Source organism: Priestia sp. BR_2 (assembly GCF_041954005.1).
In the GTDB taxonomy this organism is placed as follows: Bacteria; Bacillota; Bacilli; order Paenibacillales; family Paenibacillaceae; genus Paenibacillus_AQ; species Paenibacillus_AQ lautus_A.
The window spans coordinates 1-230,686 of the sequence record NZ_JAVFHM010000188.1; the positions used below are offsets into that span (position 1 = coordinate 1).

Consider the following 230,686-nt stretch of genomic DNA (forward strand, 5'->3'; position numbering starts at 1 on the left):
ATAAATAATTTCATCATTCTTTGGCTCATACTTTGTGACGATAACTAACTTATCCGCTTTATTCTTATCTGGAAAATGAGCATATTCTAATAACTGCCCAATGGCAAGTCTTATAGCAAGTTTAACGTCACAGGTTTTTAATTCATAATATATCTTTTCCTTACTGGCGGTTTTAACTACGATGTCAATATTATTTACTTCTAAATCAACAGATACTATATTTCTATCGTGTTTCAAGTATTCATACATGGAGTTTTGCAATTCATTATGTTGAAATGAAATTATATAATCGGAAGGAGAGACTAGTACTTGTCCTTCTTTCTTTTTCCTATCCGATGTTTCATTATCGGCTGATTGTTTCTTTCCATACTTATTAATCAGTTTTAAAACATGTTTTTCATTAAATTCTTGATCTAGCATTTTAATTCCACAGTGGTTATCTCTAATAAATTTGTCTATGATTGGCTTCTGATTGCGAATAAAACTCTGTAAAGTGTCTAAATAAAAAGAGTGTTTCGGATAATAGTATTTCCACTTCCATTTACTTAATTCCTTAAAGTTAATTTCAGTTTTTTGTTCTAATAAGGGTACCATTTCTGAAAGAAATTTCGCCTTATTTGCATCATCTTTTGCACTCAACTCTATAAAGCTTTTTCCGTTATTTTCAACACCCCATGAAATATTATGTATCTTCTCCAGAGTGTCTCCCCCATTCCAAAAAGAAATCAGTAGATATTTGGCATCTCCTATAAAAAAATATCCCTGCTCTAATCTATTGGCGTTATTTATTTTTCTAGGAACAAAATAAAATGAATCATCATTTAACTGAATATTAATCAATAAATCCCAGCATTTAGAGTGCATATCTAAAATGTTTTTTGTGTAAGTCATATCTTTGCTCCCCACAAGTTAACTCTTCAAAATTTATAATATTAGGGATTTAACCCTGCGTTTCTGCATCATGGTCCCTGAGTCTTAAAATATGTCCTGCTTTGTTGCTTCGAATAGGATCTCTACAGTCTTAAACACTGCTCCGTATCTAGGAACCCCGTGAATACCTTAATAATATGTGTCTTGCTAATCTTAGTAAATACCTATCTCGGGTTATTATGATATTCCTCATCGGCAAGTACCTTTTTGTTAACCGATAGCTTCTTTCAGTAATTACATTTCCTCCTGTTTTTAACATTGATAAAAGAACGGGTGTTCGCATATAATACAAACAAATGTTCCTGTTTTATCAAAGGAGGAATATGTGTTGAAATCATCCAAACGTGTGGTGATGCTTGGTGACTGCCAATCCTTTTATGCGAGCGTGGAAAAAGCCGAACATCCTGAATATAAGGATCGGCCCTTGGTGGTCGCTGGGGATCCGGAACGCCGATCAGGAATAGTCCTGGCGGCCTGCCCACTTGCAAAGGCAAAAGGAATCACAACAGCAGAAAGACTCGGGGAAGCAGTGGCAAAGTGTCCGGATCTCGTTGTGATTAAGCCGCGGATGCAGCGGTATATCGACGTATCCATGCTGATAACGGATATTTACAAGCAGTATACGGACTTGGTTGAGCCGTACAGTATTGATGAACAGTTTCTTGATGTAACCGGCTCGATGCATTTGTTTGCGGATACTCCTGAAGAGATGGCACGGATCATTCAGACGCATGTTCAGGCAACCACAGGAGTTTATACTCGCTTTGGAATTGCCGAAACCAAGATCCTCGCTAAAACTGCCTGCGACAATTATGCCAAAAAGAATCCATCCGGTATTTATACTTTGACCAAGGAGATGCTCCCAGAAACGCTCTGGAAGCGGCCGGTTAGCGACATGTTTATGGCCGGCAGCCGGATGACGAGACATTTTACTACTATGGGCCTCCCGACAATTGGTCATGTCGCACAGACTCCGTTGGGCAAGCTCAAACAAATGATGCGGCGGAAGTTTGGAAAGAACTCCGACATCAATGCGGAAATGTATTGGCGGATAGCAAACGGCATTGATGACAGTCCCGTAAGGCCGGGGACGCACCAGGTCGCCCCTAAATCCGTCGGCCACATGATGACGCTGCCTCGGGATTACGGCACGATCGAAGAGATTAAGGTAGTGCTACTGGAACTCACGGAACTGGTATGCCAGCGTTGTCGGGCCTTAGGGTTTGCGGGCCATGTAGTATCGGTCGGGTGTATGGGAGCGGACTTTGATCGCCCCACCGGCTTCTCCAGGCAAATGAAGATGGAGGATCCGTCTAACATCACTATGCAAGTATACCGCTGGGCCTGCAGGCTGCTGGAAGAGCATTGGGATGGTTTGCCGATCCGGCGGGTTGGCATTAGCTTGACGCAGCTCACTCCCGATAACGAATACCAGATGTCTCTGTTTGATAATGGCCGTGAGAAACAAATGGCATTAGAACGGACAACTGATGCTCTAAAAAACAAATATGGAAATTCAATTGTGATTCGAGCGGTCTCAATGACGGCAGCGGGTCAAGCACTCGATCGATCGGCTAAGATAGGAGGTCATTATAAATGACAACAACACGTAAGAAGCTTGAAGGCAACGGTCTTTGGGAGTCCAGTCGCATGATGCTCCCTGAACATAAGGAGACAATAATTCGCCGGCAGCTGGAGGAGGGGAGAAAAGATAGGCCAACGCTCGATCCGCAAGAAATGGAGTTAATTGAACAGGCTCTGGCCGAGTCCTTTCATGAGCACCGGGCCGTTACAGTAAGGCTATTTGATGAGTACGAAGACGTGGAACTGAGGGGTATTGTCGTATTGATCCACACATTCAGACGAGAGATCAAGTTGTCCATGTCTGAAGGTGAATGGCAATGGATTAAAATAGATGAAGTTATTTCAGTTGGATGACAATCTACTATAATAAATGAAGTCATTAAAAAAAGCAGCCCGTTTAAGAGTTGCTTTTTTTAATGTGCTTATTCATGAATTTGTTTTGCGATATCCATCAATTCTTCAAGCGAGGCCGTATTAGCTGAAATAGTAAAGAGGTGATCATCAGAGATCAAATGTACAACTTTTCTGACTTCCCCATCAACATACAATGCTTTAAGACCATTAACCTCTGTTAATTCAGAAGTCTCAGGGTAATAATCTGTCTTCAGGCTCTCAATAGCATCTGACACTCCCATATTTGCATCGACTTGATTTATACGAATCTCATCACCATCTGTGGTTGTTAATAAGGATCTAAGGTGAAGTCCATACTCCCTTTGCAACGCTTGAATATTTTGTTGAGTTAGTCCCAAGGAACTGAGTAATGCAGCAGCATTATCTTTTAAAAGCGGAATATGTATATCTGCCTCCGGTACATCAGCTAAATCGATAGTTTCAGGATCCTGAACGCCAGGGCCCACTGTTGTTTCTGGCTTTATTTCAAACGTTTCTTGGTCTGGCGATGAAGTTTCAAGCACATGACTTTCCTCATTTTGCTGTGGTTCTAAAGACGACGCAACAACCGGAATAACGGTTTGTTCAGCACCAGCAGCGTAAGAATAGTATGCAAACCCTCCGCCACCAAGAACAAGCGCACAAGCTAAGGCCGTAACGGCAACTTGTTTTTTCATTTTTTGATCATCCTTTTGTTCTGTATTTTTACTCTCATATATAAAACCCCACAGAAACAAAAAGGTTGGAAATTAAAATAGCATTACTGGATTTCAATTCTTTGGAGGGTTGTAAAGAACTGTGATTTTGTATATGCTTTTTGTGAGAAAAGTAAGTCTTTCGAAAGTCACAAATTGCTAACGCAATTGCTAACAAAAACTTAAAAACACAGGAAAACATGTGCAGATCTAAACCTATATATAATGAAGAAACTAAACAGGCTATACCCCACAAAAACGTTTCCCTTAGCTCAGTTGGTTAGAGCGGTCGGCTCATAACCGACTGGTCGGGGGTTCGAGTCCCTCAGGGCCCACTTTATGAAAACCCTTGCGATGCAAGGGTTTTTTGCTGTTTATAGGACGGTTTAGACCGAACGATATGAGATTTTACGATAAGGTGAGATTGCTGCTGAAGGCATCTAAGCTTATCGGTTTATTTTTAGAAAAAGGGCCCATACATAAGATATACGGTAGAAAGGAGTGTATGGGTCTTCATGCTAGAGCACATGATTATTTTACTTCGTAGTATATCAGCATTCGTTATTTTGTTGATTATTACGCGGTTTTTGGGCAAACAAACGTTGTCTAACATGAATTTTCATGAATTTGTTACGGCCGTGATATTAGGTGCAATTGCTGCGAACTTTGCTTTCAATGAAAAAATGGAAGTCATACACCTGCTAATCTCGCTTGCCGTATTTACATTTACATCATATTTTTTATCAAAGATCGTGGTGAAGAATCGTAAATTCCGCATGTGGGCTGAAGGGACGCCGAGCGTAGTTATAGAAGGCGGCAAGATCCTGGAAGAGAATCTAAGGAAAAATAAGCTAACCTTAGATACGATCAATCAGATGTTGCGCAAAAGGATATATTTGACATCTCGGAAGTGGAGTACGGCGTATTAGAGATCAATGGAAAGATATCTGTAATGAAGAAAAAGGAATACCAGAATGTAACTTTAAAAGATATGTAAAAGGGCTTGAAAGGGAATCAGCAGTTTCCGATTGAGCTTATCATGGATGGACAACTATTAGAAAATAATCTAAAAATCAATGATCTTTCACCAGAGTGGATTAAAGAAAAATAAAAAGTCCGGAACAAGGAAATTGCAGATGTTTTTATGCAGTGAAAGGAACCGACGGTCAGCTGTACATCGATCTTTATCGGGATAAAATACAGCATCCCGTTTATGTAGAGTAACGACGCATCACATACAGCCGGAATCTATATAATAGGAGAAGCTAAAACCCTTGCGATGCAAGGGTTTTTTGCTGTTTACAGAACGGTTTGGCTGACGCCTGAAGACACTGAAAGTATGGGTAATATCCTTAACATTAGCACAATCTGATCATGATTGCCGAAATGTCCAGACTAAGACCGTCTATGTACATAAACTGTACCATTCCATAAAGCAAGGAGGTTAAATCGGTGAGCTGCGAAAAAGGTGGTTACAACGGTTACGGTAATCCAGTAGGAACTGTTCTGGTTTTATTTATTCTCTTGGTTATTATCTTGGGAACGTTTTGGATTTAATGAAGCTCCTTAATGAAGCATTCATTGATTTAATTTAATTCATCAAATTACGATACTGCACCCATGTGGTATCCCCAATTACGATAAACGGGGACGGCAACTTTCCGTCCCCGTTTTTAGCATTTTCATTGTACATAAACTGAACATTAAACAACGACACCGCAGAGATCAGTATGGTCGCCTTAGGAACTGAAAAAAATGTGACAAAGGTCCACAGGTCATAAACGGTATGAGATTATGGTTCATTCATACGCTGGGTTATCAGTGCTATAAGCCGGAGATATTTTCATTTGAGAAAATTGAGTGATTTTGACTAATCTATTGTCCATATCCATTAATTCAATGGACTCATATATATGTTAAGGATTTCGTTGATAAAAAGGAGGAAGCACAAATGCACAGAAGCACAGTATCAGGAAAGGCAAAAAATACGGTCAAACAACTGCAAACGCCTAGAAGACATAGCGGAATATGGGCGGGTAGCGTTGCAAAGGCAATGAGAACGGTGATTGCCGCACAGAGATCATTGAACGCACAAAATCCGGTTGTTATTAGTCAACGAACCAGAAGAATAAGTACGAATCGAAATTGGGTAAATGCACTAGAAATCGAGCGAAATCCGGCGTGGGTGGCGCCGCAAGCCGGTGAATCGTACGTTTGGGGAAGAAATGACCCTAACGGTCCTGCTGCTGTGGTCGCCAGAAGATTTACGATTAGAGACGATATTGAGAGAGCTAGCTTATTCCTGTCCGTGGATAACTTTGCCATCGTTTTAATCAATGGACGGTCGGTCGTTATCGACAACCCGCAGGGCAACGTTTCATTCTTTAATCCGGGAAGAACTTTTAATATCAGACGCTTCCTTCGGAGAGGTACAAACGATATCGTGATCGCCGCTTTTAACTTCCCGTCAAATGCAAACAGAAGCGGAGATAATCCAGCTGGTGTCCTTGCCCGTATCGAGATTGAACTAGAAGATTAGTCCGGTAGTAGCTCAAAGTATCCACCGGCTGAGTAGCGGCCCGTCGAGTGCGGCATTGAGCTGCTTTCGCGATATTAGCATTCCATCATAACGGAAGCGAGGGGAAGTTTTCATTCTTCCCCCGATTCCGGATGTGGTCGTTGCTTTTTTTTGCGTTTACTTAATTGCTTTGCGATGGTGTAGCCGATAAGATATGCAGCAGAAGAGGTGTTTCCGTCGACTGTATATGGAACTAAGGACGCATCGGCGACGATCAAATCTTGAACCCCGTGTACCTTTCCTTTACGGTTAACGACTCCTCCTGCGGATAAAGGAGCCATCCGCAGAAATCCTTGCTGATGGTGATTGTGATCGAAATTTTCCTTAATAAATTCTTCAAGCCTGTCATCGTCATCGATAATATCAAATGTAGGGGATAAGAGACGATATGAAGAATCAATCTGTTCCAACTCTATGGCAATATCTTTGATATACGTTCTATAAATTCTTTTTACCGCCTCCATGTCGTCTGGATTTGAGAGAAATCCCTCATCTGCCAATACGATATTCAGCGGATCTTTGCTTTGTATGCGGATCGTCCCATTGCTCTTGGGTCGCAAGTACAGAATCGCTAGGGTCAATTCTTCATCGGATCCAATACCAACGAGTTGAACAGCCCGCTCATCCGGATCGATGCCAGATGGATCTGGCAAGAAAGCTCCTCCCGTATACAGTGTGTTGGGGTCTAAGGGAGGGAGGGGACGATCTTGTGAATTGGTAGCAAATACTGCGAAATTTAACGTATGGTTTTTTAACCTTTGCCCTACGTTTGGATTGTCGAAGATGACAGGGATTTCAGCCTTTTTCAGCATTTTGGCGGGTCCGATTCCTGACAACATCAACAACTGAGGGCTGTTGATCCCCGCCGAAATAATAACCTTTTTGCGGGAATACGCATAGCAGCACTTGCCATCCTTCAAATATTCAACGCCAATGGCCCGCTTACCGGAGAAAAGAATACGGAGAACCGTTGTTCGAAACTTCACAGTTAGTTTTCTGTTATTCACTCCCCGACCTGTGGCCGTCATAATATCGCGAGACAGGAAGGCTGTGGAGGAGCTCTCCCTACGGCCATCAGGCTGTTGGTATAATTGCCAACGGGTGAACGGTCCCATGGGAGTATTCGGATCATTATAGTCAAGAATGGTCGGATAACCTGTTGCCCGCTCGATCGCAGTTGTCAGCTTGTGAGCCATCGGCGTTGGAGTTTCGGGTGCTTGCCGGATGTTAATTCTTCCTCGATACCCGTGTGCATTGATATCTGTGGTTTCTCCGTTATAATTCTCCAATGATTTGAAACGTCGAATCGCTTTCTCGGGTGACCAGAGAGGTCCAAGCAGCCGTTCCCACTTTCGGAGCACGGCGGATGTCGGTCTTACATATTGTTCTCCGTTGATTGAAGAACCGCCTCCCGAGAGTCGACCTGTTGTCCATTCGAATGCGCGTTCATCAAGTTCCTCTTGGGGGATGCCTTCTCCCTGCCAAAAGTAATTCGGAAAGAAGCTTTCTTCCAATTCAAGTGCAAAGGTTGAATCCTTAATCGGTTTGTCTTTGTCATGGTTTCCGCCCGATTCTAAAACAAGCACGGAGGTTCGCATGTCGTCAGTAAGTGTCTTCGCTATCACGGCCCCGGCCGGGCCTGTGCCTACAACGATGTAATCATAAGTTGATTTTTTCTCCATTAAAGCACTCCTTTTGGAAATGAACTAATTCAGAATATTAATTTGCTCTGACAACTGTGCTTAACTCTGCAATATGATCATGATTCAAGTGATGCTCAAATCCAGAGGAGCCTAAAAGATCCATCAGAAGACCCGATCAGCGAGATTTGTAATTGGGAACAACTTACGGTACATTTTAATGGAGTCGTTAGGGACATGTACTTCCAAACGCCGAGGCTGGTGGGATGCAGCTCATTTTCGTACATAGGATGGGGGATCAAGGTGTCAGAGTGGGTATTGAATCAGTCCTGGGGACTGCCCGTGTTGCTTGCCTTCTTAGTGATCGTATTCGTATTCGAGTCAAGGAAGGCTTTTAAGGCATATCAGGAAAAAAGACGTTTTGAACTGGGATGGGCCCTATTGTTTGCGCTTGTGGCTTTATTGGCGATTATTGTCCTGGTGGCTTATTAATACATAACAACGAAATCTAAAGACCCTGCCGGAAGTTTCCGGCAGGGTCTTATTCTGTCATTGTCTAAGACGAGAGAGTATGTTGTTTCAGCGTATGATTACCGCTCATTCGTGACAGCTTCCGTAGCAGCCCAGGCTCTGCCGGCACGCATGGCCAAGAAAAAGCAGAGGATGAGGACGATCGATGCAGAGATGTATGGGAAGTTGATGTCCAAATCAAACAGATAACCTGCGACAAGGGGCCCCGCGATGTTCCCCAGACTGGTATAAGCCGAGTTCAGGCCGGCGACGTAGCCTTGCTGATCCTTTGCCAGCTTGGACATTTGCGTGCCGATGGCAGGACGCAGGATGTCGATCGACAGGAAGACAAGGAACGTCACAAGGAAGATTAGCCAATATTTATGCACAAACAGCGTTAACAGAATGCAGATTCCCGCTGTGAGCAAGCTGAGCGTAATGACCCTTTTCTCGCCGTACCGGTTCAGGATCCAGCCGAATATCGTTGCCTGCACGACAGCGCCCGCAATGGAGCCAAACGTAATGATCATGGCGATATCTTTAGGGGTGAATCCGAATTTATGATCCACGAACAGGCCGAACACCGTTTCATAATTGGCAAGACCGAACGACAGAACAAATACGATGATCAGACTAAGGAAATACGGCTCCCTGAACGAACGGACCAGCTGGACTGCCAGGCTCTCCTGTTTCCGTCCCAGCACGGTAGGTGCTTCTTGCTTGGCGGATGATTCCGGAAGCAGCAGCAGCGTCACCAGAGCGGCAATGCCCCCGGCTACGGCTGCGGCGTAGAAAGGAACACGAATGCCAAACTCGGCAATGAAACCCCCGATGCCGGGTCCGATAATGAAGCCTGTCGTAATCGCTGCATTAATGAATCCCATCCCCCGGGCACGTTCCTCATTGGAAGTGACGTCTGCCGTATAGGCCATGACGGCGGGCATGATGAGGGCGGCGCCGATGCCGCCCAGCATTCTTGCCGCGAACAGCAGCGTCGGCGTGCTGGCCGCTCCGAATAACCATTCCGATATGGCGAATACAATCATGCCGGAGATGATGATTTTTTTGCGGCCCATGATATCGGACAATCTTCCCGCAAGCGGCGAGAATAGCAGCTGCGTTAATGAAAAGGCGGCAACCAGCATGCCCACGGTGCTTCCGCTGATATGCAGCTCCGTCATATAGGTAGGCATAATGGGGATGACAAGCCCGATGCCGGTGAAAACTAAGAATATATTGAACATGAGGAGCAGAATGGCTCCATTGTTTCGCAATAGTAATGACATGATGATTCCTCCAAAGATAAAAACGATTAATGATGTTGTACGGTTTTCTTTCTATACTGAACGTTCGGTTTATAATAGAGCATAAAAAAGAGAACGGGGCGTTTACGATTTCTTTTCGATCCCGTGCAGGAATACTTGAATGGCCGTATGATAAAGGGCAAGCGGATTTTTTACCTTCGTGATGCGGGACATCTGGCTTAAGCCTACGATGAGGCTTTCAAAAATGAGGGAGAGCTGCTCCACGTTATGATTCTCAAACTCCCCTTGATCAATCCCTTGCTGCAGCAACTTCTGATTGAATTCCAGGTGGCTTCGGATAATCCGGACGATTCGCTGCTCTACTTCCTCGGATACGTCTCCATTGTTGTTCATGAATTCGTCCAGAGCTTTGGAGAAGGGGTGGTTCAGATCATCAAACACCAGTTGGTCGGCAATTCCGTACAATTTCTCAACGGTTGTGGTGTATTGCTGCTCCTTGCTGCTCCATTTCTGTTCCCACTCGAGGTCCCATTCCTCGATCAAATACAGAAACAGCCCTTCCTTGCTTTTAAAGTGATAATAGATATTCCCTTTGCTGCTGCCGGTGGCTTCGACGATTTCCTCGATCGACGTTGATTTGTATCCCTTCTGCATAAATAGCGCCTTGGCGGCTTCGGCAATGCGTCGCTTGGTATCTTCGGTTTGCTGTTGTTTTTTGTTCACGCATGCACCCCCTTATCCCCTAGGCTATCGTCAAAATTGTATATACTGAACGTTCGTTCTGTATCTTAACAAATGGGTTTAAAATATTCAAGAGAAAATTCTATCCGGCGCTCCGGGATCGAAGCCTGTCCTAAAAAAATAACCGTTACCTCCAAAAGGCAGCGGTCATTGTCTTACATGCGAACGGCTTATTAATGGTTGACTTCGATGAACTTGCGTGATTTCTCATGGTAGGACATCAGCTCGGATACGGTAACAAATGAATAACCTCTTTTTTGCAGCTCCGGCAAAATCACCTTGAGGGCTTCAACCGTCTGCGTACTGCTGGGTACAAAATCGTGCATAAGTACGATGTCGCCGTTACGGGCGTTATCCAGAACCTTTCGGACGATGCGGTTGACGCCGGGCTTTCGCCAGTCGAGGGTATCCTGGTGCCATGACCACAATACGGTCAGCATGCCCAAATCCTTGCTCGTACTCACAATGGCTTCATTATAGCTGCCCCCGGGCGGGCGGAACAGTACGGTCTTTATGCCGGTGGCTTGATAGACTGCATCCTGCGTTTGATTCAGTTCACTTGATAACTTCGTGACGTTAATATTGTGAAAGGGCGGATGCGTATAGGAGTGGTTGCCGATTTCATGTCCTTCCTGCAGTTCCCGCGCGACGATGTCGGGGTGTTTCTCCACCCGGCTGCCTACAACGAAGAAGGTGGCTTTAGCGTCATACCGCTTTAACAGATCCAGAATTTGAACGGTATTATGCTCGTCCGGGCCGTCGTCAAAAGTGAGGGCGATCACCTTGTTCTGCGTGGGCACTTCCCACACGATCTCGCCGCGCTCCTCATAATAATCTCTGCCTTTGGAGGCGGAAGGCACGTGCTCCGCATGCACATGGCCGGGATAACCAAGAATCAGCGCAAGGGCAAGCAATGAGAAGGCTGAGCATGTTCGTTTTTTCATGTCGATGGGTTTCCTTTTCTTCTGTTGTTCTAGTCTCCGCATGTAAGCACGCGAGCTTCATTTAGGATGCACGGTAACCGAGAAATTATTCTGTAGGAAGCTCCAGCGGGGAATGCAAGCGCGCCGATTGCGAAGGAGGCCCTTGATTTGCTGTCGGTACCTACAAGCAGAGCGATGGCGCTAGTTCATCGAGATGAATGCTTGGCCCGGGGTGATGCGAAAAATTATGAGTTTCATATATTGACATCATATGGTTGTACATGGTATTATCGATTTTGTCGCTAAGACGAAATGTGCACACCTAGATTTCGGGATGATCTCGCAAAATATTGCGAATTCCACGCGTACCTTCGGGCTTTTCAAGTGAACGTGAACGACGCTAGGAACATGCGCGGATACAATATGCCGGGGTGGCGGAATTGGCAGACGCACAGGACTTAAAATCCTGCGGTAGGTGACTACCGTACGGGTTCGACCCCCGTCCTCGGCATTATAACAGCGTCTGGTATGATGCAAAATAAGTCGGCCCCCGTATGGGTGCCGGCTTATTTTTTAAATCGACGCAAATTCATCAGCGGGCGTTGTTCCTGCGGACCGAAGCGGAAGATGCCGCGTCCCGATTAAAGTGATCGCATTTCTTTTTTGATTCCATGCTGACCTGCGTGAGGAGGAGGGAGAGGAGACATGCGGATGTTTAACAATGATTGGGACCTTATCCTGCAGGGAGAAGTGGATAAGCCTTATTTTCAAGCTTTGATGGAACGGGTGGATGAAGAGTACCGGCGCAGTACGGTGTATCCTCCCAAGGAAGATATATTTCGGGCTCTGCAGCAAACATCGTACCAATCGACGAAGGTCGTTATTTTGGGACAAGACCCTTATCACGGTCGCCGGCAGGCGCAGGGACTGAGTTTCTCCGTCTCGCCCGGGGTTGCGATTCCTCCGTCTTTACGCAATATACATAAGGAGCTTTCATCGGATCTGGGGATTTCCGCTCCGAATCATGGGTCCTTGCAATCATGGGCGGACCAGGGAGTTCTGCTGCTCAATGCCGTGCTGACGGTTCGCGAGGGCGAGCCGAACTCGCATAAAGGCATCGGGTGGGAGACCTTCACCGATAACGTCATCGCGAAACTGAATGAACGTGAAAGGCCCATGGTGTTTATATTATGGGGCAGTTATGCACAGAAGAAAGGTTCCTTCATAGACCGAAGCCGTCACAAGGTGCTTGAGTCCAGTCATCCGAGCCCGTTTGCAGCGCACAAAGGATTCTTCGGCAGCCGTCCATTTTCAGCATCGAATGCTTTTTTAATGCAAGAGGGTATGGATCCGGTGAATTGGGACATCCCGAACACGCCGGACGATGGAGATGAATAATCCGCGAGAGGTGACCTTCATGAAGCATTGGATCGGTCGTCATGTTGTCATTCAGCGTCTAGACGGGGCGAAAAGCACGGTTGAAGGTGTGCTGAAAGGGTGGGATCCCGTTCAGGAGAAAGTGATTCTAGGCCCGGGCGAGCTTATCATTCCGTTTCGAGCCATTCATAGAATTATGCCGAGGAACTCCTACCCGGCCCTGAACTCCATCGGTTATGTCGTGAGTCATACCATTCAATTCGATAATGCCGTTTATTTTGGATCCTGCGTCATGGTATGGAGGGGCAACCAGCTGGTGTCTTCCCAGGCCATCCTGACATCTCACGATGAGGATACCGTCACACTGTCGAATGGCACGATATTGCGTAAGGACGAGCATGATTTCGTGGTTCGATCCCTGCGCGGCAATGCGTGATTCTTTTAAAATAAAGGATGTCCCACCAGCCAGCGCAAAGTTGGCGGGGACATCCTTTTTTGCTGTGAGGCGCCATCATGCGTCCTCTACTTTTTCGGCGAGGAACAGCTCGTAAATTCGCACCGCGATAATTTTGATGATCATGTAGGCCGGAATGGCCAGCAGGATGCCGAGCAGTCCGAAGAAGTCGCCGCCTACAAGAATGAGGACAACCGTGGTCAGCGGGTGAATATCCAGCTGTTTCCCATAGATGACGGGCGTCAGGATATTATCTTGAATCTGCTGGGCGATGACAATGACCACGACGGACCATATCGCGATGGAGGGCGATTCGATAAATCCGATGATGACGACAGGAACGGTCGCCAGCAGCGCACCGATGTACGGGATGAAATTCAAGAAGAAGGAGATCACCGTCAAGAGCAGGGAATAGGGCAGTCCGATAATCAAAAATCCGATATAGATCATGACGCTAAGTATAAGATTCAGGATCACTTTGCCGATAATAAAATTGCTGAGTGCCGTATCGATCTCGCCCAGCACCTCCTGGCCGTCGCGGCGGTATCGTCTGGGCAGGACGCTGAGCAGTCTTGGCGGGAGCTTGCTGCCTTCCTTCAGCATGTAATACAAAATGATTGGAATCGTAGCGATAATGACAACGACGCCAGATACAACGGAAATCAGGTTATTGATGGAATTGCTGATCCAAGTGATGATCCGGTTCATGTATTCCGTTAGGGAGGTAGACAATTCGGATTCCGTTGGTACATAGCGGGACCAGAATTGATTCTGTTGAAGCTGGTCGATCTGCTCCTCCACGCCCTCAACCAGGAAGGGGGCGTTGCTGATGAAGTTTTCGATCTGTTCACGGAGCGTCGGCCATACGACGATGCCAAAGATCGCGCAGAGACCGGCAAACACGAAATACAGCATCAGGACGCCGATGGATCGTTTGATTTTGCGTCGCTCCAGGTAGTCCACGATCGGCCTAAGCAGATAATAGAAGAAGCCGGCCATGGCCACCGGAACGATCAGCATGTTGAACATGGAGACGATGGGGCGAAACAAAAAGCTGATTTCGGCTCCTAGGTAGATGATTAAGAGCAGTGCGATTATGCCAAAGCATGTCCTGAAATATTTGCTCTGCATCATGGGCAATCCCTCCATAACTACGAATAGGTAAAATACACGGGTACCATGTAACATTTGTATTTAACCAATTTGGAGGGAGTTGAAATCACCAGTTTATGTTATTAGTTTCGTATGGTGACCCTGGTATGGATGGGCACGAGGGAAGCAAGCTCCACCACGTCCTCGTTATACATCCGAATGCAGCCATGGGAAACGGAGCGGCCGATGGATGAAGGGTCATTCGTGCCATGGATGCCGTAGTGGGGTTTGGACAACCCTAACCAGTAAGCCCCGAAAGGACCGCCGGGATTCGGTTGTTTGTTGACGATGGTGTAATTGCCGGGCGGCGATTGCGTAGCCATTTTGCCGATGGCAACCGGGAACGTGCGTACCACGATGTTGCCGTCGAGCAGGTGCAGCTGAAAGTCGGACAAATCGACAATAATGCGGTATTGAGGCATGATCATCCATCTCCTTCAAGATTCATGCTATGAAACAGGGGGGAGATCGGCCCCAAAATGGTCTAAAATAGGCAAATTACACCTTCATAACTTGGTAGAAATTTCATCCGTTGAGGACGGTTGGCCGATGTTATATTTAATATGTTAAGCAGTTACAACGTTTACACCAGGAAGGGGAAGCCGATGTCTCCCGCAAGGCTATATCTAAAATATATTAAAAATAATATGTTTACCAAAATGCTGCTGTTAATCGCCCTGATTGCGGTAGTTACCATCGTCACCTTATCGTTTCTTATGTATTACTTCTTGTTTCAATCGGCCGTCCGCAGCGAGCTGGACATCCAGCGGAGCGCGGTGGAGCGGGTGGAACGACACCTGAATCAAAAATACGAGAATGCCCAGTCCTATGTGAACGACTTATACCGCAACAGTTCTTTGGGCATTGACACCTCCTATTTCCTCATGAACTCGTTCAACGAGTATATGGCCAAGCGAATGAATCGGATCGCGGGCGGGGGGCAGTCCAATTCGGACAGCGTAGTCGCTTATTTCAAACAGAGGCTTGACGATGATCCGGATATAGAGAACATCATGCTGTACAGCGCGGAGAAGCAGTATGTCTACGTGTACAAGCAGGGCAGCATGACAAGGCTGTATCAGGCGAATGCCACGCATTCCTACATTCCCGACGTGATGGCGCTCGAAAGCCAGAGCGTCACATTGCCGAATCTATGGATACGCAAGCTGGCCGGAGACGTGACATTGCCGTTGTTCTCGATCCGAAGCCCGATTAATGATATGACCACTTACAAAAATCTGGGACAGCTGCTTATTTTGTATCGAGCGGAAGCGCTGGATGCCGTGCTGAACAACAGCGACGATTCCCTGAAGGGCTCCGTTCTGGTGTTGTCGGGCGACGGCCGCGTGATGTTTGACTCCTCCGGCAAATATTACGGCGAGAAGTATCCGTATGCCGACCAGCTGCTGAATTCCAAGGAAACCGTGACCCTCGATGAGGAATCCTATATTACAACGGCAGCCCATAATCAGGCAGGCTATACGGTGGTGGGCATCACGCCCAAGCGCGAAATCGCGGAATCGTTCCATGGCTTGCAGAGCACCATTATCATTGCTGCCCTGCTATGCATCGTGATTGCAGTGTCCATCCCTTCCCTGATGATCGTCAATTACTCCAGAAGGACCGATAACATTATTCGTTTTATGCGCAAGGTCGAGAAGGGGGAGTTCGTGGCCCGGATGCAGGATACCAAGGACGATCAGCTGGGGCAAATCGCTGGCAGCTTCAATGAAATGCTGGATGAGCTTTCCCGTTACATCGATAAGGTGTATAAAGCGGAGATTAACCAGAAGAACGCGGAGCTGTCTGCGCTGCAGGCTAGAATCAACCCGCATTTTTTATACAACACGCTCGAAGTGATTCGAATGAGGGCTCTCTCGCAGGGGGCGCAGGACGTTGGCGATATGATCTACAGCTTGTCGATGCTCTTCAAGAATATCGTTCAGCATAAGTCCCACTACACGCTGAAGGATGAGCTGGAGGCGTGCAGGCTTTATTTGGAGCTGTTTCGCATTCGCTATAAGGACAAGTATATTTACAAAATGCACTGCGACGATCAAATCAAGCATGTGCCGATGATCAAAATGTCGCTGCAGCCGCTGATTGAGAATTATATCGTTCACGGCCTGCGCAGCGATCAGGACGATAACTGGCTGACCATCAACGCGACGCAGGAGGATGACGAGGTCCATATCGAGATCAAGGACAATGGGAAAGGGATTCCGCCGCAGCGGCTCGAGGACATCAAATCCCGGCTGGATGTGGCCGAGTCGAGCGGAGAATCGTTTGGTCTGCGGAGCGTGAATGAGCGATTAAAGCTGACATATGGAAGTTCGTACGGAATGGACATCCAGAGTGAGCCGGGTAACGGAACGACGGTGACAGTGAAATTTCCGGTGACAGAGAGGAAGCTGAATAACGATGTATAAGGTATTTATCGTGGACGATGAGCCGTTCATTATAGAGGGATTGGTTGATGTCGTGGATTGGTCGAAGTATGGCATCGAGGTGGTCGGTCATGCGGAGAACGGCCGTCAGGCACTGGAGAAGATGGCGGTCGTTCCGGTCGACATTCTTATAACGGATATATCGATGCCCGTGATGACGGGGCTTGAACTGATCGAGGGCGCACGCAAATTAAACCGTAATCTGAAGGTGATTATCCTGAGCGGTTTCGACGACTTTGCCTATTTGAAGGAAGGCATGCGGCTCGGGATCGAGAATTATCTGCTCAAGCCGATCAACCTCAAGGAACTGGAAGAAACGATTGCAAGCACAACGGATAAAATGAACAAATCCAGAAGGGAAATGAGACTGGACGAGTATGACATCAATATTTTGCGGAGCAACATCCTGTATCGCTGGATCACCGACCGGATCGAGCCGGAGGAGCTGGAGGAGCGGGCGACCCTTCTGGGGTTGAATCTCAATTTGCCCTATGTTATGGCATCTATCCTGAGAGCGGACTTCACGCCGCTGGAGAACTGCCTGTATCAATTAATGGACCAGGAGCCGGGCGTTCTGTATTTCCGGGACAACGACGGCGATCATGTGGTCATCTTCATGATGAAAGACCCGGATACGGAAAAAGCGAGGGCAATCCGCCTGCTGCAGCAGGTGCGGGAGCAGTGCTATGAAGAAGAGCTGAGCATTTCGCTCGGCAGCGTGGAGAGCCTCGGCGGGAATTACAAGGACAGTTATCTCCATGCCAAGGAAGCCCAGGAATACTATCTGGTTCTGGAGCAGCCCTCCTACGTGGATTATGTTGATGTTCAGGCCAAAAAGGGAGAAGCGGCTGAATCCTATTCGGTACAGTGGCCCGATTATGCCAAAGGCATCGCCGGAAGGGACAAGCAGGTGCTGTTTGATCTGATCGACAGCGATTTTGACCGGCTTCGCCACACCCAGGGAATGAACCCGACGACCTTGAAGAGCATCGCGGTCGAAATGGTCATTCGCCTGAAACTGGAGCTGAACGATATCCAGTATACGGCCGCCCCTGATTTCGTGAAAAACACCATTACCGATATTATGGATTCCGTATCGATCGACGATCTGATCAAAGCGGTGAAGGATGGGGTTGGCGGGCTGGTCGATTCGCTCAACAATGACGTGAAGAGCCCTGTCATCCAGCAGATTCTGAATCATATCCAGCACCATTACAACGAGGATTTGTCCTTGAAGGTGCTGGGAGCTAACTATCATATCCATCCGGTCTATCTGGGTCATCTGTTCCATAAAGAGACGGGAGAAAACTTCACGGAGTACATTAACCGGTACCGGATTGAGCGGGCCAAGGAGCTGCTTCGGAACTCTTCGACAAAAGTGCAGGATATCGCAAAAAATGTCGGTTATTGGGAAACCGGTTATTTCTATAAACAGTTCAAAAAATTCGTCGGCGTATCGCCGAGGGATTTTAGAGGAATGCTCTGATTGATAGAATCAGAGTTTTTTTCTTTATTTTCACCATAATACCTTTAATTTTTCGCCTATGTGAAACTGCTTTCATGGGATAACCTTATATGTGTAGAGACACAAGGATTCAAAAGGGAGGATAAACATGAGTAAATCGAAAAAGAAATGGCTCCTGCCGCTAACGCTTTTATTGTCCGCGTCCATGCTGTTGTCTGCATGCGGAGGCAATAAAGAAGAGAGTGCAGGAAACGGCGGGGGAACTGCCGAGAAACCGGTTGAGCTGATCTGGTACACCATCGGAACACCTCAAAAGGATGTTGACAAGGTTGAGGCAGAAATCAATAAATACACTGCTGAGAAGATTGGTGTAACCGTTGACATGAAAATGATCGACTTCGGGGATTACAACCAGAAGATGCAGGTTATGGCAGCTTCCGGCGAACCGATGGATATCCTGTTCACGAGCTCATGGGCGTTCGATTATGTGCAGAACGCACGTAAAGGCGCATTCATGGAATTGGACGAGCTGATCGAAAGCCACGGAAAAGGCATTAAAGAAGCAATCGATCCGGCGTTCCTGGAAGGTTCCAAGGTTGACGGACACAACTATGCGATTCCGGCCAACAAAGAACTTCCTGCTCAAGAAGCATGGCGCTTTAACAAAACATTGCTCGATAAATACAATCTCGATATTTCGAACGTAAAATCGATGGAAAGCTTGGAGCCGCTGCTCAAAACGATCAAGGAAAACGAACCGAACGTCGTTCCTTTGGCCATCAGCAAAGACTTCGGACCATTGCTTCCATTTGACTACATCATCGAAAAAATGCCAATGGCCGTATACCTGGACGACAAGGAAGAACTGAAAGTCGTGAACTTCCTCGAAATGCCGGAAACGATGGACATGCTTAAGTTGATGAACAAGTACTACAAAGCGGGATACATCTCCCCAGAAGCTGCAACAACAACTTCGACGCAAGATCTGATGACATCCGGCAACTGGTTCACGGACCGTGCGGCTACACAGCCGTTCGCGGACAACCTGTGGAGCCAAAGCTACGGCTATCCTGTCGTATCTACTCCTGCCGGCGATGCAAACATCTTTAACTGGTCGGTTATGGGTTCGATGCAAGCGATTTCCGCAAACTCGAAATACCCTGAGAAAGCAATGGAGTTCCTGAACCTGCTGAACACCGACGTATATCTTCGTAACCTGGTTGACTCCGGTATCGAAGGCGTGCACTACAAGAAGCTTAGCGAGAACGTAATGGAAAACTTGCCAGAATCGAAAAACTACGACATGCCTACTTTTGCGCTCGGCAATGTCATGCTGACTTACTTGAATCCTGAAGATCCTGAGAACAAATGGGAAGAGTTCAAGAAGTTTAACGAGTCCGGCCAGCCTGCTCCGCTTCTCGGTTTCAACTTCGATCCAACCAAAGTATCCACAGAACTCGCTGCTGTCAACAACGTAAAAGAAGAGTTCTGGGCGCCGCTGATGACAGGTACCGTCAATCCTGAAGAGTTCCTGCCAAAAGCGAATGAAAAGCTGAAAGCTGCTGGTCTGGATAAGATCATCGCTGAAGCACAAAGCCAAATTGATGCTTGGAAAGCAAGCAAGTAATAACAATGCATGAAGCGGCCTGCCTGCCTTAAGGGGCAGCAGATGCCGCTGCAGCATGAACAAGGACGGGGCGGCGGATGTTCACCGCCCTTCTTTTGTTCATTTCATGCACATCACGAGGAGGGGTAAGCGTGAGAGCAATCGGACAGTTTTTCAAAAATATTATGACGAATAAGGCCATGCTGTTCATGGTTTTGCCGGGGACCCTGTGGTTTCTCTTATTCTCATATTTGCCCATGTTCGGGACCATTATTGCATTTAAGGAATACCGCTTTAGCCGAGACGGGTTCTGGGCAAGTATCGTTAATAGTGAATGGGTAGGATTCCAAAACTTTAAATTCCTGTTCAGTACCAACGATGCTTACATCATTACGCGCAACACCGTTCTTTATAATTTCGTGTTCATCATATTAGGTCTCATTCTATCCGTAGCGCTGGCTATCGTATTGTCTGAAATCGTGAACAAGAAATTGGCGAAAGTCTATCAAACCGGCATGTTTCTGCCGTACTTCCTGTCCTGGGTTATCGTAGGTTACTTCGCATTCAGTTTCCTGAGCATGGACAAAGGGATGCTGAATCAGATTCTGGGCTGGTTCGGCATGGAGCCGGTTCAGTGGTATTCCGAAGCCAAGTATTGGCCGATATTCCTGACGTTGATCAGTTTGTGGAAATCCGTAGGTTATAACAGCGTCGTCTACCTGGCGGCGATCATGGGGATCGACAAATCCTTGTACGAGGCGGCGATGATTGACGGAGCGAACAAATGGCAGCAGATTAAAGCCATCACGCTTCCGATGCTGAAACCGCTGATGACCATTTTGACTCTTCTTGCGATCGGTAAAATCTTCTACGCTGACTTTGGTCTCTTCTATCAAGTGCCAAGGGATTCGGGAACCTTGTATTCCGTAACGAACGTCATTGATACCTATGTATATCGCGGTCTGAAAACAACGGGCGAGATCGGCATGAGTACTGCTGCGGGTCTGTACCAGTCGGTTGTCGGATTTATCCTGGTTATGGTATCCAACTATATCGTTCGTAAATACGACAAGGATAACGCATTGTTCTAATCGATCAATCATCAAGAAGGGGGTATGTGATGTGTTCAAATCGAAAAGCAAGATGAAAGATTTCCATCAGCTTTCATCCGGGTGGAATGTCGTATTCAACCTGATTGCCGGTATTTTCTCGTTCCTGTGTGTATTTCCGTTCCTGTTCGTTATGATCATCTCATTTACAGACGAAGGCTCACTGGCCCGAAACGGATACCAAATCTGGCCGGAGAAATGGAGTCTTGAAGCTTACAAGTACGTATTCCAGACAGGCGACACGCTTCTTCGTTCTTACGGCGTAACGATCTTCGTCACGGTCGTAGGTACGCTGCTCAGTCTGTTTATCATTTCGCTTTATGCTTATGCCATCTCCCGCAAAGGGTTCAGATACCGGAACTTCTTCTCGTTCTTCGCATTTTTCACGATGCTGTTCAACGGGGGCCTGGTGCCGACTTATATCGTAGCAACGCAATTGCTGGGCCTGAAAGATTCCATCTGGGCTTTGATTCTGCCTTTGGCGCTCAATGCCTTCTATATCATGATTCTGCGTACGTTCTACAGCACCAGCGTGCCGGACGCCATCATCGAATCCGGTAAAATCGACGGTGCGAGCGAGTTTAAGATTTTCTACAAGCTGGTATTGCCGCTATCCCTGCCGGGTCTGGCTACCATCGGTTTGTTCAGCACGCTTGGGTATTGGAACGATTGGTTCAACGCATTGCTCTACATCGACGATCCGAACCTGGTTCCGCTGCAATCCATGCTCATGCGGATCGAAACCAGTATGCAGTTCATCCTGCAGAACTCGCAGAACTCATCCCTTAGCATGGCCGCTCTTCAGAGCATGCCGCAGGATACTTCGCGGATGGCGATGGTCGTTCTGGCAACCGGACCGATTATTCTGGCATATCCGTTCTTCCAGCGCTACTTCATTCAAGGTCTGACCATCGGCGCGGTTAAAGAATAAATTCTTCAAGTACCGGAGGGTATAAGATGACTTATAAAGATCCCCGTAAACCCATTGCGGAAAGAGTGGAACATCTGCTTGGCCTGATGAACCTGGAGGAAAAGGTGGGGCAGTTGATCCAACCGTTCGGCTGGAAGACCTATGAGGTGAATGAAGGTCAGATTACATTAACGGATTCATTTAAAGAGCAAGTTAAAAATGGCGGCGTCGGATCCCTTTACGGGACCCTTCGCGCCGATCCATGGACCGGTGTAACACTTGAGACCGGTCTTTCTCCGCGTGAAGGAGCGGAAGCCGTCAATCACATCCAGCGGTACGCCGTTGAGCAGTCTCGACTTGGCATTCCGATCCTGATCGGGGAAGAATGCTCGCATGGTCACATGGCCATCGGCGGCACGGTCTTTCCGGTGCCGTTGTCCATCGGGAGCACGTGGAACGTGGATTTATACCGCGACATGTGCCGGGCCGTCGCGCTGGAAACACGCAGCCAGGGCGGCGCGGTCACCTATTCGCCGGTGCTCGACGTCGTGCGCGATCCAAGATGGGGACGTACCGAGGAATGCTTCGGTGAAGACCCGTACCTGATCAGCGAATATGCGGTCGCATCGGTGGAAGGCCTTCAGGGCGAGTCTCTGGACAGCCCGAGCAGCGTTGCGGCGACCTTGAAGCATTTCGTTGGCTATGGCAGCTCGGAAGGCGGGAGAAATGCCGGACCCGTGCACATGGGCACGCGTGAGCTGATGGAAGTGGACATGCTGCCGTTCAAGAAGGCCGTGGAAGCGGGAGCGGCCTCCATTATGCCCGCCTATAACGAGATTGACGGCGTGCCATGCACCGTCAATACGGAGCTGCTTGACGGCATTCTCCGCAAGGAGTGGGGTTTTGACGGCATGGTAATCACCGACTGCGGCGCCATCGATATGCTGGCCAGCGGCCATGATACCGCCGAAGACGGAATGGATGCCGCTGTGCAGGCCATCCGCGCCGGCATCGATATGGAGATGTCTGGCGAGATGTTCGGCAAGCATCTTCAGAAGGCTGTCGAGTCGAACAAGCTGGAGGTCTCCGTATTGGACGAGGCCGTACGCCGTGTATTGACGTTGAAATTCAAGCTCGGATTGTTCGAGTCTCCTTACGTGGATCCCCAGACAGCCGAGAACGTGATCGGCAGCGAGCAGCATGTCGGACTTGCCAGGCAGCTTGCGGCAGAAGGCATCGTTCTCCTTAAGAACGAAGCAAAGGCTCTGCCGTTATCCAAGGAAGGCGGCGTGATTGCCGTCATTGGACCTAATGCCGATCAGGGATACAATCAGCTTGGAGACTATACCTCTCCTCAGCCGCCGGCAGCCGTGACCACCGTGCTTGGCGGAATCCGCGCGAAACTAGGAGAAGATGCCCAGCGCGTATTGTACGCTCCGGGATGCCGCATTAAGGACGACTCCAGGGAGGGCTTTGAATTCGCATTGACTTGTGCGGAACAGGCCGATACCGTGGTTATGGTGCTTGGCGGTTCCAGCGCCCGCGATTTTGGCGAAGGCACGATTGATTTGCGCACAGGGGCCTCGAAGGTCACGGACGATGCTTTAAGCGACATGGATTGCGGTGAAGGCATTGACCGGATGACGCTTCAGCTATCCGGCGTTCAATTGGAATTGGCGCAGGAGATCCATAAGCTTGGCAAGCGGATGATCGTGGTGTACATCAACGGCCGTCCGATCGCGGAGCCGTGGATCGACGAGCATGCCGATGCGATTCTGGAAGCATGGTATCCTGGACAGGAAGGCGGACATGCGGTAGCGGACATTTTGTTCGGGGACGTGAATCCGTCCGGCAAGCTGACCATGTCGATACCGAAGCATGTCGGGCAGCTGCCGGTTTACTATAACGGCAAGCGGTCGCGCGGTAAGCGTTACCTTGAAGAGGATTCCCAGCCGCGTTATCCGTTCGGATACGGGCTTAGCTATACCGAATTCAGTTATTCGGATATTCAAATGACTCCGGAAGTAATCGGAACGGACGGTACGGCGATTGTTTCCGTGAACGTTACAAATAGCGGTGACTGTGAAGGGTCCGAGGTTGTACAATTATACGTAAGCGATGCCGCCAGCAAATATACGAGACCCGCCCGTGAACTGAAGGGCTTCCAGAAAATTTCCCTGCAGCCCGGAGAGCGGCGCAAGGTGGAATTCACGATCGGTCCGGAACAGCTTCAATATATCGGTCAAGATTACCGGCAGGTGGTTGAACCCGGGCTGTTCCGTGTTATGCTAGGCAGGCATGTGAACGATACGCTTAGTGCAGATCTGACCGTACAGGAGGATTAATCAATGGAACGTATTCGACGCTTTATACGCGAACTGTCGGAGCGGCAGTGGCTCGAATCGACGGAGCTTCGAGATTGGAACATTACCCGGTCCGCTTACATGGTTCCGGGCGTGTACGAAGAGACGTCCCCTTATCCGGAGGGGCAGAACTTCAACAGGTTTCCGAGCACGCAGGGGACAACCTATTTCTTTCGGAGGAATCTTGAGTTACCCCCTCAATGGGCAGATGGAGCGATTGGGCTCGTGTTTCAATCCGGGGGCGAGGGGCTGCTGCGCATTAATGGCGCGTCTTATCAGGGATTGGACCGGAATCATACTTTCGTTACGCTGGATGCGAAGCGGATCGGAATGAACATGGAGTTGGAGATCGAATTGTTCGATCCGATTCCGGAGCCGGTCGACCCGTTGAATCAGCAGGCTGTTATTCAGCCACCGATTACCCGCGTACAAAGTTTGCTTGTCCTCGTAAACGTGCCTGTCCAGAGCCTGATGTACACCGCTACCGTGATCCGGGATTCGCTTATCCTGCTGCTGGATACGGATATGCGGCGCATCCGCATGATGGAGGCGCTGTATCAGGCCATGGATCGCTTCGTAGGCTTGAATGACGCTGCCATCCGGGATGGTGCCGAGGTAACCGCGATTGAGCATGATCTGAAACAGTCGGTCGCAGCCATAGGCGGCCATGCCGAAGGCACCGAGCATATGGTGGGCCAGTCCCATATCGACATCGCCTGGCTGTGGCCCGTTCGGGAAACCGTACGAAAAACAAGCCGCACCTTCTCCACGATGGATGCGCTGATGAACGAATATCCCGAATTCAAGTACGCGCAGAGTCAGCCGCTGCTGTACCAATTCCTGAAGGATCACGATCCCGAGCTGTACGAGAGAGTGAAGGCCAGAATCAAGGAAGGGCGCTGGGAGCTGGTCGGCGGGATGTGGGTCGAACCGGACCTGAACATTCCGAGCGGGGAATCCCTCATGCGTCAAATGCTGTACGGGCAGCGCTTCTATCAAGAAGAGTTCGGCTTGACATCGCAAATCGAATGGCTGCCGGATACGTTCGGATACTGTGCATCCCTGCCTCAAATCTTGAAGCATGGCGGCATTCGTTATTTCATGACAACCAAGCTTGGCTGGAACGATACGAATGTGTTCCCATACGATCTATTCCATTGGGTCGGGATCGATGGAACGCCGATGCTCTCCTATCTGAACCATGGCGTGAACGAGAACACGCTGCCGAAGGACGTTCACGAGCATTGGCAGTCGTACCGTCAAAAGGCCGTTCATCCGGAGCAGATGCTGCTGTATGGACACGGCGACGGCGGCGGAGGCGTAACTCGCGAGATGCTGGAATACATCAACCGGGCCGAGCTGATGGTCGGTCAGCCTGCCAGCAAGTACAGCACGGCTGCCGAGTTTTTTGACGGGATCGACGCAGCTCAGCCGAAGCTGCCGAAATGGCGCGGGGATTTATACCTGGAGCTTCATCGAGGCACCTATACGACGCATGCACGAAACAAGCGCCATAACCGGAAAGCGGAAATCCTGTTCCGCGAGGCGGAGCTATGGAACTCGGTGGCTTTCCCGTCGATGGACAACGAGAAGAAGCAGGGCATCGTCAGCGAGCTGCATGACGGCTGGAAGCTGATTTTGCTGAATCAATTCCACGATATTATTCCGGGTTCTGCGATAACGGAATCTTACGTGACCTCCGAGAAGGAATACGCAGAGGTATTCCAAAAAGGAAATCGTAGCCTGGATCTCGGTCTTCAGGTATTGGCGGACCAGGCCGATACAGAAGGGGAAGGCGTTCCGTATGTTATCTTCAACGGACTAGGATGGAGAAGGGACGCCGTCATCTCGCTAGAAGCAGAGCATGGTCTTACACCGTACGATTCGGATGGCGCGCCGCTGCCATTCGATGCCTTATCCGGAGAGAACGGCGAAACCTCGCAGCGCTTGAACGTTCATGTTCAAGGCATCCCGGCTTTGGGATACACGACCATCTGGTTGAAGCCTTCGGCAGGAAACGGAAAGGCAGCGGAGAAGTCTACTACAGTGTTCGCAGATTCTTGGGAAACGGATTTCTATAAGGTCAGCTTTAACGAGCGCGGCGAAATCACGAGCCTGTGGGATAAAGAAGCACATCGGGAAGTAATCAAGCCGGGCGAAGCCGCGAATCGTTTCCACTTCTTCCATGACCGTCCGACGCTGTGGGATGCGTGGGATATCGATACCCGCTACGAGGAGCAACCCGCCGGCGATGCCGAGCTGATCGAGAAGAAGCTGGTGTCTGCGGGCGAAGTCCAGGATGTGCTGCGTTTCCGCTGGCGCATTCATCAGTCGGAGATCACGCAGGATATGATTTTTTATCATCATGACCGACGGATCGACTTCAAGACGTTTGTCAGCTGGAACGAATCGCATAAATTGTTGAAAGTCGGTTTCCCGATCGGCGTCGTTGCCGAGAAGGCCACCTACGAGATTCCGTTCGGAACCATTGAGAGACCGACCCATCGCAATACGAGCTGGGAGCAGGCGCAGTATGAAGTCTGCGGACACCGCTTCGCGGATGTGTCGGAGCATGGATACGGCGTCAGCCTGATCAACGACTGCAAATACGGATATGACGTTCAGGACAGCACGATCCGGCTGTCGCTGCTGCGCGCGCCGAAATGGCCGGATGTCACGGCGGATTTGGGAGAGCATGAGTTCACGTATTCCCTCTATCCGCATAACGGAGACTGGAGAAGCGCCGGAATCGTCCGCAAAGCAGCCGAGCTTAATCATGATCTGCCATGGGTGAGAACAGGTTCGAAGAAGGGTTCGCAGCCTGCCGTGCATTCGTTTATACCGTTCGAGAGCGATCACGTTATCCTGGATACCGTTAAGCCGGCAGAAGACGGCACGGGGTACGTCCTTCGGATGTATGAGTCCGCGGGCGGCCGGGATGCGGCAACTGTGAGCTGGCCTTATCCTTGCGAAAGGGTCCATCTATCCAACGCCTTGGAAGAAGAACTCGAACAACTGGATATCGCGGAAGGAAGGTTAACCCTTCAATTCCTGCCGTACGAGATCAAAACCATCAAATTGACCACACAACATACTTAGTCAAAGGAGCCAGAACAAATCATGGAACAATTCAGACTCCCCAAAATACCAATGCCGGAGCTAGAGCTGCCGCAATCCATTCAGGCGGTTTTGCAAGAGGCCGAAGAAAAGCTGGCGCACCGTCCCAAGCTGCTTCAGCTGTTCAAGAACACGTTCCCGAACACGCTGGAAACGACGACCAAATTGATGGAGGATGGCACGACGTTTGTGATCACCGGCGATATTCCGGCCATGTGGCTGCGCGATTCGGTAGAGCAAGTGATCCATTACATTCCGTTTGCCAAGAACGATCCGCAGCTTCAGCGGATTTTAAGCGGATTGATCAAACGCCATTTTCAATATATTCATATCGATCCTTATGCCAATGCCTTCAATGAATCGGCCAACGACTGGCACTGGAACACGACCGACGAAACGGACATGTCGCCATGGGTATGGGAGCGCAAATTCGAAATCGATTCGCTGTGCTTCTCCGTTCGCCTGGCCTACCTGTACTGGAAGGAAACCGGCCTGACGGATGTGTTCGACGCCAACTTTAAGTCGGCTATGATCAAAATCATCGAGCTGTTTAAAACCGAACAGCACCATTTCGAGAAATCGCCTTACCGTTTCACGCGGGATAACGGAATTCCAACCGACTCCTTGCGCAACAACGGTCTCGGCATGCCTGTGAATTATACGGGCATGATCTGGTCGGGCTTCCGTTCAAGCGACGATGCCTGTGATTTCCACTACAACATTCCGGGGAACATGTTTGCCGTTGTGGCCCTTCGTCAAATGCAGGAATTCGCGGAATGGGTGTTCCGTGACATGAAACTGCTGGATGAATTGAAACGACTTGAAGCCGACGTGGATCACGGAATTCAGTTGTACGGCATCTATCGTCATCCGGAGTTCGGTCCGATCTACGCCTATGAAACGGACGGTTACGGAAATTACTGCCTGATGGATGATGCGGGCACTCCAGGATTGATGTCCATTCCTTATCTGGGATATTGCTCAGCAGATGATCCTATCTACCAGAACACCAGACGGTTTGCGCTCAGCAAAGAAAATCCTTTCTACTACGAGGGGACCGTTGCCAAAGGCATCGGCAGTCCGCACACGCCGCCGGATTATATCTGGCATATGGCCTTGTCGATGCAGGGGATTACGGCGCAGACGGCAGAAGAGAAGCTGGAGATGATTGCGCTGCTGGAAGCGACCGATGCCGATACCGGCTTCATGCATGAAGGGTTCCATGCCGACGATCCGAAAGTCTTCACCAGGTCGTGGTTTGCCTGGTCCAACAGCCTGTTCTCGCAATTGGTGTACCAGGCGATGAAAGCAGGGATTCTATGAGCGGGCGCTTGATTGTATTTTACGATCCGTCCTTTCCGGCAGCAGAAGCTGCCGGTTTGCCGGCTAGCGCCGCGGCTCTGAATGCATTCGATGCGGCGTGCGGCGCCGAGGACCTCGCTGAAGCGCTGGCATCTTCAGGCGGACAAGGTGCAAGCTTTGTCAATTTGCACGCGCCTTATTTTCCGAAATCCGCCTGGAGAGCGATTCTGGACTTTCTGAGAAACGGCGGCGGCTTGGTCAGCGTTGGCGGCGCACCCTTCAAGCGTCCTGTCCGCAAAGAGGACGGCGCTTGGGTGGTGGAGCACGAACAGACGGCGTATCACCAGCAGCTTCATATTCATGAGGTGCTGCCTGTGGACAGCGGGCGTGTCGATCATTTGATTGCAAGCGACGTTATACCGCTGATGGAGGGCAGCCGGGAACGGTTAACCGTCAGCGATACGTGGAATTTGGTTCCGCATGTCACCAAGAGCAGTGATCTGCCTCATCAAATGGGATCGGCCGGGCCGATGGATACCCGGATTTACCCGCTCCTTAAGGGAAGCACGGCGAACGGGAGAGAGGTCGCCGCTCCGGTTGTTTTATGGGAAAATGTCGGCGGACCTTTCTTGGGCGGACGCTGGCTGTTTGTGAATCAGCCGCTCACCGCTTCCTTCTGGGAACAGGATGGAGGAGCAGAGGTGCGCCGCTGGGCGGCATTCTGCGCGAAGGGGATTACCGAGCTGTGGATCAAGCCGAATTATGCGACCTACGAGTCCGGCGAGCGCGCAATTCTGACCCTGCAGGCCCAAAGGCTTGGCCGGAGTCTGCCGGTTCATGAGCCGCAGCACTGGACGTTCCGCATCTCTGTCAAGCGAGACGGGGATGAATCTTCCGAATGGAATCATACCGTTACAGTTGACGTGACCGGGCAATTTCATGTACAGCGCATCCCGGTTGCGCTCGATATCAAGCCGGGAGCTTATCGCGTGGTGTGCGAAGCCGAAGGGCCGGACGGAGAAATCCGCAGGCTGAGACAAGGCTTCTGGGGAGCTGATCCGCAGCTGCTGCAAGCAGGCTCGCCCGTAACCTGCAACCGGGATTACTTCATCAAGGACGGCCGTCCGCTGCCGGTTGTCGGCATGACGTACATGACGTCCGATGTCGCGCGTAAATTCCTGTTCCTTCCGAATACGGATGTATGGGATCGTGATATGGCGCAAATGCGGGGTGCCGGCATCAACTGGATCCGCACCGGCATTTGGACCGCTTATCGCAATATTATGCAGGTGGACGGGCATGCATCCGAGGAGGTTATGCGTTCGATTGACGCCTTCCTGTTAACGGCGAAGAAGCATGATCTGCAGGTAACGTTTACCTTCTTCTCCTTCACGCCGGAGACATGGGAAGGCCAGAATCCTTACCTCGATCCGCGAAGCGTGGAAGCGCAGAAGCGGTTCATACGTTCCATCGTGACAAGGCACAAAGACACGAAAAATGTGGACTGGGACCTGATCAACGAGCCTTCCATGTTCGATCCGCCGCAAATTTTCTCGGACGGTCCGCGTTCGGCGAAGGATCCGTTCGAGCGGCAGGCTTATGTCGATTGGCTGAAAAATCGTCACGGCTCGATTGAGCGTTTACAGGAACGCTGGAACATGACGGCCGATCAGCTGCCGGGTTTTGACTCCGTGGTACCTCCGGAGCCTCAAGCCATAAATTTTGACGTTCAAGACATGCACCAGGGGAAAAAGGGCGGGCAATGGCTCGATTATGTATTGTTCTCCATGGATATGCATAACCGCTGGGCCAAGGAATTATATGAAGATATCAAAGCGGTGTGCCCGGATCATATGGTGACCGTCGGACAAGACGAGGCGCTTGGCGCACAGCGTCCATCCCCGTTCTTTTATGCCGAAGCCGTGGACTATACGACGGTTCACTCCTGGTGGTTCAACGACTATTTGATCTGGGACGGCATCTTTGCCAAAACCCCGGATAAACCGAACCTGATTCAGGAAACGGGTATTATGTACGTGGAAACACCGGACGGCCGGGCGAAGCGGAGCGAAGCCGAGCTTCGGAACCTGCTGGAGCGCAAGTATGCTTACGCTTTCTCTACCGGTGGCGCAGGAGCCATTCATTGGATCTGGAACACGAACTTCTACATGGATAATGCCAATGAATCGCATATCGGAGCTGTCCGCGCCGATGGCACGGAGAAACCGGAAGCGGACGTATCCTATGATTTCGGCGCCTTCATGGAAGGCATCCGGGATTTGTTTGCAGGCCGGAAGCTTGAAGAGACCGCGGTCATCTTCCCTTATTCCAACGATTTCTCCAACCGGAAGCTTGCGTTTGAAGCGACGACGAAGGCGACGCGCGCGCTTGCTTACGAGCTGAACGTGCCGTTCCGTGCCGTTGGGGAGTATGATTTAAGCTCGCTGCGCAGCAATCCGGCGAAATTCATCATTCTGCCGAGCGCCCACAATGTGGATGACCAGGCGTTTGCCGAATTGATAACGATCGTGGAGGAAACGGGAGCCACGCTGCTCCTGACCGGTCCGATCGGTCTGGATGCTTACTGGCATCCGGTTGATCGCATGACCGCAGAGCTGGGCGAGCGCAAGCTGGCAAATGTGCGCCGGGAAGAAAGCTTGCGCCTAGGGGATCGTGCATGGCCCGTTTCATATGGGCACCGCAAGATTGCCGAGCTGAGCAAGGAAATTCCGGCAGGCAGCGTGGCTAAACCGGCAGACGCAGCCGGCGACTCGATCGTGGACGTGAAGCTTGGGGCAGGACGTCTGCTCTGGAGCCCGCTTCCGGTAGAACTGAACGACCGGATCGACGCCATTTCGGCTTTGTACCGGCATGCATTGGAGCTTTCCGCAGCCGACACGGGGCTGATCTGGAATCAAGGCGGAGAACATTCGGGCGTATACGGACGCAAAGTAACGTTTGAAGAAGGAGCGCTCTTCGTCTTCGGCTCAGAGCAATCGTGGGATGCGAACGTCGAGGTGAAGGATCCTTCAACCGGCCTTACCTATTCATTCGTGCTTGAGGCGGATCGCTCGGTCTTGTTCGCAGTGGATGCGAGCGGCGACCTGTTATCGGTGTACCGTCCGGATGAAGTCGAAATCACCGTATCGAAAGGCTAACATAAGGGGGACTAAGTAGAGATGGACCAATCCAGAAAGGCACATATCATTTCTCATACTCACTGGGACCGCGAGTGGTATTTGCCGTACGAAAAGCACCATGTGCGGTTAATCGAGCTGATGGACAGCTTGCTTGAGACGATGGAAAAGGACTCGGAATACCGCAGCTTTTTCCTTGATGGCCAGACGATTATTATCGAAGATTATTTACAGGTAAGACCTGAGAAAAAAGAACAGCTGGAGAAGCTGATCACGGACGGCCGCATCATCATCGGTCCTTGGTACATCCTGCAGGATGCTTACCTGACGAGCAGCGAGGCCAACGTGAGAAATATGCAGATCGGGCACCAGGATGCGAAGCGGTACGGCACGGTTGCCAAAATCGGTTATTTCCCGGATACGTTTGGACTTACGGGCCAAATCCCGCAGCTGATGCTCCAGTCCGGCATCGATAACGCCTTCTTCGGGCGGGGCGTGAAGCCGACGGGCTTTAACAATACCGTCTCCGACAGCGGCTATGAATCTTCGTTCTCCGAGCTGATGTGGGAAGGTCCGGACGGCTCCAAGGTGCTGGGCATCCTGTTTGCCAACTGGTACAGCAACGGCAACGAAGTTCCCGTGGATGAAGCCGAGGCGAAGGCGTTCTGGGACCGCAAGCTGGCGGATGCCGAGAAGTACGCTTCCACGCCTGAGCTGCTGTACATGAACGGTTGCGACCATCAGCCGATTCAGACTGATCTTCCGGAAGGCATTCGTACAGCGACGAAGCTGTATCCGGATACGGAGTTTATCCACTCCAATTTCGACGATTACTTGAAAGCCGTCCGCGAGAAGCTGCCGCAGGATCTTTCCTCCGTCAAAGGAGAGCTCCGCAGCCAGCGCACCGATGGATGGGGAACGCTCGTGAACACCGCTTCTGCGCGCGTATACCTGAAGCAGATGAACCAGCGCGGCCAGACTCTGCTGGAAAAAGTGGCCGAGCCGCTGGCATCCTACGCCAGCCTGCTTGGCAAGGAGTATCCGCATCATCTGTTCACCTATGCGTGGAAGACGCTGATGCAGAATCATCCGCATGACAGCATCTGCGGCTGCAGCGTGGACGAAGTTCACCGCGAGATGGTCACCCGCTTCGAGAAAAGCGCCCACGTGGCGGAAAATATCGTGGACGACAGCGTGCGCGTCATCGCGGATGCGGTGGACACGACCGGATTCGAGCAATGGGGCACCGACCTGCTGCCGCTGGTTGTATTCAATACGACCGGATGGGAACGCAGCGGTACGGTCAGCATCGAGCTGGACGCGAAACGCCTCTATTTCCGGGAAGGCTATTCGCTTGAGGAAACCAGCCGCCGGATGAAGGAAGTCGACTTGTCCGGCCGCGTGCTGGTTAACGCTGAAGGTCAGGCCGTGCCTTGCACCGTAGAGGACCTCGGACTTCAATTCGGGTACGATCTGCCGGACGACCGTTTCCGCCAGCCTTACATGTGCCGCCGCGTGAGACTGACTTTCGAGGCAAGCGACATTCCTGCCATGGGCTTGACTGCCTATGCTTGGGTGAAGAGCGAAGTGAAGCCTGCCGAGACGGGATCCCTGATCAGCCAGTCGAACGTGTTGGAAAATGACCTGATCAAGGTCGAAATCCAAGCGGACGGTTCCTTCTTCCTGACGGATAAAAAGAACGGACAAGTATACCGCGATCTGGGCGTTTATGAAAATACCGGAGACATCGGTAACGAATATATGTACAAACAGCCGGACGGCGAAATTCCATTGACAACCAAAGGATTGACCGCCGAAATTACGGTTCTGGAAGACACGCCTTACCGGGCATCCGTTGAAATCGTTCATAACTGGTCCATTCCGGCTATGGCGGACAGCAAGCTGGATGAAGAGCAGCATGAGCTTGTGTATTATCCGAACCGCAAAGCGCAAAGATCAAGCGAGATGGTGCCGATGCGCATACGTACCGTGGTCAGCTTGAACCGCAGCGGCAAAGGCGTGGAGATCGAAGCCACGTTGGATAATCAGGCGAAGGATCATCGGGTGCGTGCTTTGTTCCCGACCGATTTGGAGGCATCTTCCCATTACGTGGATTCCATGTTCGAAGTGGCGAAACGGGATAATGAACCGGCTGCCGAATGGGAGAACCCGAGCTACACGGCTCATCAACAGGCCTTCGTGGACGTTACGGCAGCTGCGGCAGGACTGACGGTGGCCAACCAGGGCTTAAACGAGTACGAAGTCCTGCGGGACGGTCGGAATACGATTGCCGTTACGCTGCTTCGCTCCGTAGGCGAGCTCGGCGATTGGGGTTACTTCCCGACGCCTGAAGCCCAGTGCATCGGCGTTCATACGGTACGTATGGAGGTCATTCCGCATCAAGGCGACGGCATCGCTTCCGGTGCTTATGCCGAGGCTTACCAGTTCCAGATTCCATGGACGGCTGCCCAGACCGGCGTTCATACCGGACAGGTGGCTTCCACGTCTGCGCCGCTGGCATGGAGCCGCGAAGAGCTTGCATTCTCTTCCCTGAAAGTGAATCCGAACACAGGGGACTTGATGCTGCGCTGGTTCAATATGGCAGGCACAGATGCTGAGCTTGCGTTGACATCTTCCCTGCCGTCCCAGGGCGTGTATAAGAGCAATATTCTGGAGGAAGAGGGAGCGATTCAAAGCTTTGACAATCACGGAAGCTTTACGCTGCCGGTGAAACCTTATGAGATCTTGACGCTGGGCGTTAAAGTTTCAGCCGAGTAAGTTTCGATCAAATATACGCCGGGCATGGTGATCCATCCCGGCTAGCAAAAGCCCGATTCCGAAATGACAGGGATCGGGCTTTGCTGTCTTGCAATGTGATAGGCATCATCTCAAAAACAGAATGGAGGTATGGAGATGAAGATTTATTTTGATAACCTGCCGGAGAAGCTGCTTGAAGGGGTTGGCGAGCTCTCGGACATAGTGGATATCCGCATTACGGAGGGAGAGGGCCTAAAGATTCGAGTCATTCAGGCTCCAGGACCGATCCAGGCATCATTAAAGGATGGGCAGGGGACGATCCGATACCAGGAGAAGATTCATTTTTTTCGTGCTTTAGGGGTGTTTCTGGAGCAGGCGAGGGAGCGTGACCGGTTCGAGCTGACCGAGGAGCCCAGGTTTGACTTCAACGGCACGATGCTTGACGTTTCGCGCAATGGCGTGCTTAAGGTTCAGGTGATCAAGCAGTTTATCCGCTATATGGCTTTGATGGGGCTGAACGGGCTGATGATGTATACCGAGGATACGTACGAGATGAAAGAGCAGCCGTATTTCGGTTATATGCGCGGCCGGTACACGGCTTCGGAAATGAAGGAATGCGACGATTACGCGGACCTGTTCGGCATCGAGATGATCCCCTGCATCCAGACTTTGGGGCATCTGCAGCAAGCGCTGAAATGGGGCTATGCCGCGGATTTGAAGGATCATGCGGATATTTTGCTTGCAGGCGAGCCGAAGACGTATGCTTTCATCGAACAGATGATCACCGCCGCATCCGGGATGTTCCGTTCCAAGCGGATTCACATCGGGATGGACGAGGCGTTTCAGGTCGGCCTTGGCAAGTATTTAAAATTGAACGGCGTCCAGGACCGGTTTCAGATTATGAATGACCATGTCAGCCGGGTGCTTGCCATTACCGAGCGCCTCGGACTCCGGCCGATGATCTGGAGCGACATGTATTTTAATTTGCTGGCCAACGATTATCAAGGTTCGCTGTACAATCTGGATGCGGATTTTTCCGACGATAATATGAGCCGCATTCCCCAAGGCGTCCAATTCGTGTATTGGGATTACGGACGTAGGGATGAACAGGGGTATGAGCGGCTGTATGAGAAGCATATGAAGCTGGGCTCCAAGCCGATTTTTGCCGGCGGCATTCATATGTGGAACAGCATCAGCCCGAACAACGGCAAGACCTGGATGACCAGCCATCCTGCCCTGCGCGCCGCCAAAACGAAAGGGATCCGCGAAGTCATCGCCACCGCCTGGGGGGATAACGGAAACGAAACCAATCACCTGGTCATCCTGGCGGGCCTCCAGCTGTTTGCTGAGCATGGGTACGGAGACGATATCAGCGACGAGCTTCTGGCAAGAAGGCTTGCGGCTTGCACGGGCATCGATTTGTTCGGACCGCTGAACGCGCTGAAATATATGGATGAGGTTCCCGGCGTGTCGGAGGGAAATCACTGGATGGCCAATCCTTCGAAGTATTTGTTGTGGCAGGATCCTTTGCTGGGGCTGCTGGACAAGCATGTGGAGGGGAAAGCGGATTCCGTGCTGCCTGGACATTACGCCGGTCTGGAGCAGAGATGGCGGGAATGCAAGGAACAGTACCCGGCACCGTTTAACCGCCTGTTTGATTTTTATGAAAAATTGGCCTCGGTCCTCGTTATCAAGAGCAACCTGGGCCTTACGTTGAAAAGGCTTTACGACACACGAAACAAAGACCGTCTTGCTGAGCTTGCTTCCGCGGCGGATTCCCCGTTAAACGACCTGAAGCGGCGCATCGAGGCATTGCGTTTATCGCACAGGGGACTGTGGATGAGCACGTATAAGCCATTTGGCTGGGAGGTGCTGGATCTCCGCTACGGCGGGCTGCTCGCGCGAATCTCCTCTACGCGGGACCGCCTTGCGGATTATGTGGAAGGCGTAGTCGACGAAATCGAGGAGTTGGAAGCCGACCGGATGCTTTTCGATCAGAATGGTCTAACCGACAGACCGCTGGAGGTTAATGTAACCTATCAGGCGGCCGTGACGGCGTCCTGCTTCATCTAATGAAAAAGCTGCTCTTCCAAGGTCACTGTAGACGCTTGGAGGGCAGCCTTTTTTCTAAGGGGCTTGGGTTATGGCTTCTCCCCTTGTGTTTGTTCTTTCTCGTAGGCAATCAGCGTGATCTCTTTGCCCGTCAGCTCGGCAATTTTGGTTTCGGCGTCTTCAATTGCCTTCAAAGTGCCTTCATTTCCGTTGAGCGCAGCGATTTTGTATTCATCCGAATGGATATCCATGGTGAACTCCCCCCCTTGGCTGGTTAATTCATGTTATATAATGATAAGGTATCCTTTACAATAAAGTTACATACCTGGGGGTGGGATTCATGATTCAATTTGAAGGACTGCACCATGTGAGCTTGGCGGTGCGCGACTTGGAGAAGGCGAAGTTTTTTACTCGGACGTTCTCAAGTTTCGGGAGCTGCCGCGTCCGCCGTTTGATTCGAAAGGGGTATGGTATGCCGTCGGGGGCCAGCAGCTCCATCTGCTGGAGCATCCCGTCAGCGATACGCTGCGGGAGCGGGGCATCGATACAACGGACGGACATTTCTCGGTATGGGTGAAGAGCTACCGCGAAACCAAGGAATGGCTGGACCGGATGAACGTCGAGTATGTAGCCAAACCCGACAGCGTTGCAGGCTTCGCCCAGATATTCGTACTCGATCCGGACCGCAACATTATTGAATTCGGAGCAGAGTACGGCTCGTAAAACGTTAAACCTAAAAAGCCAAACACTTGTGCAGTGTTTGGCTTTTTCATGGTCGCGCCTTATTTTTGGATGAGGACGGGGGTGTTCATTTTTACCTTGTCGTAGAGCCATCGCACGTCCTTGTTGTGCATCCGGATACAACCCGCGGATACGTACTTTCCGATCGAATTCGCGTTGTTGTTGCCGTGGATGGCATAAGCGTAACTGGTTCGGCCGTTCACTTTCACATTAATGCCGAGCCAGCGGTCCCCAAGCGGGTTGCGGGGGTCTCCTCCCTTGATGCCTTCCTTGTAGTACGGTCTGTTCTTCACTTTTTCGTGGATTTTGAACAGTCCCTCCGGCGTATAGGAGGGTTTTTTGCCGGTGGCCACGGGGAAAGTTTTTATGACCTTGCCTTTTTCGTAATACGTCAGCTTGTTGGTGGATTTGTCAATGACGATAAACTGTGCGTACTTGGTGTACTTACTGTCCAGCTTCTGTCCTGCTGCCGCACCTTGGGTAACGGAGGGGAGAAAGAATACGAGCAGTAAGGCGAAGACCAGTATGCGGCCGATGCCCTTAATGATGTCCGATCACCTCTTTTCGTTCTCCCCCATATATATGCGGGGATTCGCGAATGTTGACGGAAATGTGCAGCTGCCGGAAATAGAACAAGTTGTTTTCAAAGATCAAGCGGCAGGGGCATTATGGGATATTCCATCTAAAAAACGATAGTGTCATGGCTGCGCTCAATTTGTGCTTTTAAGGGACTTTGCTGTAAGGGGTCAACGCAAATTACTGGATGGTATTTGAAAACGACATGAGTGTCGTTTATAATATGACATGAAAAACGACACCAGTGTCAGTTTAAGGTCGAAGGTGGGGAGGATTATGTGTCCAAGGGTCAGCGACGAATACAAGCAGCAGAAAAAACTTGAAATCTTGAGGGCAGCCAGGCGCGTCTTTATTAGGAAGGGTTATACCCGCACCGTGATGCAGGACATCATGGAGGAAGCCGGCATGTCCCGCGGCGCCGTGTACGCGTATTTTGGCAATGTGCAGCATGTTTTTCTGGAGGTTCTGCGTTATGACGATCAGGAGGCGCTCCGTTTTTTTGAACCGGATTCGCCACATTCGATATGGAAGCAATTGTTGGACTGGATCAAGAAACAGCAGGAGGACATCTCGCTGATCCATCACTCGCTTGTACTCGCCAGGGCGGAATACTTCCTGTCTTCCTCTTATGATCATGCGAAGCAAGAAGATCCCTATATTACCGAGCGCTATCAGATTACGGTCGAGGCTCTGTGCGGGGTCATCCGGAAGGGGCAGGAGCAGGGGGAGTTTCGGCCGCGTCTGGAACCGGAAGCCATCGCACGGTACATGATCTCGTTTCTCAACGGACTCATGCTGGATACCTTCCAGCTTGGGGCTGGGGTGACTTGCGTGCCGGAGCAGCTGGAATCTTTCCTCTTCTCTCTCGGCGAAATGCTAAATCCGATAACCATAGAATCATGATGACAGAAAGGGGCTTATAGCAATGCTGTTTGATTCTGCTAGATTGTCTTGTCGAAAAATGACCATGGATGACGCGGAGCTGTATCATACCTGGCGCAATGACCTGGACGTGATGCAATCCACCAGTCCCAGCTTGGATACTTACCAAATGGAGGAGACCAAGGACTTCGTTCAGCATGTGATCCTCGGCACTCCGTCCTCGAAGAGCTATCTGATCCAGGCGAAGGAAACAGGCCAACCGATCGGCATCATGTCGTTGGTCGGCATCGATTTCAAGAATCGCAATGCGGAGTGCATCATCGACATCGGCGATAAGAATTATTGGGGCAGGGGATACGGCTCGGAAGCGATGAAGCTGCTGCTGGATTATGCCTTTTTGGAGCTGAATCTGCACCGGGTAAGCCTGCGGGTGTTCTCCTTTAACCATAAAGCGATCAAGCTGTACGAAAAAATCGGCTTCGTCCACGAAGGCAGCTCCAGACAGAGCTTGTACCGGAACGGTGCCTGGCATGACATTGTGCACATGGGGCTTTTGCAGAGCGAGTATACCGCCAACGGTTGATTTTCCCGCGCTTCCATAATAAGGTAGGTATGAGAAGACAAAAGAGGGAATGGGAGAATCAATCATGTCCGAAAATGAAGTGTTATCGATTGAAGACCTGCGCATGAAATATGATAACCGTTATGTATTGAACGGGATTGATCTGAAGGTCAACCGCGGCGAGATGATAGGATATATCGGTCCGAACGGGGCGGGAAAGAGCACGACGGTTAAAATTATGCTTGGGCTGGTTGAAGGGTATACGGGAACGGTCCGCATATTCGGCCAGGATATTTCCGACGGGAATATCGATTATAAACGGAAAATCGGGTATGTGCCCGAGGTGGCGGAATTATACGATCAGTTAACGGCCGCGGAATATCTGACTTTTATCGGCGAATTGTACGGACTTACATACGATGCTGCGGATTATAAGGCAAAACATTTGATGGACTGCTTTGACATGCAAAAGGCTTACCATGCTCGGATCGCCACGTTTTCAAAAGGAATGCGGCAAAAGGTGCTGCTGATCTCGAGTCTCCTGCATGACCCGGATCTCTTGTTCCTTGATGAGCCCTTAAGCGGGCTGGATGCAAACAGCGTGATGGTGGTCAAGGAGGTACTGGCGCAGTTGTCGGCACAGGGCAAGACGATTTTTTATTCCTCGCATATCATGGACGTCGTCGAGAAAATCAGCAGCCGGATCGTTCTGCTCGCAGACAGCCGGGTGGTGGCGGACGGAACGTTTAAAGAGCTGCAGCAGCATTCCCATGAAGGGTCGCTGGAAGAGGTGTTCAATCAGCTGACGGGCTTCAATGACCATGCCAGCATCGCAGAGCGGTTCGTATCGATCGTTCGGGAGGGAAGCTGATATGGCGGGCCCGGAAGTTTCATTTCGAATGCTGAAGCTGCTGGATCGGTTTCAAGGGGTTATCTCGAGACTGGGCGTCGACTATGAAACGCTGCGGCGGATCTTGCATGTCAAGCTGCTGATGGACTCGAGGCGGTCACCCGTCATATTATCTTCAAACAGCCGGAAGGCTGAAGAGCAGGACAAAAACCTGTTTGTCAGTTCCCTCTGGTTGTATGGCTTAATCGGGCTTGTCCTGACGCCGTTTGTGTTCTGGAGCGATCCGGAATATCTGATGCCGATGAGCATCCTGTCCGCCATCCTCATGTTCCTGATCATGACCTCCATGATTTCGGATTTCTCATCCGTGCTTTTGGATGTGCGCGACCGCAGCATTCTGATGACGAAACCGATCGACGGCCGCACGGTCGGCGTGGCCAGATCGATTCATGCCGGTATTTATTTGCTGCTGCTGACCGGAGCGCTATCGGCCGCTTCACTTGCCGTGGGGCTGTTTAAGCATGGCGTGCTGTTCTTCCTGATCTGCATCCTTGAGCTTATTCTCATGAATATGCTCATACTGGTGAGCACCTCCATGATTTATCTGGTGCTGCTGAAATATTGGGACGGAGAGAAACTGAAGGATCTGATCAATTATGTACAGATTGGGCTTTCCGCTACGCTGGCCATCGGCTATCAGTTCGTGATCCGTTCATTTGATTTGATTGATTTCAATTTGGTATTTACGCCGGCCTGGTGGCAGGTCCTGCTTCCGCCCGTATGGTTTGCGGCCCCATTTGAATGGATGTTCGGCGAGGGGAGCGGGTGGCTGATTGTCCTATCCTTACTGGCCGTGTTCGTTCCGGTTCTGCTCATGGTGGCGTACCTTCGTTATATTCCATCCTTCGAGCAGTATCTGGAAAAGCTGGCGCACAGCGAAGCGGGAAAAGGGCGGGAGCGCGGTCGGTTTGACAGGTTTTTGGCCAAAATCGTATGCCGGTCCCGCACGGAACAGGCATGTTTCCGGTTATCTGCCAGCATGTTGAAGAACGAGAGAGAATTCAAGCTGAAGGTGTATCCTACGCTCGGGTTGTCCGTTCTGCTGCCCTACTTGTTCTTTTTCTCCACGATCCGTAATTCCTCCCTGGCGGAAATCGGCAGGGGATCGTCGTACTATGTGCTGCACGTCATGCTTATCATGATTGTAACCGTCGTGATGATGTTGAAATTCTCCGGTAAACCCAAGGCCTTCTGGCTGTTTGGGGCGGCCCCGCTGCCAAGCATGAGTCCCTTATATCAAGGAGCTTTAAAGGCCTTTGCCATAAAAATGTTCCTGCCGTTGTTCACTGTGAATGCGATCGTATTCCTGATCATATTCGGTATTCGGATCCTACCGGACGTTCTCATCATTCTTCTTACCGGCTTGGTGCTGATTCCTGTGTCGGCCAAGGCGATGCTTCGCCATCCGCCGTTCTCCCAAGCGTTTAATATGGCTCAGCAAAAAGACGGCTGGTGGGTGCTGGTGTTCATTATCGTTGTCGGCGGGTTATGCGGCTTGCACTATTTTAGTAGCACGGTTACCTACGGTATATCGGCCTATATCGTCGTGCTGCTGGCTGCCAATGGTTTGGCTTGGACCAGACTGTATAAGTGACTGCTTTACTCATACACAAAAACATTCCGGCTAACAAGGCGCATCCTTTTGAAAGGTTGGGGACGAGAACGGAATAAAAGGGGAGGGGCATCCGGCGGATGCCTCTTCTTGGAATGCAGATTAGTTGATCCTAACTTAATATCTAATTGTGTAAGGTTTATGTCAGAATAAAATAAATTCTGTCGTTCCTTAATGGTTGAACAGGAACGTAGGTTCGTATATAATAGAGTTATATCTAGTTATCTCCTTTTATAAACTCTACACTTCATAGATCCATGATGGATTCCCCCACATATGTATTTAATTACCTGTTGTTATGCCTACATGGCCTTATATAATCGACTTAGATGATGATGTCAGGATGTTACGCATCGTGCGACACGAGTTTATTCTGGCTTAGTCATGTTCATAAGGTCGTGGATTCTTGATCATTGATGCTCGTTTTTTGTTTTGCGGATTGAACGTTGCAGTGGTTTGCTTCGTCTTGGCGTTATAAGTTCCGGGCCGTTGTGCTTGGTAATTGTATACCAGCCGGAGCTATTGACGCCGTTCGATGTTATTGCATTTTTCATCAGAGCTTCCAGACATATAAGAAATGGCAGGCGCCATCGGAATTGACCTCAAGAACATGCATCATTCAGGGACGACTCGATAGAATCTGAAGGCTGAAGATATACGTTTCTTAGAGACGTTATAACCATTCAGCTCAGCCAGGATGAATCGGGAAGTGGCGTTGTACACATTAAACCATTTCTTTACGGTGTAGGGAGGAAATCTTTGAATGGAAGCTATTTGGTTTATGGTGTTTTCGACTTTTGAAACACTGGCGATTTATTCACTGATCATGACATTGCTTAGATTTAAAACAACGGAGTACATATGGCAAGCCCTGCTGGTTATGATCCTTGCCAATCTACAGAGTTACATCATGCGGAATGAACTCTCGCTCGATTTTCTTGCCCCGCTTATTACGGTAATGATCTTTGTGTTCTTGTTCTCGGCCATCATTAAAATTCCAGTCATTTGGTCGGCGATTTGCACCATTATAGGCTACATGTTCTACGCGTTGATTCAAACCGCCTATTTGACTACGGTGTTCGGATCGATCAATGCCATTCAGACCGATCCTGCCAAAGGTTACATCCTTCAAGTTCTGTCAGGAGCGACGGGACTGCTGATATCCTGGTTGATGTACAGGTTCGGTATCGGGTTTAAGTACGACCTGGAGAAGCTGCGCATTAAATTTGAACATATTCTGTTGATCGCTTTAATTATCGTAGTGCTGATATTAATTGCCATTCTGTTTTACCTCAACCGCCTGTGGCTGCATCTTCTCTTCTTTGGAATCACATTTGGAATCTTCTTGTATTATGCCATCAATACAGAGGAGCGGGAGTCTTATGATCATAGAAGGACTGTCAGAGCGGATAGCGGAGAGGATCAAACGTCAGGTTCCTGATCATCCGTCCTCCGTTCCTGTTTTGAAGCACGCGCTCGCCATTCTATTCAACGTGATGTTCATTGTCGTATTCACGCTGCTGATTTCGATCTTCTCGGGTAACGTGAGAGAGGCGGTCATAGCCTTGACGGGCTTCGCAATACTGAGGCAATTCTCGGGAGGGTATCACCTTAAGACGGGGGCCGGCTGTATTGCGTTCACGACAGCACTGTTTACCTTGGTGACTTTCGTTGATATGGGGATTGCAGCTGTGCTCGTTATGAATGCGCTTAGTCTGTTGCTGGTTATGCTGTTTGCTCCCAGCCGAATCGAGAGACAATCCCGGATACCGAGCAAGCATTACTCTAAGCTCCGCTTGATTAGCTGCTTCATCGTGATGTTCAATTTTGTCCTTCAGTCCCCAACATTGGCTGTCATATTTTTAATCCAGGCTATTAGTTTATTACGCTGGAAAGGAGGACAAGCTCATGTTATGGATCCATAAGATTCGTCATCGTTTTTTTTCGTTCATCGCATCTGCACTGACGTTGGTAGCCGTATTTGTCGTTAATACTGCAAGTCCCGTATTTGTGTATAGCGGAGAGACGCCGGAAGAACTTTTGAAATAAATCTTGATCCAATTGATACGGGGACTGGGGTACACCAAATTTGTGGTAAGTTCATGGTTGTTGAATGAGATATGGGTCGTAGTAGCCGGTGCCGGTTGGCGCCGGTTTTTATTATGACTTAGGAAGCTACAGCTGAGTCCTTAACGGTCGGTTCCATCGATGCTCCAATGATTGCGAGTTTGTTAGTAATAGATGCCAAGCCGGTTAGTAATGGATGCCAAGCCGATTAGGGTAAAATTAACATTGATAAAAGAACGAGTGTTCGCATATAATACAAACAAATGTTCTTATCAGAGGTGAGTGCATCATGTTTGAGAAATACCTGGAGCAAACCGTAGAAATCATATACGAAGACCGTAAGGGCAACATTACCCAGCGCAAAATACAGATACACAGCATTAAGGATCAGCGGATTCGGGCAACGTGCCTGGAGACGGGAAAGCCCCGGGTGTTCAATGAAAACAACATCCTGTCCTGGAGGCCCCAGAAAGGAAGAGGTTCGCATGCTTCCTGATCTGGAACGAAAACTGCTCCGAATTTTGATCAACTATCCGGCGCATCGCAGCCGTGTCCCGACCTTACGGTTACTTAAGTACCTAACGGGACGTAAACCGAACGAAATTATGGAGGGCATAGCTTCATTGGAGGAACAAGGCTATATTATGTTTAAGAACAAGCGGGAATTGCAGAGCCTGATTGTGCTGAAAGAAGAGGCACAGCCCGTTCAAAGAGTGGAAAGAGCTGCGGATTACTGGACGACACATTGAGTCGGCAGGAGGTATAGAGATGCCTGTGCTTAGAGATTGTACGGACGAGGGGACACGAGCCGAATTTCATTTTATATCTCGTATCCCTGGAAAGTACGAAGGATGCCAAATCAACTTTAAATTTTATGATTCCAACCGATTCATCTATGATTTGAATTTCGGTTGGACGAATCTAACGATTCGTAATTATATTACAGTAACTACGGAATTTCCGTTGGACACACTGAATGGATTCAAATTAGATGGATTATATATGTCATTCGAAAAACATCTCTATCAATTAAGCTGGAGAAGAAGCCAATCGGAAGGTATTTATGAGTTGGGCTTTTTTGGGGCTGATCAAGATTTCACGCTTACGGCTGATATAGACTCTGTCAGAAAGTTTGGTTCTCAATTTAAGTTGGAATGGGATCAAGCACCGATATTCGATTGATTTTTTGCGTCTTAGGTAAGGACAAAAGACGGGGACTTGGCCCTCTTTAGTTTCCCCCATCGTCCCCGAGACTCGCTGAATGGTTTTTTTATGAAATGGGCTGTCCCGCAGCCATTTTCATGGCTTTTGGAACAGCTTCTGTTTTCATTAGTTTTTAGATCCAAAAACCTGCTGCCAAAATGATAACGAGAAGAATGTACAGAACCAAGACAAAAGCAGCACTACGGCCATAGCCATACCCGGCATCAGCGCTCATGGTTATTCCTCCTTTGTTTAGAGTCATATTATTAATATGTGGTCACTTATGTATAAGCTTGGGTGATTAACTAAGTGTTTAGCCTAATTTTCAAGCCTATCTCGATTGCTGCTTGGGTGAAGTTTTTAACGTGAGGGAGTTGTTGCAGCCCCTATGTATTTTTTGGATGATGTACATATGAAAATGATTAGCAAAGTGGCATTTCTGTGAATATACATGAGAGTGTAGCCCGCCAACTACAACTCAGGTTTCCTTCTTTAAAAAAAAGAAGCTGTCCCGCAGTCATTTTTATGGCTTTTGTGACAGCTTCCTCTTTTTGTACGGTGTCATATGCTCCATTTTCCGTCCCCATTGACGGGAAGGAGAAAAATTCGGGTAACACAACCCGTGATATCCATGTGGTCAGCGCCGCATCGGTAAAAAGAACCTCGCTGGCTTAGGCTGGCGTTTTTTTTTGTTAATAAGAATATTGGCCCTAGCATTGCTTGAAATTTTGAATACTTTGTATCGAGATCGTTGAAAGGAGGAGTCCTCATGGGTGAAGTTGGTTACGAAGGTGGATACGGCGGTAAAAACTCAGTCGGAGCAGTTCTTGTTCTCTTTATCTTGTTGGTCATCATTTTAGGTTCTTTCTGGGTATAATACTCCCCCGGATGACAAAGACCCTACGTGATTTGAACAGTTGTATTTATGTGAGAGGATCCCTACCGGCTTAGGCTATCGGGGGTCCTTTTTCTTTGTCTTCTATCGGTGAAGTAGCCGTTATACTGCAGCACGTCGAAATTGACGAATGTAGACGGCAGAGTTCCGGCTAAAGCTGTAATTTTATCCGTCTTCTTCGCCTTGAATCGTGTCATAACCGCTTTAAAATCCGAGTTGCCAGTCGCGGGATCAACGCACGCGATTTCGCCGTTCAATACGATGTCATGCGGAAATATAGCGTTGGCTATCTCAGGATATTGGCGAGAACAGTCGTTGTTATGGCGCGCGTATGCGAGTCTGAGAATGGAGCGGGCGCTGTTGCGAATAACATCGGTTCAATAAACATAGAAATACCACTTTACCTGAATTATAGCGCTTGGCTATGTAATAAAGAGGCGAGAAGTAATGGTAGATTAATGTCGTGTCATCTATTCTAAAAATAGCCCGGACAAATGCGACAATTGACAAAGATAAATCCGGAATAAAAAATACATAATTATACCATTTAATGGTTCTTAAACACTATATACTCCAATAATATCCAAATGATACAATTGATATGGGTTATGTAAATTAACTTTTATAAATATCTGGAGGTGTTAGCGTGGTTAGAATGGGGAAAAAATTTGTAATATTCTCTTCTATCATTGCTGCTTTTATGACTGTAGCAGCGCCAGTATCTGCAAATCCTATCTCACAGACAGAATCTGAGATAACGCCTCAATATTGTAACCCATGTAAAGTAAAAGCGGGTTATATGTACCCAAAAAGTCAGTATAGCAGAGACTATTTCACGCCATTACATTACATTACAGTTGATGGAGTGGAGTACTTTTTTTGGTACATAGATGATGATAAATCTACAGCAACACATTGGTATACTGTTTGGAAAGAAGAATAACGAAAAATCCTTGGGGTTTAAATAACCTCAAGGATTTTTTGTATACATAATAAGGCTGTGATGTAACGAAATTGCGTAAATATTTTAACATCACGTTTCGGTTAAAATCGGAGGACACTATGAATCACAACGATACGTAAAAAGCTTGAAGGTAACGGACTTTGGGAATCCAGCCGGATGATGCTTCCTGAACATAAAGAAACTATCATCCGCCGGCAGATGAAAGAGGAAAGGAAGAATAAACCGGTTCTTTTTATCTTTCTTTATATAAAGAAGGTGTTACCCTTGAACAAATTATTATAATAGTAGAAATGAGGTCAAATAAGACCAAAATGCGGGCTTAGAAGTAGTGTCTAACTCACTATGTCCCCCAATTCGTCCCCAAAAAGTGAAATTCAGATAGACAACCATTAGAAGAAAAGAAAAAAGCCCTTGCTACGCAAGGGCTCCTTGTTATGATCTGTAGTGGGCTCGAACCACTGACCCCTACCCTGTCAAGATAGTGCTCTCCCAGCTGAGCTAACAGATCATGAAATATTTAAAAAGGTAATTCATATATTACCAGCAGACAAGGATGCTGTCAATGGTTTTCTCGTTATAAAATACCACGTTCCGGTTCAGACTAAATACAGCATGATTTTGCCAATGAAGGAGCGTGAATGGCATGACAGGTGGGAAATCCCATCGTATCAAGCGAGTAGGACTGGTGTTCTCGTTATTGGCGGTATCTATTGCGGGCGGCGGCTGCAGTGTCCCGGAAAGAACATCGGTGCAATTGGAGCCGCTGCATGCCCCTGCAGCGCCCGTGATGCTGGATGTGTACGGGCGCTCTGTTGATCAGGACGTATATTCCAAGCAGGGAAGCGGGGCGCTGGAGCCGGTATCCCCGATGGATGCGGCGGACACGTTAAGGGATCTCCATCCATAAAGAGCTCCAGGAACGGCATTATGCTTAACGCGGGCCAACCATCATGATGATCTCTGATCGAACCGTGAGCAGAACAAACCGCCGGCTGGCAGGCTGGCGGCTTGTTGTAAGACGGCCGATGCTATTCCTCATCCCATTTGCGGGAATAACCTTTTTTGATCGTCCAGAAAGTGGGATAGATGATCAGGGCAGCAATGACCACAGCCCAAAATATCGTGGCTCCCATGCTCATAAAGGCAATGCTCCTTTCGTGAAGACCTTAGCTTCTACTACTATACAGGAAAACGAATATTTTGTATAATATCTCGACCTGCGATATCACGAGGAAATGATTCTACATAAAGAGGTGTTGAAATGGCAGCAGAAATCATCAATGTATCAACGGAAGAGCAGTTGCAGCAGGCGCTGGATATCCGAAAGGATGTGTTTGTCCTAGAACAGAAGGTGCCGATCGATTTGGAGATCGATGATTACGACCGCCTGGAATCGGATGCACACCATGTCTTGATCAAGTCGGAGGGGCAGTACGCCGCAACCGGGCGTATTACCTATTACAATAAGGATTCCGCCAAAATGCAGCGGATCGCGGTGCGGAAGCCGTTCCGTTCCAAAGGGATTGGCCGTGTGCTGATGATGGCGCTGGAAGCTCAGGCTCGCGAACTAAAGCTGCAATATTCCGTGCTCGATGCACAGGTGCAGGCAGAGGCTTTTTACCGCAAGCTCGGGTATGAGACGATTTCGGACGAGCCGTTTGATGATGCAGGCATTCCCCATGTTCGCATGAAAAAGGAATTGTAGGCCTCTAACCAAACCAAATAAGATGCCGGTCATTCCGCATCGTCCCCAAAAAAAGAAAAGACCTCGAGCATCGCCTCGAGGTCTTTTGCGCATGAATTAGAACGTCGGCAAATTGTCCAGGTTGTTGCTTGGATCGCCATCCGCATTGGAACGAAGATGTTCGTCTCCATCACGTCCACGGAATACGTTCAGGTTCTTGATTTCCTTATTCTTGGCCATCTGTTGGGCCGTTTTGTAGTCCACGACGCTGCCGTTATCCAGCTTTAGTTCGATGATGTCGCCATCACCATTTTTACGTACGCCTACTACTTCTTGTTGTTGTTGATCCATATGAATCGCCTCCCGGCCTTATTATTCCCGGGTACCCTCGCAAACTATGCATTGACGCATATTGAACTACAATTCGTATACCCGCTGCTGCTCCACGAATTCCATGTTTCCGGTCTTGCCGATGAAAGCTTCGACCTCATCGCTGTAATGCATCAGATAGGTGCGCTCCTGAATTTCTTGAGGCAGGCTGAGCAGTTCATCGAGTGTCGTGTGCACCTCGCCCGGGCCCTGCAGCTGGCATTCATGCAGAATCACTTCGCAATCCCGTTCATTTACCAATTGCTTCAGCAGGATGGGGTCGAATACCATGTCCGCGCTGTAAAAAATCCGATCGTTCAAATAAAGCGAATAGCTGTCTTTGCCCGGAATATGCTGCGTATGAATCAGCTCCACCGAGATTCCGGATGAAATAGAGGCCTTCACGCCCGGTTTCAAAGGATGCACGTCAAATACATCCTGAAGGGAAGAGATATGTCCCTGCTGATATAAGCCGCCCTTGAGTGTATGTTCCCATATCGGTTCCACCAGCGCTTCAGCAATATAGAGCGGAAGTTTGCGATTGTATTTCATCTTCATAATAAACGCAAGCTCCTCCAAACCGCCAACATGGTCGGCATGAATATGCGTGATGAGCACGGCGTCCACATCGTTAAACGTCTTGTTCATCTGATGCAGCGCCAACGGAGCGGTGATTCCGCAGTCGATGAGCAGCGTGAAATTTCCGTCATGTATCAGTGCGTTATTGTTATAGTAATTCTTGGCAAACGCACTGCCGGTGCCAAGCATTTGCAATGTCAGTGTCAATGGATGAAACCTCCTGATGAAATGATGTATATTCCAAGTAAGCTTATGTGTATTTTAACGAATTTCTTATGTATTTACACGAAGTATATGCTCGAAACGGAGCCGTAATGCTGCAAAAATCGTGATAAGATCAAGCCTTGAACCACGAGAAAAAAATTTTACCACAAAGTGCAAAATTGTCCGCAACTTGTTTTTTGACATGTAGTATACACATATAACAACAAGAAGAGCCAATGGAGGGAACGTATGAAATGAAGTGGAAAAAAGTGATGGCATGTATGCTAGTGCTCTCTTTAATGGGTGGCAGCACCCTTTTGTTTGCGGATTCCGTCAATGAGCGTGTTCGGGTTTGGCTGAACGGACGCGAATTGAAGGATGGCGGATATTTGATTGATGGCAAAACCTATGTGCCGGTCCGGGAATTTGACGGGGCTGTGGACTGGAATTCGGCGAATGGACAAGTCCAGGTCGTCAAGCCGAATGTGCATATTTTTCTCTTTAAAGGAGATACTGTATTCGGCAACGTAAACAAAGGCAAGCTGAAATTCAATGTATTTAGCCAAGTAGACAGCTTAAACAACAATATTCATGCCGTGAAAGTAGCGATTGAGGATCCTTCGGGCAATATCAAGGACATCCAGTCCCAGGAAGTGAAGGACCGCAAGGATAACTTCTGGTTCCGAACCTATGATTTCACATACGATTTCAAAACGGCCGGAAAATACTCGGTAGGCTTTTATGTAAAAGTCAAATCGGATGACGGGTTTGTGAAAGTTGCGGAGAAAGTGATTACCGCCCTAAATTGATGGGTCCATCGCCGCTTGGCAAAAATTGACCTGAAGAAGCTATCCGTGATACGATACGAAAGTATGATAATTTAACCGAAGTGAGGTTTTTTCAATGAGCGAACACAAACATGAACACGGAGATGCTTGCGGCTGCGGTCACGATCATGACCACGACCACGAGCATGAAGAGTTTGTGCTGACATTGACGGATGAAGAAGGAAAAGAAGTAGAGATGGTTCTCGTGGAGACATTTGATGTCGGCGAGAAGCTTTACGCGCTTTTGCTTGAACGTGAGAATCCGGAAGCGGACGGCGTCATTCTACGTATGGAAGAAGAGAACGAGGAAATGGTTCTTTACAATATTGAGGACGAAGACGAATGGAATGAAGTAGAGGCGGTTTACAACGAACTGGTCGCTGCTGCAAACCAGGAGTAACACTCCCTAACGAAAAACCCGATGCGAACCACTCGCACCGGGTTTTTTGTATTTGCTGCCTTAGAATATAGGATCCGTTTCCACGATGACTTTCACGTTCTGAATGCTGCGGTCCTCAGGACCTTTGACAGGCAGGCCGACCTCGACATGGTCGGTAATGTAATCGATGTTTTCCTGGGAAATCACTTCGCCCGGAAGCAAAATCGGAATCCCCGGCGGGTAGACATAGATGAATTCGGCAATAATGCGTCCGGCCGATTCCTTGAACGGCACGACCTCCGTATCCCCATAAAACGCATCGCGGGGAATAAGCGACAGCTGCGGAATTTCCGGCGTTTTCACGACCAGCTCATTTATTTCGTTCACGTGCATGTACTGGTCCGAAAGCTCTCGGAGCGCCGTCAGCAGAATATCGATCGTCTCCCGGTTGTCCCCCGGTGTAATGAGGCACAAAATGTTGTACATATCGCTGAGCTCCACTTCAATATTGTAGTGGTCCCGCAGCCAGTTTTCGGTTTCATATCCCGTAATGCCAAGATGGCGTACATGAACGGTCAACTTGGTCGGATCATAGGAGTACGTTGCTTCTCCGCCCAGTATTTCCTTCCCGAAGCAGTACAGGCCTTCGATTTTGTTGACTTCGTTTCGTGCATATTGCGCCAATTCAATCGTCCTTGCAGCCATTTCCCGTCCATGCAGCGCCAGGCTCCGGCGAGAAGTATCCAGCGATGCCAGCAGGATGTAGGAGGTCGACGTTGTGGTCAGCATACTGATGATGGTCTGCACGCGGTAAGGATTGATGTATCCGTTCTTGGTGTTCACGTTCAGCACGGAGCTTTGGGTCATCGATCCGCCGAGTTTATGAACGCTGGTCGCAGCCATATCGGCACCGGCTTCCATTGCCGACATCGGAAGTTCTTCATGAAAATGGATCAGAACCCCGTGCGCTTCGTCCACAAGCACGGGAACATTGTAACTGTGGGCCAAATCGACGATTTCCTTCAGGTTAGCACTCACCCCGAAGTACGTCGGATTGATGACCAGTACGGCTTTGACGTCAGGGTGACGCTTTAGCGCTTTCCGTACGGAGCTGATCGTGATCCCGTGATCGATCCCCACATTGGAATCCTGGGCAGGCGATACGAACACAGGCTTGGCACCGGTAAAGATGATGGCGGAAAGCACGGATTTATGAACGTTGCGCGGTACGATGATTTTATCGCCGGGGGAGCATACCGACATGATCATGGTCATGATCGCTCCGCTTGTCCCTTGGACACTGAAGTAAGTGTGGTCGGCACCGAATGCGTCGGCGGCCAGCTTCTGGGCTTCTTCAATGACGCCTGTAGGCTGATGCAAATCATCCAGCGGCGCAATATTGATCAAATCTATAGAAAAGGCGTTATCCCCTATAAATTCCCTGAATTCGGCATCGGTGCCGAGGCCCTTCTTATGTCCCGGAATGTGAAATTGCACGGGGTTTTTGGCCGCGTGTTCTTTAAGCGCGGTGAAGAGCGGTGTACGACTGTGGTCCATGGACGTTGTCACAACCTTTCCTTATGTTTATTTTCTTATGATTTGTCGATTTCTGTTTTTATATAAACAAAATTGAGTATAGCAAAATAGGGGGGGAATGCAAGAAGAATGACCGGCTTTTTTTGCACGGACCGGCAGCGCTTCATACTTTGGACATATTAAGGGGGAGGGATGCGTTCTTCATCGTTCCTTCATTAAAATATCATCCATAAGATAAACGTCAATCGACGTACTTTCTCAGAAGACAGACCGCTGGTTAAAGAAAGTTTTTCTTGCGATTATAGAATTGTTCAGCTTCGCTGAAAATTTATAAATTCTATAATCTAAAAAAAAGAGCTGCATCCGCAGCCCATTTTCGTAAATATCTCACGCCAGTTTAAAACGCCATTTTATAAAGCGGCAGCAGCGTCTCAAACGTCTCCTGCACTTTTTGCACCAGCTCGTCCCCTTCAAGCTTGACGGCTTCCTCGCGCGGAATGCGCAGTCCGCACATGACCTCGGCTTTTTTCACCTGTTTCAGCTTCTCAATGAGGCGAACGAAATCCTCCTCGCTCATATCCTGGTGAGGGGTGCCTGCCGGATTCATATGATCCATGGACCAATAGAAATGTTTAGGCAGCGCCTTCGCTGTTTTCTTGAGCTTGGCTTCCAGGTTGCCGGCAAATACGGTTTTGTTGGGGCTTTCGTAAATAATCGCGAAGATAACAAACAGATGGGTTCCGAACATGCCCACCTCAAAATGAGGCAGCGCTTTGTAGCCCCGTTTGCTGGCCGCCCATGCGACCCAGGTGTCAATCGGGGGATTAACGGTTCGTCTTGCATGCTTGGCCACATGCACAAACATCTCTTCCCCGGCCAGCGCGGACACATAGGGGGCAAGCTCGGCCCCCAGCGTCTCAAGCTTGGGTCTTACCCGTTCAATGAGAACCTCCATACGGGCTTCGAGCCCTGGAACGGAGAATACGTCGAAATCCTGATCTTTAAATCCGGTAACCGTCATGAATGTGATGGCCTCCCTGTTGTTTATGATGAACACTTACTAAACTCCGCTTTTGGATAACCCATTATACCATAAGCCGAGTGGACGTCAGGCATGGCCCAGGAAAGTTTCACCGTATTTTCATGCGGGTTAAAAATAGTCAATAAACCAAGTTACCGTTACATAAGATGGAGTATAAGATATAGATAAGACAACATCAAAAGCAGCCATGGGGGAAATCTTCACCGTCGTTTTTCAGATCGGTAGTAAACCGGAGGAGGGAGTGCCGTGAATAAGAGCGAGGAAGTGGAGTATTGCAACCTGGAGCTCCGGTTTGATCGCCGGCATATCCAGGACCTAATCAAGGAATTGATCCAGGAAGGATATTCGCTTTACTGGAGCGAGAATGAAACGCAGTTTGTCATTTCGATCCGAACCGGACGCAAGCTGGTAAAGCTGCGGTTTCAACGGACAGGAAGCGGTTTTAAGCTGGTAGGCGATTATATGATCCGCGATCCCAAGCTTGCGGAATGGATGGAGAAATTGATCGAGAATACCCGTGGCCACGCTGTCGTCAAACGTTTCAAGGACCGGCAGATATTGATCGAGAATATTCTGTTTGGCGAGGTTATAAGGCTGGTGGAAATATCCGGTTACCGGCAGCGTGTGCTGTTTCAGAAGGGGACGCCGATGACGGAGCAGGAAATGGTGCGGTTGTTCGAATCGGATGAGGGGGAACAGCGGCTCCTTCTGTCCAGGCTGGAAACCGATGATGAGCTTGAGAAGCTCCATGCCGCCCTTCAAGAGGGGAATCAGGACAAAATCGCGGCCTGCAAGCAAAGACTCCGCGAGCTTTCCTTAGAGCTGATGAGGCTGGAGTGGTAATTCACTTCATCGAACGATACAAGAGTAAAGCACGAACAACACTCCGAAACCGAAGGGGTGTTTTCGCGCGTGTTCTCATTTTGTGACAGGGGTTCACTTGTCAAATGAAAAACGTTAATATAAGATTATTGCAAATCATCTCGTAGGGATGGGTTGTTTAAAAATATATTGGAGCAAAGGATGGAGAACCAGATGTCAAAACAACAAATCGGTGTGATTGGCCTTGCTGTAATGGGAAAAAACCTGGCCCTGAACATCGAAAGCAAAGGCTTCACCGTTTCCGTATATAACCGCTCTCCGCAAAAAACGGAAGATATGCTGAAGGAAACCGAAGGCAAGCAAGTGAAGGGAACGTTCTCGATCGAAGAATTCGTGGATTCCCTTGAAACTCCTCGCAAAATCCTGATCATGGTACAGGCAGGACAAGCTACGGACGCTACGATTGAACAGCTGATTCCTCATTTGGACCAAGGCGATATCATCATCGACGGCGGTAACGCTTATTTCCCTGATACGCAGCGCCGCAGCAAAGAGTTGGCTGAAAAAGGCTTTAACTTTATCGGTGCAGGCGTTTCCGGCGGCGAAGAAGGCGCATTGAAAGGCCCATCGATCATGCCAGGCGGACAGGAAAGTGCCTATAAGCTGGTTGAGCCTATTCTGACAGCCATTTCCGCGAAGGTTAACGAAGAGCCTTGCTGTACATATATCGGACCGGACGGTGCCGGCCATTATGTAAAAATGGTTCACAACGGTATCGAATATGGCGATATGCAGCTCATTTGCGAAGCGTATCAATTGCTGAAAGACGTACTCGGCCTCGATGCGAAGGATCTTCACGGAATCTTCACGGAGTGGAACCAAGGCGAACTCGACAGCTACCTGATCGAGATCACGGCTGACATTTTCTCCAAATACGACGAAGAAACCGGCAAGCCGATGGTTGACGTCATCCTGGATACGGCGGGTCAAAAAGGAACGGGCAAATGGACAAGCCAAAGCTCCCTGGATCTGGGCGTACCGCTTTCCATGATCACCGAATCCGTATTCTCCCGTTTCCTCTCCGCGATGAAAGAAGAGCGCGTTGCGGCAAGCAAAATCCTGAATGGTCCAAAAACGGCTGCATTTGACGGCGACAAAGCCGAGTTCATCGAAAATGTGCGCAAAGCGCTGTTTGCGAGCAAGATCGTATCCTACGCTCAAGGCTTCGCACAGCTTCGCGTAGCGTCCGATGAATACGGCTGGAACCTGCAATACGGCAATCTCGCTAAAATCTGGCGCGGCGGCTGCATTATCCGTTCCCGCTTCCTGCAGAACATCACCGATGCGTATGAGAACAATCCGGAGCTTAAGAACCTGCTGCTGGATCCGTTCTTTACCGATATAATCGAATCCTATCAAGATGCATGGCGTAAAGTCGTAGCTTCCGCGGTTTCCTTGGGCATTCCGGTGCCTGGATTCTCCAGCGCGCTTGCATACTACGACAGCTACCGTACGGCGAACCTGCCAGCGAACCTGCTGCAGGCTCAGCGCGACTACTTCGGAGCGCACACCTTTAAACGCGTTGACAAAGAAGGAACCTTCCACTACAACTGGATGGAGTAATCCTGCTCTTTTATCGGCAGCGTGAATTCGACTCTTCCCGGATGGACTAATTCTGCTCTCTTGCAGCAGTATGGATATCGTCCTCAGGGATCGAGGGCATCGATTCAAACGTGCGGGCTTTAGTAGGGGAGATAGCCTCCGCCAGCTCGGGAAGCCCGTGCATGGCTTCTAAGAGACAGGTGCGGATGTCGCCGTTCTTTGTGTGAAAGTGGTTTCCGCTTCCGAGCAAGAGCAGCGCGGCTTCGCAATAACTGTTGAAATTTTTCAGCAACCGTGGCTTTGAAAGATCTTGCAGCGCAGGATCCTTCAGAGCCACTTTTTTTTGGACAAAATGAAGCACCCACATCACGTCCTCGCGGCACAGCGGGTAGGATGGATCGAGCATCCGGCGGATCCGCTTGGCCGAGGAAGAGAGTCCGGTTGGATGAAATGGCACCATGGGTTCATTCCTTTCTTCTAATCTTGCATTCTTGTAACAGTGTATGATGCTTGGGAACAAGATAGACTCCATAAATAGGGGCTTGGCTTGAGGCAATTGGATTACAATTTAGAGAGTCGGGTCCATTGTCGAAAGATTTGGGGCTGTGGTATGATATGAACAACCTTTACAGTGAAGCAGCGAATGGGGTGTGAAATTGGATAAGCTGGGTAGAAACATCATTCTGATCGGGATGATGGGTACGGGCAAGTCAACCGTGGGGCGCCTCGTGGCAGACTCGCTCGGCTACAACTTGATAGATCTGGATGCGGAAATTGAGAGAATGGAAGGCAGAACGATTTCCGAGATGTTTGAAACGGAGGGAGAGCCGTATTTCCGCGAGGCTGAATCCGCTGCATTGCGCAGCGTTTTGCTCCGGGATGGAATCGTCCTGGCATCCGGCGGCGGAGCCGTCCTTCGTTCCGACAATTGCGACGTAATGAAACGCGGGGGCTGGGTCGTTGCCCTCACAGCGGATGCGGCCAGCATCGTGGAACGCGTACGGGGCGATGCCAACCGGCCGCTGCTTGCGGGCGATGTGGAAGAGAGGGTTCGGCGCATCCTCGATGAGCGAAAGGACAAATACCGGTTTGCGGACGTGATGGTGGATACGGTTGGCCGATCCGCGGATGAAGTGGCGGCTGACATTTTAACGCATTACCGCGGCTAAGACGATAAGCGGACCCGGCTTGGCATGGAGATGGATAAGACCTGAGGGTTTAAACAAGGGAGCTTGCGAGCAGGATTCAAGCACAAGCAAAAAAAGGCGGGGATCATGTTCATCCCGCACCTTCTTTACGGCTTGCCTATACTTCATCGTCATGCCACTGCAGCATGCCGCCCTTCATGTTGATCACGTTGTTCAAGCCCTGGTGATTGAGAAATTCGCATACGTGTTGACTGCGTCCGCCGCTCCGGCAGATAAAGACAACCTCTTGGTCGCGCGGAATTTCGTCCAGGCGGTTCGGAATCTCGCCCATCGGGATATGCTTGGCACCGCTGATCATCCCGGCGGCAACCTCTTCATCCTCGCGGACATCAATCATGTACACCTGTTCGCCGTTTTGAAGCCGGCTTCTAAGCTCCGAAGTTTCCATTTGAGGGATCGGTTTCATCATATAGACCTCTTTTCTTAGCATAAATGAGTAAGATCGCAAACGATCTGATTTTCCGGTTCACATGAACTATGATAACCAAGCGGTTCTTTCCCTGTCAATTTATCCTAGGGAGATTGTAATGCTGGTAATCGCAACACTATATACAAGGGAGAGATACATACGATGGATGTTATCGTCAGGCCTACGCCTATATTAAAAGGGGAGATCGGAGCACTGTCCTCCAAAAACTATACCACCCGTTACCTGCTTGTGGCTGCCCTAGCGGAAGGAACGAGCACGATTTATTATCCTGCCCACAGCGAGGATAGCGACGCGATGAGACGCTGTATCCGGGATCTCGGAGCCGTGATCGAGGAGGACGAGGAAAAAGCCGTGATTACGGGCTTTGGCAAATCGCCGCGGGATGTGAAGGAGCTGAACGTTGGCAACGCCGGTGCCGTCCTGCGCTTCTTGATGGGCGTAACGGCATTGTCTAAAGAGGTTACCTTCGTCAATGCGTACCCGGAATCACTGGGCAAGCGTCCTCATGACGATCTCATTGAGACCCTTGGCCAATTGGGCGTGGAAGTGGAGCATAACGATGGCAGGCTGCCCATCACCATTCGCGGCGGCCAACCGAAGGGCGGCAAGCTCACCGTTTCAGGCGAAGTAAGCTCGCAGTATTTAAGCGCCCTGTTGTTCTTGACTCCATTGCTTGCCGAAGACAGCGAGATCACCGTTACCGGAGATCTGAAATCCAAGGTCGTGATCGGTCAGACCCTGGAAGTGCTGGAGCAGGCCGGCATTACGATTCACGCAGCGGACGACTATACGTTCTTCCGGGTTCCCGGAGGGCAATCCTACGAAGCCAAGACCTATACGGTTCAAGGCGATTATCCGGGGTCTGCTGCCGTGCTGGCGGCTGCCGCGGTTACGCAGTCCGATGTAACGATCCGCAATCTGTCGGAGGACAGCAAGCAGGGCGAGCGCGCCATTATCGACGTTCTTCGAATGATGGAGGTTCCGCTCACGCATGAGAACGGAAATGTCCATGTGCAGGGCAACCGCACCCTGAAGGCGCTCCAATTCGACGGAGACGCGGCGACGGACGCGGTGCTCGCGATGGTGGCGGCAGCCGTGTTTGCCGAAGGAACCTCCCGGTTCTACAACGTGGAGAATCTCCGTTACAAGGAATGCGACCGGATTACGGATTATTTGACCGAACTGCGTAAAGCAGGAGCCAACGTGGAGGAGCGCCAGGCCGAGATTATCGTTCATGGCCGTCCGGACGGCGTCGAAGGCGGGGTTGAGATCAATGCCCATTACGATCACCGGGTGATCATGGCCCTCACGGTGGTCGGGCTGCGCGCAGGACAGCCGATCCGGATCAAGGACGCCCACCATGTAGCCAAGTCGTACCCGCAATATTTTGATCACATGAAGGCGCTTGGCGCCGATGTAGAATGGGTAAAATAGAGGAATAGGACAAGATTCTCATCGATAAGGAACGGAAAGGTGGTCATGAACCATGGCATTTGAAAATCCTACGCGCGAAGAAATCGCGGATATTTTACGAAATGCGGGCAATATCGCTGTCGTTGGCCTGTCCGATCGGCCGGACCGCACCTCCCATATGGTTTCTGCCGCGATGCAGCAACGCGGATACCGGATCATCCCGGTAAACCCTGGTGCAACCGAAATCCTCGGCGAGAAAAGTTATCCTTCCCTGAAGGACATTCCCGAGCCGATCCATATCGTCAATGTGTTCCGGCGCAGCGAATACTGCGCCGATGTAGCACGGGAAGCCGCCGAGATCGGTGCGAAGGTGCTCTGGCTGCAGCAGGGAATCATCAGTGAGGAGGCAGCGGCCATCGCCGAAAGCAGCGGCATGATCGCGATTATGGACCGCTGCATCAAGGTCGAGGATTCCATCGCATTGGGCGGCCGTTAAACTTCAAAGCGCATTTCGGAAGAATAGGCAAGTCTTGCGTAGAAAACAGCCGGTGGCAGACTGGACATGGTCCGGTTCTGTCGCCGTTCTGTTTGCAGGGCTTGCTTTTGCTGTGGGCATTTGCCCTTAATTTTTTTTGACAAAAACAGGCGCAGCGCTTACCATCAAGGATAGAAAGGAGGGCTCGCCTTGAATTGGTTGGGATCGTTGCAACAGCTGGGCAGAGCAGTCATGCTCCCTACTATGGCGCTTCCGGCGGCAGCTCTCCTGCTTAGCGTGGGGAGTTTGCCATGGTCGGCTTGGGGCTTCGGAACCTTGGGCGAAATCGCTCAGGCAGCGGGGCACGGGGTGTTTTATTACATGCCGTATTTATTTGCCATTGGCGTCGCATGGGGACTCTCGAATCAGGGAGGTCCCGCCGGACTCGCCGCCCTTGCCGGCATGTTCATCTATGATCAGGTCATATCCCGTCTGGGAGACGGGAGCGTACAGCCCTCGACCTTGATCGGCATTATATTTGGGGTAATGTCCGGTTACGTGTATAACCGGTTCAAACATATTAAGCTTCCCGAAGCCATACAGTTTTTTGGAGGCTCCAGATTTGTACTGCTGTTCATGGGATTGTTCTCAACGATATTCGCTTGGATCATGCTGGGGACAGCACCCCTTGTGCAGCGCGGGTTAGATGCTTTTTATGATCTGACCGTACATATGGGAGCTTTCGGTTTGTTTCTGTACGGAATTTTGTACCGCGTACTCACGGCCTTCGGTCTGCATCATTTGTTAAACAATGTATATTGGTTTCAGCTGGGCTCCTACGAGACGGAGGATGGTACCGTCGTGCAGGGGGATCTGCCCCGGTTCTTCGCAGGGGATCCCACGGCCGGCGACTTCATGGCCGGTTTGTTCCCGATCATGATGTTTGCCCTGCCGGCGATCGCGTTTGCCATTATCCAGGAAGCGCGTGAAGATCTGAAGCCGAAAGTGAAAAAGACGTTTATGCGGTCCGCGCTTGTCTGTTTTTTGACCGGGGTTTCGGAGCAGATCGAGTTCGCGTTTTTATTTGCGTCTCCATATCTGTATGTGCTCCACGCCTTGATGGCCGGTTTCGCGATGGTCCTTACCTATGCATTTGACATCCATCACGGTTTTTCGTACTCGGCCGGATTCATCGATTACGTGCTCAACTTCCATTTATCGCAGAACGCCTGGATCATCATACCGATCGGGGCCGTGTACGGCATCGTCTACTATTTTCTGTTCCGCTGGGCGATACGCACCTTCGAAATCCCCACGCCGGGGCGCGAGGAGGGCTCGGCGCTGGAAGGCCGGGCAGGCGATATTCCCTATCAGGCGCCGCTCATTCTGGAGGCGCTTGGAGGCAAAGACAACATCGTTCAGGTGCAGTCCTGCATGACGCGTCTGCGATTGACCGTGTACAATGATCGTCAGATTGATTCTGACGCACTGAAATTGCTCGGTTCAGCCGGCATTATCAAGCTGGGCGGAGGGAACGTGCAAGTGGTGTTCGGGACGTATTCCGAGCTCATCCGCGAAGAGATAAACAAGCTGATGCAGCAGGATTTGCCGCGCGTTCTGTTCAGCGCGCCCGTACAGGGACGCATGCTTCCGATTGACGAAGTGCCGGATGATATTTTTGCCGCGAAGCTGGTCGGCAACGGCGTCGCCTTCATACCGGAAAAAGGAGAGCTTGTATCACCGGTATACGGCACGGTCATGCACGTGTATCCGACGATGCATGCCATCGGGATTTCAACGCCGGAAGGGCTTGAGGTATTGATTCATATCGGGATCGACACTTCCCAACTGAAAGGACCGTTTACGGCTGTGGTCAGCGAAGGGGATACCGTTGAACCGGGGCAACTGCTGGTCAAGTTCGATTTGGCGTATTTAAAGACACATGCCGCATCGCTGGCCACGCCAATGGTAATCACCAATCCCGATAAAGTAAGATCCTGGAGCTATGCTCCGTTCAAGACCGTGAAGAGAGGACAGTCATCTGTCATGTCCGTCGTATTAAATGAGAGTAATGCTGGGGGTAGAGAATCATGATACAAGGCATTGGCGCAGCAACAGGCGTAGCTATCGGTAAGGCTTTCGTACTGCCGCATTGGGAGCTGGATCTTCCGGATTCCGAAATGGACGCTGTCGATTTAGCCAAAGAGTTCGAGCGCTTATATGAAGGCATACGAACCTCCAAGAATGAAATTGAATACATCAAGAACGAATTCAAGGAAATGGTGGGGCACGAGGAGTCGCAGATTTTTGACGCGCATCTGGCCATACTGGAGGATCCCGTGTTCATGAACGAAATTCAAGGGATCATCGAGCGCCAGTACAAGGCTGCCGAGGTGGCGGTAAAAGAGGCGATCGATCATTTCGTATCCATGTTCGATCTGCTGGACGACGAGTATATGAAGGAGCGGGCGCTTGATATTAAGGATGTCGGCAATCGGCTGCTGAAGCATCTTCTTGGTGCTCCCGAAGTGAAGCTCCCGGCCGATACGCAGCCTTACATTTTGGTTGCGAAGGAGCTCTCCCCGTCGCAGCTCGTTCACCTGAACCCTTCCCACGTTCTTGGTATCGTGACGATGACCGGCGGCAAGACCTCTCATTCGGCGATCATGGCCCGCGCGCTGGGCATACCGCTCGTTTCGGGGATCGAGAACAAGCTGGATAAACCGATCCAGACCGGACAGCAGTTGGTGGTGGACGGAGATGAGGGGTTGCTCTATTTGGAGCCTGACACGCTCATCGTGGAGCGGTATGAAGGCATCCGGGACCAGCAGCGGAAAAAGAAAGAGCAGCTGCAGCTCCTGGCAGCCGTTGATGCGGTAACCAAGGATGGAACATACTTTAACCTGGCCGCGAACATGAATTCCGTTAAGGAAATGGAGATTGCGCTGAAGAACGGCGCTCAGGGAGTCGGATTGTTCCGAACGGAGTTTTTGTATATGGACCGGCACAACTTCCCGACGGAGGAAGAGCAGTTCGAAGTGTATAAACTGGTTGCGGAGAACGCAGGCCAGGCGTCCGTCGTGATTCGTACGCTGGATATTGGCGGCGATAAGCAGCTGGATTATTTCGCGCTTCCGGAAGAAGAAAACCCCTTCCTCGGTTACCGCGCCATCCGCATCAGCTTGGACCGAACCGAACCGTTCCAGACCCAGCTTACCGCGATTCTGAGAGCCAGCGCATACGGCAACGTCAAAATCATGTATCCGATGATTTCATCGGTAGAAGAAGTCAAGCAGGCCAATGCCGTGCTGCGGCGTGCCATGGCCGATTTGGACCGACGCGGCATCGCCTATGATCCGAACATCAAGGTCGGCATCATGATCGAGGTGCCTGCAGCGGTCACGATCTCGGATTTGCTGGCAGAAGAGGCCGATTTCTTCAGCATCGGGACCAATGACCTGGTTCAGTATGTTCTGGCCGTGGACCGGATGAACGAGCAGATCGCGCATATGTATCATCCGTTTCATCCTGCCATTTTGCGCATGCTCCGGACGACGGTGGAGGCTGCCCATGGGGCAGGGATTCCGGTCAGCGTGTGCGGAGAACTGGCCGGAGACGAAAGAGCGATTCCGCTTTGGCTTGAGCTCGGGGTTAAGGATTTGAGCATGTCTCCGCAATCCCTGCTCCGCGTGAAGCATCGCATTTTGAATACGAATGCGGCAGAAGCGAAAGGAGAGGCGGCGGCTTGCTTCAAGCTGCGTACCAGCTCCGCTGTCGAAGAACGTCTTAGCGCTTTTGCCGAACGGAGCAGTTATCTGAACGGAACCAACGGGACGGACAGCACGGCGTCTTAACCGTTAAGATAGGGATCATCGACTTTTTCCAGGCTTCTTTTTTAAAGGACAAGCTATATGAGCATAAAAAAACAGCCGCCTATCTCACCAGGGAGCCCTGGTGACAAAGGCGGCTGTTTCTGTATATGGGGGCAAGGAGCAATTATTTGCCTTGCTGCGCCAGCGCATCGCAGAAGGCTTTGCCGTATGGCGGAAGATCCGGAGGCCGGCGTGCGGAAATAATATGTCCGTCGGTCACGACCGCCTCATCCTTCCAGATCGCACCGGCATTTTCCATATCGTCGCGGATTCCCGGCGTGGAAGTAACGGTAACTCCGTCCAGGATTTTGGCGGAGATCAGCACCCATCCTGCATGGCAGATCTGTCCGATCGGCTTCTGGTCCTCATTCATTTCTTTCACCAGTTGCAGCACTTTATCATATCGGCGCAGCTTGTCCGGCGCCCAGCCGCCCGGTACGAGTATTCCGTCATAATCCTTGCTGTTCAGCTCTTCAAACGAATACTCGGCCTGAGCCGGTACGCCATATTTGCCGGTGTAAGTTTTACCCTTTTCCAGCCCGGCGAGATGGACTTCCGCCCCTTCCTCGCGGACCCGGTAAACGGGATACCATAGCTCCAAATCCTCGAATTCTTCATCTACAAGCGCTATAACCTTTTTTCCAGTCAATCGCATAATTGGCCTAGCTCCTTTCTCAAAAATCTTGATAAAACCGTAACGCTGCGCATTCGGTCCTTTAAGACTGTATTCATTGTAACAAATATGGAGAGGAGTTTCATGGAAGCGTCCGAAGAAGGAACATTTGAAAACATTTCTGGTAAATAAAGCATTATCACAAATTTGCAGGATTCTCTGGTATGATAGTCGAATAGAACTAATTCAGGTGACAGATTTGTGACATGGGACTGTTGGTTTTAGATTACGTGATAGGATTTGGGGTGGGCATTTTGTTCAAAACCTGCAACTGCGGACAAAGTATGAAATTGGAATTAAGAAAGCTGATTCATGAAAGAAAAACTCGGATATGTGATGTTCCTGTTTATGCCTGTCAGGCCTGCAGGAAGTATGAGCTTCTGCCTCTTATTAAACCGGATTTGCTGCGCTATCTCGCATCGATTAACAATGAGACCGAGCGAATACGCGTTTCGTTCGCAGATGTCAATGAAGCCGCATATGTTCTTCGTGAAGTGTTCCGTACATACGATGATGATTCGTCGCCAGAATGGCAGGCGCGCTGCATGGAAGTGTTTGACGAGCGCATTAATATGCTGTTGGATCTATTTCGTTATGCCCAGAGCCTGGCCGACGGCGACTGGATGAGACAAATTGAGGGGCGTCTCGAGCAATTAAGCACCATAAAATCTCTCATTCCTGAAAATTCGAGCAATTATGCAAGATAATTTTCAGAAAATTTTCGTGGTTGTTGGATTTTTCACGCACTTTTTGTTAGGATAGAGGATAGGAACTTCAATACAATGAAGGGAATGTATATCCTATGGCGACGTTGACGAAAATGACTACTATAGAAGAGCTGCGCAGCACGCTGGAATCTTCCGATCGGAAGCACTTGCTTTTGTTCAAACATAGTACCAGATGCCCAATTAGTGCCGGAGCCTACAGGGAAGTGCAAGCTTACCTTGAGGACCAGCCGAACGAGCGGATCGACTATGTGTGGATCGATGTCATTGCGGACCGACCGGTGTCGAGCCAGGCTGCCGAAACTCTGAACATCCAACACGAATCGCCGCAAGTTATACTTGTGAAAGAAGGAGCGCCAGTCTGGCATACATCCCATTCCCATATTACGGCTGAAGCGCTGAAAGCTCAATTGGACGGCATATGATGCCGTGTCGTTGCACAAAGCAGTAATTTGTCGTATCATAAATTCAATTGGTATTGAACGAATGAAAATCTATTGGCAATGGAGAGAAGGAATTTGACGGTAACCATTTACGATGTTGCGCGCGAAGCAGGCGTTTCCATGGCGACGGTATCCCGGGTTGTAAACAATAACCCGAACGTTAAGCCTCAGACCCGGAAAAAAGTATACGAAGCGATTGAACGTTTAGGGTATCGTCCGAATGCGGTAGCCAGAGGCCTGGCCAGCAAGAAGACCACAACCGTCGGCGTTGTGATCCCTGACATTTCAAACTCGATCTTTGCGGAGATTGCCCGTGGTATTGAGGATATTGCTAACATGTATCACTATAATATAATTTTGTGTAATGCCGACAAACGTAAGGAAAAGGAAATCCGCGTAATCAACACCTTGCTTGAGAAGCAAGTGGACGGGCTGTTGTTTATGGGTGGAACGGTGACGGACGAGCATATCCAGGCGTTCCAGACATCGGCTGTGCCGATTGTTCTCTGTGCGACCAGCGATGAGAGAGGTTCTTATCCTTCGGTCGACATCGATCATGAACAGGCTGCGTTTGATGCGGTCAATACGCTGATTCGGCACGGACACCGCGAGATCGCTATGATCAGCGGCACGCTGCAGGATCCGGCAAACGGCTATGCTCGTTTCCAAGGCTACAAAAAAGCGCTGGAAGCGGCAGGCATCGAGTATCAAGAGGATTTGGTGCGGATCGGTAACTATCGTTATGAGTCCGGCGTGGAAGCGATGAAGTACTTCCTGGGCCTCAAGAAGAAACCAACCGCTATATTTGCCGCTACCGACGAGATGGCGATTGGCGCGATTCATAGCATTCAGGATGAAGGCTATAAAGTGCCGGATGACTTCTCGATCATCAGCGTAGACAATATCCGGATGGCTTCGATGGTACGTCCACAGCTGACAACGGTGGCCCAACCGATGTATGATCTGGGAGCCGTAGCGATGCGTTTGCTTACCAAGCTGATGAAGAAGGAAAATGTGGAGAATCCTCGCGTGATTCTGCCGCATGAAACGATTCTTCGCCTCTCGGTCAGCCATGTGAACGAATAGGCTGCGCGAAACCAAACGTTTAGATGAACAAGATGGATTCGAGAAAAGCTCCTGGTTTTAAGGGGCTTTTTTCTGGTGGGATTTTTTATGCGCTCTATAATCAGGAGGGATATCGACATGACAACACAGGTGATCGGCCTTATCGGGGCGATGGACGAAGAAGTGGAGCTGCTGCTCGGTCAACTGGAGAATAAAGAAACAACCGTTAAGGCAGGAGTTGCCTATGCATCGGGAACGATCCATGGCAAGCAGGTCGTCGTATGCAAGAGCGGGGTGGGCAAGGTCAATGCAGCGGTCACCACGCAGATCTTGATCGACTTCTTCGGCGTTTCCAAAATATTGTTTACCGGCGTAGCGGGCGCGCTGCATCCGGAGCTCAACATTGGCGATATCGTGATCTCCTCCTCATGCATGCAGCATGATATGGACGTGACGCCGTTAGGCTATGCGCGCGGGGTGATCCCGTATCAGGAGCTGTCCGATTTTCCCGCCGACGCCTCTTTGATCCAGCTGGCGGAGGAGGCCTGCAAAGAGCAGGCGGTGAATCATTACATCGTAGGGAAGGTTCTGTCCGGGGACCAGTTCATTGCCAGCCGCGATACGGTGCAGACGCTCTACGAGGAATTGAACGGGGCTTGCGCGGAAATGGAAGGCTCTGCCGTTGCCCAGGTATGTTACATGAACGGCGTGCCTTATGTGGTGATCCGATCCATGTCGGATAAGGCCGACGGTTCTGCGCATGTCAACTTCCCCGAATTTACTGCAAAAGCTTCCAAGCGTTCTCATGAAATCGTGAACTATATGCTTGGCAAACTCTAGCAGCAAATGATAGGAAGCGCTCGTTATGCTTAATCCGGCATGAGCGAAAGATACACAAACTCCCCTGAGCAAAGCCCAGGGGAGTTTGTTTTATTGAGAATCGAATTAATACATAAACCGCTGTCTGAAACGGATCCGGTCGAATTGTTCTTGCGATGAAAGCGGCACGTGCCGTCCGATTCTGACCATGAGGCAGTTGGCGGGATGGGAGCAGATTTCCGGATCGTCGGTTGCGTACCATTCCATATCCACGACTTTCATTAAGCGCTCCATCATTTTGCGATAATCCCACACGTTAAGTCCGCTGCCTTTTAGGTCCCAATGCCAGTAGTATTCGGTTGTAAACACGATGTAGCGCTCCATCTGGCCTTCCTCGAATGCGGTTTTGATCATCCGCTGCCCAAGGCCTAGGGAACGGTAGTCTTTCGCAACCTCGATGGCACCAAGCTCGATCAAATCTTCCATATTGCCCTCAGACCAGCGTTCCTGCTCATCCGGGTGATGAAACGTTACGTATCCTACGATCATATCTCGGTCTCTCGTGATGATGATTCTGCCTTCGGGCAGGCCTGCAATTTCCACCAAAGCCTCATGCTGCTCCGCAGGACGACGAAAAGCCTTGAGATCAGGGTGCATGGTCAGTTCGGATAGCTGCTCGGGAGGTACAGGTCCTTCGATGATCAGGCGGCGGTCTTCAGGGAACAAAACATGAGACTGGTATACCTTGCAGTGTTCCATCCGTTACGCTCCTTTCAATTCCATACCCTACTTATAGCAAAAAAATAAAAAAATGAAAAGCAATGACAGGCAAACAAAAGCTATGATATAATCTTTTCGACATAAAACCTTCACAATTGTATCGTACTTAACGATATGTTTCCTTGCGAATTCCAAGGGTTAATGACTCGATGACTGTGACAACGTGATAACCCGCCGCAATGTGTAAAATGTATGTTTCATTCAATCATTTTGTAAGCGCTGTCCACTATGAGGAGACCGATTTGAGAATGAGGAGGATGTTATCATGAATCAAACGCATAGCGAAATATTGCCAAGTGAAGTATCACATTCCAATATGAAGAGTTACGAGCAGGCACGCTCCGAATTTTCATGGGACGAAATCGAGAGACATTTTACTTGGTATGAGACGGGTAAAGTAAACATGGCGTACGAGGCAATCGACCGTCATGTAGCGGAGGGACGAGGAGACAAGGTAGCACTCTTGTACAGTGACGCCGCCCGCGAGGAGACTCTTACTTTTGCGCAATTGAAAGAGAAATCCGACAAGTTCGGCAATGTGCTGCGCAAATATGGCGTGAACAAAGGCGATCGGGTATTTATCTTTATGCCGCGCGGCCCAGAGCTCTATGCCGGTTTGCTTGGTATTTTGAAGGTTGGTGCCGTGGTAGGTCCATTGTTCGAGGCGTTCATGGAGACGGCGGTAAAGGATCGCTTGGAGGATAGCGGAGCGGTTGCGCTGATTACGACGCCTGCGCTGTTGTCACGGGTGAAACGGGATGAGCTGCCCGAACTGAAGCATATTTTTGTCGTTGGCGAAGTGGAAGAAGAGGATCCGCGCCTAGTAAACTACCACAAGGAAGTTGAAGCCGCATCCAGCGAGCTGGAGATTGAATGGCTCGAGCGGGAAGACGGCTTGATCATGCACTATACATCAGGCTCAACCGGGAAACCGAAGGGCGTGTATCACGTGCAGAACGCGATGGTGCAGCATTATTATACAGGCAAGGTTGTTCTGGATTTAAGGGAAGACGATATATATTGGTGTACGGCGGACCCGGGTTGGGTAACCGGTACGTCATACGGTATTTTTGCGCCATGGTTGAACGGCGTGACCAATGTCATTCGCGGAGGCCGCTTTAGCCCGCAGGACTGGTACAGCACATTGGTAAACAACAAAGTAACGGTATGGTACAGCGCTCCGACTGCCTTCCGGATGTTGATGGGGGCAGGTTCCGATCTCATCGACCAGTATGATTTGAGCCATGTACGGCACGTGCTGTCCGTTGGCGAGCCGCTCAACCCCGAGGTAGTGCGTTGGGGACACAAGGCTTACAAGCAGCGTATCCACGATACATGGTGGATGACGGAGACCGGAGGACAGCTGATCTGTAACTATCCGGGGATGGCGATCAAGCCGGGATCCATGGGGCGCCCGTTGCCGGGCATTACGGCGGCGATCCTGGACGATCACGGGAAAGAAGTTGCTCCATACACGATGGGGAACCTGGCCATCAAGACACCTTGGCCGTCCATGATGAGAACCATCTGGAATAACGAAGCGAAGTATCAAGAGTATTTCCGTATTCCGGGCTGGTACATTTCCGGCGACTCGGCCTATATGGACGAGGATGGATACTTCTGGTTCCAGGGCAGAATCGACGATGTGATCAATTCGTCCGGGGAGCGAATCGGGCCATTCGAGGTGGAGAGCAAGCTCGTTGAGCATCCGGCCGTAGCCGAAGCCGGCGTTATCGGTAAGCCTGATGTAACACGCGGCGAGATCATTAAGGCCTTTATCTCCCTGCGTGAGGGCTATACGCCTTCTCAGGAGCTCAAGGATGAAATCTATCGTTTCGTGAAGGAAGGCCTTTCCGCCCATGCCGCCCCGCGTGAAATCGAGTTTAAGGATAAACTTCCGAAGACGCGCTCCGGTAAGATCATGCGGCGCGTATTGAAAGCCTGGGAACTGGATCTGCCGACTGGCGATCTATCCACGATCGAAGATTAATAAGCAGATCATAACAGAGCTGGCATGAAGATGGCTAACCGCCATGTTCATGGCCGGCTCTTTTTTTATTTCAGAGCGTTGTCTCCAGTTAAAAATAAAACCAGCCCATCCACAGAGTAATGTCTGTAGAAGGGCTGGTTTTTACGTAAACGATCTATTTCTTCTCAAAATATACGGCTGGCGAAGCTGCAGATTCACCAATCGGATTGACGGCAGTAATTCTAAAGGTGCCGCCAATCGGGTTGCCCGAGGTATAGTAGAACTCCGTGCTCTTGCTGGAGCCGAGAATCTGGTAGTTCCCGTCACTGTTCGGACTGATATAGATATTGTAGACCATGACCTCTTCTTCCGGAGCGTTTCCGCTCCAAGTGGCCTGGAAACCCTCCGGTGTAGCTGTGAGTGTCGGCTGGCCAGGTGCAGACGGTACGGTCGTCGCGCCTTCATTCCCAAGTCCGGGATCGATACCGGGCTCTTCCTCGGCGATGCCGTCATCAGGCTGGTCGATGGTGTCATCCGGGTTCGTTTCGGTGTCGCCCGGTAATGGGAATCCAGATGCTGTGCCGCCCACAATAGCGCTTGGCTCAGACGTCTTGCCGGCTACGTCAACGGCGACGACGTAATAGGTCGTAAATACGCCGTCAGCTCCAAGACCTGAGAAGACAAGGCTCTCGTCGCCAAGAATGACCTGACCTTGATGTGTGTACGGGCTGCCGTTCACGGACTTAAAGAGCCGGTATCCGACAACATCAGGCGATCCGCTGGCATTAAAGCTGATGGAACCGCTGCCCACCGAATAGTGTACGTTTTTCGGTGGAGTAGGGGCCTTGCCGTCGTCCGTTCTCGGGTCGACCTTGCTTGGCATTCCTTTTTTCGCGTCTTGCGGAAGATAGGATTCCAGCGATTTCTTTTCACCTTTCATAACCTTCAAGGCGTTCTGGAGTTCTACAATCAGCTCGTCAATCGGCTTTTCGCGCTTGATTACGATTTGTTCTCTCAACATATCCAAAGGCGTTGCTTCCTGTGGAATATAATTTACGCCCCGATAGGTAATGTATTTTGCTTTGGCGATGCCGTCATCGCTTTCGGTAGGCACGAACTTCGCGTTGAACAGATCCGTTACGAATTTGTCCGTTAAGGAAGTCGGCAGCTTGCCGCTGTAAGCGGAGACCGTCTTGGACGTTATGCCTTCCGGCTTCTCGAACGATTTGGTTGGGAACAGCTCCGGCTTCACGTCCGTCGCTTCGTTCATGATTCTGGCCCAGATGGCCTGGGCGTGCTTGCGCTGGTCGCCGACAAGCGTATTTTTTTGCTCCTTGTATCCGACCCATACGCCAAGCGTAACATCGGGCGAGTATCCCATGAACCAAACATCCCCGTAGTTCTGGGTGGAGCCGGTTTTACCCACGACGGGAACCTCATTGAATTTCTTGTACGTATCCCGGACCTTGCTGGCGGTTCCGTTCGTAATGACGGTACGCAGCATATCCGTCATGAGGTACGCTGTCTGCTCGGAGAATACCTGCTCCGGCTTTACTTCGTGTTTATAAACAATATTGCCTTTGGAGTCCACGATTTTCTCGATCATGAATGCATCCGTGAATTTGCCTTGATTGCCGATGGAACTGTAGGCGTTCGTCAGCTCTTCCACGGTCACGCCGTAATGCAATCCGCCCAGTACGCCGGTTGAAGCATTATAATCGTCTTCCTCCAAGGTAGTGATGCCCAGCTTCTTGGAAAACTCCCAGGCCTTCTCAATGCCGACCGTGTTGTTAAACAGCTTGAGTGCCACCGTATTGGTCGAATCGTTCAGCGCCTGTCTTGCCGTCATCAATCCTCTGTACCCGGTGTACGAGTTTTTAGGGATATGGAATACTTTGCTGTAGTCCTTTAAGATGATCGGTGAATCGTCCACCACGCTGGCAGGCTGAATCGCCCCCGTATCAAGTGCCGGTAAGTAGGCGGCAATAGGTTTCATGGCAGATCCGGGCTGCCGTTTCATTTGCGTAGCATAATTCATTTGTTCCGTGTTGAAGTCCCTGCCCTCAATCATACCGAGAATGGCGCCGGTTTTGTTGTCGATCATCATCGCGGCGGTTTGCTCCATTCCTTTTTCGGCGCTGTCAGGCAAGTAGTTGCTGTCATCCTCAGCAATGGAACGCATGGTCTTGTAGAGCGTCCGGTCGATGGTGGTGTACACACGGTAACCGCCGGTGCTCAGCTGAGCACGGGAAGCGTCCATCAGATCGGAGTTCGCTTGCGTGCCTTTTGCGTTCTCTTCAGCTTCCTGGCTTAGCTGCATCAGAATGTTCGATGCTTGACGTTCGACTTCCATCATGAGATAAGGATAAGTCACATAGGCTTTCTGCGTCCGAGGAGCCAGCGATTTTTTGATATCGAATGCTTTGGCCTCATCGTATTCGGCTTGCGTTATTTTACCTTCTTCCAGCATGCTTGCCAGCACGCGGTGCTGGCGGTTTATGGCCCGGTTGAACGATTTCTCATCAAATTCTCCTTTGCCGTTGAAGGCCGAGTAGGAGGATGGCAGCTGCGGAAGACCTGCCAAGTATGCAGCTTGGGCCACATTCAGATCATTCAGATTGTTGATGTTGAATATTCCTCTTGCCGCTGCCTTGATCCCGAACAGCTGATATCCGCTCGAGCCGTTGCCGTATGGAACCTTGTTCAAGTAGGCCGTCAAAATCTGGTCTTTACTTAAGAAGCGCTCCATCCGCATGGCCAGCAGCATTTCTTTTACCTTACGGTTATCCGTTTTGTCACGACTTAAAAAAGTAAGCCTGGCCAGCTGCTGCGTCAATGTGCTGCCGCCGGTTTGAACCGGCTCATTCAACACGCGTTCCTTCACGGCGCGAGCGGTACCTTTTATGTCAACACCCTTATGTGTATAAAAACGGTTGTCTTCTATGGATACGACGGCATCTTTAACAAGCTGGGGAATCTCCTTGAACTCCACAGGTCGTCTGTCTTCTTCGGTTCTAAGCTGTCCGATCGGTGAGCCATCCGCGAAGTAGGCAAAGCCCGTTATGGCATTATCGTTCACCGTGTTCTCGATGAGCGCACGCGATCGTACCGGCTCATTCTCGACAATAGAGGTTACATAACCGGCTACGGCTCCTCCGGCGAACAAAACGCCCATCAGACCTACCACAAAGAGCCATCCGATGACGGATCCCAGCACCCGCAGAAAGGACCGTTTTCGCGGTTTTTTCTGTTGTTCAGGCTCTTGTTTTTTCTCCTCAACCATGAATGTATACTCCTCCTTTTAACGCACCTATTATAGCATAAATCGAAGGTTTTGAATCATGTGTACCTATATAGGGTGTCCTTTTTTGAGGAAGAATGACTTTTTTGGGAAGGGTGCAATACATATGCCGCCAAGTTCATACGGGAAAAAAGCTTTGAAGGCCCCTGGTTTAAGGCGGAGCCTTTTGATTCGAAGAAAAAGCCGCGCTCGACAAAAAAAACCTGAAGGCCGGGGCCTTCAGGTTTTTTGGGTTCCGAATAAATCTTAACGGTTGTAGAATTCGACGATTTGTTTCTCGTCGATGTCTTGGGAAAGCTCGGAACGTTCTGGAAGACGGATGTATTTCCCTTCCATTGCTGCTTCATCAAACTCGAGGTAAGCTGGAAGATGCACGCGGTTAGCCAAAGCTTCCTTGATGGAAGAGAGGCTGCGGCTTCTTTCACGAAGGCCGATTACATCGCCAGTGCTTACAGCGTAAGAAGCGATATCGACTTTCTTGCCGTTCACAGTCACGTGACCGTGAGCTACCAATTGACGAGCGCCCGCACGGGAGTTGCTGAAGCCAAGACGGTAAACCAGGTTGTCCAGACGGCTCTCAAGCAGGAACATGAAGTTCTCACCCGCGATACCTTTCATGCTGGTAGCTTTGTTAAACAGGGTGCGGAATTGCTTCTCGCCCAAGCCGTACATGTGACGCAGCTTTTGCTTTTCTTGAAGCTGCATACCGTAGTTGCTTACTTTTCTCCGTTGGTTAGGACCATGCTGACCTGGAGGGAAAGGGCGTTTTGCCAATTCTTTACCTGTACCGCTCAGGGAGATTCCCAGACGACGGCTTAATTTAAATTTAGGACCGGTGTAACGTGCCATGTTATATAGACTCCTTTTTAATTAAAGTTTCATTAGGGCTCTATTTGCGCCGTATTTGTTTGCTCTATCCGTCATCTTCCGGAAGATCTGCCAGGAAAGTTCAGCCGCTGTCCTGTCAGTAACAAATAACGTGAGGGTGACACAACCCGCCCAAATTCATCGAATGCATTGCATTCTTACTCAACAATAAATATTATATGAAGTAATGATATAAAGTCAAGTTCAACCTGCAACTTACTATAACTTGGTTTTTGTCTAATTTTGTCGATAGGACCATGGACCTAAAATTATTGTGAAAAACGCATAAATTCTGATGCAAAAATGGGTAGAAAAGAGTAATATGATATTGGAATAAGTAGTAGCAATTATCTAGTTACATATCGTAGTGTTTTTTGGTTATTATCATTCCCCAACATGTTGAACAGCCGGGTTGCCGCCATGCGGCAGTCGAATGGATCCTTACATTATGAATCGGAACGCCAGTCTTGGATAGGCCTTTTATAATGGTGCAAAGGAGCGCCCAATATGTCAGAAGAACAACGGAAAGTGTATGAAAGCTCTCCCGGTTCTGCGGTCATGTTCAATGATGCCGGGCCAATTCCTGGAAACGAGCCTCGTCTATGGCTTCAGGGCTTGGATATTACACCTCATGATTTCCCTTATATTCAGCCTCTCATATCAGACAGCTATCTGGAGTGGCTAAGAGAAAGCGTTGGCACGCAGGCGATGCGGAAATTCAGCTGGGCCCTTCTTTCTCATGAGGGAGCTTGGCTGACAGGGGCACCCGAACTAACGGAATACGTTCATGCAAGCGAGGATGAGACGCTGGCGCATACGCTCCGTTCGAAAGAAGCCGCCCAAGGCATGGGCAAGGGTTCGCTTGAGGGAAGGGTGCTGTGCGCTGTCCCGCTGTTCACGCGCGTCCATGGCGATTTTTTTGCGGTGATGGTCAGCGTTGCCTCGGGGAGGATGGAGCCGGAGCAGTCGCTCATGCTGACGGAAACTTACGCATTGCTGTTCCGTTCCTGCTTCTACCGCCAGATGGAGTACATCTTTGCGGATGACCTGGAGAAGGTCCACCGCCAAGCCGAACGTGAAGTGCAGAGGCGTTCCATCTTGTTTCAGTACGTGAAGCGGATGCATGTGCAGATCAATGTGGACAGCGTGCTGGTGGAGGCTATTGATAGCGTCCTGGCCCTGTATCCCAAGGCGAAAGTCGAATTATTTATGTCACAGGACCATGAAAGCGTTCATCCGCTCGTGCGTCCGCTGCTGCTCCATCATTGGCAGGAAGAGGTTTATGTTCGCACCTTTATGGAAGGTTCCCTGACGATTCATGAGCATGAAGAACCCGACACGCTGGTGGAGATCGGGATTCCCATGGGAGGCAAGCAGGGCGTGTATGGGGTGCTTCACGTTGAAGTGGACAAGTCGGAACTGCCCGATATGGATCTGGAGCTGCTGGGGATGATGGCCGATGCCGCAGGCACCGCCTTCGAGAACGCCAAACTGTACGAGCAATCCAACCTGATGATCCATGAGCTTCGCATGATTAATGAGCTGACCCAGCGGCTGAACAAAAGCTTGCATTTGGCGGAGATATTTCAATTCGCCAATCATGAGCTCCTCAAGATCCTTGAGGCGGATTACTGCTGCATTCTGATCCATAACGAGGAGCTTGGCGGTCTAGAGGTGGTATCCTGCAACGCCGAGTGGCTGGCCAAGGAGGTCTTCGAGAAGGACTACGGCCTGGGGGGCCTTGTCTATCATTCAAAGGAGCCGCTCATTCTGTCAGACTATCAGGAAGAGCGTCCGGCAGAATCCAGGCTGATGGAGAGTACGCGGTCCAGCTCGATGATTGCTACTCCGCTTATGGTTAACGGCGAGGTGAGGGGCGTCGTCCTGCTCACCCATGCGAAGCGGCATTATTTCTCGTACGACAGCTATCGGCTGCTTCAAGCGCTGACAAGCCATATCGGCTTGGCGATCGGCAATGCCTTTCTGCATGCGGAAGTGAGAAGAATGGCTAACCGGGATATGCTGACCGAGCTGTACGCGAGACATTATCTCGATGAAATGATCCATGAATGCCAGAACCGTGATTTTTGCGGCTCGCTCATCGTGGTGGACATCGACGAATTCAAGCAGGTCAACGACACATTCGGGCACCAGCGGGGGGATAAGATTCTGAAGCAGGTCAGCAGCATCGTAAAAACAACCATTCGTCACAGCGATATTCCGGCCCGTTGGGGCGGTGAGGAGCTTGCGGTGTATTTGCCGGGACTTGGCATTCAGCAGGCGGTGCAGGTTGCAGAACGGATTCGCTTGCGGGTGGCCGAAGAGACCGATCCGCGCGTAACGGTGTCCTGCGGGATTTCCGAGTGGAACTGGACCAATGACAAGATCAGCGTGGAGTCGCTCTTCTATCGGGCGGATATGGCGCTCTACGAAGCCAAGAACGGCGGTCGCAACCGGATCGTCGTGGAGAGGGCCGAAGCCGAGATCGGAATGGATTAGATACCCTGCAGCTAAGAGAGGCTGCAGGGTTTTTTCTGTGATCTGCATAATGTAAGGGGCCGCGGATAGCCTAATAGCAAGATCAACGAGAGGCTGATGATTATGCGAAACAGAAGGTTACGAAGCGTCATCGCATTGATGGTATTCATTTTTGGCTTAACCGGATGCGCCTGGCAGGATCAGCTGACTGCCGAAGAAGCGTTTAACCGTGCTTTGTCGGGGCTGTCCGGCATCGATAATTTCTCTTTTCGAGGAGAAACGGCGATTCGGAGCGGAGAAACAGGACCGTTTGAGGAAAGCCTGGCGTTTGAAGGGAATCTGCGGCATCATTCCGACCTGACCTTATCTTCAAAAGAGAGAAGCACCGTTATAAAGAATGACAAGATGTCTGCCGAGTCGGCATATAAATCGAATGAACTTACCGTGACGCTCAAGCGAAAGGATGGCAAGTGGAACACGCTCTCGTCGGAGCATGCCGGGGGAATGTGGATGAACCGGTTAAATCCGCTGGAATTGCTGGAGTACATGGGCAAGTCGGAGAAGACCGTAACCCGGGAACTGGGGGCCGCAAGAGGAACCAAGGTGCTGCGTGTCGAGCTGTCGCCCGAGGCGGCTGCCCATATGGTGCAGGAGTCGCTGGATGATCAGATGAAGGCGTTGGCTGAGCGGATTGAACGCAAAGACGACCCGTTATACAGCGACGATCCGAAGGTTCGCAAGCGGCTGAAGGAGATCTGGGAAAGGGACTACCATGAAATGAAAAACATGCTGAATGAGGCGGATGCCGTTTCGGTCTGTCATGTAACCATTAACAGAAAAAGCCAGCTGCCTACCAAGATGACCATGGAGCGCAGGTTATCCTTTGTGGACGAACAAGGCAAAACACGTACCGAAACACTGCTGTCGGATGTTACGTTTACCGGTTATTGAGCCATTAAAAATATTTTCACGATGAGCGCTGACGCGAGGCTGCCCGGCGTGCTACAATAATATAAATTTACCGCTGTTCAATTTATACAATAGGGAACAGTCATCATAAGGAGGATAAGACATATGCGTGATCCCAGAATTCAAAAATTGGCTCAGAATCTCGTGAACTACTCCGTGGATATGCAGCCAGGGGAAAATGTGCTCATCGAAATGATCGGATCGGAGCGCGATCTGCTGAATGCCATTATCGAGGAGGTCTCGAAGGGAGGCGGCCGTCCGTTCGTGCAATTGACGGATCGTACGGTCCAGCGCGCGATGTTGAAGAACGCAAATAAGGAGCAGCTTGAGCTGTGGGCAGAGCTGGATCTTGAACGCATGAAAAAAATGGATTGTTACATCGGCATCCGCGCAGGCGAGAACGTCAACGATATGGCTGACGTGCCCGAAGAGAACATGAAGCTGTACAATGCCCTTTACTCGCATCCCGTACATAGCGAAGAGCGCGTGAAGCGCACCAAATGGGTTGTTCTCCGTTACCCGAACGCCAGCATGGCGCAGCTTGCCAACACCAGCACGGAGGCCTTTGAGGATTTCTACTTCGATGTGTGCAATCTGGATTACTCCAAAATGGACCGCGCCCAGGATCCTTTGGCCGAGCTGATGAGGAATACCGACAAGGTTCGCATCGTGGGACCGGGAACGGACCTCAGCTTCTCGATCAAAAACATCGGCGCGGAAAAGTGCTCCGGCCAGAAGAACATTCCGGATGGCGAGGTGTACACCGCGCCCGTTCGTGACTCGGTTAACGGGACGATCGCTTACAACACACCGACTCTTTACAATGGAGTCACCTTCGAAAATATTAAATTCCGCTTTGAAAACGGGAAAATCGTCGAAGCAACAGGGAGCGACACGAAGCGGCTGAACGAGATCCTGGATTCGGATGAGGGTGCGCGGTACATCGGCGAATTTGCCATCGGCTTCAACCCGTACATTTTGACACCGATGAAGGATATTCTCTTCGATGAGAAAATTGCAGGAAGCCTGCATTTTACGCCAGGCCAAGCATATGATGTAACAGACAACGGCAACCGATCCTCCATTCACTGGGATCTTGTTTTGATCCAGCGTCCGGAGTACGGCGGCGGGGAAATCTACTTTGATGATCGCCTGATCCGCAAGGATGGCCTATTCGTTATTCCAGAACTGGAAGCATTAAATCCGGAAAATCTTAAATAGATTGGAAAAAATGTTGCATAAGAAAACGGATTCAATGTATCATGAAGGTGCAGTGATGAGCTTTATTCAGATCCTAAAGTTACGGAGGGATTCGTATGTCCAATAACAATCAATCTATCGTAGAAATTTCGCAAACAGCCAGCCAGTTCACATCCTCCATCGTTTTGCAGGCGGAGAACAAGTACATTGATGTTAAGAGCATCCTGGGTCTGTTCACAACGCTTGTCAACAGCCAAAGCTATGAACTGCATGTACATGGTCCTGATGCCGATGAAGCTAAAAAAGCAATGATCGACGTATTCACCAAGCATGGCTTGAACGTATCCGTCGTGGCTGAATAACATTCGCCAAAAACACCCTTTCAATCCATGGAAGGGTGTTTTTTCGTAGAGAAGGGGTCTATTTTGTTCAGGTCCTTGTATTGAGAAACGATTTCGACTAATATTAAAGATAGTAACTGTGCTGTGATTTTTGACATAGGGGGGAAGATCATGACTTCATCTGATTTACAGGAACAGCTGAATCTCAAAGCGATCAGTCTTCTTCATGAAGATGCAGATAAAATCCTAAAGCTTATTGAAGTACAGATGGAGAATCTGGCGACCCGTTATTGCCCTCTCTATGAGGAAGTGCTGGATACTCAAATGTACGGTTTTTCAAAAGAGGTTGATTTCGCGGTGCGGGCCGGGCTTCTTCCGGAAAGTACGGGAAAGCAGCTGATCAGCAAGCTTGAACGCAATCTGGCGGTCCTGTACGAAGCCATGAATCAATCCAAATAGCCTGTACTCGTACAGGCGCATACATAGAGAAACGCATGTCGCGCTCCCGCGACATGCGTTTTTTTCTAGCTTTTCGATTAGATTTGAATCCGTGGCAATCACCGCCTCCAAGGTTTATACGAGGAAGAAGGAGACGCCCAGTATGACGTATACGGCGAGCAGCAGCAGGCCTTCATACCAGTTGGAGGCGCCGTCCTGCGTAATGGACCTGGCTATGAATACGGCGACGCCGATGGCGACCAGCTCCAGCGTGGTGAAGACGAGATCCATCGTATCCCCAAGGAAGAAGCTGATGAACACAAGCACGGGAGCAACGAACAGGGCGATCTGCAGGCTGCTGCCGACGGCAATTTCTACGGCCGCGCCGATTTTGTTCTTCATCGCAAGCATGATGGCAGCACTATGCTCTGCGGCGTTCCCGATAATCGCTACCAGGAAGGCCCCGATGAACAGCTCGCTCAGGCCATATTCGTGACTGATGGGCTCAAGCACCCCGACAAGCCATTCGCTGACAAACGCAACCATCACGGTGGCGATGACAAGGTACAGAATCGAGCGCTTCTTGGACCAAGTGGACCGCGTTCGTGCGGGAGCGCATCCTGGTCGTGGTCGTCGCTGACATCCGCCAAATAATTTTTATGGGTGATCATCGAGAATCCAAGCCATGCGATGTAGGCCACGATCAGAATTCCCGCCACAATGAGGCTGAGCGTCTTGGTTTCACCCTCCGTAATGGAATGGGTATTCAGAAAGACCGCAGGGATGAACAGGGCGATAATGGCCAGCGTCATCAAGGATCCGTTCAGACCAGCCAGCGTCACATTGTATTTCTGGATTTTAAATTTGAGGCCCCCGGCAAACAGGCTGAGCCCGAGGACGAGCAGCAGGTTGCCGATAATGGAGCCGGTGATGCTGGCTTTCACCATGTCGTACAAACCTTCCTTAATCAGCAGGATGGCGATGATCAGCTCTGCCGCGTTGCCGAAGGTAGCGTTCAGGAATCCCCCGAGCCGTTGGCCGGCGTAATGCGCGACGCTTTCCGTTGCTTTGCCGAGAAAACCGGCGACAAAAATAACCGCGATGGCAGACAGAATGAATTGGAGCGTGAAGTTCCAATTCGCAAAATGTCCCAGCGCACTAAGCAAAAAGGTAAAGATCAGAAGCGCGGGATTGAGCCATTTCTTCATAACCGACACCTACCTTATGGTTTATGTACTGATGAGTACTTGCGAGCGAAAACGACGATTCTCGTATCGCTTTTTACAATATACCCAAATTTTTCGAAAAATTATCGTTCTTTTCAGAAGCGAGCATTTGCTTTTTAGGCCCGTTACCATTTACAATAACGGATAATGAGGTGAAGGAGGAAATGGCATGACGGAACAACTTCAACTGGATAACGGTTTGATTCGAATATCGGATGATGTCGTCTCGAAAATTGCCGGATTGGCTGCCTTGGAAACCCCAGGTATTGCAGCCATGTCCGGTGGATTGTCCGAGGGCTGGGCGAAGCGGCTGAGCGGCAAAAATGTGCAAAAGGGTGTTACGGTAGAAGTAGGGCAGCTGGAGGCAGCGATCGACCTGCGGATTATCGTGCTTTACGAGACGCCTATACATGAAGTGTGCCGCATGCTTCAACAGAATGTCCGCGAAGCTGTCGAGAGCATGACAGGGCTTCGCGTGGTTGAGGTCAACGTGAAGGTCGAAGGTGTAGCTTTCAAAGACGACGAAATCGACGATATTCAGCTTCGAGCCAAATAAGACGAACCTTGGGGGATCAGCCCCCGCTAATAATGAAAAAAATGAACAAAAAAGACTACACGGTTGCCCGGTAGTCTTTTTTAATTACGGATTTAACCTGCTCCTCTTTCATCGGACGGTTGCTGTCCCTGGATATGCTAAGCACGATGCCCATGCTGAGCATCATGACCAGCAGCGAGGAACCGCCGTAACTGATGAACGGGAGGGTAACGCCCGTAATCGGAATGGTATTGGTCACCCCGCCGATGTTGATGAAGGCCTGAATGGCGATAAGTCCCATGATGCCGACGCCGGTCAAGGTTCCGAACGGATCCGAGCAGCGAAGCGACACGATGATCCCCCGCAGGATGAAGTATAAATAGAGCAGCAGGAATATCGCGGTTCCGATAAAACCGAATTCTTCGCCGATGACCGAGAAGATGAAATCGTTGTACGGATTCGGCAGATAATGCAGCTTCTGCACGCTCTCCCCGTAACCCGCTCCGGTAACGCCGCCCTGGCCGATGGCAATTAGCGATTGGACCAGATTGTAGCCCGTGTCCGATTCGTCATGGAACGGGTCCATGAATGCCTCGATTCGTCCCATCTTGTAGTTCTTGGAGGCCTGCTCCTGATCTCCGCCGGAGTTGAAGAGCGATCCGACGCCGAGCGTGAGTACCAGGCCAAGCGCAACAAGCGAGATACAGCCGAGAATATGCTTAAGGCTGGCGCCCCCCGCATAAATCAACAGCCCGCTGGTAGCCACGAGGATGAAGCAGGAGCCCAGGTCAGGCTGAAGCATGATCAGGCCCGCTACGATCCCTACAATAATGAGTACGGGGAAGAAACCGCCCTTCCATTGACGGATTCGTTCCCCTTTTTTGGTGATCAGCGCTGCCAGATAGACGATGGTCGCGATTTTGGCCAGTTCGGTCGGCTGGATGCCGAATTTCCCCAAATTAAACCAGCTTGTGGCGCCGTTGGTTGCGGAACCGATAATCACCACAAGAATCAGCAGCATCAAGGTTAGAAAAAACACCGGTATGAATAGCTTCTTGTATTTCTTATAGTTGATGTTCATGGCCACAAACATGACAAACGTGCCCAGAACCGCAAACGCGGCTTGCCGCTTCGTGAAGTGCAGCGGATCGTTATTGAATTTTTCATTGAAAACGGCCAAGCTGGAGCTGGAACTGAACACCATGATCAGTCCGAATCCCACCAACAGCAAGGTAAGGATCAGCAGTTGGAAATCAGGCGTCCCTCTCTTCGGCTGAGGTTTGGTCGTATTCATCGTGTTCGACCTTACGCTTCCAGAAGAGCTTTGAGCTCTTGAAGCTTCTTGGTGGCCACATTCATGACAGGCTGCGGAGCCATGGATTCATACTCGAGACCGTGCGGGAACGTGGCTTTGCCAAGGTATACCGCTTCGATTTTGAGGATGGTGTCGGGTTTCTCCAGCTTGCCTTCAACAGCGCGGGTGTTAATGCGCAGGAAGTATTCAGCCTGATTTTTTTTATCTTCGATTTTCAAGTCGTATGTAGCGCGGTAGTATTCCCACTGCCAACGAATGAAGCCTACTTTCTCGGCACATTCATCGAGGTAAGCTAAATCGCTGTGCAATCCGTCCAAGCCTGTATTTTCGAAAATCATGTGGTCGTAACCCCCTTAATAGTCCTTGCAAAGTTCTTTAATATGATAGTATGTTTCAAGAACTTGTGCAAGCCTGTACCGCCCGTCACGCTTCAATTGAGACCATTTATCCAGATAAGATTTTGATAACGGCAAGCATTCTTCTTTTCTGTTAAAATAAATGCAAGTGAAAACGCTGTGAAATGTACGCTTTCCATCCTGGTGGTTATATATTCATAGGACTTCAATTCAAGCGAAGGGTGGATACGGCCTATGAACCGCGTCGTTTACCGCACGGAGTATTATGCAGTGGAAGAAAACGGGCAGAAGGAAATCGTCGTGATCGACCGGATTCCGGATTCGGCAGCGGTTGTGGCCGTCCATCAAGGGTGCCTGCTACTGGTATGCCAGCATCGGGAAGCGGTGAATGAGATCACCTGGGAGCTTCCCGGCGGAACGGTGAAGCCCGGCGAGGAACGCGCGCTTGCCGTTAAGCGGGAGCTTGAGGAAGAGGCAGGCGTGCAGTGCAAGGACCTGTCCTACATGGGCAGTGCTTATCCGATGGCTTCTCTGGCCAACCGGAACGTTTATTTTTATTTCACCGACGATTTGAAGGTGTCCGGGAGCCGGGAGTCGAATCAAGAGGAAGACGAAGACGTTAGAGCGGTGTGGGTCCCGCTCAGGGATGTATATCGCAAGATCAAGGAGGGCGGCCGGATGGATGCCATGGTTGGGCACGGACTGCTGCTGAGCAAACTCCACGGCTTTCTTGCGATCGATTGAGCCGCCAATAGCGGGGGAAGGATGATGAACTTGATGAAGGAAGCATTTTGGGATCAATGGTATCCACGGATGGTGGAGTGGCGGCGTCATTTACATATGCACCCGGAGCTTTCGTTCCAGGAGAAGGAAACTTCGGCATTTATAGCAGCCCGGCTGCAGGAACTCGGTCTTGCGGTCAAGACCGGTGTTGGCGGGCACGGAGTTATAGGGACATTAAAAGGGGATAAACCCGGCAGGACGGTTGTGCTGCGGTCCGACATGGATGCGCTGCCGATCGAGGACGGCAAGAGCTGCGAATACAAATCCAGGGTGCAGGGAGTGATGCACGCTTGCGGGCATGACGGGCATGCCTCCATGCTGCTTGGAGCCGCCGCATATTACAGCACGTTCCAGGAAGAAATTCAGGGGGAGATTCGTTTTATGTTCCAGCCGGCGGAGGAAGTATGCCCCGGTGGCGCGGTGGAGATGATCAAGGACGGGGCGCTCGATGGGGCCGACGTCGTCTACGGTCTGCATCTGTGGACGCCGTTACCTGTAGGCACCGCAGCGAGCGCGCCGGGTCCGCTGATGGCGGCGGCGGATGAGTTTTTCATTGACATTACGGGGCGCGGGGGGCATGGCGGCATGCCGCATGTGACGGCCGATGCCCTGGTTGCGGGGGCTGCGCTTGTCATGCAGCTTCAAACCATCGTAAGCCGCACCGTGGATCCGCTGCAGCCTGCCGTCGTTACGGTAGGGACAATGCAGGCCGGAACGGCGCAAAACGTCATAGCCTCCTCCTGCCGGATCACGGGGACGGTTCGCACGTTTGACGAACCTACCCGGGCGTTGATCCGGGAGCGGATCGAGCATATGACGCGGACGGTTTCCGAAACCTACGGCACAAAGGCGGCGGTTCGATATCTCGTCGGCTACCCACCCGTGGTGAACGATGAAGCCGAAACCGCACGATTTTTCCGTACGGCACCCCGAGTGTTCGATGCGGATCAGATCACCGTCTCGCCCAAACTGATGCCGGCGGAGGATTTCGCTTATTACTTGAAGGAAATTCCGGGCTGCTTCATTTTCGTTGGAGCCGGCAACCCCGACAAAGGGGCGATTTATCCGCATCATCATCCGATGTTCGACTTTGATGAAGATGCGATGCGCTACGGGGCGAAGCTGCTGGTCGAGATGGTGTCGAGCTATCAGAACGGGGCATAGACTTTCACAAAATCGCAATCTTCGCGCATGAACGCTCGTTATTTGGAAATCCTATTGATCATAGGGGAAGTTCAGATCCAGGACATGGATGTGGACTTCTTTTTTTTAAGATGACCGAATGTCACGAGGAGGAATAAGGGTGCACAACAAGCCTTGCATCGTCCAGCGCGATCGGACCATACTTCTTGAAACCGCCCATGCGGATGCGGAGGCTGCGCGCGAGCAGCTAGCCCAATATGCCGATTTGATCAAAAGTCCCGCGTCTTTTCATACATATCGCTTGACCCCTTTATCTTTATGGAACGCCGCTGCAGGGGGCATGTCGGCTGAAGCCATTTGCTCGAGCCTTCAGTCGTTGTCGCGTTGGGACGTGCCGGCCGCCCTGCTGGAAGAGGTTCGCCAGCTCGTTGGGCGTTATGGGCAGCTGTCGCTGCTCCCGCATCCAACGCTTGAACGTGCATTGCTGTTATCCAGCAATGAGGAAGCCCTGATGCAGGAGCTGACGTCCCATCGCTCCCTGAGGGAAATCGGCGTCAGGTTGATTTCGCCGAAGGAAGCAGAGGTGCCTTCGGACCGCCGCGGCGTGTTAAAGCAGGAGATGACCCGGCTCGGCTATCCTGTGCTGGACCACGCGGGATATATGGACGGGCAATACCTGAACATTCTTTGGTGGGGAGAAAAATCGGGCAGCGAGCGCTTTGAAGATTCGAACGGCGGATCCAACGATCAGCGGTTCGAGCTTCGCGACTATCAGCAGAAGGCTGCCGAATCCTTCAGGGATATTGGCGGCGAAGGCGGCAACGGTGTGCTGGTCCTGCCATGCGGGGCCGGGAAAACGGTCATTGGCATCGCCGCCATGCGCGAGCTGCAATGCGAGACGCTGATCCTCACTTCCAATACCACGTCGGTAAGGCAGTGGATCGCCGAGCTGATGCAGAAAACGACGCTGTCCGTGGATGAAATCGGCGAATACTCCGGTCAGCGCAAACAAGTCAGGCCGGTGACGGTCGCTACCTACCACATCTTGACCCACCGGCAGGGCAAGGGGGAGGAGCAGCAGCATATGAAGCTGTTTAATGAACGGCGCTGGGGCTTGATCATTTATGACGAGGTTCATCTTCTTCCCGCTCCGGTATTCCGCGCGACGGCCGACATCCAGGCGACCCGCAGGCTTGGCCTGACCGCCACTTTGGTTCGCGAGGATGGAAGGGAGAGCGACGTGTTCTCCCTGATCGGTCCCAAACGATATGAAATGCCGTGGAAAAGGCTGGAGGCGCAAGGGTGGATTGCTTCGGTGACCTGCACGGAGATTAAGGTGCCGCTGCCGGACGAGATCAGAAAAGCCTGCGAAACGGCTGGCAAAAGGGAGCAATATCGGCTGGCTGCCGAGAATCCCTCCAAACTTGATGTGATTCGGCAGCTCGTGGATGTCCACAAGGATGCGCAGACGCTCATCATTGGACAATACCTGGATCAGCTCCATGCCATTTCCAGGGAGCTGCAGGCCCCGCTCATCACGGGACAAATGACCCAGGATCAGCGCAACGAATGGTATAACGCCTTCAGGGAAGGAAACGTTCGCGTGCTTGTCGTATCGAAAGTGGCAAACTTCGCGGTCGATCTGCCCGATGCTTCCGTAGCGATCGAGGTTTCGGGCAGCTACGGCTCGCGGCAGGAGGAAGCGCAGCGGCTTGGACGTTTGCTGCGGCCGAAGTCAGGGGAGAATCGGGCTTATTTTTATGCATTGGTAACGGAGGACAGCCGGGAGGAGATCTTTGCGATCCGGCGACAGCTGTTTCTGATTGAGCAGGGGTACGAATATCACGCGATACATGCAAAGCAGCCGGCGGCTTTCCTGGATCTGATCGCGATGCGAAATCCCCGTTCCTATCAGCATCCCGACGGGAAGGAGGTCTCGTGGAGATGACGAGACAGCAGGACATGGCGGACACGATGAGCCTGGAACGGCTTCTTCCGAAGGAGCGATCGGTCCTCCACCATATCTGGCGCCGCTTTGCCGGGCAGGGTTTCGATGACGACAAGCTGCGCTCATTGCGATTTCCCCGCTTGAGCGGCGTGGAGGCGCAGCTTGCCTTCATCTCCTTGAGACAACAAGGATGGGTGCGAGCGGTCAAGAGAGGTTGGGGCGAGAGGCTGTATTTCATTCCTTTTGACAAGCTGCAGATCCTCCAAGAAGGCTGTGGTCCTGTGGAGGCGCTTGAAACAGGCTCCATCCCTCCCGCATCCGTGAGGCTTCAGCAGGAGGCAAGAAGCGGCATAGCGATCGATATGTTCAATGTTCTCGTATATATGGCCAAGAACCGCGTATCGTTGACCGCTAAAGGGATTTTGCATAAGAAATGTATTCAGAAACTGGGGGGCGAGATCGCCTTAACGCCATACGATGTCGAAGGGCTCGCCCTTCACTATGATCATGCGGATGCGTACCCTCCACATGTCGCGATGGTGTTGGATCTGTTGTTTACGTTTGAGCTGGTCGTTGCAGAGCAGGGGGAACTGAAGCTGAACCGTCCCGCATTGCGGCGTTGGCTTATGCTCTCCCGGGAAGCGATGGACCGGTCCGTCCTTCTTCACATGATGGAACGCTACATTCCGAACTCGGCCGAGTTTCAGCATTGGACTTGGCGGATATGTCACTCGTCGCTGTCCGGCGGGGTGTGGTACCGCGCCTGGCAGATGCCCGCTGCAGTCTCTGAGCCTTTGGAAGGAGGTGCATCCACCGGAAAAGAATTATTGCCGGAGGAAGCCGCTTCATGGCTCCGGTTATTAACCGGCTGCGGTTACACCGATTTGGGCATCGATGACGATGGTCAATTCCTGATCCGCTGGCGTGTGGCCCCCTCCTCCTTGCTGGATGGAAGCGAAGGGGCCGATACCGGATCATCGGGTCTGTTCATTCAGCCGGATTTTGACATTTTGATACCGCCCAATGTGCCGAATTCCGTTAAGTTTCAAGCTGCTTGCTGCACGGAGCGGATTTTGGATGATGTGATGACGGTCTATCGCCTGACCAGAGATTCGGTGATGCAGGCGGCAAAAGCCGGAGTGGAGCCGGAGGGAATCGCGGCCTTTTTCTCGAAACATGCAGCCGCTGGAATGCCGGAGAACGTGCAAGCTGCTTTATACCAATGGGGCAAGGAGATGGACAGGGCAGGCCTGAACGAGTCGTTGCGCTATGAAGAGGCTCCTCCGGAAGAGGATACGGAACTTGCGGGTACTGATGGAAATGACCGTTACCCTATGCAGTGGGGGACTCGCAGCCGTCCCTCCTGCGGATTGATCCGCCCGGCACGAAGCGAGCTTGCACTTGAACCTGATGACACCATGCCGGATCCATCGTCGGTCATTCCCGATTTGAACCGGATTCCTGTCATGTGGACACGGGATTGGCGCTCTTACCACGGCTCGACGGCCAAACAAATGATGGAGCAGGCGCTGGAGCTGTCGGCCAAATTGGAGATTGCCGTCGATGGGAGCCGCATGGAATTCATTCCATTTCAAATCCTGCGTCAGCCGTGGAAAATTTCGGGTGCGTTATACGATCCGGATTCGGATAAGACGGGAGCCATCGTGGAGTTAGGCGAAGGGGAATGGAGGGAAATGCGGCTTGTGATTCCGTAAAAGCGTTTGAATTCCCCCTTCTTAAGATACGAGCGTTATGCTATGATGAAAGAGTCCACGATCAACACGCGGGCCAAATTTAATAGAAAAGCGGGATGAGTTCATGAGCGTATCGGAAATAAACACGGTCGATATGGCCGAGGTGCTCACCTATGCCTACGAAATAGGCGACATGATTAATGCTTCCGTCGAAGTGGCGGATTATCTATATTGGAAGCAGGCAGTTGAGAATGACCCCATGATTCAGGCTTTGGTCAGAAAGCTTGAATCGAAGAAGGAGTTGTTCGAAGAGACGCAGCGGTTCGGCCACTTTCACCCGAATTACCATTCGGCCAAGGATGAAGTAGCCGCGGTGGAAGCGGAACTGGAGGCTTTTGAGCCCGTAGCCCGGTTCAAGCAGGCGGAGAAAAATCTGGACGATCTGCTGCATTCCATGTCGGAAAGGATTGCTTTTTCGGTTTCGGAGAGCATCAAGGTTCCCGGCAATGACCCTCTTCCGAAGAAGGGGTGCGGCAGCGGAGGAGCCTGCTCGTGCGGATAACGGGCATACATTAGAGATAGAGACGAAAGTGAGGCGAGGAGCTTAGGATGTTGGCTGAACGGACGGGTTTTATTATATGGGTCAGCGATGTTAAGGCAGCAAGGAATTTGGAGAAATACGGCAGCGTCCATTATATATCGCGCCGCATGCATTACGTTGTCATGTACGTCAACGCTGACCGTGCCGAAGAGACAATGAAGAACATCCGGAGATTGTCCTACGTTCGTAAGATCGAGCGCTCCTACCGGAACGAGATTAAGACAGAGTACAGCAGCAAGGGGCCGGATAAAGCCAAGTTTTACGGTCCCTAGCAGGATGTGCCTGCTCGAGAATCCGTGTAAATCGCATATCGCGTATCTTGTAAGAATACGAGAAAAGCGTAAAGCGGCCCCTCTGGGGCCGCTTTTTTTAAAGCCTTGGAAAGTATTAGCCTCGCATGTCGCGCACGAACTTCCAAAGATTATTTCGATTTGCGGCGATAGATTGGCATAAATCGGAAGGCCATTTGATAAAATAGTATAAGTAAGGTACAATTTACATTTTAATGGGACCCATCATTCCATCCGGATTTGCACCTTCCGCACCAGGATGCAATTAGAGCTATTTCTAAATTTTCGGTGATTGTTCACAAGAAGCGAGGTTTCAATCTTGTGAATGATAGTGGAATGATGTAATATGTTGGGTATATATACATAGATACAAAGACCCATTTGGTGGAGAGTGATATTCCATGCGCGACAAAGGGACTGAGCGGTGGAGCACCTATGAGCCGTTTTATATTACGTTAAATGATAAAAAGGTAGCCGATATCGTGATTACCAATCATGCAAAGAGCCGTTATACGGACCGGGTGGAAGGCCATGACACCTCCCACGAGGAAATCGGGACTTGGATGTGGGAGTGCTTGAAGCAGGACCGGATCGTGCCGTATTACCGCAACGAACAGGATGTCTATCTGATCGACGACGACCTGGTGGTTGTGGCGGAGTTCTCGGAGCTGGAGCACGAACGCGATCTGATCGGCAACCCACTGCATCGGATGATCATTGTAACATTTTTGGGGCGTATGTCCGAAACCATTGAGCTTCGGGACCTGAAGTCTTATTACTCATGGCTTCGTCATTCGCGCCGCATGACGCTGATCAAGAACAGCCGCAAGCGTAAATAAAGAAATAAAGTCATGAAATGGCATGCGAGCGTAAGCGCGGATGTCTTTTTTTGTATGCGCTGCCGAGATCCGTTACAATATAAAACAAGAGCGGCAGCGAGAGGGGAACCGAAACGATGAATTTTCACCAGCTACATATCTTTTACACGGTGGCCGAGCGCGGAAGTTTTTCCGCTGCTGCGCAAGCGCTTCATATGAGCCAGCCGGCCGTGACGATGCAGGTGCAGGCGCTGGAGGAGTACTTTGGGACAAAGCTGCTCATCCGTTCCACCAAGCGCATGGAGTTATCCGAGGCCGGGAGGACGCTGCTCCCCTTTGCCCGCAGGAGCCTGGAGCTGTCGCAGGCCACGGACGCGGCCATGGCGGCGTTCTCGAACAAACTTCAGGGAAGGCTGCAGCTCGGGGCAAGCCTGACGATCGGGGAGTATGTGCTGCCGCGATTGCTGGGGCCCTTCGGCCGGGAGTACCCGGACATATCGATAATGCTCAAAGTGATGAACACTACGCAGATTCTCGAGGAAATCGCAAGCCATCAACTGAACTTCGGACTGATCGAGGCTCCGGTGGAACATCCGGACATGGTGCTGGATGCGGTCATGGAGGATGAGCTGAAACTGATCGTTCCTTCCAGCCATCCTTTAGCGCAAAGGGAAGATGCGATATATTTGAAGGATGTGCTGACGTATCCGTTTGTGCTGCGCGAGAAAGGTTCCGGCACCAGGAAGGTCATGGAGGACGTGCTGCTGGAGCGGGGGCACGATCCCGAGAGCATCCAGACGGTGATGGAGCTGGGGAGCACGGGAGCGGTCAAATCGGCGGTAGAGGAAGGACTCGGCATCACGATGCTGTCAACCTCTACGGTTAAGCACGAGACGGCGCTCGGGTTAGTCAAAATGATCGATATCGCGGATGCGTCATTTAAACGGAATTTCTATTCCATTCATTTGCGGTCGGCGCTCTTGCCGATGTCGGCGATGACGTTTTTGGCCTATTTAAGAGAGCGACGGCGTTAATGCAAGCATACCCGTATATACAACGAAAGGAGATTGAACGCCATGGATAAACTCGCGTCTCGAAAGGGCTGCGATCTTCATTCGCACACCCAGGCTTCGGATGGAATGAATACGCCTTCGGAGAACGTGCAGCTTGCCTATGAGCGGGGGCTGGGGGCTTTGGCCATTACGGATCATGATACCGTAGCCGGCATCGAGGAAGCGCTGCAAGCGGGAGAGCGCTTGAACATCATCGTGGTCCCCGGCGTAGAAATCAGCACCATGGCAGGCGGGACGGATATTCACGTTCTGGGCTATTACGTCGATCACCGGGACCCCGTGTTTCTGGAGCGGCTGGCAGCGCTTCGCCGCACGAGGGAGAAGCGCAATGAGAAGATCTTGGCTAAGCTTCGCGAGCTTGGCATCGAGCTTACGATGAAGGAAGTCATTGCGGTATTGGGGCGGCCGCTGGAGCCCGATGAGAGCATCGGACGCCCGCATATTGCGGATGCGCTGGTCCATAAAGGACATGCCCTGGATCTGCGGGATGCCTTCGACCGGTATCTCGCCCAGGGTGCTGCTGCCTATGTACCGCAGCCGCGGATCCATCCCAAGGAAGCCTGCGAATGGATCCGTGAAGCCGGCGGCGTGCCGGTGCTTGCGCACCCCGGGCTCTACGGCGATGATGCGTTGGTCAGAACGGTCATTGAAGAGTCAGGGTTCAAGGGGATCGAAGTCTATCATTCGGACCATGGGGTATCGGAGGAGGAACGTTACTTGGCGATGGCCGAGGAGTACGGCTTCATCGTGACCGCCGGATCGGATTACCATGGACAGAGGCAGGGCCAGGTATTCCATGGGGATATCGGCAGCCGCCAGGTATCCACCCAGGTGCTGGACCGGCTTCAACAGGCACGGGCAAGGACCTAAGACGGACGGAACGGTAAGAAAAACGGGTACCTCGGATGGTCATTTTGACCTTCCGGGGTACCCGTTTTTTTGGCTGAATGAAGATCTATCCGCGTCTTCCGTTCATTTTAATTGCGATTGTTTTTTACCGAATTGGGCATGGCCTTGATCAGCTGCTCGTCCGGCGTCACGAACAGCGTTTTCTGATTGTCGTAGATGACAAAGCCGGGCTTGGCTCCATTCGGCTTGCGGACGTGGCGAATGAGCGTATAGTCGACGGGCACGCTGCTGGATTCTTTGGCCTGACTGTAATAAGCCGCCAGCTGCGCCGCTTCCTGGAGCGTTGCGTCCCCGTACTCGCTGCTGCGGATGACCACATGGGAACCCGGGATATCCTTGGTGTGCAGCCAGGTGTCGTTTGAGGAAGCGAGACGGTTGGTCACGTATTCGTTTTGAAGGTTGTTTTTGCCCACATAGAGCTCGACGCCTTCGGATGAAGTATAGACATGCAGCGTCGGCTTGTCGTTTTTCTTCTTTTTCTTCGTTTTGCGGCTGCGGTCTCTTAAATATCCCTGCTGGACCAATTCGTCCCTGATTTCATCGATGTCGTTCAGGGAAGCATGCGACAGCTGCTGCAGAAGATTCTCGATATAGTTGATCTCTTCGCGGGTTTTGATTAACTGTTCGTTGATGACAGCGAGGCTGTTCTTATACTTGTTGTACTTTTTGAAATAACGCTGGGCATTGTCCGATGGGGTCAGGAGCGGATCCAGCGGTATGGTGACGGTCGCCTGCTCTTCATCGTAGAAGTTGATCAGCTGGACTTCGCGGTCGCCCTTCTGAATCTGATGGAGCGAGGCGAAGAGAAGCTCGCCAAAAATCCGGTACCGATCGGCATCGCCGGCTTCCTCCAAATCTTTGTTCAGATTATCCAGCTTCTTGATGTTTTTGGTCCGTTCATTCTGCAGGAATCGGAGGAGATCGCTGACCTTCTGTTTAACCGTGTCCCGCTGTGCCTTATCCCCGTAATAATCCTCCATGCATTGGCTGACCGATTCGTAGGTTCTGGTCTCGTCCGCAAGCAATGTCAGCGGTATGACGGAGAACACCGATTTGCCCTTGGGATTGACACCTGTAACAGGCGTATATTGATGGCTGCGGACTTGCCCCATCACCTCATCGAATGCACGCCACAGGCTGCCGCAATCTTTATCTTTTTCCCCTTCGTTTCCCCCCGGATGGCCTTCTCCTGCACGGTGGGCTATTTCCTGCGCTGCCAGCGGGCTTAGGCCGCTGAATTCGCCGACCAGCCATGAGACCGCCGACTCCTCGTTCACCAGACAGGACTCCCGGAAAGCTTCCTGCTCGGTTTCGAGCGGATTCCGCTTATGCTGCTCCGGCGGATTCGTGTAGGAAAATCCCGGCATGACCACGCGGTAGCTGCTGATGGCGGGCGTCACATGGTTGATGCCGTCCAGTATGGTATCACTCGCGGGATCAAGCAGAATGATGTTGCTGTGTCTGCCCATCAGCTCCACGATGATTTTCTTGGAGGAAACATCCCCGAGCTCGTCGCGCTGGCGAATCGTCATATGGATGATCCGCTCCATGCCCACCTGCTGGATGTCCTCGATGATGCCGCTCTCGCAATGCTTGCGCAGAATCATGCAAAACATCGGCGCTTCGGCCGGATTGAGAAACGTTTCCTGCGTCAGATGCACCCTGGGATACGTGGGGTTTGCGGAGAGCAGCAGTTTGGCGTTTCCTTGCTGGGTGCGTATGTGAAACACGATGTCCCGATCGTTCGGTTGATATATTTTATTGATTCGTGCGCCCCGGCAGGCTTGAAGCTCATGCACGATCGCGCGCGTGACAATGCCGTCTAGTGCCATCCTTCATTCTCCTATCTGTCTGTTACCCTTCCTAATCGTACTTCTCTATGATGCCATATTTCCCTTAAAAACTTAAGGCCCCTTCTGTGATAATTCAGGACCTGTCCGAATACATTTACGTAGAAAGGGTGGAAAAGCTGTCATCCGCCGGAACTTGCAAAACCAACCGGGAGGGAAAGGAAGCATGGAACAAAAGCAATGGCACCAGATGGACACGGATGAATTGCAGCAAGTACTGCAGATGCATCCGGAGCACGGCCTCACGGAAGAGGAAGCCGGGGAGAGACGAAAAAAAAGTGGCTACAACGAGCTCTCCGAGGGCGTTAAAATTTCTCCATTTGTTCTGCTCTTGAATCAATTTAAGGATTTCATGATGCTGGTGCTTCTTGGGGCCACCCTGGTATCCGGCCTGCTGGGCGAGTATCTGGATGCCGTCACGATCGTGGCCATCATCCTGATCAACGGGATCCTTGGTTTCATCCAGGAATTCAAGGCGGAGCGGTCGCTTCGGGCCTTGAAGCAGCTGTCCGCGCCGACCTCCAAGGTCATCCGGGACGGCAAGGTGGTGCAGCTAACGGCCAGAGAACTCGTACCTGGCGATGTCATTCTCGTCGAGAGCGGAGACCGTATCCCGGCCGACGTTCGCTGGCTCGAGATCAACAGCTGCAGCGTCGAGGAGTCCGCCTTGACCGGCGAGTCCCTGCCGGTAAATAAGCATGCCGAGCCGATCCACGATGCGGAAGTTCCGCTGGGCGACCGGAAGAACATCGGGTTCATGGGAACGATGGTGGCCCGCGGCACGGGTAAAGGCGTTGTCATCCGGACCGGAATGGATACGGAGATGGGCAAAATCGCCGATTTGATCCAAAACACGGAATCCCAGGAGACGCCGCTGCAGCATCGCCTGGAGCAGCTGGGCAAAATTCTGATCGCCGTGTCGTTGGGGCTGACGGTCTTGGTCGTAATCGCAGGCATTCTGCATGGACAGCCTGCAGCAGGGATGTTCTTCGCAGGGGTCAGCCTGGCCGTAGCGGCCATTCCCGAAGGGCTGCCGGCCATCGTCACGATTGCGCTATCCCTCGGCGTGCAGCGCATGATCAAGCGCAAAGCGATCGTGCGCAAGCTGCCATCCGTGGAGACGCTGGGCTGCGCATCGGTGATCTGTTCGGATAAAACGGGGACGCTCACGCAGAATAAAATGACCGTGACCCAGGTTTGGCTGGGAGGACGTACGCTGGAAGTGACCGGGCACGGGTATGACCCGACGGGTCAAATCCTCCACAGAGGCAAGCCTGTCGAGCTGAGATCCGATCAGGGGCTTCGCAGACTGCTGCAAATCAGCGGGCTGTGCAACAATGCGGAGATCTATGAGAATGTGCAGGAGGAAGCCCGGAGCAAGCGCAAGGGCAAGGAGGAGCCGGCGGCAGCTGCTTGGGAGTTAAAAGGGGACCCGACAGAAGGAGCGCTGCTGACGCTGTCGTCCAAAATGGGATTGACGAAGGGCAGCCTGAACTCTATCTACCAAAGAGACAAAGAGTTTCCTTTCGATTCGGAGCGGAAGCTGATGTCCGTCATCGTCAGTCATCAGGGCGGACGCTTGCTCTGCACGAAGGGCGCACCGGACGTCCTGCTGGACGCCTGTGCTTATATCATGTGGGACGGGAACGTCGTGCCGCTGACCTCCACGCTCCGTCAGAAGGTGCTGGCCGCCAATGAAGGCATGGCTTCCAACGCGCTGCGCGTGCTTGGTTTGGCTTACCGGGATTTGCGTTCCTATGATAAGCCGGAAACGGAGAAAGAGGCCGAGAGCCAGCTTATCTTTGTGGGGCTGGCCGGAATGATCGATCCGCCGCGCCGTGAAGTGCGCGACGCGATTGCGACGTGCCGCCGCGCCGGAATCAAGACCGTCATGATCACGGGCGACCATCGGACAACGGCGGAAGCGATCGCGGCCCAGCTCGGGATCCTGCCAAGGAACGGTCTGTCGCTATCGGGACAGGAGTTATCCCGAATGGATGACAAGGAGCTGGATGCGAGGGTGGATCAAACCTTCGTTTATGCCCGCGTCTCTCCCGAGCACAAGCTTCGCATCGTGAAATCGCTCCAGCGGAAGGGGCATGTGGTTGCCATGACGGGGGATGGCGTGAACGATGCACCGGCCATCAAAGCCTCGGATATCGGGATTGCCATGGGCATTACCGGTACGGACGTAACGAAGGAAGCGTCGTCGCTGGTGCTAAGTGACGATAATTTCTCCACGATTGTTTCGGCGATTGAGGAGGGGCGGAGCATTTATGAAAATATCCGCAAATTCATCCGCTATTTGCTGGCCTCCAATGTCGGCGAGATCCTGACGATGTTTTTTGCGATGATGATGGGGCTTCCGCTTCCGCTCGTTCCGATCCAGATTCTGTGGGTAAACCTGGTCACCGACGGGCTCCCGGCCATGGCGCTCGGGGTGGACCAGCCGGAGAAGGACCTGATGGAGCACAAGCCGCGGGGGGCCAAGGAAAATATTTTCGCCAGACGCCTAGGCTGGAAAATCATCAGCCGCGGCATCTTGATCGGCTTGTGCACGCTCGGCGCATTTTGGGTCACGCTGCGCATCGCGCCGAATGATCCGGCGCAGCTGGCCAAGGCGCAGTCCGTTGCCTTTGCTACCCTCGTCATGGCCCAGCTGATCCATGTGTTCGACTGCCGCAGCTCGCGCTCGATTTTCCATCGGAACCCGCTTCAGAACAAAGCTTTGGTTCTGGCCGTGCTGTCCTCGGTATTGCTGATGCTCGGCGTCATGTACATCGAGGCGTTCCAGCCGATCTTCAAGACGGTTCCGCTTGGCCTGAAAGAGTGGGCATTGACACTCGTCGCCGCCGGCATTCCTACCTTCCTGATGGGGGCCGGAAGCGTGTGGGGCGGCAGACGGAACCGCAACCGGAACCGCCGCGGCATGATGACGAAGAGTGCAAATATTTCGGCGTAAAATGAATGGATAGCCCATCACCTCTGCGATATGCTAAGCACGAGCGTAGCAATTGCAGAGGAGATGGGTTTTTATGATGGAATTTACGAAAATGCATGGATTGGGCAACGACTTCGTTGTCGTATACGGCGAACGGGAACTTCCATCCGATGCATCCGAATTGGCCGTGAAGCTGTGCAACCGCTTCTTCGGCATCGGTGCTGACGGACTTGTATATATTTTGCCTTCCGCGAAGGCTGATTTCATGATGCGGATTATGAATTCGGACGGTTCCGAAGCGGAGCAGTGCGGCAACGCCATCCGCTGCGTCGCGAAGTATGTGTACGATCACGGCCATATCGACCGCGAGGAGATTACCATAGAAACCATCGGAGCCGGCGTGCAGCAGGTGCGTCTTACGGTGCAGGACGGTCAAGTAAGCAGCGTAAGGGTCGATATGGGCGAACCGGTCCTGAACGGACTTAGCGTGCCGACCTTGGTCGATCTCAATCCGGTGGTGAATCATCCCGTTGAAGTGGACGGCCGGGAATTCCGATTCACTGCCGTTTCCATGGGCAATCCGCACTGCGTCATTTATGTGGACGATGCGGTGAACTTTGATCTCGGCGTATGGGGGCCTAAGCTTGAGGTGCACCCGCTCTTCCCGAGAAAGATCAACGTGGAGTTTGCAACGGTGAATTCACGCGGTCAAGTGGACATGCGGGTATGGGAGCGCGGCGCGGGACCGACCCTGGCCTGCGGCACCGGCGCCTGCGCGACGCTGGTATCCTCCGTGCTGAACGGTGCCACAGACCGCAGCGCGACGATCTCGCTTAAGGGCGGGGATCTGTTCATCGAGTGGGATGAGCTTGACAACCATGTGTACATGACGGGACCGGCCGAGGTTGTATATAAAGGGAAGTTGGCAATTTAGGGCATGCGCTGGCCGCTTCTCTTCCTCCGGCAGTTGAAAAAAACAGTAGGTTCATAAGTTTGTCCTGCAGGGACGGACACGGTAGGGAGGCCTTCGAAAGGCCTCCCTTTTGTCTCTTTATCTTTGCAGAGGTTTTATGATACATTAGTTGAAAATAAACGTCGGGTGGAGGAGAAAACGCGATGAAACCGAATCTTCGGCAGGCATGGGAGAATCAGGTACTGGTCGGTGACGGCGCGATGGGTACTTATTTATATCAAAAAGGATTTCCTGTAGGCATTTCATATGAAGAACTGAATTTAACCTCTCCGGAGGTCATCGGGAACGTTCATCGCCAGTATGTTGAGGCTGGTGCACAGGTCATCGAGACCAACACGTTCTCAGCCAATTATGACAAGCTGTCCAAATACGGCTTGGAGGCGAGGGTAGGAGAGATCAACCGCGCAGGCGTGAGAATTGCGCGTGAAGCCGCCGGCGATCAAGGATATGTGGTGGGAGCGGTCGGCTCCATTCGGGCAGGCAAAAGAAGCAATATTTCCACGAGCGAGCTCAAGCGTTACTTCGAAGAGCAGCTGTCCGTACTCATCTCCGAAGGCGTTGACGGCATCCTGCTCGAGACGTTCTACGATGTGGATGAAATGCAATTGGCTTTGGCGCAGGCACGGATGCTGAGCGACCTGCCGGTGATCTGCCAGTTCGCGGTGGAGGATATTGCCCGCACGCTGGACGGCTTCACGATGCCGGATGCATACCGCATATTGAGCCATGAAGGCGCGGACGTGATCGGGTTTAACTGCCGGACGGGGCCGAACGGCATCATGCGCGCGCTGGAAACCCTGAACGGCATCATGAATCTTCCGGCTTCGGTCTACCCGAATGCGGGAATCGCCGATTATGTGGACGGGGAATACCGGTATGGCGCGAGTCCCGAGTATTTCGGGAAAACGGCCCTGGAGTTTGCGGATCGCGGCGCCCGCATTATCGGCGGCTGCTGCGGGACGACGCCGGAGCATATCGCGGAAATTTCCTCGGCGCTATCCGGCTACGTTCCTTCGCCGCTCCCTGCCGTCGAAGAGGCGGAGATCAACCGGATCGTGATTCACGAAACCGCCCAGGAGCAATTCTACGAGCGCAGCGGGGAGCCGACGATTGTCGATATCGTAAAGGAACGGCATACGGTTATCGTGGAGCTGGACCCTCCGAGGGATTTGGATATCACCAAGTTCATGAAAGGCGCGGAAGCTTTGAAAAAAGCGGGAGCCGATGCGCTGACCCTTGCGGATAACTCGCTGGCCGTAACCCGCATGAGCAACATGGCTCTCGGACATCTGGTACAAGCACGCACGGGACTGCGGCCGCTGATCCACATTGCTTGCCGCGACCGGAACCTGATCGGGACGCAGTCGCACATGATGGGCTTCGACGCGCTCGGCATCGATCATGTGCTTGCGGTGACGGGGGATCCGGCCCGTTTTGGGGATTTGCCGGATTCCAGCTCGGTTTACGACATGACCTCGTTTGAAATCATTCGGATGATCAAGCAGCTGAACGACGGCATTGCTTTCTCCGGAAAGCCGCTGAAGCAAAAAGCCAAATTCGTTGTCGGGGCAGCGTTCAATCCGAATGTAAGACATCTGGACAAAGCGGTTGCCCGCTTGGAGAAGAAGATTGCTTCGGGCGCCGATTACGTCATGACGCAGCCCGTTTACGATCCCGAGTTAATGGTTAGGCTTCGGGAAGCGACGGCGCATCTGGATATTCCGATCTTCATCGGCATCATGCCGCTGGCAAGCGGGCGCAATGCCGAGTATTTGCACAATGAGGTGCCGGGCATTCAGCTGTCGGACGAAGTCCGCAGCCGCATGGCGGGACTTGAAGGCGAAGCGGGCCGGGCGATGGGCGTCAAGATCGGCAAGGAGCTGCTGGATGTTGCGACAGATCATTTTAACGGCATCTATTTGATGACGCCGTTTATGTTCTATGAAATGAGCGTACAATTAATGGAGTACGTCTGGGAGAAATCGGGCCGCCGATTGACCCCCTTGTTTCATTAATAATTATCAATTACAATAGTGTAATGGATGTGATTCCGATGTCATTGAGCATGACCGGATATGGGCAATCCGTTGTCGATTTTCAAGGCTATAGTATCTCTTTCGAAGTGAAGTCAGTCAATCACCGGTACTGCGAGATCGTCTTTCGCATGCCCCGTGAATGGGCACTCTTCGAGGATTCGCTTCGACGGGCGGTACAGAGCCGGATCGGACGCGGACGGATTGATGTTTATATTAACAAGGAAAACAACGGCGAGTCTCAGGGTGCCGTGCTGAACCATGCCATGGTTCAAGCGTATTTACAGGCAGCCGAGGATTTGAAGTCATACGGAATCACGGGAGATCTGGCGGTGCGGGATATTTTGACGCTGCCAGATGTTCTTGTTACTCCGAGCGGACTTTCCATGGATGAAGCGCAGCAGGGGTTATGGAATGATGCGCTTCTTCAAGGTCTGGAACAAGCGCTTGAGGGTCTGGTCCAGATGCGCAGCAGGGAAGGCGCTTTTCTCGCGAAGGATATCGGGCAAAGGCTTGACCGCTTGCAGCACCTGCACCGGGAGATGACCGAGCTTGCGCCGGAGGTTCCGGCCGAATACCGGAAGCGCCTGCGGCAGCGCATTGAATCCCTTGATGACGGATCGCTTGCTGTTGATGAACATATATTCGGAATGGAAGTCGCTCTGTTTGCTGAACGTTCCAATGTGGACGAGGAGTTGATTCGACTTCACAGCCATTTGGAACAATGCAGGGAGCTGCTTCTTCAGAAAAGCCCTGTAGGCCGTAAACTGGATTTTCTGATTCAGGAAATGAACAGAGAAGTCAATACGATTGGATCGAAAGCCAATCATCTGACTCTGGTAAACCGTGTTGTCGAAATGAAAGCGGAACTGGAGAAGATTCGTGAACAAGCCGCCAATGTGGAATAACCGCAGTTTCATCGGCAAGTAAGAGTCAAATGTATAGGGGGAGCAACCGCACTATGGCAATCAAACTTATTAATATTGGCTTCGGAAACATCGTATCGGCCAATCGGATCATCTCAATCGTGAGTCCTGAATCGGCTCCGATCAAGAGGATCATTCAAGAAGCACGGGACCGTCATATGCTGATTGATGCTACATATGGCCGAAGGACGCGGGCTGTTATCATTACCGATAGCGACCACGTGATTTTATCGGCCGTACAGCCGGAAACGGTGGCTCACCGTCTGTCCAGCAAAGATGACGACAACGACGAATAAGATGAGGAGTACTATGTCTAAAGGATTATTGATTGTATTGTCCGGTCCTTCCGGGGTTGGAAAGGGAACCGTCTGTACGGCACTTCGCAGCCGGGTTCCGGAACTGGTGTATTCGGTGTCGGCTACGACGCGTTCGCCGCGGCTCGGCGAGGTAAACGGCGTAAACTATTTTTTCAAAAGTCGGGAACAATTCATGGATATGATTGAGAACGACCAGCTTCTCGAATATGCGGAATACGTCGGGAACTATTATGGAACCCCTCGAGATTTTGTGGAAGAAACATTAGCCACCGGCAAGGATATTATACTGGAGATCGAAGTGCAGGGCGCGCTGAAGGTCAAGGAGAAGTTTCCGGACGGTATCTTTGTGTTTCTGATGCCGCCGTCGCTGGACGAACTGAAAGATCGGATCCAGGGCCGGGGGACAGAAAGTCAGGCCACGATCGACCACCGCATGTCCGTAGCTGTTGACGAAATCAATCTGCTGCAGCATTATGATTATGCCGTAGTGAACGATGAAATCAATCTTGCTTGCGAGAGAATACAATCTATCATTATAGCCGAACATTGTAAGGTGAGAAAGTAAGCTGTTATTCATAGACGGCGTAAACTTTCAAGTAAATAAAGAAGAGGTGCTTCGACTGTGTTATATCCATCCATTGATGAAATGATGAATAAAGTGGACAGTAAATATTCTCTTGTGGTTGCGGCTTCCCGCCGTGCACGCCAATTGCGTGAAGGAGAAGTCAGCGAGTTGAAACATCCGAAATCCCATAAGTTCGTCGGTGTCGCTCTGGAAGAAATCTATGGCGATTACGTGAAGATCGAGCGTGGAGAGGACTAAGGCTTTTTTTCAACATTCGAATACCATGCGTTAGCGCGCGAAAATGTGACAACCGAAAGGTTGTTATTTTTTTGAGAAGATATGAAAGTACAGCCTTCATACTAATGGAAAGCGGGGGATTGTCATGTTGAACGGAAAAGTCGTCGTACTTGGCGTTACAGGTGGCATTGCCGCGTATAAAGCAGCGACTTTATGCAGCAGGCTTGTCCAGAGGGGAGCGGATGTGCATGTCATCATGACGGAATCCGCCAAGCAGTTCATTCCGGAATTAACGCTGCAGACGCTGACCAAAAACCCGGTTTATAGCGATACTTTTGACGAAAGGGACCCCTCGGTCGTCTCGCATATCCACTTGGCCGACCTGGCCGATCTGGTGCTGATTGCTCCGGCGACGGCTAATATCATCGGCAAGATGGCACATGGCCTGGCGGATGACATGCTGACCACGACGCTGCTTGCGACCACGGCTCCTGTCATGATCTCGCCGGCGATGAACGTGCATATGTACACGCATCCGGCCGTCATGGCCAACATGGAGACGCTGGTTTCCCGCGGGGTGTCCATGATTGAACCCGGAGAGGGACTTCTGGCATGCGGATACGTCGGAAAGGGACGGATGGAGGAGCCCGATACGATCGTGGATGTGGTTGAACGGTTTTTCCAAGGGCGCGCAGCCGAGTCCGCGGCGTCGAATCAGGATGTGGAAAGCGGATCGACAGGCATATTGCACGGCAAAAAAGTGGTTGTCACGGCCGGCGGTACGATCGAGCGCATTGATCCGGTCCGTTATATCACGAATGATTCCTCCGGAAAAATGGGGTTTGCGATTGCTAAAGCCGCCAAGCAGCTGGGAGCGGACGTCCACCTCATTGCGGCTCATACCGATGAAGCCCCGCCAGAGGGGATTCCTGCCGAGAGAGTGGAGTCGGCCCAGGATATGTACGAAGCGGTGCAACGCGTGTTCGATACGAGCGATATCGTGGTTAAGGCGGCAGCGGTCGCCGATTATCGTCCTGCGGAGGCGGCGACGTCAAAGATCAAGAAGCGCGGGGAAACGATGACGCTGGATCTTGTCAAGACCACGGATATCCTGGAAAGCCTGGGACGCCAAAAGACCTCCCAGTTCTTGATCGGATTTGCCGCCGAGACGGATACGGTGGAGCAGTTCGCCAGGGAAAAGCTGAAACGCAAAAATTGCGACCTGATCGTTGCCAATGATGTTACGCAGGAAGGCGCCGGCTTTGGCACGGACACGAACAGCGTTCATATATTCGATGCAGAAGGGCTCGTCCTGCAACTGCCCGTGATGTCCAAGGAGGAAGTGGCCATGAGGCTGTTAACGCTGGCGGCCGAACGGTTGACCGGGAGGTTATCCTGATGGAAATGGCCCGTGTGATTGTGGACGTGCCGTCCAAGGATACGGACCGTCCGTTTGATTATCTGATTCCGGAGGAGCTCCGGCCATGGGTCGAGGTAGGCAGCCGGGTCGGCGTGCCGTTCGGTCACCGTACGCTTCAGGGATTCGTGGTTTCGCTGCATCCCCGGCCCGAGATGGATACGGCCAAAATGAAGCCCATTCAGGAAGTCCTCGATGTGATGCCTCCGCTCTCGCCTGAGCTGATTGAGCTTGGAGAATGGATGAAAGAGCGGTATGCATGCCGTTATATATCCGCTCTTCAATCGATGCTGCCAACGGCGCTGAAGGGAAAAGCCGAGCGGTATATTTCCCTTGGCGAGCCGGACGCGGGCTTGTCGGATGAAAGCGGCGGATTATTCGCGCTCCTCCCGGAAAGCGAATTGGAGCAGGAGATCATCCGGTTTGTCAGTCAGCGAGGCGAGGTGTCGCTCCAGCAGTTAACGCGAGCGTTTCCGGATGCGGCAGCCACCGTAAAAGCGCTGATCGGCCGGGGGCGGTTAAGCGAATTCCAGCAAATCAAGGACAAACTGCAGAAAAAAACGATGAAAGCCGTAGAGCTTGCCGTTTCGAGCGAGGAAGCGCATGTGGCGCTGGCTTCGTTCCCGGCTAAGGCTCAGCGGCAGAAGGAAGTGCTCCAATATATCGTAGAGATGGAGGACTTCCTGCCGATATCGCAGAAGGATCTGCTGCAGACGCTCGGCGTCACCGCAGGCACCGTGAAGGCGCTGGCCGACAAGGGACTGATTACCCTTGAGGATGTCGAAGTGTTCCGCGACCCGTACCGGGGACGGCACTTTACGCCCAGCGCCCCGCTGGCGCTCACGCCGGAGCAGCAGGCGGTGTACCGGAGCATCGTGCGCAAGCTGGATGAACGCAAGCATGGCGCGTTTCTCCTGCACGGGGTAACGGGCAGCGGCAAGACCGAGATCTACCTGCAGACCATTCAGCGCTGCATGGATCAGGAGCGTCAGGCGATTGTCCTGGTGCCCGAAATATCGCTCACACCCCAAATGGTGGAGCGGTTCAAAGCCCGCTTCGGCGACCGTGTGGCCGTCATGCACAGCCGGCTTTCGGATGGTGAGCGCTACGATGAATGGCGCAAAATTAGGGAAGGCCGGGCTTCGGTTGTCGTGGGAGCACGATCGGCGGTGTTTGCGCCGTTTGACCGACTTGGCCTTATTATTATGGATGAAGAGCATGAAAGTTCATATAAGCAGGAAGAAACGCCGAAGTACCATGCCAGGGACGTGGCGATTCACCGTGCCTCGCTGACAGGCGCAGCCGTCATTCTGGGCTCGGCAACGCCTTCGCTTGAAAGCTACCATGCGGCCAGATCGCAGGCTCAGGATGATTTTGCTCCGCATCTGCTGGAGATGCCGAGCCGGGCGCTGGGCAACCAGCTGCCGGCTGTTCAGGTCGTGGATATGCGGGAGGAGCTCCGGGAAGGGAATCGCTCCATGTTCAGCCGCTCCCTGCATGCCGCGATTTCGGCGCGTCTGGAACGCGGAGAACAAACGGTGCTGCTGCTGAATCGGCGGGGGTATTCCACTTTCGTGATGTGCCGGAGCTGCGGATATGTGGCAGGCTGTCCGGAATGCGATATTTCGCTGACCTACCATCAGAAATCGAACAATCTGCGCTGCCATTATTGCGGTTACGCCGCACAGGCCCCGGAGGTATGCCCGGATTGCGGGAGCGAGCATATACGCTATTTCGGTACGGGCACGCAGCGTGTCGAGGAAGAATTGGCCAAGCTGTTCCCAGGGATTCGCGTCATTCGGATGGACGTGGACACGACGACCGAGAAGGGCTCCCACGAGAAGCTGCTGAAGCAGTTTCGGGATAAAAAGGGCGACGTGCTGCTTGGAACCCAAATGGTCGCCAAAGGCCTGGATTTCCCGGATGTCACCCTGGTCGGCGTCATTACGGCCGATTCGGCGCTGAACCTGCCCGACTTCCGGGCGGCCGAGAAGACGTTTCAGCTGCTGACCCAGGTGGCCGGAAGAGCGGGACGCCATCAGCTGCCGGGTGAAGTGGTCATCCAATCCTACACGCCTGAGCATTATTCGATTATTCATGCAAGCAGCCATGATTATTTATCCTTCGTCAAGGATGAGCTGAAGCACCGCAAAGCGCTCCATTATCCGCCGTACTGCAGGCTGATTCTGGTGACGCTGTCGCATGAACAGCTGCCGCTGCTCGTACGACTGGCAGAGAATTTTGCCGCCGCCATCAAAAGCGAATCCGACCGCCGGGGATGGTTCGGAAGCCTGGACCGGTTCGACGCAAGCGCGCTCGATATCCTGGGTCCGGTGGCTTCCCCCATTCCGCGGTTAAAAAATAGATACAGATTTCAATGTATGATAAAATGGCGGGGAACGATGGATGCTGTCTCGCTGGTGCGTTCGGTTGCCGAGAAGCTTCAGGATTCGGCGCGGGACGGCAAGCTCCAAATCAGTATTGACGTTGATCCGCAAATGTTAATGTAATAGCGCATATAATGATGAAAAGCACAAGGATGGTGTCGTAGACATGGCGATTCGTATTATCGTTAAAGAACCGGATGAGGTTCTTCATAAAAAGGCAAAGGAAGTTACTAAAATTACGCCGAACGTTCAAAAGCTCCTGGACGATATGGCCGATACCATGTACGATGCGGAAGGCGTCGGGCTGGCCGCGCCGCAGGTCGGCATACTGAAGCGCCTGATTGTTATCGATGCGGGCGATGAGCACGGCTTGATCAAGATGATCAATCCGGAGATCGTGGAGAGCGAAGGCGAGCAATTCGGGCCGGAAGGCTGCCTGAGTATTCCAGGCTGGAACGGGGATGTTCGACGTGCGGAGAAAGTAACGGTTAAGGGGCTTGACCGCGAAGGCAATGAGCTTGTCATTACGGGTACAGGGCTGCTTGCGCGAGCATTTCAGCATGAAATCGATCATTTGAACGGGGTGCTGTTTACGGAAATCGCCGACCGGGTGTATGAGTATGTTCCGGAACAGCCGAGAAATGAGTTGGAGAACCGATGAATATCGTATTTATGGGCACCCCCGCCTTTGCAGTACCCAGTCTGGAAATGCTGATTGCCGAAGGATACACGATAGCCGCCGTCGTTACGCAGCCGGACCGTCCGCAGGGGCGCAAAAAAGTGCTGACCCCGACGCCGGTCAAGGAAGCCGCCCTTCGTCACGGCATCCCTGTCCTGCAGCCGCAGCGACTGCGGAATCCGGAAGCCGTGGCCGAACTGGCCGAATATAAACCCGATCTGATCGTCACGGCCGCGTACGGCCAAATCCTGCCGAAATCGGTGCTGGATATGCCGGCGCTTGGCTGCCTGAACGTCCACGGCTCGCTGCTCCCCGCTTATCGGGGAGGAGCGCCGATTCAGCGGAGCATCATCAATGGAGAGTCCGTCACAGGCATCACGCTGATGTATATGGCGGAGGGACTCGACACCGGGGACATGATCGCCCGCACCGAGGTCCCTATTGAAGATGATGATACGGCTGGAACCATGTTCGAGAAGCTGAGCCAAGCCGGCGCGGAGCTGCTTCGGCGGGAGCTGCCGCGGCTCGTGAAGGGCAGAGTGGAGGCCGAGCCTCAGGACGATTTGAAGGCAACGTATGCTCCGAATCTGACCCGGGATGACGAGAAGATCGACTGGAGCCGCACTTCCCGCGAAATCTACGATCAGATTCGCGGCCTGGTTCCTTATTCCGGCGGGTTCACGCTGTGGAACGGCGAAGTGTTTAAAGTATGGGCAGCGGCTAAGCCGGACAGCGCCCAGAAACCATCTGGGGATGCGCAGCCCGGGACCGTGCTTGAGCTGCATGAGACAGGGATCGTCGTGAAAACAGGCGACGGTACGCTGACGCTGCTTACGGTTCAGCCTAGCGGCAAGAAGGCAATGGATGCGGCGCAATTCGTCCGCGGGACGAGCCTGACGGCCGGGACGGTGCTGTCGTGAGCGGAAACCGCAGCCCGAAGGGACGCCTGGACTCTCCCCGGGAGCTGGCGATGAATGTATTGACTCAGGTTGAGCAGGAGGGGGCGTACAGCAATCTCCTGCTCAACTCCGCTCTGCAGAAGTCCTCGCTTGCCAAGAGCGACGCGGGACTAGCCACGGAGCTGATCTACGGCACGATCTCGCGGCTGAACACGCTTGATTATTTTTTGGACAAGTTTGTCAACAAAGGGGTGCGGAAGCTTCAGCCTTGGGTAAGGGCGCTGCTTCGCATCAGCCTTTATCAGATCGTGTACCTGGATCGGATCCCGGACCATGCGGTTGTCAGCGAAGCAGTTAATCTGGCGAAGCGCCGCGGGCATCAAGGGATCTCCGGCATGGTGAACGGGGTGCTTCGGAATATTCTGCGTCAGAAGGAAACCCTGGCCATTCCGGAGGATATGACGGACGCCCAGCGCATTTCCCTTCTGCATTCCCATCCGCAGTGGCTGGTGGAGCGCTGGATTTCCCAGTACGGTACGGAGGCAACGGAGGCGATCTGTGCCGCAAACAATGAACCGCCGGCTGTCAGCGTGAGGGTGAACACCACGATGATCAGCCGCGATGACATGCTGAAGTTAATGGGCAGCCATGGCCTGGCTGCTTCCCCATCGTCGGTTAGTCCCTACGGGATTGTCGTTAAGGGCGCGGGCAATATGGCCTTGACCGATTGGTATCGTGACGGGATGATCTCGATCCAGGACGAAAGCTCGATGCTCGTGGCCGAGGCCGTTCAGCCTGAGCCGGGCATGCGCATCCTCGATTGCTGCGCGGCCCCGGGCGGAAAGAGCGCCCATATGGGCGAGCTGATGAAGGACGAGGGCAGCATCGTCGCCAACGATATTCATGCCCATAAAGGCAAGCTGATATCGGATCAGGCCAGCCGTTTGGGACTGGACAGCATTTCGATCGTGACGGGGGACGCGCTGGATTTGGCAGATCGCTTCGAGCCTGCGTCTTTCGACCGAATTTTGCTGGATGCTCCCTGCTCCGGCCTTGGCGTGATCCGGCGCAAGCCGGATCTGAAGTGGGGCAAGTCCCAGGAGGACATCCATGAGATTGCGGCGCTGCAGCTCAGGCTGTTGGAGTCGGTCTCGACCTTGCTGCGTCCCGGAGGGATTTTGGTATACAGCACGTGCACGATTGAACCGATGGAGAATGAAGGCGTGGTATCTGCTTTTCTGGAAGGACATTCCGAATTCGCCATTGCTGAAGACGGCCTTGGAGCCTTAAGCCGGCTGGGCGAGAATTCGCTTGCGCGAGGCGGCGGCATTCAAATCCTGCCCCAGCACTATCACAGCGACGGCTTTTACATTGCCAGACTCGGCAGACGTTCCTCTTAAGGGCGCTTGCCGCCATGACTATAGTCGTATCCCGCCTATGCCGGCGGGTTTTCCTCTTTTACCGTCTCTTTTATTTATGTTAGAATAGGAAGAATGAAAAAAGAGATGCATATGAATGAAATAGGGAGCGTTCGGAAGAATGCTGGCCGGACATCCTTTAAACTAGACAGGTGTGGTGAGAATGAAACCTTTTATATATGATTATTCACTGGAAGAGCTTCAAGCCTGGGCTCAAGAGAACGGGGAGCCTGCGTTTCGGGGAACCCAGATTTATGACTGGCTGTACGTGAAGCGGGTGAACGACTTCGCGGAAATGACGAATCTGTCCAAAGAGCTTCGGGCCAAGCTGGAGCAGGAATTCAGCTTCGTGACCCTGACGGAGATCACCAAGCTGGAATCCAAGGACGGAACGGTCAAGTTTCTGTTCGGCCTTCATGATGACCATGCCATCGAGACCGTCATCATGCGGCATAACTACGGCAACAGCATCTGCGTTACGACGCAGGTCGGCTGCCGTATCGGATGTACGTTCTGCGCATCCACGCTGGGAGGCTTGAAACGAAACCTGACCTCCGGCGAAATCGTTGCCCAGGTGGTTCAGGCACAGAAGATTCTCGATAAAACGGGAGAACGCGTCAGCAGCATCGTGATCATGGGTTCAGGCGAACCGTTTGAGAACTATGAGGCGACCATGAAATTCCTGCGCACGATGATCCATGAAAAAGGATTGAATATCGGCCAACGCCACATTACCGTATCGACGAGCGGCATTGTGCCTAACATCTATAAATTCACCGAAGAGGATACCCAGATTAATCTGGCCATCTCCATTCATGCGCCGAACGATAAGCTGCGCTCCAAGCTGATGCCCGTGAACCGCCGGTTCCCGTTTGACGACGTGATTGAATCGCTTCGCTATTACCAGGCTAAGACCGGACGCCGCATTACGTTTGAATACGCCTTGATCGGCGGAGTGAATGATCAGGTGGAGCATGCCGAAGAGCTTGCGGACGTCATCAAGGATATGAACTGCTTCGTCAATCTGATTCCGGTTAACCATGTGCCGGAACGGAAATATGTTCGCACATCGCGTAACGATATTTTCAAATTTCAACGTGCGTTAGCAGACAAGGGGGTCAATGTGACCATCCGTCGTGAACAAGGCCATGATATCGCTGCCGCTTGCGGCCAGCTGCGGGCCAAGCATATGGAGTTGAGGTGAGAAGATTTGATCAAGACGGTTCATGTAAGCCATGTGGGACGCGTTCGTCCTGTTAATGAAGATTCGGTATTTGTTAGCACATTGGAGCATGGCTATACCTTGGGTGTGGTTGCCGACGGCATGGGCGGCCACCTTGCGGGCGACACCGCCAGCAGGCTTGCGGTAGATACCGTGGCCGCGGATTTGTCCTCTTTGGAGCAGGACATGTCCATGGACGGCGTTCGGGCTGCGCTTGGCGATGCCATATTGCACGCCAATGCAGTTATCTATCAGGAAGCCTCGGCAGATGAGCGGCTTCACAATATGGGCACGACGATCGTAGCGGTGCTGCTGCGAGGCTCCGAAGGTTATATCGGTCATATCGGAGACAGCCGGGCCTACAAAGTCGTTCCCGGACAAGTCATTCGGCTCACGGATGATCACACATTGGTTAATGAGCTTTTTAAGAGCGGTCAGATTACGGAAGATCAACTGGAAACCCATCCCCGGAAAAACGTATTAAGCCGGGCACTTGGAACGGATGTGGACGTGACGGTTGAGCTTACGCCGGTTACGCTCGGGGAAGGCGAAGTGCTGCTGCTATGCAGTGACGGACTCAGCAACCGGGTCAGCCGCGAGCTGATCGGACAAATTTCCGGTTCACTTGACCTTCCTCTGGAAGAAAGAGCGGATCGCCTGCTTCAACTGGCGCTTCTCGCTGGCGGTGAGGACAACATCACAGTCGCAATGTTTGAACATCAAGAAGAGGTTGTCGGGCAACGTATAAAGGGGTGGGATTCATGATCGGACATGAATTGGCTGGTCGTTATAAGATTATCGAACGCATCGGCGGCGGCGGCATGGCGCTGGTCTACAAGGCTCAGGATATTTTGCTGAACCGGAACGTAGCGATCAAAGTGCTGCGCCAGCAGTTTGTGCACGACGAGGAATTTATTCGCCGTTTCCGGCGTGAGGCACAATCGGCGGCTTCATTGTCGCATTCCAACGTGGTCAGCATCTACGATGTGGGCCAAGAGGAAGATGTGCATTACATCGTCATGGAATATATCGAAGGTCAGAATTTGAATGAAATCATTAAAGAACGGGCGCCGTTGCAGGTCGAAGAAGCCGTGCGGATTGCGACCCAGATCTGCGATGCATTGGGGCATGCCCATCATAACCAGATTATTCACCGCGATATTAAACCGCATAACATTCTGATTGGCCGTAACGGGAGGGTCAAAGTTACCGACTTTGGCATTGCCAGGGCGGTCACGTCGACAACCATTACGCAGACAGGCTCCGTCGTGGGTTCTGTGCATTATTTCTCGCCGGAGCACGCCAAGGGCGTCGTGACGGGCGAGAAATCGGATTTATATTCACTTGGTATCGTATTATATCAAATGCTCACGGCCCGTCTTCCTTTTCTGGGCGAGAGCCCGATCAGTGTTGCACTGAAGCATCTGCAGGAGGAATTTGACGAGCCTAGGGAAGTGAACCCGCTCATTCCTCAAAGCGTGGAGAACATCATCCTGAAGTCCATGCGCAAAAATCCGGAGGAGCGTTACCAGTCCGCGGAAGAAATGATGGACGACCTCGAGACGTGTTTGATGCCGATGCGCCTCAATGAGCCGAAGATGGAGTTCGAGGACGATGCCGATTCTACTCTGGTCATGCCGGCGCTCAAAACGATGCAGCGCAGCAGCCAGCATCATCACGACCAAGATGACGATTCGGACGACGATGAGTTTGAGGAAAAGCCAACCGGCAAGCCGAAGAAAAAGTGGGTCAAGCCGACCATCATTATCGGCTCTGTACTCTTATTCCTCGGCCTTATGTTAGGCGTCGTCATGTATGTGAACAATATGCTGGAGGTGCCGGAGGTTAAGGTGCCGCCAGTGGTAGGCATGACGGAGGAGGAAGCGATCCGCGAGCTAGAGGCCCAAGGTTTGACGGTGAATGAGGAAGTCATTCGCGAATATAAACCGAATGTGGATGAAGGCGTCGTGTTTGCACAGGACAAGGAACCAGAGACCATGCTGAAGAAGGGCTCACCGGTTCAGTTATCGGTCGGGGATGCGAAGCCGCTCCCGGAAATGCCGGACCTTAATGGGATGACGTTTGATGAGGCAGTTGCTGCATTAAAAGAGATTGGAGTCAAGGAAACCTCCATCAAGCGATCGTCTGAAAAAAATGATGAAGTACCTCAGGGCAAGATCTTTAAACAAAGCCCGGAAGCCAGTACAAAAATAGATCCAGAAACTGAAGTAATCAGCGTAACGGTGAGCGAGGGCAAGAATTTGGTCCCTATGCCGGGCGTGGTTGGCTTAGAGCAGGAGAATGCCGTCAATATTTTGGAGTCAAATGGCTTTAAGATTGCAGCAATCAAAGAGAGATCTAGTTTTGAAGTGAAAAAGGGCATCGTAATAGAGCAATGGCCGCATGAGGCCAATCAACAAGTTGCACCAGGCTCCGATATCACGCTGTTCGTCAGCTCCGGCTATCCTTCGGACGCGCTCGAGTATAATTACAGCGTACCGGTGTCGCCGAGCGCCGAAGGACAAGAAAGCAAAATCCGGGTGGTCTTCAGCGACGCGCTGGGAGACAACCAGGAAGCCGTAAACAAGACCATTACGACTTCCGAAATGGTACCCGTTAAGCTGCTGCTTGCTCCCGACAAACACGCGACGGTCATGATATTCCGTGACGGCCGCCAGGTGGATACGTACAGCGTAAGCTACACCGACGTCAAGAACGGAACCGTGCCGCAGCCGACCTTTGAGCAGCCGCCTGAGCAACCTGATGTACCGGTGGACACCAACCCGGATGAGGGAAATGGCGAGGACGGTTCGAATGAGGAAGATGATGCTGCTTATCACTGGGATAACGGCAGCGAAGGAAACGGCAAGGGTAAGGGCAAAGGCAAAGACAACGATTAGAAACAAGTCATGAGAACACTAATTTCAACAAGAAAGGTGAGGGCCTATTATATGCTAGAGGGACTGATCGTGAAGGCACTAAGCGGATATTACTATGTCAAACCACTGCAGGATGGCAACATTATATCCGGGGAGGACCCAGCGGTTCAATGCAGAGCCCGCGGCATTTTCAAAAAGAAAGGCATCTCTCCGCTCGTTGGAGATCGCGTGAAGTATTCATTGACTGAGAATGGGGAGGGGACCGTGGATGAAATACTTCCACGGTCTTCCCAATTAATTCGCCCGCCTGTCGCGAACGTCGACTTGGCGGTGCTGTTGTTTTCGGTCAAGGAACCGGACTTGAGCCTGCATCTGCTGGACAAGTTCCTGGTACATATTGAGCATTCGGGACTTGAGGCGTTGATCTGCCTGACGAAGCAGGACCTTGCAGACGACTCGGATGATGTATTGGAGCAGGTCAAGCGCCAGTACGAAGAAATCGGGTATGAAGTGCTTATAACCAGCTCCTTGCAAGGCATCGGTACCGAAGAGGTGAAGGACCGCCTGGCCGGTCGAATCAGCGTATTCTCCGGTCAATCCGGCGTCGGCAAGTCGTCCCTGCTCAATGCGTTGATGCCGGGCCTCTCGCTGGAGACCAGCGAAATCAGTCTGCGCCTTGGCCGCGGCCGGCATACGACGCGCCACGTGGAGCTGATTGAGCTTGATAACGGAGGTTATGTTGCCGATACGCCCGGCTTTAGCCAGCTGGATTTTCTGGAGCTTGGTGTCGAGGAGCTGTCGACCTGCTTCAAGGAGTTTGCTCCTTATGCGGCTGAATGCAAATTCAGAGGCTGCAGTCACATGCAGGAGCCTGGCTGCCGGGTGATTCAAGCCAAAGAGGATGGAATCATCCTGGCAAGCCGTTATGAGCATTACGCGGAGTTTTATACCGAGATGAAAGACAAGAAGCGGAGGTACTGAATCATGATAAAAATTGCGCCATCCATATTGTCGGCGGACTTTGCAAAGCTGGGGCAGGAAATTAAGGAAGCCGAAGCGAGCGGGGCCGACTGGATTCATGTGGACGTCATGGACGGGCATTTCGTGCCGAATATTACTCTGGGGCCGCCGATCGTCCAAGCGATCAGACCGCATACGGGCCTGACGCTCGACGTGCATCTGATGATCGAACAGCCGGAGTTGTATATTGCCGACTTCGTCAAGGCAGGAGCAGACTTGATCACGGTTCATGCCGAGACCTGCCCGCATCTTCACCGCGTCATCCATCTCATTAAAGAGCATGGCGTGAAGGCTGGCGTCGCGATTAATCCGGCCACGCCGGCCCATGTCCTTCAGGAAGTGCTTCCTGATGTGGATTTGGTGCTGGTGATGACCGTGAATCCCGGCTTCGGCGGACAGGCATTTATCGAGCGGACCGTAAGCAAGATTGCGCAGCTGCGTGAATGGATTTCAAACTCCGAGAATCCGAATATCCATATCGAAGTGGATGGCGGCATTACGGCGGAGACAGCGCCGCTCGTGGTGGAAGCGGGAGCGGATGTTCTGGTTGCGGGCAGCGCGGTCTTCGGCAAGCCGGATCGGGCGGCGGCCATTGCCCAAATCCGAGACAGCGTAACATCTTGACCGCAGAACGTGAGCACGGGATGCATAGGGCGGGGGATTCCCGCATAAATATGGTTACATGAGCTGGGTTCTCATGTAGCCTTTTTTGTCTGTGTTCACATCTAAGGGCTTGGTGCATAACATAATCTAGGAAGGCATGAGAATGATTGGGGAGGGTGAGACATGAAATTCTATACGTTCAAGCTGCCGAAGTTTTTGGGAGGTTTTGTGAAGGCCATCTTAAATACGTTTCACAAGAGCTGACAGCTTGTCCCGGCGTAACAAAACCTCCGCCTGGGACCGACGCCGCCAGCCGGTTTACGGGGGATGAGGCAAGAGAAGAGCACTCCGATAGATCGCATGGAGGACATACCGCATCTTGTATGCGGAGGTTTTTCTTGCGGTATAAGAAAGCCAATGCGCGCATGGCCTCTGACGCTTTCTTGTATCATAAGAAGAGTGTCTAGCGACGTACTTATCGAAGACAGACCGCGTTCGACCGGAAGTTTTTCTTGCGATATAAGAAAGCGGGAGTTCGGCTCTTTCATTTTTCTTATATCTAAATAAAAAAAGCACCTGTTTTCTGCTCAGGGTGCTTTTTGTTTAGGTGAAGAATATGTATCTAAACGCAAGAAAAACTTCCTTGTCCCGGATCGCCCACAAATGGTGCCTGGAGATTTAGAAGTTTTTCTTCATATAACGAGATGATTATACGCGAGTCACTTTACCGGATTTCAAAGCGCGAGTGCTGACGTATACACGTTTTGGCTTGCCATCCACCAAAATGCGAACCTTTTGAACGTTGACACCCCAAGAACGCTTGTTGTGGTTGTTAGCGTGAGAAACATGGTTACCACTGCTTGGTTTCTTGCCTGTTACATAACATTTGCGAGCCATTCATTACACCTCCTTGTTCCTAACCCTGCATGAAACAATACTTAAATATAATATCACAGTAAAAATTGCTCCGTCAACTGTCCTAAAAACATTTATTTCTCTTTCTCATTATAGTACAATGTTGATTAGTCCATAATATTTCCGAAGATCTGTATATTGTGGGCTGGTCGGCATGTTTCGAGGAGGTTTGGAGCTGCCGAATGACGTAGAGGACGAGAGGGCAGCCCATCAAGATGGTATGATCCATTTAATCATGCAAGTCTATTATTTACTGGTTGGGCATTTCGTCAGCTATAAGCTATGAAATAGATATGAAGTTTACGACAAGAAGTGTTATGGGTATCAAGCCAGGAAGGGGAATTCTCATTGAGTAAGCGTTCTTTGAATGGAACAGAATTTACCGCTATGGTCCTTGCCGGAGCGGAGCAGCTGCAGCAGCATGCAGAACACGTCAATTCCCTGAATGTGTTCCCGGTGCCGGACGGCGACACGGGGACCAACATGAATTTGACGATGACGGCAGGCGTAGCAGAACTGAAGAGTAAGTACTCGGAGTCCGTCGGGCATAGTGCCGGTGTGCTGTCCAAGGGGCTTCTGATGGGAGCCAGAGGGAACTCGGGGGTGATCCTGTCCCAGTTGTTCCGTGGTTTCAGCCGGTATGCGGCACCTTATACAGAACTTAATTCTCATCAATTCGCCGCAGCGCTGCAGACAGGCGTGGAAGCTGCGTATAAAGCTGTCGTAAAGCCTGTGGAAGGCACCATCCTGACCGTAGCTAAAGAAGCGGCCAAACATGCCGTTTATTTCTCTCGCCGCAGCAACGATATCGTGGAGCTGATGGAGCAGGTGCTGGCCAAAGCCAAAGAAACGCTGTCCCAGACGCCGGATATGCTTCCCGTGCTGAAGCAGGTTGGCGTTGTGGACTCGGGCGGGCAAGGCCTGGTGTACATCTACGAAGGTTTCTTGCAAGCGTTGAAGAAAGACGGCGCGTCCGGCTCCTTCGCTTCTGCGGAAGGACAAGCAGAACAGAGCAGCGCGGCACCAGCCTATCATGCGGTTCCTGATTTCTCGGCGGTTCAAGCTCCGGCTTCGGCCCAATCCCGACTGTCCACGGAGGACATTGAATTTTTATACGACATGGAATTCTTTATTAATAGGCAGCTTGGAGAGGGAACGAGTGCGGACTTTGATGAAGATAAGTTCCGGAAAGCGCTTGCAGTGAACGGTGATTCCATCATTGTCATTGCCGATGACGAGACGATCAAAGTGCATGTCCATTCCAAGGCGCCGGGCGAAGTGTTGAATTTGGCCCTCATGTATGGAGAGATCACCCAGATTCACATTTTGAATATGCGCGAGCAGCACCGCGACTTGCTGACAACCGGAATGGATATCGCGCCGATGCCCGAGCTGTTTGCGGATATTCCGGCAGAGACCGTGACGCCGGAAGCACCGGCTGTTCCTCCTGCAGACGAGATCGCGCCGTACGGGTTCATTGCGGTTTCGTCAGGGGAAGGCATTTCCGATATATTCAAGAGTCTGGGCGTCGACGTCGTTCTCTCCGGAGGACAGACGATGAACCCGAGCACCGAGGATTTCGTCAATGCGATTTCTTCAATCTCGGCCCAGCAGATTTATATTCTGCCAAACAACTCCAACATCGTGCTTGCTGCCCAGCAGGCCAGAGAGCTTCTCGAAGGCGAGCGCAGCGTAACGGTCATCCCGAGCAAGACGATCCCGCAGGGAATCGCGGCAGCATTTGCTTTCCAGGAAGACGAGAATGCGGATATGAATACCGACAACATGCTGGATGCCATCACTCGCGTGCAATCGGGGCAGGTCACCTATGCCGTGCGGGACACAACAATTGATGATCTCGAGATCAAGGCTGGCCAGTTCATCGGTATCCGCAATTCCAACATCGTGGCAGCAAACGAGGATCTGATTACGACATCCCAGGATTTGCTGGGTAAAATGCTGGAATCCGGCGATGAAATCGTAACGCTGCTTACCGGCGCTGACGCAACCGAGGAATCGACCAGCGCACTCACGGAGTGGCTTGGCGAACAGTACCCTAACGCGGAGGTTGAAGTACACTACGGCGGACAGCCGATCTATTCCTATCTGTTCTCCGTGGAGTCTTGATATAAGAGATAGGCGGGTTCCTCAAGAGGCTTTCCTTCCCTATCTCGGTAGAAAAACTTACGCTGCATGCGGCCTGTCTTCGGAGAAAGTACGTCGATAGAGTTTTTTTTCATAACGCTTTGATATTATGCATGGTACATTTTTAGGAGGGGTTCCGGTGAATAAGACCGTTATTGTGACAGACAGCACAGCGGATATTCCGGCAGACCTGGCGAAGCAACACAACATTCATATTGTGCCGCTGAGACTTATGTTCGGGGAAGATACGTTTTTGGACGGAGTGGAAATCACGCCGGGAGAGTTCTACAAAAAGCTGGTGCAATCGCCTCAGCTTCCGACGACCTCCCAGCCTTCGCCCGCAGATTTTGTGGCTGTGTATGAGTACATTCTGGAACAGCACCCAGGCTGCTCCATTGTGTCCATTCACATCTCATCCGGCCTGAGCGGAACGTATCAGTCCGCACTGCTTGCAACCTCTCTTATTGAAGGAGAAGCGGATATTACCGTATGGGATTCCAAATCGGCCTCCTACGGTTTCGGGTTATTCGTGGTTCATGCAGCGAAGCTCGCGCAAGAAGGGGCCGCTGTTTCGGATATTCTTTCATCGCTTGAGGACCTTCGTTCCAAGCGCCGCCTCTACTTCTTGGTAGACACGCTGGAATATTTGCAGAAGGGCGGACGGATCGGCAAGGCGTCGGCCGTGCTCGGTACGCTGCTTAACATTAAGCCGATTTTGTCCATTGACGGCGAAGGGATTATCTTTCCGGTAGACAAGGTCCGGGGTCGCAAGAAAGCGACAGCCAAAATCATTGAGCTGTTTCAACAGGATCTATCCGGCGTGAAAAATATTAATGTGGCTGTGGGTCATACAGCTGACCCTGCTCTGGTTGAGGATTTTCTGCAGCAGCTGTCCGCTGTGTTCACGATCGAGGAAACCGTGTTCTCCGAGATCGGTCCGGTTATCGGTACGCACGTCGGACCGGGAACCATTGCAGCATATATATGGCCTGCTTAAGTGAGGTAGATGATATGAGTCTCAAACTCGATCAAATATCCGTCAGACAGATCAACGGCGTGAGCGCCCTGAAAGAGGGGGAGCTTCACGCCTTTGGCGTCTCTACGGTCAAGGATCTTTTGGAGTATTACCCTTTCCGGTACGAGGATTACCGGCTTCGGTCCTTAAGCGAAGTCAAGGACGGGGACAAAATCACCATTCAAGCCAAGATTGCGAGCGTGCCGGTTCTGCAGCGTTACGGGCGCAAATCCCGATTAACCTGCAAAATGCTGGCCGAAAACTGGATGTTCACCGCGACTTGGTTTAACCGGCATTTTCTGAAGGACCAGCTTACGGCTGGGCGGGAGATCGTGCTGACGGGCAAGTGGGACCAGCGCAGAATGCAGCTTACGGTGTCCGAATCCGAATTCCCGGATAAAGGAGCCTTCCGGAGCGGAACGCTGCAGCCGGTGTATTCCATCGGCGGAAAGATTACGCAATCCTGGATCCGAAAAACGATGGGACAGGCATTGGAGCAATACGGGGAGATGATTCCCGAGATTTTGCCGCAATCCCTGCTCCGAAAATATGATCTGATGCCCCGTAAAGCGGCGATTATGACGATCCATCAGCCTGTCGACTCCAGGGAAGGTCAGGAAGGGCGGCGCCGCATGGTGTACGAGGAGCTCTTCCTGTTCCAGTTAAAAATGCAGGCATTCCGGGCACTGAACCGGGGACGGATGGACGGGGTGGTACATACGGCCGACAATGCAACCATCCGGGAGTTCGTGCGCAGCTTCCCGTTTGAGCTTACCGATGCGCAGAAGAAGGTGGAACTGGAGATTTTGCATGATATGCGCTCCCCATACTGCATGAACCGTTTGCTGCAAGGGGATGTCGGCTCGGGTAAAACGATTGTTGCCGCCATCGCGTTGTTTACGACGGTCCGCTCGGGTTTCCAAGGCGCATTGATGGTGCCGACGGAGATTCTTGCCGAACAGCATATGCGTTCCCTGCAGAGGCTGTTTGAACCCTTCGGCATTACGGTCGGTCTGCTGACAGGCAGCGTAACGGGGAAGAAGCGGAAGGACCTGCTGGCTTCCTTGCAGATGGGGCTGACGGACATCGTCGTGGGTACCCATGCCCTTATCCAGGATGACGTCTACTTCCGGGAGCTGGGGCTCGTCGTGACGGACGAGCAGCACCGCTTCGGCGTGAATCAGCGAAGCGTTCTAAGGCGTAAAGGGTATAATCCGGACGTGCTCACGATGACGGCGACGCCGATCCCGCGGACGCTGGCCATTACCGCCTTCGGAGACATGGACGTATCCACGCTGTCGGAGCGTCCGAAAGGGCGTATTCCCATTACGACCTATTGGGTCAAACATGAACTGATGGACCGCGTGCTCGGATTTATTTCCCGGGAAGTAAATCAGGGACGCCAGGCATATCTGATCGCCCCGTTGATCGAGGAATCGGACAAGCTGGACGTCCAGAATGCGATTGACCTGCATGTTCAAATGCAGCAGGCGTTCCCCGCATATTCCGTCGGACTTCTGCACGGCCGCATGACGCCGGCCGAGAAGGATGAGGTCATGCGCCAATTCTACAGCAATGAGGTTCAGCTGCTGATCTCCACGACGGTTGTTGAGGTTGGCGTTGACGTGCCGAACGCAACCCTGATGATCATTATGGACGCCGATCGCTTCGGCCTGTCCCAGCTGCACCAGCTTCGGGGCCGGGTAGGCCGTGGACAGCATGCTTCCTATTGTGTCCTGGTGGCTGATCCGAAGTCGGAAGTGGGTCAGGAACGAATGCAGGTCATGACGGAAACCGAAGACGGCTTCGAGGTATCCCGGCGGGATCTGGAGCTTCGGGGACCGGGCGACTTTTTCGGTACGAAGCAGAGCGGGCTGCCGGAGTTCCGGCTGGCCGATATGGTCGCCGATTTCAAGGTAGTCGAAGAGGCCCGGGGCGACGCGGCGGCTCTCGTTAGCGACAGCTCCTTCTGGACGTCGCCGGAATATGAGCCGCTGCGCGACTTTTTGCAGCAGGAGAAGATCTTCCAGGGCGATATCATGGATTAATGGCATGAATCTGTTGGCACAATGGACAGACCTTCGTCATATACTCAAAAAGGGTAGCAGCATTTATGACTGGAGGTGCTTCAACATTGGGTTATCAGCAGTATGGCATTAGTCCGCAGCTGGTGGAGCGTATCAAGCTAAAAATGAAAAACCCGGCCATCAAGGAAAGAATCAAGGGACTGACTCAGGGCTTGACCAAAGCGGATCTTCAAAATAGCGCAAAAGTACATCAATTGATCCGGACGGCCAGCGGCATCTTGAATGAAAAGCTGAGCTCCGCACAGGAGCAGCAAATGGTTCAATTCGTGCTTGCACAGCGCATCGATCCGAACAACACCTTCCATTTGATCAAGCTGTGGGGAATGTTTCGTTAACAACTGGATGACATCAAGGAATGACAAGCATAGAAGAAGCCCCTCTCGGGAGTGTTTTCTCCTAATGAGCAGGGGCTTTTGACATGGCTTGAACAGGGATGAGGCGATCTTAGGCGGATTCCCGTTTAGAGGAGTCCCTCGCTATTGTGGTCTAACCGGCAGCGGTGAAGCCGGTATGCTGTGAGAAAGCGCGACAGTCGAAGAGAAATCCCAACCTTTTCGGAATATCTAGCTGCCCGTAATGGAGCGTATGCAATCTTCCGTGTCGTTCTTGACGGAGTTTACGGTTGTGCTTACCGGCACTGCCTGCATTTCCTCCGCGGGATAGGGTTTCAACAGCTCCTTGAGCGATTGCAGGTGGGAAGGGTGGTTCCCATGGGTATGGGAGGACGGCTGCCGTTCAAGCCATAGCGCTTCGTCAGCGGGTCTTAGAATGACCGGCATCCGGTTATGGATCGGCTCCATGAGCCTGTTGGGCTCGGTCGTAATGACGGTACAGGTGCTCAGCTTCTCGCCCCCTGGGGTGATCCAGGTGTCGTACAGGCCGGCCATGCTGAATATTTCGCCGTTCTTCAATCCAATGCGAAAGGGCTGCTTGCCATTGCCGCTTTTCTGCCATTCGTAAAAACCGTCTGCAGGAATCAGGCATCTTTTCCGATAAAAGGGCATCCTATAGGCAGGCTTGTCTTCCAGCGTTTCACTGCGGGCATTGATCATTTTGGCTCCGCCCGAGGAATCCTTGGCCCAGGAAGGGACAAGCCCCCATTGCAGCTGCCCGATCCGGTTGGTGCTCCCGTCATGGATAATGGCCGTGACCATCTGCGTAGGCGCGATGTTGTACCTGGGAACGTGAAAGGGAGAGACCGATTCGGGATCAATGAGATACCTGGTCATCAGCTCTTCCCAAGTAACGGTGAGCGTAAAACGTCCGCACATCGTTTCAAGGCCTCCTCTTATTCGAGCCGCTTTAGATCAGAACATCGACTTATGCTGGCATTCCCGACGGAATGGCCATATAAGGATGACGGCTCGTTTGTGTTTGAGTATATCAAATATTGCACAACTTACCAAAAGGGTCCGGCGCTCAGCCGGGCCGAGCAGCATGAATGGAGGATTTTTCGTGTTTGATTTAAAAGCTAACGGCACCTCGGTCAAGACCGAGGTTGTTGCCGGGACCACGACATTTTTTACGATGGCTTATGTGACCGTGGTGAATCCGCTGATACTGTCGCAAGCGGGCGTGCCGTTTGAACAAAGCTTCACGGCTACGATTATTGCCGCCGTCATCGGTACGCTGCTCATGGGGCTCGTAGCCCGCTACCCGATTGCCGTGGCGCCGGGGATGGGGCTGAATGCTTATTTTACGTATTCCGTTGTCCAAGGGCATGCCGGACTTGGTTATATTGAAGCCTTTTCCGCGGTTTTTATCGCCGGTATTCTGTTTCTGCTGTTATCGATGACTTCCCTGCGGCGCAGGTTAATTGAGATGATCCCGGCGAACCTGAAGCATGCGATCACGGTCGGGATCGGCCTGTTCATTGCTTTTATCGGTCTGCGGATGAGCGGCATTATCACCGCGCATCCGGATAATCTGGTAGCGCTCGGCGATTTGCACCAGCCATCGGTCGTGCTCGCCTTGGTAGGCTTGGCGGTTACGCTCGTGCTGCTGTCCCGCGATGTGAAGGGCGCCTTGTTCATCGGCATGATCATCACCGGAATTATCGCTTATTTTGCCGATATGCTGTCCTTCACCGGCGGGATTATGTCCGTTCCCACGCTGCCGGAAGGCATTCTGGTATGGAACCCCATTACGGCTGCCTCGGATGTGATCAGGCACGGGCTCTATGCCGTGGTGTTCTCGTTCCTGCTTGTAACGCTGTTCGATACCACGGGCACGGTCGTTGGCGTGGCAGAGCAGGCGGGGCTGATGAAGGATAACAAGCTGCCCCGCGCGGAACGTGCCATGTTCTCCGATTCGGTGGCAACCGTGGCCGGCTCCATGGTCGGCACAAGCCCGACCACGGCGTATATCGAATCCGCAGCCGGTGTCGGCGCAGGCGGCCGCACAGGCTTAACCTCGGTGGTCGTTGCCGGGCTGTTCGTGGTTGCGGCCTTCTTTAGCCCGCTGATCGGCGCGGTTGCCGGATTGTCCGCCATCACGGCACCGTCGCTTATCGTGGTGGGCTGTCTGATGCTGAGCAACGTTCAGCACATCCGGTGGAATGATTTTGATGAAGCGTTCCCTGCGTTTCTCGTGATTTTGACCATGCCGCTTACGTCCAGCATCGCAACTGGGATTGCGCTCGGTTTTATTTCATACCCGCTCATGAAAATCGTGAAGGGCAAGTGGAAGGCGGTTCATCCGCTGATGTATATTTTTGCCGTGCTGTTCGTGCTGCAGCTCGTTTTTGTTCCGCATTGATAAGGAGCGCGGAAATCCCCTGCAAGGTCTTTAGAGCAGACCCGGCAGGGGATTTTTTGGCTTGGCGGACGACCGTATGGCGGGTATATCCCTTGTTGCGGATCAGGCGACGTTATAACGGTTTCCCGGCTGACGCTGCCGCGGCAAGGGGAACACTGACAGCCGGGGATGGGCGGGGCTCAGCGAGTCCGGCTCCATACGTCCGCGTACGTTGTGACAAGGCCGCGTTCGTCAACCTCCAAATCCGCTTGATACGCTCCGTGGCTGCTCTCGTAACGGTAGGCGAATTCGCCCGTCCGCGTGTATCGTTGGGGGAGGGGAACGACGGTTAGACTCGGGAATTGAATCCATACGGCCGTCATGGTTGCGCTCTCCCCGGGCTCCAGCTGCAGGCGGCGGATCGGGAGCGTGTTGGTGGACGGGGTGATCCCGAGATCGATGTCGGTCATGCCGGCAAAGGCCGTGAGCTCGGTATCGCCGTTCCACCAGCGGCCCTCATCATCCCGTTCCAGGTGAAGGGACTGTTCTTCCGTGCCGCTTGAGAGCGTAATCCGGACTTTCCGGGTCTCCCAGCTGCTTGTGGTTTCGACCTCGTAGGAACAGTGGAGAGTCCGGCCTTCCAGGCTGGCTACGACCGTTCCGGTGAGCGTAAATCCGTCGTGATGCCGATAGAGCCGGCCATGCTCCAGCGAAGGAAGATCGTGCCGGTTCCATAGCAGCGATTGCAGAAGCTGGCCGGACTGGCCGGAGCTTGCGTTTTTTTGTCCGATGGACTGCAGGTCTTGTTCAGCGTGCATATTGTTGTTCAAACGTGATCCCATCCTTGATCCATAATGTAACGAATTGGCCGTATCCCCTGGCTCCGATGATCCGAGAGGGCAGCAGGCAGGGGATCCGGCATGGGCAAGACGGCGGCGCGGCCACGGCGCGGATATGGATTCGCGCGGCAGTCAATCACACGTCTCCGCCGTTTCAACCTCCAGTATATCTACCAGATTAATCCAAGTATCCCCGACAAGCAACCGCTCGTTCAGGGTATTGATTCGGGAGATCCTTCCGTTTACCGCGTAATTTCCGTACTCCCCGTATACTTGCAGCTGTATGGTTTCCTTGCTCCGGTAAGCCGTGCTGATCTTTTCTATAATCCACTGCATCTGCTGCTCATCCAGAAGAGGGTGGGTCTGCTTATGCTTCTCGCCCTGCTTCTCCAAAATGGCGTCGCGATGCTCAAACAGCATCATGCGGCTGGATTCCCATAGACCGTTTCCCGTTAGTTTTTTCATTTGTAGTGTCCTCCGATCTTGGCGTTCAGAAATTTCAGCTGGCTGGTTTTGGTTAGCGATGAGCCGAAGTAAACGGAGGAGGGACCATATTGGTTGTTGATATCGTCCATGGTATGTTCCAAATACATGAGCCGCTCCCGGTCGCCGAAGAGAGACAGCTGGTAAACGGCGTCACTCTGCAGTTCTCCGAGGGAGACCCAGATTTTGCGGACAGGGCCGCCGTCCCAGTGCTTGCGGAACAGCTCCTTGGCAGCCGCATACACCTCGCGGGACAGATGCGTCGGCTCGGCAATCTTCATTTGGCGGGAGAACCCCACCGGCCGGTCGAAATCGGCGCCCTGGGCGCCGGCGTGGACCACGTTGCCCATGTAGCCTTTGGCCCGCGCCCGCTGGCAGATGAGCATGGAGAGCTCGTTCAGCACGACATCGATGTCCTGCTGGTCGTGATAATCGACGGGAAGCGTGGTCTGCCGGCCGATTCCTTTTTGCCCGTCGAATGCATCGGGCGTCACTGGGGAATCATCATAACCGTTGGCGGTTCGCCACAGCACTTCGCTCCAGATGTCGCAGTTTTTTTTCATGTAGCGCTTCATTTTGAATTTGAGATCGGGAAGCGGCGTATGGGCCAGCTCCCCGATGGTCTGGATGCCGAGCCGTGCCAGATGCTTCGTGGTCCGCGAGCCCACGCCGAACATTTTATGGGTGGGGCAGGCCCAGAGCGCGTCCATGGTGGCCTCGTTCAGCTCAAAGATGCCGTCCTCGTTCTTCTTGGCGAAATTGTCGCAGGCCAGCTTGGCAAGAACCTTGTTGCGTCCGATGCCGACTCGGGTATAGACGCCGGTCTCGCGCCGCACCCGCATCTGAATATGCCGGGCGAGCTCCTTCGGCGTGCAGCCAAAGTGCGCCAAGCTTGCCGTCACATCGATGAATTGCTCATCAATGCTGAACGGCTCCACGAGATCGGAATAGGATTCGAGAATGCTCATGATCTGCAGGGATACCCGGATATAGGCGCTCATGCGCGGTTTCATCACGACCAGATCGGGGCATTTCTGCTGGGCCTGCCACAGGGGCTCCGCCGTGGTGACCCCGTGATCCTTCGCAAGCGGGCATGCCGCGAGAATGATGCCGCTTCGCCGGGAAGGGTCGCCGGAGACGACCAGGGGTCTGTTTTGGTATGCGGGATTCGCCGCTTTTTCAACAGAGGCATAAAAGGACTGGCAGTCCGCCAGAAAAACGACGCGCTGCTTGCGTTTATGCATGATGATTCCTCCTATTCGAGACGAATGTGAAATGTTTCAGCCAGACGCATTTGAATATCGGCCCTCACAAAATCCCACATCAGCTCCATGTCATGCTGGTAGCCGCGACATCGGTAGCGGATGGTGACGGAGTGCTTCTGGCGCCGGGTTTCCAGAATGGCGATGCCGCGTGCGCGGCAGCTTCTCTTGAGCTCGGCGAGCTTCGCGAACGTAATCTTCTGAATGGTCTGCAGATGGAGCACGTAATAGTCGCTTATGCCGGTATGCTTCATGCTGCGGATATCCCGCTCCAGCACGTCCAGCAAAATCGGCAGAATGACGCAGTCCTTGACGGACAGCAGCTCTTCCTCGGTTTGCAGCGGAGACGCAGACATACCTGATGCCTCCTCATCGTTCTTCATATGCTCCTCACTATTATATAACGAACATACGTTCGTTATGCAACTGGTAAATACAGAGCATGATGCGGCATTCCCTATATGGACTCCAAAACGTTTGTGAAGTAATATGAAAAGATCGTGTATTCATCCGGAAAAAATTTCATAAGAGTAGGGGTACAGCCTCCATGAACATACCCAAACGACGCCTCAAAATCAGTCTTGCGATGGTCATGCCTGCATTGGTTTCATTATCCATCCTGATGACGATGTCGATCATGGTCTACATCCAGTATAAAAACGAGAAACGGTCCCTGTACGACACGACCATGTCGCTGAATTTATCATCCGCGCAAAAAATGGCGGTTACCATAGAGGCGCTTTTCTCGGGGATGCGCCAAAGTCTGCGCGCCGCCGCAAGCAACCCGGCCATTGAGGCAAGAGCGGCATCCGACGAAAAGGAGCTGCAGGTCATTTTTGATCTTATGCTCCAGAGCAGCCCTTACTTCAATTCCGTATTTTGGGCCGACGAAAGGGGGAGCATTCGGGTTGTTTCTCCTGCGGGGAATCAGGTAAACCATGCCCGATTAATAACGGAGGGGGCCGTTCAAGCATTAAACGAGAGAAAATCCTATCTTTCGGTACCGTATAGGAGTCCGACCGGCCGCTGGATCGTGTTTGCGAGCGAGCCGATTTTTGACGGATCCGGCAAGTATTACGGCATGATAGCAGGCACGATTTATCTGGAAGAAAACAATATATTGCATCGGATCCTCGGATCCGGTGCGGGGAATGAAGAGGACTCCTATTCCTATATCGTGGATTCCGGCGGGAAGGTGCTCTATCATCTGGAGGAAAGCCGGGTCGGGGAGGACGTGAGTTCCAACGTGGTCGTGAGACGGCTCATGGATGGCGAGAGCGGCATGCAACGCGTGACGAATACGCAGGGCGACGATTACTTGACGGGTTATGCCAGCGTGGCGATGAATGGCTGGGGGATCGTCATGCAGACGTCGGTAAGCTCCATCCTGGCCGATGTCAATGGAAATTTGCAGGACCAGCTGAGAAGCATGCTGTTTCCCATCGCGCTCATGCTGTTCATTGCCGTATATACGGCCGCAAGAATTGCCGCCCCGTTTACCCGGCTCTATAAATTAACGAAATCGGTAGCAGCCGGCCAAACGGTGTCTTCCCAGGAATTCCGGCCGCATTGGAACCGGGAAGCCGACCAGTTGAACCGGATCATGGGAGCCGCTGCGGAAACGATGGCCAAGCAGACCCAGTCGCTGCAGCAGGAGGCCATCACGGATCCATTGACGGGGCTGTCCAATCGCCGGGAACTGGAACGCTGTCTTGAGTCTTGGGATGCGCTCGGGGAGCCGTATGCCGTTATTCTCCTGGACATCGACCATTTCAAAGCGATAAACGATACATACGGCCATCAAACCGGCGATCAGATCCTGAAGCTCGTGGCAGCCGTCATGGTGGATTGCGCTCCCGCGGATGCGGTATGCTCCCGCTTTGGCGGGGAAGAGTTTGTCATTCTTCTTCGCGAACGCAGCCTGGATACGGCATACCGTATGGCCGAACGGATACGCAGGGCGATCCTGATTTCCCCGACCCCTTATTCCGGAACGCTCACCGTATCGATCGGCGTATCGCTGTATCCGGAGCACGGGGGAAACCGGGAGGATGTATTTCAAGCGGCGGATATGGCGTTGTACCGGGCGAAGGGGGAAGGACGCAACCGCACGGTGGCGGCGGGATTATCGGCATGAGAGACATCCTGGCCGCTTTGGTGAACCGGATCTCTTTTTTTGTATATCGGGGTGTGATTCCGAGCATGCTGGATGCAAATATTATTTTGATCGAACGCATCGGAAAATGGAATTACTATGAGCTTAACGATGAGGAAGTCAAAGGGCTGTTATCCGAAAAGCTTTGCCGCGTTTTTTATCCGAATTCAAAGGCAGGATATTTTTAACTAAAATATCAAAAAAATGGATGGATTAAAAGGAGGTCAAACAAGAATGGAAGCCTCCTGTCTGAACGGAACCGCCCTTCGTTCAAGAGATTGTCCATCGAGATTACCCTCTTGGGTTTATATATATCGGGTTGACGTTATTGTAAATGATCAGGATAAGAGGAGAGGGCAAAAGAAAACATGAAAAAAGGTTAGCTTTCCGAAAGCTAACCTTTTTCCTGCTAAAGGGCAGGGGGCACCGCTCCCGGTGCTGCCCTATTGAATGACGGCGTGCAGGGCTTGGGCGAACTTGGAGATTCCGGAAGGGATATCCTCGGCCCTGGCACGGGCGTAAGTGAATCGCACATATCCGGAAGCCGAACCGTACACGCTTCCCGGCGCGAAAATAACGCCTTTTTGAATGGCGGCCTCCAGCAGCTTGCTGTCGTTCACTACCGGCACGATCTTGCACCAGAGATGCAGGCCGCCCTCCGGCACATGGAAATGAACCAGGCCTTGCAGCTCTTTCTGCAGGGCCTCGATCAGTAAATCCCGCTTGTACAGCAAGCTCGCTCGCAGCCTGTCCAGGTGGGGAGCAAAATAGGAAGAGTCGATAAACTGGACGGCAAGGCTTTGGGGCACCACGCTCAGCCCGAAATCCATCTGCTGCCTGGCGTCTGCGAGCCGCTCCACGATGGTATTCGGGGCGACCATCCAGCCTACGCGAAGGCCGGACGCGGCTATTTTCGAGAGTGACCCGATGTAAAGCACCGACCCGATGGAATCCACAGATTTCAAAGGAGCCGGCGGCGGGCACTGGTAGGCGGTCAAACTGAAGGGATCGTCCTCCACGATGGGAAGTCCAAGTTCACTGGCTGCATCCAGCAGTTGCGACCTTCGCTCCTGAGCCATGACGGTGCCGGTCGGATTCTGAAAATTCGGATTAATGAAGATCATCTTGATCCGGTGTTTCTTGTACAGGGAGCGGATGTCCTCCGGCCGCACCCCTCGTTCATCGACAGGGAGTCTGAACAGGCGAAGGCCGGCCGATTGAAACATCGGCAGCGAATAGCAGTACGACGGATCTTCAATGGCCACCGCATCGCCTGGCGAGAACAAGCACTGCGTAATGAGATACAGCGACTGCTGAGACCCCGACGTGATCAATATGGAGGATTCGGTGGTCTGGATCCCCCGGTATTTTTTCAGATACGTAACCAAAGCCTGCCGGAGCGGACCATATCCCTGCGGGTTGTCATATCCGAAATAGGACGTGTTCGATTTTTGACTCATTAACGTATTCATTTCTTGGATCGGCGCCAAATCGCCGGCAAGCTCTCCGCTGGCAAAATCGATCAATGAGGGATCATGCGCCAGCGCTTCCCGAATCCGGCGAAGAAAAGGGAGATTCGGCAGGAAATTCCCTCCCTCCGCATAGCGGCGCCAGTTCGGCGTATGCTTGGGCGTGGCTCCCCATTTGGAGTTGCTGACCCGCGTTCCGCTTCCGGAACGGCTCTCTATGATTCCAAGCGCCCGAAGCTCCGAGTAAGCCAGAACCACGGTGCTTCGATTAACCCCCAACTGCTCCGCGAGCTTTCGTTCGGATGGGAGTAAGCTGCCCGGTGGAAACTCACCATAAGATATTCTTTGCTCCAGATCATCGGCAATTTGCTGATATAGAGGTCGTGTGCTGTTACGATCCGGCTTCCACACCTTCCTCATCCTTTCGTGACATATTCAGGCGGTTTCTGTCTGTAACCTTAATCATATCATTTAGCCTAAATAAAGGCTTTTCATAATTTCATCATTACGATGACAAATCTTGAGCCATCCCTTCAATATGGACGGGATATCGGACTGCGAGTTGGACGGGCAACATGACCGGACTTCCCGAAATGCGGCTGTAAGTTGCTCCGATTTCTTGACAAAACATAAAAACGGGAATAAAGTATATTTTAATTAATCGTAATTATTACGATTTAAACAAAAGGCAGGAGGTGCTGAATATGCGAGTGACCATAACATTGGCATGCACGGAAACGGGAGACCGTAACTATACAACGACCAAAAATAAACGAAATCACCCGGAGCGGATGGAATTGCGCAAATATTGTCCGCGTTTGAAGCGGGTGACGCTGCATCGGGAAACCCGTTAGCGCATGCTTTAACGCAAGCCGGACCAGCCGTCCGGCTTATTTGACTTCAAACGAAATGGGACTACACTAAAAGTAACAGCAAGAGACCATGTCAATGAGGGGGATGGACGGGATGAACCAGGAACGACAGGATTCCGGCGGAGAGATGCTCCTAAGCGCACATACCCCGGAACAGTGGAGACGGAGAAGGCAGGAGCTAAACGAGTGGATCAACAGACCCAAGGTACGCAAACAGCCCAAACGCACGCGGTTGTTCGGCAATGCCCCTGTCGACGAGCAATTGTATCCGATATTGATGTCGCTGCAGCAGGCGGGCTTGGAGACCGAGTTTTCCTGCGCGGGCGTAAGCCCTCTCGATGAGCCCGTGGATCATTCCCTGTACGCCTACCTAACCTTTTTCGCAAAGGGTCCAGCGGAGCGGTTCGCTGACATACTTATCGAAAATATGAAGCATCGCGCTCTGATTACTTATGAGCCAGCCCGTCATCGCTATGACGTATCGTCGTTTTTTATCGGACATAACCGGTCCTTCTGCCTTCTTCTGCAGCGCAGCGCGGATCAATTACTGAGCGATTCAGCCCGGTAGCATGCGGGGCTTTTACATAGGGTATCATCGTTTAGCCGGCTCAGAGCCTTGAGCAGCTTAGTCTCGGACTACCCCATTGGTTAACGCTTCTGTATCAATTGCCACAGCGGCCGTGCCGCGTGCGGTGATATATTGAAGCAGGACACGCACCAGCCTGCCCTATATCGATAACGTCCAGCAAAGGGGAGAAAACCATATGCCGAGTAAAGAGAGTACGGCTGTAAAAGAGCAGCTGACCGCCGAGGGATTTCATCATAAATGGGAACATGCCGGAACGATTCGGCAGTATATCGAAACATTGCCTCCATATCCTGCGTTGTCCGAGGAACAGGAAGGATTTGAGACCCGCCGTTTCCATAGCGGATCGGGCGCAAGCATGAATTATTATGTATCGCATGGCACGAAGGAACGGGGGACCGTCGTTTATTTGCACGGCGGAGCCTATATCGAAGAGATTCTGCCGCCACACTTCGCGTTTGCCAGGCAGTGGACGAAACGAACCGGTTTCACCGTCATCCTACCCAATTACCCCACCGTTCCGGCTGCCGATGCGAAAACGCTGACGGGGCTGATGCGCGAGTTTTACGTGCACGTATGCGCCCAGGCCGGGAGCCCGGTACTTCTTATGGGCGATTCGGCCGGCGGCGCGCTGGCTCTCGACATGGCCCAGTCGGTCAAGGAGACGCCGCTGCAGGCACAGGGGCTGATTCTGATCTCGCCATGGGTGGATGCAGCCACGGACAATCCGCAGATATCCGCGCTCGGCATCCCGCAGCGCGACGTCTTTCTCCAGCCGGCCGGGCTCGGAGCGGTAGGAAGGATGTATGCAGGAGGCCTTCCGATGGACCATCCTGCGGTCAGTCCTCTGTTTGGCGAGATGAGAAGCCTTCCCCGCACGGTCATTCTCGCAGGAACCGACGATTCCCTGCTGCCGGACGCTCGCCTGCTGCGCGATAAGATGGCCCGGGAAGGCGTCGATACCGAGTACTGGGAATACGAGAACATGATGCATGTGTGGCCTCTGTTTCCGATGCCTGAAGCCGATGAGGCACTGGAACGGCTGCATCAATGGACGGCGCGCGAAGGTTGAAAGCCGAAATGGAGGGTGACCCGCCATCCAATTGGATGGTCACAACTGTCGCTCAATTGGATGGTGTGCATCGGCCGATTGTTCATTATAATGAGGCAGAAACGACCATTTCATGATGATATAGGTTGATCCTGAAGCCTCAGGTTCTATAATAGATTGTATATAATGAATAATCGAATGGGGTTGTTTGTGGTTGGTTATGTATATTATCGTCATTGCGCTGGCATTAATTGGAGGAATATCAACGCTTCTAGTAGGATTATCTCAGGAGAATAAGAAGGCAAACCCGAACTATGAGCGGAAAACGAGAACCAATCTCACGAAGCTGCTCATCATTTATCTTGTTTCGTTAATAGCGTTTATTGTGATATGGATGATTTTCAGATAGGCTGAGTCCGCTCCCGGTCCATGACCGAAGAGCGGGCTTTTTTTATTCAAATAAAGGAATTGAGGACAAGGCCGACGAAACATGATGCTTGCCGGGCTTTTCCGGTACTATGATAATGAAGAAGAACAGGGCATCGTCTCTAATGGAAGGGGAGGTTTTAGGATCAGATGGCATTCAACATAGGAATGATCGGTACAGGCTGGTTCAGCAGAGTGCATGCAGATATTGTGTCCAACATGGACGGAGTGAAGGTTGCCGCCTTTGTCGGGACGAGTCAGGAGAAAGCGGAACAAGCGGCGCGGGGCTATGCCGGGGCCAAGGCGTACAGCAACGTTGAGCAGATGCTGGATGCAACCAAGCCCGATGCGGTTTATATCTGCGTTCCGCCGTTTGCGCACGGAGAGATCGAAGCCCAGGTGGCGGAGCGGGGCATTCCTTTTCTGGTCGAGAAGCCGCTGGGCACGAACCTGGATGCGCCACGGCAGATTCTGCATAAGGTGAAGAAGGCCGGTTTAATTACGTCTGCAGGGTATCATTTCCGTTATACGGATGCGGCCATCAAGGCCGCCGAGCTGCTGGAAGGCCGGAAGATCGGGATGGCGCTTGGCTACTGGTTGGGAGACATGCCGCAGGTGTACTGGTGGAGACAGCAGGAAGGCTCGGGAGGGCAATTCATTGAGCAAACCACCCATATGGTTGACCTCCTTCGCTGCCTGCTGGGCGAAGCGGATGAAGTGTATGCGGCTTTTGCCCATCGAGCGATGAAGGATGTTCATGAGGGGGTAACGGTACACGACGTGGGCACTGCGACGCTGAAATTAAAATCCGGCGCCGTGGCAACGATCTCCAATACCTGCATGCTGCCGGAGTCGGATCGGGCTGGCTTGGATATTTATACGGAGCAGGGGGTCATCGGCATTCAATCCGATAAACTCATCGTCAAGGAAAAAGGACGAACGACGGAATACCGCAATGCGGCTAATCCGTATCTTCGGGAGAACGAAGCGTTCATCCATGCGGTTCGCACCGGCGATGCCTCCGGAATCTTATCCTCCTACGAGGATGCGTTTAAAACCATGGAAATTACCTTTGCTGCTTTGCAGTCGGCCGAAACGGGGGTCCCGGTGAAGATCGGGGAATGATCCTAAACATCCAGCGGTCGCAACAGAATCCCAAGGTGTCCCGCAAGATCATCAGATCTTGCGGGACACCTTTTTTTCGTTTCGCAAGACGATCCGTGCTCGGATCGCCGCCTGACGTTAACCAAGGGAATTCTCGAAGGAATATAGGAGTTTCCCTAATAGGAACCGAGGGTGAGGCCGCTCATAATGAAGCTATACGAAGAACGGCACATTGATTCCCCAATCATTGTCATTCAAGCAGAAGGAGTTGAAGTGTCCTATGAGACGAAAGTCGGGGCTGAAGTTCTTCAAGAGAATGGAAAGCTACTCTGGCAATTGGTCCGTTCTGGAGGAAAAAAGCAGGGAATGGGAGGATATGTACCGCAAGCGCTGGTCGCACGACAAAGTGGTGCGGACCACTCACGGCGTGAACTGTACAGGCTCCTGCAGCTGGAAAGTGTTCGTAAAGAACGGGATCATCACCTGGGAAAACCAGCAGATCGATTATCCTTCCTGCGGGCCGGATATACCGGAATTCGAACCGCGGGGATGTCCGCGCGGGGCGTCTTTCTCCTGGTATGAATACAGTCCGCTGCGGGTGAAATACCCTTACATGCGCGGCCGGCTGTGGCATATGTGGAAAGAGGCATTGAACGAGCACGGCGATCCGATCGCCGCTTGGGCCAGCATCGTCGAAGATCCGGCGAAATCCAAATCCTATAAACAAGCACGGGGAAAGGGCGGTCACGTTCGTGTATCTTGGCAGGAAGCCACGAAGCTGATCGCCGCCCAGTTAATCTATACGATCCGCAAGTACGGCCCGGACCGCATCGCCGGCTTCACGCCGATTCCAGCGATGTCCATGATCAGCTACGCTTCGGGGGCAAGGTTCATCTCCCTGCTGGGCGGCGAAATGCTGAGTTTTTACGACTGGTATGCCGACCTGCCGCCGGCTTCCCCGCAAATTTGGGGAGAGCAGACCGACGTGCCGGAATCGAGCGACTGGTACAATGCGGGCTACCTGATCATGTGGGGTTCGAACGTGCCGTTAACGCGTACGCCGGACGCCCATTTCATGACGGAAGTGCGATACAAAGGGACCAAGGTCGTGTCGGTCGCGCCGGACTATGCCGAGAATGTCAAATTCGCCGACAACTGGCTGGCCCCGAACCCCGGGACCGATGCGGCGATTGCACAGGCCATGACGCATGTCATTTTGAAGGAGTTCTATCATGAGCGTCAGGAGCCGATGTTCCTGAATTATGCGAAACAATATACGGATATGCCTTTCCTGATTCTCCTGGATGAGTTTGAGGGGGGGTACAAGGCCGGCCGCTTCCTGCGGGCAAGCGATTTGGGCGATGCCTCGCAGCATGCCGAGTGGAAGCCGGTGATTATCGACGAGAACACGAATGAAATCATCGTTCCGAACGGTACGATGGGCCAGCGCTGGGAGCAGGACAAGAAATGGAACCTGATTCTGGAACGCGAAGACGGGTCGGTCATTGCACCGGCGCTTTCCGTGGAGTCCCAGGGAGCGGAGCGGCAGACGATCCGTTTCCCGTTCTTTGATAACCGGGCCAACGGCACCTTCAAACGCCAAATTCCGGCGAAGAAAATTCAGCTGGCCGACGGAACCGAGCGTCTCGCCGCCACGGTATACGATCTGATGCTGAGCCAATATGGGATAGGGCAAGCGGAGAGCGGGCTTGCGGCTTCGGGATATGAAGATGCCGAATTCGACTACACCCCGGCCTGGCAGGAGAACATTACCGGCGTGAAGGCTTCGGTCGTCGTTCAAATCGCCCGAGAATTCGCGCAGAATTCGCTGGATACCGGCGGCCGCTCCATGATCATCATGGGTGCGGGCATTAACCACTGGTTCAACAGCGACACGATCTACCGCTCCATTCTGAACCTGGTCATTCTGACGGCTTCCCAGGGCGTGAACGGCGGCGGCTGGGCACATTACGTGGGGCAGGAGAAATGCCGTCCGATCGAGGGCTGGTCCACGGTTGCCTTCGCCAAAGACTGGCAGGGACCGCCGCGGCAGCAAAATGCCACTTCGTTCTTCTATTTTGCGACCGACCAGTGGAAATACGAAGAAATGGGGGCCGATTCCCTGAAATCGCCGACGGGCGGGGAGATCCGGTACCGGCATCCGGCAGATTACAACGTTCTTGCCGCCAGGCTCGGCTGGCTTCCGTCCTATCCGCAGTTCAACAAGAACAGCCTGACGTTTGCCCAGGAAGCGGCGCTGCAGGGGAAAACGAGCAATGAAGACATCGTGAAGCACACGCTTGAACAAATCGTGTCAGGGGATACCAAATTTGCGGCCGAAGATCCGGGTGCGCCGGAAAACTTCCCGCGATCGCTGTTCGTATGGCGCTCGAACCTGATCTCGAGCTCGGCTAAAGGGCAGGAATACTTCATGAAGCATTTGCTGGGCGCTTCGGACAGCTTGCTCTCGACGCCGAACGAAGAGGATAAGCCGGAGGAAATGGTGTGGCGCGAGGACGTGGAAGGCAAGCTGGATCTGCTGGTCGCGCTCGATTTCCGGATGACCTCGACGCCGATGTATGCCGATGTGGTGCTGCCGGCAGCGACCTGGTACGAGAAAACCGACTTATCCTCCACCGACATGCACCCCTTCGTCCATCCGTTCAACCCGGCGGTGGATCCGCTCTGGGAATCGCGTTCGGACTGGGATATTTACAGAACGATCGCTGAAGTCTTCTCGGACATGGCCAAAATGCATCTGCCCGGCGTATACAAGGATCTTGTGACAAGCCCGCTGGCCCATGACTCGGCAAGCGAGATCGCCCAGCCGTACGGTGAGGTGAAGGATTGGCGCAAGGGCGAGATCGAAGCGGTTCCGGGCAAAACGATGCCGAACCTGACGGTGGTCGAACGCGATTATACGAAAATTTACGATAAATATGTGACGCTCGGGCCGAATCTGGCCACAGGCAAAGTCGGGGCGCACGGCGTCAGCTTCTCGGTTGCCGAGGAGTATGAAGAGCTGAAGCGCTTGAACGGAACTTATTATGACGACTCCATCAAAAATGGCCTGCCGAAGCTTCATACCGCAAGACATGCGGCGGATGCCATTCTGAATCTGTCTTCGGCTACGAATGGAAGAGTAGCGCAGCGGGCATGGGAATCGGCGGAGCAGGATACCGGCGTGCAGCTGAAGGATATTTCCGCGGACCGCGTGGCGGAGCGCATCACGTTCCAGAGCATCACGGCCCAGCCGCGGGAAGTCATTCCGACGCCGGTGTTCAGCGGCTCGAACAAAATGGGAAGAAGATACTCGCCGTTCACGACGAACATCGAGCGGCTCGTGCCGTTCCGCACGCTGACCGGCAGGCAGCATTTTTATATCGACCACGAAATCTTCCTGCAGTTCGGCGAAGCGCTGCCGGTGTATAAACCGACGCTTCCGCCGATGGTGTTCGGCCCGCGCGACAAGCAGATTACCGGGGGCAAGGATACGCTGGTGCTCCGCTATTTGACGCCGCACGGCAAATGGAACATTCACAGCACGTATCAGGATAACCTGCACATGCTGACGCTGTTCCGCGGCGGCCCGACGGTATGGATCAACAATGACGACGCGGCGGCAAACGACATCCAGGACAACGACTGGCTGGAAGTATACAACCGCAACGGGGTCGTCACCGCCCGCGCCGTCGTCAGCCACCGGATGCCGAAAGGCACGATGTACATGTATCACGCGCAGGACAAACACATCAACGTGCCGGGCTCGGAAATCACGAAGGATCGCGGCGGCAGCCACAACGCGCCGACGAGAATCCATGTGAAGCCGACCCAGATGGTCGGGGGCTACGCCCAGCTCAGCTATGGATTCAACTACTACGGACCGATCGGCAACCAGCGGGATGTGTACGTGGCTGTCCGCAAAATGAAAGAGGTGGATTGGCTTGAAGATTAAAGCGCAGGTCGCCATGGTCATGAATTTGGATAAATGCATCGGCTGCCATACGTGCAGCGTCACCTGCAAGAGCACCTGGACGAACCGTCCGGGCGCGGAATACATGTGGTTCAACAACGTGGAAACGAAGCCGGGCGTCGGCTACCCGATCCGCTGGGAAGACCAGGAGAAGTACAAGGGAGGCTGGACGCTGAAAAAGGGCAAGCTGCAGCTGAAATCCGGCAGCAAGCTGTCCAAAATCGCGCTCGGCAAAATTTTCTACAATCCGGACATGCCGGAAATGAAAGACTACTATGAGTCCTGGACGTATAACTATGAACATCTGACGAATGCCGGGGAGAAGAAACATCAGCCGGTGGCCCGCCCGAAATCGGCCGTGACCGGCGAAACGATGAATCTGGAATGGGGCCCGAACTGGGAAGACGATCTGGCGGGCGCCCACGTGACCGGTCCGAAGGATCCGAATATCGAAAAGATCGAGGAAGAGATCAAATTCAACTTTGAGCAGGCGTTCATGATGTATTTGCCCCGCCTGTGCGAGCACTGCCTGAACCCGAGCTGCGTGGCGTCCTGTCCGTCGGGTGCGATGTACAAGCGGGACGAGGACGGCATCGTGCTGGTGGATCAGGAGGCCTGCCGCGGCTGGCGGTACTGCATGACCGGCTGTCCTTACAAAAAGGTGTACTTCAACTGGAAAACGAACAAGGCCGAGAAATGCACCTTCTGTTTCCCCAGAATCGAAGCAGGGCTGCCAACGGTATGCTCCGAAACCTGCACAGGACGTATCCGTTACTTGGGCGTGCTGCTCTATGACGCGGACCGCGTACAGGAAGCAGCCTCGACGCCGGATGAGAAGGATCTGTATCAGGCGCAATGCAGCCTGTTCCTTGATCCGCATGATCCGGCGGTGATCGAGCAGGCGCGCAAAGACGGACTGTCCGAGGAATGGATCGAGGCGGCCCAAAACTCCCCGGTCTATAAGCTCGCCATCGAATACAAGCTGGCCTTCCCGCTTCATCCGGAGTACCGGACGCTGCCGATGGTATGGTACGTGCCGCCGCTCAGCCCGATCATGAACTATTTTGAAGGCAGGGATTCCATCGAGAATCCGGACATGATTTTCCCGGCGATCGAGGAGATGCGCACGCCGATCCAGTACCTCGCGAATCTGCTCACGGCAGGCGACACGGTCACGGTGAAGGAAGCCCTGCAAAGAATGGCGATGATGCGTTCTTATATGCGCGCACAATCGTCGGGGGCCGAGTTTGATGAGACTCGTCTGGCACGGGTCGGCCTGACTGCCCATCAAATGAAGCAGATGTACCGGCTTCTTGCCATCGCGAAATACGATGACCGGTTCGTTGTTCCGACTTCCCATAAAGAAAGCCATATGGATGTCTACCGTTCCCAGGGCTCTGAAGGATTCGGCGCGAGCTGCGGCGGCTGCGGTCCGGAAGGTCTGCAGGGCAAAACCGGCAAGGAGCTGTACGAAGAAAATTTCTATGGAGGGATCTGGCGTGATTAATCTCGGAAAGCTGCATGATTGTAAACATGTTTTCGGTTTTTTTGCTCAGCAGCTCACGTATCCGGAAAAGCTGGATTTCCATCCGTCCGTCATGGAGGAGCTGCTTGACTCCGCCGATCCGGCCTATGAATCCGTCAGAACGTATTGGACGATCATGCATGAATACAGCATGGAGGAGATTGAAGAGCTGTATGTCCAGACCTTCGACTTTCAGGCGAAATCCACATTGTATATGACCTATTACAAATTCGAGGACGGCCGGGAACGCGGGCAGATGCTCGCCAGGCTTAAGGAGACGTATGAGATGTTTGGCCTTGGCATCGAAGGCTCGGAATTGTCGGATTATCTTCCGCTGATGTGCGAGTTTTTGTACGCGGCGCCCTGGCAGGGCCGCGAGAAGGAAGCCGCGGAGAGCCTGAATTTGATGATGGCCGTCATGGAAGACGGCACCTATCATCTGCTGAAAGCCTTGGAGAAGTATAACAGCCCGTATGCTTATCTCGTTCAAGGGCTTCGCGGCACGTTCAAGGCGTGTCTCAGTCAGGAGGCTGCCGCTCATGAACATGATTGATCAATTTTTGTGGGTCATTTTCCCCTATGTATGCATCGTTGTATTTATCGTCGGTCATATTTACCGTTATCGTACGGACCAGTTTAACTGGACGGCAAAATCCAGCGAGTTTATCGAGAAAAAACATCTCAAGCTGGGCAGCCTCATGTTCCATCTTGGCATCATTCCGGTTATCGGGGGACACGTGGCCGGCCTGGCCATCCCCCAATCCTGGATGGAGTCGCTCGGCGTCAGCGACCATATGTACCATATCGGCGCGGTGTATATCGGAAGCGCGTTCGGCTTTTTAACGCTGGGGGGCATGATCTTGTTGACCGCCAGACGGTTTGCCATCCGAAATGTCCGAAAACTCAGCACCGCTTCCGATATGGTGGTCAATGTCCTCCTGCTGTTTATCGTCTTCATGGGGATGTACAGCACGCTGGTCACAAACGCGGTGCAGCCGGAATTCAATTATCGGGAAACGGTCTCGGTCTGGTTCCGCGGACTGTTTATGTTCCGACCGGAGGCTTCGCTGATGGAGGATGTGCCGCTGTCGTTCAAAATTCACATTCTTGCGGGATTTGGTATTTTCGGTTTGTGGCCGTTTACCCGTCTGGTCCATGTGTGGAGTGTTCCGTTGAATTATGTGGGCAGAAGATATATCCTGTATAGAAAGCACCGCAAATTTGAGTCGTAGGACGAGAGAAGGCTTCTTTAGCCTTCTTTTCTACGTCAGAGGAGTAATGGGGATGAAGAATCAGCCGATCTATGATTACCAACGTGAAATGGATAAGCTTCGGACCCGGTTTCATTTCGATTTCGTGTCCATGGCATTGGTGCAGCCGGCTGAAGACCGATTTGTATTGACCTGGCAGTATGCCTCGGGAAACATCAACGAGAGGTACAAGCGCATCGTGCTGCATTCCGGCAAGGGCATCGCCGGCATGGTGTTTAAGACCGGGAAACCGATGCTGATCCCGAATGTGAATGCGGATATTGAATCAAGGGACTTGTATAATTATCCGATTATCGTTGCAGAGCAGCTGAAGAGCCTCGGTGCCATACCGCTGTGGGAAGGCACGCGCGTCATGGGGGTTTTGCTTGTGGGATACCGTAAGGAGAACATGCTGGATCACAAGGCCTTTGCGTCTTTTCAGGAAGGTATAGGGACGGAATTTGGCGCTTTTTATGCCAAGGAGGTACCACGGCCGTGATTCAAATGACGGATGAGCATCTGAGCGAATTGCTGAGAAACATGTATCAGAATAGCATGGAAGCCATTTTTTTTATGGACGAGGACGGCAGCGTGGTCGCGATGAATCCGGCTGCGGAGAATATCCTTGACATTGAAGTGATCGAGAGGATGCACTCCGGACAGGACGGGTCCTTCTGCCAGACCTGCGAAGGGTACACCGACGAACAGGATCTCATCTCCTGCTCCAAATGCTATCTGGATTATCCGGATGGAGAATTCTCGTCGTTCCAAGTCTATCTGAAGACGCGGTCCGAAGGAATTGTTCCTTATGCGGCCAGTTACCATACCATCGATGAAGCCCGCGGCATCCGGGTGATGATGCTCCTCGATCTGACGAAGCAGCAGAAAACGCAGGAAATGCTGCAGCGGACGAATATGCTGAAATACGTCATCAAGGCACAGGAGGACGAGCGCAAGCGGATCTCGCGCGAGCTGCACGATAGCGTGGCTCAGGAGCTCTTAAGCTCGCTGGTCGACCTGCGCGTCGTTAAATATATGAATGTGGGCGAGGATGTGCTCAAGAAGCTGCACCAGACCGAGGCGTCTTTAACGAGGCTGCTGGATGATATCCGGCATTTGTCGGTCGAGCTCCGGCCCGCTTCCCTCGATGATTTGGGGCTGGAGGCTGCCTTCCGCTCCCATTTCAAATGGATCGGGAAGAATTACGGCATGCTGGTTGAATTCTCTGCCGAGTTGGCGGCGGCCCGCTATGGCAGCGAGATTGAAACGGTGGTGTACCGGGTTTGCCAGGAAGCGGTGTTAAATGCCTTGAAATATTCGGGAACGGACGAGGTTCATGTCCGATTATGCGAGGAGAACGGCTGCCTTCAGTTAACCGTCCGGGACGATGGCGCCGGATTTAACATGATCATTGACGAAGCCAAGGGAACCGGACTCGGGCTGTACGGAATGCGCGAACGCGCTGAGCTCGTCGGTGGCCAGTTTACTTTGGTTTCCGCTCCCGGCGAGGGGACGACGGTTCAGCTGAAGATCCCGCTTACGAGCAACGGCAAGGCGGAGGTGAGGGGAACATGAAAATTGTGATCGCGGATGATCATGCCGTGGTCCGCAGCGGATTTTCCATGATTCTGAATTACCAAGAGGATATGGAGGTCGTCGCGACGGCGGCAGACGGCATCGAGGCATACGCCATGGTGGCCAAGCACCGGCCGCATGTGCTGTTGATGGATTTAAGCATGCCTCCCGGCGAGAGCGGATTGATTGCCACAGGCAAGATCAGCAGCGAATTTCCGGAAACGAAAATTTTGATCCTGACCATGTATGACGATGACGATTACCTGTTCCATGTTTTGAAGAACGGGGCTTCGGGTTACGTGCTCAAAAATGCGCCGGATGATGAATTGATTTCGGCCATCCGCATGGTCCATAAGGGAGGAACCTACATCCACCCCCAGATGGCCACGTCCCTGGTCCGGGAATTTATCAAGAAAGACAGCGAGAGCGCGGAGCAGGATCCGTTCAACAGTCTGTCCCAACGGGAGATTGAAATCCTGCCGCTGATCGCGAAGGGCTATGGCAACAAGGAAATCGCGGAAAAACTATTTGTATCGGTCAAAACGGTGGAAGCGCACAAGGCCAAAATCATGGAAAAGCTGAAATTGAAGAGCCGCCCGGAGTTAGTGGAATATGCGCTGAAGAAAAAACTGCTGGATTTTTAATTATGGCGCATAAGCAGGGTGATTGCGGTAAGGAATAGGGAAGTTCCCCGGAGAGATTCAGGGAACTTCCCTATTCGCATTGTGAATAGGTGCACGTACAATAGGAGCTGGGGATCAATATGCCATTCATTACGCTTTGGAAAAGGTGATGGGAATGATCAAAAAGCTGCAGCTTCCGCTGCAAACAATGAATCTGGTGCTTGGTTTTATGGTATGGGTCATCATCTCCGCGCTCCTGCCGTTCATAAGAGAAGATATCGCCATTCCGGCAGACCGGATCGCCATTCTGACGGCCATTCCGGTGGTCCTGGGCTCGGTTCTGCGGATACCGCTCGGCTATTACGCCAACGTGGTCGGAGCACGAATTGTTTTTATATCCAGCTTCATCCTGCTGCTGTTTCCGGTCTATTTTATCAGCGTGGCTTCATCCTTTACGCATCTGGTCATCGGCGGCTTGTTCCTTGGGATCGGTGGGGCCGTGTTCTCGGTGGGCGTGACCTCATTGCCGAAATACTATGCAAAAGAGAAGCTGGGACTGGTCAATGGGATCTACGGCATGGGCAACATCGGTACAGCCATTACGACATTTGCCGCACCGGTCATCGCAACGGGGATCGGATGGTCAAAAACCGTCCAGCTGTATTTGATCCTGCTGCTGATATTTGCATTATTCAATGTTTTTTTAGGCGACCGCAAAGAAATCAAGGTGAAAACACCGGTCATGGAACAGATCAAGGGTGTATATAAGAATGAAAAACTGTGGTTTTTCTCGCTTTTTTATTTCATTACCTTCGGTTCGTTCGTAGCCTTTACGGTGTACTTGCCGAACTTCCTGGTTTCTCATTTTGAGCTGGCCAAGGTGGATGCCGGGATGCGGACGGCCGGGTTCATCATGATCGCGACTTTTTTGCGTCCCGTCGGCGGCTGGCTTGCAGATCGATTTAAACCGCTGTTCTTATTAATGGGCGTATTCCTGGGGCTGACGGCTGCGGCTATCCTGTTGGCATTCTCCCCGTCCATCGGCTTGTATACGGCCGGCTGCTTAACCATAGCCGTTGGTGCGGGTCTCGGCAACGGGGTCATTTTCAAACTCGTGCCCCTTTATTTCAACAAGCAGGCGGGCATCGTGAATGGCATCGTGTCCATGATGGGCGGTCTTGGCGGTTTCTTTCCGCCGCTGCTGCTTTCCTTTATCCATTCGGTTACGGGGCAGTATTCCATCGGCTTCATGGCTTTGTCGCAGGTTGCGCTTGCGAGCTTCGTCGTTGTGGTATGGATGTACTACCAGGACAAACTTGCCGTGCAATCCGAGGTGTTTAACTCCACCGGCCAAGGGATTCTGGTAACGGATCCAAGCGGAAGGATCAGTGCCGTCAATCCGGCATTCACGAAGCTAACGGGATACTCGGAGGAGGAAGTGCTCGGCAAAAATCCGAGCGTGCTGAAGTCCGGAAGGCAATCGCCGGCGTTTTATCGCGCAATGTGGTCTGAAATCATGGAACGCGGAAGCTGGCAGGGGGAGATTTGGAACCGCAGGAAAAACGGGGAGGAATATTTGGAGCTGTTGACCATTAATGCCGTAAGGGACGAATCCGGCGACATCATTCATTATGTAGGTACCTTTAGCGATATTACATACCATTCGTCCGGCAATGCTTCGAGCGGCTGACAAGAGATGAATCGTTGTCGGTGCGAGTTGATGGATGGAGAGGGAGAGAGGCATGAAAAAGACGAGGATTGTGATTCCGCGGGAGCATGGAGGCTGGGCCATGGTCTCTGTACCTTATTTCATCGGAATGGTGGCTGCCAAGCCGGCCCTTCTGCACCTTCCGCTGTTTTTGGCGTGGTTGTTTCTATATATGGCGTCCTATCCGTTTCTGCAATCCTTAAAGACCCCGGCCAAACGCAAAACCTGGATATCCTGGGGGACCGTTTATGCTCTTGTTGCCGCCGTGTTTCTGGTTCCGGTACTTGTTCTCAAGCCGTCGATGCTCTGGTTTGCGCCGGTCCTCCTCGTGCTGATCATGGTTAATGTCTGGCATGTCCTCCGCAAAGCGGAGCGTGCGCTGCTGAACGATATTTGTGCGATCCTGCTGTTCTGTACCGGAGGCGCCGCTGCATACATGCTGGGAGGAGGAGGCTTCGATCAGCTGCTAGCTGCTGTTGTTGCTCTGAATTTCCTATATTTCACGGGAACCGTATTCTTTGTCAAATCCGTATTTCGGGAGCGGAAAAACAGGCGCTGGACGGCATATGCCATCATGTATCATTCGGTGATGCTGATTCTGCCGATATTCCTCGGGCATGGATCTTGATGTAACCTGCTTTCGCTATCGCGACGGCGAAATTGCACGGCTGCCTTCGGTCGGCTTCCATGCGAATCGACTCTGTCGTCCATTCTGTTATAATAAGGGAATGGATACAGAAGGGAAGAATGCAAATATGGCATATACAGCACAGCAGGTGGCCGAATGGATGGTGGAGGAAATCCGGTTTACGGGCAATTTGTATCAGACGGAAGCCATCCGTTATGTACGCGAGAACTTCGGGGAAGAATTTGTCTTCGTGAACGAGAATGGAAATGCTTCGCTGTCCAAGGACGTGAAGAAGGCCTTCCGCAAACTGCATGGCGGCCGGATTGCCTGGGATCGCGACGGATTCATGTGGGCCTGGACGTAATCCCGCTATAACCGAATAATCAAAAGACGGGAGAGGCCGGATCGGCAGGCCACATCCTTATATTAATGAGAGCGAGGGTGCCCCAAAAGATCTTAGATCTGGCGGGATGCTCTCTTTTTCTGTTAGGAGGCGCTCCGAGTACGAATCGTTCCTCCCATCGCTGTTGCCCCCAAATTTCTTGGAACGGTTCTAAGCAAGGATGAAATTCGGGGACAAAGGCGACCGCTCTCGCTTGTCCGGAATCGTTTCGTCCTCTCCGCTACGTTGTGCAGATCCCTCACTTTAATTAGCATACGAAAAAAACCGTCTCTTGGTAAAATGAAAGTGTTGCCTATCATTTACGAAAGAAACGGTTGGAACACTATTTTGTCAACGGTACCAAGATCGAAGCCAATGCCAACCGCTATACGTTCGTCTGTGGTAAAGCGGTTGTCAAGCACAAGGCGAAATTACAGAAGAAAGTCCAGACGCTGTTTTCAACCATCGAAGATGCCGGGATGGCTTTCACTTGCCGATAATCTGCTCAAGGCGGCAACGAACCGAAAAGCAAGAAATGGCGGTGCAAGGATAATATCCTGAGCACCGTCATTACTTCATTTGACACATTTTTTAATCTGACGAACCGTCCGTCAAGTGAACAACCCTACTTATTTATGGGGCAGCTGTTCTCATCATGAATCAATGGATCCGATGGATCGTGAATTGTCCGGTCGAGGCGTGCAGCGTCTTCGCCGTTTGCTGGGGGTCCAGCTGGCGATGGCGTTCTACCGCATAGCGGAACTCGTAGAAGCCGCCGAGCGTAGCCTTGAAATTGGTCTCCCAGTAGTTCGTTAATATCCAGGCATACGTGGAAGGACGGCTGTCCGCCGGCTGCATGGTGTGAAGCTGGCGCGGCCCGTGCTCCAGCGTTCCGAGCTGTACGAGCGGCGTGTCTGTCATGGACAGGGTCAACGCTTCCCGGTCTTTAGCCGAGTGCCAGAAGATTCCCTCCTGCACGCTGGTGTAATCGAGGCAGCTTCCAGGAATTTGATCCTTCCAAGGCCGGACATGGCATCCGGCTTTTTCGGCGTATAACTCGGCTTCCGTCCCCAGCGAGAACGGCAGGGCCACATAGACATTTTCCGGCAGCCAAACGCTGTCCTTGTGGAAGCGGACGGACACCTCGACACGAGGCTGGTTGGCAAACATCTTGATGTGGAGGGCATAGTAGCTGAGCCCCTTCACGTCGAACACCAGCTCGACCAGGGCAAACAGCGGTCCGTTGTCCAGCACGGTCGCCCGGGTTAAGCGCCCGGCATCCCGCTGGACGTTGGTGCCCTTCCGGTTGCGTCCCATGCGGCGGCGGGTCGAGCATATTTCGGATGGATTAAACTCATCCTGTGCCGGCGTAACCTCGTAGAGAGGGGTGAATGCCCCGTGCTCGCGTTCGCCGTCCAACAGGTCCGCCGAGCGTGTCTTATCGATCCACGACGTAATGCCGTTGTTCATTTCCCATTCGATCCGGAAGAAGTCGGATTCGAGCGAACTCTTGCCCGCCACGATCGGATAGGGAGTCAAGGGCTGGGTCCAAATGTCGGCGATGCCTTCGCACGCAATCGGTTCGGTATTCCGCGCGGTCGCCATATTCCTGGAAGCAGCGAGAACATCTGACGATTCGGGCGCATGAATAAACAATATCCGGGACTCTCCCGCTTCAAGCGTGAGCTCCGTAACGAGTGCCCCCGTATGTGTCAATTGGTACGGAAGCGGCTGCCCGGTCGTTTCGTCGATGAGCTCGAACCTTTTCTTCAGAATCACGTATTCCCAACCATCCAGTGGGATGGTGACCTGCAGCGTTGCTTCAGCCGGCTCCGTGTTGATTACCTCGTAGCGGAGGGGACGATGGGGGGCAAGCAGTGCGCCCTGACGGGCAACGAGCGCTTGGTCCAGCGCCCGGTAAGCCAGCTTGCTGGCTTCCGCCGCATAGGCTTGCTTTCGCACCTCCAGCATCTGCACCTGCGGATGCCAAGGCTCATACACGGAGGAATGGTAGCCCCAGGTATGCTCGGCGTACATGGTCAGCGCCTGCGAGGCCTCCTCGATCTCGGCGAGGCTCGCCGCTGCATGGCCCGGATCGAGACGCTTGACTTTGCGAAGCGTGCGCTGGGCATCCCGGTAAATCTGGGTATGCATCGCCGTGGAGGCGACCCCATCGGTCCACCAGTCCGGCCAATCCCCGCGGTGCACCGGAAGCGCGGACAGATCCTCCTGCTTCAAGACGGCAAAAAATTCGGAGAGCGTGGCCATTTTAATGGTGATTTGGTCGCCGTATTGTTCATTCCATGCGCTTATCCATTCCGCAATGTCGGCATTCGGGGACGCATTGTCCGTACCCAGGCCGGAGACCATGACGGGAACGAAGGAATACGGGTAGGACTCCTGCTCAAGATTCCATAAATACCGGTTAATCCGCAGGGCAGCAATGTCGTTGTGCCGCTCCTCGGGCTCCATCAGATTATGCTGAAGCTCATCCTTGATGATGTATTTGCCGAGTGCGTCAGGGCAGAACCCGAGCTCGTTGCCGAACATGTAATGCTCGCCGTTCCATACGAGCAGCCTGCCGCCGCTGTGGCTTTCCCACCAGAACGGGGTTTGTTTGCGGCCCAGCGGATACATGCCGTGGTGCGTATGGATGCAGGAAAACAGATGCTCGATGTTATTTTGCAGCAGGCTATCCGCATAACCCCAGCTGTACCCGTTGATGTCGGCGGTCATGGCGCTGTCGATCCGATGTCCGAAAGTGTTTGCATACCTTTGCGCCTTGCCGTGATTGCGCAGAAGGAGGTCGAAGTCCGGGAGCTCCGTCATGTTGAGATAGGTTCCGGACAGTTCGATATCACCGCGGATTACCGCTTGCTGAAAAGCCTCCTTTTCTTCCGTTGTGGCCGATTCGAGGAATTTCTCAACCGCCCAGAATGTTTCGCAAGTCCAGCGGAACGATTTCCATTCCGGACGTTCTCCGCGGTGTGCGGCATCCGTGATGCCCAGAGCCTGGCGGATAAAATCGACATGGTACTGCTCGATCCGTTCCTGACGCTCGGTGTAACCGATATCCGTGTGAGAATGATGGATGGCATAGATCGTCCAGGGACGGGCGGGTTTATGGCTTCCTTGGCGTGATATGTTCTTGTTCATATGATAGGACCTCCTAATGATAATATGGAGCGGATCGTTCGCCCGCCGTATCGTCAAACAGCTTCTCAATGCCGTAAAACACCGCGGACGTACCGTCCTCGAGACAGTCGATTGGAACGCTGTGCGTACTACCCAAGGCCAGCTGCATATCCCTTTCCCATAAGGGCAGGCTGCCCGAGATCTGTCCGCCCAGCACCAAGCGGTCCGGCCGGAATCCGGATAGGTAGGGCCGCAGCATGCCTCCCAGATTGCTGCCGTATTCCCGGAATAATTCGCGGGCCTGCCCATTACCTCGCGTTGCCGCTTCCGCCAGATCGGCTACGTCGATTCCGTCCGTCAGGAGTCCCCGCTCCGAGGCCATCCTCAGAATGCCTCTTCTCCCGAAATAGCTGTCCACGATGTGGTCCCGGTAAGGCTCCGCATACAGCATGCCGCTGCCAGGGATACCGTCCTTGCCGGCTACGATCCGGCCATTCTCCACGAAGGCCGAACCGAGACCCGTACCGAGCGTCAGGCATACGAGACGTTCCGCCCTGAACCGGATGGAGGCGCCCAGCCCGAACATGAAGGCGTCGTTCCCGAACCGGATGTCGGCAGCGGTCAAACGATTCATCATGGCACCCGGAAAGGATGGTTTGAGGCTCTGGAACTTCGAACGGAGCAGATCCCGAACCGACAGTTTGTACAGCCCATCATATTTGCCGATGCCTTGAAGAAGGGCAACGCCTTTTGCGTAATCGAAGGGCCCCGGAAAGGCAAAGCCGATCCGGATCGAATCGCGATAGTCCACCGGCCGGAAGGCCGAGGCGTAAAAGCGTAACAAATCATGGCAGGCGCCGGCGAAGCTGGCGATCGCTTCCTCCGCCGTTCCTTGCGATGCCGAAGGCCGGATGAGGAACGAGCCGGGGACAAGCTGCCCGTTCACGAGCAGCGCCCCCTTCAAAGCGGTTCCCCCGGCATCAAGCGTTATGGTGATGGGGGCAGGGGGAGACGGGCTTCCCGGATCGTCCCAATCAGGGCGGTTCATGAAAACTCTCCGTTTGCCGCTCTCCGGGAAGGCGGAAGCAGCGGGAGATTCCATTCCGGGTTGACCCTGGCCGCAATCAAGGTGCATGGGGATCCGGACAGGTTCTCCAATCGGTATTCGCCTATACATGCCGGAACGATGTAGGATTCCGCATAGCCCCATTCAACGGCCCCACCCTCGTCCGCAGCCGGTACAAGGCGGACGCGGTCGCCTTCCACGAGATTGTACATAACGAACTCTCCTTGGGTATCCGCTTTCCAGGTATCCTGCAAATTCAGCCTGCTGACCTGGAACAGAAGATCTTCCCGTTGTCCCAGCAGTTCCTCCGTGCTGCCGCCTTGACGGCTTACGACGGAAGGCCTAGCGATAAGCCCGTCCTCAACTGCCGGCGTATTCATGGCGTCATTGATATTGTGGCGCGCATGCTCAGGGTTCATCGGGCGTGGCTTGCCATCGGCGTCCAGCCGCAGATAATCATAAATCTTGAACGTAAACCACCAGGTGGTCGAGGAGATTTCCAGCACGAGATTATCCCTGCCGGAGCAGTGGACCGTACCCGGTGGAATAAGGTAGAGATCCCCTGTTTGCGAGCGGTACTCGTTAACGTAGTCGGAGAGCTCCAGCGGCTCTTCCTGAAGATGGGCATTCTCGACGGCTTCAAGGAGCCGTCCGCCGGTGATCCCTTCCTTCAGTCCCAAATACACCTTGGCTCCCGGGACATTACGCATGATGTAGTACGACTCTTGCTGTGTCATATGTTCATTGAACTGCGCCTCTGCATATTCCTGCAGCGGATGCACCTGAAGCGACAGCTCGCCGCCCTGCATCGTATCCAGATAGTCAAACCGGATCGGAAAATAATCGCCGAACAGCTCGAAATTACGCGTTCCCATAATTTCCTGGGGGGCTGCCTCCATCAACAAAGTGAACGGAACCTCGAAGGTGACATTCTGCACGCGCAGCAGCAGCGTGTTCTCGGGAGCGATGGGTTCAAAGCTCCAGGCGCAGTTCGGCCATTCTTCGGGAAGGCCGCACAATTCCTTAAGGTATTGCCCTCCCCATATCCCCGGGGCAAAAAACGGCTTGACCCGAAACGGCTGCCGGGCCGCTTGATGCAGCACGCTTGCCAATTTCGCTGCAGGCAGCCAGACAGGAGCTTCCGAACGATTCAAATCCATATAGTACGATTGGTTGACCGAATGCTGGACATGATGGTCCAGCCAGTCCCGGCGGTAAGTCTCCCAGACGGGCCATTCGAGAAACAGGCAGTTCTTGTAGGTCTCAACCTTATCGCTCGAGATGCCGAGGCCGAAGCTGCCCATACGCTCCGCATGGCGCCGCTGCTGGTTTTCGCGGGAGTAATCGGCGTAGAAGCGAAGATCGGGAGTTCTGCCTTCCAGCAGCGAGGCACCCGGGCCGTGCAGCACGTGAATGCCGCACATCGCGTCAAATTGACGCGCGCTTTTTTGCAAGGCAGCCTTAGCGCCCGGCTGAAAATATTGAGTGGGACGGACATCCGAGGCTTTATAGCCGAATGCCCGGTTATCGGTCAGATAAGGAGCCATCTCGGCCCGGAGCTCGGCTTCGGGTTTTACGTAATGGGACGTCGAATCGCTTAAGAAGGCGATGCCCTCTTGTTCGCAGGTTTGCTGAAGGTGGATCAGCAGTTTATCGAAATCGGCACCGTGCGTTCCGTCAAGCGTAATGTAGACGCCGCGCTTTTCGGGGGGATGAAGCTGCGATTTTTGTTTGTGGGTCGACATGATGAACGAGCACCAGGAGTCGATCCCCTGATTCATGAACAAGGGCTCGTGGCGAAAATCCACAGGATTGATCGGATGTGATTGAAAGGCAGTTGCAGGTTTCATGGATTGGATGAATCCTCCCTTCCGGAATGTCTGTTACGACTTCATTGTAGAAGGCAAGGGAGGATACGTCTTTATAAAAAGAGGAAGTGTTTTTGTACGATCAGGACATCGGCGGGCCTTGGGCGCTAAACCTCGGAGTCGTAGCGTCCTTCCGAAAACTGCGAGCGCCGGAAGCGGGCCGGGGTTACGCCAAGTTTGGACGTAAATACCCTGGTGAAGTAATGCACGGACTCGAATCCGCAGCTGACGGCAATCTCCTTGATCTGGCGATCCGTATGGAGGAGCATATGCTTTGCCTGCTGCACGCGCTGCTCCTGTACATAATGGACAAAGGATTGATGGCCGTATTTGCGAAACAGCCGGGTTAAATGACGGGTCGTGATGTGGAGATGGCCCGCCACGCGCTCCAGCGAGAGCGGTTCGTTGAGGTTGTCCTTGATAAACAGTTCGGCCTGATGAAACATGGAGGTTCCTTCATCGTTTGCTTCGGCGCCGGAAGGCTCATGATGGAAGCCCGGGCCATGGACGGTCAGAAAGGATACTATCAGTGATGCGGCCAAACTGTTCAGCATTTGCGGCGGGTGCTGTTTGCCGGAACCCGTATGAAACAGCGATAACAGCGAAAGCCACAATAATCCGGACGCCTGCCGGGCACCTTCTGCAACCACCGGATTGCCTTGTTTGGCCAGCAACCGGAACGCGGCCGCATAAAACTCGCCGGTTGCCCTTTCTTCCGGTTCAAAGGCGACATAGCATAAGGCCAAGCCGTCCTTGCTTCTTATTTGATGCTGGACGCCCGGCCGTGAGAGAAACAGCGTGCCCGAATGGAGATGAAACTCTCTCTCGCCTTCGATATAGGTTCCGTTGCCTGTTAACACGTAACAAGCTTCAAAAAAAGAATGCTTGTGCTCTGTATTGTCGTAGTGGCGAGGCATGAACCCCCAGTAATGGATCCGGATGCTCAGCTCCTGTTGTTCAATACGGCTCAAGGTACGATTTAATATGGAATTGGCCCGCTTGAATAACGGGATGAAAGCATCGTCATCGATTTGCATGGGAGATGGTTCTCCTTCGTTCATAAGGCAATGTCATCTGCCTTTAATATAGGTTGGATGTATCTTGGGTTGTCTCTCTATTATATATCACAAGATAAGATATAAAGAAAAAATGGGTATAGTGATGTAATGCATAGACAGCTACATAAGTTCTTCACAAGTCGCTGTTATGCTATGAATATTCACTATAAGAGAGGAGTTCGTCATATGTCAGCAAAAAAACGATTAAAGCCGCTTATTCTGGTTGCCTTCGCATCCCTCATCCTCGTGCTGGGCGCCTGCGGAAATACGGAAGGCGCGAATCCGGATCAAGCGGAGAGCGTGGATACTACCGGCGGCATGGAAGGCATGGATCACGGCAGCATGAACCATTCCGGATCGAGCGAGGTTCCGGAAGGGTTGAAGACGGCGGACAATCCTGCCTATGCGGCCGGGACCCAAGCGATCATCGAATCCGACCACATGCCCGGGATGAAGGGGGCCCAAGCAACGATAGTCGGAGCTTACGATACGACGGTGTACACGATATCGTATACGCCGACGAACGGCGGGCCCGAAGTGAAGGATCATAAATGGGTCATTCATGAAGAGCTCAAGGATGCGGGTAAGGAGCCCCTGGAGCCGGGAGCGAAAGCCGTCGTGAATGCGGATCATATAGAGGGGATGAACGGTGCGACGGCCGTTATCGATTCCGCCGAGCGTACGACGGTCTATATGGTGGACTTCACGTCAACATCCGGAGAGGAAGTCAAGAACCACAAATGGGTCACGGAGAGTGAGTTATCTCCGGTCCAATAACGTTCATCGAATAAAACAATCGCTCTCTTGAGATCAAGAGAGCGATTGTTTTTAATGCTCAAGGAGGGTGATTCAGCTTCCTTTGATCTGCTGCAAGGCGGCCGTCAATTCCGGATATTGGAACTTGAAGCCGTGGCGCTGGGCTTTGGCCGGAAGGATTCGCTGGCCCTTTAACAGAATAAGCGACATTTCGCCCAGGATGCCTTGGAGCATGAATGCAGGCAGGGGCAGCCAATGCGGACGGCGATAGACCTTGGAGACGCTACGGCCAAATTCCTCGTTCGTGACCGCATGCGGGGAAGCGGCGTTCACGGCTCCGGAAATGCCTTCGTGCCGGATGCAATAATCGATTAATTCCACGATGTCGTCGATATGGATCCAGGAGAGCCATTGCTTGCCGCTGCCGATGTTGCCGCCGACCCCCAATTTATACGGCAGCAGCATTTTGGGGAGGGCACCGCCTTGATCGCCCAGCACGACGCTGATGCGCAGCTTGATTAACCGGTCGACCGGAATGCAATCGGCTGCCTGCTCCCATTGCTGCACAACCTCGGACGGGAAATCCATGATCGTGGCCGGACTGTCCTCATCAAAAGCTTCAAACTCGGATGTGCCGTATATGGCCATTGCCGATGCTTGAAGAATGACCGGAGGTTTGTGCTCCAGGCGCTGCATCAGGTCCGCTACGGCAGATACGGTTCGTTGCCGGGACTGAAGAATTCTCTTCTTGCCTGCTTGCGTCCAGCGCTGGCTCAGGGAGGAGCCGGCAAGGTTAACGAGTGCGTCCAAGCGCTCGAACCGCTCCGGATGGGATTTCATCTCATCCCAGGTTAAGTAGGAGAATGACCCGTTCTGCTGCACAGCGGGGAGCTCCGGCTTCGACCTGGTGACGATGATCATGTCATGTCCGTCGCGCAGCCAGCGCTTGCACAATGCTTGGCCAATGAAGCCGGTGCCCCCGCAGATGGCTATTCTCATGAGTGAGCCTCCTTGTTAAGTTATCATCAACCCCGATAAAGCATGGCTGGGAATCATTACCCGTCAAACGCTGAAATGAGCCGAGAAGGGAATAACGATACGTTTCTTGTCAGAATCGCAAATCCAATATTATACAACCCATTATACAGGAAATGCGGCATGGCACCGTATATGATATTTCAGTCAACGCTTCAGCTTTTGCCTGATTAGGAGCGGAAAGAAACCGAAAAAAACAGTTTGCCGCACCCCATGCCTTGGAGCCAGGGGGTGAACAAACTGTTTTTTGCGCAAGTGCAAGCCGGTATCGATTTATCACGCAAACGCCTGCCTTACGATCGCCGCCGCCTGATCCAGTTCCGCTTTGGTGATGATGAGCGGAGGGGCGAAGCGGATAATGGCTTCATGGGTTTCTTTGCAGAGCAGGCCGAGATCTTTCAGTTTCTCGCAATAGGGTCTGGCCGGGACCTTGAGCTCCATGCCGATGAATAGACCTCTGCCGCGCACCTCCAGGATATCGGGATGCGGGATGGATCGAAGCAGCCGGAAAAAATATTCGCCGAGCTCCAGGGAGCGAACCTCCAGCCCTTCCTCAATGAACACGTCCATGGAGGCGATGGCCACCGCGCAGCCGAGCGGATTTCCGCCGAAGGTGGAGCCGTGGGAACCCGGCTCGAATACATCCAGAATATCCGCGTCCGCCGCCACGGCGGAGACGGGAAAGACGCCGCCGCCCAGCGCTTTTCCAAGAATGTACATGTCCGGCTCGACCTCCTCCCAGTCGCAGGCAAAGCGTTTGCCCGTCCTGCCGAAGCCGGTCTGGATTTCGTCCGCTAGCATGAGGATGTCGTGCTTCCTGCACAGCTCCAGTGCCCCGCTAAGGTATCCGTCAGGAGGAATGACGATGCCGGATTCGCCTTGGATCGGCTCCACGAGAAAAGCGGCCGTATTCGGCGAAATCGCCTGCTCCAGCGCCTCAAGGTCGCCATAGGGAATGACTTTGAATCCCGGCGTAAACGGACCGAAGTCCTCGCGGTATTCGCGAGATGAGGAGAAGGAGGTTACCGTGATCGTACGGCCGTGGAAATTGCCCTCGCAGACGATGATTTCAGCCTGATCTGCCGGAATACCTTTCTTCCGGTAAGCATAGCGACGCGCTGCCTTAAGCGCGGTCTCAACCGCCTCGGCTCCCGTATTCATGGGAAGAATCATCCCTTTGCCGGTTATAGCGGACAGCTTCTCGTAAAAATCGCCTAGTTGATCATGATGAAATGCGCGCGAGGTCAGGGTCACCCGATCCGCCTGTTCCTTTAAGGCCCGGATGATGCGGGGATGACAATGACCTGCGTTAAGTGCCGAGTAGGCGCTTAACATATCGATATACCGTTTGCCGTCCGAATCCGTCACATGAATGCCTTCAGCTGAAGCGATGACGATGGGAAGAGGGTGGTAGTTTCTCGCGCCGTACCTTTCGGCTTTCTCGATATAAGGGTCGGGAGCGTCCATGGCGTAACCTCCTTGGGAGTCTAAAGAAACCGCAACGCGGAAAATAGAGCATGCCCGCGGAAGAGGCCTCTCATAATCAAGCGTGATGCCATGTCATGAAAATGTCATAAGATGCTTTCGCCCAGCATGGAGGCGATTAAACCGACAAGCAGCCGGGACGTCTTCTGCCCGCGGTCCAGCAGCGGGTTGTTCTCCACGAATTCGGCTGACGTCAGAATACCGGATTCCGACAGCATCTCCATGGCCAGGTGCGCTTCCCGGTAGCTGAGCCCGCCTTGAACCGGCGTTCCTGTTCCCGGTGCGATCTTCGGATCGACACTGTCAATATCAAAGGAAAGATGAACGCCATCCGTTCCAGTTGACGATATGCGGATGGCTTCCTCCATGACCCGGAACATGCCCATGCGGTCGATATCCTGCATCGTGAAGCAGGCGATGCCTTCCCGGCGGATGAAGTCCCGCTCGCCCTGATCAAGTGAGCGCGCGCCGATGAGCACGACATGCTCCGGCTTAATGGTTGATTTAACGCCGCCGATCGAGGTTAGCCGCCGATCGCCTTTTCCCAAGCTGACAGCCAGGGACATGCCATGGATATTGCCGGTCGGGGTAGTATCCGGCGTATTGAGATCGGAATGGGCATCGATCCAGATGACGCCCAAGTTGCGGTAATGCCGGGTAAGTCCGGCGAGCGTGCCGATGGCTATGCTATGGTCGCCGCCGAGCACAAGTGGGAAGGTGCCCGCTACTGCCAGGGCGGATACGCGTGCTGCCAGCTGCTCGTTCATCGTCACGACTTCTGTCAAATGTTTTAATCGGGGATGATGCGCTTCATCCTTGCGCTCGGGGAGCGCAGCAGGGTCATCGACCTGGTAAGTTACACCGAGCGCGTTAAGCTTGCGTTTCAGACCGGCTTCGAATATGGCGTCCGGTCCCTGTCCGGCGCCGCGGCGGGTAGCTCCCCGGTCGAAGGGCACCGGGATGATCGATACGGTGGACGGAAGATTGTTCATCACTTTGCTCACCTCCACTTTGTAACAGTGTATTCCGGAGCCGGGCTGAGTGACTTGGGCAAAGTCCTATACAAGCTGATCAAATATGGAAAGTTTTGGATCGAACAAAAAAATCCCCTTTATGCATGATTCACGAGGTGACCGCAGAGGGCCCCATGAGGCAGCATAAAGGGTGTTAATGAAATGACTGCAATTCGAATTAGGTTTTATCGCATGCTTACGCCGCATGCCCGACGTTTATTTTACCGTTTTATTATAGGTCTCGATCTTGGAGCTGATCTCCTGGGCAGCTTTATCCAATGCTTCCTGCGGTGTTTTCTGACCGTTCAGCACTTCCTCGATGGCCGTTTCCGTCAGCTGGCGGGCCTCAGGGAACACGCCCATGACAGCGCCCTGCGTTGCCAGGTTGGCGGTCGTTTGATGCAGTTGATCCACCGCCGTCTGGAATTGAGGATATTTCTCCAGGTTTTCTTTTACCAGGGATTCTTCGTAAGCTTTGGTCGTGACCGGGAAGTAACCCGTGTTGACATGCCAGTAGGCTTGGGTTTGCGGCTCGGCCAAATACTTCATGAATTCCCAGGCGGCCTGCTGCTCTTCTTCCGATTTGTTGTTCATCAGCCACAGGCTTGCACCGCCGATGATAACGCCGCCTTCGCCGCCGTCAGCCGGTTTGGGCAGGAAAGCCGTGCCGACTTCGAATTTGCCTTCCGTTGCGCTGACGATTCCCCGGAGCGAAGCCGTGGAGTCCAGCGTCATGGCGACTTGGCCGGCTGCAAAGGCTTTTTTGGTGTCATCCGTTTTACGTCCCAGGTTCAGCAGGACTTTATCGTCCAGCATTTGCTTCCACCATTCCAGCGTTTTCACGGCAGCGGCGTTGTTGACTTGCGAAGCGGTTGCCGGAGAAGTGCGGCCGTTGCCGTTGTTCAGCAGCTCAACGCCTTGGTTCGCAAGGAATTGCTCCATGAACCAGCCGTATATTGCGAAGGATGCGCCGGTTTGGCCGCCTTTCGTTAGCGCTTTAGCCGCTTTCGCTACCTCTTCGTAGGTTTTTGGAGGATTTTCCGGATCCAGACCTGCCGCTTTAAAGGCATCTTTGTTGTAGTAAAGGATCGGGTTGGAGGAGTTGAACGGCATCGAATACAATTTGTCGTCGAATGTATAATAATTTTTGATATTCGGTTCCAAGGAGGAAATGTCGTATGCTTCAGCATCCATGAAGTCTTGAACCGGACGGATCGCCTTGGTGTCCATCATGAAACGGCTGCCGATTTCGTACACCTGAATCATGGTCGGTCCGCTGTTCGATCCCAACGAAGCCTTCAGCTTGTTCAAGCTTTCATCGTACGTGCCTTGAAACACGCCCTCTACCTGAATATCCTGGTGGGCTGCGTTAAAATCGGAAATCAGCTTGTCCGCAACGGTTCCGAGCTCGCCGCTCATGGAATGCCACCAAACGACCTTAACAGGTTCCTTGGCAGGTTCGCTGCCGGCGGCAACGGTCGTTTCTCCGGTGGCTGGCGTATTGCTGCAAGCGGCGCTGATCAGCATGAAGCAGGAAAGCAGAAGCAGCGCGAAGGACCTTTTACCATAACGTTTCATGATCGGTTAATCTCTCCCTTTTTGAAAATAAAGTATGGTTTGATCTATCAGAAATTGCGTGAGCCCGTTTGATATCGATAACCGGCACGCAAGGCTGATCCAATATGGTCTACTGGGTCGGCATCGTGGCCATTAGCCCTTCAAAGCACCTGCGGTGATGCCGCGCACAAGGGGTTTCAGCCCGAGCGCAAGCAGCAGCAGGGAAGGCAGCAGCAGCAGGAGCACGCCGGAGAGTATCAGATTCCATGAGTTCATCTCTTCGAACTGCAGCATGCCGATCCCGATTTGGACGGTTCGCATCTCGACCCGGTTGGTTGTCAGAAGCGGCCACAGGTACATGTTCCAATTATTCAGGAACGAGTAGACCCCCAGCGTGGCGATTCCGGGGATGGATAACGGCAACACCATGCTCAGGAAAACGCGGACATGTCCGCAGCCGTCCACGCGGGCTGCTTCAAACAGCTCCTTCGGCAGCTGCAGGAAGGTCTGCCTGAGCAGGAAGGTTCCGAAGGCCGTGGCCAGAAATGGAATGATGAGCCCTTGATAGGTGTCCAGCCAGTTCAGGCTTTTGACCGTCAAGTAATTCGGAATCATGATCACCTCCCACGGGATCATCATCGTGGCGAGAAAGAGGCTGAACAGCAGCGTTTTTCCCGGAAATCGCAGGAAGGCGAAAGCGTATGCCGCCAGACTTGCGGTCACGATCTGTCCGAGCATGATGGCAATGGAGACAACCAGGCTGTTTCCGATAAAGGTAAGGACAGGAATCGTATCGATCACCTTGGCGAAGTTGGACAGATTGACGGCTTCGGGAAGCAGAGGCGGCGGATAGACGGCCGATTCGGCCTCGCTCATCAGCGATGTCGACAAGGTATATAGGAGCGGGAAAAGAACGGCCAACGAACCGAGAAGCAGCGCGATGTAGATGAAGCTTTTGGGCATGAGACGCATGTTCATTGGTAGTGCACCTTCTTCTCGACGAATTTAAATTGAAAGACGGTCAGCAGCAGAATGATGGCAAACAGGATGAGGGCCTGCGCGCTGCCGATGCCGAAGCGAAAATTGACGAAGGCATCCTGGTAGATGTTGAATACCATGAAGTTGGTGCTGTTCATCGGACCGCCTTTGGTGAGGATGTTGATTTGCCCGAATGCTTGGAAGGCACCGATAACCGATACGACGGACGTGAAGAATAACGTAGGGGAGATTAGCGGCATCGTAATCCGGAAGAACGTTCTCAGCGGACCGGAGCCGTCAATCTTGGTGCTGTCATAGATATCCTCGGACACGCCCTGCATGCCGCTCAGCATCAGGATATAGTTGAATCCAAGATTCATCCAGACGGTCATAAGCGCGACGGAGATCATGGCCCATTTCGGATCGGTCAGCCATTGGACGGGCTGCGTGCCGAGCAGCGTCAGAAAATAATTCAGTATGCCTAAGGTCGGATGGTATAGAATCATCCAGATCATCGAGCCGGTACCGACGGACACGGCCATCGGAAGCGAGAAGATAAAGCGGAATATTTTCATGCCCTTGAGTTTGTTGTGCGTCAGGGCAGCCAGCAGAATCGCAGCCGCCATGCCGGTCGGAACCGTCAGCACGATGAACAGCAGGGTATTGCCAAAGCTTGTATAGAACATGTCGGAGGCCAGTATTTCCCTGAAGTTGTCGAATCCTACGAATTCCGCTACCCGGCCTTGCGGATCGGTCAGGAACAGGCTAAGATAAACCGACTTGAGCAGCGGGTAGAATAAGAACAGGCCGAATATGAGCAGCGAAGGCGCTAAACATGCATAAGCGAGCAGAATTTCTCTGCGCCTTGTTCTCTTGATCGAGACGGGTTTCGCCGCGGTTGATACCTCCGGCTCATTGACGTTCGGCGATAGAGAGTGCCCCGGAGAAGGAAGCGTGAATTCTTTTTCCATCATCATGTTTTACCTCACTTTCCAGCTTGGCCTTACAGCCTTGAGTATAGGAGCCGGATGTAAAATCCAGTAAGGGGTTTTGTAAGAATACCGTAATTTATTGCAGGACATGGCAGTTGCTGAAGGCCAGCTTGCCAGTGCCGGTACAAGAATATTCCATTCCCTAAAAGCTTGCACGTTGAAAAGAGATGTGATATCTTATACCTGTAACCGGTTACACATGAATGAGGTGATGACGGTATGGCAACGATCAAGGATGTGGCGAATCAGGCGGGCGTATCCGTAGCCACGGTTTCGCGGGTTTTAAATGGAAACGGTTACGTGCATGAGGACACCAGGTCCAAGGTGGAACAGAGCATTCGAGAGCTGAATTACACGCCGAATGAAGTGGCGCGTTCTTTATACAAGAGGAAATCCAAATTGATAGGACTTTTGCTTCCCGACATCATGAACCCTTATTTCCCGCAGCTTGCCCGCGGGGTAGAGGACGAGATGCAGGAGAATGATTACCGATTGATCTTCGGAAACAGCGACGAGAGCAAGAAGAAGGAAATGGAGTACATTCAGACGTTTGTCCAGAATAATGTGGTTGGCGTCATATCATCGACCAACGATCCGGATGCCGACATGTATACGGGACTGAACATTCCCGTCGTGTTTCTCGACCGCACCTCGTCGGACCGCCCTTCCGTGTACGCGGATGGCCGTCAGGGAGGAAGAATAGCGGCTGAGGAAATCGTACGGCGAGGGAGTAAAGCCATAACGGTAATTCAAGGTCCGGCGGATGTGCGGCCTGCACAGGAACGTTTTGAAGGAGCTGTCGAGGTTCTGGAGCAACAGGCGGCTGCGTACCAAGTGCTGAAGACGACATCGTTTTCTTTAACCGATGCCGAAGAATTCGCCCAGAAAGTGTTCAGCGAATATCCGGACACGGATGGCATAATCGCGAGTAACGATATTATGGCATCCGCCGTGGTGAAGGAAGCGTTTCGGCTGGGGAAAAGGGTGCCGGAAGACGTACAAATTATCGGATTTGACGATATTCTGCTCAGCAGGCTGCTGGCCCCGCCGCTGTCAACGATTCATCAGCCGGCGTACGAAATGGGCCGGGAAGCGGCCAGATTGCTTATCGGACTTATCGAAGGGCAGCGCATAGAGAAAAGCAATATCGAATTCTCGGTAGAATTCATAGAGCGGCAGACAACGAGAAAGGTGGAATCGTGATGGCAAAAATCGTGGTAATCGGAAGCGCGTCGATGGACTTGGTGGTGACCTCCGCCAAGCGCCCCGGCGCGGGAGAGACGGTGCTGGGCGACAGCTTTAAGACGGTGCCCGGAGGGAAGGGAGCCAACCAGGCCGTCGCGGCGGCAAGGCTGGGTGCAGAGGTGACGATGGTTGGCTGCGTCGGTGACGATTCCTTCGGCGAAACGATTTTGAGCAATTTGCAGTCGAATGGTGTTCTTACGGATTATGTGGAACCGGTTACAGGTATGGAAAGCGGCACGGCGCACATCATTTTGGCAGAGGGAGACAACAGCATCGTGGTGGTGAAGGCTGCCAATGATCGGATCACTCCGGAATACGTAGATCAGGCGGAAAAGGCAATCCAGGCGGCGGATATCGTGTTGATTCAGCAGGAGATTCCGGAAGAAACGGTGGTGCACGTGAGTGCGATATGCGCCAAGTATCAGGTGCCATTGATGCTGAACCCCGCTCCTGCCCGTCCGGTGCCGAGCGTCGTTATAGAACGGGCGGCATACATTACGCCAAACGAACATGAAGCCGCTATCCTGTTTCATGACGAGCCGCTCGGCGACGTGCTGCGCCGGTATCCGAATAAACTCATCGTAACGGAAGGGAAAAAGGGCGTTCGTTATTTTGACGGTATGCAAGAGGTCGTGGTTCCGGGCTACAAGGTTGAAGCCGTAGATACGACGGGTGCCGGCGATACATTCAACGGCGCATTCGCCGTGGCGCTGGCCGAGGGCATGAGCCTGACCGACAGCCTCAGATTCGCGAACCGCGCCGCTTCCTTGTCGGTCATGAAGTTCGGAGCGCAGGGCGGAATGCCGTCGCGCCTCGAAGTGGAAGGGAGCCTTTGACCATGAAGAAGAACGGCATGCTGAACAGCCACATCGCGAAAGTGCTGGCGGATCTGGGGCACACCGATACCATCGTGGTCGGGGACGTTGGCCTTCCGGTTCCTCCAGGCGTTCCGAAGATCGACCTGGCGCTAACGCTGGGGACGCCGAGCTTTATGGAGGTGGTGGAGGCGATCGCCGACGATATGGTCGTTGAAAAAATCGTCATTGCTGAAGAAATGAAGCGGGAGAATAAGGAAACACTGCATGATATAGAGGAACAATTTCAGGATTGCGAGATCGAGGCTTGCACGCACGAGCAGTTCAAGGAACGGACTCGAAACGCCAAGGCGGTTATCCGTACAGGCGAAGCCAAGCCCTATGCGAACTGCATTTTGCAGGCCGGCGTTCATTTCGGTTAAAGAGGAGGAAGCATCATGAACATTCAGATGACGAATATCCATAAATCCTTTGGCACGAACCGGGTGCTGGCGGGCGTGGACTTTGATCTCCGGGAAGGAGAGGTTCATGCCCTGATGGGAGAGAACGGCGCGGGCAAATCGACGCTGATGAATATTTTAACCGGGCTTCACAGCCGGGATGAGGGCAAGATCTTGATCGACGGTCAGGAAACCTATTTTGCGAACCCGAAGGAAGCCGAAGAGAGAGGCGTCGCCTTCATCCACCAGGAGCTCAACATCTGGCCGGAGATGACGGTTCTGGATAACTTGTTTATCGGCAAGGAGATGACATCCGGCCTGGGATTCCTCAACATGAAACAAATGAAGGCGCTTGCGAAGGAACAGTTCGGCAAATTGGCGGTGACGATACCGTTGACGCAGGAGGCAGGGGAATGCTCCGTCGGCCAGCAGCAGATGATTGAGATCGCCAAAGCGCTCATGACCAAAGCGAAAGTCATCATTATGGACGAGCCCACGGCGGCACTGACCGAAAGGGAAATCGAGAAGCTGTTCGGCGTCATCCGCTCGTTGAAAAAGCAGGGCGTATCCATCGTTTACATTTCCCACCGCATGGAGGAGATCTTCACGATCTGCGACCGGATCACGGTTATGAGGGATGGCAAATCCGTGGACACCAAGCCGATTCCCGAAACCAACTTTGACGAAGTCGTCAAAAAGATGGTCGGCCGGGAGCTGACCGAGCGATATCCCGCACGGCATCCGTCTCCGGGCGAACCGGTGCTGGAAGTGAAGAATATTACCGGCAAGGGCCGGTTCGAGAATGTGAGCTTCTCGGTCCGAGCCGGCGAGATCGTAGGCGTATCCGGTTTGATGGGCGCGGGGCGCACCGAGATGATGCGAGCGATCTTCGGGCTGGACCCGCTGGACAGCGGGGAAATCTGGGTGCGCGGCAAAAAGGTTCATATCAAGAAGCCGGATGATGCCGTGAAACACGGCATTGGATTCATAACGGAGGACCGCAAGGATGAAGGACTGGTGCTGGATTTCTCAGTCCGTGAAAATATGGCGCTGCCCAACCTGTTCAGCTTCTCTTCCAGAGGATTCATCTCCGGGAAGAAGGAGCAGGATTTCGTGGATACCTTGACGAAGCGGCTGCAGATCAAGACCCATTCATCCGAAACGCACGCCCGCAATCTGTCGGGGGGTAACCAGCAGAAGGTGGTTATCGCCAAATGGATCGGCATTGGGCCGAGCGTGCTCATCCTGGACGAGCCGACCCGGGGCGTGGACGTAGGAGCGAAGCGCGAAATTTACCAGCTGATGAATGAGCTGACCGAACGCGGCGTGGCGATTCTGATGGTTTCGTCGGAGCTGCCGGAGGTGCTCGGGATGAGCGACCGGATTCTCGTCGTTCACGAGGGTAAGATATCCGGTGAACTGGACCGCGAACAAGCCACGCAGGAACACATCATGACTCTAGCTACAGGGGGACAGTAATATGACAACTATTAACGATGCCAAGGCGGGAAAAGGGTTCAAGGTCTCAGGTTTGACGCAAAAGCTCGGTCCGCTGCTCGGACTGATCATTCTGATCGTCATCGTTTCCGTCCTGAATCCAAGCTTCTTGGAACCGCTTAACATTCTGAACCTGCTGCGTCAGGTATCGATTAACGCATTGATTGCTTTCGGTATGACGTTTGTTATCTTGACGGGCGGCATTGACCTGTCGGTCGGTTCGATTCTCGCGCTCTCCAGCGCATTTGTCGCCAATATGATGGTGGCCGGGTTTGACCCGATTCTCTCGATCATCATCGGCGTTGCGCTTGGCGGCGTGATGGGCATGATCAACGGTCTCATGATCACCAAGGGGAAAATGGCGCCGTTTATCGCCACCTTGGCTACCATGACGATATTCCGGGGACTTACGCTGGTTTATACGAACGGTAATCCGATTACCGGGCTTGGCGACAGCCTTGTATTCCAATTGTTCGGCCGCGGATACCTGCTGGGCATTCCCGTGCCGGCCATTACGATGATCATCACGTTTGCCGTGCTGTGGGTCATCCTGCATAAAACGTCGTTTGGCCGCAAAACGTATGCCATCGGCGGTAACGAAAAGGCATCGCTTGTATCCGGCATTAAGGTACCGCGCGTAAAGATTATGATTTATTCCCTGGCAGGGATGCTGTCCGCGCTGGCGGGCGCGATTCTGACCTCCCGTTTGAATTCCGCGCAGCCGACTGCGGGTACATCCTATGAATTGGATGCCATCGCAGCCGTTGTGCTGGGCGGTACAAGCCTGACCGGCGGACGCGGCCGAATTGTCGGCACGCTGATCGGGGTGCTGATCATCGGAATTCTGAACAACGGGCTCAACCTGCTCGGCGTGAACTCATTCTATCAAATGGTTGTCAAAGGTGTCGTGATTGCGATTGCCGTACTGCTCGACCGCAAGAAATCGGCTTAAGGGGGAGAATGAACGATGAAAAAAACAACTTTGCTGCTCGTATCACTCATGCTGATCTTCATCACGGGCTGTTCCCTGGAGCCGCCGGAATGGGCGAAGCCCAAAGCCGGCGGGGACGTCAAAGACATCAAGATCGGTCTTTCCATCTCCACCTTGAATAACCCGTTCTTCGTCTCCTTGAAGGATGGCGTCGTCGCCGAAGCGGCGAAGCAGGGAATGGAGGTCGTTGTCGTTGACGCGCAGAACGACTCAGCCAAGCAGAGCAATGACGTCGACGACCTGATTCAGCAGGGCGTCAATGCACTGCTGATTAACCCGACGGATTCGTCCGCGATCTCGACCGTGGTCCAAACGGCGAACAGCCTGGGCATTCCGGTCATCACGCTGGACCGTTCGGCGGATCAAGGCGAGGTCGCTGCGCTGGTCGCCTCGGATAACGTGAAGGGTGGCCAAATGGCAGCCGAATATATCGTGGAGCAGTTGGGCAAAGATACGAAGGTCATTGAACTCGAAGGCGTTCCGGGCGCTTCCGCGACCCGCGAACGGGGCAAGGGCTTCCATGATATCGCGGATGAGCAGCTGAACGTGGTAGCGAAGCAAGCGGCGGATTTTGACCGGACCAAAGGTCTTACCGTGACCGAAAATCTCCTGCAGGGCAATCCGGACGCCAAAGCGATATTTGCCCACAATGACGAAATGGCCCTGGGCGCAATCGAAGCGATCCAAAGCTCGGGCAAAGACATCATGGTCATCGGCTTTGACGGCAACGACGATGCGCTGAAGTCCATCGAAGCCGGCAATCTGACGGCAACGGTAGCCCAGCAGCCCGAACTGATCGGTCAGCTCGCCGTCGGCGCAGCCAAGGACGTGCTGCAGGGCAAAGAGGTGGAAGCGAATATCGCGGCACCACTGAAGCTGGTCGTGAAGGAATAACTCGCGAAAATCAAGAAGCGTTGCCCTGCGATAGAAGCAGGGTAACGCTTTTTTTTGCCATCCTGCTCATTCCATTCCGGACTGCGATGTAACTCACAGCCTTGCGATGGCAGCAGGAATACAATATCGTAAAAGAGAACAGTTATTTCGCATATGATATTATAATGGTTGTGTATGCGTTTACTGCTTAGATGTAAAAAAGGAGCTATGTATCTATGACGACGGAAAAAAGAAAACAAGCGATCGTGATCGTGGGCTACGGCGGAATGGGCAGCTACCATGCCAAGCTGATTAAGGACAACGCGTTTCTTGAGGTGACCGGAACCTACGATATTCTGGAAGAGCGCAGGAAGGCGTCCCGGGAGGACGGGTATGCTGCCTACGAGAGTTATGAGCAGGTGTTGAACGATGCCGCGGTTGACGTGGTGCTCATTGCAACGCCGAACGACGTGCATAAGGAGCTGGCCCTTCAGGCGTTTGCGGCCGGCAAGCACGTCATCTGCGAGAAGCCGGTAACATTGTCCGTAAGCGACTTTAAGGACATGGTCTCCGCTGCCGATGCGGCCGGACGGGTGCTGATGGTCCACCAGAACCGCCGCTGGGACGAGGACTTCCTGACGATTAAGCAAATGTACAACGAAAAGACGATTGGCGATTTGTTCCGTATCGAATCCAGGGTGCACGGGGCGAACGGCATTCCGGGCGACTGGCGCCATCTGGAAGCCCACGGCGGCGGCATGCTGCTGGACTGGGGCGTGCATTTGCTGGACCAGATCCTGTTCATGGTGGACAGCCGGATGACCAGCCTGAGCAGCCGCTTGAGCTTTATTCTCGGCGATGAGGTGGATGACGGCTTTGAATCGGTCATCGAATTCGAGAACGGCGTATCGGTTCTGATCGAAGTGGGAACGACGAATTTCATTACGCTTCCACGCTGGTATGTCAAAGGAACCGAGGGAACCGGCATTATTGAGGACTGGTCGTTAAACGGAAGAGTCGTTACCCGGAATCAGGATGCCGCGAAAGTGGAGCCGAAGCCGATTCAAGCCGGGGTAGGCTTGACCAAAACGATGGCCCCTCCTTCCGAAGAAGCTACCATTACGGGTGCCCTGCCGGAGCCGTACCGTCAATCCAGCAGCTTCTTCGATAACTTTGCGGCCGTGACCCGGGGCGAGGCAGAACCGATCGTGAAGAACGAGGAAGTGCTGCGCGTCCTGAACCTGATCGAAGCGGTGTTTGAATCCGCCAGAACGGGCGAAACGCTGAAGGATTTCGACATTTACCCTGCGTAACCTGACGAAGGACAGCACTTATTGAAAGAATATCTTAAAAAAAAGTACCGCGGCCGCTAAGCGATTGTGCTTGAGGCTGCGGTACTTTTTATGTTGACTTCGTCTACCTGCCAATTCTTCATGGATTGCCAGTGCATGCTGCGGTTATTTTGCGTGATCCACCTTCCCGCTGCCTCCGCCTTGCAGCACCCGCCTGTAGTCGCTGGGCGCCCAGCCCGTATCCTGCTTGAACAGCTTCGAGAAGTAGGAATAGTTGGCGTATCCGACCTTCGCCGCAATCTGATACACGGACAACGGAGTCGATTCCAACAGATGTTTGGCCGCCCGGATGCGGGCCTGAATGATATAAGTGCCTAAAGATACGCCCGTTTCTTTCTTAAAGACGCGGGCCAAATAATCCGGGTTCAGAAAGACGATTTCCGCCAGGGTCGTTCGCGTCAGCTCCTCTCCGTAATGGCACCCGATATAATGCTTGATTTCCTCCACCACGGTATGGGAATGGCCGGCGTAGGCTTGATATTCGGCTGCCGTGCGGACGAGATACGCCATGTATTTTTCCATGTCTTCAATCGAGTTTAACGACTGCAGAAATAACTGATCATTGGTTTTGCCGGTATACAGCTTGTGAGCCTGGATCTCTTTGCCCTTCAGGTAGGAGTACACGAGCTGCACCATATCCAAGCGGAATAAACGCAGCACCGAAGCGCTGTGGACGCCGCTCTTGGCCAAATTCTGCAGGTACCGGCGAGTTTCTTCGAGAAAGGCGGCCGGGTTGTTTTCGGCAAGCAGCGCCTCCCAGTCTTGAAGCGGGGGAGGGTTATACGCGGCTTCTTGCAGCGAATGCCGTTCCAGAAACATGATCTGGTTGCGCTTCTTGATCATGTCCTCGTTCATTTGCAGCAGGTCCCGTATGGATTTGTTGATCCCCTCCAAAGCCGCCGAGACCGAGACGTTGCAGCACGCATCGCTCCGAAGGAACCGGTTGGCTTTCTCAATGAAGGACGTGCAGATGGATTCAATGACCGCGGTATCCGGAGGATGATTCCATTTCAGCATGACCATCCATTCGTAATCCCTATACTCCATGACGGTCTCGACCGTAAAGAGCGGATCCTGGAACAATTCCGACAGCACGTTGAGAAACGCGTAATCAAACAGGTCCTTGTCTTCTTTGCCCAAGCTTTGATCATACGGAAAAATCGTGATCAGCAGGGGGAGAAACAAATCCGACATCGCATAGGACAGATTCTGCTCCGCGATATACCCGGCGATGGCCGCCCGGTCCGACGAAGCTTTTTTTTCCTTGATCAGCTTGCTCCAGAAGTGCTCTTGCAGCTTTCTTTGGTTTTTCTTCCACAGCTGCCCGTCCTGTATCGCTTCCTGATCGCTTTGCTGTTCCTTAGCTTTGTACACGGCCTTGGAGATGATGAGGCTGAGCTTATCGAATTCAATCGGCTTCAGGAAATAGTCGAAGCTTTGCAGCTCAATCGCTTTCTGCGCATAGTTGAAATCGGCGTAATTGGTCAGGAAAATCGTCTGTATGCCGTATTGTTCCTCGCGTATCCAGGCGAGAAGCTCCAGTCCGCTGCCCTGCGGCATTTCGATGTCGCAAATGAGGATCTGAACGGAATGACTCTGCAGAATCTCCCTTGCCTGCGCCACGCTGTATGCGGTATGGACTTGTTCGATCGAGAGTGCCTTCCAATCAATCTTCTTCTCCAGCGCGGCCACGACAAAATAATCGTCATCAACCAGCAATACATTCATCGAATGTCTCCTCTCCTTTCCTGCAATGGCTGGGGCAGCGTTAGTGCGACGTTGGCACCGCCGCCTTCCGGGTTCGAAAATTCCACCTGCGCCCGATGATGGTAGAGCAGCTCCAGCCGCTGAAGGGTGTTCATGATCCCGATGTGTTTCCCTTCGCTTTGATCCAGCGGCTTGCCGTTTGCCAGCTTATCCAATACGTCTTCCGGAAAGCCGGGACCGGTATCGGAGATCCGGATGACCGCATAAGTCTTATCGTCCTCCACCCGCAAACTGACGGTCAGGCGAATTTGGAGCACCTGATCTCTGGATACGGCGTATTTCACCGCGTTTTCAATAAAGGTCTGGAGCACCAGGGGGGGAATCGTGAGGCCGGCAAGCTCTTGTTCATGCCCGATATGATAAGAAAAGGCATCGCGGTAGCGGTGCTTCTGAATCTCCAGATAAATCCGGACGTGCTCGATTTCGTCCTCAAGCCGCACGAGGTTATCGCCGCTCTGAAAGATGTAACGAAAATATTTGGACGTGGACAGCGACATATATTCGATTTCCTTAAACATTTGCATTTGCGCCATGCTGTAGATGTTCGTCAGGCAGTTCAGGAAAAAATGGGGGTTGATCTGCAGCTTCATATAATCGAGCTGGATTCTTTGCTTCTCGAGCTCCTGCTCGTAAATATCGATTTTAAACTTCTTGATCTGTTCGATCAGGTGTTTGAATTGGGAGTTCACCTGCTCGAGCTCGATGATCTCGCTGCTCATGAAATCCAGATTTTCGCTATCCTCGTGGATGCGCCTTACGTTTTCCGAGAAATTCTGGATCGGCTTCAACACCTTCTTCTTGAAATACAGCATGACCACGCTGAGCGTGCAAGTGAGCAGCACGAACAGCAGCATAATAAGCAGCTGGGCGATCATGATGGTCTCGAACACGCCGAACTGGATGACCAGCTGCACGTTGAAGGAGGCATTCGAGAATCCCTCAGTGACCGTAGTCCGCGGCTGTGACAGGCTGAACAAGGAAGCCTTGGCTCCTTCAAGCGGCTTGGCCCCCGCCTCGCCGGCACCTGGGCTCGTAAGGGCGGCTCCTTGGGCATCCACCAGAGAGACGAACCCGTCCTCGCCCAAATCCAGTTCCTGGAGCGGCCGGACCAGATCGTCTGCGGAGATGAGGCAGATCAAGTAACGGTTGTGATAGGGCACGATGTTGATGACGTAGTGCGTGTCCTGCACAAGGATCGGGTTCCAGTTCGAGTAGAACGTTTCGTATACGTTTTTGGAATCCGTGAGGGAGACAATCTGTTCCTTCAGTTCCTGGAACTCCGTATACGACAGGGACATGGGGGCATAGTTCTGGAAGAAATCCTGATCTTTTAAATAGAAGAAGAAGTTGTATTCCTGGCCATAGTTTTTTTGAAGCTCATTAAACCGTTTATGCACTCTTTCGCTCGACTTAATGTAATCCACGTAATCGGTGCCGGGGGTATCCATGATCTTGACGCTTTCGTCGTTCGCGAGCGTCCAGCCCATATAATGGTTGATATACGAGAAGTCATGATTGATCTGCCGGATGTACAGATTCGCCGTATCCTGCAAATAGCGGGTGGATTGCTGCTTCACGATGAAGATGGAAGCGAAGCTGATCACCAGATCCACCACCAGGGCAAAGATCGAGATGAAGAGCATGATTTTCACATAGTGACGGATGGGATAAGGCTTGTTATTCAGTGCTTTAACCATAGGGATGCCGTGATTCCTTTCAGTTCGCCTATATTATGAAAGCGTTTTTATATCGGTAAGGATATTATAAATGGAAACGTCGAAAAAAACAGGAGCGAACGCTCGGGCATTATCCATAAAGTCCGGATAACACATCGTAAAGTCCGAATACCGGCATGTTTGAGCGGAGGACGCGGGGACGGCGGTGAAATGGACAAGGCAAAGGTCCGGATAGCGCATCATGAGGTCCAAATCATGCCGCCGGATCGCAGTATACTGAAATTGCTTACGTGACATACCGGATTCACGACGACGCGAACAGAAAGGGGAATCGATTTGAAAGCAGGCCAACTGAATAGAACCACACACCCAACCCTCGGGCGGATCGGAAAGAATTGGGGCCTGTATTTGCTGCTGCTGCCTGCGGTAGTGCTGGTTTTGTTGTTTTCTTACGTGCCGATGTACGGCATTTTGATCGCATTCAAGGACTACAGTCCCGCTCTCGGGATTATGGACAGCCCCTGGGCCGGCCTGAAGTATTTCGAGAAGTTTTTTAACTCCTATCAATTCTCGACCACCATAACGAATACGCTGGTCATCAGCTTATACAGCGTTGCGACGTTCCCGATTCCGATCATGCTGGCCTTGATGGTCAATCAAATGCGCCAGAATGGGTTCAAGCGCTTCTTCCAGACCGTAACCTACATGCCGCATTTTATATCGACGGTCGTAATGGTGGGACTCATGCTGATTCTGTTCTCGCCGGGCTCGGGATTGATCGGGAATATCTTCCGGCTCTTCGGTGCGGAAGCGCCGAATCTGATGGGATCGGCCGGCCTGTTCAGCAGCGTGTACGTATGGTCGGACGTGTGGCAGCATACGGGCTGGGACAGCATTATCTATATCGCGGCGTTGTCTGCGGTGAGCCCCAGCTTGTACGAGGCGGCCACCATGGACGGGGCAAGCAGATGGCAAAAAATCCGGTTCATCGACATCCCGATGCTGATGCCAACGGTCGTAACGCTGCTCATTTTGCGGATCGGGAGCTTGCTTGGCGTCGGCTTCGAGAAGGTTTATCTCATGCAAAACAGTCTCAATATTACCTCCAGCGAGGTCATCTCCACGTATGTGTACAAAATCGGGATGCTGAGCAGCCAATACAGCTTCTCGTCGGCCATCAATTTGTTTAATACGGTCATCAATTTTGTTCTGCTGATTCTGGTCAACCAGATTTCGAAAAAATACAGCGAAAACAGTTTGTGGTAACGCAAGAGAGGAAGGGTTCTATGGGCGTAGTGGAAGTAAGAGAGAAGACGGGGCCGCGGCAGAGGCATACCCGATCTTCCGACAGGGTGCTGGAAATCGGCCTGTATGTATTCGCCGTCTTGATGCTGATCGTGCTGATTTATCCGCTGTACTTCATCGTCATCGCTTCGTTCAGCGAGCCGGCGGCGGTCGCGAATGGACAGGTATGGCTGTGGCCTAAGGATTTTACGCTGGCAGGCTATCAAGAATTGCTGAAGCACTCTAATATATGGATTGGGTACCGAAATACGATTGTGTATACGATCGTGGGCACAGCCATCGGCCTGGTGGTTAACATATCCGCAGCTTACGCGCTGTCCCGCAAAGACCTCGTGGGCCGCAAGTATATATCGCTGCTCTTTATTTTTACGATGTTCTTTAACGGCGGCTTGATTCCGACCTTCATGACGATCCGCGATTTCCAGCTGTACGATACGTTTCTTGTCATGGTGCTGCCGTTCTCGGTTGCCGCCTTCAACATCATCGTGGCGCGGACCTTTTTCCAGAGCAGCATCCCGGAGGATTTATGGGAGGCGGCACAGCTGGATGGCTGCGGAAATCTCAGGTATTTCATGACCATCGTGATTCCGCTTTCGAAAGCGGTCATCTCGGTCATCGCCTTATGGACGGCCGTGGGTCATTGGAATTCTTATTTCAACGCCCTGATCTATTTAAAAGATTCGAATCTGTACCCGCTGCAGCTCATACTGCGCAATATTCTGGTCACCAACCAGATGCAGTCCGCCATGGGTACCGGGGAAGCCGCGGCCATTGCGCTGCGTCTGGCCAATATTATGCGTTATGCGGTCATTATCGTCGCCACGGTGCCGATCATGTGCATCTACCCGTTTGTGCAAAAGTATTTCAATCAGGGGGTGATGATCGGAGCCGTCAAGTCGTAACACCGCGATGGATTGATGAAAAATAAGTATTGGGGGAATGGTGGAATGGGAACAAACAATGCAAAGAGGAGACATCGCCTCAAGCTGGCTGCCGTCATCATATTGACCGCAATCCTGCTGTTGAACCTGGCGGGCTGCAGCGGCGGTAAGAAGGAGGACGCCAAGCCGGATGCCGAAGCCGCTTTTAACAAAGAAGGCCTGCCGATCGTGAATGAACCGATTACGCTGGACGTGCTGACCGTTCGCTGGGGCAACATGGGGGATACGTTCCTCCAGAACCAGTGGCTCAAGGATTTGGAGAAGGAAACCAACGTCAAAATCAATTGGCAGATCATGTCCTCCAATGATTGGGGCGAGCAAAAATCGATCATGCTGGCGAGCGGTACGCTGCCGGATATCATTTTCGGGGATATCGTATTCAGCGATTCCGATATCGTCAACAACCTGTCGTATTTCCGTCCGCTCGACGACTACATCGATCAATACATGCCGAACCTGAAGGCGGCGCTGGAAGAAACGCCCGAGATGAAAAAGATGAGCACCTTCCCGGACGGGAAAATCTATTCCTTGCCGGCGCGGCTGCCGTCAAGGCCGAAAGCATCGATCCAGCCGATCATCAACAAAGCCTGGCTGGATCAGCTCGGACTGGACGTTCCGGACAACACGGACGAATTGTATAACGTATTCAAAGCGTTCAAAGAAGGGGATCCGAACGGCAACGGCAAGGCCGACGAAATTCCGGTCAGCGGATCGGGGAACATCAGCATCGATTTGCTGAATCCGTTCGGCATCACCGACATCAACGGAAACAGCATGATGGTCATCGATAACGAGCCCGTGTTCTATCCGGTGACGGAGAACTACAAAGAAGCGATCAAGTGGGCCCATAAGCTGTACGCCGAAGGCCTCATAGACCAAGAAATCTTCACGCAGGACAGCACCATGTCCACGGCAAAACATCAGAACCCGGATGCGGCGCTGATCGGTTTCTCCAACCAATGGGTGCCGGACGCGGTATTCGGAAAATGGAAGGATCAATACATCGCGATTCCATCCATTGCCGGTCCTGATGGAAAACGGTACCAGGGCGGCGAGCCTGAGGGCATGAGCCTGCGCAGAAACGAGTTTCTCATCACCACGTCGAACAAGCATCCGGAAATTTCGGCCCGCTGGGCGGATCAGTTCTACACCAATGAAGCAAGCATCCAGAATTTCTGGGGAGCCATCGGCACGGTGATTCAGAAGAACGACGACGGAACGTTTACGCTCATGAGTCCGCCGGAGGGAACGAGTGCGGATGCCTGGTACTGGGAGCAATCCGTAAGGGATTTCGGTCCCAAGTACGTAAGCCCGAGCTTCGAGAAAAACATCATACTGGATGAGACCACGGGCGACGGGTTGAAGCTGGTCATCGACAAGCTGGGCAGCGATTACGTGACGACGCCGTTCCCGAACGTCATGTACAGCGCCGAAGAATTCCAGGAGCTGCCTACGTTGACTACGGATATCGATGGCTTTGTCGGCACGACCCGCGCAAAATGGATATCCGAAGGCAACATCGATGCGGAATGGGACGCGTACGTCAAGAAGCTGAACGATATGGGACTGGAGCGGCTGGTACAGATCCGCAAGGAAGCTTATCAGCGGTATATCAGCGTCAAATAAGGATTGACGGCAATCGTCATGAGCTGCCCCGCAGATCGAAATGCTGCGGGGCAGCGTGATTTCGAACGGTGACGAAAGGCTTTATTCATACGATCAGCTTCAACGGAGAAACAATCCGAATTCGTAGTGATGAATGTACAACTATAAACCAACAGGAGGCAGCAATCATGGGAAACATCAAAGTCACGGTATGGAATGAATACCGGCATGAGAGACATAATGAACAGGTAGCCGGCATATATCCGAATGGGATTCATCGTGCGATAGCGGATCATCTCGAACAGGTGGAAGGTTTGGAAGCAGCCACCGCCGTACTGGATGAGCCGGATCACGGATTGACCGATGAGCGGTTGGCGAACACGGATGTACTGCTGTGGTGGGGCCATCTGGCACATGACGAGGTCCGCGACGACATCGTCGAGAAGGTTCGGCAGCGGGTGCTGGACGGCATGGGATTGATCGTGCTGCATTCCGGTCACGGCTCCAAAATCTTCTCCAGGCTCCTTGGCACGAATACCGGGATGCTGAAATGGCGCGACGACGGCGAGATCGAGCGTTTATGGGTCGTTGAACCGAGCCATCCGATTGCGCAGGGGCTGGGTGAATATATCGAGATTCCGCGGGAAGAAATGTATGGAGAGCGGTTCGAAATTCCGGCGCCGGATGAGCTTGTGTTCGTCTCCTGGTTTGAAGGCGGGGAAGTGTTCCGAAGCGGGTGTTGTTACAGGCGCGGCAGAGGGAAGCTGTTTTATTTCCGTCCGGGCCACGAAATGTTTCCGGTCTACCACCAGCCCGAAATTCTGCAGGTGATTACCAATGGCGTGTTCTGGGCCGCTCCAGTTGAAGGAGCTAAAACGGCTTACGGGCGGGTGGCGCCCATCGCTCCTGTCGCACAATCCTAATGAGAGACCAAATATGAGGAGTGTTCTAACGATGAATAAATTTCGAATCGGCTTAATCGGTTTGGGCGGGATGGCGCAGGAGCACATCCGCTGGATGAATGCAGAGAATGTCTATCAGTTTGTGGCCGTGAGCGACGTCAACGGGGAAGCGGTGGCCAGAGTGGGCGATCAGCTGGGGATCGAGGAAGGGAAACGCTATGCGGATTTCAAGGATTTAATTGATGATCCTGACGTCGATGCCGTCATTTCGGTCACGCCCAACAACGTGCACGCTGATATCATCAGCGCATGCTTGCAAGCCGGCAAGCCTTTTCTGGCGGAAAAACCATTCACGCGAGTCTTCGAAGAAGCCATCTCCTTGCTGGAGCTGTATGAGAAACAGCCCGTTCCCGCCATGATCGGATTTACGTACCGATATACGCCCGCATTTCGTTATGCCAGGGAACTTATCCGTACGGGCAAGCTGGGGACGATCCGTCATTTCTCCATTCAGTATTTGCAGGGGTTTGGCGTGCCGAACCAGCAGGTTCCCTACATGTGGAGATACAACAAAGCCATCACGGGGACGGGAACGCTGGGAGATCTCGGTTCGCATATGATTGATATGGCCCGTTTTCTGTTTGGAGAGTTCGAAGAAATCACGGCCCAGCTACATACCATCATCCCGGAACGCCGGGACCCGGTGACGGGAGCCATGGCCAAGATCGAGGTCGATGATTTTGCCAGCTTCCAGGCCCGGATGACCGATGATATTATGGGCGTATTCCAGACGTCACGCAATGCATTCGGTTCAGGCAATCAGCATGAAGTGTCCATTTATGGCGACCACGGAACGGTCCACGCGAGCACATTGGATCCGGAGCGGGTGGTGTGGATTCGCGAAGAAGAGCCCGGGCAGCTCGCCAGAACGGCAATGGAAGTGCCGCAGCATTGCAAAGTCAAGCAGTATGCCGATTATGCCGCGATATTGCGGGGAGCGCCTGCCGACGGAGTGCCCGGGTTCATGGACGGATACCGGAATCAAGAGGTGCTGGATGCAGTCGTCAGGTCAAGCGAGACCAAAACGGTGGTTGAGCTGGGCAAATCCATCGGCCAACGGATTCAGAGTTTGTCATAACGTCTTGCCCATCCAAATATAGAGCGCCATCAAACTGAACAGAAACAGGCAGAAGTTAACGCCCACAAACAATCCGCGTTTAACGGGCGAGCGATGGAACTGAAAAGGGGTACGCAGTTCCCCCGTGCCTTCGATCAGGAACAGGATCAGCACCGTGTGAATGATCATATGGCCGATCACTTCCTTGTAACCGAATACAAGGCTTGTCATAATAAAAATGCCGGATACCAGCAGTGCCGTGAACCGGTTCATGATGCCTACGATGAATGCCCATGCCAGTCCGATTTCAACAAAAGCGCTAATCATGACAAAATGCTCAATGGTAAAACCGAAGGTAGGAAGTCCATAGCTGCCCATAACCGTGCAAGCGAGCTCGGGAATGGTCAGCTTTTCCATGGCAAGCCAAGCGAGGGACATGCCTGTGCATATATACAAGACCGGGGCTGCCGATCTTTTGATGGGAGTGCCGCACACAAACAGATAATAAACAATGCCGAGATAGAGCAAATAATCGATGGAATGAAAAAGACCGTAGGATAAGGACGCCTGAATATAGAGCAGGAATAGGATGGCGCCGCTCACCGGCAAGGTGCGTTTATAGAGAAGGCACGCTGCGGCTGCGGATAGGCCGAGGATGATCCACATGGAATTGGTTCGGAATTCGGGGGCGAGGTAAGAGCCGCTCAGTAGCTGCAGCACCAGCCCGATGGCCAGCCCAATACGCAGAATCACCTCGGTGTGGGGCCTAAGCCTGTGCAGCCATCCGTGGATTCGCACGACGGGCCGCATCTTTCCCAAGGGATCGTGCAATGCGCATGTGAGCAACAAGATCAGCAATGTAAACGCTAACCAAAACAGGAACGTCAGCGTAACGATACGGGGAAAGGGCAGAGGGACCCATTCAAAATTGTCCGTGAACCATTTGACATGAATATAGATGTTGCTAATCTTGGAGAAATGCATTACCATTCAATAAGTTCCTCCCTTAACCAACTCTAGTCACCTATCCAAGATAATACATATTTAACTAAAAAAGTATATTGTTGGATGAATATATCCCTGATAATGATAATATTATCCCTTAGCGAGCATACCTGGGCAGCGTTAGACATTACAGTCGTAGCAAAAAAGCCGATCCGGAAGGATCGGCTTTTTTGCTATGGTCCTGTGTTAATTTTTTTTACTGCAGAATGCGACTTAAAGACTGGCCCAACCCGGCTAAGGAAGCTGTGTTTCGGCAACATAACGTTCAATGGTTTCATAAGGCAGATGATCGTTAATCAGACGACCGTAATGCGCGATTCGTACGATACCGCGCTCGTCGATCACAAATTCCGCCGGAATGCGGTTGAAATTCGAACCTTCCTCCGGCGTCAGCTTGAAGCCAGCCGCTTCAGCTTCGTCCGTGTACTCATGGACATTCGGCTGAGCTAAGGTCGCTCGTGTTTTATCTGCCGAGGTTTCGACTCCGTACAGGGCGTAGAGCTCCGCATTCGGATCGGCAATAAGAGGAAAAGGAGCATCCTGCTGACCAACATATCGGTGAAGAGCGGCTTCAGACGATTCGAAGAAGCAAATGACATCGAGATGATACGGATCCTGCCACTGAGGATAACGTTGAATAAACTGATGCACCCGCAGATTGCATAAGGCACAGGCGGCGTTGCGGAAAAAAGCGAGGAGCACTTTGCGTCCTCGGTAGGCTTCGAGTGAAACGATATTTCCATTCTGGTCTACACTTTGAAACAATGGGGCATATTCTCCGGATTGAAGCCAGTTGCTCATATGGATTTCCTCCTGAATTAACGGTATTTTATAGGCGGGATGCCTATAACCAATGTACCAGGCGGAATTCCATGACTCTGTGACCAAGTCACATAGTGGGTTCTGTTAAACAACCGCGGTTCAGAATTTTCACCCAGCCTCGTCCCGTTTCCAGCCAACCGTTATTTTGGAAACGTCCCAGTGTACGGGAGACCACTTCTCTTACGGAACCGATTTCATCGGCAAGCTCTTGATGGGTGGTGTGCACCAGCGGATTATCATCCGACGTGACGGCAAGCAGAGCCTTGGCCAGGCGCTGCTCAAGCGGCAAAGACTGCCTCTCCTGCAGGATGTCCGCCATTCGCAGCGTTCCTTCAAGCAGCCCGCCAAAAACAGCGCTTCGGATGGGTTCATAAACCTGCAGCCAGCGCAAAAAGCTGCTTTTCAGCACGTATAGCACCTCTACCTCTGACTCGGCAATGAGGGTGCCGGGATAGTCCCGCCCGCCGAGTCCACTGAGGACGAGGAGCGAACAAACTTCACCGGGGGATAGTTTGTTTAACACCGCCTCGTTGCCATTCTCGTTGATGATCGTGATACGGGCGGTTCCGCTGATCAGGAACATGCCGTACATCGCGGCATCCTCCCGATGAAAGATCCTTGATTTGGCTTTAAAATGTTTTGTAAAAGCCTTAGCTTCCATCCATTCTTCTGGCGGTACGGCTTTCAAATAAGGAAAGATGTCGGTTATCTGCTTATCATTCAGTTCAGGCTTCATGGTTGGTTTCCACCTTTCGGTCATCATGCACGCGCATGCGATACAACTATGTTATATAGTTAACATTTCAAGCTGATAAAGTTCAAGGGGATATATCTGATTTCATGAAGAAGAACTCCTTCATCAACGGTTTGCTATAATGATGTGAGTAAACGGTTCTAGTAAGGGAAAAGGGTGAAGAAGATGGATGAAACGGAATACATAAGGGAAACACCCGCGAAGATCGGGAAAGGACAAGGAGCGGTGATCATGCTGCAGGGCACGGCTTCGGATGTAGGCAAGAGCATCGTAACCACCGCGCTGTGCCGTATTTTTCTGCAGGATGGTTATCGCACGGCTCCGTACAAGTCGCAAAATATGGCGCTTAACTCCTACGTGACGCTCGATGGCAAGGAGATCGGCAGAGCGCAAGGCGTGCAGGCCGAAGCTTGCGGCATAGCCGCAACAACGGACATGAATCCGATCCTGATCAAGCCGATTAAAGATATGCATTCCCAAATCGTGGTCCACGGAGTGCCCGAAATGCAGATGAGCGCGATGGATTACCGGACGCAGTTTCTGCCGAAGGCCAAAGGGATCGTTTTGGATGCGCTGGACCGGCTCCGGGAGAAGTACGATATCGTGGTCATGGAAGGCGCGGGAAGTCCGGCGGAGATCAATCTCAAGGATCGGGATATCGTGAACATGAATTTGGCAGGATGGGCGGATTCGCCGGTCATTCTGGTTGCGGATATCGACCGCGGGGGCGTGTTCGCCTCGATTGTAGGAACGCTCGAACTCCTGGAGCCCCATGAGGCGGCCAGGGTCAGAGGGTTCATCATCAACAAATTCCGCGGGGATTTGGCGCTGTTGAAGCCGGGACTGGACTGGCTTGAAGAACGGACAGGCATACCGGTGCTTGGCGTCCTTCCTTACATTCAGGACATGCGAATCGAGGCCGAGGATTCCGTAGTGCTGGATGAGCTTCAATATCAAAGACAGGAAAAACGCGACCTTGATATTGTCGTTATCCGGTATCCGCGCATTTCGAATTTTACGGATTTCGATGCGCTTCGCTGGGAGCAGGATGTCGTCGTTCGCTTCGTCCAATCGGTGGATGAGCTCGGCACACCGGACGTCATCATTTTGCCCGGTACGAAGGATACGATCGGCGATTTGGGGTTCATCCGGGATCGGGGCCTGGCGGAGGCGATTTTAAGGTTGACGCAGACGCGGGATGTGCAGCTGGTTGGCATCTGCGGAGGATATCAAATGCTGGGCGAGCGGTTGTCGGATCCGCATGCGGTGGAAGGCAGCGCCCGGGAAGCGGCGGGACTTGGACTGCTGCCGATGCGGACAGCTTTTTCAAAGCAAAAAAAGACCGTTCGCGTAAGAGGGGAATTATCACAGGACCATCCTTTGCAGTTCGTTTTATCGGATACGAAGGCTCATTCCGCAATAGGGGCCTACGAAATCCATATGGGCGTCACCGAAAGGAGCACGGAGCCTGGCGGATCAGAACACCGAACGTTGTTTTCGATTGAAGCAGATTCCGCGGATTCTTTGGAAGCCGGAGAAGATATTCAAGCACATCCTGAAGGTTTAGCCACCGCCGATGGACGCATCTGGGGGTGTTATCTGCACGGCTTGTTTGACAACGATGCCTTTCGCAGGTCCTGGCTGAACGGCATTCGGGTAAATAAGGGACTGGATGCCATTTGTGAAACGTTCCAAGCGGAAGAACGCAAACTCGCAGAATACGACCGTGTGGCGGACATCGTGCGGAATCATGTGGATATGGAGAAGATTTATGAAATCATCGGCTGTACGCACCGAGCCATAGGGAATAGATCCTTTAGTTTGGGCGATAGTGAAGAATAGGAGGATAACACCATGCGGGCGGCATGGTGTTATTTGCGTGGAGCGCGCAAATGGATCAGGTGCTATTTTAGAAAAAAGTTGATTAATTATAGGATAGGGGGGTATACTAATTACAGAAGCGGATGATAAGTCATCTTACAGCATATCCAATGAATGGAGTGATAGCGCATGTTGAATAAGAAGGGTACTGTGCTAACCTTAACGAGCATACTTGCAATTGGATTAATGACATCATGCGATAATGCGAAGCAGGCCCCGGATACAGGCGGCCACGGCCACGGCGGGAACCATAATCAGGAAGCCGTAAATCCGGAAGAGAACGGGCACAGTGGGCACGGAGGCGGGCATGAGAAGGCCTCGAACAACTACCAGGCTGAATTTACATGGAATGAACCGGCAAACGCAGGCACCGAAACAGAGTTAACGATTCAGATTACGGACAACAACGGTGGACCCGTCCAGGAATTTGATGTCAATCATGAGAAGCTGCTGCATCTGATCATCGTGAATCGCGATTTGTCATTTTTCAACCATATCCATCCCGATTACAAGGAGAACGGCGAGTTTACCGTGAACACCACGTTTCCCGCCGGCGGCGAATATAAATTGATTGCGGATTTCGTGCCGAAGGGCGCTGGAGGGAGCACGCTCAGCGAATGGGTTCAGGTGGAGGGAGAAGAAGGAGAACCTTCGGCCATTGAGCCTGACTCCAGCCTGATCAAACAAGTCAACGGCAAGGAAATCGAACTGAGCCTGAGCAATGCCTTATCGAATGAAGAGGTCGTGCTCACCTATCATATTCAGGATGCGCAGACGAAGCAGGGAATCAGCAATCTGGAGCCTTACCTAGGCGCGGCCGGTCATGTTGTCATTCTGTCCGCAGACGCCGAGAAGTACATCCATGTGCATCCTCTTGACGAATCGAGCACCGGTCCCAAAGCGGAGTTTGCGACTACCTTTCCGCATAGCGGCATCTACAAAATCTGGGGACAATTTCAGCATCAAGGTGAAGTGATGACCGTGCCTTTTGTTGTTGAAATCAAATAATTTTTGTTTAAGGAGTGATCGACATGACAGAGCCATTGAAAATCTACACCATACCCACTTGCAGCGATTGCCATCATGCCAAGCGTTACTTCAAGGAGCAGCAGGTTCCGTACACGGAATATGATTGCACGCAGAATCCGGAATATCCGGAAGAAGTGAGACGTCTGACGGGAAAACAGATCGTGCCTACGATCGTTATCGGCGACAACGTATTTATCGGATTTGCCGATAACTTTCAGGAAATCAGGGAATTGATTAAATAAGCTAGGTTCATGGATATAAAAAAAAATGAAGCAGGGATCGGGTGGACTGCCCCCCGTTTGTGAGACAGGGAGCAAAACACCTTGCAAGTTTAAGCAGCCAGTTGCCGGAAATGAAACGGCGACTGGTTGTTTAGTTTTGTTTGAATGCGAATTGAGTTATAGTAAGTAATGTAGTCTCGAATGGTCTGCTCGACGATGGCCGTCGTCGTACAGGTTAAACCTTCGAGATAGAACGTTTCAGACTTTAGCGTGGAATGAAACGATTCAATGGGGGCATTATCAGCGGGCGTACCCTTGCGGGACATGCTCATGGTAATGCCTTTTCCCTTTACAGCTTCTTGATAAGCCTGAGATGTGTAGACGCTGCCCTGATCGCTATGGAGCATGGTGCCCGGCAGAGCGGGCAGCTGACCCAGCGTGTCCAGGACAAACCCGGTGTCTTGCTTGTCAGAAATACTGTACGCCACAATCTCACCGTTAAACAAGTCCAAGATACTCGACAGGTATAACGTTTTTCCGCCAAACGGTAAATACGTAATATCTGTAACGAGTTTTTGCATGGGGGCATCGGCTGCAAATTGGCGCTTTAACAAGTGTTCTGCGATATAAGCTGGCTGGCCTGTAGGTTTGCGTTTCTTCACCTTGACACGACATTGGAGCCCCTCACGCTGCATAATCCGCTGCACGCGTTTATGGTTAATCTTACGCTCCATCCGAAGTAGAGCCGTGATCTTCCGGTATCCATAACGAAATTTATGCTGACTACAGAGTTCTCGAATCTTCTCTACCATGTGATCTTTACATGGGTTCTCGTAGGCGTCCTTCCAGCGATAGTAGGTGGAGCGAGAAAGCCCGATCCATGCACACGCTTGAGTTACACTGACTTCTCCTCGAACAGACTCAACCCACTCCACTACAGCCTTTGGCGACACCTCCTTTGCATTTCCACGAACTTTTTTAGCAGATCTAATTGTTGCTTCAAAAACCGATTTTCCGCCTGCACCTTCTCGAGTTCTGATGCATATTCAGGGCCTTTACCGTAGCTGTATTGTTTACCGACAGGTTGCTTCAACCGGTTCCATTGGCCGCTGCGATACCATCTCATCCAGGTCTCCACTTGTGTCTTATTTCGTATGTTCAGTTGGTCCATGACTTCTTTCACTGGAATGCCATCCAACCTCATTTCAATAGCTTTCTTTTTCACTTCTACTGGATAGCTGACTCTCGTTGCCAACGCAAAAACACCTCCATAGTTGTCCCCATATCTTACGACATGGTTGCATTCTCTTGAAGGTGTTTTTAATCTGTCTCACGTTATGGGGTCAGTCCCCCTTGACGAATGGGTTCGGGTGCTTCTTTGTTTTAGTTGTAGAGGAAGGCTGTTTTTCCGGGCATCTGTACCTACGGGAACTGAAAGTTTAACCAATGTTAAGTTTCTGTTTCAATGCAGGTTCATTTCGTCAGATATACTATTTATAACATTGGGTTTGAATATTAAGGAGGTTTGAATATGGTAGATGTTTCTAGGTTCCTGTTGAATGGGGAACATCGCAAGCTGTACGAGCTGTTCGGAGAGGATTTGCGTTCACTTGCAACGATCGAACAATTTGAAGCGATGGCAGTGGAGTATACGGCAGGCGTAAAAACGTTCCATATCACGTTGGACGACACGCTCAACAAAATCCGATTGATAAACTGGATGGATGATAGCGGGCAAAAAGGCATTCAAGCGATGATCGATGAAACGGGTACCATTGTAGGGCTTATGCTATCGCCTATTGAGAGATTTCCTGAATCGGATGCCAAGCAAACCGTCACGGTTTTCCAAGCTCCGTTTAAGGGAAAATGGTATGTGTTCTGGGGCGGCGAGAATGTTACGGATAATTACCATTACGCAGAGGAAAGCCAGCGGTACGCAATAGACGTCATCAAGACGGAGAACGCCATGTCCTATGAAGGAGATCCAGCCAAGAATGAGAGTTACTTCGCGTTTGGAGAGGAGATTCTTGCTGGTGCCCGCGGGAAGGTGGTGGGTATCGAGAATAACATCAGGGACAATGAGCCTGTGGGTGAGACATACGAAACCAAGCCCGTCGGCAACTATGTCATCATCGATCATGGACATTCAGAATATAGCCTATATGCACATTTAAAGCAGGGATCGGTATGCGTGAAGGAAGGCTCTGAGGTCGAAGCAGGGGATCTGATAGGTCTATGCGGAAATTCCGGCAACTCAACCGAAGCGCATTTGCATTTTCAAGTGTCGGATCATCCGGATTTGTTTTGGGTTAATACGAAATCTCTTAATATTAACTGGCTTGGCGATATCAAGGTAAGACGAGGCCAAGTTGTATATGGCGGGGGTTGAACGCTGGATATAACAAAAAGCATGGGCCTGAATTCTCAGGTCCATGCTTTTGTTCGATTCATGAATAAGCAAGCGATTCTTGTTAAGTTTGTATTTAGCTGCTGCAGCCGCCTCCGCAGCTGCTGCAGGACGAACCGCTGCTGCAAGAGGACCCGCTGCTGCAGGAGGAACCGCCGCCTGATGAACCATCGTTTGACGATCCGTCATGGGAATCCGAGCCGCCTGAGCCGCAAGCCGAAGCATAGGTGCAGGAGGAGCTGCTGTTGTTCTTATGAAGCTCGCGCTCATCCGGGATCATATGATCAGTGAATTGATCCGGTGCATTCCAGGCAAAATAGACGGCCGCTGCCAGGAGCACATCGCTATTCTGAAAGTTGACCCTCTTCTCTTGACGCCCCGGCTCGGTTTGAGCGGTTCTGACCCGATCCTGCAGATCCCGGATCATAGCATCAATGGCCATGCGTGCTGCAGGAATTTTCTCATAGGTCCAGGCATTAAAGCGCTTCTGGCCATGATTCACGGCAAAATGGGGGGAGGTGCAAAGGTCCAGCTCTTCACGCGGCAGCGGGACGCGGAAGAAAGCTCCCCATAGCTTGGCACTGTATCCATGCCAGCCGAATAATTGCACATATACGGTATCGAACCAGGCGCGTTCATTCGGAATCGGCACTTGTTCGGTACCGGTGTTGGGAGCATGGTGAAGCATCCGGCCAAGAAAGCGGTCCGAGAATTGTTGATATTCGTATGTATACATCAGCATTTCATGCCAGACCTCATCGACGTCCTTGCTGAACATCGGTACGCGGTCCAATACGGCGCACATGATAAAGAAACGTTTAAGCTCCTGCCATCTCCATTCATATTCCTGTTCGGACATGTCCGGATGCTCACTCATCACGCGCTGTTTCAGCATGCTCTGATAAGTATCGGGCAGCGCAGCCTCCAGTCTGCCGACAAGCTCGTTTGCCGGGCTTCCGGCCTTGACGATCGGCGGCAGCCCCGGTATTTTCCCTCGCCGAGGCTTATTTCCCTTAGGGACCAGCTGGCTATTTTGTTTGCGTAACGAGCGTTTAACGAAAAAAGAAATAATCCATACATCCACCACGATGAATACAATGAGCAGTATCCAGGTTGTTGAGTTCATACATGCTCCTCCTGTCTATTTTGGTATGCGGAGGCGGGACTATCATTTCTCTCCATGTGTAAATTATTGCAAATGTATCGCAGGTTGGCAATCGAAATTCTGGATTCGGGCATAGCGGCCATAACTTGAATATAGGGTGTTCTTTATGATACATTCCGTGTGTGCCGGAGAGTTGGTTGATGATGAAGGTCTACGATCATATGGGACGGCAATTATGTTTACTTATAGGAGCATACATATGTTAACAGGTTGGAAACTATCTGTATTAGGTATTATTATTGTAGGCATTACAGGCATTATAGCGTCCGTTACCGGTCTGATCGAGCCTGGCCGTGCCGCCGCACTCTTCGTGGTATTCGTGCTTTTTATCGGGGCGCTGGAGCTGCTGGAACGAATGAAGAGCCGCAGGAAGAAGAAGGGAGACATGCGATCTTCCAAGTGAGAATATGAAGACGGCAAGGAGGGAGCTTGTGAATTGGGTAGCCGTACAGCCGTACTACAAAATCAACCGAATCGTGGACGGCATTGAACAACGAACGGAAGAGCAAGGTCGGGAGATGTTCCTGTACGAGGATCGAATCGTAACCAAATACCGGGAGTTTCCGATCCGGCAGGTGTTTGACCTGTCCTATCGGCCGATGGGAGACGGCGGAGGTTTCTTGTACCTGCATACCCAGCAAGGGGTGTATTCGTACACGGTGAAGGAGGATCCGGGGTCCTTCATTTCGGCATTTAAAAATCTCTGAACGAGCATAATCCCAAACAAACCTGGTCTCAGGTCCAGTTCATATCCTCGTCTACAGCACGTTTGCGAAAGCCGCGTTGTCATATAAGCTGATATATATTCCAGGGACGGATTAGGGGGCCAGGGCGTGGATACGCTATTGAATTTTATTGAACAAATCGGGCATTACGCATTATTCCTCGTATTATGCCTGGGATTGGTCGGGCTTCCCGTGCCGAATGAAGTCGTGGCCATGACTGGCGGAGCGTTGGCGGCATCCGGGATATTATCGCCGGCCCCGTCTTTTATCATGACATTTCTCGGCGTGTGCTCGGGATCGACGGTCGGTTTCATGCTTAGCCGATTTACCGCCAGCAAGCTGTTAAACCGCGTAGGGGAAAAGTCGAAGATTCGCCAGTTTCTCGATGTATCCGAACGCTTGACCCGCCAATATGGCAATTATGCCATATGCATTAGCGCCTTTTTGCCCATCCTGCGCAATGTTACTCCGTATGCGGTCGGGATGAAGGGAATGCCGTATCGCCGGTTTGCGATCTACTCGTATACCGCGTCCTTGGTGTGGACCACCGGTTATTTTTCTTTGGGCATGTTTGTAGGCGATCAGGTCGTCGATCATATTGGCGTGCTGATTAACCGGTACGGATATTATGCGGCTGGAATCGTTGCGGCGCTGGCCGTCATCCTGATCATTTCGTGGTGGATGCGAAGAAATAAACGAAGCAAGGAGAATAATGAGATCCAATTTCATGGATAGTCCCACGGATTGGGTTCTGCGATAGCTTAAGGCTGATCCGGCAAGGTCTCGGGTGAATGGCGAATGATTTTCACGTATTCCCGGGGAGAGAACAAGGGGGATCCTCCTTGGGAACGCTTCATGTGATATACGCCGTTTGACGGGTTTTCCTGTAGGTAGGCGGACTGCGTGCGTAGATTCATCACGATGGCCGCCGTCAATATCATGAGAAAGACGAAGGCGCAAACTGCCGCTTTTTTGATCATCATGGGAACCACTCCTTTACATACAGTAATTTCCCGAGAGCCTCCACTTCATTCCCCGACATACCCTTTGACAAAGCTTTGATCTCAAGATATACTGATTTTCAGTGTGATTCGAAAAAATACCATATGGTTTTACCTGGAGGAGCCTGCCAACAGCGGGCTCTTTTTGTGTTTTTTTGGACTTATGCCTAAATTATGGGGAAATACTACTAATGAAGGAAAAATCGGACTATAGGAGGAGTAGACTTTGTCTTTGCTGCACATCGCCGTTTTGGCACCTTTTATCGTAGCGCTTGTGGTTATGCTGACCTACAAGCTCATCGGCCGCGTCCACACCGGATGGGTGGTTTTGCCGGTCCCGGTTGCCCTGTTCGCCTATTTTTTGGGAGTTATCCCAACCATTCAGGGAGGTGAACAGCTCCAAGCCGTCCTGGAATGGATTCCAAGCGCGGGAATAAACTTTACCGTTTATTTGGATGGATTAAGCTTGATTTTTGCACTATTAATATCCGGCATTGGTTCACTCGTTGTCCTGTACTCTATCTTTTATATGGATAAAAACAAGGAAGCGGTTCACAGATTCTATGTGTACCTGCTTCTGTTCATGGGCGCCATGCTGGGCGTCGTGCTTTCCGATAATTTGATGGTGCTGTACGGCTTCTGGGAACTGACCAGTATCTCGTCCTTCCTGCTGATTGCATTCTGGCATCATCGGGACCGCTCCAGATACGGAGCCTTAAAATCCATGCTCATCACCGTATTCGGCGGACTTGCCATGTTCGCGGGGTTTATCCTGCTTTATGCCATGACGGGCACCTTTAGCGTACGGGAGATCGTCGCCGATGTAGGGAGCATTGCCGGAGATGCGATGTTTATTCCGGCCATGATTCTGATCCTGCTCGGGGCCTTCACCAAGTCCGCGCAATTTCCGTTCCATATCTGGCTGCCGGATGCGATGGAAGCACCGACCCCGGTAAGTGCTTATCTGCACTCCGCGACCATGGTGAAGGCCGGGATCTATTTGGTGGCCAGGTTTAGTCCGGTGTTTGCCGGGCAGGCATCCTGGTTCTGGATCGTAGCGATTACGGGCTTGACCACGCTGATTTATGCTTCGATCCGCGCGATCAAGCAGACGGATCTAAAAGCGCTCCTGGCATTCTCCACCATCAGCCAATTGGGGCTGATCATGAGCTTGCTCGGCTTGGGCTCTGCCGCCGCTTATTATGGAGGCGGCGTGGACACGCTGCTCTACGCGAAAGCGACGACGGCGGCCATCTTTCATCTGATGAATCATGCCATATTCAAAGGCGCCTTGTTTATGGTCGTCGGCATCGTGGATCATGAGACGGGCACCCGGGATCTGCGGAAGCTCGGCGGGCTGATGTCGCTCATGCCGATTACGTTTACCGTGGCGGTCATAGGGGCTTTTTCCATGGCCGGCTTGCCTCCGTTCAACGGATTCTTGAGTAAAGAGATGTTCTTTACGGCAGTCCTTCAGGCCTCTGACATGAATTTCTGGAATGCAGAGACCTGGGGCATACTGATCCCGGTCGTCGCCTGGATTGCCAGCGTGTTTACGTTCCTGTACAGCATGATCCTGGTCTTCAAAACCTTTACCGGACGCTTCCAGCCTGAAAAGCTGGAGAAGAAGCCGCACGAAGCCCCGCTGGGAATGCTGATTCCACCGGTCATTCTGGCATCGCTCGCCACCGTGTTCGGTTTGTTTCCGAACCTGTTGTCCCAAACGCTCATCGAACCGGCGATGGCCGCGATTCATCCAGGGCTGCTCGGGGCGGAGGATCGTTTTCACGTACACATCGAAATGTGGCACGGCTGGACGACGGAGATTTTCATGACCATCGGCATCATTGTTCTCGGTACCGTGCTGTATAAAATTCACGGCAGAGCTCGAATATTGAATACATCGCTGATGAAGCGATGGACATGGAACAAGCTGTATGACGGGGGATTGAGAGTCCTAGAAAGAGGCGGCGAAACGCTGACCTCAACCTACATGACAGGCTCTCTCCGTCATTACGTGATGTATATCTTCGTGTTTTTTATAGCCGTTCTTGGCGGGGGGCTTCTGTTGGTCGACAATATCGGTTTTGATAGGACCGCTTACGCGCCGATGTCCTTCTATGAGGCCGTCGCCATACTCGGCCTGGTCATTCCGGTCATCGCGCTGCCGTTCGTCCGGACGCGGTTGATGGCGATCATATTGACCGGTGCTGCCGGTTACATGGTGACTTTGTTCTTCGTCCTGTTCCGAGCGCCGGATTTGGCGCTGACCCAGATGGTCGTCGAGACGGTATCCGTGATGCTGTTCCTGCTCTGTTTCTATCATCTGCCGAAGCTGAAGCGGGAGAAGGTGCCGATGAGCTTAAAATGGAGAAATCTGCTTATTTCGGCAGGCGTCGGTGCTGTCGTAACCTTGATCGCCCTGGCTGCGAGCAGCGGCAGGACCTTCGACTCCATTGCGGATTACTTCATTCAAGAGAGCTATCGCTCCGCCGGCGGCAAAAATATCGTCAACGTCATTCTGGTGGATTTCCGCGGCTTTGATACCCTGCTTGAAATTACGGTTCTGGGCATTGCATCCCTTGGAATTTATGCCTTGATCAAAATCGATTTGGGAGAAGGGATTCTGGGAGAGCGGGATCGTTATGAAGGGGCATATCTGCCCAACAGCAATGATGTCATTCTTCGAACCGTATCCAAGGTGGTTATCTTTATCGTGGTAACCTTCTCCTGGTTCCTGTTCAACTCGGGACACCATGAGCCGGGCGGCGGATTTATCGGAGGACTGATGACCTCTGCGGCACTGGTTCTGTTATCCATGGCTTTCGGCATGGATATGACCCGCAAGATCGTGCCTTTCGAGTTCCGGAAGGTTATGGCGGCGGGACTTGCCATCGCCCTGCTTACAGGGATCGGCTCCTTTGCTTTTAACGCACCGTTCTTAAGTCATTCCTTCGGTTATTTCAACCTGCCGCTGCTCGGGAAAACGGAGCTGGCTACTGCGGTTCTCTTCGACCTCGGCGTTTATTTGGCCGTAGTCGGCGTGACGATGACCATCATCAATTCGATCGGGAGGGATAACTGACCATGGAACTATACATGTCGCTTGCCATTGGAATTATTTTCGCGGTTGGGATCTACCAGATCTTATCCAAGAGCCTGCTGCGAATCATTCTTGGCACTTCGCTGTTAACCCACGGCGTCCATCTGCTGCTGCTCACCATGTCAAGGCTGAAGACCGGAGCTGCGCCGCTGCTTGGCGAAGAGGCCTCCTCTTACGTTGATCCGGTTCCGCAAGCATTGATTTTGACGTCCATCGTCATCAGCTTTGGCGTCACGTCGTTCTTTTTCGTACTGGCTTATAAAGCATATCAACGTTTGGGCACGGACAACATGGAGGAGTTAAGGGGGATGGACGATGAATAACGTGATTGTGCTTCCGCTCCTGATTCCTTTGGTTACGGCCGTCATGCTTATTTTCTGTTCCAAATACGTCCGCGCGCAGCGGTGGATCAGCGCGGTTAGTATTCTAATCAACCTGCTTTGTGCCCTGTTCATCGTCAACCAGGTGAGTAACGAAGGCATCCAGACGCTTCATATGGGCGGATGGCAGCCCCCGTACGGGATCGTGTTCGTGGCGGACATGCTGGCCGCACTGCTGGTGCTTACGACGCTGATCGTTGCGGGAGCCTGCCTGTTCTATGCTTTTCGGAGCATCGGGGAAGAGAGAGAGAAGCATTACTTCTATCCCTTTTTTCAATTTCTGCTGGCCGGCGTGATCGGATCGTTTCTGACGGGGGATCTGTTCAACCTGTTTGTCTGCTTTGAGGTCATGCTGATCGCTTCCTATGCGCTGATCGTGCTGGGCGGCACCAAGCGACAGCTGAGAGAAACCTTGAAGTACATGCTGATTAACATTATTTCATCCACCTTGTTTGTTGCAGCCGTAGCTTATTTGTACGGCACGGTTGGCACGCTGAACATGGCGCATCTGTCCCTGCGTGTGGCAGAAGTACAGCAGGACGGAATCTTGTCGGTCATTGGCCTTTTGTTCCTGATCGTATTCGCACTGAAGGCAGGCTTGTTCCTGTTCTTCTGGCTGCCCGGTTCCTACAGCGCACCTCCGGCGGCCGTAACGGCTCTGTTCGGCGCCCTGCTGACGAAGGTCGGGTTATATGCGATTATCCGAACCTTTACGCTGATCTTCCATCACGATACCGGCAACATTCACGCCGTCATCGGCTGGATGGCCGCAGCTACGCTCGTTCTGGGCAGCTTGGGCGCGGTTGCGTATAAGGATCTCGGACGCATCCTGAATTACAACATCATCATTAGCGTGGGCTTCATCGCCTTTGGTGTAGCAGTGGCCTCCTCCGATTCCTTAAACGGAGCCGTGTTCTATTTGATGCATGATATGATCGCTAAGGCGCTGCTGTTTATTCTGGGCGGTATCATCATGGCGAGCGCGGGCGCGAGCAAGCTGAGCGAAATGGGCGGCCTGATGAAGCGGCATCCCCTGGTAGGGTGGATGTTCTTCATCGTGGCGCTGGCGCTGGTCGGCATCCCGCCGCTTAGCGGATTTCTTGGCAAAGTCCTTATCGTTCGCGGCGGACTGAGCGAGGGGCATTATGCGCTGACGGGATTGGCGCTGGCATCAAGCCTGGCGGTGCTCTACTCCCTGATCAAAGTGTTTATGGGAGCATTCTGGGGCGAATTCCCAGGGCCTAACGAATCGCGGCCGGTCAGAATCCATCGGACCGCATATGCGGGAGCGATCGGGCTTGCGATCATAGTGATTGTCCTGGGGGTCGGTTCAGAATGGGTATATTCCTATACCTCCCAAGCAGGCGCCGTATTATCCGATCCGTCACTATACATTCATGCCGTATTAAAGGAGTAGTGGATATGGGCCATCAAATCCTGTTAAATATCATCATTGCCGTTGTCTGGATGTTCCTGAACAATAACTGGTCTCCCCAGCAATTCATTGTTGGATACCTGATCGGCATCTTGCTCATTTATATGCTGCGGCGCTTCTGGCCGAACGACTTCTATTTGCGCAAGCTGTGGTCCATCCTGATGCTGCTGCTCTTGTTTCTAAGCGAACTGTTTAAATCGAGCGTCACGGTCATCGGTCAGATCATAAGACCGAAGCTGAACGTTCGTCCCGGCATCTTCGCTTACTCCACGGAGCTGAAATCCGATTGGGAGATCACGGTGCTATCGTGCCTGATCTGCTTGACGCCAGGAACGCTTACCCTGGAAGTGTCGCGCGAGGGTCAGACGCTTTATATTCATGCGATGGATATCGAGGACGTCGAAGAGCTGTCGAATCAGATTCGCGGCACCTTCGAACGGGCGATCAAGGAGGTGACCCGCACATGATCCAGAGCATGCTGATTGCTTCGCTGGTGATTTTGTCGCTTGCCATCCTGGGCTGCTTGTATCGCTTGATCAAGGGACCCTCCATGAACGACCGGATCATGTCGCTGGATACGATCGGAATCATCCTGTTGTCCATGATCGCTGTGTTGTGCATGCTCTTCCGCACAACGGTCTATTTCGACATCATATTGCTGATCGGAATTCTAACGTTTATCGGAACGACCGCACTCGCCAGATATATCGAAAGGGGTGACGTCATTGAGCGCACAAACGATGAGTCAGATCGGTGAGTTTCTGATTGCGCTGATGGTGCTGCTCGGAGCTTTACTCGGCGCATTGAGCGCATTCGGCCTGATTCGCCTGCCGGATGTGTACATGAGATCCCACGCAGCCACGAAGAGCGCTACCCTTGGCGTCCTCTTTATTCTTGCGGGCGCATTTCTATATTTCACCTTTTACTTGGAGCATGTCAGCGCGAAGCTGCTGCTGGGGATCGTGTTCGTTTTCATTACGGGTCCGGTTGCCGGCCACTTGAACGGGAGGGCGGCTTACCGGTCTGGGGTATCCATGTGGGAGAAAAGCGTTCATGATGACCTGAAGCCTGCTCTCAAGCGCGAACGTGAACGCATGCGCGATTCCCTTAAGGCCGAACATTCCGAGAAAGGATGACCGCAAACCGTAAACAAGTTCCCGATGAATAATGGAGAAGATGAGATGGGCTTTCCAAGCATATGGGAAGCCCATCTCTGGTTGCATGCCTGGCTCACGAGTATCATTCCGTGGTAAAATTGACCAAAACGGGTTCGCGGAGTGATGGGATATCACGCTAGGGAAGCTGATCCTGAACAAGGAGAATGTGTACAGATGGTATTGGATACAGATCAAACGAAATTAAGAGAGCTGTCTTCCTTTCTTGCCCGAATGAATGGGGATCGTCATCATCATGTCGGATATTGCGGCGAACAGGAAGGGGAGATTTATAGCACGCTGCTGGAAGATTTTTCGGAAAATGGCCGGCTGAGCAGCCAGCGATTTACCGTGATCTATGATCAAGATCAGATGGTAGGCGCATTGGGTTTCGATGTGGACGAAGAAGAGGGAACTGCTGAGATATGGGGACCTTTTATCGATGCGGAAGGCGAGCTTTGGCATCGGTTGGCGAAGGAGCTATGGGTTGAAGGAACAACGAAGCTGAATGGCAGCGTATCACGCTATTTCGGATTTTATAATGCAGCTCATCTGTCCGCTGCGAGGTTTATGGAGGACAAAGGGGGAAGAAAGACAGGCGTGCATCATGTACTGAGATTCCAAAAATCCACCTTGTTAACGAATGCCGCGCCTGGATTGCAGGATATCACGCCCGAGTATTGGGATGAGTTCGCGGATCTGCATGGCAAGGCCTTCCCGAATACCTATCTCAGCTCGGAGTCTATTTTGCGGAAGCTGGATGAGGATCACCGGCTCTTCATACTTACGGAAGATGGCCGTTTCGCCGGGTATGTGTATGTGGAGGGAGACCCCGAATTCCAGGAAGGAAGCATAGAGTACATTGCGGTATCCGAACATTTCCGGCGCAAAGGCTATGGCCGGATCCTGCTTGATCAAGGGCTCCATTATTTGTTCCAGGTCCTGCAGCTGGAAGAAATCTCGCTATGCGTGGACCAGGACAATGCAGGGGCGCTCCAGCTGTATCATCGTGCGGGCTTTGAGACGGTGCATGAACTGGCGGCATACGTATTGGAGCGAACATGATGATTTCCAACATAGCACGCTCATAAATAACAAGACCCGCCATCCCAGCAATCGGGACCGGCGGGTCTTCTTGTTAAACATCTAACGCTTCGTCTTTTTACTGCTGATGACGACGCTTCCGGACTGATCATCGTGATGGTAACGGTTTTCCATCTTTTTGCCGGCCAGCCACAACAGCCAGAGGACGACGGCCGCGATAAGAATGCGCCAAGGCTGCTGGATAAAGGCCTGCCAGTCATGTCCGATGAATGCCACCATGAAGATCATTACGGATTTGCCTGCCATAACGGCGATCGTGAACGTTGTAGCCGATACCGTGCTGATGCCGGATGCGATATTGATCAGCGAGGAAGGCGTAAAGGGAAAGCAGTACAGGATGAAGATCGGCGTAAAGCCCTTTTCTTCAATCCAATGGAAGAAACGCTGGGAACCCGGCATTCTTTTTTGTATAAGCAATCCCAGTTTGCCTCCCAGCTTGCGAACAATCCAAAACACCGTGACGGATCCAAGGCAAACGCCGATCCAGGACAGCAGGAATCCCCACCATAAACCATAGGCTGCGGAGTTTCCCATCACCAGGACGATGAGGGGCAGAAAGGGGAGAAACGCCTCTATAAATGGAAGCAAAATACCCGGAATGGGACCCAGCCGCGAGTACTGCTGCAGCCATCCCTGCACTTGATCCATGTCAATTTCTTTCATATGGGTCCACACGTTCTGAAGCCATTCCAACATGATGAGTAAATCCTCTCCCTGCCTGGGGTAAATTATGTATTTTCTCGTCGATCGCGGATGGAATATATTATAGCATAACCGGAATCAATATTATAAATTGCAAGTATTGGCCCTGCCTGGTTCCAGTCGATTCGGTCATGCCCTGCAGCGATGGTTCAGGAATAGATCGAAAGGTATATGGGGCGGGACTGTACTCCTTATGTCCGGGGGACCCGGTCATGGTCTGAAAGATCCATGTGACATGGTGTGTCAACATTGACACGCCATTCCTTTTTTTAATACAATGGTTCTTCGACAGGCTTTAGCGTGTGAAAAATGATACAAAAGGAGAATGGCATGGTCAAAAATCACAAAAAACTGACAGTCGGCGAAATTCTGAAACGGTTCATCTTTATCACCGTCGGTGCAATTCTGATGGCCGTGGCGCTTGAGATCTTCCTGGTGCCCAACGAAATCATCGACGGTGGAATTACCGGTATTTCCATCGTATTATCATCGATTACGCCCATCAAATTGGGGGTGTTCCTGTTTATCATCAACTTACCGTTTCTGTTTATCGGTTACAAGCAAATTGGCAAAACGTTTGCGTTTTCCACGCTGTACGGGATCGTGGTGCTGTCGGTGGCGACAACCTTCCTGCATCATGTAGATCCGTTCACGAACGAGAAGATTTTGGCGGTATTATTCGGCGGATTGGTTCTGGGCCTCGGGGTCGGTCTTGTCATCCGTTACGGCGGTGCGCTTGACGGGACGGAGATCGTAGCCATCCTGCTGTCCAAGAAGCTGCGAATGCCGGTCGGTCAGATCATCATGATCATCAACGTTTTCATATTCATTACCGCAGGGTTTGTATTCGGTGCAGATTCGGCGATGTATTCGATCTTCTCATACTACATAGCGGCAAAAGTGATGGATATTGTGGTAGAGGGCTTGGACGAGTCCAAATCCGTTACGATTATATCCAACGAATATGAGGAAATTTCGAGTGCCATCATGCAGCGTCTGGGACGCAGCACGACCATGATCTATGCTAAGGGCGGATATTCGAAAGAGGACACGCAGATGATTTATTGCGTCATCACCAGGCTGGAGATTGCGAAGCTGAAGACCGTGGTGCAGGAGATAGACAAGAACGCATTTATTTCGATTCAAAATGTCGCGGACGTGCTGGGCGGAAGCATGGCAAAGTCCGATATTCATTAGGGATACGTTTAAGCTATCGTCTTGATATGCTGATTAACGAAGCGGCCCTCTGCAGATAAGTTCTGCAGAGGGCCGCTGTTTTAGTTATCGGCAATCCGCCGATCACTTCCGTACTTCAAAAAACTCGCATTCGTCCCGTTTGTGATAGCCGAGCGAACTGACGCTGGATTGCGTAATGACGGTATCGTCGGTGAAACGGATGACAAGACTCCCGGAATCAATCAAATGATTATCCTTGAAGATGCGTATACGGATCTGCTGCTCCATGACTTCTTGAAAGTCCTGGTCGGTCAATAACGGTCTGACGATCGGCATGGATGACCAACTCCTAACGTAAAAAGGTGGTTTGATTGCGATAACGTCCTATGCTAAAGGGGGATTGGTATGGCATTTGCGGCAGACAGGGAAGTAGGTATCATTCCCGCCGATCAGGATCTGTTCGCCGGCATAGACGGGCTTGCCGTCGATGACGCGAAGGTTCATGATCGCTTTGCGCTCGCAGAACCAGCAGATCGTCTTCATTTCCTCGATTTTATCGGCGTAAATCAGCATCCAGCGGCTGCCTTCAAACAGCTCGTTGCGGAAGTCGTTCTTTAGACCGAAGCCCATGACAGGCACGTTAAGCTCATCGACGATTCGAACGAGCTGGAGGATGCTGTCCTTGGACAGGAACTGGCATTCGTCAACAAGAACGCAGTAGGGCTTAGGCTGATGATCCTTCACGATCCCGTAGATATCGGTCGTATCGGATATAGGTATCGCTTCACGGCGGAGGCCGATTCGCGACGATACATAACCGACGGCATCCCGGTCATCGAGAGCGGACGTAAAGAGAAGCACCGGTTTGTTCTGTTCTTCGTAGTTATGGGCGACTTTCAAAATCTCGATGGATTTACCACTGTTCATGGAGCCGTACTTGAAAAATAATTGAGCCATGCTTTCGTTCCCTTCCTATAGGTGCAATGTTGCTTTTATAAGCGCAATGGTGCAAATTTCGTTATTCTTACTATATAAGATATGACATGCAGAGTATATTGTCGCATTATTGGGCGGTATTTGTCCATTGCTGGTGTTGAATATATTCTGACAAACCTGTTACCAGGGAACGAAAAAAAGGTTTGACAACCATTACCAGCAGTTGTAATATAACGGCATACCAAATGAATACCAAGATTATCGACCAGATAACTGGAGATATCACGCAAAGGAACAAGTACGACGGTTGAGCGTACTTTGATCAGCGTGATATCTCTTTTTTTTACCTTTTAACCAAGTAAACAGGTGTGAATAATTATAATAGGGGATGGTGAGGAAAATGTCAGCAGACACATTGATTATTGAACAGGTAAACAAAATTTTTCAAGCCCCGACAGGGAATGTTACGGCGCTGAAAGGCATTGACTTGCGGGTTCGTAAAGGGGAATTCATCACATTGATCGGACCGAGCGGCTGCGGGAAGAGCACCTTGCTCAAAATCGTTGCGGGCCTGGATACGTCGTACGAGGGAAGCGTCCTGCTGAATGACAAGCCGATATCGGGCCCAAGCATCGAGAAGGGGTTTATTTTTCAAGAGCCGCGCTTGTTTCCATGGCTGACGGTGGAAAAGAATATCGCAGGCAATTTATCGCTGAAGCAGAAGGACGTCCGGAAAAAGGTGGATGAATTCATTGAGCTCGTTCGGCTGAAAGGCTTCGAGAAGGCATATCCCAGGGAGCTGTCGGGAGGGATGGCCCAGCGGGTAGCCATCGCCAGGGCGCTGCTGCGGAATCCGGACGTGCTGCTGCTGGATGAACCTTTTGGCGCGCTGGATGCGTTCACTCGCTCCCATATGCAGGAGGTGCTGCTGGACATCTGGCAAAATAACCGCACGACCATGCTATTTGTTACCCATGATCTGGATGAGGCTGTGTTTCTTGGCGAGCGGGTCGTCATTATGAACCCGAGACCGGGTCATATTCGTTCCATCCTGCCGATCGATCTGCCGTTTCCGCGGAAACGGACCGGATCCTCCTTCCAGGAGCTGCGAACCAAAGTGCTGCGAGAGTTCGAGAAAGTGGAAGAACCGGAGTTCGATACCGGTGCAGGAATTTAATCGGTCCAGGGTTGTCGAGCGTCAAACGAAATGAACGATAGAGAACGAGAACAGGGGGAGAGAATCTGATCATGAATACAAAGAAAAAGAACGTCGCCATTATGCTATTGCTTATCCTTTCCGTCTTCGCATCCGGCTGCGCCGGGGCAAACAGCCAGCCCGCGGCTGAAGCCGTCAAGAAGGGAGCAGACGGCAAATACACAGATTTGACCGTACGGCTCGGGGTCCAGGGAAGCGGCGGTTTGTTCGGCAAGGCGCGCGAGGAGAGATGGTTCGAGGAGGAGTTCGGCAAGCTAGGCGTCAAGGTGGAGTGGGCAGAGTTTCAGAGCGGCCCTCCCATGACCGAAGCGATGGCTTCGAATCGTCTGGACTTTGCGGGGCTCGGCAATATGCCGATTATCGCCGCCCAGGCGGCCGATATTCCGTTTAAGGTCATCTCCCAGAGCTTGCACGGCCAGAAGAATGTGGCCATCATCGTGCCGCCGGATAGCACTGCGCAGACCCTCAGTGATCTGAAGGGAAAGAAGGTAGCGGTAACCAAAGGGAGCAATGCCTTTAACTTTTTGTACCGGGGATTGGCGGATCAAGGACTCAAGGTATCCGACATCGAAATCATTCAGCTTCAGCCCGACGAAGCCCAGCCTGCATTCGAATCGGGAGGCGTCGATGCTTGGGCAACCTGGGACCCGTACATTACCTTGAACACGCTGACAGGCAAAGGCAACGTGCTGGCGGACGGCGAGCAGCTTGGCGTCCTGTCGCCTTCGTTCAATATCGTGCGGAAGGATTTTGCCGATCAATATCCGGATTTGGTCACGCTCTATCTGACCGTGCTGAACAAGACTCTCGCCTGGGAGAAAGAAAACGAAGCGGAGGCGATTAAACGTTACGCCGATGAGCGCGGCATCCCGCAGGAAGTCATTCAAGGCACGTTTGACCGTTCAAGGTCGATCAACATTCCCGTAACGGATGACATCATCGCGGAGCAGCAGAAAACCGCCGACTTCCAATTCGAGCAAAAAACGATCCGCAAAAAAATCCAGGTCAAAGAGGTGTTTGATAATCAGTACATTGAGGCTGCAACCCAATAAGCGGCACATCATCTGAAATTGAAAGGAGGTAGCGCTTATGCTCCCGGAAGGGATCAGCAAAGGGGCGGTTGTCGTGACCGCCGACCCCGTCGAAACCCGTCTCCGTCCTAAGCGGATTGACCGCAGGTTCCTGTTTAAACTTACCCATGCATGGATCGGCTGGCTTGTTCCGCTCTTTATCATCATCGCGTGGCAGGCGGCTGGGGCCATGGGTTGGCTCAATCCGATCCTGCTTCCGACTCCGCTCGATATCTGGAAGGAATTCGTTCATTTAACAAGCTCCGGCGAGCTGATTCGGCATTTGGGCATCTCATCCTGGCGAGCGCTGCTCGGGTTTCTGCTCGGCGGCAGCCTCGGTTTGGCCGCGGGGATATGGGTTGGTTTCTCGTACAAGGCCGAGCGGCTTGTCGATCCTACCTTGCAAATGCTGCGGACGCTTCCCCATCTGGCCATTGCGCCGCTGTTCATTCTATGGTTCGGATTCGGGGAAACCTCGAAAATCCTGCTTATTGCCAAGGGCTCGTTCTTTCCGCTCTACGTGAACACATTCCTCGGCATCCGCTCCGTGGACAACAGGCTGTTTGACGTAGCCCGCGTCCTGCAATTCAGCCGTTGGGATATGATCCGCAGGCTGATCGTTCCCGCTTCGCTGCCCCATATTTTCCTCGGCATACGCCTCTCGATCGGGGTGGCATGGCTTGGCCTGGTTGTGGCGGAGCTGATGGGTTCCAGTACCGGCATCGGTTATATCATCAATGATGCGCGTTCCTTCTCCTGGACCACGGTGGTCTTCGTCGGAATTTTGGTGTTTGCGCTCGTCGGGAAGCTGTCGGATTACCTCGTCAAAGGGCTCGAAGGCAGACTTCTGCGTTGGCAGGACAGCTATAAGGGAGGCGACCCGTCATGAGAAGTCATGCAGACACTTCAGAAACAGGGGGGCGGGACTGGCTGAAGGCCATTCCAAAGCCCCTCCATGCCTGGCTTGTGCCCGCAGCGATCTTGGCTTTATGGCAGGCAGCCGGCGGATTTGGCTGGATTTCGGCGTCCCTGCTGCCTACTCCGCTTACGATAGCCAAGCAATTCGCGAGTTTGGGGGCCAACGGCGAGCTGTGGGAGCATTTTCGGATCAGTCTCCTTCGAGCGCTATCGGGCTTTTTGCTGGGCGGCTTGACGGGGCTGGCTCTGGGATTGTCCACGGGGCTTGGCAAAATGGCGGAGCGTACGCTGGACCCTTCATTTCAAATGCTGCGTACCGTACCACTATTATCGCTGATTCCGCTGTTTATTCTATGGTTCGGCATCGGGGAATTCTCGAAGATTCTCATGATCTCCCTCGGAGCCTTTTTCCCGATCTATGTAAATACCTTCCTTGGCATTCGCAGCGTGGATGCAAAGCTATATGAAGTATCGAGGATCTTTCAATATTCAAAGCTGCAGCTGCTGATCCGGTTGATCGTACCGGCTGCACTGCCGAACATCTTGCTTGGCATCCGCCTGTCGCTCGGCGTTTCCTGGCTTGTGCTGGTCGTAGCGGAGATGATGGGGACCAGCGCGGGCATCGGATACATGATTCAAGACGCCCGAGCCTATTCCCAAACGGACATTGTGTTTGTAGGCATTGTTATTTTTGCGGTCGTGGGCAAGCTCTCCGATTCCGTTGTACGCCGGCTGGAATCCAGGCTGCTGGGCTGGAGAGAGACATATAAGGGCTGATCAAGGATGGTTGGCTGACAATTTTATATGAATTGGAGTGGTACGAAGATGGGGACAACCAACCGCAGAGATCATCAGATGCACCTGGGAGCGTTTATCTATTATGCAGGACATCATCACGCCGGATGGCGTCATCCAACCTCGGACGTGGAGGGCATGTTTGGCATTGAGCTGTATAAGCAGCTGGCAGCCACGGCAGAGCGGGGAAAGTTCGACATGATGTTTTTTGCCGATTTGCTGTACGTGACCCAGGTCGAAAATTCCGCTTCCGGCATGCTGGACCCGTTAACGCTGTTATCCGCACTCTCAGCCGTGACGGACAAACTGGGGCTGACCGCCACGGTCTCCACAACGTACAATGAGCCGTATAACGTGGCTCGGAAATTTGCTTCTCTCGATTGGATCAGCGGGGGAAGAGCGGGCTGGAATATCGTGACGTCCCAGCTTGACATCGAAGCCCACAATTACGGCAAGCCGAGGCACCCGGAGCATGGCTTGCGTTACGAAATGGCACGCGAGTTTGTTGAAGCGGTTACCCGGTTATGGGACAGCTGGGAAGACGATGCCCTTGTGCTGGATCGGGAGTCCGGGAAATTTGCCGATGGAGCGAAGGTGCGTCCCGTGGACTTTAATGGGCAATGGTATTCCACGAAAGGCCCGCTGAACGTTCCGAGGCCGCCGCAAGGCTACCCCGTCCTGATACAGGCCGGTTCTTCCGGTCCGGGACAGGACTTTGCCGCCCAATATGGCGAGGTCATCTTTACGGCACAGCAGTCCAAGAAGGCAGCGCAGGCGTTTTACGCCAGCGTGCACTCGAAGCTGTCCCATTATGGTAGAGCAAGCGGAAGCCTGAAAATCATGCCGGGCCTGTCGCCTGTCATCGGCTCAACCGAGGAGGAGGCACGGCGCAAAGCGCACGAGCTGCTGGAATTGATTCCGCCAGCTTCGGCGATCGCCGTTCTGTCCGGGTTCCTGAATTACGACCTGAGCGGTTATCCGCTGGACCAGCCGCTGCCAAGAAACATCCCGGACCCCGTGGCCGCCTCCAACGGCATGAAAAGCCGGGTCCAGTTATATATGGACATGGCTTATCAGGATAATCTTTCGATCTTAGAGTTAGGGAGGAAGATACTGACCACAAGAGGTCATATGCCATTTGTCGGGACGCCCGAGCAGCTGGCCGACATGATGCAGGATTGGTTCGAAGGTTATGCCTGCGACGGATTTAATATCATGCCTCCGGTGCTGCCGGGAGATCTGGACGAGTTCGTGGATGCGGTTATCCCGATGCTGCAAGAACGGGGCCTGTTCCGTTCCGAATACAGCGGCCATACACTGAGGGAGCATCTGGGCCTAACGCGTCCTGAACCGGGACATTTTCGCCGGGAGGTTCAACAGGCCGCCGCGGATGCCATATAAGCGTGAAAAGGCGGGGAACGTTCCAAGCGACCGAGGGTTCAGGTCAGCTTGGGACGTTTTTTGTCGCTTCAAATGCAAAAAAAGCTATACTATTTCTCGAGTGATATTGTCAGAAATGACGATCTTTTCAAGTCATATAAGTAGTCAACGATACGAAAGAGGGTTCGAGCAATTGGAAACGACAGCAGACAGTGCGATTCAATGGGATGAGATGGAAGATGACGAGCTGGTGAAATACTCGCAGGCAGGGGAACGGGAAGCATTCGGGGAGCTTGTTCGGCGCCATCGCTCCAAGGTGTATGGTTATGCCAGAGCGATAACGCGGGAGTCCTACTTAGCAGAAGACGTGGTGCAAGATGCCCTGATCCGAGCATTCATGCATCTTGGCAAATTGGTGGATGCCCGGCGCTTCCTTCCATGGATGCACCGCATCGTCCGGAATCAGGCCTATACCCGCCTTAAAGGGAGCTCCGCGTGCAAAGAGCAGACTTTCACCGAGCTAGAAGGCATGGGAAGAGTTAACGGTTCGGGGAGTCTGGAGAAATGGAACGATCTGGACAGCATTCTGGGCAGGCTCAACCATTCCGCAAGCGAAGCGGCCTCGGGTTTTAACGTACCGGAGGAGCGCATCGTGCAGCAGGAAACGCTGCGTGCTTTAACCGGCATCATTCAATGCCTGAAGCCGCGCGAAAGGCTTATTTTCGAATCCCATTTTTTCGATCAGCTGTCCCCGCAGGAAATTGCCGACTTGTTTCAGCTCTCTTCGGCCAATGTGTACCAGATTATTTCGAGATCACGGAAAAAAGTGATCCAAGAAAAAATCCGCGTTACCGTTGACTCTTATATTAAGACGAGAAGGGACCTGGGAATTATGAAGAAGAACATATTGCCTTACGAAGGACCGATGAAAGAAACCAAAACCTGGACATCCGCAGCGGATGCCACGTACAAAATGCTTCAGTTTACAGACCGCAAGCTATCGCTTCCGATGGTCATGGGGCTGACGGGGCATGCATTCCGGATCAATATCATACCGAATGATGTCCATATCGCGGGCCCGACCGCCTATTTTTTCGGCGAATCTTTATCCCGCGGCCTTCATAATATCGGCTTCCATTCCAAATTCGTCGACGGCATGTCGGACGGCATCGGGACAAACGCCAATCTGCTGGATCCTGCCCTTATGGAAAAGGGAGCGATGAATAAACGCAGCATTCATCAAGAGCTGCCAAGAGCCCTTGATTTGATCCATGCCTCATTGGATCGCGGATATCCCGTCCTGGCCTGGGATATTTTCTTTCCGGAGTTCGGAACGCTGTACGGGTACGATGACGAGACGAGAACCTTATATGCGGAGGAGTGCGGAAGAGTCGATACGCTGCCTTACGAAAATCTGGGCAAGAGCGTCTTGGAAGAAATATTCGTCCTGGCGATTGAGGGTTCCGTGGATTTGACGCTTCGGCAGCAGCTGCGACTGGCACTGGAAACCGCCACCGAGTTATATGAAGGAAAGGAAAACGCGGTGCCGACGGCTGTGAAGGGAATCGCGGCCTACGATGCTTGGATTGAATCGCTGCATGGTCGTGAAATAGAGCCGAATGGTCATGCTTACAACATCGAAGTGCTGCGGGATGCCCGGTACTATGCCGCCGAGTTCTTCAAGGAACTGGTGAGCGCTTGGCCGAAAGCCATGGAGGTCGGTCCGGATCTGACGGCATCGTTCGAAGATGCCGCCGCGCTGTATACGGAGATCTGCAAGAAGTTCAGTGTCCTGCATGGGATGTTTCCATTTCCGAAGGGTGGCGAGCCTAATTCGGCAGAACAAGCAGCAACGGCGATATCGCTGGTAGAGGAGATCAAGGCCTTGGAGATCGAAGCAGCTGCGAAATTGGGCCAGATGTTTTCTACATTGTCCTCCTGAATCCAGGTTGGATTAGCGGCTTAATCCTTGCCGCAATGATTGGAATGAATAAGCATAAGATAAAGACGCCTGCGACGTTTGTAGTTGCGGCGTCTTTTTGACGTTATTGCACTAAAGTTGCAGTCGCACCTCAATATCAACTACTATTTAAAGAGGGACAAAACTTCTAGAATGTTAGCAACGCGTTTTGTTTTTTATTTACTACTCGAGTCGTCACGGCTCTGAATCACACAATCGAAAGGAAGTATCCCATGAATTCTTTGCAAATCGAACAGCTCAAAATCATTCGGAACGAAATTACCCGATTCATGATGAAATACAAATTCGCCTTAGATGAGATCGAAACCAAGATGGAGATATTAAAAGAAGAGTTTCAGGCTCTTCATGACTATAGCCCGATCGAGCATACGAAATCCCGCCTGAAATCGCCGGAGAGCATCATGAAGAAGCTGCTTCGCAAGGGCGGAAACATATCGCTCCGTTCCATAGAAGATAACATTAAGGACATTGCGGGTTTACGAATCACCTGTTCATTCATTACCGACATTTACAAAATCAGCGACATGCTGCAGAATCAAAGCGATTTAACGGTCCTGAACGTCAAGGACTACATCAAGAATCCGAAGCCGAACGGATACCAAAGCTTGCATCTGTTAGTGGAAGTGCCCGTCTTTTTCTCTGACCGGGTGGAGAAGGTATGCGTTGAAGTCCAGATTCGAACGATTGCCATGGATTTCTGGGCGAGTCTGGAGCATAAGATCTTTTACAAATATAATAAGTCGGTTCCCCAGCACCTGCTCGAAGAGCTTAAGAAGGCGGCGGATACCGCCAACGCGCTGGACCGTCAGATGGAGCAATTGCATCGCGAAGTGCAGGCCATTAAGGATTCGGAAAGCGACGATTCGCTTCTTGAGGAATTAAAAAGCATCCAGATCAACAACCGCAAGTATGAGCTCCCGGCGGGCTTGCTCGAAGTATTGACGGAGGATAATTAAGACGTACCCGGGCGGCGCAAAAAAGGAATGCCTGACCTGTTTCATCGCCCATGCACCGGGTATATATATCCTAAGTGGGAAGTGGAAACACATCAACACCAGACGGATAACAAGACGTTAAGTCGGAATTACCGAAAGGATTTGATACCCATGTACAACGAAACAAGGAATAAGGACGACACAGCCTGAATTATTCCGGCGTACACCTTAAGCTATTAAAGCAATGGAATGATAGCGTCAAAAAGGATATAACCGCTTCCCACGAAAAAAACTCTGCGAGTGATCTCGCGGAGTTTTTTGCTGTCGACGACCATCCCAGCACCTGGATCATGAGTTCAGCACGAACAATTATAGATTGTTCAGGGGCGATGTCCGGGAAACCGGTGGCTGTGAACGGTTCTGTTCACAATATTGAGGGAATGGCACCCGACGAATGAACGGCCACTATGATATACTTAGGAATTGGATACAATGTTAACGTAACATTATATATTATTGATATAAACCTACATAATAGAGGTGTATGTACAGTGACAACTACCGTAGTCATCGGCGGCGGCATTACCGGACTTTCGACCTTATATTATCTGCAAAAAGAGCTGAAACATCATCGACGGGACATGGACTTGGTGCTGGTTGAGGCAAGCGATGTGCTGGGAGGCAAAATCCGAACCGTCCAGAACGGTGAATTTATTATGGAAACCGGAGCGGATTCGATCGTATCCCGGAAAACGAATGTGGCGCCGCTTCTGGAGGAGCTTCAGATAACGGACCAGGTTGTGTACAATGCCACGGGGACTTCTTTCATATATACAACCGACGGCCTAAAAAAAATTCCCGAGGAGAGCGTATTCGGCATACCGCTTAGCTTGAAATCCTTGGCCGAAAGCGAGCTGGTATCCGCGGAGGGGAAGGTGGAGGCGCTCAAGGACTATTACACGCCGAATGAGACGTTCACCAAGCATGATTCCCTGGGAGAATTCCTTGAGTCCTTTCTAGGGAAGGAAATCGTTCAGAACCAGATCGCTCCGGTCATATCGGGCGTCTATTCCGGGGAGCTCCATGACCTGACCATTGCGTCCACATTCCCCTATTTGCTGGAGTACAAAAATACCTACGGCAGCATCATGGGCGGTTTGGCCGAGAATAAACAGAAGTTCCTTGGCACCGGCAATAAGAAATTTATTTCCTTCAAAGACGGTGTCTCGGTGTTGATTGACGCACTGGAACGGAGCCTGACAGAAGCAGGCGCGAAGATCTGCAAGGGCGTTGCCGCTGAGAAGCTGGAGAGAACGCCTAACGGCTATCGATTGATGCTGGCGAACGGCGAACAGATGGAAGCGGATTTTGTTGTAATAAGCACGCTGGGATCAAGCGCGAAGGAGCTGCTGGAAGATCCGCGGCTTCACGAGGATTTTGACCAATTGTATACGAAGTCGCTCATTAGCGTGTATCTGGCCTATGATATTCGAGATGAAGAGCTTCCTTACGACGGCACGGGATTCATTACGGCCAAGGGGACGAAGCTGAAGTGTGACGCATGCACCTGGACGAGCCGGAAATGGGAGCACACCTCCGAGAATAATCGGCTATTGATGCGATTGTTCTACAAAAGCTCCAATCCGTATTATGAGCAATTAATCAGATTGTCGGACGAAGAATTGAAGCATGTCGGGATGGAGGATATCCGTCAGAGCTTAGGTTTAGAGGCTGAACCCGTGTCCTGCGAAGTTACCAAATGGCATGAGAATATGCCGAACTATCATCTGAAGCACAGGCAGGTCGTGGAGTCGCTGGAGCTCGCAATGGAAGACCTTTATCCTAACGTGATGCTTGCCGGCTGCTCATATTATGGCGTGGGGATCCCGGACTGCATCGCGAACGGCGAGAAGACGGCAGGCATGATCATGGAAAGGATGCTCAAATGACCATCTATATCGCTTTGCTTCGAGGAATTAACGTCGGCGGACACAATAAAATCAAAATGGCCGATTTAAGAAAAATGCTTGAAGGCATGGGCCTAGCCCGCGTGCAAACATACATTCAGAGCGGAAACGTGCTCTTCGAATCTGCGGATTCCAAGGAAACGCTGCAGGTCCAAATGGAGCAAGGAATACAAGAAGCGTTCGGCTTCCCGATAACCGTGATACTCAGAACCTCGCAGGAAATCGAGGGCATCGTCCGGCATTGTCCTTTTTCGGAAGAAACGATACGTGCGGCGGAGGCAGCATCGGAGTTCGAGAGTCTTTATGTTGCCATGCTGCCGGAAGCACCGACTCCCGATGACGTTGAGAGATTGAGGCTCTACGTGAACGATAAAGAAACTTTTGAAGCGATCGGAGAAGAAATCTATTTGCTGTTTAAGGAAAGCGTTCGGAATTCCAAGCTGGCGGCGCAAATGGCAAAGTTCGGCGTACCGATGACGATGCGGAATTGGAAAACCATGAACAAGCTGGTAGAGCTGTCCCGAACGATGCAAAATGAACAGCCGCTATAGTGGATTCAAGGTGACGGAGGAGGCATAGGCGGCATCCGATTTCGAAGGAAATTTGGGCCGGCGTGTTTCACTTCCCGTGGACCGGGTAAATATAGAACAAGTGGGAAGTGGTATTGTCAATCGACGGACGGAAGAACATCATGTCATTCCGAAAGGCAGTTGATTCGCCATGAACACTCGCAAAAGGAGAAGGAGAGCGAAGTTTCTTCGATTCTTTTCAGGTAAGGCACCCTAGCAATTGGAAAATTGCTGCATAATGAATAATAAAATCGCTTCCCACTGATAAGGATCCTGCGATATCATTCGCGGGGTCTTTTTTTTGTGCGGATTAAGCAATAGTTACAGTATGCAAGATACGCCGGAGCGGGAGTTGTTGCTCAAAGATGAATTGAAAATAAGTCGTTCATAGTGCTGAAGTATCGAACAATAGAGGTTGTTGGATCCCGAAATATGTACCTTGAGAAACGGATGAGCCATATGCCATGGACAGAAAGACGCGGCGTTAAGTTGTCCTATTGTACTAGAGGTTCAGCGAATATCGGGACCTTTATATCATTTATCAAATTTTACATAAAGTGGTTTAAAAAACGATCGGAATATGCAATTATTGATCTTGGGAGGTGAAGAGGAAAAGGACCCCTCAAGGGGAAAAGCCTAAGTTGAAATCGCGAGGGATTTTATGTTGAAAACGCTTTAATTATAATTTGGAGATCCCATGGAGACCTGGAGAATTGGGAAACTGAATTGATTGCTCAAAAAATCATTTCTAGGAGGTTTTCCATGTCTAAGATCGTCCTTAAACGATGTATTTCCTGTTTCTTGATTCTTTGTATCGTTATGTCTGCCTCGTTTACTGCTCTCGCAGGACAAGCTTCCGCCCAGACACCCACTGCGCTTAACCCAGTGCCCGAGCTGCTGATCACCGAGCTTGTGCCTGATTCCACGAACGTAGGAACCGCCGACGGTTACGAATTTATCGAGGTTTACAACAATTCCGATCAAGCCATCGATTTCAGCAATTATAAGATACGCTACCGTTACTTGGAGAGCGACACCCTGTGGGCTCATGTACCCGACGAGGTGACCATTCCATCCGGAGGCACGCTGGTCTTCTGGATCATAAACGGTCAGAACAGCAAATCCACGATTGCTGATTTTAATCATAATTACGGTACCAACCTGAACGAAAACACCGATGTCGTCAAAATATTCTCAGGCGGCATGTCCAATTCGCGCATGCGGGAGCTCGTGGTCGCAACGAACACCGGCCGCCCGGTCGTGTCCGCGTTTTACAACGACGGTGAAGTTCATAACGGTCCCGATCAGGGAATCTTCTATAAATATCCCGTAGACGGCAGTCTAAAAATGCAGCGGATCTCCCAGCTGGAGCATAAGGCTACGCCGGGTTCGCTCGCGCATTCGGAAGTGCCCGCGGAGCCGGTACATATCGACGTGACCAAGGAGCCGTCCGTTGTCAATCGGACGACCACCACGAACGTGGAGCCGGGAGACAATCTGGAAATCGCCGCAGAAGCGCACGATGACCGCATGGTGACATCGCTCGCGTTATCGTATCGTGTCGACGGACAGAACGATTACAAGGTCGTACAGCTTCAGGAAGGACAGCAAGGCTATCATCATACGATACCTTATCTGGAGCTGCTGGGACATGCCAAGCTGGAGTATTTCTTCACGGTGTCCAACACGTTTAAGAAAGTGGAGAGCCCTAAATATGAGGTTGATCTCACGGGCAGCGGTGCAAGCGCGAGCCTGAACGTTAAAGATCAACAAACGGTTACGGGCATCACGTATATTCGGGGTGCAGCTGATGGGGCTGGGCCTTCCGATTTGGAGCTTCAAGTGGACGGAACGCCGGTTCAAGGCACTCCCGCCATGGAGCATTCCGCCTATTTTATATTTGAAGGCGACGGCATTGACGATGGAATCAACACGGTAACCATCGGCAAGGAGGTTCTTTTCGAGACGGAGGCGAACATTGACGGTTATCAAACCATCGTGGTCCCGATCGAACCGCAGTGGCTGACAAGCGGATCGAACGAAATTACCCTTCGGGCCGGCGATAACGAGAAGACCTACTTCGAAGACGACAAGCCAACGGGCAATATGGATGATTTCAATGCGCGCAACGTGCGGCTGCTCTTGGGTGACGGAACGGAAATCCGGGATCCGCAATACAGCGATCCCGCACGGATCCATGACCTTGGCGACGATGGACGTTTCCTGCCTTTCGTAACTTTTCAATTCGACATTCCTGCCGAAAAAGTAAATGCATTGTCCTACGCATGGGATACCTCGGCCGTCTCGGACGGAACGCATTCCATTCAATTGAAGGTCAATGGTCAGTCTGAAGCAGCTGCCGATGTTCAGGTAGATAACCACGGACCGGAAATTAGCGCAACCGTTGAAGAGGGCAAGAGTTACAAGGGCGGCATCCCGATCGATGTGACCGCCACGGATCGCGTATCGGGCGTGGACCGGGTCGAGGTTACGCTCGATGGACGCGCCATCCAGCTGCCGTACAATACTTCCTCGGCTGAGCTTGAACCAGGCGATCATAAGCTGGAAATTCGCGCAGTGGACAAGATCGGCAACCGCTCGGAACGAACCGTGACGTTTAACACGGCTCAGGAGCATCCGAATAAACCTGTATTGGTGTCGCCGGCAGATATGGAGAGCGGCACCGGGCTATCGCCGGAGCTGAAGGTTCAAGTCAGCGATCCATCGGATGACGAGCTCGAGGTCTCCTTCCATCAGGCTTATTCGTATCATGCTTTAAGCGGGGATCGGGTGAAATTGTCCAAGAACGCTTCGGACGAAGAACCGCCAAAGGATAGATTCCCTGCGGGCGAAACTGTGCTGACCGAAGAGGAATTGAAGCGGGTATCCGAATCCAACGATGAATATGTCACCGTAGATTCAACGTCTCAATTCCCTTACATTCGGTTCGAGGCAGAGCTGGAGCATGCCGTCGAGCCCGGCGACAGCGTCGAAGTCGCTTGGGAAGGACACACGGTGTCCGGCCGCAAAGTCACGATGTATGCGTGGAACCACAAGCTGAGCAAATGGACGGAAATAACCAAGCATATTGCCCAGTCTGAAGATGATTTTACGCTTCGAGGCGAACTGACGGCAGCGGACTATGTACAGAACAACAAAGTCGATGTGATCGTACAGGATGAAATTCCTTCCCGAGGGGATTATGATTACACATTTGTATGGGTATCCGATACGCAGTTCTTGACGGAGCTCTATCCACATATTCAGCAAAAGCAGTTCGAATGGATCGTTGATTCCATCGATGAGATGAACATCAAATATTTGTTCCATACCGGTGATATCGTGAATGATCCAACAGCCGAATACCAATGGAAACGTGCCGATGCTTACATGAACATGCTGGAGGATGCCAAGCTGCCGCACGGCGTGCTTGCCGGGAATCATGACGTGGGCAGCTACGATTGGGATTACACGACCTACGGGCAATATTTCGGGGAAAACCGTTATAAGGATCAGCCCTATTACGGAGGCTCCTACAAGAACAACCGGGGACATTACGATCTGGTCTCCGTCGAAGGCAACGACTTCATCATGATGTATATGGGATGGGGCGTCGAAGACGAGGATATCAAGTGGATGAACGAGGTTCTCGCTGAGTATCCGGATCGTATCGCATTCCTGAATTTCCATGATTACATGCTCGCGAACGGAACGCGTTCCGGCGTAGGCAACAAGTTGTACAAGGAAGTAGTCGTCCCTAATCGGAACGTGGTTGCCGTACTGAGCGGCCATTACACGGGAGCCAGCCTGCTTAAGAACGAATTGGACGATGACGGTGACGGCAATACGGACCGAACCGTGTATCAGATGCTGGCGGACTATCAAGGACATGCGGACGGCGGCAGCGGATATTTGAGACTGCTGCATTTTGATAAGGAAAGCAATCAGATTTACGTGAATACGTACTCTCCTTATTTGGATAAGTACAATTATTATACGAATCCGGGCGTGGATGAATTTACGATGAACCTGGATCTTGAGCCGAAACTGAAGCGGGTAGCCACCGATTCGATTCAGGTGAATCATCTGAGAGGAGAGGCCATCGGTACGCCGCAAAAGGCAGCGAGCGGCACGGAGGTTACTCAGCCGTGGGCAGGACTGTTATCCAATGGAACCTATTCCTGGTATGCCGTCGCCCATGATGAATTCGGGGGAAGAACGGTATCGGACGTATGGACGTTCACAACGGATGAAGGGGGTCTCGCGGCCCCAACCAATCTGAAAGCACTTCAGGTCACGTCGTCCTCGGTTCAAATCGGCTGGGATCCTGTGAACCGTCCGGACCAGCAAGTCGTGAGCTATCATGTGTATCAGGACGGACAGCAAGTGGCCACCGTTACGGACAGCGTATACGAAGCGACAGGGCTTACGCCGGATACGCCGTACGAATTCAAAGTAACCGCCTCGGATCAGCATGGAGCGGAATCGCCACCAAGCGAGATCTTAACGGTGATCACGAGTGCTGTAGACGTTCCGGGTGCGCCGGTATGGACGCCCGGGGAGCTGGAATTTTCGGAGATCACATCGAACCGTGTAACCATGAGCTGGCCGGAGGCGGCTGCAAGCGATGGCGTGGAAGGATATCGCGTATATATGAAAGGCCGGGAGGAACCGGTGGTGACCGTGACCAGCGATGTGTATTCGCATACCGCAGCCGGGCTTACGCCGGATACGCGTTATCATTTTACCGTCAAAGCTTATAACGCTGCCGGTGAGAGCCTGGGACTCCATAACTCGGTCACGACTTCGGCTGCAGGAGTGGACAAGAGCGAGTTAATCGGATTAATCGCCTCGGCGCAGCAAAGGCTCGACGAAACACGGGAAGGCTCATCGCCAGGGCAGTATCCGGCAGGCGCAAGGTCAGCGCTCCGTGACGCGATTGCAAACGCCAGCGCCATAGCGCAGCAGGATCATGCAACTGCGAAGGATGTCAAGGACGCAATGACCGCACTGCAAGCCGCGATCCGCGCCTATAACGCTTCGGTGATCCCTTCATCCGAGAATCCTCCGTCATCGGGATCGGAATCCTCTGGCGGTGGAGTCCCCTTGTCCGGAAACAATCAATTAAAAGCGCTGGAAGTCATCATTGGCGGCGTAGCGGCTGCATTAACCCCTGCGTTCAACGAAAGCACGACGGAGTACCGGCTTGAAACGGATGCGGAATCCGTGCAGCTCCGCGTTGGGGCTGCGCATGGCAAGGCCGCTGTCCTTCTGGAAGGAGAGGTTTTGAAGAATGATCAGGTCATCAAGCTGAAGGAAGGGGATAACGTCCTGAAGCTGGTGGTTCGGGCCGAGAATGGTGCGACCAAAACCTATCAATTAACCATTCACCGTAAGGCGAAAGCAGGGACAGAAGAACCGAAGCCGGAACCCCAGGTGCTGTTAACCGACATCGGCGGACATTGGGCTTCATCCGCGATTGAGCAGGCGGTTTCGCTCGGCATCGTTGGCGGCTATCCGGATCAAACCTTCAAACCGGACCGTCAGGTCACGCGTGCCGAATTTATGGTGATGATGGCCAAAGCACTGAAAGGCCAAGCGGGATCTGAGAAACTGAGCTTCAAAGACAGCTCCTCCATCGGATCCTGGGCGCTTGAAGCGATTCAATGGGCCGTATCCGAAAGCATCGTGAAAGGATATCAAGACGGGACATTCAAACCGAACGAATCCGTTAACCGTGCGGAAATGGCGGTGATGATCGCACGCTACCTAGGCCTTACCCAGCCAGGTGCCGGAACGGACTTCCGCGATCAGCAGAATATTCCGGCTTGGGCGGAGAAGGAAATCGCAGCCGCGGCCGAGGCCGGCATCGTGAACGGACGTTCGGGTAACCGGTTTGCTCCTCAGGATTCTGCGACCCGTGCGGAAGCGGTCATGATGATACTTCGGATGCTGGAGCATGCAGAGTAAAGTAACCATACGAATGTAGAACATAGAAAAAGGCGGACATGGAGCAATTGCTCCAGTGTCCGCCTTTTTTACAGTTGAAGGCTTAAAGGGGTTGCCCCCCGGTCATATGGCGCCAAACGGGATGCTGGGAGCCCAAATTTACCCAAACGAACTTTAGACCCACCGTCCACCGCGGAATACGGGTTCAATCGTACCGTCCGCCAGCACGCCGTCAATGTCCAATTCAGCGGAACCGATCATGAAATCGACATGCGTCAGACTGACATTGGCTCCGCGAGCCAGCAGTTCTTCCTTGCTCATCTTGGTGCCGCCTTCGATATTCACGGGATAGGCGCTTCCCAGCGCAAAGTGGCAGGAGGCGTTCTCATCGATGCCGGTGTTATAGAAGACGCGGTTTAGCTGCGAGATCGGCGAATCATGCGGCACGAGTGCCATCTCTCCAAGATACGAGGCGCCCTCGTCCGTTTCCAGCAGCGTCGTGAGATGCTCCCGTCCGGATTCGGCTTCATATGCAACAACCTTGCCGTCCTTGAACGTGAGCTTCATGCCTTCCACCAGGCGGCCGTTCAGATTCAGCGGAAGGGTACTGGATACGGTCCCGTTCACGCCCGTGCGGTGAGGCATCGTATAGATTTCTTCGGTGGGCATATTCGCTACGAAATACACCCCGGCCTCATTCTCGTCACCGCCGCCGAGCCAGAGGTAACCTTCCGGCATGTCGACGCGCAGATCCGTTCCCGGCGCACGATAGTGGAAACTCTTGTAGCGTTTGGCATTCATGTGGTTCTGGCGCAGCTTCAGTCCGGCGATATGATCCCGCCACGCGGCTACCGGATCTTCGCTGCCTACCCGATTCATCAGGAATACGGCATCCCACATCGCTTGGATGCGCTCTTCTTCGGGGAGGTCCGGGAATACTTTATTGGCCCAGGCTCGGGTAGGCGCCTTAATCAGCGACCAGCTGATCTTATTGTTGCGGACGTATACCTGATATTTTTCGTTAGCCACGGCAGCAGCCTTAACGGCTGTAGATACTTTTACCGAATCAATGCCGCGGAACAGCTCGGGATCCGGAACCTTAATGCGCAGAATGGCTCCTCCGCCTTCAGCGAGCTGCTGCATGGCGTCGGCCTGCCACTGCGGGTAATAATGGAAGGAGTCTTCCGGTGCTTTCTCGTAGCGAATTCGGGTGATTTTTTCGTCTTCCCAGTCGACTTGCACATATTTGGCGCCTGCATCATATGCTTTGGCCACGATGCGGCGTGTCAACTCTACGGTCTCGATTGGAGCATTGACGATCAGCACTTGGCCCGGTTGAACGTTTACGCCAACCTTCACGACCAGCTCCGCGTATTTCTCCAGATTTTTCTCGAAATTGTCCATATGTAGATATCCTCCATTTCAGATGTACACTTCATTCTATCACGTTGCGGAGGGCTGCTGCTGACTCTTCTTTTTGCCAAGGGTCCGGGAGATTTGCCTTTCCAGCAGGTGTTTCAATTCATGGAGCGCTGCAATCTGACTGTCCACGCTGCTTAATTTGTCCTCATAAAAGGAGAGCATTTCCTCGCAATATTCATAATCGTCCGGCGAAGCGACTTCACCGCGAAACAATACGCGAATTTGATCCGTGGTCAAGCCCAGCTTTAAGTACAATTGGATCATTTTGACCCGTTCGATGGCGGACGCGTTAAAATGGCGGTAATCATTATCGAGTCTATCGGCTTCCAGCAGGCCTTTTTGTTCATAATGCCGGATTGAGCGTGCGCTGACCTGGCTGCGCTGCGATAATTCACTGATCTTCATATCACATGACCTCCTTGGCATGAGCTAAGATAAACCGATTATACGCTACCCCGCATGCGAACATAAAGCCATTAGGCTGCTTGAATAAGAGCGTTTGATAAAAAATAACGGAAACGGGGATAAAAGTGTGACAGTCACCTGTCATACTTTTCGATTTACAATGACTGCAGTACTAAGGAAACCTACTTAGAAGGAGTGTATGAGAACTTGAAGACACAAACAGCCAACAGCAACAAACTGCCCATCGTGCTTGCCGGCCTGCTGCTCGGCATCTTGATGGCCTCCATGGACAATACGATCATAGCGACCGCCATGGGAAACATCGTCGGGGAGCTCGGAGGACTTGATCATTTCGTTTGGGTGACCTCCGCGTATATGGTTGCCGAGCTTGCGGGGATGCCGATCTTCGGCAAACTCTCCGATATGTATGGACGCAAAAAATTCTTTGTGTTCGGGATGATTGTATTCATGCTGGGCTCCGTGCTGTGCGGTACGGCAAGCTCCATCACGGAACTGGCGCTGTATCGGGCCGTGCAAGGCGTAGGGGGCGGGGCCCTCATCCCGATCGCTTTCGCGATCATGTTCGACACCGTGCCGCTGGAGAAGCGCGGAAAGCTCACGGGTTTGTTCGGAGCCGTCTTTGGATTATCCAGCATTTTCGGGCCGCTCGCAGGCGCTTATATTACGGATCATATTACCTGGCAATGGATATTCTATATTAATTTGCCGATCGGCATCGTGGCCTTCCTGATGGTGACGATATTCTATAAGGAATCGCATGAACGTTCCAAACAGCCGATTGATTGGAAGGGAGCAACCACGCTCCTTGCGGGCGTGATCTGTTTCATGTTCGCGCTTGAGCTTGGAGGGAAGCAATGGGCATGGGATTCCTGGGTCATCCTGGCTTTGTTTGGTGCTGCCGCCGTTATGCTTGTGCTCTTCGTGCTTGCCGAGAGAAGGGCGGAGGAGCCGATCATCTCGTTTCATTTATTCAAGAATAAACTCTATACCTCAAGCGTGCTGTGCGGCTTGTTTAGCGGAGGATCCTTCATCGTGGCTTCCGTTTACATTCCGATCTTCATACAAGGCGTGCTCGGCGGAAGCGCAACGAACTCGGGGCTGGTCCTGCTGCCGATGATGGTGGGCTCGGTCGTCACGGCGACGGTCAGCGGTTTTCTGATGAGTAAAATCTCGTATCGAAGCATCATGATCCCGACACTGATCCTGTTTACGGGAGGGATGGTGCTCGCTTCGACGTTAACCGCGGAATCCAGCAGATTCATCGTTACCCTGTACATGGTTCTGATCGGGCTTGGCATCGGCGGATCGTTCTCCGTGCTGGGAACGGCGGTCATGCATGGCTTATCCTATAAACAGCGCGGGATGGCGAGCTCGACCTTCAATTTCACGCGGTCGCTTGGAATGACCATTGGCATTACGGTGTTCGGGTTGATACAGAGCCGATCCTTCACCGGTTCCTTAACATCGGGATCGGGCGTGATGAACACCGGTGGGCTTCCTGAAGGATTCGATCTTAAGGATCCTCACATCTTATTGGCACCGGAGACGAGATTATTGATTCCGTCCGACCTGCTCAAGCCGATCTCGGACACGCTCGCTTCCTCCATTGCGGCTACGTTTGCCTGGGCTATCGTTCCTGCAGCGTTAGCGCTTCTGGCAGCAGCCTTAATGGGACGCAAAAAGCTGGATGAAACGGCAGAACTGAAAAGGGAGGAGACAGCCGATTCAGCAGAAGAGGCAGGGACGAAAGAAAATGAACAGCTGGTCATGGTGCCGTAGCGCATACGTCTTGGACCGGAATATAGAAAGGAGCTGCCTGTCAGGCATAACACCTGGAGGCAGCTCCTTTGCCGTTAACTCTTAATCGCGCCTGCGGCGATATCGGAAATGAATTGCTTGCTGATGAACAAGAACATGACGATCAGCGGGATGACCGCGAGCAGCGTGCCGGCAATGACCATCGAATAGTCGGTGGTATATATTCCGTTTAATGATGATAACGCAACCTGCAAGGTGAACTTGTTCTCATCATTTAGAATGATGAGCGGCCACAGATAGTCGTTCCATACCCCGATGAACGTGAAGGCTGCCAAGAACGATAAAGCGGGCCGAAGAATCGGCAGCGATATGTTCCAATAGAGGCGGAAGAAACCGCAGCCGTCGATTTTACCGGCATCGAGAAGCTCCGAAGGCACCGATTCCTGTGCATACTGCCTGATCCAGAAGATTCCGAAAGCGTTGACCATTCCCGGTATGATCAGGGCCTTGTAGGTGCCCACCCATCCGAATTCTGCCATAATGACAAACGAAGGCACCAAGGATAATTGTGCGGGCGCCATCATGGTGGCAAGCAGCAGGACAAACAGCCATTTTTTGCCCGGGAACTGGAATTTGGCGAACGTGAATCCGGCCAGGGAATCGAAGAATAAGACCAGCAGCGTACAAGCGGAAGCGACGAACAGGGTATTCCAGAAGGCGCCGAAGAAGTCGATGCTGCTCAGCACCCTCGACACGTTATCCAGCAAGTGCGGACCGAACCATAGTTTCGGAGGAAAGCTGTAGATATCCGAAGTGGTGCGCGTCGCCATCACAAGCAGCCAGTAGAAGGGAAAAATGGATAAGATCAATCCGGCGATCAACCCGGTGTGCAGCAGAATGGATTTCCATTTGAACATACGATTCACCCCCATTTTCAGTCATTGGAAGGACTGCCCTGCACCATTTTCCAGTTCACGATGGAAAAGAGGGCGATGAGCAGGAACATGCCCCAGCCGACGGCAGCGCCATATCCGAAATAGTTGTTCACGAAGGCTTCGCGGTACAGGTAGAGGACGATGGTCATCCCGCCGCCGCTTACGCCGCCGTCATTGCCGACCAGCACTTGCGGCTCGGTGAAGATCTGCATGCCGCCGATGGTTGACGTAATGACCGTAAAGAGAATGATGGGCCTTAGATTGGGAATGGTGATTCTGAAAAAGGATTGAATGCCGGTGGCTCCGTCGATCTTGGCTGCCTCGTACAGAACCGTCGGGATGCTCTGCAGCCCGGCAAGATAGATGATGGCGTTATATCCCGCCCATCTCCATATAACCATGACCGAAATGGCTAACTGAATGCCCCACGTCTTATTCAACCATTCGACAAAGTTGAGGCCGAGCAAGGACAACATATAGTTGAGGAGACCGTAGTTGTTCGAGAAGACCGTGCCGAACACGATGGCAACCGCAACAAGCGAGGTGACGTTGGGCAGGAAATAACCGATGCGAAAGAAGGTGCGGAAACGGACGAACGATGCATTTAGCAGGAATGCCACGACCAGCGCGATGAACAGCATCGGTATCGTGGAGTAAATCCAGATCAGCAGTGTATTGCCGACGGCTCTCCAAAATTCCGGATCGGTCAGCATGAATTGATAGTTATTGAGACCGTTATAGGTCATCTCGCCGATGCCGTCCCATTTTTGAAAGGACAGGAACATGGAAAAGGCGATCGGGAACAGCCCGAAGATGGCAAATAGAATGTAAAAAGGGGATATCGCCAAATATTCTTTGCGGTGCTTCCAGATCTGTGCAGACAGTCGGTCTTGGGATTTCGGATGCTTGGGAACAGGCTTCTGTTCCACGGGCGTGCGATTCAGCATTGGATTATCCATCGTACTGTACCTCCTGTAGCGGTTGGTATTTAAGTACTCCTAACAATCGGAAAGCCATACCTCGCAAAACAAGAACCTTGGTCAGCGCAGCAGTTCTTTTTTGACCCTGGCCAGCGCGTCGGCCCAGGCTTTATCGGGATTTTTGCCCTGAAGGGCAACCGAGGACAGCTCTCGATTGACAATGCCGTTGACATTCGCGAACTTCCCGCCGAAATAAGCCGGCTTAACGTTTCGTGCAGATTCCGAGAACACCTCGCCGGTCGCCTGATTTCCGAAAAATTCTTCGGGTTCCTTCATGACGGGTGCATCCAGCGCGTCTTTGGCGGAAGGGAAGAGGTTGATCTTCTTAAAGGACTGTACCTGATTTTCCGGGTTCTGAATGTATTTCATGACATCAAATGCTTCCTGCGGATATTTACTTGTCTTCATAATGGCAAGGAAGGAACCGCCGTTGTTGCCGTCACCGCCAGGTGCACGGGCTACCCTCCATTTGCCGGTGGTGTCCGGCGCCGCCTGCATGAGTATTTCCTTCATCCAGACCGCACCGACAAAGGAAGCGACCCGCCCGTTGTTCATGGCGGCATTCCACTCTGAGGAAGAAGTGTTGACGTTGGCGCTCAGCTTCATTTGGGAGGCCTTTACCGCCGTATCCCAGGCCGTTTTCATCGAGGATTCCGAAGACTCGCCGATGAACGTTCCATCCTCGGCAAAATAGATGCGATCGGATTGGGCATTGATTTGGGTGTAAATGTTCGTGATGTTATCGAGCATTTTCACTTTTTGATCAAAATGCTCCTGCAGCTTCTGTCCCGCCTCGAAATATTGATCCCAGGTGCCGAGCTGCTCGTGGACATCTTCCGGTTCGGTCGGAAGTCCGGCTTCCTCGAACAAATCCGCTCTGTAGTATAAAGCCGTTGGCCCCGTATCGATCGGCAGGGCGATCATGGCGCCTTCCGGCGTAACGCCGAGCTTCCATTTCCAATCCAGGAAATCCGGTTCGATTTCTTTGGCGCCAAGCTCATACAGATCGTAGAAGCGATCCGAACTCGTAAACAGCTCCGCCACCCAGTCGTTAAATGCGACGATGTCCGGCCCTCCGGAGCCGGCGGCCAGCGTTGTTTTTAATTTCGATTTGAAGTCGCCTCCGATTTTTTGCGCGTCGATGCGGATACCCGGAAACTCCTTTTCAACAGACTTAATCAGCTCATCGTCCAGGCTTCGGTTCCAATACCAAAGTGTAAGCGTTTTCGTTTTTTCGGTTGAAGCATTTCCCGTACAACCGCTGATGATCAAGACAAGAATCAGTAACCCTAAGCTAACCATCCTGCGTGTATTCACTATCGTCAGCCTCCTAACGTGGTGAAGTCGGTGATGCTTAAATCTTATTCAGTTACCAAGCTTGCGTGAGTAAAAATATATGATTACCTTAATACAATAGACTAAAAATTAAAACATCCAAAATAAGGATTTGGCACGTTCCGGCGTATAATTGCCTCCTTCCAATGCACGTTATGTACTGCCGATGTAGTTGAAACACGCATCGCGTGCCCGAACGCTTCCGGACGGCAATGCATGGAACCGCAAAACCTCCTTCCTTTGACTTTCTTATAGAATAGCTTCAAACTATTTTCATTATAAGTTAATATTGTATGGAAAATGAAGTGCTGGATTGGTAAATCCAAAGACCTGATTTTGGGGCACGGCGTGAATCGCTGAACCGCTTCATCCCTGGCTAAAAAGAGACATAGGATGAATATACGAAAAGCAACACCGCCATAACCATAGCAAACCGAAATAAACGAAGTTTGGAGGCCGGCTGATGGCGCAATTTGCATTAATCTCCGACATACACGGAAATATCCCTGCACTGGAGGCAGTTCTTAGGGATATCCAACGCCGCGGAATAGAAACCATCTATTGCCTGGGCGACTTGATCGGCAAGGGCCCGCACGGCGATGTGGCGGTGGATATGGTACGAACCCATTGCCAGCAGGTCATTAAGGGGAATTGGGACGACTTTATTGGCAATGAGACCGATGATCCGTCGCTGCTATGGCATCAGCATAGACTCGGAAGCGAGAGGCTGCAATATCTTGCCGGCCTCCCTTATGTCATAGAATTCATGATGAGCGGTAAATGGGTCCGGCTGTTTCATGCTTCGCCGCGAAGCGTGTACGAACGGATCCAGCCCTGGGATGACCAGGAGAAGCGGGCTACCTTGTTTCACAGCTCCCCGCTGTGCGGCAGCCCGAGAATCGCGGACGTCGCCGGTTACGGCGATATCCATAATGCCTATCACCAGCATCTGGACGGGAGAACGCTGTTTAATACCGGCAGCGTCGGCAATCCTCTTGAATTGCCCGAGGCGTCTTACGTCATTCTGGAGGGAGTCTATGGAAGCGAAGATCCCGCGCCGTTAAACATTCAATGCATCCGTGTGCCGTATCCGATCGAACAAGCCGTGCAGGATGCGTTGGAGTCCGGCATGCCCCACCCTGAATCGTATATTCTCGAGATTCGAACAGGGCGGTATCAAGCGCGAAAAGACTAACGGCATCGGAGACAAAAGGGATAAGCGAACGCCGGAGGCGATCTTTAAGTCCGCATTGCGCGCGTTCGTCTACTCCTGGGTGATAGCAAATTTCGAAGAACCGGCTAAGCCGGCTCTTTTTTATTTTAACGGCAGCATAGTATTACAATATGTTCCATTTAAGGAGGAGGATGATGGATTAAATAGGAATGGGTGTTCTTAAATAGGTCTTTAGAAGGGTAGGGAGCAGGGCGAAGATTCGATATGATTAAACGTAATGGATATTATTGCTGTTTTTGAACGCAGCGATTTGATTTAGGAGGGTATAAGTTTGGTTGAGATTACAGAGACATGGATCGATTCGCAGGCACCGAATAGCGCGGCCATTAAGAACGGGCAAGGTCTGGTAAAAAAAGGACGTTTCTTACAGCTGCATCATTCCGAGGATCAAGCCGTGTTGTTCGGCACCTGTGCCGGCAGCGGAAGTTCCGATTACTTGCCGTCCGCCGATTTTGCGGTGCCGGAGAAGCCGGTCATGCGGTGCACCTGCCCGAGCCGGCAGTTTCCGTGCAAGCATGTGCTTGGACTGCTATATGCTTATGCAGGCGGAGCGTCGTTCACCCCCGCCGAGGTGCCGGAGGATTTGGCCGCCAAGCGGGAGAAGGCGGAGAAGCGGGAAGAGCGCAAGCTCAAAGAAGCAGCCGAAGGAGCAGCACCCAAACCGAAGAAGGTTAACAAATCGGCGTTAAAAAAGAAACTCCATGCGCAGCTGGAAGGCCTGGACGTTCTGGAAAAGCTTATACACTCGTTGATCCGTAACGGACTCGGGACATTGGACAAAAAAGAACATAAGCGGATCCAGGAACATGTGAAGCAGATGGGCAATTATTACTTATCGGGTGCTCAGACGGAACTCCGCCGCCTGGCGCTGGTTCTGTCATCCGAAGACCAGGAGAAAGCTTATACATATGCGGTGGGGCAGCTTGCCGTCATGAACGCAATGATCAAGAAGGGCAGACAGTACCTGACCACAAAACTTGAGGATCCGGATATGAGGCTGGACCACGAGTCGACGATAGAGGAATGGCTGGGGCATGCATGGCAGCTGACCGAGCTGCAGAGCTATGGGTTAGTGAGCGAAGGAGCAGAGCTGGTGCAGCTTTCATTTCTGAGTTATGCCGACGATGCGCGGCTGGAGCATGTGGATACCGGATATTGGATCCAGAAGGACAGCGGCGAAATCCACCGAACGATCCAATACCGTCCTTATAAAGCCGCCAAGCTGATGCGGGAAGAAGACAGCTTCTTTGATAAAGCCCATGTCCCTGTACTGTATCGCTACCCGGGAGATATGAACCGGCGTGTTCGCTTTGAAGAAATGACCTCAAGTCCGGTAACGGAAGAGGATCTGGAATGGATTCGCAACCATGCGGCAGGTTCTTATGCTGAAGCCGTTAAAAAGGTGAAGAACCAGCTCAAGAATCCGCTTAGCGACAGCAACCCCGTCATGCTGCTGCATGTATCCGGGATCGGCCGGAACGCTGAAGGGCAATATGCCATTACGGATGAATCCGGGCAGTCGATCGGGCTGGCCGATGTGTATATGGAACCAACCGTGCCGATGCTGCGGTATTTGCCGGAGGAGAAGCTGAGCGGCGTATCCATGCTGGTTATGTTTGAGCACAACCTTGCGACGGGCCGTCTCTGGGCACAGCCGCTAAGCATCATTACGACGAACGAAATAATCCGGCTATTGTACTAAGCAGGGTAACGAAGGAGGAAAGCGAACATGAGTACGGCATTACTGCAGGAGCTTAACCAAGAGGTTAGGCGTTTATATATCGCCGGCAGCGAGCTCGCGGCAGGCGATTTCCGCCTGAAGCGGCTGCTGCCGCAGTTTCAACAACTGGGAGAACGCGCTCCCGTGTTCAAACGATTGGGCGAAGGAATCCTGGCCTTGATCGAGCCGGATTCCGGGAAGGAAAACCAGTCCGCACAGCTGCTTCAGGATTTAAACCAGCTGCTGAGCTCCGTGCTGCATACGCAAGGAACGACAGCACCCGAGGGAGAACTGTTTCAGGCAGACCATCATCCGGTTTCGCTGTCATCTCATTTATCCTACCGCAAGCTTTCAGCAGTACAGACCGCCCTGACCACGACGGGCAGCGGCCGTTACGAGATCATAGAGGAAGCGTGGAAGGAAGGGGTGTTCCAAGATTTCCGTCTGGTATACCTTGCAATCGAAGCGTTGAATGACCCCTACGTCGAGATTGGCGAGCTCGCGGCCAATGAGATACTGCCGGCGTACGGCCCGGAAATCGTTCCGTTTCTGATGGAAAGCTTTAATCCGGCGGGCGGAAAGCCGGAATCACGCAAGCTGAAGGTGATGGCGGCAGCAGGCGGGAAGGAAGCGCTGGAGCTGATCCGCCAAGCGGCCGAGATCGGTAGCGACGAGGTGCGGTGCATGGCGATCAAATTGCTTGCGCCGTACGAAGAGTTTGAAGCGGATCTGATGGAATGGAGCAGGAGCAAGAAGAAGGTCATCCGCGAGGCGGCCTACGGCGCGCTGGCCGAGAACGGTTCCGATCAAGCCGTGGGGCGGTTGTATGAAGCTGCTCAAGGAAAAGACAAAGAGCTGGTGAATCCTGCCTTAGGCAGATGCCGTTCCGACCTGTTGACGAATTGGCTTGTACGAGACTTGTCGGCGGAGCTTCAATCGGTTTCCGAATCCCTGGGCGACAAGCAAAAGCTGGAGGAAAGCTGGATCAAGGTGAAACGCTGTTTGTGGGCCCTGCACGACAAACAAAATCCGGAGCTCGAGGAGCTGTACCGGAACGTGCTTCAGCAGTATGCCTTATACATCAAGTCTCTAGGATGGACCTATCTGATGAATGAAGCGGTCATCTACATGAATCGCGTGGATTCCGGGGAAGCCAGGGAACTGCTGCGCCAAAATGCGGAGAATGATATAGAGCAATATAGACACAGCGGCTCTTATGTCCGCGAGGTATTCCAAAAAGCAACGCGCGTGCTGCCGCCTGAACGCGTATATGAACAATACAAGGACGTTCTGTTGCAAGGCTTCGCCTCGTCGCCGCTCAGCAACGCGGCCAAAGAGCGGAAAAAGCTTTTGGATACCCTATCTGATCTGGTAATCACCAGGCAGTATAAGCCTTATGAGGAAGTAATGCCGTTTGCGGGCAAGGAGAGCTACACGTATTACGTGGAGATGCTCCCGCAAGAGCAGCTGCTGGCGTGCTGGGATGACAGATGGCTGGAGCTGTTGATCGAGCAGGATGAGCTGGCGCTGGTCAGCGCGTTCGCCCGCCGGGGACATCGGAAAGCTGAATCGTATTTGCTGGCAAAGCTGCAGAATTCGCCGGAATTCCGCAACCGGTTTGCCAATCTGATTATTATGGGTCTTGTTCGTACTGGCATAAAGGATGAAGAGCTGTTTGAAGCTGTTGTGGCCGCTCTTGAGGATAAGCGCAATCAGGACTGCTACATGATCGAGCCTTTTACATTCTCGCAGCTGTGCCGGTTGCCTGCAGATTATCATGACCGCGTTCATGCGGTCCTGGGCAACTACAAGGACAACGCCGAGGATCAGCTTCGATATATCCTTCGCAAGATGAAAGAACAATAAATATTAAGGAGTGGAACCATGGGAGCAGGTCAAGAGCAATTGGAAGATATCATGCGTCAGCCCGCGGAAATACTGTTTCGTCATGAGCTGGAAGCGCTGCGCAAGGAGGATACCGGGAAAATTCCTGCCGGATGGCAGATGTCCCCTCAATCCGTACTCAAATTCATCGTTGGCGGCAAGGCCGGCAAGACGGAAATCACGCCTAAATATATCGGAAACCAACGACTGATCGAGATGGCGGTCGCTACCCTGGTAACCGACCGCGCCCTGTTATTGATCGGGGAACCGGGCACGGCCAAATCCTGGCTGTCCGAAAATCTGGCGGCAGCAATCTATGGAAATTCCGGATTGGTCGTACAGGGCACGGCTGGAACAAGCGAAGAACACGTGCGGTATTCCTGGAACTACGCCATGCTGCTTGCCCAAGGCCCAACCCCCGAAGCGCTGGTGCAGAGCCCGATCATGCGGGCGATGGAAGCGGGCGGGATCGCCCGGTTCGAAGAGATTTCCCGCTGCGCCTCGGAGGTACAGGATGCCCTCATCTCCATTTTGTCCGAAAAGACGATATCGGTGCCTGAACTCGGAAAAGAAATGAATGCCCGAAAAGGCTTCTCGATTATCGCTACAGCGAATACGAGAGACCGCGGGGTCAATGAGATGTCGACCGCGCTGAAGCGCCGTTTCAACATCATCGTGCTTCCGGCTCCTGCGGATCTGGAAACCGAAATCGAAATCGTGAAGAAACGGGTGTCGGAGATTGCTTCCTCTTACGATCTTCAGGCTGCTGCTCCTGCAGATGAAGCACTGCTTAAGGTAGTTACCATCTTTCGCGAGCTGCGCAGCGGCATGACCCTGGATAAAAAGGAAAAAGTGAAGTCTCCTGCCGGGGTAATCTCGACGGCTGAAGCGATTTCGCTCCTGACCAACAGCATGGCGCTGGCAGCCAGCTTTGGCAGCGGGGAGCTCACCGACGAGGATTTGGCAGCAGGACTTCAAGGCGCGATCGTGAAGGATGATGATAAGGACCGGCTCGTGTGGAAGGAATATCTCGACAACGTGATGAAAAAGCGCGGTGCCGAGTGGCGGAGCTTATATCAAGCATGTAAGGAGATAAACAAGTGAATGCCGCCGGCATCCATGTTTTTGGCGTTCGGCATTTGTCACCCGCCGGTGCGAAGCATTTAGTAGATTTTCTGGATGAGATCGATCCCACCGCCGTCCTCATTGAAGGACCGTCTGACGCTAGCGGGGAAATCCGGCATCTGGTCCATGCCACGACAAAGCCGCCGGTTGCCATATTGGCATTTACCGAAGAAGTGCCGGTACAAACCGTACTTTGGCCTTTTGCGGTATATTCTCCGGAATATCAGGCGATGAAATGGGCGCAGAAGCATGGAGCCTACGCCGCATTTATCGATCTGCCGTCGTCCTCAGCCGTATGCCTTCAGGAGCTCCGCCGCAGCCCGGTAGGCGGTTCTGGCGGGGAAGAGTCCGAAGACGGGAAGCCGGGAAGCGTTTCAGGTGCAGCAGAGCCGTCGGATGATAGCCTGCCGGCCGGAAAATCCGTATATGAGCGGATAGCCGAGCTTGCTGGCGAATACGATTACGATATGTACTGGGAGCGGAGTTATGAACATAATTTAAACGCGGGGTCTTACCGGCAATCCATAACGGCTTTTTCCGGGCATATGCGAGAGCTTTCGGAGGAGAGAGAACGGCTTGAGGATACAGTGGAGTACGCCTACAATGCCGTTCGGGAGTCTTACATGCGCCGTCAGATTGTTGAAGCGATTGCGGCGGGGCATGAGCCCGAACGCATTGTAGTCGTCTGCGGGGCATACCATGCCCCTGCCCTTAGCGATTTGTCTAACCCGATGAGCGACGAGGAATTAACTCAGCTGCCTTCCCGGGCAACCAAACTGACCCTGATGCCATACTCTTACTATAAACTGTCGTCTATTTCCGGCTATGGCGCAGGAAATGCGGCTCCCCATTATTTTGAAATGATGTGGGAACGGATGCTGAAGGGCGCGCTAACGGAATTGCCGCATCAGTATTTATCCTTGGTGGCGGGCTCGATGAGAAAGAAAGGGACCCACCGGTCAACGGCAGAAGTGATCGAAGCCGTCCGGCTGGCGGAGTCGCTCGCCGCGCTCCATGGGGGCGGCATCCCCACCTTGCGGGATTTGCGGGATGCGGCCCAGACGCTGCTTGGGCGCGGTGAGCTTGCCGTCGTGGCAGAGGAGCTTGCCCGAACGGATATCGGCACGGCGATCGGCGAGCTGGCCGAAGGCGTCAGCCAGACGCCGATCCAGGACGACCTGAACCGCCAGCTCAAAAGGTTGAAGCTGGAGAAATATAAATCGGTTGTGGCCAGCGATGTAATTCTGGATTTGCGCGAAAACCGGAGGGTTGCTTCGAAAGAATCCGCCTATCTGGATTTGAACCGTTCCTTCTTGTTTCACCGCTTGAAGCTGCTGGGGATTGACTTCGTCAGCGCGAGGCCGAGCGGGCAGGAGCAGGCGGCGTGGGCGGAGCACTGGGTTGTGAAATGGACGCCTGAGGTTGAAATCCAGGTCGTGGAGTCCACGCTGCTGGGAGAGACGGTAGAAGTAGCCGCCGCTTATATGCTCCAACAGAAGCTGGCGGACTGCAGCTCGATTGCCGAAGCCTCTTCGCTTATCCGAATCGCCTATGAGTGCGGGATGATTCACCAGATGGAAGCAGGCAGGCAGACCCTGCAGAAGCTGGCTGTGGACAGCCGTGATGTCGTACAGATCGCGGCCGCTTCCCGGTCGTTATCCGTGATGATCCGTTATGGCGGGGTCCGGCGAATGGATACGGAGCCGTTAGTGCCGCTGCTTCAGCAGCTGTTTATGCGCGCTTGCTTGTTCCTGCTTGATGGCAGCCAGTGCAGCGATGAGGTGTCCGGCTCGATGATCACCGCTATGAATGAGCTGAACAGCGTTGCGATGGAGCATGCCGAGCAGGTAGACGAGGAACTTTGGCTGCAAGAGCTTCGGCATTTGTCGGAAAGGGATGATCTCAATGCCCGTCTGTCGGGGTATGCCTGCGCGGTCTTAATGGAGCGGAACGCGATTTCCGCGCAGCAGTGCGCCGAAGAAGTTTCGCGCAGACTCTCCCCCGGCATTCCGGCCGATTTGGGGGCTGGATGGTTCGAGGGCTTATCGATGCGGAACCGTTATGCCCTGCTATCACGGTTAAGCTTGTGGGAGCAGCTGAATGAATACATCCTGTCCCTGGACGATGAGGAGTTCGCGCGCGCCCTTGTTTTTCTGCGCAGGGCGTTCAGCAGCTTCTCGCCCAAGGAAAAGACGATGATAGCAGAGCTGCTTGGCGAACTTTGGGGCGTGAACGCAGAGCAGGCCGCCGAGATTTTGACCGGTGACTTGAAGGAGGAAGAAGCAAAAATGCTGGACGAATTGAATGATTTTGATTTTGAGGATTTTTAGGCTATGAGCAGTATGCAAGAATCCAACCAAGTATCGCGATGGCGGCTCATTCTGGGCCAGTCGGCAGAGTCTCAGCTCGCGGGCTTCAGCCCCGACGGGAGCATTCAGCTGTCGGAGGAAGAACGCATCATGGACCGCGCGCTTGCTGCAATATACGATAATACGGACGGCGGGACGGATGCAGGCAGCGCGCCCTCGGGACAGCGGGGAGCCGGACAGGGGAAGTCGGCCCCTCGGCTCGCGCAGTGGCTGGGTGACGTCCGCTCCTTTTTTCCGGAAGACGTGGTGTCCATTATCCAGAATGATGCCATGGAACGAAAAGGCTGGAAGCAGCTGCTTTTTGAGCCCGAGGTGCTGGCTACGGTCAAGCCGGATATACAGCTGGTCGGCACGCTGCTGTCCCTGAAGGGGAAAATCCCCGAGAAAACGAAGGAAACGGCACGCCAGCTGGTGAAGGCGGTTGTGGATGAGCTGGTTCAGCGCCTTCACGAGGATATCCGCCGGGCGGTGACCGGGGCCTTGAACCGCAGGCAGCATACGCCGCTCCCTTGGCTCAGCGGGATCGATTGGAAGCGGACGATACAGCGCAATCTGAAAAACTATGATGCGGACCGCAAACAGATCGTGCCGGAGCGTTTTTACTATTTTGACAGAGCCAAACGGAGCAAGGAATGGACCGTCATCGTGGATATCGACCAAAGCGGTTCCATGGCGGAATCCGTGATCTGGGCTTCGGTTGTAGGATCCATATTTGCCAGCATTCCCTCGCTGGACACCCGCGTGGTGGTTTTCGATACGGAAGTCGTTGATCTGACCGAGCAGTGTGCCCATGACCCGGTGGATATGCTGTTCGGGATCCAGCTCGGCGGCGGGACGGATATTCATAAATCGGTCGCTTATTGCGAGCAGTTTATCGAGGAGCCGAAAAAGACGCTGTTCATCATCATTTCAGACCTGTATGAAGGCGGCAATCAGGCCGGACTGATCCGGCGC

At 52.3% G+C, this 230,686-nt stretch carries 203 protein-coding genes, 3 tRNA genes and 5 pseudogenes (1 of these 211 cut by a window edge); 150 read left to right on the forward strand and 61 right to left on the reverse strand.

The annotated features are described in order from the left end of the window. On the reverse strand, window positions 1–891 hold an 891-nt coding region (locus RB298_RS10300; RefSeq protein WP_486047017.1), incomplete at its 3' end, for a hypothetical protein. Window positions 892–1,258: 367 nt separating this feature from the next. Between RB298_RS10300 and RB298_RS10305 the strand changes: the two genes are divergently transcribed. Both RB298_RS10305 and RB298_RS10310 read left to right on the forward strand, forming a co-directional pair. Then, a complete protein-coding gene (locus tag RB298_RS10305; RefSeq protein ID WP_486047018.1) occupies window positions 1,259–2,530 on the forward strand; it encodes a DNA polymerase IV in 1,272 nt (423 codons plus the stop codon). Further along, window positions 2,527–2,868, forward strand: coding sequence for a YolD-like family protein (locus RB298_RS10310; protein ID WP_486047019.1), 342 nt, complete (start codon window positions 2,527–2,529; stop codon window positions 2,866–2,868). The genes RB298_RS10305 and RB298_RS10310 overlap by 4 nt, the downstream gene beginning before the upstream one ends. A 68-nt stretch (window positions 2,869–2,936) precedes the next feature. Here the strand turns inward: RB298_RS10310 and RB298_RS10315 are convergent, their stop codons facing one another. Continuing rightward, window positions 2,937–3,584, reverse strand: coding sequence for a DUF4367 domain-containing protein (locus tag RB298_RS10315; protein WP_486047020.1), 648 nt, complete (start codon window positions 3,582–3,584; stop codon window positions 2,937–2,939). 282 nt (window positions 3,585–3,866) lie between these two features. On the opposite strand from RB298_RS10315, the gene RB298_RS10320 reads away from it, so the two are divergent. The 4 genes and pseudogenes from RB298_RS10320 to RB298_RS10335 all read left to right on the forward strand — a co-directional run bounded on the left by RB298_RS10320 (window position 3,867) and on the right by RB298_RS10335 (window position 6,141). Continuing rightward, window positions 3,867–3,937: transfer RNA gene (locus RB298_RS10320), tRNA-Ile, on the forward strand. A gap of 192 nt (window positions 3,938–4,129) precedes the next feature. Then, window positions 4,130–4,599 (forward strand): annotated as a pseudogene (locus RB298_RS10325) (DUF421 domain-containing protein). 455 nt (window positions 4,600–5,054) lie between these two features. After that, a complete protein-coding gene (locus tag RB298_RS10330; protein WP_374705851.1) occupies window positions 5,055–5,159 on the forward strand; it encodes a YjcZ family sporulation protein in 105 nt (34 codons plus the stop codon). A 394-nt stretch (window positions 5,160–5,553) separates the two neighbouring features. Next, window positions 5,554–6,141, forward strand: a complete 588-nt coding sequence (locus RB298_RS10335; RefSeq protein WP_486047021.1) for a hypothetical protein — start codon at window positions 5,554–5,556, stop codon at window positions 6,139–6,141. 110 nt (window positions 6,142–6,251) lie between these two features. Here RB298_RS10335 and RB298_RS10340 read toward each other — a convergent pair whose 3' ends face one another. After that, a complete protein-coding gene (locus RB298_RS10340) occupies window positions 6,252–7,862 on the reverse strand; it encodes a GMC family oxidoreductase (protein WP_486047022.1) in 1,611 nt (536 codons plus the stop codon). Window positions 7,863–8,123: 261 nt separating this feature from the next. Between RB298_RS10340 and RB298_RS10345 the strand changes: the two genes are divergently transcribed. Continuing rightward, window positions 8,124–8,312: a hypothetical protein gene (locus RB298_RS10345; protein WP_228468767.1), complete on the forward strand. Its 189-nt coding sequence runs from the start codon at window positions 8,124–8,126 to the stop codon at window positions 8,310–8,312. A gap of 98 nt (window positions 8,313–8,410) precedes the next feature. On the opposite strand, the gene RB298_RS10350 is transcribed toward RB298_RS10345, so the two are convergent. The 3 genes from RB298_RS10350 to RB298_RS10360 form a co-directional block, all read right to left on the reverse strand. Then, window positions 8,411–9,616: an MFS transporter gene (locus RB298_RS10350; RefSeq protein WP_486047023.1), complete on the reverse strand. Its 1,206-nt coding sequence runs from the start codon at window positions 9,614–9,616 to the stop codon at window positions 8,411–8,413. Window positions 9,617–9,718: 102 nt separating this feature from the next. Continuing rightward, window positions 9,719–10,318 carry a TetR/AcrR family transcriptional regulator gene (locus RB298_RS10355; RefSeq protein ID WP_251493697.1) on the reverse strand — a complete coding sequence of 200 codons (600 nt, stop codon included), beginning with the start codon at window positions 10,316–10,318 and terminating at the stop codon, window positions 9,719–9,721. 191 nt (window positions 10,319–10,509) lie between these two features. After that, complete coding sequence (locus tag RB298_RS10360) at window positions 10,510–11,280, reverse strand: polysaccharide deacetylase family protein (RefSeq protein ID WP_096773095.1); 771 nt, start codon at window positions 11,278–11,280, stop codon at window positions 10,510–10,512. 404 nt (window positions 11,281–11,684) lie between these two features. Between RB298_RS10360 and RB298_RS10365 the strand changes: the two genes are divergently transcribed. From RB298_RS10365 to RB298_RS10375, 3 genes are all read left to right on the forward strand, one after another. Then, window positions 11,685–11,770, forward strand: a tRNA-Leu gene (locus RB298_RS10365). A 200-nt stretch (window positions 11,771–11,970) separates the two neighbouring features. Beyond that, on the forward strand, window positions 11,971–12,657 hold the full coding sequence (locus RB298_RS10370) for a uracil-DNA glycosylase (protein ID WP_486047024.1): 687 nt from the start codon (window positions 11,971–11,973) through the stop codon (window positions 12,655–12,657). A gap of 19 nt (window positions 12,658–12,676) precedes the next feature. Then, window positions 12,677–13,072 carry a hypothetical protein gene (locus RB298_RS10375; protein ID WP_015734269.1) on the forward strand — a complete coding sequence of 132 codons (396 nt, stop codon included), beginning with the start codon at window positions 12,677–12,679 and terminating at the stop codon, window positions 13,070–13,072. Window positions 13,073–13,147: 75 nt separating this feature from the next. Here RB298_RS10375 and RB298_RS10380 read toward each other — a convergent pair whose 3' ends face one another. Continuing rightward, window positions 13,148–14,224 (reverse strand): AI-2E family transporter, encoded by a 1,077-nt coding sequence (locus RB298_RS10380; RefSeq protein WP_096773097.1) that lies wholly within the window; start codon window positions 14,222–14,224, stop codon window positions 13,148–13,150. A 101-nt stretch (window positions 14,225–14,325) separates the two neighbouring features. Then, on the reverse strand, window positions 14,326–14,664 hold the full coding sequence (locus RB298_RS10385; protein WP_036671045.1) for a L,D-transpeptidase: 339 nt from the start codon (window positions 14,662–14,664) through the stop codon (window positions 14,326–14,328). A 183-nt stretch (window positions 14,665–14,847) separates the two neighbouring features. Here RB298_RS10385 and RB298_RS10390 point away from each other — a divergent pair, with 183 nt between their 5' ends. The 11 genes from RB298_RS10390 (at window position 14,848) to RB298_RS10440 (ending at window position 36,528) form a co-directional block, all read left to right on the forward strand. Then, window positions 14,848–16,671, forward strand: a complete 1,824-nt coding sequence (locus RB298_RS10390; protein ID WP_486047025.1) for a sensor histidine kinase — start codon at window positions 14,848–14,850, stop codon at window positions 16,669–16,671. Further along, window positions 16,664–18,175 carry a response regulator transcription factor gene (locus RB298_RS10395; RefSeq protein WP_192569196.1) on the forward strand — a complete coding sequence of 504 codons (1,512 nt, stop codon included), beginning with the start codon at window positions 16,664–16,666 and terminating at the stop codon, window positions 18,173–18,175. Before RB298_RS10390 ends, RB298_RS10395 begins: the two co-directional genes overlap by 8 nt. Window positions 18,176–18,302: 127 nt before the next feature. Continuing rightward, window positions 18,303–19,781 (forward strand): ABC transporter substrate-binding protein, encoded by a 1,479-nt coding sequence (locus tag RB298_RS10400; RefSeq protein WP_015734274.1) that lies wholly within the window; start codon window positions 18,303–18,305, stop codon window positions 19,779–19,781. 140 nt (window positions 19,782–19,921) lie between these two features. Next, a complete protein-coding gene (locus RB298_RS10405; protein ID WP_175320733.1) occupies window positions 19,922–20,851 on the forward strand; it encodes an ABC transporter permease in 930 nt (309 codons plus the stop codon). Window positions 20,852–20,903: 52 nt separating this feature from the next. After that, entirely contained in the window at window positions 20,904–21,800 is an 897-nt protein-coding gene (locus RB298_RS10410) for a carbohydrate ABC transporter permease (protein ID WP_036666173.1), read from the forward strand. 26 nt (window positions 21,801–21,826) lie between these two features. Continuing rightward, window positions 21,827–24,124, forward strand: coding sequence for a glycoside hydrolase family 3 N-terminal domain-containing protein (locus RB298_RS10415; protein WP_486047026.1), 2,298 nt, complete (start codon window positions 21,827–21,829; stop codon window positions 24,122–24,124). A gap of 3 nt (window positions 24,125–24,127) precedes the next feature. Further along, a complete protein-coding gene (locus RB298_RS10420) occupies window positions 24,128–27,241 on the forward strand; it encodes an alpha-mannosidase (RefSeq protein WP_486047027.1) in 3,114 nt (1,037 codons plus the stop codon). Window positions 27,242–27,262: 21 nt separating this feature from the next. After that, window positions 27,263–28,582 (forward strand): glycoside hydrolase family 125 protein, encoded by a 1,320-nt coding sequence (locus RB298_RS10425; RefSeq protein ID WP_015734277.1) that lies wholly within the window; start codon window positions 27,263–27,265, stop codon window positions 28,580–28,582. Beyond that, window positions 28,579–31,719 carry a beta-galactosidase gene (locus RB298_RS10430; RefSeq protein ID WP_486047028.1) on the forward strand — a complete coding sequence of 1,047 codons (3,141 nt, stop codon included), beginning with the start codon at window positions 28,579–28,581 and terminating at the stop codon, window positions 31,717–31,719. Before RB298_RS10425 ends, RB298_RS10430 begins: the two co-directional genes overlap by 4 nt. A gap of 21 nt (window positions 31,720–31,740) precedes the next feature. Further along, window positions 31,741–34,476: an alpha-mannosidase gene (locus RB298_RS10435; protein WP_486047029.1), complete on the forward strand. Its 2,736-nt coding sequence runs from the start codon at window positions 31,741–31,743 to the stop codon at window positions 34,474–34,476. A 135-nt stretch (window positions 34,477–34,611) separates the two neighbouring features. Beyond that, window positions 34,612–36,528, forward strand: coding sequence for a family 20 glycosylhydrolase (locus RB298_RS10440; protein WP_486047030.1), 1,917 nt, complete (start codon window positions 34,612–34,614; stop codon window positions 36,526–36,528). A gap of 68 nt (window positions 36,529–36,596) precedes the next feature. On the opposite strand, the gene RB298_RS10445 is transcribed toward RB298_RS10440, so the two are convergent. Beyond that, on the reverse strand, window positions 36,597–36,758 hold the full coding sequence (locus RB298_RS10445; protein ID WP_015734281.1) for a hypothetical protein: 162 nt from the start codon (window positions 36,756–36,758) through the stop codon (window positions 36,597–36,599). A gap of 89 nt (window positions 36,759–36,847) precedes the next feature. Between RB298_RS10445 and RB298_RS10450 the strand changes: the two are divergent. After that, window positions 36,848–37,230: pseudogene (locus RB298_RS10450) on the forward strand (VOC family protein). A gap of 59 nt (window positions 37,231–37,289) precedes the next feature. Here the strand turns inward: RB298_RS10450 and RB298_RS10455 are convergent. Continuing rightward, window positions 37,290–37,796: a L,D-transpeptidase gene (locus RB298_RS10455; protein ID WP_306436885.1), complete on the reverse strand. Its 507-nt coding sequence runs from the start codon at window positions 37,794–37,796 to the stop codon at window positions 37,290–37,292. Between the two features lie 304 nt (window positions 37,797–38,100). Here RB298_RS10455 and RB298_RS10460 point away from each other — a divergent pair, with 304 nt between their 5' ends. The 10 genes from RB298_RS10460 to RB298_RS10505 all read left to right on the forward strand — a co-directional run bounded on the left by RB298_RS10460 (window position 38,101) and on the right by RB298_RS10505 (window position 45,039). Further along, window positions 38,101–38,727: a TetR/AcrR family transcriptional regulator gene (locus RB298_RS10460; RefSeq protein ID WP_486047031.1), complete on the forward strand. Its 627-nt coding sequence runs from the start codon at window positions 38,101–38,103 to the stop codon at window positions 38,725–38,727. Between the two features lie 22 nt (window positions 38,728–38,749). Next, complete coding sequence (locus RB298_RS10465) at window positions 38,750–39,289, forward strand: GNAT family N-acetyltransferase (RefSeq protein WP_192569188.1); 540 nt, start codon at window positions 38,750–38,752, stop codon at window positions 39,287–39,289. Window positions 39,290–39,353: 64 nt separating this feature from the next. Then, a complete protein-coding gene (locus RB298_RS10470; RefSeq protein WP_486047032.1) occupies window positions 39,354–40,139 on the forward strand; it encodes an ABC transporter ATP-binding protein in 786 nt (261 codons plus the stop codon). Window position 40,140: 1 nt separating this feature from the next. Then, a complete protein-coding gene (locus RB298_RS10475) occupies window positions 40,141–41,772 on the forward strand; it encodes a hypothetical protein (RefSeq protein WP_486047033.1) in 1,632 nt (543 codons plus the stop codon). A gap of 781 nt (window positions 41,773–42,553) precedes the next feature. Continuing rightward, a complete protein-coding gene (locus tag RB298_RS10480; protein ID WP_119849230.1) occupies window positions 42,554–43,231 on the forward strand; it encodes a hypothetical protein in 678 nt (225 codons plus the stop codon). Further along, window positions 43,173–43,715, forward strand: coding sequence for an accessory gene regulator ArgB-like protein (locus RB298_RS10485; protein WP_051425425.1), 543 nt, complete (start codon window positions 43,173–43,175; stop codon window positions 43,713–43,715). Before RB298_RS10480 ends, RB298_RS10485 begins: the two co-directional genes overlap by 59 nt. Then, the gene (locus tag RB298_RS10490) at window positions 43,699–43,839 is read left to right on the forward strand and encodes a cyclic lactone autoinducer peptide (RefSeq protein ID WP_009589655.1); all 141 of its coding nucleotides are present in this window, start codon (window positions 43,699–43,701) and stop codon (window positions 43,837–43,839) included. Before RB298_RS10485 ends, RB298_RS10490 begins: the two co-directional genes overlap by 17 nt. A 307-nt stretch (window positions 43,840–44,146) precedes the next feature. Then, window positions 44,147–44,353 carry a hypothetical protein gene (locus RB298_RS10495; protein WP_009589586.1) on the forward strand — a complete coding sequence of 69 codons (207 nt, stop codon included), beginning with the start codon at window positions 44,147–44,149 and terminating at the stop codon, window positions 44,351–44,353. After that, the gene (locus RB298_RS10500; RefSeq protein ID WP_015734291.1) at window positions 44,343–44,606 is read left to right on the forward strand and encodes a helix-turn-helix domain-containing protein; all 264 of its coding nucleotides are present in this window, start codon (window positions 44,343–44,345) and stop codon (window positions 44,604–44,606) included. Before RB298_RS10495 ends, RB298_RS10500 begins: the two co-directional genes overlap by 11 nt. A gap of 19 nt (window positions 44,607–44,625) precedes the next feature. Further along, window positions 44,626–45,039, forward strand: coding sequence for a hypothetical protein (locus tag RB298_RS10505; protein ID WP_096773113.1), 414 nt, complete (start codon window positions 44,626–44,628; stop codon window positions 45,037–45,039). Between the two features lie 154 nt (window positions 45,040–45,193). On the opposite strand, the gene RB298_RS10510 is transcribed toward RB298_RS10505, so the two are convergent. Continuing rightward, complete coding sequence (locus tag RB298_RS10510; RefSeq protein ID WP_096773114.1) at window positions 45,194–45,295, reverse strand: YjcZ family sporulation protein; 102 nt, start codon at window positions 45,293–45,295, stop codon at window positions 45,194–45,196. A 534-nt stretch (window positions 45,296–45,829) separates the two neighbouring features. Here RB298_RS10510 and RB298_RS10515 point away from each other — a divergent pair. Next, window positions 45,830–45,937: a sporulation protein YjcZ gene (locus RB298_RS10515; RefSeq protein ID WP_192569185.1), complete on the forward strand. Its 108-nt coding sequence runs from the start codon at window positions 45,830–45,832 to the stop codon at window positions 45,935–45,937. A 62-nt stretch (window positions 45,938–45,999) separates the two neighbouring features. On the opposite strand, the gene RB298_RS10520 is transcribed toward RB298_RS10515, so the two are convergent. Continuing rightward, window positions 46,000–46,323, reverse strand: a complete 324-nt coding sequence (locus tag RB298_RS10520; RefSeq protein WP_369682781.1) for an ATP-dependent DNA ligase — start codon at window positions 46,321–46,323, stop codon at window positions 46,000–46,002. Between the two features lie 278 nt (window positions 46,324–46,601). Between RB298_RS10520 and RB298_RS10525 the strand changes: the two genes are divergently transcribed. Together RB298_RS10525 and RB298_RS10530 are read left to right on the forward strand one after the other, a co-directional pair. Further along, the gene (locus RB298_RS10525) at window positions 46,602–46,898 is read left to right on the forward strand and encodes a hypothetical protein (RefSeq protein WP_096773115.1); all 297 of its coding nucleotides are present in this window, start codon (window positions 46,602–46,604) and stop codon (window positions 46,896–46,898) included. Between the two features lie 132 nt (window positions 46,899–47,030). Continuing rightward, window positions 47,031–47,150: pseudogene (locus RB298_RS10530) on the forward strand (YolD-like family protein); the annotation flags it as partial. A gap of 204 nt (window positions 47,151–47,354) precedes the next feature. Here RB298_RS10530 and RB298_RS10535 read toward each other — a convergent pair. After that, window positions 47,355–47,427: transfer RNA gene (locus tag RB298_RS10535), tRNA-Val, on the reverse strand. Window positions 47,428–47,562: 135 nt separating this feature from the next. On the opposite strand from RB298_RS10535, the gene RB298_RS10540 reads away from it, so the two are divergent. Both RB298_RS10540 and RB298_RS10545 read left to right on the forward strand, forming a co-directional pair. Continuing rightward, window positions 47,563–47,826, forward strand: coding sequence for a hypothetical protein (locus RB298_RS10540; RefSeq protein WP_096773116.1), 264 nt, complete (start codon window positions 47,563–47,565; stop codon window positions 47,824–47,826). Between the two features lie 354 nt (window positions 47,827–48,180). After that, window positions 48,181–48,624, forward strand: coding sequence for a GNAT family N-acetyltransferase (locus RB298_RS10545; RefSeq protein ID WP_015734297.1), 444 nt, complete (start codon window positions 48,181–48,183; stop codon window positions 48,622–48,624). A gap of 96 nt (window positions 48,625–48,720) precedes the next feature. On the opposite strand, the gene RB298_RS10550 is transcribed toward RB298_RS10545, so the two are convergent. Both RB298_RS10550 and RB298_RS10555 read right to left on the reverse strand, forming a co-directional pair. Then, on the reverse strand, window positions 48,721–48,954 hold the full coding sequence (locus tag RB298_RS10550; RefSeq protein WP_096773117.1) for a DUF3892 domain-containing protein: 234 nt from the start codon (window positions 48,952–48,954) through the stop codon (window positions 48,721–48,723). A gap of 66 nt (window positions 48,955–49,020) precedes the next feature. Beyond that, a complete protein-coding gene (locus tag RB298_RS10555) occupies window positions 49,021–49,758 on the reverse strand; it encodes an MBL fold metallo-hydrolase (protein ID WP_096773118.1) in 738 nt (245 codons plus the stop codon). A 251-nt stretch (window positions 49,759–50,009) separates the two neighbouring features. On the opposite strand from RB298_RS10555, the gene RB298_RS10560 reads away from it, so the two are divergent. Together RB298_RS10560 and RB298_RS10565 are read left to right on the forward strand one after the other, a co-directional pair. After that, window positions 50,010–50,564: a copper amine oxidase gene (locus tag RB298_RS10560; RefSeq protein WP_015734300.1), complete on the forward strand. Its 555-nt coding sequence runs from the start codon at window positions 50,010–50,012 to the stop codon at window positions 50,562–50,564. A gap of 94 nt (window positions 50,565–50,658) precedes the next feature. Continuing rightward, the gene (locus RB298_RS10565; protein ID WP_009589641.1) at window positions 50,659–50,982 is read left to right on the forward strand and encodes a DUF1292 domain-containing protein; all 324 of its coding nucleotides are present in this window, start codon (window positions 50,659–50,661) and stop codon (window positions 50,980–50,982) included. 60 nt (window positions 50,983–51,042) lie between these two features. Here RB298_RS10565 and RB298_RS10570 read toward each other — a convergent pair whose 3' ends face one another. Then, window positions 51,043–52,518 (reverse strand): aminotransferase class I/II-fold pyridoxal phosphate-dependent enzyme, encoded by a 1,476-nt coding sequence (locus RB298_RS10570; protein WP_096773119.1) that lies wholly within the window; start codon window positions 52,516–52,518, stop codon window positions 51,043–51,045. 376 nt (window positions 52,519–52,894) lie between these two features. After that, window positions 52,895–53,518: a DUF1054 domain-containing protein gene (locus RB298_RS10575; protein ID WP_096773120.1), complete on the reverse strand. Its 624-nt coding sequence runs from the start codon at window positions 53,516–53,518 to the stop codon at window positions 52,895–52,897. A gap of 267 nt (window positions 53,519–53,785) precedes the next feature. Here RB298_RS10575 and RB298_RS10580 point away from each other — a divergent pair, with 267 nt between their 5' ends. Together RB298_RS10580 and gndA are read left to right on the forward strand one after the other, a co-directional pair. After that, complete coding sequence (locus tag RB298_RS10580; RefSeq protein WP_015734302.1) at window positions 53,786–54,382, forward strand: hypothetical protein; 597 nt, start codon at window positions 53,786–53,788, stop codon at window positions 54,380–54,382. A gap of 192 nt (window positions 54,383–54,574) precedes the next feature. Then, window positions 54,575–55,984 (forward strand): NADP-dependent phosphogluconate dehydrogenase, encoded by a 1,410-nt coding sequence (gndA, locus tag RB298_RS10585; RefSeq protein ID WP_175320731.1) that lies wholly within the window; start codon window positions 54,575–54,577, stop codon window positions 55,982–55,984. Between the two features lie 46 nt (window positions 55,985–56,030). Here the strand turns inward: gndA and RB298_RS10590 are convergent, their stop codons facing one another. Further along, window positions 56,031–56,423 (reverse strand): hypothetical protein, encoded by a 393-nt coding sequence (locus tag RB298_RS10590; RefSeq protein WP_096773121.1) that lies wholly within the window; start codon window positions 56,421–56,423, stop codon window positions 56,031–56,033. Between the two features lie 190 nt (window positions 56,424–56,613). On the opposite strand from RB298_RS10590, the gene RB298_RS10595 reads away from it, so the two are divergent. Further along, entirely contained in the window at window positions 56,614–57,132 is a 519-nt protein-coding gene (locus RB298_RS10595) for a shikimate kinase (protein ID WP_015734304.1), read from the forward strand. 136 nt (window positions 57,133–57,268) lie between these two features. Here the strand turns inward: RB298_RS10595 and RB298_RS10600 are convergent, their stop codons facing one another. Next, entirely contained in the window at window positions 57,269–57,577 is a 309-nt protein-coding gene (locus tag RB298_RS10600) for a rhodanese-like domain-containing protein (RefSeq protein WP_175320732.1), read from the reverse strand. A 165-nt stretch (window positions 57,578–57,742) separates the two neighbouring features. On the opposite strand from RB298_RS10600, the gene aroA reads away from it, so the two are divergent. The 4 genes from aroA to ptsP all read left to right on the forward strand — a co-directional run bounded on the left by aroA (window position 57,743) and on the right by ptsP (window position 63,343). Further along, complete coding sequence (gene aroA / locus RB298_RS10605; protein WP_096773122.1) at window positions 57,743–59,035, forward strand: 3-phosphoshikimate 1-carboxyvinyltransferase; 1,293 nt, start codon at window positions 57,743–57,745, stop codon at window positions 59,033–59,035. A 52-nt stretch (window positions 59,036–59,087) separates the two neighbouring features. Further along, window positions 59,088–59,510 carry a CoA-binding protein gene (locus tag RB298_RS10610; RefSeq protein ID WP_096773123.1) on the forward strand — a complete coding sequence of 141 codons (423 nt, stop codon included), beginning with the start codon at window positions 59,088–59,090 and terminating at the stop codon, window positions 59,508–59,510. Window positions 59,511–59,699: 189 nt separating this feature from the next. Next, window positions 59,700–61,583: a glucose PTS transporter subunit IIA gene (locus RB298_RS10615; RefSeq protein WP_036665939.1), complete on the forward strand. Its 1,884-nt coding sequence runs from the start codon at window positions 59,700–59,702 to the stop codon at window positions 61,581–61,583. Beyond that, window positions 61,580–63,343 carry a phosphoenolpyruvate--protein phosphotransferase gene (ptsP, locus tag RB298_RS10620; protein WP_192569181.1) on the forward strand — a complete coding sequence of 588 codons (1,764 nt, stop codon included), beginning with the start codon at window positions 61,580–61,582 and terminating at the stop codon, window positions 63,341–63,343. Before RB298_RS10615 ends, ptsP begins: the two co-directional genes overlap by 4 nt. 142 nt (window positions 63,344–63,485) lie before the next feature. Here the strand turns inward: ptsP and RB298_RS10625 are convergent, their stop codons facing one another. Next, entirely contained in the window at window positions 63,486–64,016 is a 531-nt protein-coding gene (locus tag RB298_RS10625) for a type 1 glutamine amidotransferase domain-containing protein (protein ID WP_015734308.1), read from the reverse strand. Between the two features lie 224 nt (window positions 64,017–64,240). On the opposite strand from RB298_RS10625, the gene RB298_RS10630 reads away from it, so the two are divergent. The 4 genes from RB298_RS10630 to RB298_RS10645 all read left to right on the forward strand — a co-directional run bounded on the left by RB298_RS10630 (window position 64,241) and on the right by RB298_RS10645 (window position 67,107). Further along, a complete protein-coding gene (locus tag RB298_RS10630) occupies window positions 64,241–64,741 on the forward strand; it encodes a hypothetical protein (protein WP_375121006.1) in 501 nt (166 codons plus the stop codon). Between the two features lie 95 nt (window positions 64,742–64,836). Beyond that, entirely contained in the window at window positions 64,837–65,184 is a 348-nt protein-coding gene (ytxJ, locus tag RB298_RS10635; RefSeq protein WP_090912958.1) for a bacillithiol system redox-active protein YtxJ, read from the forward strand. 93 nt (window positions 65,185–65,277) lie between these two features. Further along, window positions 65,278–66,288, forward strand: coding sequence for a catabolite control protein A (ccpA, locus tag RB298_RS10640; RefSeq protein ID WP_015734310.1), 1,011 nt, complete (start codon window positions 65,278–65,280; stop codon window positions 66,286–66,288). Window positions 66,289–66,405: 117 nt separating this feature from the next. Continuing rightward, window positions 66,406–67,107, forward strand: a complete 702-nt coding sequence (locus RB298_RS10645; protein ID WP_486047034.1) for a 5'-methylthioadenosine/adenosylhomocysteine nucleosidase — start codon at window positions 66,406–66,408, stop codon at window positions 67,105–67,107. A 105-nt stretch (window positions 67,108–67,212) separates the two neighbouring features. Here the strand turns inward: RB298_RS10645 and RB298_RS10650 are convergent, their stop codons facing one another. After that, window positions 67,213–67,845: a GNAT family N-acetyltransferase gene (locus tag RB298_RS10650; protein WP_009589652.1), complete on the reverse strand. Its 633-nt coding sequence runs from the start codon at window positions 67,843–67,845 to the stop codon at window positions 67,213–67,215. A 286-nt stretch (window positions 67,846–68,131) separates the two neighbouring features. Here RB298_RS10650 and acsA point away from each other — a divergent pair, with 286 nt between their 5' ends. After that, window positions 68,132–69,856, forward strand: a complete 1,725-nt coding sequence (gene acsA / locus RB298_RS10655; protein WP_096773127.1) for an acetate--CoA ligase — start codon at window positions 68,132–68,134, stop codon at window positions 69,854–69,856. Window positions 69,857–70,010: 154 nt separating this feature from the next. Here acsA and RB298_RS10660 read toward each other — a convergent pair whose 3' ends face one another. Both RB298_RS10660 and rpsD read right to left on the reverse strand, forming a co-directional pair. Then, the gene (locus tag RB298_RS10660; RefSeq protein WP_486047035.1) at window positions 70,011–73,118 is read right to left on the reverse strand and encodes a transglycosylase domain-containing protein; all 3,108 of its coding nucleotides are present in this window, start codon (window positions 73,116–73,118) and stop codon (window positions 70,011–70,013) included. Between the two features lie 264 nt (window positions 73,119–73,382). Further along, window positions 73,383–73,985 (reverse strand): 30S ribosomal protein S4, encoded by a 603-nt coding sequence (gene rpsD / locus RB298_RS10665; protein WP_009589567.1) that lies wholly within the window; start codon window positions 73,983–73,985, stop codon window positions 73,383–73,385. A gap of 525 nt (window positions 73,986–74,510) precedes the next feature. Here rpsD and RB298_RS10670 point away from each other — a divergent pair. From RB298_RS10670 to RB298_RS10690, 5 genes are all read left to right on the forward strand, one after another. Further along, on the forward strand, window positions 74,511–76,502 hold the full coding sequence (locus RB298_RS10670) for a sensor domain-containing diguanylate cyclase (RefSeq protein WP_096773129.1): 1,992 nt from the start codon (window positions 74,511–74,513) through the stop codon (window positions 76,500–76,502). A gap of 102 nt (window positions 76,503–76,604) precedes the next feature. Then, window positions 76,605–77,432 carry a hypothetical protein gene (locus RB298_RS10675; protein ID WP_486047036.1) on the forward strand — a complete coding sequence of 276 codons (828 nt, stop codon included), beginning with the start codon at window positions 76,605–76,607 and terminating at the stop codon, window positions 77,430–77,432. 123 nt (window positions 77,433–77,555) lie between these two features. Continuing rightward, on the forward strand, window positions 77,556–78,671 hold the full coding sequence (locus tag RB298_RS10680; protein ID WP_015734316.1) for an aminopeptidase: 1,116 nt from the start codon (window positions 77,556–77,558) through the stop codon (window positions 78,669–78,671). 95 nt (window positions 78,672–78,766) lie between these two features. Continuing rightward, window positions 78,767–79,012, forward strand: a complete 246-nt coding sequence (locus RB298_RS10685; RefSeq protein WP_009589671.1) for an HPr family phosphocarrier protein — start codon at window positions 78,767–78,769, stop codon at window positions 79,010–79,012. A gap of 150 nt (window positions 79,013–79,162) precedes the next feature. Then, window positions 79,163–79,450: an Fpa/YlaN family protein gene (locus tag RB298_RS10690; RefSeq protein ID WP_009589686.1), complete on the forward strand. Its 288-nt coding sequence runs from the start codon at window positions 79,163–79,165 to the stop codon at window positions 79,448–79,450. A 114-nt stretch (window positions 79,451–79,564) separates the two neighbouring features. Here RB298_RS10690 and cax read toward each other — a convergent pair. Next, window positions 79,565–80,637, reverse strand: a pseudogene (gene cax, locus RB298_RS10695) (calcium/proton exchanger). A gap of 187 nt (window positions 80,638–80,824) precedes the next feature. Between cax and RB298_RS10700 the strand changes: the two are divergent. Then, window positions 80,825–81,211 carry an Asp23/Gls24 family envelope stress response protein gene (locus RB298_RS10700; RefSeq protein ID WP_009589611.1) on the forward strand — a complete coding sequence of 129 codons (387 nt, stop codon included), beginning with the start codon at window positions 80,825–80,827 and terminating at the stop codon, window positions 81,209–81,211. 55 nt (window positions 81,212–81,266) lie between these two features. Here the strand turns inward: RB298_RS10700 and ftsW are convergent, their stop codons facing one another. Continuing rightward, window positions 81,267–82,484: a putative lipid II flippase FtsW gene (gene ftsW / locus RB298_RS10705; protein WP_009589615.1), complete on the reverse strand. Its 1,218-nt coding sequence runs from the start codon at window positions 82,482–82,484 to the stop codon at window positions 81,267–81,269. A gap of 11 nt (window positions 82,485–82,495) precedes the next feature. Further along, window positions 82,496–82,843 (reverse strand): YugN family protein, encoded by a 348-nt coding sequence (locus RB298_RS10710; protein WP_009589628.1) that lies wholly within the window; start codon window positions 82,841–82,843, stop codon window positions 82,496–82,498. A 252-nt stretch (window positions 82,844–83,095) separates the two neighbouring features. On the opposite strand from RB298_RS10710, the gene RB298_RS10715 reads away from it, so the two are divergent. The 9 genes from RB298_RS10715 (at window position 83,096) to RB298_RS10755 (ending at window position 92,081) form a co-directional block, all read left to right on the forward strand. After that, on the forward strand, window positions 83,096–83,605 hold the full coding sequence (locus RB298_RS10715) for an NUDIX hydrolase (RefSeq protein WP_036665923.1): 510 nt from the start codon (window positions 83,096–83,098) through the stop codon (window positions 83,603–83,605). A gap of 24 nt (window positions 83,606–83,629) precedes the next feature. After that, window positions 83,630–84,808 carry a M20 family metallopeptidase gene (locus tag RB298_RS10720; RefSeq protein ID WP_375121113.1) on the forward strand — a complete coding sequence of 393 codons (1,179 nt, stop codon included), beginning with the start codon at window positions 83,630–83,632 and terminating at the stop codon, window positions 84,806–84,808. Between the two features lie 118 nt (window positions 84,809–84,926). Further along, entirely contained in the window at window positions 84,927–86,735 is a 1,809-nt protein-coding gene (locus RB298_RS10725; protein WP_486047037.1) for a DNA repair helicase XPB, read from the forward strand. Continuing rightward, window positions 86,732–88,450: a helicase-associated domain-containing protein gene (locus RB298_RS10730; RefSeq protein WP_486047038.1), complete on the forward strand. Its 1,719-nt coding sequence runs from the start codon at window positions 86,732–86,734 to the stop codon at window positions 88,448–88,450. Before RB298_RS10725 ends, RB298_RS10730 begins: the two co-directional genes overlap by 4 nt. Window positions 88,451–88,553: 103 nt before the next feature. Beyond that, window positions 88,554–88,991: a YlbF/YmcA family competence regulator gene (locus RB298_RS10735; protein WP_009589694.1), complete on the forward strand. Its 438-nt coding sequence runs from the start codon at window positions 88,554–88,556 to the stop codon at window positions 88,989–88,991. Window positions 88,992–89,038: 47 nt separating this feature from the next. Continuing rightward, window positions 89,039–89,302 (forward strand): YlbG family protein, encoded by a 264-nt coding sequence (locus RB298_RS10740; RefSeq protein WP_006209210.1) that lies wholly within the window; start codon window positions 89,039–89,041, stop codon window positions 89,300–89,302. A gap of 419 nt (window positions 89,303–89,721) precedes the next feature. Beyond that, window positions 89,722–90,159, forward strand: coding sequence for a hypothetical protein (locus tag RB298_RS10745; RefSeq protein ID WP_009589660.1), 438 nt, complete (start codon window positions 89,722–89,724; stop codon window positions 90,157–90,159). Between the two features lie 116 nt (window positions 90,160–90,275). Beyond that, the gene (locus RB298_RS10750; protein WP_015734323.1) at window positions 90,276–91,172 is read left to right on the forward strand and encodes a selenium metabolism-associated LysR family transcriptional regulator; all 897 of its coding nucleotides are present in this window, start codon (window positions 90,276–90,278) and stop codon (window positions 91,170–91,172) included. Window positions 91,173–91,214: 42 nt separating this feature from the next. Continuing rightward, entirely contained in the window at window positions 91,215–92,081 is an 867-nt protein-coding gene (locus tag RB298_RS10755) for a PHP domain-containing protein (RefSeq protein ID WP_096773134.1), read from the forward strand. Window positions 92,082–92,188: 107 nt separating this feature from the next. Here RB298_RS10755 and RB298_RS10760 read toward each other — a convergent pair whose 3' ends face one another. Beyond that, on the reverse strand, window positions 92,189–93,952 hold the full coding sequence (locus RB298_RS10760) for an Rqc2 family fibronectin-binding protein (RefSeq protein ID WP_486047039.1): 1,764 nt from the start codon (window positions 93,950–93,952) through the stop codon (window positions 92,189–92,191). A gap of 184 nt (window positions 93,953–94,136) precedes the next feature. Between RB298_RS10760 and RB298_RS10765 the strand changes: the two genes are divergently transcribed. The 18 genes from RB298_RS10765 (at window position 94,137) to spoVM (ending at window position 114,750) form a co-directional block, all read left to right on the forward strand. Beyond that, window positions 94,137–96,932, forward strand: coding sequence for a calcium-translocating P-type ATPase, SERCA-type (locus tag RB298_RS10765; protein ID WP_486047040.1), 2,796 nt, complete (start codon window positions 94,137–94,139; stop codon window positions 96,930–96,932). 76 nt (window positions 96,933–97,008) lie between these two features. Continuing rightward, window positions 97,009–97,845: a diaminopimelate epimerase gene (gene dapF / locus RB298_RS10770; RefSeq protein WP_036666168.1), complete on the forward strand. Its 837-nt coding sequence runs from the start codon at window positions 97,009–97,011 to the stop codon at window positions 97,843–97,845. 182 nt (window positions 97,846–98,027) lie between these two features. Continuing rightward, window positions 98,028–99,899, forward strand: coding sequence for a bifunctional homocysteine S-methyltransferase/methylenetetrahydrofolate reductase (locus RB298_RS10775; RefSeq protein ID WP_486047041.1), 1,872 nt, complete (start codon window positions 98,028–98,030; stop codon window positions 99,897–99,899). Window positions 99,900–99,937: 38 nt separating this feature from the next. After that, complete coding sequence (locus RB298_RS10780; protein ID WP_486047042.1) at window positions 99,938–100,825, forward strand: YicC/YloC family endoribonuclease; 888 nt, start codon at window positions 99,938–99,940, stop codon at window positions 100,823–100,825. 53 nt (window positions 100,826–100,878) lie between these two features. Then, window positions 100,879–101,139 (forward strand): extracellular matrix/biofilm regulator RemA, encoded by a 261-nt coding sequence (gene remA, locus RB298_RS10785; RefSeq protein WP_006209218.1) that lies wholly within the window; start codon window positions 100,879–100,881, stop codon window positions 101,137–101,139. Window positions 101,140–101,152: 13 nt separating this feature from the next. After that, the gene (gene gmk / locus RB298_RS10790) at window positions 101,153–101,725 is read left to right on the forward strand and encodes a guanylate kinase (protein WP_009592584.1); all 573 of its coding nucleotides are present in this window, start codon (window positions 101,153–101,155) and stop codon (window positions 101,723–101,725) included. A 57-nt stretch (window positions 101,726–101,782) separates the two neighbouring features. Next, on the forward strand, window positions 101,783–101,983 hold the full coding sequence (gene rpoZ, locus RB298_RS10795) for a DNA-directed RNA polymerase subunit omega (protein WP_009592612.1): 201 nt from the start codon (window positions 101,783–101,785) through the stop codon (window positions 101,981–101,983). A 124-nt stretch (window positions 101,984–102,107) separates the two neighbouring features. Beyond that, a complete protein-coding gene (gene coaBC / locus RB298_RS10800) occupies window positions 102,108–103,361 on the forward strand; it encodes a bifunctional phosphopantothenoylcysteine decarboxylase/phosphopantothenate--cysteine ligase CoaBC (RefSeq protein WP_192572559.1) in 1,254 nt (417 codons plus the stop codon). Then, window positions 103,361–105,889 carry a primosomal protein N' gene (gene priA, locus RB298_RS10805; RefSeq protein WP_036665915.1) on the forward strand — a complete coding sequence of 843 codons (2,529 nt, stop codon included), beginning with the start codon at window positions 103,361–103,363 and terminating at the stop codon, window positions 105,887–105,889. Before coaBC ends, priA begins: the two co-directional genes overlap by 1 nt. A 43-nt stretch (window positions 105,890–105,932) precedes the next feature. Beyond that, the gene (def, locus tag RB298_RS10810) at window positions 105,933–106,427 is read left to right on the forward strand and encodes a peptide deformylase (RefSeq protein ID WP_015734332.1); all 495 of its coding nucleotides are present in this window, start codon (window positions 105,933–105,935) and stop codon (window positions 106,425–106,427) included. After that, window positions 106,424–107,365 carry a methionyl-tRNA formyltransferase gene (gene fmt, locus RB298_RS10815; protein WP_486047043.1) on the forward strand — a complete coding sequence of 314 codons (942 nt, stop codon included), beginning with the start codon at window positions 106,424–106,426 and terminating at the stop codon, window positions 107,363–107,365. The genes def and fmt overlap by 4 nt, the downstream gene beginning before the upstream one ends. Continuing rightward, entirely contained in the window at window positions 107,362–108,744 is a 1,383-nt protein-coding gene (gene rsmB / locus RB298_RS10820; protein WP_486047044.1) for a 16S rRNA (cytosine(967)-C(5))-methyltransferase RsmB, read from the forward strand. Before fmt ends, rsmB begins: the two co-directional genes overlap by 4 nt. Window positions 108,745–108,925: 181 nt before the next feature. After that, window positions 108,926–109,966, forward strand: a complete 1,041-nt coding sequence (rlmN, locus tag RB298_RS10825) for a dual-specificity RNA methyltransferase RlmN (RefSeq protein WP_009592630.1) — start codon at window positions 108,926–108,928, stop codon at window positions 109,964–109,966. Window positions 109,967–109,972: 6 nt separating this feature from the next. Further along, entirely contained in the window at window positions 109,973–110,749 is a 777-nt protein-coding gene (locus tag RB298_RS10830; protein ID WP_009592617.1) for a Stp1/IreP family PP2C-type Ser/Thr phosphatase, read from the forward strand. Then, entirely contained in the window at window positions 110,746–112,884 is a 2,139-nt protein-coding gene (gene pknB, locus RB298_RS10835; protein ID WP_015734335.1) for a Stk1 family PASTA domain-containing Ser/Thr kinase, read from the forward strand. The genes RB298_RS10830 and pknB overlap by 4 nt, the downstream gene beginning before the upstream one ends. Window positions 112,885–112,935: 51 nt before the next feature. Further along, window positions 112,936–113,844 (forward strand): ribosome small subunit-dependent GTPase A, encoded by a 909-nt coding sequence (rsgA, locus tag RB298_RS10840; RefSeq protein ID WP_486047045.1) that lies wholly within the window; start codon window positions 112,936–112,938, stop codon window positions 113,842–113,844. 3 nt (window positions 113,845–113,847) lie between these two features. After that, the gene (gene rpe / locus RB298_RS10845; RefSeq protein ID WP_452520018.1) at window positions 113,848–114,507 is read left to right on the forward strand and encodes a ribulose-phosphate 3-epimerase; all 660 of its coding nucleotides are present in this window, start codon (window positions 113,848–113,850) and stop codon (window positions 114,505–114,507) included. A gap of 162 nt (window positions 114,508–114,669) precedes the next feature. Next, a complete protein-coding gene (spoVM, locus tag RB298_RS10850; protein ID WP_034273235.1) occupies window positions 114,670–114,750 on the forward strand; it encodes a stage V sporulation protein SpoVM in 81 nt (26 codons plus the stop codon). A gap of 444 nt (window positions 114,751–115,194) precedes the next feature. Here spoVM and rpmB read toward each other — a convergent pair whose 3' ends face one another. After that, on the reverse strand, window positions 115,195–115,383 hold the full coding sequence (rpmB, locus tag RB298_RS10855) for a 50S ribosomal protein L28 (RefSeq protein ID WP_006209230.1): 189 nt from the start codon (window positions 115,381–115,383) through the stop codon (window positions 115,195–115,197). A gap of 366 nt (window positions 115,384–115,749) precedes the next feature. Here rpmB and RB298_RS10860 point away from each other — a divergent pair, with 366 nt between their 5' ends. From RB298_RS10860 to RB298_RS10875, 4 genes are all read left to right on the forward strand, one after another. Continuing rightward, on the forward strand, window positions 115,750–117,528 hold the full coding sequence (locus tag RB298_RS10860) for a DAK2 domain-containing protein (RefSeq protein ID WP_036672418.1): 1,779 nt from the start codon (window positions 115,750–115,752) through the stop codon (window positions 117,526–117,528). Between the two features lie 157 nt (window positions 117,529–117,685). After that, entirely contained in the window at window positions 117,686–118,543 is an 858-nt protein-coding gene (locus RB298_RS10865; protein WP_486047046.1) for a DegV family protein, read from the forward strand. Between the two features lie 14 nt (window positions 118,544–118,557). Continuing rightward, complete coding sequence (gene recG, locus RB298_RS10870) at window positions 118,558–120,609, forward strand: ATP-dependent DNA helicase RecG (protein WP_486047047.1); 2,052 nt, start codon at window positions 118,558–118,560, stop codon at window positions 120,607–120,609. An 86-nt stretch (window positions 120,610–120,695) separates the two neighbouring features. Beyond that, window positions 120,696–120,983, forward strand: coding sequence for a stage VI sporulation protein F (locus RB298_RS10875; RefSeq protein ID WP_009592565.1), 288 nt, complete (start codon window positions 120,696–120,698; stop codon window positions 120,981–120,983). Window positions 120,984–121,211: 228 nt separating this feature from the next. Here RB298_RS10875 and RB298_RS10880 read toward each other — a convergent pair whose 3' ends face one another. Further along, on the reverse strand, window positions 121,212–121,919 hold the full coding sequence (locus tag RB298_RS10880) for an SOS response-associated peptidase (protein ID WP_090912905.1): 708 nt from the start codon (window positions 121,917–121,919) through the stop codon (window positions 121,212–121,214). Between the two features lie 184 nt (window positions 121,920–122,103). Between RB298_RS10880 and RB298_RS10885 the strand changes: the two genes are divergently transcribed. Next, complete coding sequence (locus RB298_RS10885; RefSeq protein ID WP_277748494.1) at window positions 122,104–123,405, forward strand: NCS2 family permease; 1,302 nt, start codon at window positions 122,104–122,106, stop codon at window positions 123,403–123,405. 179 nt (window positions 123,406–123,584) lie between these two features. Here RB298_RS10885 and RB298_RS10890 read toward each other — a convergent pair whose 3' ends face one another. Genes RB298_RS10890 through RB298_RS10910 form a run of 5 tightly spaced genes read right to left on the reverse strand, consistent with a single transcriptional unit; the run spans window position 123,585 to window position 126,324 of the window. Then, a complete protein-coding gene (locus tag RB298_RS10890; protein WP_486047048.1) occupies window positions 123,585–124,214 on the reverse strand; it encodes a putative glycolipid-binding domain-containing protein in 630 nt (209 codons plus the stop codon). Continuing rightward, on the reverse strand, window positions 124,192–124,359 hold the full coding sequence (locus tag RB298_RS10895) for a hypothetical protein (RefSeq protein WP_486047049.1): 168 nt from the start codon (window positions 124,357–124,359) through the stop codon (window positions 124,192–124,194). Before RB298_RS10895 ends, RB298_RS10890 begins: the two co-directional genes overlap by 23 nt. Further along, window positions 124,356–124,688, reverse strand: a complete 333-nt coding sequence (locus tag RB298_RS10900) for a YolD-like family protein (RefSeq protein ID WP_015734344.1) — start codon at window positions 124,686–124,688, stop codon at window positions 124,356–124,358. The genes RB298_RS10895 and RB298_RS10900 overlap by 4 nt, the downstream gene beginning before the upstream one ends. Beyond that, entirely contained in the window at window positions 124,685–125,950 is a 1,266-nt protein-coding gene (locus RB298_RS10905; protein ID WP_119849176.1) for a DNA polymerase IV, read from the reverse strand. The genes RB298_RS10900 and RB298_RS10905 overlap by 4 nt, the downstream gene beginning before the upstream one ends. Window positions 125,951–125,961: 11 nt before the next feature. Next, window positions 125,962–126,324 (reverse strand): YhjD family protein, encoded by a 363-nt coding sequence (locus tag RB298_RS10910; protein WP_096773149.1) that lies wholly within the window; start codon window positions 126,322–126,324, stop codon window positions 125,962–125,964. Between the two features lie 191 nt (window positions 126,325–126,515). On the opposite strand from RB298_RS10910, the gene RB298_RS10915 reads away from it, so the two are divergent. Continuing rightward, the gene (locus RB298_RS10915) at window positions 126,516–128,105 is read left to right on the forward strand and encodes a sensor domain-containing diguanylate cyclase (protein WP_375120986.1); all 1,590 of its coding nucleotides are present in this window, start codon (window positions 126,516–126,518) and stop codon (window positions 128,103–128,105) included. Window positions 128,106–128,170: 65 nt separating this feature from the next. Beyond that, window positions 128,171–128,311: pseudogene (locus RB298_RS10920) on the forward strand (transcriptional regulator); the annotation flags it as partial. A 255-nt stretch (window positions 128,312–128,566) separates the two neighbouring features. Here RB298_RS10920 and pdxR read toward each other — a convergent pair. Beyond that, the gene (gene pdxR / locus RB298_RS10925; protein ID WP_486047050.1) at window positions 128,567–130,003 is read right to left on the reverse strand and encodes a MocR-like pyridoxine biosynthesis transcription factor PdxR; all 1,437 of its coding nucleotides are present in this window, start codon (window positions 130,001–130,003) and stop codon (window positions 128,567–128,569) included. Between the two features lie 293 nt (window positions 130,004–130,296). Here pdxR and rpmG point away from each other — a divergent pair, with 293 nt between their 5' ends. The 14 genes from rpmG (at window position 130,297) to RB298_RS10995 (ending at window position 145,277) form a co-directional block, all read left to right on the forward strand. Continuing rightward, window positions 130,297–130,446: a 50S ribosomal protein L33 gene (gene rpmG / locus RB298_RS10930; RefSeq protein ID WP_009592608.1), complete on the forward strand. Its 150-nt coding sequence runs from the start codon at window positions 130,297–130,299 to the stop codon at window positions 130,444–130,446. A 112-nt stretch (window positions 130,447–130,558) separates the two neighbouring features. Beyond that, window positions 130,559–131,032, forward strand: coding sequence for a hypothetical protein (locus RB298_RS10935; RefSeq protein ID WP_096773156.1), 474 nt, complete (start codon window positions 130,559–130,561; stop codon window positions 131,030–131,032). A gap of 196 nt (window positions 131,033–131,228) precedes the next feature. Beyond that, window positions 131,229–132,122 carry an alpha/beta hydrolase fold domain-containing protein gene (locus tag RB298_RS10940; protein WP_486047051.1) on the forward strand — a complete coding sequence of 298 codons (894 nt, stop codon included), beginning with the start codon at window positions 131,229–131,231 and terminating at the stop codon, window positions 132,120–132,122. Window positions 132,123–132,677: 555 nt separating this feature from the next. Continuing rightward, the gene (locus RB298_RS10945) at window positions 132,678–133,652 is read left to right on the forward strand and encodes a Gfo/Idh/MocA family protein (RefSeq protein WP_486047052.1); all 975 of its coding nucleotides are present in this window, start codon (window positions 132,678–132,680) and stop codon (window positions 133,650–133,652) included. 259 nt (window positions 133,653–133,911) lie between these two features. After that, a complete protein-coding gene (locus RB298_RS10950) occupies window positions 133,912–137,586 on the forward strand; it encodes a nitrate reductase subunit alpha (protein WP_486047053.1) in 3,675 nt (1,224 codons plus the stop codon). Further along, on the forward strand, window positions 137,576–139,111 hold the full coding sequence (narH, locus tag RB298_RS10955; RefSeq protein ID WP_486047054.1) for a nitrate reductase subunit beta: 1,536 nt from the start codon (window positions 137,576–137,578) through the stop codon (window positions 139,109–139,111). The genes RB298_RS10950 and narH overlap by 11 nt, the downstream gene beginning before the upstream one ends. Then, a complete protein-coding gene (gene narJ, locus RB298_RS10960) occupies window positions 139,104–139,682 on the forward strand; it encodes a nitrate reductase molybdenum cofactor assembly chaperone (protein WP_096773161.1) in 579 nt (192 codons plus the stop codon). Before narH ends, narJ begins: the two co-directional genes overlap by 8 nt. Continuing rightward, on the forward strand, window positions 139,669–140,361 hold the full coding sequence (gene narI / locus RB298_RS10965) for a respiratory nitrate reductase subunit gamma (RefSeq protein ID WP_009592621.1): 693 nt from the start codon (window positions 139,669–139,671) through the stop codon (window positions 140,359–140,361). Before narJ ends, narI begins: the two co-directional genes overlap by 14 nt. Window positions 140,362–140,413: 52 nt before the next feature. Beyond that, complete coding sequence (locus RB298_RS10970) at window positions 140,414–140,878, forward strand: GAF domain-containing protein (RefSeq protein ID WP_486047055.1); 465 nt, start codon at window positions 140,414–140,416, stop codon at window positions 140,876–140,878. Continuing rightward, window positions 140,875–141,954 carry a sensor histidine kinase gene (locus RB298_RS10975; protein ID WP_486047056.1) on the forward strand — a complete coding sequence of 360 codons (1,080 nt, stop codon included), beginning with the start codon at window positions 140,875–140,877 and terminating at the stop codon, window positions 141,952–141,954. Before RB298_RS10970 ends, RB298_RS10975 begins: the two co-directional genes overlap by 4 nt. Then, window positions 141,951–142,598, forward strand: coding sequence for a response regulator transcription factor (locus tag RB298_RS10980; protein ID WP_009592555.1), 648 nt, complete (start codon window positions 141,951–141,953; stop codon window positions 142,596–142,598). Before RB298_RS10975 ends, RB298_RS10980 begins: the two co-directional genes overlap by 4 nt. 154 nt (window positions 142,599–142,752) lie before the next feature. After that, window positions 142,753–144,267 carry a nitrate/nitrite transporter gene (locus tag RB298_RS10985; RefSeq protein WP_375120978.1) on the forward strand — a complete coding sequence of 505 codons (1,515 nt, stop codon included), beginning with the start codon at window positions 142,753–142,755 and terminating at the stop codon, window positions 144,265–144,267. A gap of 52 nt (window positions 144,268–144,319) precedes the next feature. Next, complete coding sequence (locus RB298_RS10990) at window positions 144,320–144,913, forward strand: YwiC-like family protein (RefSeq protein WP_486047057.1); 594 nt, start codon at window positions 144,320–144,322, stop codon at window positions 144,911–144,913. 127 nt (window positions 144,914–145,040) lie between these two features. After that, a complete protein-coding gene (locus RB298_RS10995; protein ID WP_009592569.1) occupies window positions 145,041–145,277 on the forward strand; it encodes a DUF6953 family protein in 237 nt (78 codons plus the stop codon). A 678-nt stretch (window positions 145,278–145,955) separates the two neighbouring features. Here the strand turns inward: RB298_RS10995 and RB298_RS11000 are convergent. The 4 genes from RB298_RS11000 to RB298_RS11015 form a co-directional block, all read right to left on the reverse strand. Beyond that, window positions 145,956–148,451, reverse strand: a complete 2,496-nt coding sequence (locus tag RB298_RS11000) for a glycoside hydrolase family 38 N-terminal domain-containing protein (protein WP_486047058.1) — start codon at window positions 148,449–148,451, stop codon at window positions 145,956–145,958. A gap of 13 nt (window positions 148,452–148,464) precedes the next feature. Beyond that, window positions 148,465–149,478, reverse strand: coding sequence for an ROK family protein (locus RB298_RS11005; RefSeq protein WP_486047059.1), 1,014 nt, complete (start codon window positions 149,476–149,478; stop codon window positions 148,465–148,467). After that, window positions 149,475–151,346, reverse strand: a complete 1,872-nt coding sequence (locus RB298_RS11010) for a class I mannose-6-phosphate isomerase (protein ID WP_486047060.1) — start codon at window positions 151,344–151,346, stop codon at window positions 149,475–149,477. Before RB298_RS11010 ends, RB298_RS11005 begins: the two co-directional genes overlap by 4 nt. Before the next feature lie 125 nt (window positions 151,347–151,471). Beyond that, window positions 151,472–152,401 carry a helix-turn-helix domain-containing protein gene (locus RB298_RS11015; RefSeq protein ID WP_486047061.1) on the reverse strand — a complete coding sequence of 310 codons (930 nt, stop codon included), beginning with the start codon at window positions 152,399–152,401 and terminating at the stop codon, window positions 151,472–151,474. 207 nt (window positions 152,402–152,608) lie between these two features. Between RB298_RS11015 and RB298_RS11020 the strand changes: the two genes are divergently transcribed. Beyond that, a complete protein-coding gene (locus RB298_RS11020) occupies window positions 152,609–153,199 on the forward strand; it encodes a YdhK family protein (protein WP_486047062.1) in 591 nt (196 codons plus the stop codon). 72 nt (window positions 153,200–153,271) lie between these two features. Here the strand turns inward: RB298_RS11020 and RB298_RS11025 are convergent, their stop codons facing one another. From RB298_RS11025 to RB298_RS11050, 6 genes are all read right to left on the reverse strand, one after another. Beyond that, entirely contained in the window at window positions 153,272–154,177 is a 906-nt protein-coding gene (locus RB298_RS11025; RefSeq protein WP_486047063.1) for a TIGR01777 family oxidoreductase, read from the reverse strand. A 312-nt stretch (window positions 154,178–154,489) separates the two neighbouring features. Continuing rightward, window positions 154,490–155,680, reverse strand: coding sequence for an ornithine--oxo-acid transaminase (locus RB298_RS11030; protein WP_486047064.1), 1,191 nt, complete (start codon window positions 155,678–155,680; stop codon window positions 154,490–154,492). A 104-nt stretch (window positions 155,681–155,784) separates the two neighbouring features. After that, entirely contained in the window at window positions 155,785–156,690 is a 906-nt protein-coding gene (gene rocF, locus RB298_RS11035) for an arginase (RefSeq protein WP_096773171.1), read from the reverse strand. A gap of 237 nt (window positions 156,691–156,927) precedes the next feature. Next, the gene (locus RB298_RS11040; RefSeq protein ID WP_486047065.1) at window positions 156,928–158,289 is read right to left on the reverse strand and encodes an ABC transporter substrate-binding protein; all 1,362 of its coding nucleotides are present in this window, start codon (window positions 158,287–158,289) and stop codon (window positions 156,928–156,930) included. Between the two features lie 132 nt (window positions 158,290–158,421). Then, window positions 158,422–159,246, reverse strand: coding sequence for a carbohydrate ABC transporter permease (locus RB298_RS11045; protein ID WP_009592559.1), 825 nt, complete (start codon window positions 159,244–159,246; stop codon window positions 158,422–158,424). Then, complete coding sequence (locus tag RB298_RS11050) at window positions 159,243–160,223, reverse strand: carbohydrate ABC transporter permease (RefSeq protein WP_486047066.1); 981 nt, start codon at window positions 160,221–160,223, stop codon at window positions 159,243–159,245. The genes RB298_RS11045 and RB298_RS11050 overlap by 4 nt, the downstream gene beginning before the upstream one ends. 234 nt (window positions 160,224–160,457) lie before the next feature. On the opposite strand from RB298_RS11050, the gene RB298_RS11055 reads away from it, so the two are divergent. The 7 genes from RB298_RS11055 to RB298_RS11085 all read left to right on the forward strand — a co-directional run bounded on the left by RB298_RS11055 (window position 160,458) and on the right by RB298_RS11085 (window position 167,412). Further along, window positions 160,458–161,441, forward strand: a complete 984-nt coding sequence (locus RB298_RS11055; protein WP_192572536.1) for a LacI family DNA-binding transcriptional regulator — start codon at window positions 160,458–160,460, stop codon at window positions 161,439–161,441. Beyond that, window positions 161,441–162,319 carry a ribokinase gene (gene rbsK, locus RB298_RS11060; RefSeq protein WP_090912864.1) on the forward strand — a complete coding sequence of 293 codons (879 nt, stop codon included), beginning with the start codon at window positions 161,441–161,443 and terminating at the stop codon, window positions 162,317–162,319. Before RB298_RS11055 ends, rbsK begins: the two co-directional genes overlap by 1 nt. A 2-nt stretch (window positions 162,320–162,321) precedes the next feature. Beyond that, window positions 162,322–162,720, forward strand: a complete 399-nt coding sequence (gene rbsD, locus RB298_RS11065) for a D-ribose pyranase (RefSeq protein WP_096773175.1) — start codon at window positions 162,322–162,324, stop codon at window positions 162,718–162,720. Window positions 162,721–162,735: 15 nt separating this feature from the next. After that, on the forward strand, window positions 162,736–164,217 hold the full coding sequence (locus tag RB298_RS11070; protein WP_192572534.1) for a sugar ABC transporter ATP-binding protein: 1,482 nt from the start codon (window positions 162,736–162,738) through the stop codon (window positions 164,215–164,217). Window position 164,218: 1 nt separating this feature from the next. Beyond that, complete coding sequence (rbsC, locus tag RB298_RS11075) at window positions 164,219–165,187, forward strand: ribose ABC transporter permease RbsC (RefSeq protein WP_090912858.1); 969 nt, start codon at window positions 164,219–164,221, stop codon at window positions 165,185–165,187. A 15-nt stretch (window positions 165,188–165,202) separates the two neighbouring features. Then, window positions 165,203–166,120, forward strand: coding sequence for a ribose ABC transporter substrate-binding protein RbsB (gene rbsB / locus RB298_RS11080; RefSeq protein WP_096773177.1), 918 nt, complete (start codon window positions 165,203–165,205; stop codon window positions 166,118–166,120). Window positions 166,121–166,335: 215 nt separating this feature from the next. Continuing rightward, the gene (locus tag RB298_RS11085) at window positions 166,336–167,412 is read left to right on the forward strand and encodes a Gfo/Idh/MocA family protein (protein ID WP_096773178.1); all 1,077 of its coding nucleotides are present in this window, start codon (window positions 166,336–166,338) and stop codon (window positions 167,410–167,412) included. Between the two features lie 144 nt (window positions 167,413–167,556). On the opposite strand, the gene RB298_RS11090 is transcribed toward RB298_RS11085, so the two are convergent. Beyond that, a complete protein-coding gene (locus tag RB298_RS11090; protein WP_486047067.1) occupies window positions 167,557–169,179 on the reverse strand; it encodes a response regulator in 1,623 nt (540 codons plus the stop codon). Then, window positions 169,176–170,915, reverse strand: a complete 1,740-nt coding sequence (locus RB298_RS11095; protein WP_486047068.1) for a sensor histidine kinase — start codon at window positions 170,913–170,915, stop codon at window positions 169,176–169,178. The genes RB298_RS11090 and RB298_RS11095 overlap by 4 nt, the downstream gene beginning before the upstream one ends. A gap of 315 nt (window positions 170,916–171,230) precedes the next feature. Here RB298_RS11095 and RB298_RS11100 point away from each other — a divergent pair, with 315 nt between their 5' ends. The 5 genes from RB298_RS11100 (at window position 171,231) to RB298_RS11120 (ending at window position 176,785) form a co-directional block, all read left to right on the forward strand. Continuing rightward, window positions 171,231–172,160 carry an ABC transporter permease gene (locus tag RB298_RS11100; protein WP_486047069.1) on the forward strand — a complete coding sequence of 310 codons (930 nt, stop codon included), beginning with the start codon at window positions 171,231–171,233 and terminating at the stop codon, window positions 172,158–172,160. 20 nt (window positions 172,161–172,180) lie between these two features. Continuing rightward, window positions 172,181–173,101: a carbohydrate ABC transporter permease gene (locus tag RB298_RS11105; RefSeq protein WP_486047070.1), complete on the forward strand. Its 921-nt coding sequence runs from the start codon at window positions 172,181–172,183 to the stop codon at window positions 173,099–173,101. Window positions 173,102–173,146: 45 nt separating this feature from the next. Then, the gene (locus RB298_RS11110) at window positions 173,147–174,766 is read left to right on the forward strand and encodes an extracellular solute-binding protein (protein WP_375120969.1); all 1,620 of its coding nucleotides are present in this window, start codon (window positions 173,147–173,149) and stop codon (window positions 174,764–174,766) included. Between the two features lie 167 nt (window positions 174,767–174,933). Then, on the forward strand, window positions 174,934–175,668 hold the full coding sequence (locus RB298_RS11115) for a ThuA domain-containing protein (protein WP_096773184.1): 735 nt from the start codon (window positions 174,934–174,936) through the stop codon (window positions 175,666–175,668). A gap of 31 nt (window positions 175,669–175,699) precedes the next feature. Then, entirely contained in the window at window positions 175,700–176,785 is a 1,086-nt protein-coding gene (locus RB298_RS11120; protein WP_486047071.1) for a Gfo/Idh/MocA family protein, read from the forward strand. Here the strand turns inward: RB298_RS11120 and RB298_RS11125 are convergent. The 3 genes from RB298_RS11125 to RB298_RS11135 all read right to left on the reverse strand — a co-directional run bounded on the left by RB298_RS11125 (window position 176,780) and on the right by RB298_RS11135 (window position 179,327). Further along, complete coding sequence (locus RB298_RS11125) at window positions 176,780–177,754, reverse strand: hypothetical protein (RefSeq protein ID WP_096773186.1); 975 nt, start codon at window positions 177,752–177,754, stop codon at window positions 176,780–176,782. The two genes, RB298_RS11120 and RB298_RS11125, sit on opposite strands and share 6 nt — an antisense overlap. 249 nt (window positions 177,755–178,003) lie before the next feature. After that, window positions 178,004–178,570 (reverse strand): redoxin domain-containing protein, encoded by a 567-nt coding sequence (locus RB298_RS11130; protein ID WP_486047072.1) that lies wholly within the window; start codon window positions 178,568–178,570, stop codon window positions 178,004–178,006. Window positions 178,571–178,658: 88 nt separating this feature from the next. Continuing rightward, a complete protein-coding gene (locus RB298_RS11135; protein WP_176502369.1) occupies window positions 178,659–179,327 on the reverse strand; it encodes a Crp/Fnr family transcriptional regulator in 669 nt (222 codons plus the stop codon). A 183-nt stretch (window positions 179,328–179,510) separates the two neighbouring features. On the opposite strand from RB298_RS11135, the gene RB298_RS11140 reads away from it, so the two are divergent. From RB298_RS11140 to RB298_RS11150, 3 genes are all read left to right on the forward strand, one after another. Beyond that, window positions 179,511–181,187 (forward strand): cobyric acid synthase, encoded by a 1,677-nt coding sequence (locus tag RB298_RS11140; protein WP_486047073.1) that lies wholly within the window; start codon window positions 179,511–179,513, stop codon window positions 181,185–181,187. Between the two features lie 168 nt (window positions 181,188–181,355). Next, the gene (locus tag RB298_RS11145) at window positions 181,356–182,234 is read left to right on the forward strand and encodes a hypothetical protein (RefSeq protein ID WP_486047074.1); all 879 of its coding nucleotides are present in this window, start codon (window positions 181,356–181,358) and stop codon (window positions 182,232–182,234) included. Window positions 182,235–182,257: 23 nt separating this feature from the next. Further along, window positions 182,258–182,497, forward strand: a complete 240-nt coding sequence (locus tag RB298_RS11150; protein ID WP_036665795.1) for a glutaredoxin family protein — start codon at window positions 182,258–182,260, stop codon at window positions 182,495–182,497. An 89-nt stretch (window positions 182,498–182,586) separates the two neighbouring features. Here the strand turns inward: RB298_RS11150 and RB298_RS11155 are convergent. Further along, window positions 182,587–183,731 (reverse strand): IS3 family transposase gene (locus RB298_RS11155; RefSeq protein WP_277746525.1). Its coding sequence is split into 2 segments (ribosomal slippage): window positions 182,587–183,437 and window positions 183,437–183,731, totalling 1,146 coding nucleotides; the frame shifts between segments, so codons are not numbered across the junction. A gap of 276 nt (window positions 183,732–184,007) precedes the next feature. On the opposite strand from RB298_RS11155, the gene RB298_RS11160 reads away from it, so the two are divergent. Further along, window positions 184,008–184,865, forward strand: coding sequence for a M23 family metallopeptidase (locus RB298_RS11160; protein WP_486047075.1), 858 nt, complete (start codon window positions 184,008–184,010; stop codon window positions 184,863–184,865). 94 nt (window positions 184,866–184,959) lie between these two features. Here RB298_RS11160 and RB298_RS11165 read toward each other — a convergent pair whose 3' ends face one another. Beyond that, entirely contained in the window at window positions 184,960–186,009 is a 1,050-nt protein-coding gene (locus tag RB298_RS11165) for a glycine-rich domain-containing protein (protein ID WP_486047076.1), read from the reverse strand. Window positions 186,010–186,247: 238 nt separating this feature from the next. On the opposite strand from RB298_RS11165, the gene RB298_RS11170 reads away from it, so the two are divergent. From RB298_RS11170 to RB298_RS11180, 3 genes are all read left to right on the forward strand, one after another. Next, window positions 186,248–186,451, forward strand: coding sequence for a hypothetical protein (locus tag RB298_RS11170; protein WP_009592431.1), 204 nt, complete (start codon window positions 186,248–186,250; stop codon window positions 186,449–186,451). Between the two features lie 28 nt (window positions 186,452–186,479). Then, window positions 186,480–186,755 carry a hypothetical protein gene (locus tag RB298_RS11175; protein ID WP_015736058.1) on the forward strand — a complete coding sequence of 92 codons (276 nt, stop codon included), beginning with the start codon at window positions 186,480–186,482 and terminating at the stop codon, window positions 186,753–186,755. A gap of 126 nt (window positions 186,756–186,881) precedes the next feature. Then, window positions 186,882–187,508 carry a DedA family protein gene (locus tag RB298_RS11180; protein WP_096774310.1) on the forward strand — a complete coding sequence of 209 codons (627 nt, stop codon included), beginning with the start codon at window positions 186,882–186,884 and terminating at the stop codon, window positions 187,506–187,508. 26 nt (window positions 187,509–187,534) lie between these two features. Here RB298_RS11180 and RB298_RS11185 read toward each other — a convergent pair whose 3' ends face one another. Next, window positions 187,535–187,756 carry a hypothetical protein gene (locus RB298_RS11185; protein ID WP_486047077.1) on the reverse strand — a complete coding sequence of 74 codons (222 nt, stop codon included), beginning with the start codon at window positions 187,754–187,756 and terminating at the stop codon, window positions 187,535–187,537. Between the two features lie 244 nt (window positions 187,757–188,000). Between RB298_RS11185 and RB298_RS11190 the strand changes: the two genes are divergently transcribed. From RB298_RS11190 to RB298_RS11220, 7 genes are all read left to right on the forward strand, one after another. After that, window positions 188,001–190,859, forward strand: coding sequence for a Na+/H+ antiporter subunit A (locus tag RB298_RS11190; RefSeq protein ID WP_486047078.1), 2,859 nt, complete (start codon window positions 188,001–188,003; stop codon window positions 190,857–190,859). Between the two features lie 2 nt (window positions 190,860–190,861). After that, complete coding sequence (locus tag RB298_RS11195; RefSeq protein WP_096774307.1) at window positions 190,862–191,200, forward strand: Na(+)/H(+) antiporter subunit C; 339 nt, start codon at window positions 190,862–190,864, stop codon at window positions 191,198–191,200. Next, window positions 191,193–192,674 carry a Na+/H+ antiporter subunit D gene (locus RB298_RS11200; protein ID WP_375120193.1) on the forward strand — a complete coding sequence of 494 codons (1,482 nt, stop codon included), beginning with the start codon at window positions 191,193–191,195 and terminating at the stop codon, window positions 192,672–192,674. The genes RB298_RS11195 and RB298_RS11200 overlap by 8 nt, the downstream gene beginning before the upstream one ends. Window positions 192,675–192,679: 5 nt before the next feature. Continuing rightward, on the forward strand, window positions 192,680–193,159 hold the full coding sequence (locus RB298_RS11205) for a Na+/H+ antiporter subunit E (RefSeq protein WP_096774305.1): 480 nt from the start codon (window positions 192,680–192,682) through the stop codon (window positions 193,157–193,159). Then, complete coding sequence (locus tag RB298_RS11210) at window positions 193,156–193,449, forward strand: Na(+)/H(+) antiporter subunit F1 (protein WP_009592424.1); 294 nt, start codon at window positions 193,156–193,158, stop codon at window positions 193,447–193,449. Before RB298_RS11205 ends, RB298_RS11210 begins: the two co-directional genes overlap by 4 nt. Further along, entirely contained in the window at window positions 193,433–193,828 is a 396-nt protein-coding gene (gene mnhG, locus RB298_RS11215) for a monovalent cation/H(+) antiporter subunit G (RefSeq protein WP_486047247.1), read from the forward strand. Before RB298_RS11210 ends, mnhG begins: the two co-directional genes overlap by 17 nt. A 195-nt stretch (window positions 193,829–194,023) precedes the next feature. Beyond that, on the forward strand, window positions 194,024–194,911 hold the full coding sequence (locus tag RB298_RS11220; RefSeq protein WP_486047079.1) for a GNAT family N-acetyltransferase: 888 nt from the start codon (window positions 194,024–194,026) through the stop codon (window positions 194,909–194,911). An 81-nt stretch (window positions 194,912–194,992) separates the two neighbouring features. Here RB298_RS11220 and RB298_RS11225 read toward each other — a convergent pair whose 3' ends face one another. Further along, window positions 194,993–195,646 carry a TVP38/TMEM64 family protein gene (locus RB298_RS11225; protein ID WP_192571426.1) on the reverse strand — a complete coding sequence of 218 codons (654 nt, stop codon included), beginning with the start codon at window positions 195,644–195,646 and terminating at the stop codon, window positions 194,993–194,995. 336 nt (window positions 195,647–195,982) lie between these two features. Between RB298_RS11225 and RB298_RS11230 the strand changes: the two genes are divergently transcribed. After that, the gene (locus tag RB298_RS11230; RefSeq protein WP_009592439.1) at window positions 195,983–196,849 is read left to right on the forward strand and encodes a YitT family protein; all 867 of its coding nucleotides are present in this window, start codon (window positions 195,983–195,985) and stop codon (window positions 196,847–196,849) included. A 102-nt stretch (window positions 196,850–196,951) separates the two neighbouring features. Here RB298_RS11230 and RB298_RS11235 read toward each other — a convergent pair whose 3' ends face one another. Both RB298_RS11235 and RB298_RS11240 read right to left on the reverse strand, forming a co-directional pair. After that, window positions 196,952–197,164: a hypothetical protein gene (locus RB298_RS11235; protein ID WP_009592426.1), complete on the reverse strand. Its 213-nt coding sequence runs from the start codon at window positions 197,162–197,164 to the stop codon at window positions 196,952–196,954. Window positions 197,165–197,212: 48 nt separating this feature from the next. Continuing rightward, entirely contained in the window at window positions 197,213–197,785 is a 573-nt protein-coding gene (locus tag RB298_RS11240) for a thymidine kinase (protein ID WP_036661246.1), read from the reverse strand. Window positions 197,786–198,164: 379 nt separating this feature from the next. Between RB298_RS11240 and RB298_RS11245 the strand changes: the two genes are divergently transcribed. From RB298_RS11245 to RB298_RS11290, 10 genes are all read left to right on the forward strand, one after another. Then, window positions 198,165–198,941 (forward strand): ABC transporter ATP-binding protein, encoded by a 777-nt coding sequence (locus RB298_RS11245; RefSeq protein WP_096774302.1) that lies wholly within the window; start codon window positions 198,165–198,167, stop codon window positions 198,939–198,941. Between the two features lie 71 nt (window positions 198,942–199,012). Continuing rightward, window positions 199,013–200,032 (forward strand): aliphatic sulfonate ABC transporter substrate-binding protein, encoded by a 1,020-nt coding sequence (locus RB298_RS11250; protein ID WP_096774301.1) that lies wholly within the window; start codon window positions 199,013–199,015, stop codon window positions 200,030–200,032. A gap of 37 nt (window positions 200,033–200,069) precedes the next feature. Beyond that, window positions 200,070–200,939 carry an ABC transporter permease gene (locus RB298_RS11255; RefSeq protein ID WP_486047080.1) on the forward strand — a complete coding sequence of 290 codons (870 nt, stop codon included), beginning with the start codon at window positions 200,070–200,072 and terminating at the stop codon, window positions 200,937–200,939. Further along, window positions 200,936–201,745: an ABC transporter permease gene (locus tag RB298_RS11260; protein ID WP_096774299.1), complete on the forward strand. Its 810-nt coding sequence runs from the start codon at window positions 200,936–200,938 to the stop codon at window positions 201,743–201,745. The genes RB298_RS11255 and RB298_RS11260 overlap by 4 nt, the downstream gene beginning before the upstream one ends. Window positions 201,746–201,793: 48 nt before the next feature. After that, complete coding sequence (locus RB298_RS11265) at window positions 201,794–203,164, forward strand: LLM class flavin-dependent oxidoreductase (RefSeq protein WP_096774298.1); 1,371 nt, start codon at window positions 201,794–201,796, stop codon at window positions 203,162–203,164. A 172-nt stretch (window positions 203,165–203,336) separates the two neighbouring features. Beyond that, complete coding sequence (locus RB298_RS11270; protein ID WP_486047081.1) at window positions 203,337–205,085, forward strand: RNA polymerase sigma factor; 1,749 nt, start codon at window positions 203,337–203,339, stop codon at window positions 205,083–205,085. 251 nt (window positions 205,086–205,336) lie between these two features. Beyond that, the gene (locus RB298_RS11275; RefSeq protein WP_015736042.1) at window positions 205,337–206,080 is read left to right on the forward strand and encodes a GTP pyrophosphokinase; all 744 of its coding nucleotides are present in this window, start codon (window positions 205,337–205,339) and stop codon (window positions 206,078–206,080) included. 530 nt (window positions 206,081–206,610) lie between these two features. Then, window positions 206,611–208,008: a protoporphyrinogen oxidase gene (locus RB298_RS11280; RefSeq protein ID WP_486047082.1), complete on the forward strand. Its 1,398-nt coding sequence runs from the start codon at window positions 206,611–206,613 to the stop codon at window positions 208,006–208,008. Beyond that, window positions 208,005–208,577: a DUF1697 domain-containing protein gene (locus RB298_RS11285; protein ID WP_096774295.1), complete on the forward strand. Its 573-nt coding sequence runs from the start codon at window positions 208,005–208,007 to the stop codon at window positions 208,575–208,577. The genes RB298_RS11280 and RB298_RS11285 overlap by 4 nt, the downstream gene beginning before the upstream one ends. 780 nt (window positions 208,578–209,357) lie before the next feature. Further along, window positions 209,358–214,565, forward strand: coding sequence for an S-layer homology domain-containing protein (locus RB298_RS11290; RefSeq protein ID WP_486047083.1), 5,208 nt, complete (start codon window positions 209,358–209,360; stop codon window positions 214,563–214,565). A 153-nt stretch (window positions 214,566–214,718) separates the two neighbouring features. On the opposite strand, the gene RB298_RS11295 is transcribed toward RB298_RS11290, so the two are convergent. Both RB298_RS11295 and RB298_RS11300 read right to left on the reverse strand, forming a co-directional pair. After that, window positions 214,719–215,948 (reverse strand): aminopeptidase, encoded by a 1,230-nt coding sequence (locus tag RB298_RS11295; protein ID WP_213579061.1) that lies wholly within the window; start codon window positions 215,946–215,948, stop codon window positions 214,719–214,721. A 39-nt stretch (window positions 215,949–215,987) separates the two neighbouring features. After that, window positions 215,988–216,371 (reverse strand): MerR family transcriptional regulator, encoded by a 384-nt coding sequence (locus tag RB298_RS11300; RefSeq protein ID WP_009591074.1) that lies wholly within the window; start codon window positions 216,369–216,371, stop codon window positions 215,988–215,990. Window positions 216,372–216,578: 207 nt separating this feature from the next. Between RB298_RS11300 and RB298_RS11305 the strand changes: the two genes are divergently transcribed. After that, window positions 216,579–218,171 (forward strand): MDR family MFS transporter, encoded by a 1,593-nt coding sequence (locus RB298_RS11305; protein ID WP_486047084.1) that lies wholly within the window; start codon window positions 216,579–216,581, stop codon window positions 218,169–218,171. 74 nt (window positions 218,172–218,245) lie between these two features. Here RB298_RS11305 and RB298_RS11310 read toward each other — a convergent pair whose 3' ends face one another. From RB298_RS11310 to RB298_RS11320, 3 genes are all read right to left on the reverse strand, one after another. After that, the gene (locus tag RB298_RS11310; protein ID WP_015736036.1) at window positions 218,246–219,067 is read right to left on the reverse strand and encodes a carbohydrate ABC transporter permease; all 822 of its coding nucleotides are present in this window, start codon (window positions 219,065–219,067) and stop codon (window positions 218,246–218,248) included. A gap of 17 nt (window positions 219,068–219,084) precedes the next feature. Then, a complete protein-coding gene (locus tag RB298_RS11315) occupies window positions 219,085–220,044 on the reverse strand; it encodes a carbohydrate ABC transporter permease (protein ID WP_486047085.1) in 960 nt (319 codons plus the stop codon). Between the two features lie 81 nt (window positions 220,045–220,125). Next, the gene (locus RB298_RS11320; protein WP_411551668.1) at window positions 220,126–221,382 is read right to left on the reverse strand and encodes an extracellular solute-binding protein; all 1,257 of its coding nucleotides are present in this window, start codon (window positions 221,380–221,382) and stop codon (window positions 220,126–220,128) included. 481 nt (window positions 221,383–221,863) lie between these two features. Between RB298_RS11320 and RB298_RS11325 the strand changes: the two genes are divergently transcribed. The 6 genes from RB298_RS11325 to RB298_RS11350 all read left to right on the forward strand — a co-directional run. Beyond that, entirely contained in the window at window positions 221,864–222,595 is a 732-nt protein-coding gene (locus RB298_RS11325; RefSeq protein WP_277746260.1) for a metallophosphoesterase family protein, read from the forward strand. A 310-nt stretch (window positions 222,596–222,905) separates the two neighbouring features. Then, window positions 222,906–224,336: an SWIM zinc finger family protein gene (locus RB298_RS11330; RefSeq protein WP_486047086.1), complete on the forward strand. Its 1,431-nt coding sequence runs from the start codon at window positions 222,906–222,908 to the stop codon at window positions 224,334–224,336. A 27-nt stretch (window positions 224,337–224,363) separates the two neighbouring features. Further along, entirely contained in the window at window positions 224,364–226,220 is a 1,857-nt protein-coding gene (locus RB298_RS11335) for a HEAT repeat domain-containing protein (RefSeq protein WP_486047087.1), read from the forward strand. Window positions 226,221–226,238: 18 nt separating this feature from the next. Beyond that, a complete protein-coding gene (locus RB298_RS11340) occupies window positions 226,239–227,342 on the forward strand; it encodes an ATP-binding protein (RefSeq protein WP_096774286.1) in 1,104 nt (367 codons plus the stop codon). Continuing rightward, window positions 227,339–229,693 carry a DUF5682 family protein gene (locus RB298_RS11345; protein ID WP_375120178.1) on the forward strand — a complete coding sequence of 785 codons (2,355 nt, stop codon included), beginning with the start codon at window positions 227,339–227,341 and terminating at the stop codon, window positions 229,691–229,693. Before RB298_RS11340 ends, RB298_RS11345 begins: the two co-directional genes overlap by 4 nt. Window positions 229,694–229,696: 3 nt before the next feature. Continuing rightward, window positions 229,697–230,686 carry the 5' portion of a VWA domain-containing protein gene (locus tag RB298_RS11350; RefSeq protein ID WP_375120177.1) on the forward strand. The gene runs 222 nt beyond the window's last position, so the window shows 990 of its 1,212 coding nt (coding positions 1–990); the start codon lies at window positions 229,697–229,699; its stop codon lies beyond the right edge, outside the window.

Bases quoted from the DNA above. Each gene is read 5' to 3' on its own strand.
- mnhG (WP_486047247.1), top strand. From the start codon at position 193,433: ATGAGTCAGATCGGTGAGTTTCTGATTGCGCTGATGGTGCTGCTCGGA.
- gndA (WP_175320731.1), top strand. From the start codon at position 54,575: ATGTCAAAACAACAAATCGGTGTGATTGGCCTTGCTGTAATGGGAAAA.
- RB298_RS10435 (WP_486047029.1), top strand. From the start codon at position 31,741: ATGGACCAATCCAGAAAGGCACATATCATTTCTCATACTCACTGGGAC.
- RB298_RS10335 (WP_486047021.1), top strand. From the start codon at position 5,554: ATGCACAGAAGCACAGTATCAGGAAAGGCAAAAAATACGGTCAAACAA.
- RB298_RS10970 (WP_486047055.1), top strand. From the start codon at position 140,414: ATGAAGAATCAGCCGATCTATGATTACCAACGTGAAATGGATAAGCTT.
- RB298_RS10740 (WP_006209210.1), top strand. From the start codon at position 89,039: ATGTTGGCTGAACGGACGGGTTTTATTATATGGGTCAGCGATGTTAAG.
- RB298_RS10980 (WP_009592555.1), top strand. From the start codon at position 141,951: ATGAAAATTGTGATCGCGGATGATCATGCCGTGGTCCGCAGCGGATTT.
- RB298_RS11255 (WP_486047080.1), top strand. From the start codon at position 200,070: ATGCTCCCGGAAGGGATCAGCAAAGGGGCGGTTGTCGTGACCGCCGAC.
- RB298_RS11115 (WP_096773184.1), top strand. From the start codon at position 174,934: ATGGGAAACATCAAAGTCACGGTATGGAATGAATACCGGCATGAGAGA.
- RB298_RS11260 (WP_096774299.1), top strand. From the start codon at position 200,936: ATGAGAAGTCATGCAGACACTTCAGAAACAGGGGGGCGGGACTGGCTG.
- RB298_RS10430 (WP_486047028.1), top strand. From the start codon at position 28,579: ATGAGCGGGCGCTTGATTGTATTTTACGATCCGTCCTTTCCGGCAGCA.
- RB298_RS11090 (WP_486047067.1), bottom strand. From the start codon at position 169,179: ATGAATGTATTGCTGGTTGATGACGATTATTTTGTCGTGGCCGCGCTG.
- RB298_RS10550 (WP_096773117.1), bottom strand. From the start codon at position 48,954: ATGGATCAACAACAACAAGAAGTAGTAGGCGTACGTAAAAATGGTGAT.
- RB298_RS11145 (WP_486047074.1), top strand. From the start codon at position 181,356: ATGTTGAATAAGAAGGGTACTGTGCTAACCTTAACGAGCATACTTGCA.
- RB298_RS10495 (WP_009589586.1), top strand. From the start codon at position 44,147: ATGTTTGAGAAATACCTGGAGCAAACCGTAGAAATCATATACGAAGAC.
- RB298_RS10400 (WP_015734274.1), top strand. From the start codon at position 18,303: ATGAGTAAATCGAAAAAGAAATGGCTCCTGCCGCTAACGCTTTTATTG.
- RB298_RS10940 (WP_486047051.1), top strand. From the start codon at position 131,229: ATGCCGAGTAAAGAGAGTACGGCTGTAAAAGAGCAGCTGACCGCCGAG.
- RB298_RS10780 (WP_486047042.1), top strand. From the start codon at position 99,938: ATGTCATTGAGCATGACCGGATATGGGCAATCCGTTGTCGATTTTCAA.
- RB298_RS11235 (WP_009592426.1), bottom strand. From the start codon at position 197,164: ATGCCGATCGTCAGACCGTTATTGACCGACCAGGACTTTCAAGAAGTC.
- RB298_RS10395 (WP_192569196.1), top strand. From the start codon at position 16,664: ATGTATAAGGTATTTATCGTGGACGATGAGCCGTTCATTATAGAGGGA.
- RB298_RS10415 (WP_486047026.1), top strand. From the start codon at position 21,827: ATGACTTATAAAGATCCCCGTAAACCCATTGCGGAAAGAGTGGAACAT.
- RB298_RS11245 (WP_096774302.1), top strand. From the start codon at position 198,165: ATGTCAGCAGACACATTGATTATTGAACAGGTAAACAAAATTTTTCAA.
- RB298_RS11095 (WP_486047068.1), bottom strand. From the start codon at position 170,915: ATGGTTAAAGCACTGAATAACAAGCCTTATCCCATCCGTCACTATGTG.
- RB298_RS10475 (WP_486047033.1), top strand. From the start codon at position 40,141: ATGGCGGGCCCGGAAGTTTCATTTCGAATGCTGAAGCTGCTGGATCGG.
- RB298_RS11240 (WP_036661246.1), bottom strand. From the start codon at position 197,785: ATGGCTCAATTATTTTTCAAGTACGGCTCCATGAACAGTGGTAAATCC.
- RB298_RS10350 (WP_486047023.1), bottom strand. From the start codon at position 9,616: ATGTCATTACTATTGCGAAACAATGGAGCCATTCTGCTCCTCATGTTC.
- RB298_RS10730 (WP_486047038.1), top strand. From the start codon at position 86,732: ATGACGAGACAGCAGGACATGGCGGACACGATGAGCCTGGAACGGCTT.
- RB298_RS10985 (WP_375120978.1), top strand. From the start codon at position 142,753: ATGATCAAAAAGCTGCAGCTTCCGCTGCAAACAATGAATCTGGTGCTT.
- pknB (WP_015734335.1), top strand. From the start codon at position 110,746: ATGATCGGACATGAATTGGCTGGTCGTTATAAGATTATCGAACGCATC.
- RB298_RS11005 (WP_486047059.1), bottom strand. From the start codon at position 149,478: ATGAACCGCCCTGATTGGGACGATCCGGGAAGCCCGTCTCCCCCTGCC.
- RB298_RS10675 (WP_486047036.1), top strand. From the start codon at position 76,605: ATGCGAAACAGAAGGTTACGAAGCGTCATCGCATTGATGGTATTCATT.
- priA (WP_036665915.1), top strand. From the start codon at position 103,361: ATGGAAATGGCCCGTGTGATTGTGGACGTGCCGTCCAAGGATACGGAC.
- RB298_RS10565 (WP_009589641.1), top strand. From the start codon at position 50,659: ATGAGCGAACACAAACATGAACACGGAGATGCTTGCGGCTGCGGTCAC.
- rbsK (WP_090912864.1), top strand. From the start codon at position 161,441: ATGGCAAAAATCGTGGTAATCGGAAGCGCGTCGATGGACTTGGTGGTG.
- RB298_RS11015 (WP_486047061.1), bottom strand. From the start codon at position 152,401: ATGCAAATCGATGACGATGCTTTCATCCCGTTATTCAAGCGGGCCAAT.
- RB298_RS10690 (WP_009589686.1), top strand. From the start codon at position 79,163: ATGACTTCATCTGATTTACAGGAACAGCTGAATCTCAAAGCGATCAGT.
- RB298_RS10945 (WP_486047052.1), top strand. From the start codon at position 132,678: ATGGCATTCAACATAGGAATGATCGGTACAGGCTGGTTCAGCAGAGTG.
- RB298_RS11110 (WP_375120969.1), top strand. From the start codon at position 173,147: ATGGGAACAAACAATGCAAAGAGGAGACATCGCCTCAAGCTGGCTGCC.
- rbsD (WP_096773175.1), top strand. From the start codon at position 162,322: ATGAAGAAGAACGGCATGCTGAACAGCCACATCGCGAAAGTGCTGGCG.
- RB298_RS10380 (WP_096773097.1), bottom strand. From the start codon at position 14,224: ATGATGCAGAGCAAATATTTCAGGACATGCTTTGGCATAATCGCACTG.
- RB298_RS10700 (WP_009589611.1), top strand. From the start codon at position 80,825: ATGACGGAACAACTTCAACTGGATAACGGTTTGATTCGAATATCGGAT.
- RB298_RS10370 (WP_486047024.1), top strand. From the start codon at position 11,971: ATGTTTAACAATGATTGGGACCTTATCCTGCAGGGAGAAGTGGATAAG.
- RB298_RS10625 (WP_015734308.1), bottom strand. From the start codon at position 64,016: ATGCGATTGACTGGAAAAAAGGTTATAGCGCTTGTAGATGAAGAATTC.
- recG (WP_486047047.1), top strand. From the start codon at position 118,558: ATGAGTCTCAAACTCGATCAAATATCCGTCAGACAGATCAACGGCGTG.
- RB298_RS10760 (WP_486047039.1), bottom strand. From the start codon at position 93,952: ATGGCACTAGACGGCATTGTCACGCGCGCGATCGTGCATGAGCTTCAA.
- RB298_RS10540 (WP_096773116.1), top strand. From the start codon at position 47,563: ATGACAGGTGGGAAATCCCATCGTATCAAGCGAGTAGGACTGGTGTTC.
- RB298_RS11055 (WP_192572536.1), top strand. From the start codon at position 160,458: ATGGCAACGATCAAGGATGTGGCGAATCAGGCGGGCGTATCCGTAGCC.
- RB298_RS10505 (WP_096773113.1), top strand. From the start codon at position 44,626: ATGCCTGTGCTTAGAGATTGTACGGACGAGGGGACACGAGCCGAATTT.
- RB298_RS11230 (WP_009592439.1), top strand. From the start codon at position 195,983: ATGGTCAAAAATCACAAAAAACTGACAGTCGGCGAAATTCTGAAACGG.
- RB298_RS11165 (WP_486047076.1), bottom strand. From the start codon at position 186,009: ATGAACTCAACAACCTGGATACTGCTCATTGTATTCATCGTGGTGGAT.
- RB298_RS10560 (WP_015734300.1), top strand. From the start codon at position 50,010: ATGAAGTGGAAAAAAGTGATGGCATGTATGCTAGTGCTCTCTTTAATG.
- ftsW (WP_009589615.1), bottom strand. From the start codon at position 82,484: ATGAATACGACCAAACCTCAGCCGAAGAGAGGGACGCCTGATTTCCAA.
- RB298_RS10515 (WP_192569185.1), top strand. From the start codon at position 45,830: ATGGGTGAAGTTGGTTACGAAGGTGGATACGGCGGTAAAAACTCAGTC.
- RB298_RS10755 (WP_096773134.1), top strand. From the start codon at position 91,215: ATGGATAAACTCGCGTCTCGAAAGGGCTGCGATCTTCATTCGCACACC.
- spoVM (WP_034273235.1), top strand. From the start codon at position 114,670: ATGAAATTCTATACGTTCAAGCTGCCGAAGTTTTTGGGAGGTTTTGTG.
- RB298_RS10490 (WP_009589655.1), top strand. From the start codon at position 43,699: ATGTTATGGATCCATAAGATTCGTCATCGTTTTTTTTCGTTCATCGCA.
- RB298_RS11045 (WP_009592559.1), bottom strand. From the start codon at position 159,246: ATGAACATGCGTCTCATGCCCAAAAGCTTCATCTACATCGCGCTGCTT.
- RB298_RS10360 (WP_096773095.1), bottom strand. From the start codon at position 11,280: ATGAAAAAACGAACATGCTCAGCCTTCTCATTGCTTGCCCTTGCGCTG.
- RB298_RS10485 (WP_051425425.1), top strand. From the start codon at position 43,173: ATGATCATAGAAGGACTGTCAGAGCGGATAGCGGAGAGGATCAAACGT.
- RB298_RS10510 (WP_096773114.1), bottom strand. From the start codon at position 45,295: ATGAGCGCTGATGCCGGGTATGGCTATGGCCGTAGTGCTGCTTTTGTC.
- RB298_RS10610 (WP_096773123.1), top strand. From the start codon at position 59,088: ATGGCATTTGAAAATCCTACGCGCGAAGAAATCGCGGATATTTTACGA.
- RB298_RS11220 (WP_486047079.1), top strand. From the start codon at position 194,024: ATGGTATTGGATACAGATCAAACGAAATTAAGAGAGCTGTCTTCCTTT.
- RB298_RS10590 (WP_096773121.1), bottom strand. From the start codon at position 56,423: ATGGTGCCATTTCATCCAACCGGACTCTCTTCCTCGGCCAAGCGGATC.
- RB298_RS10630 (WP_375121006.1), top strand. From the start codon at position 64,241: ATGGGACTGTTGGTTTTAGATTACGTGATAGGATTTGGGGTGGGCATT.
- RB298_RS10745 (WP_009589660.1), top strand. From the start codon at position 89,722: ATGCGCGACAAAGGGACTGAGCGGTGGAGCACCTATGAGCCGTTTTAT.
- aroA (WP_096773122.1), top strand. From the start codon at position 57,743: ATGGATGTTATCGTCAGGCCTACGCCTATATTAAAAGGGGAGATCGGA.
- RB298_RS11290 (WP_486047083.1), top strand. From the start codon at position 209,358: ATGTCTAAGATCGTCCTTAAACGATGTATTTCCTGTTTCTTGATTCTT.
- RB298_RS10445 (WP_015734281.1), bottom strand. From the start codon at position 36,758: ATGGATATCCATTCGGATGAATACAAAATCGCTGCGCTCAACGGAAAT.
- RB298_RS11265 (WP_096774298.1), top strand. From the start codon at position 201,794: ATGGGGACAACCAACCGCAGAGATCATCAGATGCACCTGGGAGCGTTT.
- RB298_RS10310 (WP_486047019.1), top strand. From the start codon at position 2,527: ATGACAACAACACGTAAGAAGCTTGAAGGCAACGGTCTTTGGGAGTCC.
- RB298_RS10500 (WP_015734291.1), top strand. From the start codon at position 44,343: ATGCTTCCTGATCTGGAACGAAAACTGCTCCGAATTTTGATCAACTAT.
- acsA (WP_096773127.1), top strand. From the start codon at position 68,132: ATGAATCAAACGCATAGCGAAATATTGCCAAGTGAAGTATCACATTCC.
- RB298_RS10735 (WP_009589694.1), top strand. From the start codon at position 88,554: ATGAGCGTATCGGAAATAAACACGGTCGATATGGCCGAGGTGCTCACC.
- RB298_RS10900 (WP_015734344.1), bottom strand. From the start codon at position 124,688: ATGAAAAAACTAACGGGAAACGGTCTATGGGAATCCAGCCGCATGATG.
- RB298_RS11040 (WP_486047065.1), bottom strand. From the start codon at position 158,289: ATGAAACGTTATGGTAAAAGGTCCTTCGCGCTGCTTCTGCTTTCCTGC.
- RB298_RS11340 (WP_096774286.1), top strand. From the start codon at position 226,239: ATGGGAGCAGGTCAAGAGCAATTGGAAGATATCATGCGTCAGCCCGCG.
- RB298_RS11170 (WP_009592431.1), top strand. From the start codon at position 186,248: ATGTTAACAGGTTGGAAACTATCTGTATTAGGTATTATTATTGTAGGC.
- rocF (WP_096773171.1), bottom strand. From the start codon at position 156,690: ATGAACAATCTTCCGTCCACCGTATCGATCATCCCGGTGCCCTTCGAC.
- RB298_RS10725 (WP_486047037.1), top strand. From the start codon at position 84,927: ATGTCACGAGGAGGAATAAGGGTGCACAACAAGCCTTGCATCGTCCAG.
- RB298_RS11335 (WP_486047087.1), top strand. From the start codon at position 224,364: ATGAGTACGGCATTACTGCAGGAGCTTAACCAAGAGGTTAGGCGTTTA.
- RB298_RS10995 (WP_009592569.1), top strand. From the start codon at position 145,041: ATGGCATATACAGCACAGCAGGTGGCCGAATGGATGGTGGAGGAAATC.
- ytxJ (WP_090912958.1), top strand. From the start codon at position 64,837: ATGGCGACGTTGACGAAAATGACTACTATAGAAGAGCTGCGCAGCACG.
- RB298_RS11285 (WP_096774295.1), top strand. From the start codon at position 208,005: ATGACCATCTATATCGCTTTGCTTCGAGGAATTAACGTCGGCGGACAC.
- RB298_RS10600 (WP_175320732.1), bottom strand. From the start codon at position 57,577: ATGAAACCGATCCCTCAAATGGAAACTTCGGAGCTTAGAAGCCGGCTT.
- RB298_RS10750 (WP_015734323.1), top strand. From the start codon at position 90,276: ATGAATTTTCACCAGCTACATATCTTTTACACGGTGGCCGAGCGCGGA.
- RB298_RS10390 (WP_486047025.1), top strand. From the start codon at position 14,848: ATGTCTCCCGCAAGGCTATATCTAAAATATATTAAAAATAATATGTTT.
- RB298_RS11120 (WP_486047071.1), top strand. From the start codon at position 175,700: ATGAATAAATTTCGAATCGGCTTAATCGGTTTGGGCGGGATGGCGCAG.
- dapF (WP_036666168.1), top strand. From the start codon at position 97,009: ATGGAATTTACGAAAATGCATGGATTGGGCAACGACTTCGTTGTCGTA.
- fmt (WP_486047043.1), top strand. From the start codon at position 106,424: ATGAATATCGTATTTATGGGCACCCCCGCCTTTGCAGTACCCAGTCTG.
- RB298_RS10375 (WP_015734269.1), top strand. From the start codon at position 12,677: ATGAAGCATTGGATCGGTCGTCATGTTGTCATTCAGCGTCTAGACGGG.
- RB298_RS11030 (WP_486047064.1), bottom strand. From the start codon at position 155,680: ATGGACGCTCCCGACCCTTATATCGAGAAAGCCGAAAGGTACGGCGCG.
- rpe (WP_452520018.1), top strand. From the start codon at position 113,848: ATGATAAAAATTGCGCCATCCATATTGTCGGCGGACTTTGCAAAGCTG.
- gmk (WP_009592584.1), top strand. From the start codon at position 101,153: ATGTCTAAAGGATTATTGATTGTATTGTCCGGTCCTTCCGGGGTTGGA.
- RB298_RS10420 (WP_486047027.1), top strand. From the start codon at position 24,128: ATGGAACGTATTCGACGCTTTATACGCGAACTGTCGGAGCGGCAGTGG.
- RB298_RS10950 (WP_486047053.1), top strand. From the start codon at position 133,912: ATGAGACGAAAGTCGGGGCTGAAGTTCTTCAAGAGAATGGAAAGCTAC.
- rpmG (WP_009592608.1), top strand. From the start codon at position 130,297: ATGCGAGTGACCATAACATTGGCATGCACGGAAACGGGAGACCGTAAC.
- RB298_RS10645 (WP_486047034.1), top strand. From the start codon at position 66,406: ATGACAACACAGGTGATCGGCCTTATCGGGGCGATGGACGAAGAAGTG.
- RB298_RS10765 (WP_486047040.1), top strand. From the start codon at position 94,137: ATGGAACAAAAGCAATGGCACCAGATGGACACGGATGAATTGCAGCAA.
- RB298_RS11250 (WP_096774301.1), top strand. From the start codon at position 199,013: ATGAATACAAAGAAAAAGAACGTCGCCATTATGCTATTGCTTATCCTT.
- RB298_RS10385 (WP_036671045.1), bottom strand. From the start codon at position 14,664: ATGCCTCAATACCGCATTATTGTCGATTTGTCCGACTTTCAGCTGCAC.
- RB298_RS11225 (WP_192571426.1), bottom strand. From the start codon at position 195,646: ATGTTGGAATGGCTTCAGAACGTGTGGACCCATATGAAAGAAATTGAC.
- def (WP_015734332.1), top strand. From the start codon at position 105,933: ATGGCGATTCGTATTATCGTTAAAGAACCGGATGAGGTTCTTCATAAA.
- RB298_RS11315 (WP_486047085.1), bottom strand. From the start codon at position 220,044: ATGGATAATCCAATGCTGAATCGCACGCCCGTGGAACAGAAGCCTGTT.
- RB298_RS11000 (WP_486047058.1), bottom strand. From the start codon at position 148,451: ATGAACAAGAACATATCACGCCAAGGAAGCCATAAACCCGCCCGTCCC.
- RB298_RS11020 (WP_486047062.1), top strand. From the start codon at position 152,609: ATGTCAGCAAAAAAACGATTAAAGCCGCTTATTCTGGTTGCCTTCGCA.
- RB298_RS11160 (WP_486047075.1), top strand. From the start codon at position 184,008: ATGGTAGATGTTTCTAGGTTCCTGTTGAATGGGGAACATCGCAAGCTG.
- RB298_RS11070 (WP_192572534.1), top strand. From the start codon at position 162,736: ATGAACATTCAGATGACGAATATCCATAAATCCTTTGGCACGAACCGG.
- RB298_RS11125 (WP_096773186.1), bottom strand. From the start codon at position 177,754: ATGGTAATGCATTTCTCCAAGATTAGCAACATCTATATTCATGTCAAA.
- RB298_RS10680 (WP_015734316.1), top strand. From the start codon at position 77,556: ATGCGTGATCCCAGAATTCAAAAATTGGCTCAGAATCTCGTGAACTAC.
- RB298_RS11275 (WP_015736042.1), top strand. From the start codon at position 205,337: ATGAATTCTTTGCAAATCGAACAGCTCAAAATCATTCGGAACGAAATT.
- RB298_RS10715 (WP_036665923.1), top strand. From the start codon at position 83,096: ATGAACCGCGTCGTTTACCGCACGGAGTATTATGCAGTGGAAGAAAAC.
- rsgA (WP_486047045.1), top strand. From the start codon at position 112,936: ATGCTAGAGGGACTGATCGTGAAGGCACTAAGCGGATATTACTATGTC.
- RB298_RS11140 (WP_486047073.1), top strand. From the start codon at position 179,511: ATGGATGAAACGGAATACATAAGGGAAACACCCGCGAAGATCGGGAAA.
- RB298_RS10880 (WP_090912905.1), bottom strand. From the start codon at position 121,919: ATGTGCGGACGTTTTACGCTCACCGTTACTTGGGAAGAGCTGATGACC.
- RB298_RS10685 (WP_009589671.1), top strand. From the start codon at position 78,767: ATGTCCAATAACAATCAATCTATCGTAGAAATTTCGCAAACAGCCAGC.
- RB298_RS10720 (WP_375121113.1), top strand. From the start codon at position 83,630: ATGAACTTGATGAAGGAAGCATTTTGGGATCAATGGTATCCACGGATG.
- RB298_RS10315 (WP_486047020.1), bottom strand. From the start codon at position 3,584: ATGAAAAAACAAGTTGCCGTTACGGCCTTAGCTTGTGCGCTTGTTCTT.
- rlmN (WP_009592630.1), top strand. From the start codon at position 108,926: ATGAAACCTTTTATATATGATTATTCACTGGAAGAGCTTCAAGCCTGG.
- RB298_RS11210 (WP_009592424.1), top strand. From the start codon at position 193,156: ATGATCCAGAGCATGCTGATTGCTTCGCTGGTGATTTTGTCGCTTGCC.
- narI (WP_009592621.1), top strand. From the start codon at position 139,669: ATGAACATGATTGATCAATTTTTGTGGGTCATTTTCCCCTATGTATGC.
- RB298_RS10480 (WP_119849230.1), top strand. From the start codon at position 42,554: ATGGAAGCTATTTGGTTTATGGTGTTTTCGACTTTTGAAACACTGGCG.
- RB298_RS10440 (WP_486047030.1), top strand. From the start codon at position 34,612: ATGAAGATTTATTTTGATAACCTGCCGGAGAAGCTGCTTGAAGGGGTT.
- RB298_RS10575 (WP_096773120.1), bottom strand. From the start codon at position 53,518: ATGACGGTTACCGGATTTAAAGATCAGGATTTCGACGTATTCTCCGTT.
- ptsP (WP_192569181.1), top strand. From the start codon at position 61,580: ATGATACAAGGCATTGGCGCAGCAACAGGCGTAGCTATCGGTAAGGCT.
- RB298_RS10650 (WP_009589652.1), bottom strand. From the start codon at position 67,845: ATGGAACACTGCAAGGTATACCAGTCTCATGTTTTGTTCCCTGAAGAC.
- RB298_RS11150 (WP_036665795.1), top strand. From the start codon at position 182,258: ATGACAGAGCCATTGAAAATCTACACCATACCCACTTGCAGCGATTGC.
- RB298_RS10570 (WP_096773119.1), bottom strand. From the start codon at position 52,518: ATGGACCACAGTCGTACACCGCTCTTCACCGCGCTTAAAGAACACGCG.
- RB298_RS11185 (WP_486047077.1), bottom strand. From the start codon at position 187,756: ATGATGATCAAAAAAGCGGCAGTTTGCGCCTTCGTCTTTCTCATGATA.
- RB298_RS10470 (WP_486047032.1), top strand. From the start codon at position 39,354: ATGTCCGAAAATGAAGTGTTATCGATTGAAGACCTGCGCATGAAATAT.
- RB298_RS11105 (WP_486047070.1), top strand. From the start codon at position 172,181: ATGGGCGTAGTGGAAGTAAGAGAGAAGACGGGGCCGCGGCAGAGGCAT.
- RB298_RS11200 (WP_375120193.1), top strand. From the start codon at position 191,193: ATGAATAACGTGATTGTGCTTCCGCTCCTGATTCCTTTGGTTACGGCC.
- rbsC (WP_090912858.1), top strand. From the start codon at position 164,219: ATGACAACTATTAACGATGCCAAGGCGGGAAAAGGGTTCAAGGTCTCA.
- RB298_RS11300 (WP_009591074.1), bottom strand. From the start codon at position 216,371: ATGAAGATCAGTGAATTATCGCAGCGCAGCCAGGTCAGCGCACGCTCA.
- coaBC (WP_192572559.1), top strand. From the start codon at position 102,108: ATGTTGAACGGAAAAGTCGTCGTACTTGGCGTTACAGGTGGCATTGCC.
- RB298_RS10775 (WP_486047041.1), top strand. From the start codon at position 98,028: ATGAAACCGAATCTTCGGCAGGCATGGGAGAATCAGGTACTGGTCGGT.
- RB298_RS10425 (WP_015734277.1), top strand. From the start codon at position 27,263: ATGGAACAATTCAGACTCCCCAAAATACCAATGCCGGAGCTAGAGCTG.
- RB298_RS10935 (WP_096773156.1), top strand. From the start codon at position 130,559: ATGAACCAGGAACGACAGGATTCCGGCGGAGAGATGCTCCTAAGCGCA.
- RB298_RS10340 (WP_486047022.1), bottom strand. From the start codon at position 7,862: ATGGAGAAAAAATCAACTTATGATTACATCGTTGTAGGCACAGGCCCG.
- RB298_RS11295 (WP_213579061.1), bottom strand. From the start codon at position 215,948: ATGGACAATTTCGAGAAAAATCTGGAGAAATACGCGGAGCTGGTCGTG.
- RB298_RS11050 (WP_486047066.1), bottom strand. From the start codon at position 160,223: ATGATGATGGAAAAAGAATTCACGCTTCCTTCTCCGGGGCACTCTCTA.
- rbsB (WP_096773177.1), top strand. From the start codon at position 165,203: ATGAAAAAAACAACTTTGCTGCTCGTATCACTCATGCTGATCTTCATC.
- RB298_RS10915 (WP_375120986.1), top strand. From the start codon at position 126,516: ATGAACATACCCAAACGACGCCTCAAAATCAGTCTTGCGATGGTCATG.
- RB298_RS11130 (WP_486047072.1), bottom strand. From the start codon at position 178,570: ATGAGCAACTGGCTTCAATCCGGAGAATATGCCCCATTGTTTCAAAGT.
- RB298_RS11325 (WP_277746260.1), top strand. From the start codon at position 221,864: ATGGCGCAATTTGCATTAATCTCCGACATACACGGAAATATCCCTGCA.
- rpmB (WP_006209230.1), bottom strand. From the start codon at position 115,383: ATGGCTCGCAAATGTTATGTAACAGGCAAGAAACCAAGCAGTGGTAAC.
- RB298_RS11205 (WP_096774305.1), top strand. From the start codon at position 192,680: ATGGGCCATCAAATCCTGTTAAATATCATCATTGCCGTTGTCTGGATG.
- RB298_RS11010 (WP_486047060.1), bottom strand. From the start codon at position 151,346: ATGAAACCTGCAACTGCCTTTCAATCACATCCGATCAATCCTGTGGAT.
- RB298_RS10670 (WP_096773129.1), top strand. From the start codon at position 74,511: ATGTCAGAAGAACAACGGAAAGTGTATGAAAGCTCTCCCGGTTCTGCG.
- RB298_RS11025 (WP_486047063.1), bottom strand. From the start codon at position 154,177: ATGAGAATAGCCATCTGCGGGGGCACCGGCTTCATTGGCCAAGCATTG.
- RB298_RS11310 (WP_015736036.1), bottom strand. From the start codon at position 219,067: ATGTTCAAATGGAAATCCATTCTGCTGCACACCGGGTTGATCGCCGGA.
- RB298_RS10905 (WP_119849176.1), bottom strand. From the start codon at position 125,950: ATGCATAAACGCAAGCAGCGCGTCGTTTTTCTGGCGGACTGCCAGTCC.
- RB298_RS10410 (WP_036666173.1), top strand. From the start codon at position 20,904: ATGAAAGATTTCCATCAGCTTTCATCCGGGTGGAATGTCGTATTCAAC.
- RB298_RS10465 (WP_192569188.1), top strand. From the start codon at position 38,750: ATGCTGTTTGATTCTGCTAGATTGTCTTGTCGAAAAATGACCATGGAT.
- RB298_RS10910 (WP_096773149.1), bottom strand. From the start codon at position 126,324: ATGTCTGCGTCTCCGCTGCAAACCGAGGAAGAGCTGCTGTCCGTCAAG.
- RB298_RS11195 (WP_096774307.1), top strand. From the start codon at position 190,862: ATGGAACTATACATGTCGCTTGCCATTGGAATTATTTTCGCGGTTGGG.
- RB298_RS10710 (WP_009589628.1), bottom strand. From the start codon at position 82,843: ATGATTTTCGAAAATACAGGCTTGGACGGATTGCACAGCGATTTAGCT.
- RB298_RS10460 (WP_486047031.1), top strand. From the start codon at position 38,101: ATGTGTCCAAGGGTCAGCGACGAATACAAGCAGCAGAAAAAACTTGAA.
- RB298_RS10545 (WP_015734297.1), top strand. From the start codon at position 48,181: ATGGCAGCAGAAATCATCAATGTATCAACGGAAGAGCAGTTGCAGCAG.
- RB298_RS10990 (WP_486047057.1), top strand. From the start codon at position 144,320: ATGAAAAAGACGAGGATTGTGATTCCGCGGGAGCATGGAGGCTGGGCC.
- rpsD (WP_009589567.1), bottom strand. From the start codon at position 73,985: ATGGCACGTTACACCGGTCCTAAATTTAAATTAAGCCGTCGTCTGGGA.
- remA (WP_006209218.1), top strand. From the start codon at position 100,879: ATGGCAATCAAACTTATTAATATTGGCTTCGGAAACATCGTATCGGCC.
- RB298_RS10660 (WP_486047035.1), bottom strand. From the start codon at position 73,118: ATGGTTGAGGAGAAAAAACAAGAGCCTGAACAACAGAAAAAACCGCGA.
- RB298_RS11135 (WP_176502369.1), bottom strand. From the start codon at position 179,327: ATGAAGCCTGAACTGAATGATAAGCAGATAACCGACATCTTTCCTTAT.
- RB298_RS11085 (WP_096773178.1), top strand. From the start codon at position 166,336: ATGACGACGGAAAAAAGAAAACAAGCGATCGTGATCGTGGGCTACGGC.